Annotated in this window: 193 protein-coding genes, 11 tRNA genes, 1 other RNA gene, 2 pseudogenes and 1 other annotated feature (2 of these 208 running past the window's edge); of the genes and pseudogenes, 101 read left to right on the top strand and 106 right to left on the bottom strand. The window is 51.5% G+C overall.

Annotation, left to right across the window (positions count from 1 at the left end; all coding sequences use genetic code 11):
- The 3 genes from clpB to rluD form a co-directional block, all read right to left on the bottom strand.
- Positions 1-663: the 5' portion of an ATP-dependent chaperone ClpB gene (clpB, locus tag FDW97_RS23375; protein ID WP_038642736.1), read on the bottom strand. Its footprint begins 1,911 nt before the window's first position; 663 of the gene's 2,574 nt are visible here — the first part of the coding sequence; it begins with the start codon at positions 661-663; its stop codon lies off the left edge, out of view.
- A gap of 129 nt (positions 664-792) precedes the next feature.
- Positions 793-1,524 (bottom strand): purine nucleoside phosphorylase YfiH, encoded by a 732-nt coding sequence (gene yfiH / locus FDW97_RS23370; protein WP_137351686.1) that lies wholly within the window; start codon positions 1,522-1,524, stop codon positions 793-795.
- Positions 1,521-2,501, bottom strand: a complete 981-nt coding sequence (gene rluD, locus FDW97_RS23365; RefSeq protein WP_038642740.1) for a 23S rRNA pseudouridine(1911/1915/1917) synthase RluD — start codon at positions 2,499-2,501, stop codon at positions 1,521-1,523. The genes yfiH and rluD overlap by 4 nt, the downstream gene beginning before the upstream one ends.
- A 131-nt stretch (positions 2,502-2,632) precedes the next feature.
- On the opposite strand from rluD, the gene bamD reads away from it, so the two are divergent.
- The 4 genes from bamD to pheA all read left to right on the top strand — a co-directional run bounded on the left by bamD (position 2,633) and on the right by pheA (position 5,368).
- The gene (gene bamD, locus FDW97_RS23360) at positions 2,633-3,370 is read left to right on the top strand and encodes an outer membrane protein assembly factor BamD (RefSeq protein ID WP_005130417.1); all 738 of its coding nucleotides are present in this window, start codon (positions 2,633-2,635) and stop codon (positions 3,368-3,370) included.
- Positions 3,371-3,618: 248 nt separating this feature from the next.
- Positions 3,619-3,957 carry a ribosome-associated translation inhibitor RaiA gene (gene raiA, locus FDW97_RS23355; RefSeq protein ID WP_003031244.1) on the top strand — a complete coding sequence of 113 codons (339 nt, stop codon included), beginning with the start codon at positions 3,619-3,621 and terminating at the stop codon, positions 3,955-3,957.
- A 102-nt stretch (positions 3,958-4,059) separates the two neighbouring features.
- Positions 4,060-4,185: a sequence feature (Phe leader region), on the top strand.
- On the top strand, positions 4,061-4,108 hold the full coding sequence (gene pheL / locus FDW97_RS23350; RefSeq protein WP_121530024.1) for a pheA operon leader peptide PheL: 48 nt from the start codon (positions 4,061-4,063) through the stop codon (positions 4,106-4,108). It overlaps the preceding feature by 48 nt.
- 22 nt (positions 4,186-4,207) lie before the next feature.
- A complete protein-coding gene (pheA, locus tag FDW97_RS23345; RefSeq protein ID WP_121529415.1) occupies positions 4,208-5,368 on the top strand; it encodes a bifunctional chorismate mutase/prephenate dehydratase in 1,161 nt (386 codons plus the stop codon).
- A 42-nt stretch (positions 5,369-5,410) separates the two neighbouring features.
- Here pheA and tyrA read toward each other — a convergent pair whose 3' ends face one another.
- Positions 5,411-6,532 carry a bifunctional chorismate mutase/prephenate dehydrogenase gene (gene tyrA, locus FDW97_RS23340; RefSeq protein ID WP_038642745.1) on the bottom strand — a complete coding sequence of 374 codons (1,122 nt, stop codon included), beginning with the start codon at positions 6,530-6,532 and terminating at the stop codon, positions 5,411-5,413.
- Between the two features lie 10 nt (positions 6,533-6,542).
- Entirely contained in the window at positions 6,543-7,613 is a 1,071-nt protein-coding gene (gene aroF / locus FDW97_RS23335) for a 3-deoxy-7-phosphoheptulonate synthase AroF (protein WP_042313300.1), read from the bottom strand.
- A gap of 215 nt (positions 7,614-7,828) precedes the next feature.
- Between aroF and FDW97_RS23330 the strand changes: the two genes are divergently transcribed.
- The 4 genes from FDW97_RS23330 to FDW97_RS23315 all read left to right on the top strand — a co-directional run bounded on the left by FDW97_RS23330 (position 7,829) and on the right by FDW97_RS23315 (position 10,591).
- Positions 7,829-8,203: a DUF2799 domain-containing protein gene (locus FDW97_RS23330; protein ID WP_137351685.1), complete on the top strand. Its 375-nt coding sequence runs from the start codon at positions 7,829-7,831 to the stop codon at positions 8,201-8,203.
- Between the two features lie 158 nt (positions 8,204-8,361).
- Entirely contained in the window at positions 8,362-8,880 is a 519-nt protein-coding gene (locus FDW97_RS23325; protein WP_038642751.1) for a YfiR family protein, read from the top strand.
- On the top strand, positions 8,873-10,096 hold the full coding sequence (gene dgcN, locus FDW97_RS23320) for a diguanylate cyclase DgcN (RefSeq protein WP_038642753.1): 1,224 nt from the start codon (positions 8,873-8,875) through the stop codon (positions 10,094-10,096). The genes FDW97_RS23325 and dgcN overlap by 8 nt, the downstream gene beginning before the upstream one ends.
- A 12-nt stretch (positions 10,097-10,108) precedes the next feature.
- A complete protein-coding gene (locus FDW97_RS23315) occupies positions 10,109-10,591 on the top strand; it encodes an OmpA family protein (protein WP_038642755.1) in 483 nt (160 codons plus the stop codon).
- Between the two features lie 138 nt (positions 10,592-10,729).
- Here the strand turns inward: FDW97_RS23315 and rplS are convergent, their stop codons facing one another.
- The 5 genes from rplS to ffh form a co-directional block, all read right to left on the bottom strand.
- Positions 10,730-11,077, bottom strand: coding sequence for a 50S ribosomal protein L19 (rplS, locus tag FDW97_RS23310; RefSeq protein ID WP_006687325.1), 348 nt, complete (start codon positions 11,075-11,077; stop codon positions 10,730-10,732).
- 39 nt (positions 11,078-11,116) lie between these two features.
- Positions 11,117-11,884: a tRNA (guanosine(37)-N1)-methyltransferase TrmD gene (gene trmD, locus FDW97_RS23305; RefSeq protein WP_003031232.1), complete on the bottom strand. Its 768-nt coding sequence runs from the start codon at positions 11,882-11,884 to the stop codon at positions 11,117-11,119.
- 44 nt (positions 11,885-11,928) lie between these two features.
- On the bottom strand, positions 11,929-12,477 hold the full coding sequence (gene rimM / locus FDW97_RS23300; protein ID WP_003031230.1) for a ribosome maturation factor RimM: 549 nt from the start codon (positions 12,475-12,477) through the stop codon (positions 11,929-11,931).
- A gap of 18 nt (positions 12,478-12,495) precedes the next feature.
- Entirely contained in the window at positions 12,496-12,744 is a 249-nt protein-coding gene (gene rpsP / locus FDW97_RS23295) for a 30S ribosomal protein S16 (RefSeq protein WP_003031228.1), read from the bottom strand.
- A gap of 251 nt (positions 12,745-12,995) precedes the next feature.
- Positions 12,996-14,357, bottom strand: a complete 1,362-nt coding sequence (gene ffh, locus FDW97_RS23290; protein ID WP_006687321.1) for a signal recognition particle protein — start codon at positions 14,355-14,357, stop codon at positions 12,996-12,998.
- Positions 14,358-14,523: 166 nt separating this feature from the next.
- Here ffh and FDW97_RS23285 point away from each other — a divergent pair, with 166 nt between their 5' ends.
- Together FDW97_RS23285 and FDW97_RS23280 are read left to right on the top strand one after the other, a co-directional pair.
- The gene (locus FDW97_RS23285) at positions 14,524-15,315 is read left to right on the top strand and encodes an inner membrane protein YpjD (RefSeq protein WP_042313291.1); all 792 of its coding nucleotides are present in this window, start codon (positions 14,524-14,526) and stop codon (positions 15,313-15,315) included.
- Between the two features lie 18 nt (positions 15,316-15,333).
- A complete protein-coding gene (locus FDW97_RS23280; protein WP_038642758.1) occupies positions 15,334-16,623 on the top strand; it encodes an HlyC/CorC family transporter in 1,290 nt (429 codons plus the stop codon).
- Positions 16,624-16,672: 49 nt separating this feature from the next.
- Here FDW97_RS23280 and grpE read toward each other — a convergent pair whose 3' ends face one another.
- Positions 16,673-17,266 carry a nucleotide exchange factor GrpE gene (grpE, locus tag FDW97_RS23275; protein WP_038642760.1) on the bottom strand — a complete coding sequence of 198 codons (594 nt, stop codon included), beginning with the start codon at positions 17,264-17,266 and terminating at the stop codon, positions 16,673-16,675.
- A gap of 122 nt (positions 17,267-17,388) precedes the next feature.
- Between grpE and nadK the strand changes: the two genes are divergently transcribed.
- The 3 genes from nadK to bamE all read left to right on the top strand — a co-directional run bounded on the left by nadK (position 17,389) and on the right by bamE (position 20,508).
- Positions 17,389-18,267 (top strand): NAD(+) kinase, encoded by an 879-nt coding sequence (nadK, locus tag FDW97_RS23270; RefSeq protein ID WP_137351684.1) that lies wholly within the window; start codon positions 17,389-17,391, stop codon positions 18,265-18,267.
- Positions 18,268-18,352: 85 nt separating this feature from the next.
- On the top strand, positions 18,353-20,014 hold the full coding sequence (gene recN, locus FDW97_RS23265) for a DNA repair protein RecN (RefSeq protein WP_137347947.1): 1,662 nt from the start codon (positions 18,353-18,355) through the stop codon (positions 20,012-20,014).
- Between the two features lie 149 nt (positions 20,015-20,163).
- Positions 20,164-20,508 carry an outer membrane protein assembly factor BamE gene (gene bamE / locus FDW97_RS23260; RefSeq protein WP_003826401.1) on the top strand — a complete coding sequence of 115 codons (345 nt, stop codon included), beginning with the start codon at positions 20,164-20,166 and terminating at the stop codon, positions 20,506-20,508.
- 50 nt (positions 20,509-20,558) lie between these two features.
- Here the strand turns inward: bamE and FDW97_RS23255 are convergent, their stop codons facing one another.
- Positions 20,559-20,855: an RnfH family protein gene (locus FDW97_RS23255; RefSeq protein WP_038642768.1), complete on the bottom strand. Its 297-nt coding sequence runs from the start codon at positions 20,853-20,855 to the stop codon at positions 20,559-20,561.
- Positions 20,839-21,282 carry a type II toxin-antitoxin system toxin RatA gene (gene ratA, locus FDW97_RS23250; RefSeq protein ID WP_038642770.1) on the bottom strand — a complete coding sequence of 148 codons (444 nt, stop codon included), beginning with the start codon at positions 21,280-21,282 and terminating at the stop codon, positions 20,839-20,841. The genes FDW97_RS23255 and ratA overlap by 17 nt, the downstream gene beginning before the upstream one ends.
- Positions 21,283-21,436: 154 nt before the next feature.
- Here ratA and smpB point away from each other — a divergent pair, with 154 nt between their 5' ends.
- From smpB to FDW97_RS23210, 8 genes are all read left to right on the top strand, one after another.
- The gene (gene smpB / locus FDW97_RS23245) at positions 21,437-21,919 is read left to right on the top strand and encodes an SsrA-binding protein SmpB (protein WP_043017973.1); all 483 of its coding nucleotides are present in this window, start codon (positions 21,437-21,439) and stop codon (positions 21,917-21,919) included.
- A gap of 567 nt (positions 21,920-22,486) precedes the next feature.
- Positions 22,487-33,712: a BapA/Bap/LapF family large adhesin gene (locus FDW97_RS23240; RefSeq protein WP_137351683.1), complete on the top strand. Its 11,226-nt coding sequence runs from the start codon at positions 22,487-22,489 to the stop codon at positions 33,710-33,712.
- 71 nt (positions 33,713-33,783) lie between these two features.
- Positions 33,784-35,193, top strand: a complete 1,410-nt coding sequence (locus FDW97_RS23235; RefSeq protein ID WP_137351682.1) for a TolC family outer membrane protein — start codon at positions 33,784-33,786, stop codon at positions 35,191-35,193.
- Positions 35,190-37,376 (top strand): type I secretion system permease/ATPase, encoded by a 2,187-nt coding sequence (locus tag FDW97_RS23230; RefSeq protein WP_137351681.1) that lies wholly within the window; start codon positions 35,190-35,192, stop codon positions 37,374-37,376. The genes FDW97_RS23235 and FDW97_RS23230 overlap by 4 nt, the downstream gene beginning before the upstream one ends.
- A gap of 7 nt (positions 37,377-37,383) precedes the next feature.
- A complete protein-coding gene (locus tag FDW97_RS23225) occupies positions 37,384-38,547 on the top strand; it encodes an HlyD family efflux transporter periplasmic adaptor subunit (protein WP_137351692.1) in 1,164 nt (387 codons plus the stop codon).
- Between the two features lie 72 nt (positions 38,548-38,619).
- Positions 38,620-38,983, top strand: a transfer-messenger RNA (tmRNA) gene (ssrA, locus tag FDW97_RS23220).
- Between the two features lie 183 nt (positions 38,984-39,166).
- Positions 39,167-40,363 (top strand): integrase domain-containing protein, encoded by a 1,197-nt coding sequence (locus tag FDW97_RS23215; RefSeq protein ID WP_137351680.1) that lies wholly within the window; start codon positions 39,167-39,169, stop codon positions 40,361-40,363.
- 16 nt (positions 40,364-40,379) lie between these two features.
- Positions 40,380-43,121, top strand: coding sequence for an NB-ARC domain-containing protein (locus FDW97_RS23210; protein ID WP_137351679.1), 2,742 nt, complete (start codon positions 40,380-40,382; stop codon positions 43,119-43,121).
- Positions 43,122-43,439: 318 nt separating this feature from the next.
- Here FDW97_RS23210 and FDW97_RS23695 read toward each other — a convergent pair.
- Positions 43,440-43,888: pseudogene (locus FDW97_RS23695) on the bottom strand (phage polarity suppression protein); the annotation flags it as partial.
- Between the two features lie 51 nt (positions 43,889-43,939).
- A complete protein-coding gene (locus FDW97_RS23690; protein ID WP_137351678.1) occupies positions 43,940-44,740 on the bottom strand; it encodes a nucleotidyltransferase domain-containing protein in 801 nt (266 codons plus the stop codon).
- A 407-nt stretch (positions 44,741-45,147) separates the two neighbouring features.
- Here FDW97_RS23690 and FDW97_RS23195 point away from each other — a divergent pair, with 407 nt between their 5' ends.
- Positions 45,148-45,696, top strand: a complete 549-nt coding sequence (locus FDW97_RS23195) for an AAA family ATPase (protein WP_137351677.1) — start codon at positions 45,148-45,150, stop codon at positions 45,694-45,696.
- A 153-nt stretch (positions 45,697-45,849) separates the two neighbouring features.
- A pseudogene (locus tag FDW97_RS23190) lies at positions 45,850-46,301 on the top strand (NUDIX hydrolase).
- 129 nt (positions 46,302-46,430) lie between these two features.
- Here the strand turns inward: FDW97_RS23190 and FDW97_RS23185 are convergent.
- From FDW97_RS23185 to FDW97_RS23175, 3 genes are all read right to left on the bottom strand, one after another.
- Positions 46,431-47,003 (bottom strand): TetR/AcrR family transcriptional regulator, encoded by a 573-nt coding sequence (locus FDW97_RS23185; RefSeq protein ID WP_137351676.1) that lies wholly within the window; start codon positions 47,001-47,003, stop codon positions 46,431-46,433.
- A gap of 88 nt (positions 47,004-47,091) precedes the next feature.
- Complete coding sequence (locus FDW97_RS23180; RefSeq protein ID WP_137351675.1) at positions 47,092-47,955, bottom strand: arginase family protein; 864 nt, start codon at positions 47,953-47,955, stop codon at positions 47,092-47,094.
- A 245-nt stretch (positions 47,956-48,200) separates the two neighbouring features.
- Positions 48,201-48,428 carry a DUF1272 domain-containing protein gene (locus FDW97_RS23175; RefSeq protein WP_087856195.1) on the bottom strand — a complete coding sequence of 76 codons (228 nt, stop codon included), beginning with the start codon at positions 48,426-48,428 and terminating at the stop codon, positions 48,201-48,203.
- 440 nt (positions 48,429-48,868) lie between these two features.
- Here FDW97_RS23175 and FDW97_RS23170 point away from each other — a divergent pair, with 440 nt between their 5' ends.
- The 4 genes from FDW97_RS23170 (at position 48,869) to FDW97_RS23155 (ending at position 54,721) form a co-directional block, all read left to right on the top strand.
- Complete coding sequence (locus tag FDW97_RS23170) at positions 48,869-49,225, top strand: hypothetical protein (protein WP_038632820.1); 357 nt, start codon at positions 48,869-48,871, stop codon at positions 49,223-49,225.
- Positions 49,226-49,573: 348 nt separating this feature from the next.
- Entirely contained in the window at positions 49,574-50,140 is a 567-nt protein-coding gene (locus FDW97_RS23165) for a Slp family lipoprotein (protein ID WP_069324613.1), read from the top strand.
- Positions 50,141-50,418: 278 nt separating this feature from the next.
- Positions 50,419-51,576, top strand: coding sequence for an efflux RND transporter periplasmic adaptor subunit (locus FDW97_RS23160; protein WP_137351674.1), 1,158 nt, complete (start codon positions 50,419-50,421; stop codon positions 51,574-51,576).
- A gap of 28 nt (positions 51,577-51,604) precedes the next feature.
- Positions 51,605-54,721, top strand: a complete 3,117-nt coding sequence (locus FDW97_RS23155; RefSeq protein WP_137351673.1) for an efflux RND transporter permease subunit — start codon at positions 51,605-51,607, stop codon at positions 54,719-54,721.
- Positions 54,722-54,934: 213 nt separating this feature from the next.
- On the opposite strand, the gene FDW97_RS23150 is transcribed toward FDW97_RS23155, so the two are convergent.
- Both FDW97_RS23150 and FDW97_RS23145 read right to left on the bottom strand, forming a co-directional pair.
- Complete coding sequence (locus FDW97_RS23150) at positions 54,935-55,282, bottom strand: HdeA/HdeB family chaperone (RefSeq protein ID WP_137351672.1); 348 nt, start codon at positions 55,280-55,282, stop codon at positions 54,935-54,937.
- Entirely contained in the window at positions 55,282-55,878 is a 597-nt protein-coding gene (locus FDW97_RS23145) for a DUF308 domain-containing protein (RefSeq protein ID WP_085048904.1), read from the bottom strand. The genes FDW97_RS23150 and FDW97_RS23145 overlap by 1 nt, the downstream gene beginning before the upstream one ends.
- A 281-nt stretch (positions 55,879-56,159) precedes the next feature.
- On the opposite strand from FDW97_RS23145, the gene FDW97_RS23140 reads away from it, so the two are divergent.
- A complete protein-coding gene (locus FDW97_RS23140; RefSeq protein WP_121529445.1) occupies positions 56,160-56,789 on the top strand; it encodes a YfdX family protein in 630 nt (209 codons plus the stop codon).
- A gap of 76 nt (positions 56,790-56,865) precedes the next feature.
- Here FDW97_RS23140 and FDW97_RS23135 read toward each other — a convergent pair whose 3' ends face one another.
- The 6 genes from FDW97_RS23135 to dpaL form a co-directional block, all read right to left on the bottom strand.
- A complete protein-coding gene (locus FDW97_RS23135; RefSeq protein ID WP_137351671.1) occupies positions 56,866-60,108 on the bottom strand; it encodes a response regulator in 3,243 nt (1,080 codons plus the stop codon).
- Between the two features lie 4 nt (positions 60,109-60,112).
- Positions 60,113-60,727, bottom strand: coding sequence for an acid-sensing system DNA-binding response regulator EvgA (evgA, locus tag FDW97_RS23130; RefSeq protein WP_038632843.1), 615 nt, complete (start codon positions 60,725-60,727; stop codon positions 60,113-60,115).
- A gap of 427 nt (positions 60,728-61,154) precedes the next feature.
- Positions 61,155-62,441, bottom strand: coding sequence for an MFS transporter (locus FDW97_RS23125; protein ID WP_042313230.1), 1,287 nt, complete (start codon positions 62,439-62,441; stop codon positions 61,155-61,157).
- 78 nt (positions 62,442-62,519) lie between these two features.
- On the bottom strand, positions 62,520-64,112 hold the full coding sequence (locus FDW97_RS23120; protein WP_137351670.1) for an amidohydrolase family protein: 1,593 nt from the start codon (positions 64,110-64,112) through the stop codon (positions 62,520-62,522).
- A 67-nt stretch (positions 64,113-64,179) separates the two neighbouring features.
- Positions 64,180-65,364, bottom strand: a complete 1,185-nt coding sequence (locus FDW97_RS23115) for a YgeY family selenium metabolism-linked hydrolase (protein WP_038632852.1) — start codon at positions 65,362-65,364, stop codon at positions 64,180-64,182.
- A 32-nt stretch (positions 65,365-65,396) separates the two neighbouring features.
- Entirely contained in the window at positions 65,397-66,611 is a 1,215-nt protein-coding gene (gene dpaL, locus FDW97_RS23110; protein ID WP_087856254.1) for a diaminopropionate ammonia-lyase, read from the bottom strand.
- A gap of 380 nt (positions 66,612-66,991) precedes the next feature.
- On the opposite strand from dpaL, the gene FDW97_RS23105 reads away from it, so the two are divergent.
- On the top strand, positions 66,992-68,740 hold the full coding sequence (locus FDW97_RS23105; RefSeq protein ID WP_069324607.1) for a sigma-54-dependent Fis family transcriptional regulator: 1,749 nt from the start codon (positions 66,992-66,994) through the stop codon (positions 68,738-68,740).
- Positions 68,741-68,820: 80 nt separating this feature from the next.
- Here FDW97_RS23105 and FDW97_RS23100 read toward each other — a convergent pair whose 3' ends face one another.
- Positions 68,821-69,321, bottom strand: coding sequence for an anti-virulence regulator CigR family protein (locus FDW97_RS23100; protein WP_038632857.1), 501 nt, complete (start codon positions 69,319-69,321; stop codon positions 68,821-68,823).
- Between the two features lie 328 nt (positions 69,322-69,649).
- Here FDW97_RS23100 and FDW97_RS23095 point away from each other — a divergent pair, with 328 nt between their 5' ends.
- From FDW97_RS23095 to galE, 3 genes are all read left to right on the top strand, one after another.
- Entirely contained in the window at positions 69,650-70,285 is a 636-nt protein-coding gene (locus FDW97_RS23095; protein WP_038632863.1) for a carbonic anhydrase, read from the top strand.
- 222 nt (positions 70,286-70,507) lie between these two features.
- Positions 70,508-71,446, top strand: coding sequence for a hypothetical protein (locus tag FDW97_RS23090; protein ID WP_137351669.1), 939 nt, complete (start codon positions 70,508-70,510; stop codon positions 71,444-71,446).
- 63 nt (positions 71,447-71,509) lie between these two features.
- A complete protein-coding gene (galE, locus tag FDW97_RS23085; RefSeq protein ID WP_137351668.1) occupies positions 71,510-72,526 on the top strand; it encodes a UDP-glucose 4-epimerase GalE in 1,017 nt (338 codons plus the stop codon).
- Between the two features lie 46 nt (positions 72,527-72,572).
- On the opposite strand, the gene FDW97_RS23080 is transcribed toward galE, so the two are convergent.
- The 13 genes from FDW97_RS23080 to tctD all read right to left on the bottom strand — a co-directional run bounded on the left by FDW97_RS23080 (position 72,573) and on the right by tctD (position 88,218).
- A complete protein-coding gene (locus FDW97_RS23080; protein ID WP_137351667.1) occupies positions 72,573-73,964 on the bottom strand; it encodes a DUF4832 domain-containing protein in 1,392 nt (463 codons plus the stop codon).
- 30 nt (positions 73,965-73,994) lie between these two features.
- Positions 73,995-74,402 (bottom strand): hypothetical protein, encoded by a 408-nt coding sequence (locus FDW97_RS23075; protein ID WP_038632874.1) that lies wholly within the window; start codon positions 74,400-74,402, stop codon positions 73,995-73,997.
- A 2-nt stretch (positions 74,403-74,404) separates the two neighbouring features.
- Positions 74,405-75,514, bottom strand: a complete 1,110-nt coding sequence (locus tag FDW97_RS23070; protein ID WP_137351666.1) for a glycosyltransferase family 4 protein — start codon at positions 75,512-75,514, stop codon at positions 74,405-74,407.
- Between the two features lies 1 nt (position 75,515).
- Entirely contained in the window at positions 75,516-76,727 is a 1,212-nt protein-coding gene (locus FDW97_RS23065; RefSeq protein WP_069324606.1) for a glycosyltransferase family 4 protein, read from the bottom strand.
- A gap of 14 nt (positions 76,728-76,741) precedes the next feature.
- The gene (locus tag FDW97_RS23060; RefSeq protein WP_087856204.1) at positions 76,742-77,731 is read right to left on the bottom strand and encodes a glycosyltransferase family 2 protein; all 990 of its coding nucleotides are present in this window, start codon (positions 77,729-77,731) and stop codon (positions 76,742-76,744) included.
- Positions 77,732-77,735: 4 nt separating this feature from the next.
- Positions 77,736-79,106, bottom strand: a complete 1,371-nt coding sequence (locus tag FDW97_RS23055) for a hypothetical protein (RefSeq protein WP_038632883.1) — start codon at positions 79,104-79,106, stop codon at positions 77,736-77,738.
- The gene (locus FDW97_RS23050) at positions 79,103-80,314 is read right to left on the bottom strand and encodes a lipopolysaccharide biosynthesis protein (protein WP_085048895.1); all 1,212 of its coding nucleotides are present in this window, start codon (positions 80,312-80,314) and stop codon (positions 79,103-79,105) included. The genes FDW97_RS23055 and FDW97_RS23050 overlap by 4 nt, the downstream gene beginning before the upstream one ends.
- Positions 80,311-82,440, bottom strand: a complete 2,130-nt coding sequence (locus tag FDW97_RS23045) for a tyrosine-protein kinase domain-containing protein (RefSeq protein WP_110497080.1) — start codon at positions 82,438-82,440, stop codon at positions 80,311-80,313. Before FDW97_RS23045 ends, FDW97_RS23050 begins: the two co-directional genes overlap by 4 nt.
- A gap of 2 nt (positions 82,441-82,442) precedes the next feature.
- Complete coding sequence (locus tag FDW97_RS23040; RefSeq protein ID WP_038632893.1) at positions 82,443-83,000, bottom strand: polysaccharide biosynthesis/export family protein; 558 nt, start codon at positions 82,998-83,000, stop codon at positions 82,443-82,445.
- 1 nt (position 83,001) lies between these two features.
- Positions 83,002-84,288 (bottom strand): outer membrane beta-barrel protein, encoded by a 1,287-nt coding sequence (locus FDW97_RS23035; protein WP_137351665.1) that lies wholly within the window; start codon positions 84,286-84,288, stop codon positions 83,002-83,004.
- Positions 84,278-85,693, bottom strand: a complete 1,416-nt coding sequence (locus tag FDW97_RS23030; protein WP_038632899.1) for an undecaprenyl-phosphate glucose phosphotransferase — start codon at positions 85,691-85,693, stop codon at positions 84,278-84,280. Before FDW97_RS23030 ends, FDW97_RS23035 begins: the two co-directional genes overlap by 11 nt.
- Positions 85,694-86,144: 451 nt before the next feature.
- Positions 86,145-87,557 (bottom strand): sensor histidine kinase, encoded by a 1,413-nt coding sequence (locus FDW97_RS23025; RefSeq protein ID WP_085048893.1) that lies wholly within the window; start codon positions 87,555-87,557, stop codon positions 86,145-86,147.
- Positions 87,544-88,218 (bottom strand): transcriptional regulator TctD, encoded by a 675-nt coding sequence (tctD, locus tag FDW97_RS23020; RefSeq protein ID WP_069324600.1) that lies wholly within the window; start codon positions 88,216-88,218, stop codon positions 87,544-87,546. The genes FDW97_RS23025 and tctD overlap by 14 nt, the downstream gene beginning before the upstream one ends.
- Positions 88,219-88,371: 153 nt before the next feature.
- On the opposite strand from tctD, the gene FDW97_RS23015 reads away from it, so the two are divergent.
- The 3 genes from FDW97_RS23015 to FDW97_RS23005 are packed head-to-tail and all read left to right on the top strand — an operon-like array spanning position 88,372 to position 91,323.
- Complete coding sequence (locus FDW97_RS23015) at positions 88,372-89,349, top strand: tripartite tricarboxylate transporter substrate binding protein (protein ID WP_137351664.1); 978 nt, start codon at positions 88,372-88,374, stop codon at positions 89,347-89,349.
- A gap of 14 nt (positions 89,350-89,363) precedes the next feature.
- Positions 89,364-89,798, top strand: a complete 435-nt coding sequence (locus FDW97_RS23010; RefSeq protein ID WP_087856208.1) for a tripartite tricarboxylate transporter TctB family protein — start codon at positions 89,364-89,366, stop codon at positions 89,796-89,798.
- A 10-nt stretch (positions 89,799-89,808) separates the two neighbouring features.
- On the top strand, positions 89,809-91,323 hold the full coding sequence (locus FDW97_RS23005) for a tripartite tricarboxylate transporter permease (protein ID WP_069324599.1): 1,515 nt from the start codon (positions 89,809-89,811) through the stop codon (positions 91,321-91,323).
- A gap of 34 nt (positions 91,324-91,357) precedes the next feature.
- Here the strand turns inward: FDW97_RS23005 and FDW97_RS23000 are convergent, their stop codons facing one another.
- On the bottom strand, positions 91,358-92,248 hold the full coding sequence (locus FDW97_RS23000; protein ID WP_085048892.1) for a LysR family transcriptional regulator: 891 nt from the start codon (positions 92,246-92,248) through the stop codon (positions 91,358-91,360).
- A gap of 98 nt (positions 92,249-92,346) precedes the next feature.
- Between FDW97_RS23000 and FDW97_RS22995 the strand changes: the two genes are divergently transcribed.
- Entirely contained in the window at positions 92,347-92,949 is a 603-nt protein-coding gene (locus tag FDW97_RS22995; protein ID WP_087856210.1) for a short chain dehydrogenase, read from the top strand.
- A gap of 56 nt (positions 92,950-93,005) precedes the next feature.
- Here the strand turns inward: FDW97_RS22995 and FDW97_RS22990 are convergent, their stop codons facing one another.
- Positions 93,006-95,180 carry an extracellular solute-binding protein gene (locus tag FDW97_RS22990; RefSeq protein WP_170973714.1) on the bottom strand — a complete coding sequence of 725 codons (2,175 nt, stop codon included), beginning with the start codon at positions 95,178-95,180 and terminating at the stop codon, positions 93,006-93,008.
- Between the two features lie 337 nt (positions 95,181-95,517).
- On the opposite strand from FDW97_RS22990, the gene FDW97_RS22985 reads away from it, so the two are divergent.
- The 9 genes from FDW97_RS22985 (at position 95,518) to csiR (ending at position 105,894) form a co-directional block, all read left to right on the top strand.
- Complete coding sequence (locus tag FDW97_RS22985) at positions 95,518-96,342, top strand: MBL fold metallo-hydrolase (protein WP_069324595.1); 825 nt, start codon at positions 95,518-95,520, stop codon at positions 96,340-96,342.
- Between the two features lie 11 nt (positions 96,343-96,353).
- Entirely contained in the window at positions 96,354-97,589 is a 1,236-nt protein-coding gene (locus FDW97_RS22980) for an MFS transporter (protein ID WP_137351662.1), read from the top strand.
- A 31-nt stretch (positions 97,590-97,620) separates the two neighbouring features.
- The gene (locus FDW97_RS22975) at positions 97,621-98,334 is read left to right on the top strand and encodes an MgtC/SapB family protein (RefSeq protein ID WP_038632928.1); all 714 of its coding nucleotides are present in this window, start codon (positions 97,621-97,623) and stop codon (positions 98,332-98,334) included.
- Between the two features lie 240 nt (positions 98,335-98,574).
- Positions 98,575-99,552: a glutarate dioxygenase GlaH gene (gene glaH, locus FDW97_RS22970; protein WP_038632931.1), complete on the top strand. Its 978-nt coding sequence runs from the start codon at positions 98,575-98,577 to the stop codon at positions 99,550-99,552.
- Between the two features lie 19 nt (positions 99,553-99,571).
- Positions 99,572-100,840, top strand: a complete 1,269-nt coding sequence (gene lhgO / locus FDW97_RS22965; RefSeq protein ID WP_087856212.1) for an L-2-hydroxyglutarate oxidase — start codon at positions 99,572-99,574, stop codon at positions 100,838-100,840.
- A 23-nt stretch (positions 100,841-100,863) separates the two neighbouring features.
- Positions 100,864-102,312 carry an NADP-dependent succinate-semialdehyde dehydrogenase gene (gabD, locus tag FDW97_RS22960; RefSeq protein WP_069324593.1) on the top strand — a complete coding sequence of 483 codons (1,449 nt, stop codon included), beginning with the start codon at positions 100,864-100,866 and terminating at the stop codon, positions 102,310-102,312.
- Positions 102,313-102,337: 25 nt separating this feature from the next.
- The gene (gabT, locus tag FDW97_RS22955) at positions 102,338-103,621 is read left to right on the top strand and encodes a 4-aminobutyrate--2-oxoglutarate transaminase (protein WP_038632940.1); all 1,284 of its coding nucleotides are present in this window, start codon (positions 102,338-102,340) and stop codon (positions 103,619-103,621) included.
- 140 nt (positions 103,622-103,761) lie between these two features.
- Positions 103,762-105,162 (top strand): GABA permease, encoded by a 1,401-nt coding sequence (gabP, locus tag FDW97_RS22950; protein ID WP_069324592.1) that lies wholly within the window; start codon positions 103,762-103,764, stop codon positions 105,160-105,162.
- Between the two features lie 45 nt (positions 105,163-105,207).
- Positions 105,208-105,894: a DNA-binding transcriptional regulator CsiR gene (gene csiR, locus FDW97_RS22945; RefSeq protein WP_038632944.1), complete on the top strand. Its 687-nt coding sequence runs from the start codon at positions 105,208-105,210 to the stop codon at positions 105,892-105,894.
- A 12-nt stretch (positions 105,895-105,906) separates the two neighbouring features.
- Here the strand turns inward: csiR and lysM are convergent, their stop codons facing one another.
- A complete protein-coding gene (gene lysM / locus FDW97_RS22940; RefSeq protein ID WP_038632949.1) occupies positions 105,907-106,356 on the bottom strand; it encodes a peptidoglycan-binding protein LysM in 450 nt (149 codons plus the stop codon).
- A gap of 98 nt (positions 106,357-106,454) precedes the next feature.
- Positions 106,455-106,613 carry a YqaE/Pmp3 family membrane protein gene (locus FDW97_RS22935; RefSeq protein ID WP_038632951.1) on the bottom strand — a complete coding sequence of 53 codons (159 nt, stop codon included), beginning with the start codon at positions 106,611-106,613 and terminating at the stop codon, positions 106,455-106,457.
- Positions 106,614-106,797: 184 nt separating this feature from the next.
- On the opposite strand from FDW97_RS22935, the gene FDW97_RS22930 reads away from it, so the two are divergent.
- The 3 genes from FDW97_RS22930 to FDW97_RS22920 all read left to right on the top strand — a co-directional run bounded on the left by FDW97_RS22930 (position 106,798) and on the right by FDW97_RS22920 (position 107,894).
- A complete protein-coding gene (locus FDW97_RS22930; RefSeq protein WP_006687216.1) occupies positions 106,798-107,097 on the top strand; it encodes a helix-turn-helix transcriptional regulator in 300 nt (99 codons plus the stop codon).
- Between the two features lie 9 nt (positions 107,098-107,106).
- Positions 107,107-107,634 (top strand): rhodanese family protein, encoded by a 528-nt coding sequence (locus FDW97_RS22925; protein WP_038632958.1) that lies wholly within the window; start codon positions 107,107-107,109, stop codon positions 107,632-107,634.
- A gap of 80 nt (positions 107,635-107,714) precedes the next feature.
- Complete coding sequence (locus tag FDW97_RS22920) at positions 107,715-107,894, top strand: hypothetical protein (RefSeq protein WP_038632960.1); 180 nt, start codon at positions 107,715-107,717, stop codon at positions 107,892-107,894.
- A gap of 36 nt (positions 107,895-107,930) precedes the next feature.
- On the opposite strand, the gene stpA is transcribed toward FDW97_RS22920, so the two are convergent.
- Positions 107,931-108,332 carry a DNA-binding protein StpA gene (stpA, locus tag FDW97_RS22915; RefSeq protein WP_038632963.1) on the bottom strand — a complete coding sequence of 134 codons (402 nt, stop codon included), beginning with the start codon at positions 108,330-108,332 and terminating at the stop codon, positions 107,931-107,933.
- 549 nt (positions 108,333-108,881) lie between these two features.
- On the opposite strand from stpA, the gene alaE reads away from it, so the two are divergent.
- Positions 108,882-109,331, top strand: a complete 450-nt coding sequence (gene alaE, locus FDW97_RS22910) for an L-alanine exporter AlaE (protein ID WP_003037259.1) — start codon at positions 108,882-108,884, stop codon at positions 109,329-109,331.
- 36 nt (positions 109,332-109,367) lie between these two features.
- Here the strand turns inward: alaE and FDW97_RS22905 are convergent, their stop codons facing one another.
- Together FDW97_RS22905 and FDW97_RS22900 are read right to left on the bottom strand one after the other, a co-directional pair.
- A complete protein-coding gene (locus FDW97_RS22905) occupies positions 109,368-109,718 on the bottom strand; it encodes a DUF2002 family protein (protein ID WP_038632969.1) in 351 nt (116 codons plus the stop codon).
- Between the two features lie 123 nt (positions 109,719-109,841).
- The gene (locus tag FDW97_RS22900; RefSeq protein WP_137351661.1) at positions 109,842-111,176 is read right to left on the bottom strand and encodes a PLP-dependent aminotransferase family protein; all 1,335 of its coding nucleotides are present in this window, start codon (positions 111,174-111,176) and stop codon (positions 109,842-109,844) included.
- Between the two features lie 90 nt (positions 111,177-111,266).
- On the opposite strand from FDW97_RS22900, the gene FDW97_RS22895 reads away from it, so the two are divergent.
- The 14 genes from FDW97_RS22895 (at position 111,267) to emrB (ending at position 125,433) form a co-directional block, all read left to right on the top strand.
- The gene (locus FDW97_RS22895; RefSeq protein ID WP_038632976.1) at positions 111,267-111,698 is read left to right on the top strand and encodes a carboxymuconolactone decarboxylase family protein; all 432 of its coding nucleotides are present in this window, start codon (positions 111,267-111,269) and stop codon (positions 111,696-111,698) included.
- 280 nt (positions 111,699-111,978) lie between these two features.
- Positions 111,979-112,224: a glutaredoxin-like protein NrdH gene (gene nrdH, locus FDW97_RS22890; protein ID WP_137347534.1), complete on the top strand. Its 246-nt coding sequence runs from the start codon at positions 111,979-111,981 to the stop codon at positions 112,222-112,224.
- Entirely contained in the window at positions 112,221-112,631 is a 411-nt protein-coding gene (gene nrdI, locus FDW97_RS22885; protein WP_038632982.1) for a class Ib ribonucleoside-diphosphate reductase assembly flavoprotein NrdI, read from the top strand. Before nrdH ends, nrdI begins: the two co-directional genes overlap by 4 nt.
- Positions 112,604-114,748, top strand: coding sequence for a class 1b ribonucleoside-diphosphate reductase subunit alpha (gene nrdE, locus FDW97_RS22880; RefSeq protein ID WP_137351660.1), 2,145 nt, complete (start codon positions 112,604-112,606; stop codon positions 114,746-114,748). The genes nrdI and nrdE overlap by 28 nt, the downstream gene beginning before the upstream one ends.
- Before the next feature lie 10 nt (positions 114,749-114,758).
- Positions 114,759-115,718 carry a class 1b ribonucleoside-diphosphate reductase subunit beta gene (gene nrdF / locus FDW97_RS22875; RefSeq protein WP_137351659.1) on the top strand — a complete coding sequence of 320 codons (960 nt, stop codon included), beginning with the start codon at positions 114,759-114,761 and terminating at the stop codon, positions 115,716-115,718.
- A 354-nt stretch (positions 115,719-116,072) separates the two neighbouring features.
- Positions 116,073-117,275 (top strand): glycine betaine/L-proline ABC transporter ATP-binding protein ProV, encoded by a 1,203-nt coding sequence (proV, locus tag FDW97_RS22870; protein ID WP_038632990.1) that lies wholly within the window; start codon positions 116,073-116,075, stop codon positions 117,273-117,275.
- On the top strand, positions 117,268-118,332 hold the full coding sequence (gene proW / locus FDW97_RS22865; protein WP_121529461.1) for a glycine betaine/L-proline ABC transporter permease ProW: 1,065 nt from the start codon (positions 117,268-117,270) through the stop codon (positions 118,330-118,332). The genes proV and proW overlap by 8 nt, the downstream gene beginning before the upstream one ends.
- A gap of 68 nt (positions 118,333-118,400) precedes the next feature.
- On the top strand, positions 118,401-119,396 hold the full coding sequence (gene proX, locus FDW97_RS22860; protein WP_003825976.1) for a glycine betaine/L-proline ABC transporter substrate-binding protein ProX: 996 nt from the start codon (positions 118,401-118,403) through the stop codon (positions 119,394-119,396).
- A gap of 191 nt (positions 119,397-119,587) precedes the next feature.
- A complete protein-coding gene (locus FDW97_RS22855; protein ID WP_038633000.1) occupies positions 119,588-120,772 on the top strand; it encodes an MFS transporter in 1,185 nt (394 codons plus the stop codon).
- A 122-nt stretch (positions 120,773-120,894) separates the two neighbouring features.
- Positions 120,895-121,632 carry an AzlC family ABC transporter permease gene (locus tag FDW97_RS22850; protein ID WP_069324583.1) on the top strand — a complete coding sequence of 246 codons (738 nt, stop codon included), beginning with the start codon at positions 120,895-120,897 and terminating at the stop codon, positions 121,630-121,632.
- Positions 121,622-121,957 (top strand): L-valine transporter subunit YgaH, encoded by a 336-nt coding sequence (gene ygaH / locus FDW97_RS22845; protein ID WP_137351658.1) that lies wholly within the window; start codon positions 121,622-121,624, stop codon positions 121,955-121,957. The genes FDW97_RS22850 and ygaH overlap by 11 nt, the downstream gene beginning before the upstream one ends.
- Positions 121,958-122,047: 90 nt before the next feature.
- Positions 122,048-122,578, top strand: coding sequence for a multidrug efflux transporter EmrAB transcriptional repressor EmrR (emrR, locus tag FDW97_RS22840; RefSeq protein WP_042313109.1), 531 nt, complete (start codon positions 122,048-122,050; stop codon positions 122,576-122,578).
- A 127-nt stretch (positions 122,579-122,705) separates the two neighbouring features.
- Complete coding sequence (gene emrA, locus FDW97_RS22835; RefSeq protein ID WP_085048879.1) at positions 122,706-123,878, top strand: multidrug efflux MFS transporter periplasmic adaptor subunit EmrA; 1,173 nt, start codon at positions 122,706-122,708, stop codon at positions 123,876-123,878.
- 16 nt (positions 123,879-123,894) lie between these two features.
- Positions 123,895-125,433 (top strand): multidrug efflux MFS transporter permease subunit EmrB, encoded by a 1,539-nt coding sequence (gene emrB, locus FDW97_RS22830; protein ID WP_069324580.1) that lies wholly within the window; start codon positions 123,895-123,897, stop codon positions 125,431-125,433.
- Positions 125,434-125,534: 101 nt separating this feature from the next.
- Here emrB and luxS read toward each other — a convergent pair whose 3' ends face one another.
- The 21 genes from luxS to mltB form a co-directional block, all read right to left on the bottom strand.
- Positions 125,535-126,050 carry an S-ribosylhomocysteine lyase gene (luxS, locus tag FDW97_RS22825; RefSeq protein WP_006687194.1) on the bottom strand — a complete coding sequence of 172 codons (516 nt, stop codon included), beginning with the start codon at positions 126,048-126,050 and terminating at the stop codon, positions 125,535-125,537.
- A gap of 149 nt (positions 126,051-126,199) precedes the next feature.
- Positions 126,200-127,756, bottom strand: coding sequence for a glutamate--cysteine ligase (gshA, locus tag FDW97_RS22820; protein WP_038633015.1), 1,557 nt, complete (start codon positions 127,754-127,756; stop codon positions 126,200-126,202).
- A 77-nt stretch (positions 127,757-127,833) separates the two neighbouring features.
- The gene (locus FDW97_RS22815) at positions 127,834-128,262 is read right to left on the bottom strand and encodes a YqaA family protein (RefSeq protein WP_038633018.1); all 429 of its coding nucleotides are present in this window, start codon (positions 128,260-128,262) and stop codon (positions 127,834-127,836) included.
- Positions 128,259-128,825: a fructose-1-phosphate/6-phosphogluconate phosphatase gene (yqaB, locus tag FDW97_RS22810; RefSeq protein ID WP_085048878.1), complete on the bottom strand. Its 567-nt coding sequence runs from the start codon at positions 128,823-128,825 to the stop codon at positions 128,259-128,261. Before yqaB ends, FDW97_RS22815 begins: the two co-directional genes overlap by 4 nt.
- Before the next feature lie 307 nt (positions 128,826-129,132).
- Positions 129,133-129,209, bottom strand: a tRNA-Arg gene (locus tag FDW97_RS22805).
- Positions 129,210-129,379: 170 nt separating this feature from the next.
- Positions 129,380-129,456: transfer RNA gene (locus tag FDW97_RS22800), tRNA-Arg, on the bottom strand.
- Positions 129,457-129,647: 191 nt separating this feature from the next.
- Positions 129,648-129,724: transfer RNA gene (locus FDW97_RS22795), tRNA-Arg, on the bottom strand.
- Between the two features lie 169 nt (positions 129,725-129,893).
- Positions 129,894-129,970, bottom strand: a tRNA-Arg gene (locus tag FDW97_RS22790).
- Positions 129,971-130,139: 169 nt separating this feature from the next.
- Positions 130,140-130,216 (bottom strand) — tRNA-Arg (locus tag FDW97_RS22785).
- A gap of 60 nt (positions 130,217-130,276) precedes the next feature.
- Positions 130,277-130,353 (bottom strand) — tRNA-Arg (locus tag FDW97_RS22780).
- Positions 130,354-130,413: 60 nt separating this feature from the next.
- Positions 130,414-130,490 (bottom strand) — tRNA-Arg (locus FDW97_RS22775).
- A gap of 60 nt (positions 130,491-130,550) precedes the next feature.
- A tRNA-Arg gene (locus FDW97_RS22770) sits at positions 130,551-130,627 on the bottom strand.
- 191 nt (positions 130,628-130,818) lie between these two features.
- Positions 130,819-130,895: transfer RNA gene (locus FDW97_RS22765), tRNA-Arg, on the bottom strand.
- A gap of 191 nt (positions 130,896-131,086) precedes the next feature.
- A tRNA-Arg gene (locus FDW97_RS22760) sits at positions 131,087-131,163 on the bottom strand.
- Between the two features lie 3 nt (positions 131,164-131,166).
- Positions 131,167-131,259, bottom strand: a tRNA-Ser gene (locus tag FDW97_RS22755).
- 336 nt (positions 131,260-131,595) lie between these two features.
- Positions 131,596-131,781, bottom strand: coding sequence for a carbon storage regulator CsrA (gene csrA / locus FDW97_RS22750; protein WP_000906486.1), 186 nt, complete (start codon positions 131,779-131,781; stop codon positions 131,596-131,598).
- A 238-nt stretch (positions 131,782-132,019) separates the two neighbouring features.
- Positions 132,020-134,647: an alanine--tRNA ligase gene (gene alaS, locus FDW97_RS22745; protein WP_061382320.1), complete on the bottom strand. Its 2,628-nt coding sequence runs from the start codon at positions 134,645-134,647 to the stop codon at positions 132,020-132,022.
- Between the two features lie 127 nt (positions 134,648-134,774).
- Complete coding sequence (gene recX, locus FDW97_RS22740; protein ID WP_137351657.1) at positions 134,775-135,275, bottom strand: recombination regulator RecX; 501 nt, start codon at positions 135,273-135,275, stop codon at positions 134,775-134,777.
- A 72-nt stretch (positions 135,276-135,347) separates the two neighbouring features.
- Complete coding sequence (gene recA, locus FDW97_RS22735; RefSeq protein WP_038633038.1) at positions 135,348-136,412, bottom strand: recombinase RecA; 1,065 nt, start codon at positions 136,410-136,412, stop codon at positions 135,348-135,350.
- Positions 136,413-136,504: 92 nt separating this feature from the next.
- On the bottom strand, positions 136,505-137,002 hold the full coding sequence (pncC, locus tag FDW97_RS22730; RefSeq protein ID WP_087856224.1) for a nicotinamide-nucleotide amidase: 498 nt from the start codon (positions 137,000-137,002) through the stop codon (positions 136,505-136,507).
- A 193-nt stretch (positions 137,003-137,195) separates the two neighbouring features.
- The gene (gene mltB, locus FDW97_RS22725; protein ID WP_038633043.1) at positions 137,196-138,275 is read right to left on the bottom strand and encodes a lytic murein transglycosylase B; all 1,080 of its coding nucleotides are present in this window, start codon (positions 138,273-138,275) and stop codon (positions 137,196-137,198) included.
- Positions 138,276-138,540: 265 nt separating this feature from the next.
- Here mltB and srlA point away from each other — a divergent pair, with 265 nt between their 5' ends.
- From srlA to gutQ, 7 genes are all read left to right on the top strand, one after another.
- A complete protein-coding gene (srlA, locus tag FDW97_RS22720; RefSeq protein WP_003825953.1) occupies positions 138,541-139,104 on the top strand; it encodes a PTS glucitol/sorbitol transporter subunit IIC in 564 nt (187 codons plus the stop codon).
- Positions 139,101-140,072 (top strand): PTS glucitol/sorbitol transporter subunit IIB, encoded by a 972-nt coding sequence (locus FDW97_RS22715; protein WP_121529464.1) that lies wholly within the window; start codon positions 139,101-139,103, stop codon positions 140,070-140,072. Before srlA ends, FDW97_RS22715 begins: the two co-directional genes overlap by 4 nt.
- Positions 140,073-140,085: 13 nt before the next feature.
- Positions 140,086-140,448 (top strand): PTS glucitol/sorbitol transporter subunit IIA, encoded by a 363-nt coding sequence (gene srlB, locus FDW97_RS22710; protein WP_038633050.1) that lies wholly within the window; start codon positions 140,086-140,088, stop codon positions 140,446-140,448.
- 17 nt (positions 140,449-140,465) lie between these two features.
- Entirely contained in the window at positions 140,466-141,245 is a 780-nt protein-coding gene (gene srlD, locus FDW97_RS22705; protein ID WP_006687183.1) for a sorbitol-6-phosphate dehydrogenase, read from the top strand.
- 101 nt (positions 141,246-141,346) lie between these two features.
- Entirely contained in the window at positions 141,347-141,706 is a 360-nt protein-coding gene (gene gutM, locus FDW97_RS22700; RefSeq protein WP_038633053.1) for a transcriptional regulator GutM, read from the top strand.
- A 71-nt stretch (positions 141,707-141,777) separates the two neighbouring features.
- Positions 141,778-142,551 (top strand): DNA-binding transcriptional repressor, encoded by a 774-nt coding sequence (locus tag FDW97_RS22695; protein WP_006687181.1) that lies wholly within the window; start codon positions 141,778-141,780, stop codon positions 142,549-142,551.
- Entirely contained in the window at positions 142,544-143,509 is a 966-nt protein-coding gene (gutQ, locus tag FDW97_RS22690; protein ID WP_038633059.1) for an arabinose-5-phosphate isomerase GutQ, read from the top strand. The genes FDW97_RS22695 and gutQ overlap by 8 nt, the downstream gene beginning before the upstream one ends.
- Here the strand turns inward: gutQ and norR are convergent.
- Positions 143,506-145,023, bottom strand: a complete 1,518-nt coding sequence (norR, locus tag FDW97_RS22685; protein WP_085048872.1) for a nitric oxide reductase transcriptional regulator NorR — start codon at positions 145,021-145,023, stop codon at positions 143,506-143,508. The genes gutQ and norR overlap by 4 nt on opposite strands.
- Positions 145,024-145,210: 187 nt before the next feature.
- Between norR and norV the strand changes: the two genes are divergently transcribed.
- Both norV and norW read left to right on the top strand, forming a co-directional pair.
- Complete coding sequence (gene norV, locus FDW97_RS22680) at positions 145,211-146,659, top strand: anaerobic nitric oxide reductase flavorubredoxin (RefSeq protein WP_085048871.1); 1,449 nt, start codon at positions 145,211-145,213, stop codon at positions 146,657-146,659.
- On the top strand, positions 146,656-147,789 hold the full coding sequence (gene norW / locus FDW97_RS22675; RefSeq protein WP_137351656.1) for an NADH:flavorubredoxin reductase NorW: 1,134 nt from the start codon (positions 146,656-146,658) through the stop codon (positions 147,787-147,789). The genes norV and norW overlap by 4 nt, the downstream gene beginning before the upstream one ends.
- A 140-nt stretch (positions 147,790-147,929) precedes the next feature.
- On the opposite strand, the gene hypF is transcribed toward norW, so the two are convergent.
- The 3 genes from hypF to FDW97_RS22660 all read right to left on the bottom strand — a co-directional run bounded on the left by hypF (position 147,930) and on the right by FDW97_RS22660 (position 152,018).
- Positions 147,930-150,170, bottom strand: a complete 2,241-nt coding sequence (hypF, locus tag FDW97_RS22670) for a carbamoyltransferase HypF (RefSeq protein ID WP_137351655.1) — start codon at positions 150,168-150,170, stop codon at positions 147,930-147,932.
- 143 nt (positions 150,171-150,313) lie between these two features.
- Complete coding sequence (hydN, locus tag FDW97_RS22665; protein ID WP_003037366.1) at positions 150,314-150,859, bottom strand: electron transport protein HydN; 546 nt, start codon at positions 150,857-150,859, stop codon at positions 150,314-150,316.
- A 145-nt stretch (positions 150,860-151,004) separates the two neighbouring features.
- Positions 151,005-152,018: a LacI family DNA-binding transcriptional regulator gene (locus tag FDW97_RS22660; protein ID WP_137347523.1), complete on the bottom strand. Its 1,014-nt coding sequence runs from the start codon at positions 152,016-152,018 to the stop codon at positions 151,005-151,007.
- A gap of 262 nt (positions 152,019-152,280) precedes the next feature.
- Here FDW97_RS22660 and ascF point away from each other — a divergent pair, with 262 nt between their 5' ends.
- From ascF to FDW97_RS22645, 3 genes are all read left to right on the top strand, one after another.
- Positions 152,281-153,735 carry a PTS cellobiose/arbutin/salicin transporter subunit IIBC gene (gene ascF, locus FDW97_RS22655; protein ID WP_087856227.1) on the top strand — a complete coding sequence of 485 codons (1,455 nt, stop codon included), beginning with the start codon at positions 152,281-152,283 and terminating at the stop codon, positions 153,733-153,735.
- A gap of 22 nt (positions 153,736-153,757) precedes the next feature.
- Positions 153,758-155,182, top strand: coding sequence for a 6-phospho-beta-glucosidase (locus FDW97_RS22650; protein WP_137351654.1), 1,425 nt, complete (start codon positions 153,758-153,760; stop codon positions 155,180-155,182).
- A gap of 171 nt (positions 155,183-155,353) precedes the next feature.
- Positions 155,354-155,605 (top strand): SymE family type I addiction module toxin, encoded by a 252-nt coding sequence (locus tag FDW97_RS22645; RefSeq protein ID WP_038633077.1) that lies wholly within the window; start codon positions 155,354-155,356, stop codon positions 155,603-155,605.
- A gap of 29 nt (positions 155,606-155,634) precedes the next feature.
- On the opposite strand, the gene hycI is transcribed toward FDW97_RS22645, so the two are convergent.
- The 9 genes from hycI to hycA all read right to left on the bottom strand — a co-directional run bounded on the left by hycI (position 155,635) and on the right by hycA (position 163,514).
- The gene (hycI, locus tag FDW97_RS22640) at positions 155,635-156,105 is read right to left on the bottom strand and encodes a hydrogenase maturation peptidase HycI (protein ID WP_038633079.1); all 471 of its coding nucleotides are present in this window, start codon (positions 156,103-156,105) and stop codon (positions 155,635-155,637) included.
- Positions 156,098-156,508: a formate hydrogenlyase maturation HycH family protein gene (locus FDW97_RS22635; RefSeq protein WP_003037385.1), complete on the bottom strand. Its 411-nt coding sequence runs from the start codon at positions 156,506-156,508 to the stop codon at positions 156,098-156,100. The genes hycI and FDW97_RS22635 overlap by 8 nt, the downstream gene beginning before the upstream one ends.
- Complete coding sequence (gene hycG, locus FDW97_RS22630) at positions 156,505-157,272, bottom strand: formate hydrogenlyase subunit HycG (RefSeq protein WP_003037388.1); 768 nt, start codon at positions 157,270-157,272, stop codon at positions 156,505-156,507. Before hycG ends, FDW97_RS22635 begins: the two co-directional genes overlap by 4 nt.
- The gene (gene hycF / locus FDW97_RS22625; RefSeq protein WP_038633082.1) at positions 157,272-157,814 is read right to left on the bottom strand and encodes a formate hydrogenlyase subunit HycF; all 543 of its coding nucleotides are present in this window, start codon (positions 157,812-157,814) and stop codon (positions 157,272-157,274) included. The genes hycG and hycF overlap by 1 nt, the downstream gene beginning before the upstream one ends.
- Before the next feature lie 9 nt (positions 157,815-157,823).
- Positions 157,824-159,533 (bottom strand): formate hydrogenlyase subunit HycE, encoded by a 1,710-nt coding sequence (hycE, locus tag FDW97_RS22620; protein ID WP_006687169.1) that lies wholly within the window; start codon positions 159,531-159,533, stop codon positions 157,824-157,826.
- 17 nt (positions 159,534-159,550) lie between these two features.
- On the bottom strand, positions 159,551-160,474 hold the full coding sequence (locus FDW97_RS22615; protein WP_042310580.1) for a respiratory chain complex I subunit 1 family protein: 924 nt from the start codon (positions 160,472-160,474) through the stop codon (positions 159,551-159,553).
- Between the two features lie 2 nt (positions 160,475-160,476).
- On the bottom strand, positions 160,477-162,303 hold the full coding sequence (hycC, locus tag FDW97_RS22610; protein WP_110497040.1) for a formate hydrogenlyase subunit 3: 1,827 nt from the start codon (positions 162,301-162,303) through the stop codon (positions 160,477-160,479).
- Positions 162,300-162,911, bottom strand: coding sequence for a formate hydrogenlyase subunit HycB (gene hycB / locus FDW97_RS22605; protein ID WP_038633091.1), 612 nt, complete (start codon positions 162,909-162,911; stop codon positions 162,300-162,302). Before hycB ends, hycC begins: the two co-directional genes overlap by 4 nt.
- A gap of 144 nt (positions 162,912-163,055) precedes the next feature.
- Positions 163,056-163,514: a formate hydrogenlyase regulator HycA gene (hycA, locus tag FDW97_RS22595; RefSeq protein ID WP_038633094.1), complete on the bottom strand. Its 459-nt coding sequence runs from the start codon at positions 163,512-163,514 to the stop codon at positions 163,056-163,058.
- Positions 163,515-163,712: 198 nt separating this feature from the next.
- Here hycA and hypA point away from each other — a divergent pair, with 198 nt between their 5' ends.
- From hypA to flhA, 6 genes are all read left to right on the top strand, one after another.
- Positions 163,713-164,069, top strand: a complete 357-nt coding sequence (gene hypA / locus FDW97_RS22590) for a hydrogenase maturation nickel metallochaperone HypA (RefSeq protein WP_042310587.1) — start codon at positions 163,713-163,715, stop codon at positions 164,067-164,069.
- An 87-nt stretch (positions 164,070-164,156) separates the two neighbouring features.
- Positions 164,157-165,029 (top strand): hydrogenase nickel incorporation protein HypB, encoded by an 873-nt coding sequence (gene hypB, locus FDW97_RS22585; protein WP_038633101.1) that lies wholly within the window; start codon positions 164,157-164,159, stop codon positions 165,027-165,029.
- A complete protein-coding gene (gene hypC, locus FDW97_RS22580; protein ID WP_038633103.1) occupies positions 165,020-165,292 on the top strand; it encodes a hydrogenase 3 maturation protein HypC in 273 nt (90 codons plus the stop codon). Before hypB ends, hypC begins: the two co-directional genes overlap by 10 nt.
- Positions 165,293-166,414, top strand: a complete 1,122-nt coding sequence (hypD, locus tag FDW97_RS22575) for a hydrogenase formation protein HypD (RefSeq protein ID WP_137351653.1) — start codon at positions 165,293-165,295, stop codon at positions 166,412-166,414.
- Positions 166,411-167,421, top strand: a complete 1,011-nt coding sequence (gene hypE, locus FDW97_RS22570; RefSeq protein ID WP_069324562.1) for a hydrogenase maturation carbamoyl dehydratase HypE — start codon at positions 166,411-166,413, stop codon at positions 167,419-167,421. The genes hypD and hypE overlap by 4 nt, the downstream gene beginning before the upstream one ends.
- Positions 167,422-167,638: 217 nt before the next feature.
- On the top strand, positions 167,639-169,717 hold the full coding sequence (gene flhA / locus FDW97_RS22565; protein WP_085048865.1) for a formate hydrogenlyase transcriptional activator FlhA: 2,079 nt from the start codon (positions 167,639-167,641) through the stop codon (positions 169,715-169,717).
- A gap of 102 nt (positions 169,718-169,819) precedes the next feature.
- Here the strand turns inward: flhA and FDW97_RS22560 are convergent, their stop codons facing one another.
- The 3 genes from FDW97_RS22560 to dcuC form a co-directional block, all read right to left on the bottom strand.
- Positions 169,820-170,164: a nitrous oxide-stimulated promoter family protein gene (locus tag FDW97_RS22560; RefSeq protein WP_137351652.1), complete on the bottom strand. Its 345-nt coding sequence runs from the start codon at positions 170,162-170,164 to the stop codon at positions 169,820-169,822.
- An 83-nt stretch (positions 170,165-170,247) separates the two neighbouring features.
- Positions 170,248-171,942 carry an NAD-dependent malic enzyme gene (locus FDW97_RS22555; protein ID WP_085048864.1) on the bottom strand — a complete coding sequence of 565 codons (1,695 nt, stop codon included), beginning with the start codon at positions 171,940-171,942 and terminating at the stop codon, positions 170,248-170,250.
- A 51-nt stretch (positions 171,943-171,993) separates the two neighbouring features.
- The gene (dcuC, locus tag FDW97_RS22550) at positions 171,994-173,361 is read right to left on the bottom strand and encodes a C4-dicarboxylate transporter DcuC (RefSeq protein WP_087856231.1); all 1,368 of its coding nucleotides are present in this window, start codon (positions 173,359-173,361) and stop codon (positions 171,994-171,996) included.
- Between the two features lie 353 nt (positions 173,362-173,714).
- Between dcuC and FDW97_RS22545 the strand changes: the two genes are divergently transcribed.
- Positions 173,715-174,608: a MurR/RpiR family transcriptional regulator gene (locus tag FDW97_RS22545; RefSeq protein ID WP_085048862.1), complete on the top strand. Its 894-nt coding sequence runs from the start codon at positions 173,715-173,717 to the stop codon at positions 174,606-174,608.
- A gap of 39 nt (positions 174,609-174,647) precedes the next feature.
- On the opposite strand, the gene FDW97_RS22540 is transcribed toward FDW97_RS22545, so the two are convergent.
- Positions 174,648-176,018: an adenylosuccinate lyase family protein gene (locus FDW97_RS22540; protein WP_085048861.1), complete on the bottom strand. Its 1,371-nt coding sequence runs from the start codon at positions 176,016-176,018 to the stop codon at positions 174,648-174,650.
- Between the two features lie 407 nt (positions 176,019-176,425).
- Between FDW97_RS22540 and FDW97_RS22535 the strand changes: the two genes are divergently transcribed.
- The 7 genes from FDW97_RS22535 to FDW97_RS22505 all read left to right on the top strand — a co-directional run bounded on the left by FDW97_RS22535 (position 176,426) and on the right by FDW97_RS22505 (position 183,675).
- Positions 176,426-177,466 carry a porin gene (locus tag FDW97_RS22535; protein WP_085048860.1) on the top strand — a complete coding sequence of 347 codons (1,041 nt, stop codon included), beginning with the start codon at positions 176,426-176,428 and terminating at the stop codon, positions 177,464-177,466.
- Between the two features lie 10 nt (positions 177,467-177,476).
- Positions 177,477-178,250 (top strand): DUF4886 domain-containing protein, encoded by a 774-nt coding sequence (locus tag FDW97_RS22530; RefSeq protein ID WP_085048859.1) that lies wholly within the window; start codon positions 177,477-177,479, stop codon positions 178,248-178,250.
- A 181-nt stretch (positions 178,251-178,431) separates the two neighbouring features.
- Positions 178,432-179,349: a metal ABC transporter substrate-binding protein gene (locus FDW97_RS22525; RefSeq protein ID WP_137351651.1), complete on the top strand. Its 918-nt coding sequence runs from the start codon at positions 178,432-178,434 to the stop codon at positions 179,347-179,349.
- Positions 179,346-180,161, top strand: a complete 816-nt coding sequence (gene sitB, locus FDW97_RS22520) for an iron/manganese ABC transporter ATP-binding protein SitB (RefSeq protein WP_069324560.1) — start codon at positions 179,346-179,348, stop codon at positions 180,159-180,161. The genes FDW97_RS22525 and sitB overlap by 4 nt, the downstream gene beginning before the upstream one ends.
- Positions 180,162-180,163: 2 nt before the next feature.
- Positions 180,164-181,021 carry an iron/manganese ABC transporter permease subunit SitC gene (gene sitC / locus FDW97_RS22515; RefSeq protein ID WP_085048857.1) on the top strand — a complete coding sequence of 286 codons (858 nt, stop codon included), beginning with the start codon at positions 180,164-180,166 and terminating at the stop codon, positions 181,019-181,021.
- Positions 181,018-181,869 (top strand): iron/manganese ABC transporter permease subunit SitD, encoded by an 852-nt coding sequence (gene sitD / locus FDW97_RS22510; RefSeq protein ID WP_137351650.1) that lies wholly within the window; start codon positions 181,018-181,020, stop codon positions 181,867-181,869. Before sitC ends, sitD begins: the two co-directional genes overlap by 4 nt.
- A 183-nt stretch (positions 181,870-182,052) precedes the next feature.
- Positions 182,053-183,675, top strand: a complete 1,623-nt coding sequence (locus FDW97_RS22505) for a serine hydrolase (protein ID WP_137351649.1) — start codon at positions 182,053-182,055, stop codon at positions 183,673-183,675.
- Positions 183,676-183,748: 73 nt separating this feature from the next.
- Here FDW97_RS22505 and FDW97_RS22500 read toward each other — a convergent pair whose 3' ends face one another.
- The 9 genes from FDW97_RS22500 to FDW97_RS22460 are packed head-to-tail and all read right to left on the bottom strand — an operon-like array spanning position 183,749 to position 195,600.
- Complete coding sequence (locus tag FDW97_RS22500) at positions 183,749-184,108, bottom strand: hypothetical protein (protein WP_087856238.1); 360 nt, start codon at positions 184,106-184,108, stop codon at positions 183,749-183,751.
- On the bottom strand, positions 184,092-184,616 hold the full coding sequence (locus tag FDW97_RS22495; RefSeq protein ID WP_085048853.1) for a chemotaxis protein CheW: 525 nt from the start codon (positions 184,614-184,616) through the stop codon (positions 184,092-184,094). The genes FDW97_RS22500 and FDW97_RS22495 overlap by 17 nt, the downstream gene beginning before the upstream one ends.
- An 11-nt stretch (positions 184,617-184,627) precedes the next feature.
- Positions 184,628-186,304 (bottom strand): diguanylate cyclase, encoded by a 1,677-nt coding sequence (locus FDW97_RS22490; RefSeq protein ID WP_085048932.1) that lies wholly within the window; start codon positions 186,302-186,304, stop codon positions 184,628-184,630.
- Between the two features lie 13 nt (positions 186,305-186,317).
- Positions 186,318-186,680, bottom strand: coding sequence for a response regulator (locus FDW97_RS22485; protein ID WP_137347511.1), 363 nt, complete (start codon positions 186,678-186,680; stop codon positions 186,318-186,320).
- 22 nt (positions 186,681-186,702) lie between these two features.
- Positions 186,703-188,835 (bottom strand): response regulator, encoded by a 2,133-nt coding sequence (locus FDW97_RS22480; protein WP_137351648.1) that lies wholly within the window; start codon positions 188,833-188,835, stop codon positions 186,703-186,705.
- 8 nt (positions 188,836-188,843) lie between these two features.
- The gene (locus FDW97_RS22475) at positions 188,844-190,259 is read right to left on the bottom strand and encodes a protein-glutamate O-methyltransferase CheR (RefSeq protein ID WP_137351647.1); all 1,416 of its coding nucleotides are present in this window, start codon (positions 190,257-190,259) and stop codon (positions 188,844-188,846) included.
- Entirely contained in the window at positions 190,256-191,323 is a 1,068-nt protein-coding gene (locus FDW97_RS22470) for a chemotaxis protein CheB (RefSeq protein ID WP_137347509.1), read from the bottom strand. The genes FDW97_RS22475 and FDW97_RS22470 overlap by 4 nt, the downstream gene beginning before the upstream one ends.
- On the bottom strand, positions 191,320-193,410 hold the full coding sequence (locus FDW97_RS22465; protein ID WP_137351646.1) for a Cache 3/Cache 2 fusion domain-containing protein: 2,091 nt from the start codon (positions 193,408-193,410) through the stop codon (positions 191,320-191,322). Before FDW97_RS22465 ends, FDW97_RS22470 begins: the two co-directional genes overlap by 4 nt.
- 60 nt (positions 193,411-193,470) lie before the next feature.
- On the bottom strand, positions 193,471-195,600 hold the full coding sequence (locus FDW97_RS22460) for an EAL domain-containing protein (protein ID WP_223851218.1): 2,130 nt from the start codon (positions 195,598-195,600) through the stop codon (positions 193,471-193,473).
- A 672-nt stretch (positions 195,601-196,272) separates the two neighbouring features.
- Here FDW97_RS22460 and FDW97_RS22455 point away from each other — a divergent pair.
- The 5 genes from FDW97_RS22455 to lapD are packed head-to-tail and all read left to right on the top strand — an operon-like array spanning position 196,273 to position 202,897.
- A complete protein-coding gene (locus FDW97_RS22455; RefSeq protein ID WP_137351645.1) occupies positions 196,273-198,465 on the top strand; it encodes a bifunctional diguanylate cyclase/phosphodiesterase in 2,193 nt (730 codons plus the stop codon).
- Positions 198,458-199,381: an amino acid ABC transporter substrate-binding protein gene (locus FDW97_RS22450; protein WP_137351644.1), complete on the top strand. Its 924-nt coding sequence runs from the start codon at positions 198,458-198,460 to the stop codon at positions 199,379-199,381. The genes FDW97_RS22455 and FDW97_RS22450 overlap by 8 nt, the downstream gene beginning before the upstream one ends.
- Positions 199,365-200,258: a transporter substrate-binding domain-containing protein gene (locus tag FDW97_RS22445; protein WP_087856247.1), complete on the top strand. Its 894-nt coding sequence runs from the start codon at positions 199,365-199,367 to the stop codon at positions 200,256-200,258. The genes FDW97_RS22450 and FDW97_RS22445 overlap by 17 nt, the downstream gene beginning before the upstream one ends.
- 5 nt (positions 200,259-200,263) lie before the next feature.
- Positions 200,264-200,953: a cysteine protease LapG gene (gene lapG / locus FDW97_RS22440; RefSeq protein WP_369711622.1), complete on the top strand. Its 690-nt coding sequence runs from the start codon at positions 200,264-200,266 to the stop codon at positions 200,951-200,953.
- 9 nt (positions 200,954-200,962) lie between these two features.
- Positions 200,963-202,897 carry a cyclic di-GMP receptor LapD gene (lapD, locus tag FDW97_RS22435; RefSeq protein ID WP_137351643.1) on the top strand — a complete coding sequence of 645 codons (1,935 nt, stop codon included), beginning with the start codon at positions 200,963-200,965 and terminating at the stop codon, positions 202,895-202,897.
- A gap of 73 nt (positions 202,898-202,970) precedes the next feature.
- Here lapD and FDW97_RS22430 read toward each other — a convergent pair whose 3' ends face one another.
- Positions 202,971-203,237, bottom strand: coding sequence for a hypothetical protein (locus FDW97_RS22430; RefSeq protein ID WP_042311152.1), 267 nt, complete (start codon positions 203,235-203,237; stop codon positions 202,971-202,973).
- Between the two features lie 66 nt (positions 203,238-203,303).
- Positions 203,304-212,393 (bottom strand): retention module-containing protein, encoded by a 9,090-nt coding sequence (locus FDW97_RS22425; protein ID WP_137351642.1) that lies wholly within the window; start codon positions 212,391-212,393, stop codon positions 203,304-203,306.
- Positions 212,394-212,725: 332 nt separating this feature from the next.
- Here FDW97_RS22425 and FDW97_RS22420 point away from each other — a divergent pair, with 332 nt between their 5' ends.
- The 3 genes from FDW97_RS22420 to FDW97_RS22410 all read left to right on the top strand — a co-directional run bounded on the left by FDW97_RS22420 (position 212,726) and on the right by FDW97_RS22410 (position 217,712).
- Complete coding sequence (locus tag FDW97_RS22420) at positions 212,726-214,069, top strand: TolC family outer membrane protein (RefSeq protein ID WP_121529486.1); 1,344 nt, start codon at positions 212,726-212,728, stop codon at positions 214,067-214,069.
- A 90-nt stretch (positions 214,070-214,159) separates the two neighbouring features.
- Complete coding sequence (locus tag FDW97_RS22415; protein WP_249359810.1) at positions 214,160-216,352, top strand: type I secretion system permease/ATPase; 2,193 nt, start codon at positions 214,160-214,162, stop codon at positions 216,350-216,352.
- Positions 216,339-217,712, top strand: a complete 1,374-nt coding sequence (locus FDW97_RS22410; protein WP_087856931.1) for an HlyD family type I secretion periplasmic adaptor subunit — start codon at positions 216,339-216,341, stop codon at positions 217,710-217,712. Before FDW97_RS22415 ends, FDW97_RS22410 begins: the two co-directional genes overlap by 14 nt.
- 41 nt (positions 217,713-217,753) lie before the next feature.
- Here FDW97_RS22410 and FDW97_RS22405 read toward each other — a convergent pair whose 3' ends face one another.
- Positions 217,754-218,311, bottom strand: coding sequence for a helix-turn-helix domain-containing protein (locus FDW97_RS22405; protein ID WP_249359809.1), 558 nt, complete (start codon positions 218,309-218,311; stop codon positions 217,754-217,756).
- A 450-nt stretch (positions 218,312-218,761) separates the two neighbouring features.
- Here FDW97_RS22405 and FDW97_RS22400 point away from each other — a divergent pair, with 450 nt between their 5' ends.
- The 3 genes from FDW97_RS22400 to mutS all read left to right on the top strand — a co-directional run bounded on the left by FDW97_RS22400 (position 218,762) and on the right by mutS (position 222,906).
- A complete protein-coding gene (locus FDW97_RS22400) occupies positions 218,762-219,592 on the top strand; it encodes a winged helix-turn-helix domain-containing protein (protein WP_249359808.1) in 831 nt (276 codons plus the stop codon).
- A complete protein-coding gene (locus FDW97_RS22395) occupies positions 219,592-220,110 on the top strand; it encodes a hypothetical protein (RefSeq protein ID WP_110497003.1) in 519 nt (172 codons plus the stop codon). The genes FDW97_RS22400 and FDW97_RS22395 overlap by 1 nt, the downstream gene beginning before the upstream one ends.
- 234 nt (positions 220,111-220,344) lie before the next feature.
- Positions 220,345-222,906 (top strand): DNA mismatch repair protein MutS, encoded by a 2,562-nt coding sequence (gene mutS, locus FDW97_RS22390; protein ID WP_137351639.1) that lies wholly within the window; start codon positions 220,345-220,347, stop codon positions 222,904-222,906.
- Positions 222,907-222,951: 45 nt separating this feature from the next.
- Here mutS and FDW97_RS22385 read toward each other — a convergent pair whose 3' ends face one another.
- Genes FDW97_RS22385 through FDW97_RS22375 form a run of 3 tightly spaced genes read right to left on the bottom strand, consistent with a single transcriptional unit; the run spans position 222,952 to position 225,219 of the window.
- Positions 222,952-223,188 carry a non-oxidative hydroxyarylic acid decarboxylases subunit D gene (locus FDW97_RS22385; RefSeq protein WP_038633131.1) on the bottom strand — a complete coding sequence of 79 codons (237 nt, stop codon included), beginning with the start codon at positions 223,186-223,188 and terminating at the stop codon, positions 222,952-222,954.
- Between the two features lie 10 nt (positions 223,189-223,198).
- Positions 223,199-224,626, bottom strand: coding sequence for a non-oxidative hydroxyarylic acid decarboxylases subunit C (locus FDW97_RS22380; RefSeq protein WP_038633134.1), 1,428 nt, complete (start codon positions 224,624-224,626; stop codon positions 223,199-223,201).
- On the bottom strand, positions 224,626-225,219 hold the full coding sequence (locus FDW97_RS22375) for a non-oxidative hydroxyarylic acid decarboxylases subunit B (RefSeq protein ID WP_038633137.1): 594 nt from the start codon (positions 225,217-225,219) through the stop codon (positions 224,626-224,628). Before FDW97_RS22375 ends, FDW97_RS22380 begins: the two co-directional genes overlap by 1 nt.
- A 158-nt stretch (positions 225,220-225,377) precedes the next feature.
- On the opposite strand from FDW97_RS22375, the gene FDW97_RS22370 reads away from it, so the two are divergent.
- Positions 225,378-225,782, top strand: a complete 405-nt coding sequence (locus FDW97_RS22370; RefSeq protein ID WP_038633140.1) for a MarR family winged helix-turn-helix transcriptional regulator — start codon at positions 225,378-225,380, stop codon at positions 225,780-225,782.
- A gap of 144 nt (positions 225,783-225,926) precedes the next feature.
- On the opposite strand, the gene rpoS is transcribed toward FDW97_RS22370, so the two are convergent.
- The 6 genes from rpoS to ispF all read right to left on the bottom strand — a co-directional run.
- The gene (gene rpoS, locus FDW97_RS22365; RefSeq protein ID WP_000081498.1) at positions 225,927-226,919 is read right to left on the bottom strand and encodes an RNA polymerase sigma factor RpoS; all 993 of its coding nucleotides are present in this window, start codon (positions 226,917-226,919) and stop codon (positions 225,927-225,929) included.
- A gap of 62 nt (positions 226,920-226,981) precedes the next feature.
- A complete protein-coding gene (gene nlpD, locus FDW97_RS22360) occupies positions 226,982-228,064 on the bottom strand; it encodes a murein hydrolase activator NlpD (RefSeq protein WP_233623724.1) in 1,083 nt (360 codons plus the stop codon).
- A 164-nt stretch (positions 228,065-228,228) separates the two neighbouring features.
- The gene (pcm, locus tag FDW97_RS22355) at positions 228,229-228,855 is read right to left on the bottom strand and encodes a protein-L-isoaspartate O-methyltransferase (RefSeq protein ID WP_038633150.1); all 627 of its coding nucleotides are present in this window, start codon (positions 228,853-228,855) and stop codon (positions 228,229-228,231) included.
- Positions 228,849-229,610 (bottom strand): 5'/3'-nucleotidase SurE, encoded by a 762-nt coding sequence (gene surE / locus FDW97_RS22350; protein WP_038633152.1) that lies wholly within the window; start codon positions 229,608-229,610, stop codon positions 228,849-228,851. The genes pcm and surE overlap by 7 nt, the downstream gene beginning before the upstream one ends.
- Entirely contained in the window at positions 229,591-230,640 is a 1,050-nt protein-coding gene (gene truD, locus FDW97_RS22345) for a tRNA pseudouridine(13) synthase TruD (protein ID WP_087856935.1), read from the bottom strand. Before truD ends, surE begins: the two co-directional genes overlap by 20 nt.
- Positions 230,637-230,686, bottom strand: the 3' end of a protein-coding gene (gene ispF / locus FDW97_RS22340) for a 2-C-methyl-D-erythritol 2,4-cyclodiphosphate synthase (RefSeq protein ID WP_003034167.1). It continues 430 nt past the right edge of the window; the window shows 50 of its 480 coding nt (coding positions 431-480); the start codon falls outside the window, past its right edge — the gene reads right to left on this strand; its stop codon occupies positions 230,637-230,639. Before ispF ends, truD begins: the two co-directional genes overlap by 4 nt.

The following is a 230,686-nucleotide window of genomic DNA, read 5'->3' as shown; positions in this document are numbered from 1 at the left end:
CTGCGCCAGCCCTTCAACGATGGCGGTTTTACCCACGCCTGGTTCACCAATCAACACCGGGTTATTTTTAGTACGACGTTGCAGCACCTGAATGGTGCGGCGAATTTCTTCATCACGACCGATAACCGGATCGAGCTTGCCCTGTTCGGCGCGTTCGGTCAGATCGACGGTATATTTTTTCAAGGCCTGACGTTGGTCTTCAGCTCCCTGATCATTCACGCTTTCACCTCCACGCATTTGTTCAATTGCCTGAGTGATATTGGCGGTCGTCGCCCCTGCTGATTTTAATAAATCGGTCAGCGTACCGCGTGACTCAAGCGCCGCCAGAACGAACAGTTCTGACGAAATAAAGTTGTCCCCACGTTTTTGCGCCAGCTTGTCGCAAAGATTCAGTACACGCACCAGATCCTGAGAAGGCTGCACATCACCGCCGGTGCCTTCTACCTGCGGCAAGCGGCTCAACGCCTGGTCAATGGCTGTACGTAACTGGCCGGCATTAATGCCAGCAGAGGTTAATAAAGGACGTACCGATCCCCCTTCCTGATTCAGCAAGGCGCTCATTAGATGAAGTGGTTCGATGAATTGATTGTCGTGCCCCAATGCGAGTGACTGGGCATCGGCAAGAGCAAGCTGGAATTTATTAGTAAGACGATCCAGACGCATAACTCCTCCCATAACAGGTCAAAATTGCTACTGGAGATTAAATGAGGTCATCCCTCAATTATTCAAGGTGAATGACCTGAATTATGTGAAAAGAAAATTACACGTACCGGATCGTCTTGATTCTTTAGGTTATATCAGCCAAATAAAACTTGCCATACGACCCGTGGTATTGTCGCGACGATAAGAGAAGAAAGTCTCACTTTCGCTGAAGGTGCACCGGTCACCGCCGTAGAGGTGCGTCACGCCGACATTTGCCAGACGCTGGCGCGCAAGCTGGTAGATATCCGCCAGATATTTGTCTGCGCGCGGTACAAATGCGAGGTCCGCCTGCGGATCATGCGCCATGAACGCTGCGCGGACTTCTGCCCCCACTTCAAACGCGTTCGGGCCAATCGCCGGGCCTAGCCAGGCAATAATGTTTTCAGGTTTGTCGGCAAAACACGCCACCGTCTCTTCCAGCACACCGGCGCATAATCCGCGCCAACCTGCATGGGCCGCCGCGACTTCCGTACCTGCACGATTACAAAATAGTACGGGCAGACAGTCCGCCGTCATCACCGCACACACGGTGCCTGGCGTATTGCTGTATGACGCATCCGCACGTTTGGAGGAGTACGGCTCGCCCGTCAGTTTCAGGACCTCCTTACCGTGGACCTGTTCCAGCCAGACTGGCTTTGAAGGCAGATTGCCCGCAGCAAACAGTCGTTTGCGGTTCTCTTCGACATGCTCCGGGTTATCGCCGCAATGGGCGCCCAGATTCAGCGAATCATAAGGCGGCATACTGATACCGCCAATACGGGTAGAACTACATGCCGCAACACCTTGCGGTAGCGGCCACTGCGGGACAATTAGCTTACTCATAACCAGGCAATATCATCCTTATGTTCTTCGAAATCAGCGCGCATCACTTCAATCAGTTCCACCATATCTTGCGGAATTGGCGCATGCCACTCCATTTCGATACCGGAAATCGGGTGATACAGACGCAGCATGGTCGCGTGCAGCGCCTGACGGTCGAACTTACGCAATACGGAAATAAATTCGTCAGAAGCGCCTTTTGGTGGACGCGGACGACCACCGTAGACCGGATCGCCCACCAGCGGATGGGTGATATGCGCCATGTGCACGCGGATCTGGTGCGTACGTCCGGTTTCCAGACGCAACCGCAGACGCGTGTGCACACGGAAGTGTTCCATAATACGATAGTGCGTCACCGCCGGTTTACCCATCGGGTGTACCGCCATGTGTGTACGCTTGGTCGGGTGACGGCTAATCGGCTCTTCAACGGTTCCGCCCGCTGTCATATGACCAATCGCCACGGCTTCGTACTCACGGGTAATTTCACGCAGCTGTAATGACTCCACCAGACGCGTCTGCGCCGGAACGGTTTTTGCCACCACCATTAATCCGGTCGTGTCTTTGTCCAGACGATGGACGATACCCGCGCGAGGAACATCCGCAATTGGCGGGTAGTAATGCAGCAACGCATTCAATACCGTGCCATCAGGATTGCCTGCGCCCGGATGCACCACGAGGTCACGCGGTTTGTTGATAACAAGAATATCGTCATCTTCATACACGATATCCAGCGGGATATCCTGAGGCTCAAAACGAACCTCTTCGTCAATTTCTGCATTGATGGAGACCTGCTCTCCACCCAACACTTTTTCTTTCGGTTTATCGCAAAGATTGCCATTTACCAGCACGCGCTGGTCGAGGATCCATTCTTTTATGCGCGATCGCGAATAATCAGGGAACAATTCGGCCAAAGCCTGATCTAAGCGTTGACCGAGCTGATTTTCGGAGACTGTTGCGGTGAGTTCTACTCGTTGTGCCATAAACTGCTTCTTTGTTTAACGTTGGGTTTTACGGCTTTGCCGTTTAATATAGTGTGCTATTGTAGCTGGTCTTAACCGGGAGCAGGAACAGAGAATCTCCCGTAAAACATTTTGAGGAAAGTCAAAACGTCATGACGCGCATGAAATATCTGGTGGCAGCAGCCACGTTGAGCCTGTTTTTGGCGGGTTGCTCTGGTTCAAAGGAAGAGGTGCCCGATAATCCGCCAAATGAAATCTACGCGACTGCTCAGCAAAAGCTGCAGGACGGTAACTGGAAACAGGCAATAACGCAATTGGAAGCGTTGGATAACCGTTATCCATTTGGACCGTATTCTCAGCAGGTGCAATTAGATCTCATCTACGCCTACTACAAAAACGCCGATCTGCCACTTGCTCAGGCTGCCATCGATCGTTTTATCCGTCTTAATCCGACACACCCTAACATTGATTATGTCATGTATATGCGTGGCCTGACCAATATGGCGTTGGATGATAGCGCACTGCAAGGATTCTTTGGGGTTGATCGCAGCGATCGCGATCCACAACATGCCCGAGCTGCGTTTAATGACTTTTCCAAACTGGTACGTGGCTATCCGAACAGCCAGTACACCACTGACGCCACTAAACGTCTGGTGTTCCTGAAAGATCGTCTGGCGAAGTATGAATACTCCGTTGCGGAATATTACACTGCCCGTGGCGCATGGGTGGCGGTGGTAAACCGTGTGGAAGGCATGCTGCGCGACTACCCGGATACCCAGGCAACGCGTGATGCTCTGCCGTTAATGGAAAACGCTTATCGCCAGATGCAAATGAATGCTCAGGCAGAAAAAGTAGCGAAAATCATTGCCGCCAACAGCAGTAACACCTGATTTACCTAAGGGCTGCCGTTTTTTTATCCGTTTACGCCATAACTGAAGCGGTTTAGCTCCAACGCATCTTATCAAATATGGCCTGCTTTCTGCTATTCCTCAAGTAAAAAATCGCTTGTTCCTGCGGTGCCTCACAAAAAGGTTTTCTTGACAAAAAGCGACAAAATAATGTGATTTAAATCACACATTTTGACTTTAGGAACGGTATGCTGGAATCACCAAGACGGGAAAGACAAGAGGTAAAATTTATGACAATGAACATTACCAGTAAACAAATGGAAATTACTCCGGCAATTCGCCAGCATGTCGCAGACCGTCTCGCCAAACTTGAAAAATGGCAAACTCATCTGATTAATCCACATATCATTCTGTCTAAGGAGCCACAGGGTTTCATTGCTGATGCCACCATCAATACACCGAACGGACATCTGGTCGCCAGCGCAAAACACGAGGATATGTACACCGCAATTAACGATTTGATCAACAAGCTGGAACGGCAGCTCAATAAAGTGCAGCACAAAGGCGAAGCCCGTCGTGCAACAACTTCAGTCAAAGACGCCAACTTCGTCGAAGCAGAAGAAGAGTAGTCCCTTACATTGAGTGTATCGCCAACGCGCCTTCGGGCGCGTTTTTTGTTGACAGGGTGAAAACAGTACGGGTACTTTACTGACGTAGCCAAAGGAAAATTACATGAAACTTGCCCCGTTCTTCTTCGCATTCTTTTTTACCTTCCCCTGAATGGGAGGCGTTTCGTCGTGTGATAAAGAATGCGAAGACGAACAATAAGGCCTCCCACAATGGGGGGCCTTTTTTATTGATAACAAGAAAGGCAACACTATGACATCGGAAAACCCATTGCTGGCGCTGCGCGATAAAATCAGTTCGCTGGATGAAAAATTACTGGCCCTGCTGGCTGAACGGCGTGGGCTGGCCGTAGAAGTCGGTAAAGCTAAACTGCTTTCACATCGTCCGGTACGTGATATCGACCGCGAACGCGATCTGTTAGACCGGCTGATTCAGCTTGGCAAAGCGCATCATCTCGACGCGCACTATATCACCCGCCTGTTCCAACTGATTATCGAAGACTCCGTCCTGACGCAGCAGGCACTGCTCCAGCAACATCTGAACAAAATTAACCCCCATTCCGCGCGCGTGGCCTTTCTTGGGCCAAAAGGATCATATTCTCACCTCGCCGCACGTCAGTATGCTGCACGCCATTTTGAACAATTTATTGAAAGCGGCTGCGCGAAATTTGCCGATATCTTTAATCAGGTCGAAACCGGGCAAGCAGACTACGCGGTCGTTCCGATTGAAAACACCAGCTCCGGCGGAATTAACGACGTTTACGATCTGCTGCAGCACACCAGCCTGTCAATTGTTGGCGAGATGACCATAACCATTGACCACTGCGTACTGGTGTCCGGCACAACCGATCTCGAAACTATTGATACGGTATACAGCCATCCGCAACCGTTCCAGCAGTGCAGCAAATTTCTGAGCCGTTATCCGCACTGGAAGATTGAGTACACCGAAAGCACCTCTGCGGCGATGGAAAAAGTTGCACAGGCTAACTCTCCGCGCGTAGCGGCGCTGGGCAGCGAGGCCGGAGGCGTACTGTATGGTCTGCAAGTTCTTGAGCACATTGAGGCCAATCAGTCGCAAAACATCACCCGCTTCGTGGTGCTGGCGCGCAAGGCAATCAACGTTTCCGACCAGGTTCCGGCGAAAACCACGCTGCTGATGGCGACAGGCCAGCAGGCAGGCGCCCTGGTTGAGGCATTGCTGGTACTGCGAAACCATAATCTGATTATGACCAAGCTGGAATCACGTCCGATTCACGGCAATCCATGGGAAGAGATGTTTTATCTTGATATCCAGGCGAATCTGGAATCCCCCCAAATGCAAAAGGCGTTAAAGGAATTGGGGGAGATTACGCGTTCGATGAAGGTGCTGGGATGTTACCCGAGTGAGAACGTGGTGCCGGTCGATCCGAGTTAACGTGACAATGCCGGATGGCGCTAAGCTTATCCGGCATCTTAGTTAAGGACGGCTGTCATTCGCCTGGCGCAACAAAGTACGGCTTTCGCTCTGGAAGCGTTTCGCATAATCGCCAAACCAGTGCTCCACCTTACGGAAGCTGTCGATAAACGCTTGCTTATCGCCCTGCTCCAGTAAACCAATCGCCTCACCAAAACGTTGATAGTAGCGTTTGATCAGCGCAAGGTTGCTCTCAGACGACATAATGATATCGGCATACAGCTGCGGATCCTGGGCAAACAGGCGTCCAACCATCGCCAGTTCAAGGCGATAAATCGGCGAAGAGAGCGCCAGCAATTGTTCCAGTTGCACGTTTTCTTCCGCCAGGTGCAGACCATAGGCGAAGGTCGCAAAGTGACGCAAGGCCTGAATAAACGCCATATTCTGGTCGTGTTCAACGGCGCTGATCCGATGCAGCCGCGCGCCCCAGACCTGAATCTGTTCCAGGAACCACTGATAGGCTTCCGGCTGACGTCCATCACACCAGACAACCACCTGTTTTGCCAGACTGCCGCTGTCCGGACCAAACATGGGATGTAACCCCACCACCGGACCATCGTGCGCTGCCAGCATCGCCTGTAAAGGACCATTTTTCACCGATGCCAAATCGACCAGGATACAGTCAGACGGCAGACGCGGTAATTTAGCGATCACCTGCTCGGTGACGTGGATCGGCACGCTGACGATCACCATGCCTGCATCAGAGACGATCTCCGACGCGCGATCCCAGTCCTGCTGTTCCAGGATCCGCACCTGATAACCTGACAGAGTGAGCATTTTTTCGAAAAGACGCCCCATCTGACCACCGCCGCCGACGATCACTACCGGTCGTAGGGAAGGACAAAGCGTTTTAAATCCTTTGTCATTTTCACTGGAGTAGGACTCGCGCATAACCCGGCGCAGCACATCTTCAATCAGATCCGGCGGTACGCCAAGGGCTTCCGCTTCCGCGCGGCGTGAAGCCAACATAGAGGCCTCCCGCTCCGGCACGTAAATCGGCAGCCCAAAGCGGCTTTTTACTTCACCGACTTCGGCAACCAGCTCCAGGCGGCGTGCCAGCAAATCCAGCAGCGCCTTGTCGACTTCATCAATTTGATCGCGTAATGCGGTCAATTCAGCAACCATAACCAACCTCTTATGCTACACGCGCCGACAGCTGGCCGTTTAAATCCTGGCTAATTTCACGCAGTAGCGCATCCGTCATTTCCCAGCTAATGCATGCATCAGTTACGGACACGCCGTATTTCATTGCGCTGCGCGGCTGTTCGGAAGACTGGTTGCCTTCATGAATATTACTTTCAATCATCAAACCAATGATCGAGCGATTGCCATCTTTGATTTGCGCAATCACGGATTCAGCCACGGCAGGCTGACGGCGGTAATCTTTATTGGAGTTACCATGACTGCAATCTACCATCAGGGAAGGTCTTAGTCCCGCCTGTTCCATCTCTTTTTCGCACTGGGCAACATCTGCCGGGCTGTAGTTCGGCGCTTTGCCGCCACGCAGGATCACATGACCGTCCGGATTGCCCTGAGTTTGCAGCAGCGCTACCTGCCCTGCCTGGTTAATACCGACAAAACGGTGTGACTGCGCCGCGGCACGCATGGCGTTGATCGCGGTTGCCAGGCTACCGTCAGTGCCGTTCTTAAAGCCAACCGGCATCGAAAGACCAGAAGCCATTTCACGGTGAGTCTGTGATTCCGTGGTACGCGCACCGATTGCCGACCAGCTAAACAGATCGCCCAGGTATTGTGGGCTATTAGGATCCAGGGCTTCAGTTGCCAGCGGGAGTCCCATATTTACCAGTTCAAGCAGCAGTTGACGCGCAATTTTCAGTCCAGCTTCAACATCAAAAGAGCCATCCATATGAGGATCGTTAATTAACCCTTTCCAACCAACGGTAGTACGGGGTTTTTCAAAATAGACGCGCATCACCAGGTAGAGGTTATCGCTGACCTCTGCGGCAAGGGCTTTAAATCGACGAGCGTACTCAATTGCCATTTCAGGATCGTGAATGGAGCACGGACCACATACCACCAGCAGACGCGGATCGCGACCGGAGATAATATCTGAAATGGTTTTACGCGACTGGGCGATTTGCGCCTCTTGTGCCTGGCTCAGCGGAAATTCAGCTTTCAGCTGTTCCGGAGTCATCAGAACCTGTTCGTCGGTAATATGTACGTTGTTCAGCGCGTCTTTTTGCATGATGGTGATCCTGTTTAGCTCGTTTGCGATAGTTGATCCTCAGCGAGGAGGAAATAACGATATCACAACAGGTAAAGATTTCAATCCATAATCCGTAAATTTTAATTTACAGCGCTCTATTAGTCACTAAATAAAGCCTATCTGAGTGTATATTTAAATTTACACCATCCTGATATCAGATCCACTATGCTTAAAAAAACGCGGGAGCACAGGCAATGAAGCAACTCATCAGCACCTTATTAATACTACTTCTTAGCGGATGTCAGATAGCCCCCTATACTCACGCCCCTACCTGGACTGGCACCGACTGGTACGATGCCGGGATACGCGATGCCATTTCAGGCTATGCGGTTAAAGATAATGAAATTCTTGCCGACAATTACAATGATCCAGAAGTCGATCGTACGGAATATCTTAAGGGTTACGCCGAGGGACAACGTAAAACCTGCCAGCAGGATTTTGTTTACGCCAGGGGTCTGGCCGGGAAAACCTTTCCCCCAAGTTGCGATACTGTCGAAAATGTTGACCAGTTACACAACGCCTGGCAAAAAGGGGCAAACGAAGGTAATGCCGCTATAAGATTAAATTAAACAATAACTTATATTTTATATGCACATAAGATTTAACTTAAATTATCCATAGCTTTATACCCGGAATAATGACGACTTAGGAAAATAATGTTATTTTGTCTCAAACAATCTTGAGTGTATTTCGACGCTTTACGGCAACCGCTGGTAGGTAACTATTCATGAGCTATTCTTACCGACTCATACTTCTACTGGCACTGCTCCTGACCGGATTACCGCTGTACGCCCAGAGCGTTACGGAAGAAGCAAAATCTGTACGCGCGATGGTTTCCGGCATCGTCAGTTATACACACTGGCCTGCACTTTCCGGGCCACCAAAACTGTGTATTTTCTCTTCATCGCGTTTTTCCAGTGTACTGGGAGATACCAGTACTGGTGCTTTACCCTATCTTCCCGTCATCATTCGTACGGAACAAGAAATATTAGTTTCGCAGTGTGATGGTTTTTATTTTGGAAAAGAATCCCCTGGTTATCAGGTGGAATTAAAGAATAAATATCCGACAAAGGCACTGTTATTAATCGCTGAACAGAATCCCGAATGCGTTATTGGCAGTGCCTTTTGCCTCATAATTAAAGATGAAGATGTGAGATTTTCCGTAAATATGGATTCCCTTTCACGCAGTGGCGTAAGGGTCAGTCCAGACGTATTGATGCTTGCACGGAATAAAAAGCATGGATAAGGGCCATTCTCCCATAACACGCCCGACGTTTAAGCGGACATTACGGCGTATCAGCATAATCAGCGTCCTGGTCACCATGACGTTGATCTGGCTACTGCTTAGCATTTCCTCCGTGCTGGCATTAAGACAGTATGCGCAAAAGAACCTGGACCTGACCGCAGCCACGATGACTCGTACACTTGAAGCTGCATTAGTCTTTTCTGACAGTGTTGCGGCAACAGAAACTCTGGCGGCGCTAGGGCAACAAGGGCAGTTTTCCGTAGCGGAAGTGCGTAATAAAAATCAGAACGTGATCGCCACCTGGCGCTATGACGCGCAGGACACCACTGAAAAGATCAGCGGTTTGATCAGCCACTGGTTGTTTCCACAACCGGTCACACAGCCCATTTTGCATAATGGCAATGTTATTGGTGAAGTGCGCCTGACTGCCCGCGATAGCGTGATCAGCCATTTCATTTATCTGTCGCTGGCCGTTCTTACCGGATGCATTCTGCTGGCATCAGGCATAGCATTAATGCTCACTCGCTATTTGCACAATGGCGTAGTAGAAGCCCTGCAAAATATCACCGAGGTGGTACATGATGTCCGTACCAACCGTAACTTTTCACGACGTGTTTCAGAAGAACGTATCGAAGAATTTCATCTTTTTGCCCAGGATTTTAATAGCCTGCTGGACGAGATGGAGGAATGGCAACTTCGGTTGCAGGCAAAGAACGCTCAGCTTTTGCGTACCGCGTTACATGATCCTCTGACAGGACTGGCAAATCGCGCCGCATTTCGCAGCAGCATTAACGCCCTGATGAACGACGATGCTGCCCGCAGCAGTTCTGCATTGCTATTCCTTGATGGTGATAATTTTAAATTTATTAACGATACCTGGGGCCACGCAGCGGGCGACCGTGTTCTGATTGAAGTTGCAAAAAGGCTGTCCGAGTTTGGAGGTGATCGACATCACCCCTACAGGCTTGGCGGCGATGAGTTTGCCATGGTGCTGTATAGCGTTCACTCAGAATACGAAGTTCAGCGTATCTGTGCCGCACTGTCACAAGCGTTTAACCGACCTTTTGACCTGCACAATGGTCATCTGGCAAGCATGACACTCAGCATTGGCTTTGCGCTGACGTGGGAACATGCCTCTGCCGAGAAATTACAAGAACTTGCCGATCAAAATATGTATCAGGCCAAACATTTGCGTTCTGAACGCATTATTAAATAAGGAATTACACACATGTTAAAACGTCTATTTTCACCGTTTTTTCTGCTTTTACTGATCGTGGCAGGCTGTCAGGCACCTCAGGGAAAATTTACCCCAGAGCAAATTGCAGCTATGAAATCGTACGGATTTAGCGAAGTTTCAGGAGACTGGTCTCTTGGCCTGTCTGACAATATCCTGTTTGATAAAAACGACTATAAGCTACGTCCGGAAAGTGAAAAGCAGATTCAGGAAATGGCATCCAAACTGGCTGCTACCGGGCTAAACCATGCTCGTCTGGATGGTCATACGGATAACTACGGCGAAGACAGCTACAACGAGGCTCTGTCGCTCAAACGCGCGAATGTCGTGGCCGATGCCTGGGCACAAGGCGCTAATATTCCCCGTACCAATCTGACCACCCAGGGACTCGGGAAGAAATACCCTATCGCCAGTAACCAGACCTCTAAAGGTCGTGCTGAAAACCGCCGTGTCGCGGTCGTCATCGCCACACCGTAATCATCCCCGGCTGACTGTATCCAGAGAGTATGTAAAGTCTCCCGGCAGTCAGTCTGTTCCCGTCAGTAAATATCGCGATAAAAAAAGGGCCAGCCTTTCGGCCAGCCCTTTTCTAACAGGATGTCGCTTGCGCGAATCTTAGTTAAGACGCTCTTTGATACGAGCAGACTTACCAGTGCGCTCACGCAGGTAGTACAGTTTAGCTTTACGAACAGCACCACGACGTTTAACAGCAATGCTGTCAACTACCGGAGAGTGAGTCTGGAAGACACGCTCAACGCCTTCGCCGTTGGAAATTTTACGAACAGTGAATGCAGAGTGCAGACCGCGGCTACGAATAGCGATAACCACGCCCTCAAATGCCTGCAGACGTTTTTTGGAACCTTCAACAACCCATACTTTCACTTCCACGGTATCACCCGGACGGAAGGAAGGTACGTCCTGCTTCATCTGTTCTTGTTCAAGTTGCTTAATAATGTTGCTCATAATTTAATCTCTTATCCTGGGTAAACTGATATTGGGGGCTTACGCCTGCCCATCATGTTTATGTTGCTGTTGTGCGTGTTCCTTTTTGAACTCCGCCAGCAACCTTGCTTGCTCTTCAGTCAGAGCCAGGTTTTCCAGAAGTTCAGGTCTTCTAAGCCAGGTCCGGCCCAGCGACTGTTTCAAACGCCAGCGACGTATCTCAGCGTGGTTCCCCGACAGTAATACTGCCGGTACTTCCATCTGCTCTAACACTTCAGGTCGGGTATAGTGTGGACAGTCCAGCAACCCGTCAGCAAACGAATCTTCGATTGCTGATGCTTCATGACCCAGAACCCCCGGAATAAACCGGGAAACGGAATCGATCAGCGTCATTGCCGGTAACTCACCACCGCTGAGGACGTAATCGCCGATTGACCATTCTTCATCAATTTCGGTTTGAATCACGCGCTCATCAATACCTTCATAGCGACCACACACCAGAATCAGCTTTTGATTCGTGGCCAGTTCGCTGACGCCCGCTTGATCAAGCTTGCGTCCCTGAGGTGACAGATAAATCACCTTTGCGCCTTCACCAGCCGCAGCTTTTGCTGCATGAATGGCGTCCCGTAAGGGTTGCACCATCATTAACATCCCCGGTCCGCCGCCGTAAGGACGATCGTCCACGGTACGGTGCCGGTCATGAGTAAAGTCTCGAGGACTCCAGCTCTGGATGTTCAGCAGGCCATTTTTTACTGCCCGGCCAGTTACCCCGTAATCGGTAATTGCGCGGAACATTTCAGGAAACAGGCTAACGATACCTATAAACACAAGCCAATCCCCATAACGCCGACTTTTACCGTTTATCCGGTGGTTTAAAAACCAGGATCCCAATCTACTTCGATAGTACGAGTAGCGAGATCGACTTTCTTGATAACCTGCCCATCGAGGAACGGTACAAGACGTTCCTTGATACCAAACGCATCTTTCAGGTTTGCCTTGATGACGATGACGTCATTCGAACCGGTTTCCATCATATCGACGACTTTACCGAGATCGTAGCCTTCAGTGGTCACTACCTGGCAGCCCATAAGGTCTTTCCAGTAGTAGGAACCATCTTCCAGCGCTGGCAACTGCGAGGAATCCACGACAATTTCGCAATTGGTCAGTAGATTCGCCGAATCACGATCGTCAACGCCTTTCAGCTTGATGATCAGATCCTGATTGTGGTGCTTCCAGCTTTCCAGCTGTACTTGCTGCCACTGACCCGCCTTCTGGATAAACCAGGGCTGATAGTCAAAAATGCTTTCGGCGTCTTCAGTGGAAGAAAACACTCTGAGCCAACCACGAATACCGTAAGAAGACCCCATTTTCCCCAAAACGATGGGTTCCACAGGAGCCTGCGCGGCGAGTTGCTTGCTCATCATGACCACCGTGACAGATTAAGCTGCTTTGTTTGCTGCTTTGATCAGCGTAGCTACGCGATCAGAAATAGTCGCGCCCTGGCCAACCCAGTGAGCGATGCGATCCAGATCCAGGCGAGTGCCTTCTTCTTTTTCGCTAGCGATTGGGTTAAAGAAGCCAACGCGCTCGATGAAGCGACCGTTGCGTGCATTACGGCTGTCGGTGACAACAACCTGGTAGAACGGACGCTTTTTAGCGCCGTGACGAGCTAAACGAATAGTAACCATAACATCCTCTTGTGTGAATAAAACACCGGGCCCCATCGAGGGAAGGGACCCGGTGTCATATTAAAAGCCCGAAAATTTTACTGATTTCTGGGAAAAAAGCAATCAACATGTGATGAAGCTTGATTCCAGGGCGTGACCGTTGCAGCCAGTTTGGCGTCGGCGTGCGCGCAGAAAGCGGAGCGTACACGCAGTACGTGAGCATTTCGAGCACACTCCGGCGTCAAAATGGCAAATAAGGTAGCCCGATATATTTATCTACCCGGGAAGCCTGGCGGCATCATCCCCTTCATACTCCGCATCATCTTCGCCATCCCGCCTTTCTTCATTTTCTTCATCATGCGCTGCATGTCGTCGAACTGTTTCAGAAGGCGGTTAACGTCCTGTACCTGCATACCGCAGCCGGTAGCAATACGGCGTTTACGGGAACCTTTGATGATTTCCGGCTTAGCGCGTTCTTTCATCGTCATCGAGTTGATGATGGCTTCCATACGCACCAGCACTTTATCGTCCATCTGCGATTTCACATTGTCAGGGATCTGACCCATACCCGGCAGTTTGCCCATCAGGCTTGCCATACCGCCCATGTTTTTCATCTGCTTGAGCTGCTCAAGGAAATCGTTGAGATCGAAGCCGTCGCCTTTTTTCAGCTTGCTGGCTAATTTCTCTGCCTGCGCGCGGTCAACTTTGCTTTCGATATCTTCGATCAGCGACAGCACGTCGCCCATGCCGAGAATACGTGAAGCAATACGATCCGGGTGGAACGGCTCCAGCGCTTCGGTTTTCTCGCCGACACCGAGGAATTTAATCGGCTTGCCGGTGATATGACGAATAGAAAGCGCCGCACCGCCACGAGCATCACCATCAACTTTGGTCAGCACCACGCCGGTTAATGGCAGCGCTTCGTTAAAGGCTTTTGCGGTATTGGCGGCATCCTGACCGGTCATCGCATCGACGACAAACAGCGTTTCTACCGGCTTGATAGAAGCGTGGACCTGTTTGATTTCGTCCATCATCGCTTCGTCAACGTGCAGACGACCGGCGGTATCCACCAGCAGCACGTCGTAGAATTTGAGTTTGGCTTCTTTCAGCGCGGCGTTGACGATATCGACCGGTTTTTGACCGACATCCGACGGGAAGAAGTCCACACCAACCTGCTCGGCCAGCGTTTCCAGCTGTTTAATCGCCGCCGGGCGATAAACGTCCGCGGAGACCACCAGCACTTTCTTCTTGTGCTTCTCACGCAGGAATTTCCCCAGCTTACCCACGCTGGTGGTTTTACCTGCCCCCTGCAAGCCCGCCATCAGCACGACGGCAGGCGGCTGAGCAGCCAGATTCAGGGTCTGGTTTTCTTCGCCCATTGCCGCAACCAGCTCGTTACGGACAATCTTGACGAATTCCTGACCCGGCGTCAGGCTTTTGTTAACTTCATGACCAACCGCTTTCTCTTTTACGCGATTGATAAACTCACGCACTACCGGCAGCGCTACGTCAGCCTCCAGCAGCGCCATGCGCACTTCGCGCAGCGTCTCTTTAACGTTGTCTTCAGTAAGGCGTCCACGGCCACTGATATTGCGCAGCGTGCGCGACAAACGATCGGTTAAATTATCAAACATTGTCTCTCGCCTGGGGTGGAAACGGTCGGTCGCGACAGCGACACATCAACAGAAATTTGTCGCAGTATAACATGAAGCCGCCTTTGTTGTTATGCAACGGTTGGAGCAGCGGTCACGTAACGCTATACTGCTTTTCTTTATCACTGGCCAACTGTCGACACCTAATATGCCCGTTTTTGCTCTGCTCGCCCTTGTCGCCTACTCAGTCAGCCTCGCGCTGATTATTCCCGCTCTGCTGCAAAAAAACAGCGGCTGGCGGCGTATGGCTATTCTTTCTGCGGTCGTCGCGCTGGTAAGCCATGCTATCGCCCTGGAAGCGCGTATCCTGCCCGGCGGTGAAAGCGGACAAAACCTGAGCCTGTTGAACGTTGGCTCGCTGGTTAGCCTGATGATCTGCACGGTAATGACTATCGTCGCTTCACGCAACCGTGGCTGGCTATTACTGCCCATTGTCTACGCCTTTGCTCTGATCAACCTCGCCTTCGCGACGTTTATGCCTAACGAGTTCATCACCCATCTCGAAGCGACACCGGGCATGATGATTCACATCGGGCTATCGCTGTTTGCTTACGCCACGCTGATTATCGCCGCGCTGTATGCACTACAGCTGGCCTGGATCGATTATCAATTGAAAAACAAAAAACTGGCGTTCAGTAATGAAATGCCGCCACTGATGAGCATTGAGCGGAAAATGTTTCATATCACCCAGATCGGCGTGGTTCTGCTGACGCTCACTCTGTGTACTGGCCTGTTTTACATGCATAACCTGTTCAGTACTGAAAATATTGATAAAGCCGTTCTTTCTATCGTGGCATGGTTTGTCTATATCGTTCTGTTGTGGGGGCATTACCATGAAGGCTGGCGCGGACGTCGCGTCGTATGGTTTAACGTCGCAGGCGCAGTCATTCTGACGCTGGCCTATTTTGGCAGCCGTATACTGCAGCAGTTCGTGAGTTAAATCTTTAAGGAACCCTACGTGGAACACATCTCCACCACCACGCTCATTGTCACGCTTCTCATCATGGTGGTCATTTCCGCCTATTTTTCCGGTTCTGAAACCGGAATGATGACTCTGAATCGCTATCGTCTGCGGCATCGGGCCAAGCAGGGTAATCGTCAGGCAAAACGCGTTGAAAAGTTACTTCGCAAGCCGGATCGCCTGATAAGCCTGGTACTGATCGGGAATAACCTGGTGAATATTCTGGCCTCCGCGCTTGGCACGATTGTCGGTATGCGCCTGTATGGCGATGCCGGCGTCGCCATCGCCACCGGGGTGCTAACGTTTGTGGTGCTGGTTTTTGCCGAAGTACTGCCAAAGACCATTGCCGCGCTGTATCCAGAAAAAGTCGCCTACCCGAGCAGTTTTTTGCTGGCCCCCCTGCAAATCATCATGATGCCGCTGGTCTGGTTGCTTAATACCATCACCCGTCTGCTGATGCGCATGATGGGTATCAAAACGGATATCGTGGTGAGCGGTTCGCTGAGTAAAGATGAACTGCGAACGCTGGTGAATGAATCACGCTCCCAAATCTCACGTCGTAATCAGGATATGCTGCTGTCCGTGCTGGATCTGGAAAAAGTCAGCGTCGATGACATCATGGTGCCGCGCAGTGAAATCATCGGCATTGATATTAACGACGACTGGAAATCAATCGTGCGCCAGCTTTCGCACTCCCCCCACGGTCGTATTGTGCTGTACCGCGACTCACTCGACGATGCCATCAGTATGCTGCGCGTACGCGAAGCCTGGCGATTAATGGCGGAGAAAAAAGAGTTCACCAAAGAGACCATGTTACGCGCGGCTGACGAAATTTATTACGTCCCGGAAGGTACGCCCCTCAGCACCCAGCTCATTAAATTTCAGCGCAATAAGAAGAAAGTGGGTCTGGTGGTCAATGAATATGGCGATATTCAGGGGCTGGTCACGGTCGAAGATATTCTGGAAGAGATTGTCGGCGATTTCACCACGTCAATGTCACCGACGCTTGCCGAAGAGGTGACGCCGCAGAATGATGGCTCAGTGATCATTGACGGCAGCGCCAACGTTCGTGAAATCAATAAGGCGTTTAACTGGCACCTGCCGGAGGATGACGCACGTACCGTGAACGGTATTATTCTTGAAGCGCTGGAAGAGATCCCGGTTGCCGGCACGCGAGTGCGTATTGGGCAGTACGATATCGATATTCTCGACGTGCAGGACAATATGATCAAACAGGTACAGGTGTTGCCGGTTACACCGCTGCGCGAGAGCGTATCGGACCAGTGAGAGGAGTCCGGACCGGGTAGCGCATCAGCATTACCCGGCCCGAGGCTGATTAGCCTTTGGCTTTCGCCACGGAGACCATCGCCGCACGGATGGTACGTCCGTTCAGGGTATAGCCTTTCTGCATGACCATCAGCACATTACCGGCAGCAACATCGTCAGACTCTACCATTGCAATGGCCTGATGCACGTTCGGGTCCATCGGCACATCGATATCCGCAACCACCTGCACACCAAACTTCGCCACCACATCCAGCATTGACTTACGCGTCAGCTCAATACCTTCAATCATCGGCGCCATCGCATCATTGTCTTTGTCCGCCACTTCCAGCGCACGATCCAGACTGTCCAGCACCGGCAGCAGCTCGTTGACGAATTTTTCCAGCGCAAATTTATGCGCTTTTTCTACGTCCAGTTCGGTACGACGACGCAGGTTTTCCATTTCCGCTTTGATACGCAACACACTGTCGCGCTCGCGAGTTTCGGCCTCAGCAAGCTGAGCTTCCAGATTCGCAATTTTTTCATCGCGCGGATCCACCTGCTCAGCAGAAGCGTCTGGTTCAACCGCCTCAACTTCTTCGTGCTGATCCATGATAATTTCTTCCGGGGCTTGCCCCTCAGGCGTTTTCTGTTCTTTACTACTCATGAATTTCTCCGCGTTTTTTTCGCATTCATCTCGCTAACCTGGATTATTATGGGGATAAGATTCAGGGTTTCAAGGGAAGTACTCACATTGTCACTAATCTTCGTTACAAGGACCTCGAGAAAATGAACAATCATTTCAAGTGTATTGGCATTGTGGGGCATCCACGTCACCCCACTGCACTGACAACACATGAAATGCTCTACCGTTGGCTGTGCACCAAAGGTTATGAGGTTATCGTGGAGCAACAAATCGCTCACGAGCTACAGCTGAAAAATGTGAAAACCGGTACGCTCGCGGAGATTGGCCACCAGGCAGACCTCGCCGTAGTCGTCGGTGGCGACGGCAATATGCTGGGCGCTGCGCGCACCCTGGCACGTTATGACATCAAGGTTATCGGCATTAACCGTGGTAACCTCGGTTTCCTCACCGACCTCGATCCAGACAATGCCCACCAACAATTAGCCGACGTGCTGGAAGGCCACTACATCAGCGAAAAACGCTTTTTACTCGAAGCCCAGGTATGCCAGCAGGATTGCCAGAAGCGCATCAGCACCGCAATCAACGAAGTGGTACTGCATCCAGGAAAAGTGGCGCACATGATTGAGTTCGAAGTGTATATCGATGAAATCTTTGCCTTCTCTCAGCGTTCCGACGGGCTAATTATCTCCACGCCTACCGGCTCTACCGCCTACTCGCTCTCTGCCGGAGGCCCAATTCTGACGCCTTCTCTGGATGCTATTACGCTGGTACCGATGTTCCCGCATACGCTTTCTGCGCGTCCGTTGGTAATCAATAGCAGCAGCACCATTCGTCTACGTTTCTCGCATCGCCGTAGCGATCTGGAGATCAGCTGCGACAGCCAAATCGCCCTGCCGATACAGGAAGGGGAAGACGTATTGATCCGCCGCTGTGATTATCATCTGAACCTGATACATCCAAAAGATTACAGCTATTTCAATACATTAAGTACAAAACTGGGCTGGTCAAAAAAATTATTCTAATTTAACGCCAACCTCTTTACTGTATAAAAAACCAGTTTATACTGTATGTAATTACAGTTATGGTTTTTCATACAGGAAAACAGCTATGTTGGCACAACTGACCATCAGCAATTTTGCTATCGTTCGTGAACTTGAGATCGATTTCCAGAACGGCATGACCGTCATCACCGGTGAGACAGGTGCGGGTAAGTCCATTGCCATTGATGCTCTCGGTTTGTGCCTGGGCGGGCGCGCAGACGCTGACATGGTGCGCGCAGGCGCTGCGCGAGCCGACCTCTGCGCCCGTTTCGCCTTAAAAGACACCCCAGCAGCTCTGCGCTGGCTGGAAGAGAACCAGCTTGAAGATGGCCGTGAGTGCTTGCTGCGTCGCGTGATCAGCAGCGACGGCCGCTCCCGTGGCTTTATTAACGGTACCGCCGTTCCGCTGTCACAGCTTCGTGAGCTGGGCCAGCTGCTGATTCAAATCCACGGCCAGCACGCGCACCAGCTTCTGACGAAATCCGAACACCAAAAATTCCTGCTTGATGGTTACGCCAATGAAGCATCCCTGACCCAGGAAATGACCGCGCGCTATCAGCTATGGCACCAAAGCTGCCGCGATCTGGCGCATCATCAGCAACAAAGTCAGGAACGCGCAGCACGGGCGGAACTGTTGCAATATCAGCTAAAAGAATTGAACGAATTCAACCCGCAGCCGGGCGAGTTTGAGCAAATTGATGAAGAGTACAAGCGTCTGGCTAACAGCGGGCAATTGCTCACCACCAGCCAGCAGGCGCTGGCTATCCTCGCGGATGGCGAAGACATCAATCTGCAGAGCCAATTGTACACTGCAAAGCACCTGGTCACTGAACTCGCAGGCATGGACGGCAAACTTTCCGGTATCCTGGATATGCTGGAAGAGGCAACCATTCAGCTCAGTGAAGCCAGCGATGAACTGCGCCACTATTGCGATCGTCTGGATTTAGACCCTAACCGTTTGTTCGAACTTGAGCAGCGTATTTCAAAGCAAATCTCGTTGGCACGTAAACATCACGTCTCCCCGGAAGCGTTGCCGCAGTTCTATCAGTCTTTGTTAGATGAGCAACAGCAACTTGACGATCAGGCCGACTCGCTCGAAACCTTAACCCTGGCGGTGAACAATCACCACCAGCAGGCGCTGGAAACAGCAAAAAGGTTGCACCAACAGCGCCAGCATTATGCTGAGGAACTGGGACAATTCATTACCGAGAGTATGCATACCCTTTCGATGCCGCATGGTCTCTTTTGCATTGATGTAAAATTTGATGAGCACCATCTGAGCGCGGACGGTGCCGATCGCGTGGAGTTTAAAGTTACCACTAACCCGGGTCAGCCGTTACAGCCGATCGCGAAAGTTGCTTCTGGCGGCGAGCTGTCGCGCATCGCTCTGGCTATTCAGGTTATTACCGCACGTAAAATGGAAACCCCAGCGCTGATTTTCGATGAGGTTGATGTCGGCATCAGCGGTCCGACGGCTGCGGTCGTGGGCAAAATGCTGCGTCAGTTGGGGGAATCAACCCAGGTTATGTGCGTAACTCACCTGCCGCAGGTTGCTGGTTGTGGTCATCAACATTTCTATGTCAGCAAGGAAACTGACGGCGCAATGACGGAAACACACATGCAGCCGCTTGATAAACGCGCGCGTCTGCAGGAGTTAGCCCGCTTACTTGGCGGAAGCGAAGTCACGCGCAACACCCTCGCAAACGCAAAAGAACTGCTGGCGGCATAAACTTTTTTCCCTTGTGAAGGTCTGAGTTCAACATAAAATCGCCGATCGACCCGACAGCAAAAGGTTTTAAAGTGGTGAAAGGTCTATTATCATCGGCATATTACATATGAGCCGCGTACTGCTCGGGCCCGAAAAGGAATCAAATCACTATGCGCTGTAAAACGCTGACTGCTGCTGCAGCAGTACTACTGATGTTGACTGCAGGCTGTTCCACTCTGGAGCGAGTGGTTTACCGCCCTGACATCAACCAGGGAAATTATCTGACACCGACCGATGTCGCCAAAGTGCGTACAGGCATGACGCAACAGCAGGTTGCTTATGCTCTGGGTACCCCGATGATGTCCGATCCTTTTGGCACAAACACCTGGTTCTATGTGTTCCGTCAGCAACCTGGACATGAAGGCGTAACTCAGCAAACGCTGACGCTGACCTTTAACAGCAGCGGCGTATTGACCAACATTGATAACAAACCTGCCCTGACCGACAACAAGTAGGTTTGAGAGATCAAAAAAAGGTGCTCAATGAGCACCTTTTTTATTATCTGTTATTTTTTAGCGGATTTCTCTGCTCGCTGCCTGCGCAGCTCTTTGGGATCGGCAATCAGCGGCCGATAAATTTCCACCCGATCGCCGTCATGCAGAACATCCGCAAGCTTTACCGGACGGCTGTAGATGCCCACTTTATTTTTGCTGAGATCGATATCATTACGCAATTCCAGCAGCCCGGAAGCGCGGATAGCCTCTTCCACCGTTGCGCCCTGCTGCAGCGTTACGCGCTGTAAATACTGTTTTTCGGGCAGCGCATATGCCACTTCAACGACAATTTTAGCCGACGCTGACACTGTAAACCTCTTTCGCGCGAACCGTGAAAGCCTGCACCATATTCGAAGCCAGCTCTTTAAAGATGCGGCCAAACGCCAGCTCGATGAGTTTATTCGTGAACTCGAAATCGAGATGAAACTCAATGCGACACGCGTCCTGGCTTAACGGCGTAAACTTCCAGCCGCCAATCAGTTTTTTAAACGGTCCATCGACCAGATGCATCAGGATGCTCTGGTTACTGGTCAGTTGGTTACGCGTGGTGAACGTTTTGCTAATCCCTGCTTTGGAGACATCCACTGCGGCCGTCATTTGTCCCGGAGTCGACTCCAGTACGCGGCTACCGGTGCACCCCGGTAAAAACTGGGGATAGGATTTAACATCATTCACTAACTGATACATCTGCTCCGCACTGTAAGGTACTAAAGCGGTCCGGCTAATCTGAGGCATAACAATTTCCATCAATATCAATCACACAAATAATACCATTTATCACTCGCTAAAAAAAACGCTATAGCCCAACTCGTGCTAAGATAGCGCCTTGCGCCCCGCTGGATGAAATGGGGTGTTTTTCGATTCCAGATTACCTATACTGAGCGGCATTATGACGAAGAAAAAAGCACACAAACCTGGCTCAGCCACAATCGCGCTTAACAAACGCGCACGACACGAATACTTTATCGAAGAAGAGTTCGAAGCAGGACTCGCTCTGCAGGGCTGGGAAGTCAAATCCTTGCGCGCAGGTAAAGCTAACATCGGCGATAGCTACGTTATACTCAAAGACGGCGAAGCGTTCCTGTTTGGCGCCAACTTCACACCGATGGCCGTTGCCTCAACACACGTGGTATGCGATCCCACCCGTACCCGTAAGCTACTGTTAAACCAGCGCGAACTCGACTCTTTGTATGGTCGTATGAATCGGGATGGTTATACCGTAGTAGCACTGTCGCTGTACTGGAAGAACGCCTGGTGTAAAGTAAAAATTGGCGTCGCCAAAGGTAAGAAACAACACGACAAGCGCTCCGACGTGAAAGAACGCGAATGGCAGGTGGATAAAGCACGTATTATGAAAAATGCCGGGCGATAACCTTCTTTTCTCTGTGGCCAGTCTATCACCATGATGACTGGCCTTTATTTTTTAGTTATTGAAAGTCGCACAATACATTCATAGTAATTATAGATTCCATTGCTGAATCGTTCAGTTAAAAATACGAACCCCAGCCTGCAGGCAAGCAGTAGTCCAATAAAATAAAACTTCAAGTACTCCCGCGCGCTATTTTTCATCTTTCAAAATAGCATTATTATTACTGTTGTTTATTATTAAAAATAAATAACAAAAACAACAATTACAGCAACTTATAAATAAAACCTATTTATCGAAACGTTTAACTCATTTCGATGCAAAATATCACCATATGTTTTTAATATCTGGACATTGCAGAAACTTTTCTTTCTGACTATATCATCTAATACGAAAGAACTATTTTGGTGCTCAGACTACGACTTAATTTTTTCAGAAACTGATACCAGTAAATCTTATCCATGAAATTACATGTGTAAGTTCATCATTATGATGAACGAGGCACCTGTCTGCTCATTTTCCCGGCACGCCGTTGCGGATTAATACTCCCGACCTGCCATCAGGAGTGAACATATGCGTCTACTCGCCGTTGTATCGAAGTTGACTGGTGTTTCTACCAATGTTGAAGCCTCTGAAATTACACTCAACTCACCTTCTATTGTGAAACTGTCCGTTTCACGTGAGGAGGTCAGCCAGTTGACTCGTGTTAATCAGGATCTGGTTGTCACACTCCGTTCAGGTGAAACCATCACCATTAAAAATTTTTACGTCGGAAAAGGTGATGCGCAAAACCAGCTCGTTCTGGAAGACAGCAATGGCGCGCTATGGTGGGTTCAGGATACGGATGGTGCTTTCCATTTTCAGCACCTGGACGATCTCACGCCGCTGATGACGGCCGAAGGCAGTCATGACGGAGGCGCAATCTGGCCCTGGGTCCTTGGCGGGGTTGCGGTCGCTGGCGGAATTGGCCTCGCTGCAGGAGGTGGCGGCGGCGGTGGCAGCGGCGGGAGCGATAATAATGCCGGAAACGGTAATGGTAGCGGCGGCAACGGTAATGCCGGAAACGGCAATGGTAACGGCGGCAGCGGTAGTGGCGATGGCGATAACGGCGCGCCGCCAACAACAACCCCCAATATGCCAGACATGCCCGTCATCACCAGCGTAATTGACGACCTGGAGCTTATTACCGGCCTTGTCAATCAACAGGAGTCCACCAACGATAATACGCCTGAACTTCAGGGTACCGGCCCGGCAAATGCCACATTACATATTTTTGATAACGGCGTCGAAATAGGCCAGGTTACTATCGATGCCAACGGCCACTGGTCGTTTACCCCCTCATCCCCTCTTGCAGACGGCACTCACCAGTTTACCGTCAGCGCGTCAAATAATGCGGGTAGTAGTGGGATGTCAGACAGTTGGGTGATTATTGTCGATACGCTTGCCCCTGATGCCCCCGTGGTTACACAGGAAATAGACAATGTCGGTTCCATTACCGGTCTTATCGCCAATGGCGGTGAAACCGACGATGCCACGCCAACTCTCACTGGTACTGGCGAAGCAGGGAGTACCATCAGCATCTATGACAATGGCATCCTGATTGGTATGGAGCCAGTAGATGACAATGGTAACTGGACCTTTACGCCTGATACGCCACTCAGCGACGGCGTTCACAATCTGACGCTGACGCAAACTGACGCCGCAGGTAATGTGGGCGCGGAAACGAGCCTGCCGACATTTACCGTTGATACGACCGCGCCTGCAGGCGCGGTGATTTCCACCGTAAACCTCGAAGGCACCACGGTAACGGGTAGAGCGGAAGCAGGAAGTCTGGTCACTATCATTGGTAGTAATAGCCAGGTTTTAGGTGCAATAACGGTCGATCAAACCGGCAATTTCGTCATCGCGATTTCCCCCTCACAGACGCACGGCGAAGCGTTGCTCGCGAAGATTCAGGATAAGGCGGGCAACATCGGGCCAGATACCCCATTTTATGCCACAAATTCCGGCTATCCGGGCGTACCCGTTATCGTCAGCGTTATGGATGATGCCGCACCGTCAATCGGGTTATTGAGCAACAATCAGGCCACCAACGATCAAACGCCAACGCTCTCTGGCACTGCGGACGCTAACAGCACCGTTAACATTTATAACAATGGTACGATTATCGAAAGCGTGGTTGCCGACGCCAATGGCAACTGGAGCTGGACATCCGCTACGCCGTTGCCGGAAGGGCCGCACGCTTTCAGCGCCACGGCAACAAACCAGCTAGGGACAGGCGGTATGTCGCCAACATTTAATATTAGTATCGACATACAGCCGCCGTCGCCACCAGACGATCTCAGCGTCTCCGCAGACGGCAGCGTTGTCACCGGGACGGCCGAGCCGGGCAATACTGTCGTTATCACCGACAGTAATAACACTCCGATCGGCAGCGGCGTCGCCGGAGAAGATGGATCATTTACCATCCCCATTACCCCGCCACAGACCAATGGCGAAACGATTACCGCCATCGCGACCGATCCGGCAGGCAACCCAAGCCAGCCAGAAACCACGCTCGCGCCAGATATCACGGCCCCGCAGCCGCCTGCTAACCTGATGATTAATCCTACGGGCGATCAGGTTACCGGCACCGCAGAACCCAACAGTACGGTACATATTCTGGATCCAGATGGCGCGATCATTGGAACAGCAACTGCTGGCCCGAGCGGAGATTTCACCGCCACGCTGGTTCCGCCGCAGACTAACGGTGAACACCTTAACGCGAATGCAACGGATGCAGCAGGCAATACCAGCGGTAACACTCCGATTACCGCACCAGATACCACAGCACCTGATGCGCCAACCGGCGTCATCGTCGCCGGGGACGGCGGTTCTGTAAGCGGACATGCCGAAGCGGGAAGCACCGTCACCGTCAAAGACAGCAACGGCAATCAGATTGGTGTTGGTCAGGCTGACAACGGTGGCAACTTCACCGTGTCGATTACACCGTCACAAATGAACGGCGAAACGGTAAAAGTCACCGCAACTGACAGCAATAATAACGAAAGCCTGCCAACCTCGGCGCTGGCACCGGATATCACCGCACCAAACCAGCCGATTATCATTGCCGTGACGGATGATGTCGCGGATGTCATCGGTTCCATCAGTAACAACGGCTTAACTAACGACGATAAACCTAAACTCGAAGGCACTGCCGAGGCCGGAGCTCAGGTTAAAATTTACGATAACGGCGAACTGTTAACGACCGTCACCGCTGATCTCAACGGTAACTGGAACTATACGCCTACAACAGCGTTGACCCAAGGCGCGCACATATTTACGGTGACGGCAACCGATGCCGCCAGCAATACCAGTAGCGCTGCAAGCTGGAAAATAATTGTCGATAGTCTCGCTCCGACCGTCCCCGTGATTACGCTGATTAACGATGATGTCGGCAGCATCACAGGTAGCGTCGCGAACAACGGTTGGGTCACCAACGATAATACGCCAACCATATCAGGCACCGGTGAACCCGGTTCTTTGGTGAGCCTGTACGATGGCAGTTTCCTGATGACAGTCATGCTTGTCGATAGCACGGGAACCTGGAGTTATACCGTTCCGGCAAATCAGGCGCTCAGCGACCGCATCCACCAGTTTACTGTCTCTGCTACAGATGCCGCTGGTAACGTCGTCACCTCCTCCACCGTGGTCAGCGTTACCGTAGATACCCAACCGCCAGGCAATCCTGTCATTTTGACTGCCACCGACGACGTCGGGAATGCGCCGATTGCTCTGTCCACCGGTAGCCGCTCAAACGATACTTTGCCGCTGCTGAAAGGGACCGGGACAGCCGGTTCTACCATCACCCTCTATGATGGCGCCACGTCGATTGGTAGCACAACGGTATTACTTGATGGCACCTGGAGTATTCAACTCAGCCAGCCGCTCAGTGAAGGTCCACATAGTTTGTCAGCAATTGCGACAGACGTTGCAGGCAACGCCAGTAACCCAGGTAATTTCACGCTGACCATTGATACCACCCCACCGCCAGCCCCGGTTATCAGCTCAGCAGAAGGTCTGATTGGCACAACCCTACAAACGTTGAGCAACGGTGGCAGTACCAAGAGCACGACCCCCGAACTGTCCGGAACCGGCGAGCCAGGCGCGACGATTACCCTTTACGATAACAACGTTTTTCTTGGTACCACCACCGTTCAGCCAAATGGAAGCTGGACATATACGCCGACAGGTCCACTGCCGGACGGTCCGCACAAATTTACGGCGACGGCGACCGATGTGGCTGGCAACACGGGGATCCCGTCAGCAGGCTTTACGCTGACGGTAGATAACCTGCCGCCAGTAAAACCAGAGCCGCCAACCATAATGGATGACGTCAACCCGATAACCGGCATCATCACTAACGGCATCACTAACGATACCACGCCAACCTTTAGCGGCACGGGCAACCCTGGCGATCTTATTTCTATCTACCTTGATGGCAACACTTCACCGCTGGGTACTGCGACCGTTGGTGCAGATGGCTCCTGGAGCTTTACGCCCACCAGCCCCATTAATCCGGACAATTATCAGGTCACCCTCACCGCAACCGATCCTGCTGGTAACGTCAGTCCACGTTCGGATGCTGTTGCCCTGGGGATTGATACGACACCTTCAGCGCCGCCGGTGATTATCGCCGCTAACGATAATGTCGGCGACGTCCAGGGCGATGTTGCGGCTAACGGCGTGACCGATGACACCACGCCAACCATTCGAGGTACAGGCACCGACGGGGATATCATTACTCTGTATAACGGCGGTACGGTGCTCGGCACAGCAACGGTGGCAGGCGGAACCTGGAGTATTACGCCCGGGACGGCACTGACCAACGGGAGCTACACGCTGATCGCCACCGCAACCGATCCGGCCGGTAACATCAGCGACAGCTCAAACAGCATTTCGTTTACGGTTAACAACACGAAGCTGACCCTACCGCTGGTCACGGATATTCAGGATAACGTCGGCGTCTTTACCGGTTCGCTAATCAGCGGCAGCGTGACGGACGATACAATGCCAACCATTAGCGGGACCGGCACGCCGGGCAGTACGGTGTTAATTTATGACGGCACAACGACACCGATTGCCACGACTATCGTTGCCGCGAACGGCAGTTGGAGTGTCGAAGTTCCCCTTACGCCCAACGCGACTCACACATTGACCTTCGGTGCCCAGGATGGGGCCGGTAACGTACTGGCGGCAGATAATCCGCTAACGTTGATTGTCGATACGCTGCCTCCTGACATTCCAACTGTTACCAGCGTAGATCCTGATGGGACGAAAGTAAGCGGCACGGCAGAAATTGGCAGCACGGTAATTATCCGTAGCGGCAACACCGTTCTTGGTCAGGGAGTGGCTGACAGTTTCGGGAACTTTACTGTCACGATTTCACCGGCACAAACAACAGGTCAGGCGCTCACCGCTATTGCCCAGGATCCTGCAGGCAATCAGAGCGATCCTGCGCCGTTTAACGCCGCCATCTCCAACGTGCCACATCCCCCGACTCTTGAGATTGTCGATGACATCGCGCCCATCATGGGGGTGATTGGCAACGGTAAAACCACTAACGACACCTTACCGCTGCTGCAAGGAACAGCCACCCCTGGGGCGACTGTTAATATTTATATAGATGGTGTGTCACCTGCCATTACAGTGACCGCCGATGCTGTTTCCGGTGCCTGGAGTTATCAGTTACCCACTGCGTTGACTAACGGCACAACCTATAACTTCACCGTGTCACAAACTGTAGGCGGCATCACCAGCGGTTTATCGCCCAACTACGCCATCACCATCGACACCACAGCTCCGCAGGTGCCAACTATCACCAGCATCATTGACGATGTTGCCCCAGGCACCGGATCGTTGGATAAAGGGCAAATTACCAACGACTCACGCCCGACATTCAACGGAACCGGCGAAGCAGGCGCAACCATCACCCTTTACGATAAGGGCGTTGCTTATGCCACAACCACGGTAAACAGCAACGGTTTCTGGAGCTTTACCCCGACCGACCCTCTGGGAGAAGGCGACCATATCTTCACCGCTCGCGCAACAGATGCCGCAGGCAACCAGGGAGATCCGTCCAGTGATTTCCGAATCATTGTCGATACCCTGGCGCCGGATGCCCCCTCCATTGTGACGGTCACAGACAACGTTGGTACAACTCAGACCCTGACCTCCGGACAGTTGACCAATGATAATACCCCAACGCTCGCGGGCACCACTGAAGCGGATTCGGTTGTGACCATCCGCGATAATGGCGCAGTGATTGGCACAACCACCAGCGATGAAAACGGCAACTGGAGCTTTACGCCTGCGCCTGCTCTCGGTGAAGGCAGCCACTCACTGACCGCATCCGTCACGGATGGCGCGGGCAACATCAGCCCGGCCACGCCACCGTTTGTGGTCGTCGTCGACACGCTTCCCCCTGCTGCACCAGTCATCACCTCGGTGATTGACGATCAACCCGGTAATACGGCGCTAACTAACGGACAGTTGACCAACGATGCGTTGCCAACGCTGAACGGTAAAGGTGAGATCGGCGCCATCATCACGATCCGTGATAATGGTAGCGACTTAGGGACAACTCAGGTGGATGCGTCGGGCAACTGGAGCTTTACGCCAGAAACGCCCCTGGGCCAGGGTCAGCATATTTTCACCGCCGTTGCCACCGATCGGGCAGGAAATACGGGCGGAGTATCATCATCGTTTACGATTGAACTGGACTCTATTGCCCCGTCAATACCGGTCATCAGCACGGTGCAGGACAACACCGCCCCGACAACGGGCCCAATAACCAACGGCCAGACCACGAACGAATCCCGTCCGGCCCTGAGTGGCACCGGTGAAGTTGGCGCGACGATTACTGTCCTGAGCGACGGTCAGCCCATCGGCACTACGACCGTTGGCGCGAACGGTACCTGGAGCCTAACCCCAACGGCTGCACTCAGTAACGGGCCACATACGCTGACCGTCACCGCTACAGACAGTGCGGGTAATACCAGCCCTCCATCCAATGGCTTCGCACTTATCGTCGACACGGTGTTGCCGGGGACGCCAGTCATTACTCAGGTTGCGGATGATGTCGGTCCGGCAACCGGTAATCTGAATAACGGCCAGGCCACAAACGATACACAACCCACACTCAACGGCACAGCTGAAGCCAATTCGACGGTCAAAATTTACGATAACGGAACGTTTATCGGTTCAACCACAGCGGATGGGACGGGCGCCTGGAGCTTCACGCCGCCAGCTCTGGGCAATGGCAACCACGCGCTGACAGCAACCGCGACGGACGCTGCCGGAAACGTCAGCCCAGCGTCCGCTGGATTTAACATCGTTGTTGATACCGTCGCTCCCCTGGCGCCAACCATTATTCAGGCTTTTGATGACGTGCTGCCGGGTACCGGAACGCTGTCGAACGGAGCCTTTACTAACGACACCCGTCCGTTACTCAACGGCTCGGCGGAAGCGGGCGCCCGAGTGGCCATCTACGATAATGGCACGCTGCTGGCGACGGTGACTGCGGCGATAGACGGCACCTGGGAATATCTGCCCGCCACGCTGGGCAACGGTCAGCATGTGTTTACCGCCATTGCCACCGACGCCGCCGGCAACGTCAGCCCGGCGTCGAGTGGATTTACTATTAATGTCGACACGCTTGCGCCAACTACCCCGATACTGGTCTCGGTGGTCGATGACGTCGCAGGCGGCGTGTTCAATGCGGTGCTCAGCAACGGGCAACTCACTAACGATGCGCGCCCAACGCTGAACGGCACCGCTGAAGCAGGCAGCACCGTCAGTATCTATGACGGGAGCACCCTGCTGGGAACGGCACTGGTGCAGAGCAATAACAGTTGGTCGTTTACCCCAACCACGCCGTTGGCGAGTGGATCGCACACCTTCACCGTCACCGCCACCGACGCGGCGGGCAATACCAGCGGCGCGACGGCCGGTTTTAGCGTCGTGGTGGATACTACCGCCCCGACGCTGCCTGCAATCAGCAGCATTATTGATGATGTCGGACCAAACACCGGCGCGATTGGCAATAATCAGCCAACCAATGACGCACGCCCAACGTTAACCGGCACCACCGAAGCCAATGCGCGGATCGATATTTATGATAACGGCATCTTCGCCGTCAGCGTGACGGCGGACGGCAGCGGCAACTGGAGTTACACCCCGCCCACCGAGCTGGCACAAGGTCCCCACTCCTTTACCATCACCGCAACGGACAGTGCAGGTAACACCAGCGGCACATCGGCTCCCGCAGCGATAGTGGTCGATACCGTCGCGCCAGGCATTCCTGGCGGACTTTCAGTAAACGCCAACGGCACGACGCTCACAGGCGTTGCCGAGCCCAACAGCACGGTCATCATTACCTCTAACGGCGGAACGGTGCTCGGTACGGCAACCGCGAACGCCTCCGGTAACTTCACCTTCACGCTGAACCCACCGCAAATCAGTGGGCAAACGCTGTTGGTTAGCGCACAGGATGCCGCGGGCAACATCGGTACAGCAGGCAACGTTCTGGCACCCTTTACCGGTGTACCGCCTGCGCCCGTTATTGCCAGCGTGTTCGATGACGTCGGCTCGGTCACTGGTCTGGTCACGGCGGGCAAAACCACCAATGACACCCTGCCAACGCTCAGCGGAACGGCGCAGGCTAGCGCCGTGGTCCGACTGTATAACAACGGGGTGTTCATGGGCGCCACGACCGCAGATGGCAATGGGCTCTGGAGCTTTACCCCAACCGGCGCGCTCAGCGAAGGTAACCACGCGTTTACCGCCACGGCAACAAATGCCAACGGCACCAGCGGATTGTCCGGTTCGTTCAGCGTGATTGTGGATACCACCCCGCCCTCCGCGCCAACAATACTGATCAGCGCCGATGGCGGAACCGTAAGCGGCGTCGCCGAAGCGGGAAGCACGGTCACTATCTCTCTACCCGGCGGCACCAGCGTGACGGCCATCGCCAACAGCAGCGGTGTCTATAGCGTCAACTTGCCGGTTCGCCAGATTGAAGGTCAATCGCTGTCCGCCACGGCGACCGATGCAGCAGGTAATACATCATCGCCTACAAGCGTTATCGCCCCGGTATTGCCGTTGCTGGCCGAAGACAACATTACCCGTCTGCCGCTACAGACTGATGTGACCGTCAGCACCGAGCATAAAAGCGATTATGGTTTCCTGTTGGTCAACGCGCTGGGTAATGTGGCGAACGTGCTGGGAGACGATACGGCAACCGTCAATTTTAATATCGTCTCTGGCGGCAGCGGATCCATTACGATCAATGCAGCCGCGACCGGCGTGGTCCTGTCACTGCTAAACACGCTGGAGATCGTGATCCAGCGCTTTGACAGTTCGCTGAATGCCTGGGTGACGGTAGTGGATACCGGCCTACCCAACTTTGCCAGCCTTCTCACCTTAGGCGCTTCTGGCGTAACGCTTAATTACAGCGGACTGACGGGGGGTGATTACCGTGTCGTAAGCTATAACACCAACCTGCTGGCAACGGGCTCTTACACCAGCCTTGATGTCGCGGTGGTGAAAAGCAGCGCCGGGACCATCATCGGCGGTACGACGGAATCTGGCAACATCATCACGGATATCGATCCCACCAACGGGCAGGATAACGCGCCGTCTGGCACGCTGGTCACCTCCGTAACCGACGGTAACGGCAACATCGTGAGCGTCCCGGCGGGCGGTATTGATGTGCAGGGGAAATACGGCATCCTGCATATTAATCAGAACGGTAGCTATACCTACACCCTGACCAATACGTCAATTTCAGTGTATGGACGCTCCGAAAGCTTCACCTATACGCTGACGCATGGCGCAGATAGCTCATCGGCAAAACTGGTGGTAACGCTGGGCCAGCCCCCAGCGACCAGTACAGTCACAGCAGCAGATGATATTGCCGCGCTGACTTACGGGACGCAGGTCATTGCGATCGATAATGGAACGTCAAAACAAACCGGCTTCACGCTCGTTAACGTTGGACTGGGTAATGTGCTGGACGTCAGTCTGGTTAACGGCCTGACCAACCCTATCAAATTCAACGTGGATGATGGCGCAACCCGCACGCTGACCGTGCAAGCGAATGTTCTCGGCGTGACGGTGGGCGGTTTTGATCTCTACATTTATCGCTTCAATGAGTCTATTCAACAATATGAACAGTTCCGTGTGAAGCCCAATTGGGTCACCGCGGTGTTAGCTGGCGGCTCTACGGAATACACCATCACGCTGCCTGGCGGAGACTATCTGTTCCTGCTTAACGCTTCCGGCGGTCTGGCTCTGGCAACCACTTATACACTGGACATTAAGACGGATCATACCTACGCCGTAGACAGCCTGAGCGCGTCGACCAACGGAAATCTGTTGGTCAATGACTCGGCTCCGGCCAATACCGTTATTACCGAGGTGAACGGCGTCGCCGTTAACGGGACGGGCATCACAACCATAAACGGGCAGTACGGCACGCTGACTATTGATGCGAAGGGGAACTACACCTACACGTTAAAAAGCGGGCTGGGCGCGGACGGCATCAACACTCCTGACAGCTTCGTGTATAAGGTCCGGGCGCCAAACGGCGACACCGGCAGCGCGTCGCTGAACATTACGGCAACCCCGCAGGCACTGGATGCCGTCAATGACATCAGCCCCCAGATGGCGGTCACCACGCAGGCGGATACATCCCGGTCGTTCACCGATAATAGCGTCGGTAACGCCAGTTGGAACGCCCAACTCTTGTCAGCAACGTCACAAAATGGCACAGGAACTATTGAGGTTGCAGCGGGAACGGCGGTGCAAAACGCCATCCTGCATTTTAACGTCGCTTCAGGTCTGACGCTGGGCGGACTAACCGTCGCCTGGACACTGTACGACAGTAACAACGTCAAGGTGACTAACGGCTCGTTCAACGGCGGATTGCTGGTTGGCGGCAATATTGATATTGCCCTGAGCGGGATTGTACTGCATAGCGGTAACTACCGCCTCGACTACACCGGCAGCGTCGGGGCTCTGGGGCTGGGGAATATCACCATCACCCCAAGCGTAAAAGGCACGATAATCGATCTGCAAAACTTCGAAACCTCCGCCGCAAACAGCGTCACGGGCAATATCTATGACGGAGACCATATTGCCAGCGTGCATACCCTGCTGACGGTGAACGGCACTGGCGGTAGCACTGCCACGTTGGATCCGCTTGGCAACACGACCAGCGCCATCATTAACGGTCTGTACGGCAAACTGACCATCGGCATAGACGGCCATTACACCTATGCCCTCAACAGCGATGTATCACTGGCCTCCATCACGACCAAAGAGACGTTCAACTACACCCTCAACGACCAGCAAGGCCATACCGATACCGCCACGCTGACCATCGACATGAATCCGCAGGTCGTGAGCACCGTGGATGCCGATCGGCTGACCGGCAGCGCATACGGCGATACGCTGATTTATCACCTGCTTAATGCCAACAACGCAACCGGAGGGAACAACAGCGACAGTTGGACCAACTTCTCGATGGCCCAGGGCGACAAGATCGATATCCACGAACTGCTGAGCGGATGGAACCATCAGGCTTCTACGCTTGGGAACTACGTACAGGTCACCACCAACGGATCCAACACCGTGATCGCCATCGACCGCGACGGCACGGGTGGAACTTATCAATCCACCAACCTCATCACCCTGGAGAACGTCAACACCACGCTGAATGAACTGCTACAGAACAACCATCTCATCACGGGTGGTTAATCCATAAAGCTCCGGGCGCCATGACGCCCGGAGCAACTGCCGTAACGGTTGTATTTTGAAAGGGATGAAATATGGGAAAAGTCATGCCCGTGGCATTACTGCTGGCATTAACACTGTGTTCCATGCGGGTGAATGCCGAAGATGAACCGCAAGTTATTACGCCGGAAGGGTTGGCAAACAGCCAGATGCTTCCAAGCCTTGACGGCTCCGTCGCCGATCTGCCGCTAAGCCCTGCCGCCCCCGGAACTCTGACGCTGAACGATGCCGTGAGTCGTGCCGTGAGCTGGCACCCTACCATTCGTGAATCTATCGGCAAACTACTCTCACAGAATGAGCAGATAGACGTGGCGAAATCGAAATATTACCCGCAGGTAACTGCCGGAATGAACAACGGCTACAGCAATACTTATACTGACCACGGCTTTAGCCCGGCCCTGGTTATTTCGGTGTCGCAAATGCTGTATGACTTCGGCAAAGTGGCCAGCCAGGTCCGCGCTGAAACCGCAGGATCCGCGCAACAACAGGCTAATGTGTTACTCAGTATTGATACCATCGCCCACGCGACCGCCAACGCGATAGTCCAGGTGCAGATGTGGCAGCAAATGGTGGACGCCGCCGAGGAGCAACTCTCCGCTCTGAACGGCATTGGCCGATTGACCCGGCAACGCAATGATGAAGGCGCAACCTCACTATCAGACGTGGTGCAAACCGATGCGCGTATAGAGTCCGCGCGTTCGCAACTGGCGCAGTACCAGGCCAATCTCGACAGCAGCAAGGCAACGCTGATGAGTTTTCTCGGCTGGAACTCGCTCAACGGCATCAGCAATGAATTTCCCGGCAAACTGGACAGCAGTTGTGATGTCGTTAAACCCGACGATAAGCTGGTTCCTGCCGTGCTCGCGGCGTGGGCGCAGGCGAATGTGGCGCAGGCCAATCTCGACTACGCCAACGCGCAAATGACGCCGACTATCTCTCTGGAGCCGTCGGTTCAGCACTATCTCAACGACAAATATCCCAGCCATGAGGTGCTCGACAAAACCCAGTACTCCGCATGGGTAAAAGTTGAAATGCCGCTGTATCAGGGAGGCGGACTTACCGCCAGACGCAACGCCGCCAGTCATGCAGTTGAGTCAGCCCAGTATTCCATTCAACGAACCCGGCTTGAGGTACGGCAGAAATTACTGGAATCCCGCAGCCAGGCGATGAGTCTCGCCACCGCTCTGCAAATTCTGCGACGCCAGCAGCGACTGAGTGAACAAACGCGCGAGCTGTATCAACAGCAGTATCTGGATCTTGGCTCTCGCCCGTTGCTCGATGTGCTTAACGCCGAGCAGGAGGTGTATCAGGCGCGTTTTGCTGAACTCCAGACCCAAAACCAGCTACGCCAGTTACAGCTGAACTGCCTCTACAACACCGGCTCGCTACGCCAGGCATTCGCCTTAAATAACCGCAGCATTCAATCGGTGGAGATACAGCTATGAGCGACGTCGATTCACATGCGGAAGAGGCCATTGGCGAACAGGCCCTGAGCCAGTGGGCGCAGGCGATGACGTATATTGCCAGCCACTATCGCGTTGCCTGCTCCCCCGGCGCAATCCAGGCCAACGCTCCATGGTTTGCAGGAAAAAACCGCACCCTCGCGCTGACGCAACTGGCGCGCCAGGCAGGCCTGTCATTTCACGCACTGGATACCACAAAGCAGGCGTTCAGCCAGTGGCGTTTACCGGTAGTGGCTGAACTGCGCGACGGCCAAATCATGGTGCTAGAACATTTCAACGGTGACGATGCGCTGGATGTTTTTATCATCGCCGAAGAGGGGCAGCGTAACCGGCTGACGGTTGCAGAGCTTGTGCCGGAGATCGTAAGCATTACCGCGCTGCGTCCGCTTTCGGCGCTAAAAGACAGTCGGGTAGACCGCTATATTTCTCGCTTTAAGCCCGACTGGATGCGCGAACTGGTTTTACAGGATATCCGCCCTTACCTGCCGGTGATGGTTGCCGCTTTTCTGATTAACGTTCTGTCGCTCGCCGGGATTATCTTTTCGATGCAGGTCTACGATCGGGTGATTCCGGCCCAGTCGTATCCGACGCTGTATGTTCTCTCAACCGGCGTTCTGGTGGCGGTCCTGTTTGGCTTTCTGCTGCGCGAAGCACGTACCCACATTATGGATCTGCTGGGTAAACGCGCCGATATGCGCATTTCCGATCGGGTGTTCAGCCATGCCCTGCGGCTGCGTAATAGCGCCGTACCTCGCTCTACGGGGAGCTTTATTTCTCAACTCCGCGAGCTGGAGCAGGTTCGCGAGATGATCACCTCCTCGACCATGTCGACTATTGTCGATCTGCCTTTTTTCTTTCTGTTTATCGTGGTATTGGCCTGCATTGCCCCGCCGCTGGCATGGATAGCGCCCGTCGCCGCCCTGCTGATGATCCTACCTGGTTTACTGTTACAGAAGAAGCTGGCGGTGCTCGCCAACCAGGCCGCACATGAATCCACCCTGCGCAACGCGGTACTGGTTGAAAGCGTTCAGGGGCTGGAGGACATCAAGCTGATGCAGGCGGAAAACCGCTTTTTACAGCAGTGGAACAGCTACATCCGTATTACCGGAGAGTCCGGACTGCGCACGCGCAAGCTGACTCAGGGGCTGATTGGTTGGGGCATGTCGGTACAAAGCCTGGTCTACGCCGCCATTATTATGTTCGGTGCGCCGATGGTCATTGAAGGCACGATGACCACCGGGGCCGTGGTGGCCGCCTCCATGCTCGGTTCCAGAATGATTGCCCCAATGGCTAACCTGTGCGGCGTGCTGGCCCGCTGGCAGCAGGTCAAAGCAGCGAAGATGGGGTTGGACAGCATCATGCAGCTCCCCACCGAAACGCAGTACGATGAAGATCGGGTACATCAGGAAATTCTTCACGGTCATTATCTCTTTGAAAACGCGCACTTTCGCTACCACAGCGACGATCAGCGCGTGCCGCTGCGTATCTCACGTCTGGAGATCATGCCCGGGGAACGAATAGCGCTCCTCGGTCGTAACGGCGCGGGGAAATCAACGCTGCTGCAGGCCATGGCGGGCGGCGTGGAGATTATTCAGGGTGAGGTCCGACTCGATAACCTAAGCCTGGCGCAAATCGATATGGCCGATTTACGCCGCAACATCGGTTTTCTCAGCCAGAATGCGCGGCTGTTTTTCGGCACCCTGCGTGAGAACCTGACCCTTGGCGCGCCGCATGCCAGCGACGCGCAGATATTCGACGCGCTGGAGGTCAGCGGCGCAGCGGCTTTCGTTAAACAACTCGCCAAAGGGCTGGCGCATCCGATTATGGAGGGCGGCAACGGTCTGTCCGGTGGACAGCGGCAGTCGATTTTGCTGGCAAGAATGCTGCTGCGCTCACCCAATATCGTGCTACTGGACGAACCCAGCGCTTCACTGGATGAACATACCGAGCGGGAGTTTATTCAGCGGCTAAACCTCTGGCTGGGCAACCGTACACTGATTGTCGCCACCCATCGCGTGCCGGTTCTGGAGCTGGTCGAGCGCGTGGTGGTATTGAAAGAAGGTCAACTGGTGATGGATGCCCCGAAAGCGCAGGCGTTGAATGCGAGTCGGGCACCTGTACCTACTCACGGTCGGGAGTGGAAAAATGAAAACCAATCCGCATGACGCCGCCATGGACGATCTGGATATCCGCCGCGAACACCATTTTTCCGGGGCCAGCCGCATTATTCTGCTCAGCACGCTGTTATTTGCCGTGCTGGGTATCTGGGCGTATTTCGGTAAACTTGATGAAGTCTCGACCGGCAGCGGGAAAGTGATCCCCAGCTCACGTGAGCAGGTATTGCAGTCGCTGGATGGCGGGATCCTCGCCGAGCTGACGGTACGCGAGGGCGATAAGGTGCAGGCCAATCAAATCGTAGCGCGCCTCGATCCTACCCGCTTAGAGTCCAACGTTGGGGAAAGCGCCGCCCGTTATCGCGCCTCGTTGGCTTCCAGCGCGCGGCTTAATGCTGAAGTTAACGATCTGCCGCTGACCTTTCCCGATTCACTACGCGCCTGGCCGGATCTCATCGCCTCCGAAACACGTCTGTATAAAAGCCGCCGCGCGCAGCTTGCTGATTCCATGGCGGAACTGCAGGACGCGCTGGTCTCAGTCAATAAAGAGCTGGCCATTACCCAACGTCTGGAGAAAAGCGGCGCCGCCAGCCATGTGGAAGTGCTGCGCCTGCAACGACAAAAAAGCGATCTGGGATTAAAAATCACTGACCTGCGTTCCCAATACTTTGTGCAGGCGCGTGAAGCGCTGTCTAAAGCCAACGCCGAAGTGGATATGCTGGCGGCCATTTTGAAAGGACGTGAGGATTCCGTCACCCGGTTGACCGTGCGCGCGCCCATGCGCGGCATCGTGAAAAATATCCAGGTCACCACCATTGGCGGGGTTATCCCACCCAATGGCGAAATGATGGAAATCGTGCCAATAGACGATCATCTACTCATTGAAACCCGTCTGTCGCCGCGTGATATCGCATTTATTCACCCTGGCCAGCGTGCGCTGGTCAAGATAACCGCTTATGACTACGCCATTTATGGCGGTCTGGAAGGCGTAGTTGAAACCATCTCTCCGGACACTATTCAGGATAAAGTGAAACCGGAAATCTTCTACTACCGCGTGTTTATCCGTACCCATCAGGACTACCTGGAGAACAAACTGGGTCGCCAGTTCTCCATCGTACCGGGCATGATTGCCACAGTGGATATAAAAACAGGTGAAAAAACCATCGCCGACTATTTAATCAAACCGTTTAATCGGGCTAAAGAAGCGCTACGCGAGCGGTAAATCCTTGAGGATTAGGGGTTGCGGGGGCTGGTCACGCGTGTCACAAGTCTGTTATACTTGCTCTAACACATTGGGGCTGATTCTGGATTCGACGGGATTCGCGAAACCCAAGGTGCATGCCGAGGGGCGGTTGGCCTCGTAAAAAGCCGCAAAAAAATAGTCGCAAACGACGAAAACTACGCTTTAGCAGCTTAATAACCTGCTCTGAGCCCTCTCTCCCTAGCTTCCGCTCTTAAGACGGGGATCAAAGAGAGGTCAAACCCAAAAGAGATCGCGTGGATGCCCTGCCTGGGGTTGAAGCGTTAAAACTAATCAGGCTAGTCTGGTAGTGGCGTGTCCGTCCGCAGGTGCCAGGCGAATGTAAAGACGAACTAAGCATGTAGTACCGAGGATGTAGGAATTTCGGACGCGGGTTCAACTCCCGCCAGCTCCACCACATTATGATCCGGATACGTCCGGTGAAGTACAGAAAGCCCGCATGGCACAAGCCCTGCGGGCTTTTTTGTGTCTGTCGTTGTCCGAGAACATCCAGCTAAATCCAGAGAAAATTGGTACACGTTTAGGTACACGCTATACTGTGGGCCATTAAACGTGTACCAATTTTGGAAGGGATCCAGACATGGCGCGCATTACACGCCCCCTCACTAACAACGAAATTCTCAAAGCGAAACCCCGTGAAAAAGACTTCACCCTGCATGATGGGGACGGCCTGTTCTTACTTGTCAAAGCATCTGGTAAAAAACTCTGGCGCTTCCGATACCAACGTCCTGTAAGTAATAGCCGCACTAATCTGAGTCTCGGTTCATACCCTGCCCTTACGCTCGCAGCCGCTCGCCAGATACGCGACCAACATTTAGCTGCGCTAGCTCAAGGGATGGATCCACAACAGCAGCAAGAGCAAGCATCAGAGCAACGTCAGATTGAGCTGGATAGCATTTTCTCAACTGTGACCGCCAACTGGTTCAAAATGAAGAGCCAAAGCGTCACTGAGGACTACGCGAAGGATATTTGGCGCTCTCTAGATAAAGACGTATTCCCAGCAATAGGCGCGATACCTGTTCAGGAGATTAAGGCCAGAACGATAGTTGAAGCATTGGAACCAATCAAAGCACGCGGCGCATTAGAGACTGTTCGTCGCTTGGTCCAGCGCATTAACGAAATAATGATTTACGCAGTCAACACCGGCCTGATTGATGCTAACCCAGCATCAGGTGTTGGAATGGCATTTGAGAAACCCAAAAAGCAGAACATGCCCACGCTACGACCAGAAGAATTACCTAAGCTGATGCGTTCTCTGGTCATGTCGAATCTGTCTGTTCCGACTCGCTGTCTTATTGAGTGGCAACTCCTGACCCTAGTGCGCCCTTCTGAGGCTTCTGGTACTCGGTGGGTCGAGATCGATCTCGATGCCAAACTCTGGACGATTCCCGCCGAACGAATGAAGGCTAAGCGTGAACACATTGTTCCTTTATCGCCTCAGGCGTTAGATATTCTGGAAGTGATGAAACCTATTAGCGCTCATCGTGAACATGTTTTTCCAAGCAGAAATGATCCAAGGCAGGCCGTGAATAGCCAAACAGCAAATGCAGCCTTAAAAAGGATCGGATTTTCAGGTAGATTAGTTGCACATGGACTCAGATCTATAGCCAGTACAGCTATGAATGAGGTTGGCTTTAATCCTGATGCTATCGAAGCAGCATTAGCCCATAGTGATAAGAATGAAGTTAGGAGAGCTTATAACCGCAGTACATATCTAGACCAGCGTGTTGAACTGATGGCCTGGTGGGGCAACCAGGTTTACGCATTTTATCGATAATACAACTGGAAATAATATGGATATCACACTTTACAGACGCAAAACAGCAATGGTTCTTCATGAAATTGAATCTTCTTTAGGCAATTTCATTTTGGATGAAGATATTGCAATAGAAGATTTCCCACAAGATATAGTGAAAACTGTTGTAGCCAGAGATTCTCAAAGGAAGCAATTTTCAGAAATTATTAAACCAAAAGATATCATCGAATCAACATATCTTGACGAACTGTTTAGCATTGCGATAGAGATAACTAAGAATAACTCGCTCAATGAATACATTCAGTATATTAGAGATCAGTTTATAATAAATGACATCTATAATATAAGAAATGTTATATCGCATCCTAATCGCCAATTTATAATATCATATTGGTATAAAGTTGCGGCTATAGCTTCAGACCCTATCATTAACATTTTAAAGTTAAATAAAGTGCATTCTGCTTTGGTCTCAGCCGAAGAAAATAATTTGAGTGATCCCCCTGAGGACTGGTATGAAAAAACCATGTGGGAGTTACCTAATAATCTTCCCGAAGTGTTTGAACATGGCATAACAGGTTTGGTTGGACGTCAAAAAGAACAAGATCTTCTTATTGAGTGTTTAAAAAACAGAAGAGTTAATAATATAGCCATTGTTGCCCCAGGAGGAATTGGTAAAACAGCATTGGCCTTAGATCTTCTGAGCCGTCAAGTAAAAAATCCTGAGACAAAAAACTATTTTGACTCTTGTATTTTCTCAACGCTTAAAACAGAAAAACTTACATCAGAGGGTGTTATAAAACTTGATTCAATCGAATCTCTTATTGAACTCAAAGAGTCTATAGTTTTAGCTGCGAATAAAATATACGACGAAACATATTTAACATTTGATGAATTGTGTAAAAATAAGTCAGAAGAGAAAATTTTACTATTCATTGATAATTTAGAGACTCTGTTGATTAACTCAACAAAAGATTTTGAAGAGTTTACTTATGATTTGCCAGTAGCTTGGCGCGTATTAATTACAAGCAGAATTTCAATTGGAAATGCACGAATTATCAGCCTTGAACCTCTTAAAGAAAAACATGCGCTTCATTTAGCTAGAACATATTTATCAAAAAGAAATAGAAAGAATCTTCCAGAGGAAGTTTTAAGGAATCTTGTTAGCAAATGTTATAACAACCCTTTAGCAATAAGGCTTAGTATTGATTTATATTTGACAGGAAAAGAAATCCCTGAATCTATAACCGTAGCAAATAAAGAAATTGCTTCCTTCTCTTATAGCAATTTGATTGATGCGTTATCCGATAACTCCGTCAATATTTTAGAAGCATTGTTTATATCTGACAATAATAATCGCATTACATTATGCGAAATGCTCTCACTTTCTTTAGAAGAAATAGTTGAAAGCATTGCTCAGTTAAGTAACACAAGTCTGATAAATAGAACCACTAGTGAAGGTGGGGAAATATATTCGCTCAGCGAGTCCATACGTGAACTTTTAGTGACTACCCCACGTAATATCCATTTACGTGAGAAACTGCTAGATGATCTGAAACGTAGAAAAGCTATTACCAAACAAATTGAACATGAGCAAAGACAAAATAGCATCCCTCCTTATCACTGGGACTATATACCTAACAACCTAAACGAAAACCTAATACCATTTATCAAAGATGTTAATAAATCCTTTAAGGGTATGAGTATCCCCAGTAAATCTAAAGCAATTAATTTAATGAATAAATGTAGAGACATGGATCATCTCTATAGCGAAGTGTCAATATTTAATCGGAGCTATGGTCGCGTCGCATCATCATTGAATGCCTCCCCAATTGCCATAACAAAATTTAAAAAAGCCTTACAACTTGATCCTAGCGATATAAATTCAAGTATATTCCTTGCTATGCACTATCATAACAATGGTGACTATAGCTTAGCTTATGATATTTATAAAATATTAATGAATGAAGGCTGGTGTAATGAAGATGAATACGTACCTGAGTTCACTCAAAGAATTTATAATGGATATTATCTGGCCTTATTATTTGACTTGCGGTACACAGAAATTATTGAGCAAAGTAAGAAATGGAAGGATTTAAAACATTCTCGAGGTATAGTTGGTGTTTTTAGAGCTACAGCATTAAAACGAATGGCAGAAGATTTTATTCAAAAAGATCCAAACAAATCTATGTCTTTACTATCCCGTGCAATGAGAACATTAAACGATGTAATTCGTGTTGACGGTTATATAAAACAAGCATGCGAACAAACAAAAAGTGTTTTCAACGAGCTTGCTGCAATACTGAAAATGCCTGTTTATAAAGAAAATAAAATTTTTTCTAACGAGGCCTTAGAGTTTATTGCAGAACATCTAAATAATATCACCCCCTATGTCAAAATAGGTTCCGATGATGAAATCACGAAATTAATTCGTAGGCTTTCTACTATAGATATGCCGAAAAACCCATTTACTTCGTTTTCAATCCCCAAACATGCTCAATCAGATCTATATAACCCAATAGATGAAGAATATGCCTTACAAAAAGGCCTTGAAATTGTTCAAATATCCAACATTCCTAAATCTAAAGACGGCAAGGATACACCACTATATATCTTTGCCAAAAAAGATAATATAGATTATTATTTAAGATATGAGTTTTTAAAAAATGGTGGATATGCTGAGTGGTTTAATTTGAAGCAAGGCGATAGTATTGCTATAAGACCACTTAAGGAGCAGCCAAAAGGGAAATCACATTTGGCCTCTGAGATATATTTACTTTAGTTTTTAATTTCTCAGGTGCATTTAATACTCATCTTAAATGTACCTGAGTTCTCTGCATTAACTAGCAAGCATAATTCATTGATACTTAGAGGTAGTAAATAATTTAATACTTCCTTTTCGCGCGCAATGCTCTCCCCGCCACGCCTGCCCGCTTAAGAGGTCGCTTTTAATGCAGGTGCATGAACCGACTCAGGGCGCGCCGGTACTGGCGCGGTGGGGAAAATAAAATACGGGGATTTGCATGCAAAACCATGCACCTTATGGATGCATGGCTTTTTTTCGGAAAAAATAGCGGAATTTTGCGGATTTTTTTGCGTGCTACCGTGCGGCCAGTTCCGCACGTCGGCGGGTGTAAATCAGGTTCTGTGCCGGGTGAATTTCTGGCGATTATCATCCCGCGAAGCCGCATCAGGCCTGAATCCGATGGCCGTTAAAATGTCGCTGTCCTGCACGGAATAATTAATTTTTTCACCTGCGGCCAGCCACACCGACAGGGCTTCACGCAGATAATCAACCGAATGCTGCATGGCGCTCTGTTTTACTGCGGGAAGCTGTTCGTTAGACCCCATCAGCTCAGGTGCGAGCGTGGCGGCCAGCTCCGCGTCGTGCTGCTGCATAAAGTCATGGAGACGGTTGCGGATGCTGATGTGCTGCACCTCCTCATGTGAGCGGATATAGCGACCGGCGGCCTGATTAATCTCCCATTTTTTAACGTCGATATTGTCGCGCAAATCCTGCATTCTGCGCGGGATTTGTGTATTAGCTGCATCTTCCGTGATGCTTTACACTCCGGCCATGTAAACGACCGGAGTATAAATTTAACCTCTGTCAGAGTACTCTTTCAGCATGGCAAGAACCGCCCAACGTGCCGCATCGTCTGCAATATTGTCAGGCAAAGCATCAGCTCGCAGATTGATATAAGCATCAGCGGCCATTTTGATGGCCATGCTGACGGAGTCACAATCGTGCGTGGACAGCGTAGAAGTCAGCAGGCCATCAGGATCAATGCTGAGGAATTCAATGCGGCGAACGCCACGTTGCGGTAAATTTGCACGACGGTACAGCATAGGTCCCAGCACCTGCTCGCGGAAGAATGCCAACATACCCATCGCTTCAAAGAGTTCGCCCCTTCCCAGTTTAACCACTGCATAATGAAGCCAGATCCAGGCGCGGGACTCAAACCACTCCGGCGTCATGTTTGGCCAGTGAGCGCTAAACTTTACCAGTTGTCGCTCCAGAGCAGTGTTATCACGGGTAAATAACACCGCTGGCTCCTCAACGCGTTGAGTGAGCATATCCAGGGTGACGAATTTCAGATCAACATGAAGGAGTTCAGGGCCATACAGGCATATAAGCAGACGAGGCTCTCCGACATGTTCCCCGGTGAAAGCATGCAGCAGATGGCCTAATGTTCCGGCGAGTGCCCTACGCTGCGCCATGATTTCGTTGTAGTAGAGGGGATCTACGACAACGACAAAATCGAGATCGGAGTATTTATCAAATCCGCCGTGAACAATCGAGCCACCAGCAAGAAGGGAATGGATTCGCGAATCCGACTGAAATTTAAGCTTGAGTTGCTCTGCAAAACTTCTGTGTAAATCGGGTAACGTACTAAGCATACTTTTTCCTGTTCACAAAAAATACAAAGCATTTCAGAATATCGAGTAGTTTATATTCAGGCCAGATATTTTTTGCAGGAACAGTCATGTCCTTTGAAGACGCTCACTTAGCCGCATGCCCACTATTGGTGGGGAAGACCAGAGAGCGAAGTGCAGCGTTTAGCTGGGGGAACGTTTGATCGTCTGCATTGGCAACGTCCTCAGATTCCATCGAATGGTGAAATCCAGCCCACCTTTCAGTCGTATTGCTAGCACAGTTTTAGAACGTCCTGTCAGAACGAGTAGCGGATATGCAAGCCATGATAAAAAGTAATTAGTCAAACCATCAACAAGTAATCTGCCGATACGGGAAAATACGCCATAAGAATTGCTACTTCATCGCGTCTATAAATGTTCAGGAGGGTTCAATGTCTTCATCTTTTCAACATCGTTTCATTCTTACAGGTGGCCCAGGGTCAGGCAAAAGCACGATAATTGATACCATTATAAAAAGAGGTTTTTGGTGTTCTAAAGAAGCTGGACGAGGTGTTATACAAGACCAGGTTAACATCGGCAGTGATGCATTGCCATGGGCCAATCAAACTGCGTTCGCAAAGCTCATGCTATCCTGGGAAATGCGTTCATGGCACGAAGCAGAAGGGCAAACAAGACCCTGCTTCTTCGACCGCGGTGTTCCTGATGTTGTAGGTTATTTACGTCTTTCAGAGCTTACCATACCGAAGTATTTGGAAAACGCCATCGAGAGATTTCGCTATAACCGAACCGTATTTATAGCCCCCCCCTGGCGTGACATATATGTACAGGATACCGAGCGCAAGCAATCTTTCGATGTCGCCGTCGCGACCTATCACGCAATGGTGCAAACATACCGTATGTATGACTATCAGTTGATTGAATTGCCATGCGTTTCTGTTGAGGAGCGTGTGGATTTTATCCTTTCCAGGATAGTATGCTGATAAAACAGCAACTACGCGTAATGGTGAATCCCCCTGCCTGAATCGGCCATCGTGGCATGAAAATACATTCTCTATGCGCGCGCTTGCAGACTGCAATTTATGTTTGTATGAAAATCCGCAATGAGGGTTTAAATTTTATTTAAGAGGGAATAAATGCGTACTCGTCCATCCTCTCGATTGATAGTCCTTTCACCTGAAAATCACGTTCTGCTCTTTAGGTTCTGCCATAAAGATGATGCTCTGGATGGAAAAACTTACTGGGCAACGCCAGGGGGAGGAGTTGAGCACAACGAGTCTTTTGAGCAGGCGGCGTTACGTGAATTATTTGAAGAAACGGGCCTGACAAGAAAAACGGCAGGACCACAAATACCTCCAGAACCTTTCCTATGATGTTGCCAGGTGGCGAGAACGTTCTTGCTGAAGAACGTTTCTTTATTATTACTGCAGATAAATCAGATATTGACCGCTCAGGTTGGAGTAACAACGAAAAAGAAGTCATTCGCGAGCACTACTGGTGGAGCTTAGAAGAGCTCAGACAAACTAATGAAATCATCTTCCCACTCGATTTGATAATTAACATACTCGAAGGTTCCCCCTGCACTTAACTCTCTGAAACGGCTTAGATGTCCACTTCTGACACGAAGTGGACAAGTTACCTGAGCTGAAGGTCCGCTATGAGCGAGGAGCGGATATTTGCGATTCCCTGGCTAGCGCGTTAACTAACGCTGTTAGTATTATTTCAATAATTTTGCCATCAACTCAAAAAACATAGGCAGGTCGCGGCTGAAAGAGAAGGATGCGTTTATAGCCTTACGCGCGATTAAACCGTCAATAAAGGCAAAAAGAATAATCGTGACTTCCTCAAGGCTAATGTCCCGACGAAACTCTCCCGCTGCAATTCCGTCTACGATAATTCCCGCAATACTTTGCCGCATGATGGTATCACTGGATATATACGTTTTCTGCAATTCAGGGTTCCGCGCAGACTCCGCCATGATTTCAACCCACAGTTGATGCGTAACTGGGTAACCTACATCGCTTATGCACGATGTAACCTGCGCGCAAAGGCGCTCGAAATAAGTACCGTTAGACGGAGCATTGTGAGCGGTCAACGCTGAATTCTGCTCTTCAAGAACGATTGCCTTGATGAGGTCATCCTTGCTTTTGAAATACGTGTACATCGCTCCCTGGCTGATCCCTGCCCGGTTAGAAATTTCACGCACGCTTGTCGCACTAAAGCCTTTTTCTGCAAAACAGGTAGCGGCAGCGGTAATCAGCTTATGGTAGGTTTCGGTTTTCTTTAACATGTTGACTATTATGTTTAATCCAGGGCCCAGACTTTAGCGCGCTTTTTATCCTGGAGCCAGTATTGAACTCTGACCCCAGAATCAGACCTTACTTCATAAGCGGCAATGCATTGAGCATGTTCTTCAGATTCAGCATATCCCAGGGTAAATGTTCAGCAAGTGTAAGGCCGACAGGTTCCGCTTTTGAGGTTGCCTGATCTACCAGATTTAGAACATCTGCAATAGATAGTTTACCTTCGGCGACATCACCAAAGTCATGTTCTCCTCTGCCAGGCCTGGCGAAAAGAACCGAACGGAAAAGTGACGGATCGAGAACGTCCAGATCAATGTGTATTGCCAGATGTTCAATATTTTCTCTCTCTACCCATTCTGCGACATCTTTCGCGTCGTTTTTAACCTTTTCAGGACCTATTGTCTCAATGCGATGACTAGCCAGATACTGAGCTTCATAAGGCAGTGGATCGTGGATACCTGCAATCATTATTTTTGAAGGGTTGAGTCTGGTGGATACATGAGCAACTAAATCTTTATCACCTGTCCCAATTAGCGCTCCAAGAACATGGGCATGGGCGTTTGGATATTGTTTGGAAGTCTGCACATCAGGATGAGAGTCAATCCAGAGCACCCCCAGTTTATCACCGTATTTATTGAGCAGATGGGCAAAAGGAGCCAGTGATACCAGGCAATCGCCACCAAAAACGACAATTGAATCAGGATCATATTTCTTAATCAGAGCGCCTGCATCAGTAAGCTGACTGATAATTTGAGGTTTGGCTGTGATGCCGTCCACTTCGGCCTGTGGCTCCGTTGTGGGCTCATCAACCGGAACAGACTCAAAAGGGCCATCTGATTCGGGGGAAAGATACGAGAGAAGCAGCGAGCCAAGATGATAGGCTGGATTATTGCCACCTTGCCATTGAGGGAATAAAAGTCTGAGCGTTTTACTGGTCATAATTTGCCTGTGCCTATTTATAAACGAAATGATTTGCGTGAAGTAATTACCCGCAAAATGAATGAACGCTCATTCATTTTTGATCAGTCGTTGATCCCTCGCAAGCAGGGCAGCACGTTTAGTAAATTAAAAAAGGGAAAGAACCTTTGCAGTCTTATTTCAACCAAAGTCCGCTTCTGGCACTAAGCTGACGACCAACAGAATCATGGGCCGTGACAAGCAACGAGCGAACATAGTTTACATCTCTACTGTTTATAGTAACGCTGAGTGGATGCTGGGTGCCGCAGGAGGGATGCTTCGGGGCGTATTGGACGTCGCACCAGCTCCCCACCGCAGTTCGGGCACTGGCCATTAAGTCGTTGGGTCACGCAATCTACGCAAAATGTGCATTCGAATGAACAGATGTAGGCCCCTTTTGATTCAGGTGGCAGATCTTTATCACAGCATTCGCAATTAGGACGGAGTTCAAGCATGGTGCTCTCTTATTGTTAAAGGCACATCATTGGACATACCAAAAGCCCTCTATCGGTATCACTTTTGCGATAAACGACGTTATTGTTTATGCCCGTATTAAATAAGCATGGTCTACAGGCCGGAAAAATCAAGAGAGTGAATTATTTGATAGAAACGCTCACCTCCGGAAACGAACGACAAGCCTATAACGCCCCAATCAATCACATAAAAATCAAACAGATAACACTTTTTATATCAACATTATCACTACGCTTTTTGCACCTTTCCTATCGCGCAAAAAAACAAAACCCGCAACAAAAATAACCGTATTAATTGCTCACAGCTGCACTAAATGGATAAATAACGTTATCAGCACTTACAGTTTTTTCCTAAAGTCAGCGCTTCGTTTGTATGCCATGCTTCATTACGCTAATAACTTATAACGCTAAGCGAGGATATTATGAAAAAGACAATTATCGCATTATCTGCCATTCTGCTGGCTTCTCCTGTTATTGCCGCAACAACACACGCAACCGATAATGATGTAGCCGCCGCGCACGAAAACGCGAATACTGCAAAAGAAAAACTGCATCAGGCGCAGAATCAGGGCGAAGAGCAAAAATTAAAAGCAAAACATGCTGCTGAAGGTAAGCAAGATGACCTGAGCAGCAAGGTGAGTGAAGGTTCACAAAAAGCCTGGAATGATACCAAAGAAGGTACAGAAAAAGGCTGGAATGCAACAAAAGAAGGTGCAGAGAAAGGTTGGAATAAGACCAAAGAAGGTGCAGCCTCCGTTGAGAAAAAAATCAGCGAATAATCCTCCAGCCATTCAATAATAAAAAGCCGCGAAAGCGGCTTTTTACTATTAGCATGATCCGTCCTGCACAGCGTTGACACGTTCCTGACTTAAATCCGCAGAATGTGATGATGACAGCGTTCAAACGGACCCAACATGATGCCATGATCGTCACCGGGTGATAACCTTGTGGCGCCATCACCATCACGGTTGTAGACTGTCATGCACTCATCCAGCGCCCCGCTAAAATACTGTCTGTTATTACCATAAGCTACAATTATATTAATTTTAGATAATCAGCCTCGCGCCTGCTGACAATAATGAGTAAAGGTTTACTATAGACCTGTCTTTTTTTAGCAGGAAAGTAAAATGAAAAAAACAAAAGGGTTGCTGATTATTGCCCTTGCTTTCACTCTGGCATCATGTGCTTCAATTCCTGAAAATATCAAAGGTAATAATCAACCAGATATACAAAAAAACTTTATCTCCGTGCATAACCAACCGGGGTTATATACAGGCCAGCAGGCCCGATTTGGGGGTAAAGTCATCAATGTAATTAACAGCAAAACGGATACGTTACTGGAAATCGCCGTTCTGCCGCTGAACAACGACGCTAAACCACAAATAGACGCCAGCTATCAGGGACGTATTATTGCCCAACAGAAAGGTTTTCTCGACCCGGTAAACTACAGAAACCACTTCGTGACTATTTTAGGGACAATTCAAGGGGATGAACAAGGATTCATCAACAAAATCCCGTACAACTTTGTTAAAGTTGATTTACAAGGTATTCAGGTTTGGCATTTAACTGAGTCCGTCAACACCACCTATAATATGTGGGATTACGGTTATGGCGCGTTCTGGCCAGGACCGATGTGGGGAATGCCCTACTCCGCAAATACCGTAACCGAGGTTACTCCAGAGCTAGTGAAATAATCTCTGTAGTACGATGACGTGAATAGACTCCGGAGCCGAGTGTTTGCCAACACACTTTCTAATCACTCCGCGTTTTGCTTATTGCGTCATCGTGCTCCATGCGATCCTTCGCTAAACATTCATTGTTTCTGTTACATATAATTTTAACCGCTAACTTTTAGCGCGAAAATGGGCGTTACTCATCTCATGCCTGACCATCTTCTGTTATTTACCGATAACTCCCCCACCCTGCATGCCATAAAAAAACATTTGTGCTTACGAATTCTTCAGGGATTACTATGAACAGAAAATGCTTACTGTTGATACCACTATTTTTTAGCAGCGTCATTATTACCGCCTGCGATAATAAACCTGCAGTAAAAACCCCCTCCATGGAGCCCGAGGTCGGCGTTGTGACCTTAGCGCCTTCCTCGGTGAATATTAAAAGCGAACTTCCTGGCCGCGCGGTTTCATTTGAGATCGCCGAAATCCGCCCTCAGGTTGGTGGGATCATCATTAAACGTAATTTTATTGAAGGTGACAAAGTCAGCAAAGGAGAGTCACTGTATCAAATTGATCCCGCCCCGTTGCAGGCCAGGCTGGATGCAGCCAGAGGCGCACTGGCAAAGGCGCAGGCGACGGCCAATAATGTGCGACTGACATTAAATCGGCAGTCAGCATTAATAAAATCCAATTACGTCAGCCGCCAGGACTACGACACGACGCGCTCACAGCTTTATGAAGCAGAGGCCAATGTCGCCGTCGCCAAAGCGGATCTTGAGCAGGCCACCATCAACCTTCGTTACGCCAATGTCACCTCGCCGATTGAGGGTATCAGCGGTAAATCCTCCGTAACCGTGGGCGCGCTGGTCACCGCGAATCAGGGAAACGCGCTGGTTACCGTGCAAAGACTGGATCCGATTTATGTTGATTTAACGCAGTCAGTACAAGACTTCTTACGCCTGAAAGAAGAAAAAGCCAGTGGGAAGATTGCCCAGCAAAAGGGCAAAATTCCGGTTGAACTGATGCTGGAAAATGGCAAGCCCTATCGCTATACCGGCACGCTTGAGTTTTCCGATCCTGCCGTCGATGAGACTACCGGTTCCGTGACCTTACGCGCCGTATTCCCCAATCCGCAGGGTGAAATTTTACCCGGAATGTACGTCACTGCATTGCTGGATGAGGGCAACCAACAAAATGTTTTAATGGTCCCACAGCAAGGGATTACGCATAACGCGCAGGGAAAGGCCACTGCATTAATCCTCGATCAAGAAAACGTGGTGCAACTGCGCGAAATAAACGCGGTGAAGGCTGTAGGCAATCAATGGTTGGTGACGACAGGATTACATCCCGGCGATCGGGTCATTGTGTCCGGATTACAAAGAATCCGTCCGGGAATCAAAGCCAGAATCCTCGCTGCAAAACCAAACACACCTGACACGGTAACTGAACAGTAATATTTCAGGTATTAAGGACACTTTCTTCATGGCTAACTTTTTTATTGAGCGCCCGGTTTTCGCCTGGGTGCTCGCTATTATCATGATGTTTACCGGCGGTATCGCGATAATGAACTTGCCCATCGCGCAATATCCGCAAATTGCTCCCCCCACCATTACCATTAGCGCAGCCTACCCCGGTGCAGACGCCAAGACCGTTGAAGACTCGGTGACTCAGGTGATTGAACAGAATATGAACGGGCTTGATGGCCTGATGTATATGTCATCCACCAGCGATGCGGCCGGTAATGCGTCGATTATCCTGACCTTTAAAACGGGAACCTCACCTGATATAGCGCAGGTTCAGGTACAGAATAAGCTACAGCTGGCGATGCCTTCCTTGCCACAAGAAGTCCAGCAGCAAGGGATCAGCGTTGATAAATCCAGCAGCAATATCTTAATGGTTGCGGGTTTTATCTCTGATAATAACAGTCTGAGCCAATATGATATTGCTGACTATGTGGCGTCGAATATTAAAGACCCACTGAGCCGCACCCCCGGGGTCGGGAGCGTACAGTTATTCGGTTCGCAATACGCCATGCGTATCTGGCTGGATCCGCAAAAGCTCGACAAATATAACCTTACGCCGCAGGACGTTATTACCCAGCTCAAAGTACAGAATAACCAGATATCGGGCGGACAGCTGGGAGGAATGCCGCAATCAGCCGACCAGCAGTTAAATGCGTCGATCATTGTTCAGACACGCCTGCAAACTACCGATGAATTTGGCAAGATCTTCCTTAAGGTTCAGCAGGATGGCTCCCAGGTTCTGCTGCGGGATGTCGCTCGTATTGAGCTGGGTGCGGAAAATTATGCAACGGTGGCACGTTACAACGGAAAACCCGCCGCCGGGATTGCAATTAAACTTGCCGCTGGCGCCAATGCCCTTGAAACATCCCAGGCCGTTAAACAAGAGCTGAACAGGTTATCAGCCTGGTTTCCGGCCAGCATGAAAACCGTTTATCCCTATGACACTACCCCCTTTATCGAGATTTCAATTCAGGGTGTGTTTCATACATTGATCGAGGCAATCATCCTGGTATTCCTCGTCATGTACCTGTTTTTGCAAAGTTTTCGCGCGACGCTTATCCCCACTATCGCGGTTCCGGTTGTTATTCTCGGAACCTTTGCGATACTCGACGTCGCCGGTTTTTCGATCAATACGCTCACGATGTTTGGCATGGTGCTGGCAATAGGACTGCTAGTTGATGATGCCATCGTGGTGGTTGAGAACGTAGAACGTATTATTGCCGAAGAGCATTTGTCACCCAAAGCGGCGACGCATAAAGCGATGGGGCAGCTCCAGAGAGCGCTGGTTGGTATTGCCGTCGTTTTATCCGCCGTGTTTATGCCAATGGCATTTATGAGCGGGGCTACGGGCGAAATTTTCCGTCAGTTTTCCATCACCTTAATTTCCTCCATGCTGCTGTCGGTATTTGTGGCGATGAGCCTGACGCCCGCACTCTGCGCTATGCTGTTGAAATCCCACGAGGGAGAAAAAGAAAACACCCATTTTCTGTTTACCCGTTTCAATCACTTCATGGAGAAATGCACCCATCACTACACTGACAGCACCCGTAGGCTATTACGTTGCACCGGCCGCTATATGGTAGTCTATTTAGTGATTGGCGCTGGCATGATGGTGCTGTTTCTCCGTACTCCCACCTCCTTTTTGCCTGAAGAAGATCAGGGCGTTTTCATGACCACGGCACAATTACCTTCCGGTTCAACGATGGTAAATACCAGTAAAGTGCTTGGGGAAATAACGGATTACTATCTGACACAAGAACAGAAAAATGTTGCGTCTGTTTTTACCGTTGGCGGATTTGGCTTCAGCGGACAGGGGCAAAATAACGGTCTGGCATTTATCAGCCTGAAACCGTGGTCAGAACGCGTTGGCGAAGAAAACTCGGTTACCGCCATCATTCGACGGGCAATGATGGCCTTAAGCACCATTAATAATGCCGTCGTTTATCCGTTCAATTTACCCGCAGTCGCCGAATTGGGTACCGCTTCAGGTTTTGATATGGAGTTGCTGGATAACGGTAACCTTGGGCATGAAAAGATGATGCAGGCCCGCAACCAGCTCCTGGCTTTGGCCAGCCAGTCACCCGATGAAGTTAACGGGGTGCGCCCAAATGGGCTGGAAGATACGCCGATGTTTCGCATTCACGTCAACGCGACAAAAGCAGAGGCGATGGGTGTGGCATTGTCGGATATCAACCAGACCATCTCTACGGCGTTTGGTAGCCGCTACGTCAATGATTTCCTTAACCAGGGGCGCGTTAAAAAAGTGTATGTCCAGGCCGATACGCCGTTCCGTATGTTGCCGGACAATATCAACCACTGGTACGTACGTAACGCCTCCGGCGCGATGACGCCGCTTTCAGCCTACTCATCAACCGAATGGACCTACGGCTCTCCCCGTCTTGAACGCTACAACGGACAGCCTGCAATGGAAATTCTCGGCCAACCGGTCGCAGGGAAAAGCAGCGGCGATGCGATGAAATTTATGGCGTCATTGATTAATAAACTGCCCGCGGGCGTCGGTTATGCCTGGACGGGGCTGTCGTATCAGGAGGCGCTGTCCACCCACCAGGCGCCAATGCTGTACGGCATTTCTCTGATCGTCGTATTTCTGGCGCTGGCGGCACTGTATGAAAGCTGGTCAATACCATTTTCCGTAATGCTGGTTGTACCAATTGGGGTGGTCGGTGCTTTGCTGGCGACCGATCTGCGTGGCCTGAGCAATGATGTTTACTTTCAGGTTGGCCTGCTCACCACCATGGGACTTTCAGCTAAAAACGCTATTCTGATCGTCGAGTTTGCTGTCGAGATTATGCAAAAAGAAGGAAAAACGCCGCTTGAAGCCGCGGTGGAAGCTGCGCAAATGCGTTTACGTCCTATTTTGATGACGTCATTGGCCTTCATTCTGGGGGTTATCCCACTGGCAATAAGTGACGGCGCTGGCTCTGGCGCGCAAAACGCCGTCGGTACGGGCGTTATCGGTGGAATGCTGGCCGCGACCGTGCTGGCGATCTACTTTGTTCCGGTCTTCTTTGTTCTTGTCGAAAACATGCTGGCGCGATTTAAAACCCGACATTGATTCCCTGCCCTTGTAAGTGCTTATCCCTGGGATCGGGTAATAAGATCCCAGGAATGGCGCTTCGCTTATCAGACCTACAGTAGTTAGCAGACACTGCTATCCAGCGAGTTTCCTCGTGGATAGCTGAGCGAGTTATTTTATTGTGAGGGGAAATGTGGGTGTGGGGACAGAGGTTGTCAATTCTAACTAAAGCCAGGCTATCGAAACGGTTAATCAGTAATGCAGACCGACCCCCTTCAGATTTACGGTCAGTTCGCCTAATTTCGTATCCGGGTGTTGATGACACATGTTAATCATTTTCGGAACAGCGACAGTTTCTACCTCATGCAGCGGAACATAATCATCGCCTTTAAAGTCAGAATTTTTATTAACGATCACAAAGGCAATTGCCGTCATGTATTGCCGACTCATATCAGCAAACTCTTTACAGGTCATATCTTGTGGCGCAGCTTCGGTTGCCTGAGTAGCAAACGCACAGCTCATCGGTGCCAAAACAGAGGTCATAATAACAACAGCTGAAACCATCATTTTAATATTCACGATACACTCCAGAGGCAGTATTAATGGTTATTGGCAAGTTTGTCTGTTGCTACCAACTTCGTGTTCCTGCGCAGACTGATAAAAGCCAAAGAACTGAAGATCATCTCGACCCCAATAAAAATCGAGGTAAACACGTAAGACTTGTCGGGATCCATATTCAGCCATACGCCAGCAATAAGCAGATCTAAAATGCCGATAAAAATGTTCCAGCCATAGCCCGGACTGCGGAACATTTGAACTCCGGAAGCCACACGAAAAATACCGCCAAGAATAAACAAGCAGCAAAAAACCATAGCCAACGAATTCATGCCAATCACCGGGTTAACAAGGAAACAGTACCCCAGCAGTAACCATGCGATAGCAAAAAATGCATAGGTAAATTTGGCTTTCAACTGCTTCTTCCCGGCGCTAAACAGGCTATAAATAGAATAAAAACCGCACACCAGGAACATAAAACCTGTCGCATAGCTTAAATAAACGCCAGCAGCGATAGGATAGATTAAGCAGCAAATGCCACATACCAACAACAGCACCGCCATAATTGTTGCGTGTCTTTTATAATGAGAAAGTGTTTTTTCATTAAACGTTCTCAGGGCTTGCTGATTAAAAATGAACATACATCCTCCGTTACATGTAAACGTAATGTAACCTACTAATAAAAGAGTTAATACTCACACAATACATATCACTTACAATGAAATAATAAGACTTCAGATAAGGATGCGTATATAAGAAGAAAGGAATGTTGTTATCCGTTTAATCCTACACATGTCAGACGTCTGACACCTGTAAGATTAAGCGCTCATTATTCTATCCTGGCTCTGATTCCTCTCTTTAAACTTATTTAATATGATTATTGCGTTTGGTGAACAATACCAACTTTATTCAGGAGAACGTAATGAAAAAGATTATTCTTGCAGGTCTGCTTGCAACTATGATGGGCTCAGCTCCGGTAATGGCATCTGCCACTACTCCCACTGCGGCACAAACAGCCACAGCCAATGTACAAAAAGAAGCAGCCGATATTATGCAGGTCGCCGTAAAAGGTGCCAATGCGATGCGCGATATTCAACTGGCTCGTCTGGCTCTGTTTCACGGACAGCCTGACAGCGCAAAAAAATTAACCAATGACGCCGCTTCCCTGTTGGCAGGCGACAGCAGCGACTGGGCGAAATTTGTCAAAGCAGCGCCTAAGGCGAAGATGATTGACGATCAGTACGTAATTATTAACGCTACGATCGCATTATCAGAAGACTATATTGCTACGCCGGAAAAAGAATCTGCTATCAAAACCGCGAATGGCAAAATGGCCAAAGGTGACTGGAAAGGTGCAGTGGATACCTTGCAACTGGCTGGGATCAGCGTGCTTCAGACCCAATACCTGATGCCTTTGAATCAGACGCGTAAAGCCGTTGCCAGCGCCCAAAAACTGCTGTCCACGGGTAAATTTTATGAGGCTAACCTTGTGTTAAAAGGTGCTGAAGAAGGCATTGTTATTGATAGCGAAATGGTGGGTGCAGGCCAGTAATACTCTGTACTAACGAGTGATGAATCAAGACATTTCTCTCCGGATCGGGCAGCTACGGCTACCCGATCCGGGGGGATTAATGGCTCATCAGACTGTCGATCTCAATTTCAATTTCTCGCATGACAGCAACAATTTTCTGTAATGCCTGCTGCCGTACAGCCAGCGGAAGATCGTCATGTCGCATAGACTCAAAAGGTTCGCACAGCGTCTGAAGCGCGGTGATACCCAGAATTTGCGCCGAACCATGCAACCGATGAAGCGCCCGTAAAAACAGCTGCGGCTCATCTTGCGCAACGGCTTTCTCAGCCGCTTGTAAATCACTCAGCGTTGCTTCGCGGAATGTTTCGAGTATCTCGTTCATTAATGCGCGATCGCCACCGGTATTTTCAGTCAGTACATTGAATTTTAAATGCCGGATTGCACAAGGTGACGCATAGCCCGTGTCGATTTTACTCAGTTCATGCGTCAGCGTCTGGATTGACACCGGCTTAAACAGACACAAATTCATACCGTTTTGCAGACATCGATCGCGTGACTGCGGGAGCGCACTGGCTGTCAGCCCCCATATTTGCAAGTGAGGTTGTTGACGACGTAGTGAAGCCGCGAGATCAAACCCGTCTTTCTTCGGCATATTCACGTCGGTTATCAACAGGTCGTATGATTTTTTGGCCAGTTTGGCTTCGGCTTCCTCGCCATCACAGGCCTCATCCACGCTGTAGCCAATGGTATTCAACTGGCGTTTAAGTAGCAGGCGATTAGTTGGGTTATCGTCTGCGATCAGAATCGACAGACACGGTAGCGGTAGCACAGCGCCAGGGGTATCCCCATCAGCTACTATCGACTGTCGGGCAGTTTCAACCGGCAGCGTAATCGTGAACGTGGTTCCCTGAGCCGGAATACTCCTCAGCTCCAGCGTACCGCCCATCAGCGTTACCAGTTCTTTGCAGATAAATAACCCCAGACCAGACCCCGTTTGTTGACGTCCGCAACGCCCCTGAGCATAACGATGGAACAGTCCAGCCTGCTCTTCTTCGCTAATGCCACAACCGGTATCACTGATGGCGATTGTCAGGGTGCCGTGATTATCTGTGTCCGGAGTCAGTCGGGCCGTAACATGAATACTGCCCTGCGCCGTAAACTTCAGCGCATTTCCCACCAGATTGGTGAGAATTTGCCGCAAAGCCTGCTGATCGACAAATACCCGCTCATTTACTGGCAACTGGCTGACACAGGCAAGCGATATACCTTTCTGCCTGGCCAGGGCATCGAAAGAGTGGCACTGCAATTCAATAAGCTGCGAGAGATCGGTCCACTGGGGAACAACCTCATATTTTCCGGATTCAATCTTATCAACGTCCAGAATCTTACCAATCAGTCCCAGCAATGATTGGGCCGTCGCCCCGGTCAAAGCAATGGCCTCTTTGCGTTGTGCCGGACTGAGCTCAGAGCTTGAGAGTAATTCCACAAAACCAACAATCGAGCTTACCGGGGTACGTAACTCATGACTCATGCTCGCCAGAAAACGGCTTTTGGCTTTTGTAGCGGCAATCGCTTTATTCTTTTCGCTCTCCAGCTCTTGAGATAAGACCTCTTTGAGATGTAACTGTTCTTCCAGTAACCGCTGCGATTGCTTTCTTTTACGGACTTCACGGGAGAGTGATATCCCCCAGATCAGGCTAATAGCAATAAGTACCAGCGCAAATACCACCAGTTGATAGAACTGTTTGCTATATCGGCTCCAGATATCAACCTGGGTATTGGAAATCTTCGACCACTTCTCCGTCATCTGTAAAATTTCACGCGGAGGTATGGCTTGCAGGGCCTTATCAATGACAGACTTCAGCATCGGCTCATGAGAAGAAATAGCAAAACTCACCGATGCGCCTGGCATATCAGGAAGCCGGAAGAAGTGCATATTATTCTGGTAGTAATGATCGGTAATGAACTTTGCCGACAATTCGGTCGCGATTGCCGCATCAACGTCGCCCTCCTTGACCATAGCCATTGCAGCGCTACCGGTATCCGCATTCACCCAGGTCACCTGCGGATACTGTTGTTTGAGGCCACGTTCCAGAATATGTCCGGCAGGCAGAGCAATACGTATCGGTTTTCCCAGCAGCGAGTCGGCTGTTTCCTGGCGCGATGTGATAACCACGAATGCAACATTCATCAGCGGATCGCTCAATGCCGAATCGTCCTGGTTTTGGTTAGTCGGGGCGATCGTCGGATACATATCCCACTGCCCACCACTGATGAGTTTGGTCTGTTCACTTCTGGACGTGGCCAAAACAGGTTCAAAATTAAGACCCGTTTGCAGATGAATAATATTCAGCAAATCGCCAAGAATACCACGTAACTCGCCGCTGCTATCTACCAGCGTATAGGGTGGGTAATCCGGGTTGATCAAAATGCGGATAGTATGTTTATTCTTCAGCCATTCTTTTTCCTGATGACTGAAAGGAATGGGCGCATTCAGATAAGCAAGATTACCGCGATTTAACCAGTTCTGCATCACCTGCATATGGATTTCATTACTTATTGACGTAATAAAACCATCAAGAATATTTCTTAATAGCGGTTGATTTTCATTAACCACAAAATAATTATATTGTTCCTGCTTATCAAAATAATGCGTAATAACCAGGGATTGCGAGAAATACCGCGAGATACAATGACTAGTGGTAATATTGTTACCAATATAATATTGGTTATCATCGTTCACCACCGACGCCATTGCCTGATACTCGTCGTCATAAAATGAGACTTTAGCATCAGGAAAAGCGTCTTGGATAACGTTAAGAAAAGGGCAATCCCGCACACAGGCGACGCTGACCTTATGGTTCGTCATCAGCGGTAGCATCGTGTTTTTTAATGACGTCACAAGCGTCGGCCACGTTGTGAGTAATGCCGATGTGCGCAGTAAATGCCCGCCGACATCCTGCCGCCGGGAAAGCTGGGTTATCAACGTATCAACATCATTACTGGCGAGTGCGGCAAGCGCCTGCTGCTCGTTATCGTATTGCTTTATAACAATTTTTACATTGAGACTTTTTTGCATTAGCGCAAGGTAGTCCGCGTTAACGCCCCGATAATTTTCCCCGCTGTTTTGATAGACAATAGGTGAGACTTCCGGTAACCAGGTGCCAACCACTAATGTTTTTTTATGCGCCAACCAGTTTGTTTCTTCCCTGTTTAAGCTGATATTTTGCACCGCAGTATTATAGTTACTTTTTAGTTCAACCTGGCGCGCTGAACTCACATCCGTAGATAATCCGATGGTAAATATGACCATCAAAAAAATAAATAAGCGTTCCAGCATTACTCTACCCTATTTTATTTCTTTGCGCGTAATCATAAATTTCCATTAATGAAGAACAATCTAATTTTTCCATTAAACGACTTTTATAAGTACTGACCGTTTTATTACTGATATTCATTTTACTGGCAATCGTACTGTAATCCATACCATTAAGGATATAACGCAACACTCTCATTTCCTGTGTTGATAACGTATCAAGTTTATCCTGTTCGCTGGCCGATGAACCAGTAAAGTGTTCAAGGGAGAAAGGGAAATAACTATAACCATTTTTGGCGGCTTCGATGGCGGCAAGAATATTATTCATGCCTTCTTTTTTACTCACAAATCCGTTAGCACCGTATTCAGCACTACGTTTACCATAAAAATATTCATTTTTTGCTGAAATGATAATGATCACACCAGCATAGTGCCGCTTGCGTAATTGTTCCAGCACCTCGATGCCACTGATACCAGGAATATCCACATCAATAATTAGCAGTTCAGGTTTGTTTTTTTCAACCACCTGTACGACTTGCTCGCCACTGTCGAGTTCAGTGGTCACAGTGATACCATTAGTATCGAGTAAGTTGCGAATGGCAATGCGGGCCAAAGGGTGATCATCAACGATTATCGCGTTCATTGCGTTCATTGCGTATAAGAATCCCGATAAATAAAGAGAGGCGATGGCTATAGTGCAGGTGAGTCTTCAATATTACTGATTTATAAGTGCCAGACCCAGGACGCAAATTCTAACATAGTCACGTGTATATTTTATGATTTTTTCATAATCAAGATGAATAAATCATAAAAATAACATTTAGATTTACAAGAATTAAACCTTGAACCTTTCTGTAGATCAAATCATTAACACATTATAGAGGGAATATTCCTACACATGTAGGACTGGTCTTTCATTTATTATGCTTAATTCTTAATAAGGAGAGGAATAGAATTGCAGTGGTAACTGTACATCTGGCGGGAAATTCAGTTATTGCGAGTGATTAAACGTTGATGCCCGTCAATCCCTGTGGCTCTGAAACAGCAGAGCCACAGGAGACAGACATTAATCAAGCCTGACTGGGTAATGCTCCAACCGCGCGCGAGTTTTTCACGGTCAGCGTAACGACGGCAGAACATAACAGTGCGGCAATCATAAAGATAAAGGCGCTGTTATAGCTTCCTGCGCTGCTTTGGATCAGCCAGCCGATGATAGGTGCAGAAACAACGCCCGCCATCTGACCGCCAAAGTTAACGATCCCCGACGCCCGTCCCATAATGTTGCTGGGGATGGTATCCATCAAAATTCCCCAGAACGTCGCCATAGCGAAGAACATGAACAGGGCTGAAATACACTGATAAACCACCGCCATATCTGCGCTGCTCACGCTGAAGGTCAGGTACAGGAAGCCTGCGGCAATGACTGAGGTTACGACGTACAACGTTTTACGCATCGGTTTGAATTTATCTGAACAGTATCCGCCTAACAATGTGCCTCCTGCGCCAAACAGAAAGGGAATTGCCGCCATTACGCCGGTCTTGGCCAGAGAAAATTCACGTACGGTGATCAGATAACTGGGCAACCAGGTTGAAAATCCCCAGAAGGTGATATCAAACAAAAACCAGATACTTGCCATTTGCCAGAGCACCGGCATTTTGAGTACGTCTTTAAACGCGATAGCGCTGGTATTTTGCAGCCCACCCTGATCGTCAACGGCCAGTTCCGCCAGATCCTGCTGCGTAATGGCGGGGTGATCTTTCGGGTTGTCACGCGTAAATAAGTAGATCCCTGCGGCAATAAACAGTCCAGGAATACCCAGCACGATAAAAACCATATGCCAGCCAAAAGCCCCAATAATGCTGGCTGCGACCACAACCGCCAGCGCCGGGCCTAAGGTGTTCACCGTTGATTGAATCGCCGTCGCGCGCCCGCGCTCTTTCGACGGGAAATAGGTCGAAATCATCTTCCAGGAGGCCGACGGGAAGCACCCTTCGCCGATACCAAAGAAGAAGCGCACTGCCAGCATTAGCGGTAGCGTCAGCACAGCGCCGGTTAAGCTGGTGAAAACAGACCACCAGGCAATACCAATAGCCATGATTTTACGCGAGCCAAACTTATCCGCCAGTAAACCACCGGGAATTTGAAACGCGGCATAACCAATAAAAAAGGCGCTAATAATTAAACCTTGTTGGGTGGTATCCAGATTTAAATCTTTGCCGATATAAGGGAGCGAAACGCTCATGACCATTCTGTCGAGAAAAGAGAGGAGCCACGCCAGCCAGATCAATGTCAGGACGGTATATCTTGCTTTCCAGGTCTTTGGTTTACCTGAAGGTAAAGATGTTTGTAGGTTCATTGTGATGTCCTTAGGGTGTAGTGATCTACCGCGGCCATAAATAGTCGCGATAGATCAATGCGTGTTTAGCGTTATTTATTAATATTGTTTTCTTATAACCGTACCGCTACAGGCATAACTTTCCGTGCCTTTAATTAAGGCAATGCGCCCATTAACCATGACAATTTCAATCCCTTGCGGATACTGATTAGGTTCAACAAACGTGCCCCTATCAGCGATAGTGTTCGGATCGAACATCACAATATCCGCCGCGTAACCCACCTTCAGCAGCCCGCGATCCTGCAGGCCCAGCACCTCAGCAGGTTTACCCGTCATTTTGCGAATTGCCGCTTCCCAGCTCAGACATCCCTCTTCACGCACGTATTTACCGAGCACACGTGGGAATGCGCCGAACACGCGAGGGTGCGGTTTTCCGGCCCCCATTAAACCGTCGGTACAAACGTTTTGCTCTGGCCGACAGAGAAACTTAATCACATGCTCTTCAGTGCCGTAGAAGTCGACCATTCCGACAGCGTTTTCTTCTTCATAAAGCAGGTCGAAGGTGGCGTTGTAGGGGTCTTTCCCGCGCAATTCACCCAACTGGGCGAGGTTCAGACCAACGGCATCCTGATTTTTGGCCGTTTTCACGCTGGTAACAAAAATCTGGTCCAGACCGGCAAAATCGATAAAGTTATCCCAGCCAGGGATGCCCTGCTGAATATCCTCGATCATTTTGGCGCGCAGTTCAGGTGAGGCCAGGCGTTCCAGTAATTTGTCTGTTCCACCGGAGTGGACCCATGGCGGCAGGATCACGCCGAGCATCGTGCTGCCCGCCACATAGGGATACTGGTCGAAAGAGATGCGGATCCCCTCTTCCTGCGCCTGCTCCAGCATCCCCAGCATTTGGTCGATCAGTCCCCAGTTTTTCTTTCCGCAAACCTTCATATGTGAAATATGTAGCCAGACGCCTGTGGCTTTGGCGATATCAATCAGCTCCTGCGTTGAGTTGATAATATCGTCAGCTTCACTGCGCTGATGTACCACAAAGATCCCGTTATATTTCGCCGTGACCTTGCACAGTTCAATCATTTCGGCAGTATCGCCAAAGGCGCAAGGCATATAGATAAGCCCGGTGGAAAGACCAAACGCGCCCGCTTTTAATTCCCGCTCAAGAACTTCGCACATCTTCGCCACATCTTCACGGGTCGAAGGCCGCCCATCCAGCCCCATCGCCTCCATGCGCACGTTGCCATGCGGAACTAAATAGGCAAGGTTTGTCGCCGGATGTCGTGATGCCAACAGATTGAGATAACCGTCCGTATTTTTATATTTCCAGTCTATTTTGTCGGTATCGCCGTCCAGGCCGGCAATATTTTTACGCCACGCCGGAATATATTCTTCCGGCAACGGTGCTAACGCGACGCCATCCTGCCCCAGCAATTCAGTGGTAATTCCCTGGCGAATTTTTGCCGACAGCGCGGGGTTAATAATCGCCGACAGGTCAGAGTGCGTATGGGTATCAATAAAGCCAGGACAAATAATTTTTCCCGTGGCATCAATAACCTGTTCATTGACGCCAACGTCTATTTGACCGATTGCGACAATACGTCCGTCATCAACGACCACATCGGCAATTCTGCCTTCACTGCCCGTCCCATCGATCACATTTCCGTTTTTGAAAATGGTTTTCATCGTTATTCTCCATTGCGGCGGCGCTGCGCGGCACCGCCTGTAAGGTAAGAGGATTTTTATCGTTCTTTTATTGGCGATAGAGTGTCTGGATGATGCTGTAATAGCCGCTGGCCGAACCGGTTAACTGATCGATCTCGATATACTCATCAATGGTGTGCGCCAGATTTTCACGCGAAGGTCCGAAGCCGATAGTTTTAATTCCCGCTTCGCCCGCATAGTGACTACCGTTGGTGCAAAATGAGTATTGCGTGATGGTCGGATTAAACCCGGCCTCGCGGACGCCAGCCAGAGCGGCTTGCACGAATTCGTCCGACTCGTCATACACCCAGCCCGGGAAGAAGCGCTCCCCCTCAATGGTGGCACCGGTATAGCAAGATTCCTGGCCCACAGCGTAGGAGACACGGGCCTTAAACTGCGGATCCTGCGTGATGAATTCTGCCAGGACATTTTCCAGCGGGGCAATGACGCTTTCTTTGGTTTCGCCCACCAGCAAACGGCGATCGTAGGTTGCGCGGCAGTAATCCGGCACGACCGAGGCACCCGGGTACGGCGAAGATTTAATGTCGGTCAGTTCGAGAATGCCAGGCCCGAGTACTGGGTGCGTTGGCGGGGTAATGGTGCGAATTTTGTCGATCAATTGCGCCATTTTATACACCGCATTAATCCCTGCCTGCGGGTTGGCGGAGTGCGCAGGTTTACCAAACGTTTCAACCACAATTTCAGCACGGCCACGCTGGCCAATTTTCAGGTTTAGCTCGGAAGCTTCACCGATGATTACGTAGTCTGGCTTATAGCGCTCGCTGACCAGACGAGCGGCAATGCCTTCAAAGCACTCTTCATGCACGATACAGGCAACGTAGATTTTCCCGGCGAAATTACGCTGGTTGTCCTGGCCGAAAAAACCCACGGCGGAGATCATTGCCGCCACGGCGCCTTTCATGTCGGTCGTACCGCGACCATAAATCTTGCCATCTTCGATATCACCGCCGTACGGGTTGCGGGTCCACTTCTCTTCGTTCACCGGTACAGTATCAATATGTCCATCGAGGACCAGCGTTTTCCCTGGCTGATTACCCACGATACCGCCAACAATGTTGCCGTACTTATCAACATGGATGTCATCGAACTGGTAATGCTGCATCATTGTTTTTATGGCATTAACCACTTCCCCTTCCTGACCGGAATAACTTTTTTGTTGGATTAGCGCCTGACAGTTTTTAATCACTTCTTCAATACGGTTTGCAGATAACATGGGTTTCTCCGTTCTTATTCTCAATCAGGAAATTATTTGTTGATGCCCGGGTACTGACCGCCCCAGACAATATCCAGATACTGTTGTGGGTCAGTGTCACCCTCAGTACTTATCAACAACACGCGGGAATGCTCATCCAGTCCCAGTTGCGTACGCGTTTGCGCCAGTTCAGGCGAGGACATCAGCAGTGACAGCAGGCCGGTCGTCACCGCCCCGGACTCACCAGAAACGATCTGCGGATCGCCTGCCAGCGGATTACCCAACATGCGCATGCCAAGCGCCGCAACCTCATCCGGGCAGGAGGCAAATGCGGTGGCATAATCACGCAACAGCTTCCAGCCAATGCTATTTGCCTCACCGCAGGCGAGACCAGCCATCACGGTTTGCAAATCTCCGCCCACCGCTATGGCATCACCCTCTTTCGAGCGGGCGGAGCGGTAGAGACAATCGGCAATTAACGCCTCGGCGACGATCACTTTCGGGCGATTTTCTCCCCATGCCGCTGTCACCATTCCCTGAACCATGCCGGCAAACGAGCCAACGCCTGCCTGAACAAAAATATGCGTCGGCGCAACCTGATGCAGCTGGTCGATCGCCTCCAGCATCAGCGTGCCGTAACCCTGCATAATCCACTGCGGGATCTTTTCATACCCTTCCCAGGCGGTATCCTGCACCACTATCCAGCCATGCTTTTCCGCCTGTTCCGCGGTCATGCGAACCGCATCGTCATAGTTCATATCGACGATTTCGGCGGTAGCGCCTTCGTTACGGATCGACGTCAGACGTTGCTGTGAAGAACCTTTTGGCATGTAAACCACGGCATTTTGCTTCAACTGTCGCGCCATCCAGGCAACGCCGCGACCGTGATTGCCATCGGTGGTGGTAGCAAACGTAACGGTTTGCAGATCGCGGCGCACCTCTTCGCTGGTCATCACATCAAACGGTAATTCGCTGATATCTTTACCGAGTAATTCTGCGATATGGCACGCCATCGCATAGGAACCGCCCAGCGCTTTAAAGGCTTTCAGGCCAAAACGCTGCGACTCATCTTTGAGGTAGATATTTTTTACGCCCAGTTTTTGTGAAAGTGCCGGCAGCGTATACAACGGCGTTGGGGAATATCCCGGAATAGACCGATGAAAATTCAACGCCTTGACCAACTCCTGGTGGCTAAACGGAGCCAACGGCGCGTTCGGATGTTCGGTAAACGGTGTCTGGTTGATAAAAAATGATAAGTTTTCCTGCATCATAAAACCTCATTGTGCTGGTAATCCATTCCCTGCAATTGATGTCATACAGAGATATTTCCGCTATCGGTAATGCCAATAGAGCAAAATGCTTACCAGCTTTTTATTAATTGAGTAAAACCTTATGAATAATTTAATAAACACTTAAATTTCAATTAAATAGATAGAATGCAATATTTGCAGCCAAAAATATCATCGCGTTAGTTTATCGTTTCATTTTGATAAATTCTCACAATTGATAAATAGTGTGATCGCGGAAGATAAAATAAAAAAAACATACTAAAACAGAGCAGTAGATTGATTTTTCGCAAATCATTTTTGGATTAGTTCGCCTATTTATCATTTTCCATGAGAAATGCGACACGCGCCGGAGAAGTAGCATGATTTCAGTACTCAGCAATATTCAGGATGATATATGCAATTATGCCGATGCTATTTCTGGCATCACCGGAACGGATGTTGAGATCATTGATGAATCTTTAATGCGCATCGCTGGCACCGGTAAATACCGGCACATGCTCAATGAAAACGTGGCAAAAAACGGTTACATCTACCGCCACGTTTTGCAGGTGCGGGAAACGGTGCTGATCAAAAATCCTGGCGAACATCCACTGTGTCAGTTATGTGAAAAACACCACTATTGTTCTGAAATGCTGGATTTGAACGCACCAATTTTTCTCAACAATCGCGTCATTGGGGTGATCGGGATTATTTGCTCAACCCAGGCGCAGCGCGACACCCTCCTGAGCCAGATTGAGAAATTTGTTACTTTCATTGAGCAAATAGCCGTGATGATCTCCAGTAAGGTTTTTGAATGTCTGGAACGTTTACGCGCGCAAGAAAGGCTGGGCGCATTTCGCCGTCTGATCGATGCCATGGACCGCGGCGTCGTGGCAATCGATGGTGATGGTCTTGTCTGGCATGCCAACCATTCAGCCGATCGCATTCTCAATCGCGAGGTTCAGGGATTACCGTTGACCATTGAAACAACCGGGGACAGTTTGTATGGCGATGAGGAGGCCTGGCTGACGCTCGAAGGTCAGAAATACCATGTACTGTGCAAGCAAATTTCGCTCTCGTCTTTGGATAACGATCGCTTAACCATGATTATCTTTCGTGACGCGCACGACTACCTGAGCACCCTTCTTCCATCGCCTTATGAGGCCGACACCCAGGTGCGGTTGATTGGTCACTCCCCCTTGATGGAACAGCTCAGAAGCACCATCGGTAAAATCGCCAACAGCTATGCCAGTGTGCTTATTACCGGCGAAAGTGGCTCAGGAAAAGAGGTCGTGGCATTTGCCATTCACCAGAGCAGCCCCCGTAAAGCCGCCCCCTTCGTAACAATCAACTGTGCTGCCATTCCCGAACAGTTGTTGGAAAGCGAACTGTTTGGTTATGTGCGCGGCGCATTCAGTGGGGCCGACCCCAAAGGCCGCGTGGGAAAATTTGAACTGGCCAACGGCGGCAGTCTGTTTCTGGATGAGATCGGCGATATGCCGCTTCATCTGCAGGCTAAGCTGCTCAGGGTTCTGCAGGAAAAAGCGATCACCCGCGTCGGGTCTAACAACACCATCAATATTGATGTACGAATTATTGCCGCGACTAACAAAAACATTAACGCGATGGTGGAGAGTAATCAGTTTCGCGAAGATCTTTTCTATCGCCTGAACGTGGTCCCTTTGGTTCTTCCCTCTCTGCGCGAACGGCGGGCAGATATTGCGGTCCTCGCGCAATATTTTGCCGATGAGTTTTCGGTCAGTTATCAGCGACCATCACAAAAACTTCCCGATGATGTCATCAACCGCCTCTATGCCTGGCACTGGCCTGGCAACATTCGTGAATTACGTAACGTTATCGAATATATTTTCGTGATGCGCGGGGAAGCCGCAGGGATCAACGCCAGCCATCTGCCTCCTTACCTGCTCACCGCAGCTGACAGCAGAAAAACGTCGATGACAGCCCAGCCTCAGCAGCTTGCTAATAAGGGAAAACAAGCAGAAAGGGAGGCCATAGAAAATGTCATCCAGCGATTTGGCGCAAGCGTGGAGGGGAAAAAACAGGCAGCGACCGAACTGGGGATCAGCATTGCCACGCTTTATCGAAAAATAAAGCTGTACGGGTTATAAACCTGACCTTACTTAACGAAAAAGCCCGCGTAATGCGGGCGTCCAGCAGGCACAACAGAGCCAATTAATTCCGTGGCGAATCAATCAAACACGCCATTAATAACGGCAGTGACAATCGCCGTGCTCAGTGCAATCAACACCAGATTGTCGCCAACGACCTGCCATTCATAACCAGGATAATACGGCAGTTGATTCAACATAGAAGGTGGGACGCTTTTTTTAGCGATCCCCGGAGGAAGCGGTTTTCCTCGCGCCAGATTTTTGGCAATGCCTGGCGGCAGTGATTTATACCCCGTCAAACCATATCTGACAGCATACTGCCTGGCCACGTTATAGCTGATGTCGCTATCCACATGATCCGGCTTGCCATAATTTTTACGCTGTTCTGTATGTGCATTATTTTTTTGGCCGGCGTTTCCTTTCTGGCTGTTACCACTATTACCCTTGTTTCCGCTATTACCATGGTTGCCACTATTACCATTGCCGTTACCGTTACCGGGGTTTGCGAATACAGGGGTGGCGCACATCGTCATCGCGGCAACGGCGACTAAAGCCGTTGCTAAAGTACGGAGTCTGGACATGATGATTCCTTGAGGTGTGGATACATATAAAAATGTAAGGTATTCCATGATGACTGGCTATCGCTATAACTCCGATTTATTGGCAAAAAAAGCGATGTCATTTTGCCAGGCGTAGGCTTGCGAATGTCCCCATTTGCAGTCTACCCCCGCCATCTGTTAACTCAGAACGACAGAACGCGTATCACATTCCACCCTCGCTACGGTGGAGAAAAATCAGTCAAAAATGTTGCAAAACTGCTATAAACTCTTTCGCTTCTGTCGGCTGGTGTTAAACTGGAAAGTGTGATCTTCATCATAACCTGCTCAAACAGAGAAAAGAGACACTGCTATGCAACATATCATTGAGGGCTTCCTCAACTTCCAAAAAGAGATTTTCCCTCAACGTAAGGAACTCTTCCGCAGCCTGGCATCCAGCCAGAATCCAAAAGCGCTTTTCATCTCCTGTTCCGATAGCCGTCTGGTGCCAGAACTGGTGACTCAGCAAGAGCCCGGGCAGTTGTTCGTTATCCGCAACGCCGGCAATATCGTCCCCTCTTTCGGACCGGAACCCGGTGGTGTCTCCGCCACCATCGAATATGCGGTAGTCGCACTCGGTGTGACGGATATTGTCATCTGTGGCCATTCCAATTGTGGCGCGATGAAAGCCATTGCTGATAGCCAGCCCCTCGATCCAATGCCCGCAGTGGCGCACTGGCTGCACTATGCCGATGCAGCTAAGGCCGTGGTCGAGAAGAAAACCTGGGATAATCCCATCGATAAAGTTAACGCCATGGTGGAAGAGAACGTTATCGCTCAGTTGAACAATATTAAAACGCACCCTTCCGTTGCTGTTGGGCTGCGAAATAATGCGCTGCGTCTGCATGGCTGGGTGTATGACATCGAAAGCGGTGAAATTCGTACCCTGGATAAAAACAGCAAAACCTACGTTTCCCTTGCTGACAATCCGCAGGTGCATTTCGAGTAAACCCTCCACTGGAGCAAGGATGCTCTGGATAATTATTTCCTACTTTTGTGCTATAGACAAAAAACACACCCGGACCTAATTTTTAATAATAGCCTCTGATGTTTCTGCATTGGTCTTCGCGCATTCATTCAACATTACGACAGATATCATGTACGCAGCAGCAAATTAGCTGTTCGTATGAGATTTTTGTTAAGATGCAGGTAATTAAAGGAGTAGGCGCGAATGCAAACGAAAATAAAAAAAATAATTAAAACATTTTTCTATCATGAGTCGTGGGACATCATGATTCTAAAGGATCATGGCTCACACTTATTCCCCGATAACACTCTGGAAATACTGAGTAAAACTACTGCCCAGCAGTTAAAAAAGAAATATACGTTTCAGGCCGACCCTTTTATTGTTGAAAAGGCCGATAAACTGTATGTTTTTTATGAAGCCTTTAGCTTTCGAAATTCGAAAGGTACGCTAAGATGCCGCGTCCTGGATCGTGAACTGACTGAAATCGATGATGTTAAACTTGAGGGCTTTGACGACTTAAAGTGTCATTTGTCATTCCCTTTCCTGATTCATATCAACGATCAGCTTTTCATGATCCCTGAGTCTTCAGAAAGAAAAGAAGTCATACTGTTTCAGTCGGTAGAATTCCCGGCACGCTGGAAGAAAATCAAAGTCTTAATATCGGATACTGAATTAACAGATAATGTGTTTCTCACAATTAATGAAACCTGCTATCTTTTATCCACCACAATGGATAATGAAATCATTATTCACTCTGCTGAGAATATCTTTGGGGAGTGGCAGCGGATTGCCCCCTCACTGAAGATGAGCAACCATCACCACCGGGGAGCCGGCGCGCCTTACCTTGTCGATAACAAAATGTACTTCCTCACCCAGGAGTGCACACCTGAAACCTACGGAAAATCCATCTACATCAAAGAATTAGTTACATTGAACGATACTGTTTTCGATGAAAACCTGATCGAGAAAATCAATTCCTCGATCAACCACAGTGATGGTGTCCATACACTAAACTTCTCAAATAACTATATTGTTTATGACTCAAAAATAAACAAGTTCAGTTTTTTATCTATACTTAAAAAAATATCTTATAAATGTATGGTGAGATATCGTAACTACAACCTTACCAGACTTCACCAATAGCATGTTTTCTATGGTAGTGGCGTGAATCAATGCCCGTTTTGATAGCATAAATCTGGAGTCTGTATGGCAATTCTTGTCACTGGTGGCGCAGGTTATATTGGTTCACATACTGTTTTAACACTACTGGAAAGAGGCGATGATGTCGTTGTCATTGATAATCTGTCGAACTCTTGTCAAGTCTCGCTGGACAGAGTCGCGGAACTCGCCGGAAGCAAACCGACTGTCTATATCGCCGATATTTTGGATCGGCAGGCGTTAAAGAACATTTTCACCCGCCATAACATCACTGATGTCATTCATTTTGCGGGACTCAAATCGGTTTCGGAGTCGATAAAAGAACCCCTCGCCTACTATGAAAACAACGTCACGGGTACGCTGGTATTACTTGATGAGATGCGGGCCGCAGGCGTGAATCGTTTTATTTTTAGCTCATCGGCCACGGTATACGGTAATCCGGAAAGCGTGCCGCTAAGCGAGCAGTCGCGCACGGGCGGTACGACCAATCCGTACGGAACGTCTAAATTAATGGTCGAACAGATTCTGGCCGATTTTTCACGCGCACAGCCCGATTTTCGCATCACCTGCCTGCGCTATTTTAACCCGGCCGGTGCCCATCCATCGGGTCGAATTGGCGAAGATCCTAACGGTATTCCCAATAATCTGGTCCCGTATATCTCCCAGGTCGCGATTGGTAAACTTGAGACCGTGTCGGTATACGGTAATGACTACCCAACCTCCGACGGTACTGGCGTTCGTGATTATATACACGTCATGGATCTGGCGACCGGTCACTTAGCCGCGTTGGATTCCCAGAACAAAGGCGCCGCTTACAAGGTGATTAATCTTGGTACCGGAGTCGGGTATTCCGTACTTGACCTCATTGAGGCGTTTGAAAAAGCGGCGCAGACAAAAATTAATTATCAGTTTGTCGCCAGAAGACCCGGAGACATTGCCGAGTGTTGGTCAGACCCTTCCCTGGCGCGAAAAGAGTTAGGCTGGCAGGCTATCTATAGTCTTGATGAAATGATGCGCGACACGTGGAACTGGCAAAAAAATAACCCGAATGGTTATAACCTGTGATGTTCTCAGCCACGAGCCTGGTCGCCAGGCTCGTGGCTTTACCAGGCTAGCGTGACGTTATTGTTGATACACGATACCAGCCGTTGCTCTGCTTCCCTTCATTGGCCAGGTTGATTCTCGCGGCGCCGGATTTATCCAGCATCGCAACCTCAATCGCATATTGCCCTTTCGCCAACTGCTCCGGCATAGGCAGCGCATAACTAACCTGATGAATTCCAGGGAGCCAATGTCGTATATCATCCGCCGCATTACCCTGCGCCACCACCTTATTAGCACTGTCTACTACACGAAATGCCAGCGTATAGGACAGGTAGATCGGTGCCACTCCATCGTTATACCAGGTACTGTTCAACGTCAGAGTTTGTCCACTGTTCCACACTGACTCATGGCTCAGGGACGCTAAGCGAAATCGGTAGCCCAGTTTGGTCAGTGCATCGTCGACAATCGGTCGATAATCGCTGGGTATCGCTCTCGATTTCAGGTTGATGGTACTGGCATGCTGCTTGAGCGCCCAGTCAAAAATCCCCTGCACTTCGGCGCGCGTATAATGAAAAGAATTCTTCCAGTCCTGCATATACGAACAGATTTCCAGACTCACCGGCGCGCGTTTCCAGGCATCGTTAAAGCCTGCATAACTTTGCTGCGCTGCCAGTAATCGCTGAGGATAGTCATCTTGCATATGATTCCACGAGTCTGAAAACACGCGCAGGTCGCCCCAACAGTCCGCTCGCCACCCGGCCCCACGCGCCACCGCATTTGCCAGGCTTTGCCCACCGCTTATCAGCATAATTTTGGGCGTTTTGGGAAAGGCAGAAAAGTGCATCGCAACGTAGCGATCCAACTGTCCGGTGGTGTATCGCTGCATGAGTGGCTGCAGGTCGGGGAAGTTGCTGTTATGCCACTCTCCCCACGAACCCACCATGCCGATATCAACAAAAGCGAGATTCTCATTACCATCGTAGCGCTGACCCAATGCGTTGAGCAGTCGCTGGCTGTATTCGATAAACAAAGGGTCATCTAAATCCGGCACAAACGTCTTATTATCAGACGTCCAGGTCCCTTTTACGCCTTTTTTAATCAGCCAGTCAGGAATTTTAGTGCCATCCGCCGGATCGGCAAGCGCCATAAATCGTAGCCCGACATTCATCGCGGGACGCTGCGCCGCTGCGTATTTAAAGGCATCATCCACCAGCGCAAAATTGTACTGGCCCTCAACAGGTTCCAGATCTCGCCAGTAAAATCGCTCATACTCGAACCCGGTATTGGGATAATCCGCCAGACTCAGCGTTTCACCGTATCCCTGATGAAAACTGGCAACGCCAATCCCCGGATTAGTTAACGGCCCTGTCAATGCTTTGGGAGTTACGGTCGTTAATGCGGCCATGACCGACAGCGGGAGGAACATACCCAATAGCGCAGAAACCCATTTACTCTTCATCGCAGTAATGCCCCCACTGGTTTAATCACGCTAGTGGTTTTTCAGATTTAACCACCAGTCCCAAATACCGACGTGAAAATTTTGGAATACATCAATACCTAACGCTGATTTGATCATATACAACGTCAGCAATACGCAGCAGGTGACGAACAGCACGGCGATCAACAGCAAAAAAGTGAGCAAGATCCGCGATAAAGTCGATTCCTGGCGATGCTGGCGGCGTAAATCTCTGCCAAACAAAAAAACCAGATAAAAACGTTTACTGAAAAAAGGAAAACTCCGGCGAATATCAATCTGATGCCGTGACGCCAATGTCGAGGCCAGGATCGCGTTTTCTACCCCTGCTTTTTGTTCCGGGGTCAACCCCGCCGCTATTTGCTCATCAAGGTGAGCGTAGAATCGCTCGATGACGGGAGGACGATTTTGAGGACTGGTCAAAATTAACCTATATCTTTATCAATTGAGTGATAGACGTTGACTGTCTTTTTGGCGATTTCATACCAATTATAGTTTTGCAAATATACACGATAGTCCACGCGATTGGCTGTCACCCACTGGGTTAATTTCTCGGCCAGACTGTTCACATCCCCGACCTTAAAATAGGCTTCGGCAGGTAGCTGAACTTCCTGGTTCGCCGGAATATCACTGACCACGGCGGGAAGAGAAAAGGACATCGCTTCCAGCAACGCAATAGGCAGACCTTCGTGATATGAAGGCATCACAAACAGTTTCGCCTGTGAAAATACCGCCTGCAGCTCATCACCGCGTAAAAATCCGGTCATCACGACGCCTGGCGTGTCGGCGGCCTGCTTTTTGAGGCGAATGCTGTATTCAGTCGGATGATCCGCATCGCCAATTAACACCAGCGGCATGGTCAAACCGCTTTGTTGATAAGCGGCGATGGCGTCATGCATCCCTTTTTCTTCGACAAATCGTCCAACCACCACAAGATAATTTTTCGGCTGTAGCCTAAAGCGGGAGAGCGTATTTTCGATAGTCAGCTCAGATAATAACCGCGGATCGTTCACACCGTTGTGAATTAAATGCGCGTCATAGCGACCATGTTTTTTCTGGATCAGTTGATTAATCACCTCAGAAATCACAATCACCTCGTTGGCGTATCTCACCGCCCAGCGTTCACCCAGTAACAGTATTTTTTTGGCAATGAAACCCCATTTCTGACGATCGTAGTCAGGCCCATGGTGGGTAAAAACGACCTTTTTGCCTAAAACACGTAATAATGGGATCACAAGGCCTGGTCCGATAGCATGCACATGCACAATATCCGAATGGTCGAAAACTGTCCTCAATGCCGCCAAAACGGAATGAACAATCGCTTCCAGCGAACGTTTTTTGGGCGCCCACAGCGCATAGGTTTCGACTTTCTTATACGTTGACCGTTTGTAATTCACATACGGTGAGCGAGCGATAACACAAATATCAACATCGAGCTGCTGCTTAATAGCAGGATAAAGATTCTGGCAGTGTGTCTCCACGCCGCCCAACACATCCGGAATACCTCGTGTGCCAAAAACCGTTATTTTTTTCATACTATGGCCTGCTCAGCAGTTCTTTATACAGCGCCAGTAAGGTATCCATATGTTTACTTAGCGCATATTTTTCACTTAACCGCGCACGACCATGTAACCCCATAACCCGCGCTTTCTCTGGTGCGTCAGCCAGCGTATCCATCGCATTCGCCAACGCTTGCGCATTGCCCGGCTCGAATAAAATCCCTTCGATACCGTCACGAATTTGTTCCGGGATCCCGCCAATGCGCGATCCAATCACCGGCTTACCTAAAGCCATCGCTTCTAATATCGCCATGGAACAGTTTTCATAACATTCAGAAGGAAGGATCACCGCCCGCGCATGCTTAATAAGCTTATCGAGAGCCTCCCCTTGCTGCACATAACCTAAAAACTCGACATCCGGGTATTGGGCGACTAACTCGTCATGTAGCGGACCGTGGCCCACAATTTTTAACGGTGCCTTGTTCTGCATTTTCTTATGTGCCGCCAGCAGCGTTGCCACCCCTTTTTCACGGCTCAGGCGACCAAAGAACAACATATAGCCTTCATCGCTTGTCTCATCCAGAGGACGGCTGTCATCGACCCCATTAACGATCACATCAATGCGGGAATTCGGCAGCGTACGCAACAACACGCCGCGTAAAAAAACGCTCGGCGAAACAATCACATCCAGCGCCTGGTAATTTTGCGCAATGTATTGCCAGGTTGCCTCCAGAGAGAGCAATAAGCTTTTTGAAGCGGAACCTTCCTGGCAACGATACCTGAAGGCATTAAAAACCGTGCCGGTGATACAGGCATCACACACTTTGCCGTCGCGCAGCATGGAATATGCAGGACATACAATCTTATAGTCATGCGCAGTCAGTACCGTTTTGCAGCCAAAATTGCGCGCAACTTTAATTATCGCTGGCGTTAACTGGTGGTAGATATTATGAAAATGCACGATATCCGGGCGCTCTTTTTGCAATAACGCCAGCATTTTTTTGCAGGCCTGCGAATTATGAATAAAGTTAACCGCCGTTTTGAGCCCGCCCAACAAATTACTTTCTTTGTGGTAGTCCACATTGCTGACAAAATAATCCGCATAGTCCGAAGGGAAATTTTTCTCATGCTGCATCGAGAAATCAATCACCTGCACTCCGGCCTGTTTCAGCATATCGCGCTCTTGAAAATAAACTGTTTCCGCGCCGCCTTTGATGAAAAAAAACTTATTTACTAATAAAACTTTCATGGCGTCTGCCTTAGTTATTCATGAATGATTTTACTGTCAGGCGGAGTCAACGGATCGCGTAGCGGATGTGTCAGCCCTATAACAAGTCCCGCAGAAAGCACAGCTAAGTTCATCACGCTTTGCAGGCCGTTCAATAACGACCGATTCTGCACGGTTTTCAGTATGACAAAGGCAAGCAATGGCAGAAATGCGATATCGAAAAGCTCGAGATTAAAGGTCACCGCCGCAATGAACAAAGCGACCAGGTAAACAGCAAAAATCGCCTCATTTTTAACCATCTTTAACGCGTTGATGAAATAGGGTTTTCCCCAGGCGCAGCGTAAAAATTCGCCCGGCGCCTGATAGTATTTGCTTTTCCAGCGATGCTTCAGCATCTGAAAGGTCGGCATGGTATGCGAAGTATGAATGAAATACGGAATATTCAGACGACGTAGTTTATAACCCGCGTCAAGTAAACGCAGGCCGAGTTCGGCTTCTTCATAAGCGTGCAGATTACGGTTGGTAAGATAACCAATTTTCTCAATGGCGGAGCGGCGATATAGCCCCCCGCCGCCTAAATGGTCGCTATCCCCTACGGGATAGATTTTATTAATGCGTTGCTTACGAGATTTAAATTCATAGTTAACGGCATCGTCCATTTCGACGGTTCCCGCTACGCCTGCATATTCCGGTTCAGCCTGCAAAAACGCGACAGCCTGATCCACAAACCCTTCTTCCAGTTCCATGTCGCCATCCATCAGCAACAGATATTCCCCCTCACTATAAAGGTAACCCAACTGATGTCCGACGCCACAGCAACGATCGCCAGGATCGGTTAATGACACCACAGTCACCCCTTTATCAATCGCCAACTGCTGGGTGTTATCCGTTGACAGACTATCTGCCACAATAATTTTATGTGGATAATCAACAAGCTGTTTCCGGATACTATCAATTGTTTTCTCAATACATTCAGATTCATTGAGCGTTTTAATACTCACTGAAATAAACGGTTTATTGTCCATACAATTACCCTACGCAGCGAAGGACGGTTCGACGAATCACTAAACTTGATCCTAGTGATAAATAGAACAGGAATTGTAACATCGGTATAATCATCAGTATCTGGCTGTAAGGTAAGCTAATTAAGCAAGCAATCGCAAAAGCATTAAATGCCGGAGCAAAGCTCAACAATTGCAGATCCTGCTGGTCCAGTTGTTCAAGCATCAGTAAAGGCTTGGGCTGACATATTTTCAGGATATAAATGAATAAGCTAATGAAGAGTAACGTGCCAATCACCCCCACTTCCCACAGCAGCATACTCAGAGAAGTCGAGTCGAGGATTAAGTTATAAATAATATTCAGAAAGCCTGGCGAAACCGTACTACCACTGTTAGTGGCGTTGAGTCCATAGCCAAATAACGTTCCTGAAAGTCCCCACAGATCGTTATTTTTTAGCCAGAACAGGAAGGTCGTAAAGCGCCCTAACTCCCCGGTAGACATAATGTAGTTTGGGTCAAAAATATAGCTCAAAGAGTCGATGAAAATACTCAACGAGCTTTTCGACGGATCGCCGCCAAACGCAGTAGAATAATAATACGCAAGGATCACTATCGACAGGCTAATCAGCAGCAACATCCCCGCCACAATAACCAATAACGTCTTCAGATTAACCTTGCTAACGTCTTTAACGTAGCTCGGTGAGATCCACACCCACGCCAGGAACAGCGGCGATAGCAGGATAACGAACTTTACTTCGCCAATAATACATAGCCCGATCCCGAGAACAATGTGTAACGCCATGGATTTAAACGTGGTCAGTCCGTGCTTATACTCAGAGACCTTTAACAACATAATCAGCAGGCAAAACAGGCCCATCGCAGCAGTGTTACCGCCCCCCATCGGGTCGCCGCCAAACGTGCCCACCACGGAATCCCATTTTTCATCTTCACCACGCACCGCGACACGCTGGGGAACAACCAGTAAAACCTGATAAATCATTACCGGGATCTGCGCGTAGAACACCCAGTACAAATAGCGAGTCACGCGATAAATCTGCGACTCCCGGCAAAATCCCAGTAGTAAACAGATCATCACCAGCGACAGTGCGATTTCATTTTTAAAGGCCACAATCGCGACGGTGATCCCGCCCTGAATCAGAGTTGAAGCCCCGGCCAGTATCAGGAATGAGAAATACAGCGCCAGCACAATCGTCTCCTGCGCATCCAGACGCAGCGAGCCATCCCGCGTCTGCATCACCAGTAATCCCACCATCAACAGGGTCAGAAAAAAGGGGATCCATAGCACCGACTGTATGCCGGTAAAGTATTGCACCAGGCCACACAGGATCAGGGTAACGAAGGTATAACCTTGTAAATAATATCCGGTATTCAGCGTCATAGTATCACCGGCCTGTCTTTCAGCAGATTAGCCCGCTTGTTCATTTTCAAATAAATAAAGGCGTAGCGAATAAATGTCAGTGAAGAAAACAAAATCACCGACGTTGCATAGTCTTTATAAAAATAGGGCGTCACGACAAAAGCGAATAGCACAATCGCCAGTTGCTCCAACTGGATGCGCAGAAAATAGCGATGTGAGCCAAAAATAAGCTCTATGACCGTCAGGGGGCTTATCGCCAGCGCCGGGAACAGGTAGGGTAGCATGTAGCGTGACGTTTCAATGGAGTTAATCCAGTCTTCGCTAAAACCAAGGCGCATCACAATCGGGTAGAAAATAAACACGCCAAGAGTACAGATAACTCCCAGCACCAACAGCAGCATCCGTACCCGGGTATATTCCTGATAATTAAAGGTGTTATTTCTAAAATCAATAGACCACTTGGAAAAAATAGTATTGCGCACCGCGTTCCCGATGATCACCACCGGCGCCAGGCAGAAGCGGCTGACCACGGAAAAATAACCGGCTGTCAGCGCCGAAAACCAGAAGTTAATCAGCATAATCGGCAGATTGCTGCTGGCCATCGCCAACACCTCAGCGCTGCCAACTTTAGTGATGTGATGAATATTCTGTTTAAAAAAATGCCAATTGCTGGCAGGTCGCAAATGTTGGGCCGCCACCAAACGAATATCAAACGAATGCAAAATACAGCTGATGGTCAGTACCATCGTCGCGCAGGCCCATGACCAGTAGAACAGTTGCACATGGTGCGTAACCAGTATCGAAAGTAATACCACCACAGAAACAGAAATGCGCTGGAAGATCAGAAAACGAAAGTTAGCTGTGCGCAGCGACAGGTTTTCCGAGATCAGAACCCACGCCGTAGCAAGCGTCAGTAAATAGAGAAACAGTATGCTCTGGTGAAACAACCACGCGGTCAGTACAGCGTAGGGTAAGGCGATAATCGTGCTTTGTATCAGGCAAAACACAACATTCTGTACCAGTTCGTCGTCCTGCTGTTTAGGAATTAACAGCTGTGACGCAAAAGTACAGACCTGAGCGCCCACCACGGCAATACTGTAGTTGAGCGCATAAAGCCCCACTTCAGCCATATCGTACTTGTGTGAGATCAACCAGATAGACAGCGCACCAATCAACTGCGAGATGACTGATGAACCGGCTATCGTGGAGGCGCTCTTCAGTAGACTCATACGCGGCCTGGCGTTGTCATCAGTTGATCGGTGCTGAAGTTCAGTGAACGCAGGCCCTCTTGTGTTTCAAGGTCCTTTTCTTCAACCGCATTCAGCACAGCGCCAATCACAACGCCATCATTTTCCTCGATCTTGTCCAGCGCGTTGGCTATATGTCCCGCCGAACCCGAGCCGGCTTTCACGATGAAAATAACGCCATCAACGGCGCGTTTGATCAATTGCACGTCCTGACTCTGATTTACCGCAGCCACATCGATAATGATGCGTTGATAGTGGGATTTCAGTTCGTGCATTAACGGCTCAAGGTGCCCGGACGACAACATCAGCAGAGAAGAGATGGTGGTCTTCCCGTGCGGGATAAAATCGAGATTATCACTGAGCTTGATCCGCGCCTGTTCAAGCTGGGTCTCCCCACGCAGCAGTTCCGCTACGCCTGCGGACGTTGCCGATGCCAACTCGGATGAGAGTCCGTCAGTATTGAAGAAATCCGCATCAATAAGCAGCGTTTTCTGATCGAAACTAAAGGAATTTGCTAACAGACTCGCCAGCAAAGAGCGCCCTTCACGGTGCTCCGTCGACGCCACGGCGAGCGTCTGTAACGGTCGATTATCCAACATAATCCGGGTACGGATACCGTGCACAATATCGGCATTCAGCGGGTTCTTCAGGATCATGTCCCGCACCTGCGCGCGCCCTGAGGTTCCGCTAAAACGACGGATTTCGCCCAGCGGAGCAACGTTCAGGCGTTTTTTCATACGACTCAACGTACCGATTGAGTTGTCCATCGCCGCTTTGACAATGAAATACATGATACTGAACACCACCACCAGCAGGACCACCATCACCAACAAGAGGGATTTATTCGGCTTCGCTGGTTTTAGTGCGGGAACGGCAGGATCATATAACACCGCGTCGGCATTTACGCCGGACAGCGACAGTTCCTGAGTACGTTGATACAGCGATTTATACAGATCTTCCATTTTATCTAACGACAGCTTTTGGCTATTCCAGGCATCACGTTTTGAGGCCATTTTCTGGAAGATCTCTTTCTGTTGCTCCACCTGCTGCTGATAGTTCTTTTCATCCGCCAGCGCCGCCAGATATTGCTGACGTAACCCCACTTTCAGCTCACCCAGAACCCGTCCGGTTTGGCTTTGGATCGACTGGACATCAGCTTCTGCTTTTAAAATAGCGGGATTTTTCGGCCCGTATACTTTGCGCAGTTCAGACAACGTGCGCTGCGCCTGAATTAACGCGATACGTAAATCCTGAATCTGAGCGTGGTTAGAGACCGAAGGTAGAGAGATAACGCTCTCCACCGACCGCCCTCCGCTGTTCACCTCGTTATAGACAGATTCTGCGGCAACGCGACGCTGGGTCGCATCAGCCAGACGATTGGTGACAATACTTAACTGCTCGGTTTCAAAACCATCGATACCGCGAAAAGTCAGCAGCCCGGCGTTTTTCAGATAGCTGTCCATTTCCTCTTTTTGTTTCGCTATCGACTTCTGAATCTCTTCCATTTTTTCAAAATTCAGTTCGCGGGCTTTCTCTACTTTCAGGCGCTTTTGCTCAACCGTATAGTTGATGAACGCCTGCGCGACGCCGTTGGCAACGTCAGCAGCCATCAGCGGCGAGGGGGATTCATAGGTGATAGACGCCAGGTTCGTTGTACGAATACCGATGACATTCAGGTTTTTCGACAACGTTTTCAGCGCTTGCTCCATCCTCAACTGCCGGCTCTCATTGCTTTCCGCTCCCTGGTTACCGGCTTTTTCCCCGGTAAATTCCGGGTTTTCATCCAGTTTCATATCGCGGACGGCTTGCTCAAGCACAATACGCGAATGCATCAACGCATATTGCGTTTCATAGTAACCACTGCGCGTTGAATCGAAACCATCAACCTGTGGGAATGGAGAAACGTTATCGGCCTGGGCTTTAATCAGTACCGTCGCCGTTGAGACATACTTTGAGGACATCATGCTGATTAATGGGTATGCCACGACCCCGGCAACGATACCGGCCAGTGCGATTTTCCAGGCGTTCTTTTTCAGCTCTTTGGCAAAGCGGGAGAATTCAACCGTACTTTCTCGTTTTTTGCCGTTTTCCACTATAGATAGTTTCATCGTCAGAAGAACCCCATGCCAATAATCACGACATCCCCAGGATGAACAGAGTGCGTTAAATCGACATTCTCAAGCAGCTGATTGCTCCCCGACAGGCGAATGTTGATATCTTTTCGGTCAGCACGATCTGTAAATCCGCCCGCCTGCGCAATTGATTTCTCGACGGTAAGACCTGGCTCCCAGGCAAATCCGTTCGGGCTTTTCACCTCGCCCGAAACATAGTATTTACGGAACTCGGCAATACTCACTGTCACCATCGGCGTGGTAAAGTAATCTCCCGTCAGCCGTTGAGTTAATTCGTTAGTCACCTGTTCGACAGTTTTATCTTTTAATTTAAGAGCGCCCACAAACGGGAAATTAATCTCCCCGCTCTTATCCAAAATAAACCGCATCGTCATATCAGGTTGACCGTGAACAGCGATATTGACAGTATCCCCCGCCCCAAGCCGGTAATCCTGCTGAACAGTAGCAGGATCATCCATTAATCTCGGGCTGGACGTTGTGCATCCGACCACCAGGATACTGAATAGCAAAAACGCGCACAGTTCTATTATTTTCATTTTAGATCTGAACCTTAGCTTTAAGCATAATCATAGAATTATCATAACCCAACGTTCTAATAACTTCCTGGTTGTCGTTGGGACCGATATAAAACGAGTCAGTATCCTTATTCGAATTCAATGTATCTAATTGATATTTAATCTCAAAATTAACCGATGGCGTATAGTCGTAGCTCATGGTTACGCTAAATACCCCATCTTTATCATGCCGATCCTTGTTCTGTTTTTTATAGTCTTCCGCAGTGTATGAATAATCCAGCAAAGTCGAAAAACGATTCCCTAACCAGAAATGCTGGTAAGAAATGCCATACTGGGTCACTAAAATGTATCCCCCAACTTCCGACGGGTCTTTAATACTTTGTGCCGAGTGGGCTGTGAAAACCGACTGTTGCAGCGGCTTCCACTCTGCTTTTATGTCCCAGTTGAGGCCATTAAAATCATGCGAATTTGTGCTGTTTTCAAATGTTTTGTACAACCATGAAATATTCATGTCGACGTTAGTTTTTCCGGTCAACTGCGACTTCATGCCGTACAGCAAATAGTACTCATTAGTATCTTTTTCTGAGTTGTTGTCATAGCGACGCTGGTTAGTAATAAAGCTATAGCGAAAGCGTGTTCTGGATGTGTATTGGTCAAAAATTTCCGCTACCAGACTATTTTCGTGCCATTCCTGTTCCTGAATGTAATGGTAGAAATCCTCACTGGTATCCTGCACATCAGAAGTATTACCGAAAGTCAGTTTTTTGTATAACAACGCCAGTTCCGCTTTGCCACGCCCCTCTGGCGCGCCGTAGCTGTAGCGTAATTCACTGTTGATGAAATTTGTCGTCAACGGTGATTTAATCCCATACTGCTCGAACTGGCCCGGTAAAAAGCCCTCGGTAATGCCGCGGCCACGGGATTCATGTCCAAGCGAATCCTCCAGATTGAGGGTTAAGCCATGCTTGAGTCCATAACGCCAGGCCCCGTTAAAACGGAAAAAATGATCGGTGTAGTTATCAGCAGAATCGCTCGAGTAGTTACGGTAATCCCCAGAGTACATCAGTAAATACTTATCCTGACCGCGCTCGCCGATCATACTCAGCACTGGCGCTGCGCTCTGAAACGAGGAACCGACAGCATCGCTGTTATGTGGCTGATAGGTCACGTTATCATTATAACCATAATCCACAGCAACCTTGCCCTGGAAGTCGATCCCCGCAAAGCCTATGTGTGATTTCGGTGTTAAATCAGCCCATGCGGACTGCGTTATCACGATTCCGGTAATAACGATTAATTTAGTATGCATTCTTACCGACAAATCCTTTGAAAATGGTTTTAATGATAATTTTTATATCCAGCCATAATGACCAGTTTTGAATGTACTCAATATCGTACTGAACCCGTTTTTCCATCTTATAAAGCGCATCGATTTCCCCACGAAAACCGTTAATCTGCGCAAGTCCGGTGATGCCAGGCTTTACCTTATGGCGGATCATGTAATTTTCGACCTGTTTACGATACTGCTCATTATGCGTAACCGCATGGGGTCTGGGACCAACAATCGACATACTTCCCTGCAATACGTTAATAAATTGCGGAAGTTCATCCAGCGATGTACGGCGTAAGAAACTACCGAATTTCGTCACCCGCGGATCGTTTTTCGTGGCCTGAATTACCGTCCCGGAATTCTCCATAACGCGCATAGTGCGAAATTTCCAGACCTTAATTTTTTGCCCACTCAGGCCATACCTGTCTTGTTTAAAAAAAACCGGCCCACGCGAAGTGAGTTTGATACCAATAGCAATAACCAACATCAGCGACGAAATCATCAGCATAATGATACTGCCAAGCACCAAATCTTCCGCCCGCTTAATAAACGAACCCGCCCCTTCAAACGGTGAGCTAAAGATACCGATGGTTTGCAGGTTGTGGATAGAGCGTAGCTTGGACATATTGTTGCTGTAGGTATAAAAGTCAGGAACAATATAGGTATCTACGGTGGTGTCTGACATCATAGCCAGGAAATGGCGGATGCGGTGCAGCGCCACCATCGGTAAAGCGATATATATTTCGTCAATATTTCCCAGTCGGGCTTCCTCAACCAGATTAATCACCGGGCCACGAAAGGGGCTTTTGATCTTATCAACGATGTCGCCACAGCGCGATAACGCCCGCTCATCATAAAAAGCCAGATCCAATTTGATATTGGCGTACTCATACAGTAACGCGCTTTCCGCGGCCAGACCATTGTCGGTCAAACCAATAATCGCCACGCGCATACTCTTTTTCGTTGAATATTTAAAAATAAAAAAGCGAATGTAATAAAGAAAAGGTAATGGAATGAAGTACCAGTAAATAATGGCAGAATAAAAAGGCGAAGGTAAGCGGTCTAAGTAACCGAGGGACGCCGGTTCTGCCACTGTCATACTCACCAGCTCGTTAAAAAAAATAGCCAGCAGCGTACAAAAAAGTAACCGTTTTTGATTACGTAAACCAATCGTTTTAATTTTTTGCTGATAAATCTTGATATATTCAGCAAACAGCAAAAAAAAGACTGAAAACAGAATGCTCAGAATAGCAATGGTGTTAAATGGCATTAACCCCAGCAGATGGGCACTAAAAATTAGCGTCACATTAATAACGATAAAATCAACCAGTTTTAAAAAGACTGGATATCCTTGACTGCTAATCTTTAGCGATTTTTTTAGCATATCTCAGCCCATTATCTATTGATATTTAATTATTTTTTTCTCATTTCATGTTGCTAATTATATCACAAGTCTAAAAAACGCAATGACCCATTGTCAGTAAATGTAAAAAATAATGTTTATTAGTGTGATGCAAACCACTCATTCATTCTCATCATTATGATTTTAAAGAAAATTAATGCAACATAAGTTTTAACCACCAAATCAAAAAAGTTCATTTTTTACAACAAAATCATCATTGACAATTAACAAAACATGGTCTATGAAAAAACGTTTTATGTATGACAAATTTCACTACGGCTTTGCTTGATTTATTCTGAACCCACCTTTCATTGTGGCTAAACGCTGTAATTAAATAACAACAAATACCTTATAGTGATATTTAAAAACGCAACAATAACAAAGTTAATTACTTTTAATTATATTTGAGTGCCGGCGCCACAATAAAAACATATCAGGCAGCAACGCTTAAAAAGCGCACCCGCACGCTTAACCCACCTAATGTTTCGCTGCGTGCCAGCTGCGGATGCGTCCGGTGTAAGCGAGCAATGTCGTTAACCAGCGCCAGACCAATTCCTGCGCCAGGGACATTGCCAACGTTATCAAGTCGATGAAACGGTAGCATCGCCTGATGAACCATCTGGTCATCTATACCTGGCCCGCTATCCTCAATCATCAGCACCACGGCTTCGCCTTCACGCTGCAGTCGGGCAGTCACCACCCCATGCGCAGGGGTGTATTTCAGGGCGTTATCCAGTAGATTTCCACACAGCTCGCCGAGCAGGACTTCATCGCCCTCAATCCACACCGCGCCCTGTTCCCCCTCATAACCCAGATCGATAGCTTTACTGCGCGCCTGCGCCAGCCGGGTAAAACAGCTGCTTTGCACCACCTCATACAAATTAACCGGTGAGAAGTGCTTTTCTTCCTGCTCTTTGCGCTTCACAGCCGACAGCTGAAGCAGCCTTTCCGTCAGCTGAATAGTGTTATCCAGAGTCACGCTCATGGCCTGTAAACTCTCGAACCATTGCTGAGGCTGCGGGCTGGCGAGGGCTACCGCCGCCTGAGTTTTCAGTACCGCTAACGGCGTTTTAAGCTGATGGGATGCGTCCGCGCTGAAGCGTTCCTGACGAGAGATAAGGCCACGAAGTCGGTCCAGATAGCGGTTGAATGCCACAATCAGCAGACGGGTTTCCGACCACGGCAACAGCTCCGGCAACGGCGTCAGCAGCCCAGGCTCACGACGCACCATCAGCGATGACAACTGGCGCATCGGACGTAGCACCCGACGCAGCAGCCAGCCAACCAACACCAGCGTGAGCATTACCAGCAGTCCTTGCGAAACCCACGAGGAGAACAGCAACTGTCGCGCCAGATACCGCCGCGATTGCAGCGTTTCAGCGACATAAATTTCCGCCATACCGGTAATGCCGCCCTCGTTGACTGGCTGAAGAAGACGCGCCACGCGGATTGCCTCGCCGCGATATTCAGTGTGATAAAACCACGCCAGCGCCGGATAAAGCCGGGTGCGCGAGGTTGCAGGCGGCATCGCAGGTAAATCGTCATAACCTGATATCACCTTCCCCGCCGGGTCGACCACTTTGTAATACAGCCTGTCATTCATATTCAGTTCAAAACTGTCCAACACCACCCACGGCACATTGACTTCCAGTCGTTTATTACGTACCACTAACCGCTCAGAGACGGTTCTGGCGGACGAGAGCAGGGTCCGATCATACGCCTGCGTCGCCGCCTGTAACGCGCTGACATAGCTGTTAAATGCCGACAGTCCCCACAGCAACAGCAGCGGTAATCCCAGAAACATCAGCAGTTGCAGATACAACGACTGGGGCTTAACCCATTTCATCGCTACGCTCCAGCACATAGCCCAGACCCCGTAGCGTGGCGATGCGCACATCGCTTCCCTGAAGTTTTTTACGCAGACGATGGATGTACAGTTCGATACTTTCGGGGCTGACCTCATCGCTTAGACTGAAAACCTGTTCAAACAACTGCTGGCGCGAAACCGGACGCAGGCGACGGTACATCAGCACCGTCAGCAGAGCCTGTTCACGCGGCGTAAGCGCCAACGGCTGTCCCTGTAACATAAAATAGCCTTCATCGTGAAACGCCAGCTCCCCCAGTTGCTGTATGCCTTGCACCTGCCCCGCGCTGCGACGAAGCAAAGCCCGCAGCCGGGCATCAAGCTCTTCGATTTCAAACGGTTTTGCCAGATAGTCATCGGCCCCGACGTTTAACCCTTTCACCCTGTCGGCCACCGCGCTACGCGCCGTCAACAGCAGAACGGGGAGCGTCTGACCGCGCTTGCGCAGCCGTTGGACGACTTCAAGACCGTCCAGCCCCGGCATATTGATGTCCAGCACCGCCAGCGCATACGTTTCGCTATGTAAAAGATGGTCGGCCGCCAGGCCATCAAAAACGCAGTCGACGGCAAAACCGTTTTGCACCAGCGCTTTCTCCAGCCAGTGAGCTAACTCACGGTTATCTTCCGCTAATAAGAGACGCATATCACATCCTGTAAAGTTTCTGCCGCATTGAAAGGGAATTGAAAGGTTAATGTTTTAACAATCACGCAACCGAACTGCTACACATCGGCTCACATAATCACAAAAATCTTCTTCCGTACCCGAAAATCCGGTTTTCCGGTGTGAGGATAAACAATGAAAAAACAATCACTTCGTACCCTTACTGCAAGCATTTTACTGATGAGTACCTCTGTTCTGGCAGAACAAGCGCCATCGCGCACCGAATGTATCGCCCCAGCGAAACCCGGCGGTGGCTTCGATCTCACCTGCAAACTGATTCAGGTGAGCATGATGGAAACCGGCGCTATCGAAAAACCAATGCGCGTAACCTACATGCCCGGCGGCGTTGGCGCTGTGGCCTATAACGCAATCGTCGCTCAACGCCCGGCTGAAGCGGGTACCGTGGTGGCTTTCTCCGGCGGCTCCCTGTTGAACCTGTCACAAGGTAAATTTGGTCGCTATGGCGTGGATGACGTGCGTTGGTTGGCAAGCGTGGGCACGGATTACGGCATGATAGCCGTACGCCAGGACTCACCATGGAAGACGCTGAAAGATCTGCTGACGGCAATGGAAAAAGATCCTAACAGCGTAGTTATTGGCGCGGGTGCCTCAATCGGTAGTCAGGACTGGATGAAGTCGGCGCTGCTGGCGCAAAAAGCCAACGTCGATCCGCACAAGATGCGCTATGTGGCCTTTGAGGGCGGCGGCGAACCGGTTACCGCGCTGATGGGCAATCACGTGCAGGTAGTTTCCGGCGATCTCAGCGAGATGGTGCCTTATCTCAGCGGCGACAAAATCCGCGTGCTCGCGGTGTTCTCTGAAGAACGCCTGCCGGGTCAGTTAGCCAATGTGCCAACGGCCAAAGAGCAGGGTTACGACCTGGTGTGGCCGATCATTCGCGGCTTCTACGTTGGACCAAAAGTCAGCGATGCCGAATACCAGTGGTGGGTCGATGCCTTTAACAAACTCCAGCAGACTGAGGAATTTAAAAAGCAGCGCGATCTCCGCGGCCTGTTCGAGTTCAACATGAGCGGTAAGCAGCTCGACGAGTACGTGAAGAAGCAGGTCACGGATTATCGTGAGCAGGCGAAAGCCTTCGGTCTGGCGAAATAAGCGCAGAGGCAAAGATGATGAGCGATCGTATTTTTGCAGGTATCTGGCTGTTGCTCTGTATAGCCGGGCTGTTCGTGGCCTGGCAAATCACCAGCGAATACAGCTATGAGCCGGTTGGCCCGCGTCCCTTTCCGCTGGGCATTATCAGTCTGATGCTGTTATGCGCCGTGGCGCTGCTGTTGCGCCACCCGGACACCATCAGTTGGCCTCGCCGCCATGTGCTGCAAAAGCTGCTGACGATGGTGATTGTTCTGTTGATGTACGCCTGGGGTTTTGAATGGCTCGGTTTTCCCATCGCCACCGCCATTCTCACCGTGGTGATTGGCATGCTGTTCGGCGCAACCATTCCGGCTGCGGGTATTTCCGGCGCGGTACTCGGCATTCTGTTGTGGTATGCCTTCGACCGGCTGCTTGACGTCACCTTACCACTCGGCGCCTGGCTGGGTTAACGGAGAAACGATGGATACCTGGATTTATCTTTCTCAGGGTTTCGCGGTGGCGATGACGCCGGAAAACCTGGTTATCGCCTTGATTGGCTGCTTTGTCGGCACCATCGTCGGGCTGCTGCCCGGCCTCGGGCCGATTAACGGCGTGGCGATCCTGCTGCCGCTGGCTTTCGCTTTGCACCTGCCGGCTGAATCTGCGTTGATCCTGCTGGCGACGGTCTACATTGGTTGTGAATACGGCGGGCGTATCTCCTCGATCCTGCTGAACGTGCCCGGCGATGCGGCAGCGATTATGACCGCGCTGGATGGCTACCCGATGGCGCAGCAAGGGCGTGGCGGCGTTGCGCTCTCTATCTCGGCGGTCAGCTCATTCTTTGGTTCGCTTATCGCTATTGGCGGCATCATTTTGTTTGCCCCAGCGTTAGCCCAATGGTCGCTGTCCTTTGGCCCGGCCGAATACTTCGCCTTAATGGTTTTCGCCATTGCCTGCCTCGGCAGCATGATGGCGCAAAATCCGCTGAAATCATTTCTGGCAGCGCTTATCGGTCTCGGCCTCGCGACCGTCGGCGTGGACGCCAACACCGGGGTTTATCGCTTTACCTTTGACAGCGTTCATCTCTCCGACGGTGTGCAGTTTATCGTGGTGGTGATTGGGTTGTTCTCTGTCTCAGAAATACTGTTAATGCTGGAACATACCAGCAGCGGCCAGACGCTGGTGCGTAAAACGGGCCGCATGTTGTTCAACGCCAAAGAAGGCGCACAGTGCGTAGGCGCAACCCTGCGTTCATCGGTGATTGGCTTTTTCGTCGGCGTTCTGCCTGGCGCAGGCGCCACCATTGCCAGCGCTATCACATACATGACCGAGAAAAAGCTCAGCGGCAACAGCGACAGCTTCGGCAAGGGTGATATTCGCGGTGTGGCGGCACCTGAGGCCGCGAACAATGCCTCGGCCTGTGGCTCTTTTATTCCGATGCTGACGCTCGGCGTTCCAGGCTCCGGCACCACGGCAGTGATGATGGGCGCGCTGACCCTGTACAACATCACCCCTGGCCCGGCGATGTTCACCGAGCAGCCGGATATCGTTTGGGGACTGATTGCGGCGCTGCTGATTGCCAACGTGATGCTGCTGGTGATGAACATCCCGCTGATCGGTCTGTTTACTCGTATGCTGACTATCCCGCTGTGGTTTTTGGTACCGGCTATCGCGGCAGTCTCCGCGGTTGGCGTGTACGCCGTTCACAGCACAACCTTTGATCTGGTGTTGATGGTCGCCCTTGGCGTACTGGGCTACATTCTGCGTAAGATGCACTTCCCGATGTCGCCGCTGATTTTAGGCTTCGTTCTCGGGGAAATGCTGGAACAGAACCTGCGCCGGGCGTTGTCTATCAGTAACGGCAGCATGGATATTCTGTGGGCCAGCGGCGTAGCGAAAGTGCTGCTGGTGATGGCGGTACTGGTTATCGTTATCCCGCCGGTGCTGCGCCTGATCCGTAAGCGTAACAGCAAACCGCAGGTGGATATCGGTTAGTAATATGCCGGATGGCGCTGGCCATCCGGCATTTTCATCTTAATTCCTGAACTGCACTAAGAACGTGCTCGACAAACCGCGTCAGCTTCGGCAACGCACGCAAATCTTGCCGCCACAGCAGATGAATGGGTCGTGGCTGCGGCGTAAACGCCTCCAGCACCCGCACCAGCCTGCCAGTAGCTAACTCTTCCGCCAACAGCACCTCCGGTTGTAACAACAGCCCCGCCCCCGCCACTGCCGCCATACGCAGGCCATGACCATCGTTACAGCGCAGGATCGCATCGCGCTTCCATCTGACTTCGCCCCCCGCGCCCGGTAGCATCCATTCGTTGCGGGCCGTCCACACGGTGTGGGACAGGCACAAATGATCCACCAGATCCGCGGGCGTGAAGGGGGTGCCATGACGAGCGAGATAATCCGGTGACGCGCAAATCGCCATACGGTACGGACACAGGTATTTCGCCACTACATCAGTCTGATGGATATCGCCAATGCGGATCGCCAGGTCAACCCCTTCATTCACCAGATCGACCATCCGATTGGTCAGATCCAGTTCAATGCGCACTTCCGGCCAGGCCTGTAAAAACGAGGCGGCCAGCGGCGAGATAACGCAGGCGCCAAAAGAGGTCGGCGCGCTGATGCGCAGCGTCCCCGCAGGCGCCAGCCGCAGACGCTCCACTGAGCGTTCGGCTATCGACACCTGTTCCAGCACACGCCGGGCTTCTTCAAAATAGACACGACCGGCATCGGTCAGACTCTGGCGACGTGTGTTGCGCTCCAGCAGGCGCGTACCGAGTTGCGCTTCAAGGTGGGTGATATACTTCCCTACCATCACCGCAGACATTCCCAGTCGCGTGGCCGCGGTGGTAAAGCTCCCGCTCTCCACCACCGCGATAAACGTTTCCATGCCGCGCAGTTTATCCATATTGCAAACCTCTGGTTAGTAATCATCTAACTTTTGGCCAGTTTATCCGATTTCATTTTCATTAAAGAATAGCGGCTCACACTATTGCGGAGGTGGTTATGAAAATCGTTATTGTTGGTGCCAGCGGTACGGTGGGTCGCGCAGTTACGGAAGCATTAAGCCGTAAACATGAAGTGATCCGTGTGGGCCGCACGCAGGGAGATTACCAGGTTGATATCACCTCCCAGGAAAGTGTCGTGGCATTGTTTGAAAAAGTCGGACGGGTAGATGCGATCGTTTCCGCCACCGGCAATTTGTTCTTTGGGCCGCTGTCGACGATGACCGACGAGGACTTCAACCAGGGGTTACAGGATAAGCTGTTAGGCCAGATTCGTCTGGCATTAACCGGGCAGCATTTTCTCAATGATGGCGGCTCAATTACGCTCATTAGCGGCATCATCGCCCATGAACCCATCGCGCAGGGGGCGAATGCGGCAACGATCAATGCCGGTCTGGAAGGATTTGTTCGCGCGGCGGCCTGTGAGCTGGGGCGTGGGCTGCGTATCAACCTGATTAGCCCAACCGTGCTCAGTGAATCCGCCGCAGCCTACGACGATTTCTTTCCGGGTTTTGAAAGCGTCCCGGCCGCTACCGTTGCCAACGCCTATCGCCGCAGCGTGGAAGGCATCCAAACCGGGCGTACTTATAAAGTAGGTTACTGATAAAAGCATGACCTTGCCTCTTACGTCATCAGTAAGAGGCAAGCCACTGCCTATTTTCAGGCACCCGTTTCGTTTCTTATTCGCGCATTAATATATTCCACGGCCTGAGAGACATCCATAATGCCGTTAATTGCATTCGTCACACCTTGCCCGATAATAATCTCTGCCTGGCGCAGGTTGAAAGGTTCACCTTTACTTCCCTCAGACTCCCTTATTCCCGTCATGCCTTTTTCATTCAATAAATTAAACCACGGGTAGAGATTGAGAACGTTTTGATCGTGACATATTCCAGACCAGGCGCTATTTCCTCCCAGCAAAACCAGATGGCGCGCAATTTCATCGGAATAAAGCCAATGAAAGAACTGCTCAACCTGTTTTTTCTTTTTACTGTAGCGGGACATTCCAATGGAACCGCCCCCCAATTGTGGAAGTTGCCCCGGAACAGGAGCATAGCCAATAGTGGGCGCTATGGCCGTGTGCGCCACATCGTTGAACAAATTGAGATACATGATCAGCATGGCAAGATTTCCACGCTCAAACTGTTTTACCGCGTCACTCCACCACTCACCGGGCAGATTCACGGCGATAGAAAGCTGTTGTAGATATTGTTCGAGTGCAGTTGCGGCAAGTGAAGGCTCGAGTTGTACCGGCTCGCCTTCGCGCACCAAACGCCCACCGAGCGCGTAGTAACGCAGCAGATACTCGGTAGCAATAAGCCCCGAGCTTCCCAGCGTCACCGCTGTTCCCATCGGGCGCTGTCTGTTTTCTGGCTGATGTAATTGACTAAAGAAAGCCGCTATCTCATCAAATTGCGCAAAGCTCTCTGGCAGCGTTAACTCTTTTCCCGTTGCTTCATAAAACATCCGTTTAATCGTCGCGTCTTCAAACAGATCTCGTCGATAAAACAAAAGCTGCATACTGGCATCAAAGGGTATTGCCCATGCGGTCCCATTCACCATGCTGAAGTGCTGTTGAATTTGCTCAGAGAAATTTTCCAACAGCAATGGAAGCTCAGAAGAGACGGATTCCAGCGGCAAGAGAGCTTTCTCTGCAAACCACGGAAAACACGCCATATCGATTCGCAGTAAATCGTAATAAGGATGTAGATGAAGGTGGGAAAGGATTTCAAAAACTTCATCATAGGGATAAACCGCAAGATTTACCTTAATACCGGTCTGGCGATAAAAGTGGGGTAACAGTTTCTTCAACGCATCAGTCGAAGGACTCGGTAAAATTAACATATTCAGCGTCGCCTCTGTTTCAGGCGGCGGCACGTACTGTCCATTCCAGGAAAAACCGCAATTTGTCAGAATACGATGCTTTTCTTTACTTTTAGGCAGGCGAATACTGGAGGCAATAGTTGTCCCCAGGCGACCATAATCCATCTGGTAGCTGGTGATCCCGTCGAAGGATGCAGGGAGATTATCACTCAGTTGCAATATCGGCGGGCAGGACTGGGAGCTACCAAACCAGGCTGCTTGCGTCAGTGCTCGCGTTCTCTCAGAGTCCTGGACAATAAACAGATCGGGAATTGCCCCGCGAAAAAAGTCAAAAGCGACGGTGTTAGCTTCACTGGCATGTGCAGGTAAAATCGTAAGCTTCGTATGCGGACTTAATTCCCAGCAGGTTTCCTGTATCGCCTGAGTAAAGCTCGCGCTATGGGAAAACTCCAGACGTTCGCAAAAAACACCAATATGGCCCGGCTGCTGCGCCAGCGCCCTCCTCACTATTTCTTCGCCTGCAGTCACATAGTCAAGGCTAAAATAACAAACTGCGCCGACAGGCTGGCGATATGCAAACAAAATATTTTCCGGGGAAAGCCTGAGCAAGTCGTAATAGGGCTGACTGTCATTCAGGCAACTGACCGAGACAACAGCCTGATAAGACTTTGCCGCCAGCGTTTGCAGAATCTCGAGCTCAAGATTAGGCAGATCGTTGGTCAGGTAAAGGTCGATCGGTTCGCTTAATGAAGGCTGCCAAACCTGATGCAATCCCCGATAGAGTTGAAAGTACTGTTCGGCATTGATGTCGGGCAGAATCAATGCCACTCCCTGACTTTTGCTGGCTCTTAACGATTGCGCCTGCGCATTCAACTGATAGCCAACTTCTCGGGCTGCACGTTGAACCGCTTCAATCTTCTCGACGCTTACATTCCCTCTGCCATTGAGCACATTCGAGACAGTCCCATGCGACACACCGGCAATTCTTGCTATGTCTTTGATAGTTGGCATTTTTACATCCTTCCCCTGATGCTTTGATGCTAGCACGGCGCTCATCAGGAAACTATCTTCAGCACTAAAATTTGAACGTTACAATATTAAAAAGTGCATTTTATAAGCATGTCATAATAAAAGCCTGACGTTATCGATAGACACACCTCATGCACGAAAAAACATTAACACAATGAAATATATGTATAAATTTTATAATTTTTGAAGAGGATCACTTCTGAGGAAAAAGATCGTTGTTCATATAAAATACCGGAACCATAATTGACACGTTCCAATTACGTTTTATTACATAAACGTCTAAAAAAACAACAATCACATTTGTCATTAAGAGGGAAACATGAAGATTCATTTTCTGGGTACCGCTGCATCTGAAGGGATCCCCAATCCTTTTTGCCGTTGTGAGCACTGCCAGCAAGCCCGCATTCGTAAAAGTAAAGACTTACGCACACACTCTTCAGCGATTATCGACGATGAACTGCTCATTGACGTGGCGCCTGAATTCAGCCAACAACTGCTGCGAGATGGCCTGGACGCAACAGAGATCAGATCGCTATTGTTCACACATACTCATCCCGATCATTTCAACGTCGGCGATCTTTTTAGCCGTATGGAAGGGTATGGATTTGAAATTACTCATCCGTTGCACATTTTTGGTAATGACCGTGCAATTAACGGTGCTGCGGAAGTGTTACCAGGCTACAGCGCTGAAAGATTTGCTTTTCATTGCCTGGTGCCCTTCGTGACCGTTGAAACTCGCGGATACCGCATCACTCCGCTGCTGGCTAACCATGCCAAGTGGGAGCTTTGTTATACCTGGTTTATTGAAAAAGAAGGCCAGTCAATTTTCTACGGACATGATTCAGGCTGGTTTCCTGAGCTCACATGGCAGTGGCTGAAAGGGAAAAAAATCGATCTTGCTGTCCTGGAGTGCACCTACGGTTTTAATGGTGATAATCGTACAAATAACCACATGAGTCTGGAAACCGTCTTCGCCGCCAGGGACAGGCTTGCGGAACTCGGTTGCCTTGAGAAAAATAGCCAACTTATCGTCTCGCATATATCACACAGCGGAGGTCTGCTGCACGACGATCTCGTTGCGGCATGCGACAAAGAGAACATTCTTGTCGCCTGGGACGGGCTTAACCTGAGCATCAACCAGTAAGGATATGCAATATGGACCTTAATAAAACACCACGCCTGTTGATTATGATGTTCATACAATATTTCATGCAGGGTGCCTGGAATATGACCATGGGGCTGGTATTGAGCACCTATGGTATGGCAACAATTATTGGCTCATCCTATGCTTTGCTTGGCCTGGCGACTATTCTTTCCCCGCTATTTATTGGCATGGTCGCCGATCGCTTCTTTGCGTCACAAAAAGTCATGGCGATCCTGCATTTAATTAATGCTGGTGTACTGTTGTTTGTTCCGCAATTTATTGAGGCACAAAACACAGGTATGACGTTAACCATGATTTTCCTGGTTGGTCTGCTGTTTTATCCAACAACTGCGCTGGCGAACAGTATCAGTTTCAGCCACATTAACGGGGTAAAATACTTCCCATTTATTCGTGTATTCGGCACATTTGGCTTTATGGTCATCGGCTTTATCATTGGTGAAATGGGTTATTCTGGAAATACCATCACCTGGTATATTGCGTCGGCCTCCGGTGTTGTTCTCGGCCTGTACTGTTTTACGTTGCCAAATACCCCGCCGAAAGCAAAAGGAAGCGTGTTTACGCTTCGCGATCTGTTATGTCTGGATGCTCTGGCGCTCTTCAAAGACCGCAGCTTCTCGGTTTTGATGCTCAGTATTTTTGTCCTGATGATCCCCAAAACGGCTTATTCCGCCTATATCCCGGTCTTTTTAAAAGCGCTTGGATTCGATAACGCCGCCTCAATGATGCAGGTTGGCATCGCTTGTGAAGTTATTTTCATGTTCCTGCTGTCGTTCTTCTTACTGAAAGCTGGCTTCAAAATCACGCTGATGTTAGGCGCCGTCTGCTGGATCATCCGCACACTATTATTTGCTAATGCCTCGCTGGATGCCAACATGATGTTTGTGCTGATCGGCCTGATGTTACAAGGATTCTGCTGGGACTTTTTCTTTACCGTGGGCGACATTTATGTTGACCGTAAAGCAGCGCCAGAGATTAAAGCACAAGCCCAAAGCTTGCGATTTATCGTCTCCAACGGCGTTGGTCTGCTATTTGCCTCCACCGTATGCGGGCAAATCTTTAACAACACCGTGACGGAACAAGGTCCAGAGGCGTTGCCACAATGGGAAACATTCTGGCTAGTTTCAGCAGGCGTTGCCGCAGTGGTCAGCATATTCTTCCTGATTTTCTTCCGGGACGATATTTCGAAACGCAAAACGGACCTCACTTTGAAAAAAGCAAACTCCTGATCGTTAAAGACTCTCTCATTAAGGTAATTGCATGAATAATCTGGCCGCCATCATCAATGAGCAAGGATTGTTGCCTTTAACTACGATCATCAAAATCAGTATTGCATTTATTCTGGGTGGCATTATTGGCCTGGAAAGAGAATCGAAAGGGAAACCGGTCGGCTTCAAAACCTGCGTTATTTTATCCGTAGCCAGCTGTGTATTAACTGTCGTATCAATACAATCTGCTGAATACTATGCAGAAATTTCGATGAATATCCGTAGCGATCCTATGCGCCTGGCGGCGCAGATTATCAGCGGCGTTGGTTTTCTCGGTGCGGGAGTCATTCTGCACCGACATGACGATGCTATCTCTGGTCTCACGACTGCGGCAATTGTCTGGGCATCTGCAGGGGTGGGAATCACCTGCGGAGCCGGTTTTTATTTTCATGCTGTTTTTGCCACGGCTTTATTTTTATTAGCGATCAAACTAAGCCCATTCATTATCTTCTTACAGACCAGAAACCAGTTTCCCGGAAAAGTGAAAGTGCGGGTTATTCTTGATGAACGAAACGCTGTGGAAAGTCTGATAACCCGTATTCATCAACAGAAAAACATTATCGAAAACATCACTATCAGGGATATCAAGAAGGGCAAAATTGAAGTTAATCTCAAAATCGTAATTCGTCAAAAGATGACCTTGCCCGACTTATATCACGATCTGACTCATGTGGAACACGTCTGCGCCATCGCCCTGGAACATTAATACACCTTATCTTCCTCTTTAAAATCAGGGGCTTTCGCCCCTGAAATAGCCACTCAGTATCCATCCAGCCTCTAAATCCTCACCTTTTGCAATGTTAAATAATTGTTGCTTTTGATCACAAATAAGAAACAAACAAGCTCATTGTGTGCGCGTTTTTCAAAAATGTAGATATTTTTAATTTATGGCTACGAAACGAGCTGCGCCATATCTCCCTGACAATCTACTGAGAGGATCGATTTGATGAACGCACTGACTGCCGTACAACCGAACGCTGAAGATCCAGCCCAGCACTACAGAGGTTTCACACTGAAACCATCAGTCCAGTCTCCACGTCTGCTGGAGCTGACTTTTTCTGCCGAGACCACTGAGCAATTTCTACAGGCCGTCGCGCAGTGGCCGGTGCAGGCCCTGGAATACAAATCTTTCCTGCGCTTCAAAGTGGGCAAGATCCTCGATGATTTGTGCGGCAACCAGTTGCAGCCCCTGCTGCTGAAAACGCTGCTCGATCGTGCCGAAGGCGCGCTGCTGATCAACGCCGTCGGCGTGGATGATGTGGCCCAGGCTGAAGAAATGGTCAAACTGGCGACGGCGGTCGCGCATCTGATCGGACGCTCCAATTTTGATGCGATGAGCGGTCAATACTATGCCCGTTTTGTGGTGAAAAACGTCGATAACTCAGACAGCTATCTGCGCCAGCCGCACCGTGTTATGGAGCTACATAACGACGGAACCTACCTTGAAGAAATCACCGATTACGTGCTGATGATGAAGATCGACGAGCAGAACATGACCGGCGGTAACTCGCTGCTGCTGCACCTCGACGACTGGGAACATCTGGAGCAGTACTTTACCCATCCGCTGGCGCGTCGCGCGATGCGCTTTGCCGCGCCGCCAAGCAAAAACGTCAGCAAGGATGTGTTCCATCCGGTATTTGACGTTGACCAGCAGGGCCGCCCGGTAATGCGCTACATCGACCAGTTCGTCCAGCCGAAAGACTATGAAGAAGGCGTCTGGCTGAGCGACTTGTCCGATGCGCTGGAAACCAGCAAGAACATTATTTCCGTTCCGGTTCCCGTGGGTAAATTCCTGCTGATCAACAACCTGTTCTGGCTGCACGGCCGCGATCGCTTCACCTCGCATCCTGACCTGCGCCGCGAACTGATGCGCCAGCGTGGTTATTTCGCTTACGCGAGCAACCACTACCAGACCCATCAGTAAGGGCGAAGGAAAAAAGCGGATGTATGATTTTGTGATTATTGGCGGCGGCATTATCGGCATGTCGACCGCCATGCAACTGATTGATGTCTATCCGGACGCCAGAATCGCGCTGCTGGAAAAAGAGTCCAGCCCGGCCTGTCACCAGACGGGCCATAACAGCGGCGTGATTCATGCCGGGGTTTATTACACGCCCGGCAGCCTGAAGGCGCAGTTTTGCCTGGCCGGAAATCGCGCCACCAAAGCCTTTTGCGACCAAAACGGCATCCGCTACGACGTCTGCGGAAAAATGCTGGTTGCCACCTCCGCTCTGGAAATGGAGCGTATGCGCGCGCTATGGGATCGCACCGCCGCTAACGGCCTGGAACGCGAATGGCTGAATGCGCAAGAGCTACGCGAGCGTGAACCCAACATTACCGGGCTGGGCGGCATTTTTGTCCCGTCGAGCGGGATCGTCAGCTACCGAGAAGTAACCGCCGCGATGGCGAAGATTTTCCAGGCCAAGGGCGGTGAGATTATTTACAACGCCGAGGTCAGCGCGCTGAGAGAACACGCCGCGGGCGTGATCGTCCATACCCGTCAGGGGCACGAATATGAAGGCGCAACGCTGATAAGCTGTTCCGGCCTGATGGCCGATCGACTGGTGAAAATGCTCGGCGTTGAACCCGGTTTTATTATCTGTCCGTTCCGTGGCGAATACTTCCGTCTGGCGTCAGAACATAATCAGATAGTCAATCATCTGATCTACCCGATCCCCGATCCGGCGATGCCGTTTCTCGGTGTGCATCTCACCCGCATGATTGATGGCAGCGTCACGGTGGGACCCAACGCGGTACTGGCATTTAAACGCGAAGGTTACCGTAAACGCGATTTCTCACTCAGCGATACGCTGGAGATCTTCGGCTCTTCCGGCATCCGCCGCGTGCTGCAAAACAACCTGCGCTCCGGGCTTGGCGAAATGAAGAATTCGCTGTGCAAAAGCGGCTATCTACGGCTGGTACAAAAGTACTGTCCGAGTCTGACGCAGAAAGATCTGCAACCGTGGCCTGCGGGCGTGCGGGCGCAGGCGGTGTCGCCGGACGGCAAGCTGATCGACGATTTCTTGTTTGTCACAACGCCACGCTCCATTCATACCTGCAACGCCCCTTCTCCGGCAGCAACGTCAGCGCTCCCTATCGGCGCGCATATTGTCGGCAAAGTACATGCGCTGCTGGAGAGCCAGAGTAATCCCGGACGCACGCTGCGTGCGGCACGTAGCGTGGAGACATTACACGCCGCATTCACCCGTTAACATGATTAAGACAGGAAGTAATTATGCAACTAAACGATCCAACCTTATTTCGCCAACAGGCGTTGATTGACGGCAACTGGCGTGACGCCAACAACGGCGAGACCATCGCAGTAACGAATCCCGCCAATGGTCAGCAATTGGGTAGCGTACCGAAAATGGGGGCGGATGAAACCCGTGAAGCCATTAACGCCGCGAACCGCGCTCTACCCGCCTGGCGTGCGCTGACCGCCAAAGAACGGGCCAATATTCTGCGTCGCTGGTTCAACCTGATGATTGAACATCAGGACGATCTTGCTCGTCTGATGACCCTGGAACAGGGTAAGCCGCTGGCGGAAGCCAAAGGCGAAATCACCTATGCCGCCTCATTTATTGAGTGGTTTGCCGAAGAGGGCAAACGCATTTATGGCGACACGATCCCCGGCCATCAGGCTGATAAGCGTCTGATCGTCATCAAGCAGCCGATCGGCGTTACCGCCGCGATTACGCCGTGGAACTTCCCGGCGGCGATGATCACTCGCAAAGCCGGTCCGGCACTGGCGGCGGGTTGCACCATGGTGCTTAAACCGGCCAGCCAGACCCCCTATTCCGCGCTGGCGCTGGCAGAGCTGGCTAATCGCGCCGGCATCCCGGCTGGCGTATTCAGCGTGGTGACCGGTTCAGCAAGCGCGGTCGGCAACGAACTGACCGGCAACCCGCTGGTGCGCAAACTGTCATTTACCGGCTCCACCGAAATTGGCCGTCAGCTGATGGAACAGTGTGCCAAAGACATCAAGAAGGTGTCGCTGGAACTGGGCGGCAATGCGCCGTTTATCGTCTTTGACGATGCCGATCTCGACAAAGCCGTAGAAGGCGCGCTGGCGTCAAAGTTCCGTAACGCCGGGCAAACCTGCGTCTGCGCCAACCGTCTGTACGTGCAGGACGGCGTATATGACCAGTTTGCCGAAAAACTCGAGCAGGCGGTGAGCAAGCTGCGCCTCGGTGATGGTCTGCAACCAGATGTCACCACCGGGCCGCTGATCGACGAGAAAGCGGTCGCCAAAGTGCAGGAGCACATCGCCGATGCCCTGGATAAAGGCGCACGCATTATCGCTGGCGGTAAACCTCATGCGCTGGGTGGGAACTTCTTTCAGCCCACCATTCTGGTCGATGTACCTGCCAACGCGAAGGTTGCCAAAGAAGAGACATTCGGCCCGCTGGCGCCGCTGTTTCGCTTTAAAGACGAAGCTGACGTCATCGCCCAGGCCAATGACACCGAGTTTGGCCTGGCAGCCTATTTCTACGCCCGTGATTTAAGCCGCGTCTTCCGCGTTGGCGAAGCGCTGGAGTACGGCATCGTCGGGATTAACACCGGCATCATCTCCAACGAAGTCGCACCATTTGGTGGGATAAAAGCCTCCGGTCTTGGCCGTGAAGGATCGAAATACGGCATCGAAGACTACTTAGAAATCAAATATATGTGTATCGGCCTTTAATAAAACAAATACTGGAGAACACCTGATGAGCACCAACAAAGAACTCATGCAACGTCGCAGCAACGCCGTTCCCCGTGGCGTAGGACAGATCCACCCTATTTTTGCCGAGCGGGCAGAAAACTGCCGGGTCTGGGACGTTGAAGGCCGCGAATTCCTCGATTTTGCTGGCGGTATTGCGGTGCTGAATACCGGTCACCTGCACCCGCAGATTGTCTCTGCGGTAGAAGCGCAGTTGAAAAAACTGTCGCATACGTGCTTCCAGGTGCTGGCCTATGAGCCCTACCTGGAGCTGTGCGAAATCATGAACAAGAAAGTGCCGGGCGATTTCGCCAAGAAAACCCTGCTGGTGACCACCGGTTCTGAAGCCGTGGAAAACGCGGTGAAAATTGCCCGCGCCGCCACCAAACGTACAGGTACGATCGCCTTCAGCGGCGCTTATCATGGCCGTACCCACTACACCCTGTCGCTGACCGGGAAAGTCAACCCGTACTCCGCCGGAATGGGGCTGATGCCGGGCCATGTTTATCGCGCACTTTTTCCTTGCCCGCTGCATGGCATCAGTGAAGATGATGCTATCGCCAGTATTCACCGCATCTTCAAAAATGATGCCGCGCCGGAAGACGTTGCCGCCATCGTCATTGAACCCGTCCAGGGCGAAGGCGGTTTTTACGCGGTCACCCCAGCATTTATGCAGCGTCTGCGCGCCATTTGTGACGAACACGGGATCATGCTGATTGCCGATGAAGTGCAGAGCGGCGCGGGCCGCACCGGTACGCTGTTCGCCATGGAGCAGATGGGCGTTGCGCCCGATCTTACCACCTTCGCCAAATCTATCGCTGGCGGCTTCCCGCTGGCAGGGGTAACCGGTCGCGCCGACGTCATGGACGCTATCCCGCCGGGGGGCCTGGGCGGTACCTATGCCGGTAACCCGATTGCCTGTGCCGCCGCGCTGGCGGTGCTGAACATTTTCGAGCAGGAAAATCTGCTGCAAAAGGCCAACGAACTGGGGCAAACCCTGCGCGAAGGCCTGCTGGCTATCGCCGAAACGCATCGCGAAATTGGCGACGTGCGTGGGCTGGGGGCGATGATCGCCATCGAACTGTTCGAAGACGGCGACCATACGAAACCAGACGCCAAGCTAACCGCGGAAGTGGTGGCGCGCGCGCGTGATAAAGGGCTGATCCTGCTCTCCTGCGGGCCTTACTACAACGTGTTGCGCATCCTTGTCCCGCTGACCATTGAAGATGCGCAAATTCGCCAGGGGCTGGATATCATCGCCCAGTGTTTTGCTGAGGCGAAGCAGGGCTAACTATACAAAAAAGCAATCCGTAGGCCGGATAAGGCGGAGCCGCCATCCGGCACATAGGGTCAATAACAATAATACGCGTGCCCCGGCGCGGGAATGCCGGGGTGCTCTCCCAAGTGAAATACTTTCGAGAGGTTTACAAGATGGGGCAAGTGTCACAATCACATGATTTAGGGGGCGGGCTGAAATCACGCCACGTCACCATGCTGTCTATTGCCGGGGTTATCGGCGCGAGTTTATTCGTAGGTTCAAGCGTGGCGATTGCAGAAGCCGGTCCCGCGGTATTATTAGCTTATCTGTTTGCCGGACTGTTGGTGGTGATGATTATGCGCATGCTGGCCGAAATGGCCGTCGCCACCCCGGATACCGGCTCCTTCTCCACCTACGCCGATAAAGCCATTGGCCCATGGGCAGGTTATACCATCGGCTGGTTGTACTGGTGGTTCTGGGTGTTGGTTATCCCACTGGAGGCCAATATTGCCGCCATCATTCTGCATTCCTGGATCCCAGGCATACCTGTCTGGTTATTTTCTCTGGTTATCACGCTGGCATTAACCGGCAGTAATTTGCTGAGCGTCAAAAATTACGGTGAATTCGAATTCTGGCTGGCGCTGTGCAAAGTGATTGCCATTCTGGCGTTTATTGTCCTCGGCGCGGTGGCGATTAGCGGTTTCTATCCTTATGCTGAGGTTAGCGGCGTTTCACGCCTGTGGGATCAGGGCGGCTTTATGCCGAACGGTTTTGGCGCCGTACTCAGCGCGATGCTGATCACCATGTTCTCCTTTATGGGTGCAGAGATTGTTACCATCGCCGCCGCCGAGTCCGATACCCCGGATAAACACATCGTCCGCGCCACCAACTCGGTTATCTGGCGTATCTCCATCTTCTATCTGTGCTCCATTTTCGTGGTGGTGGCACTGATCCCATGGAACATGCCGGGGCTAAAAGAAGTGGGTTCTTACCGCTCGGTACTGGAGTTATTGCATATCCCACACGCGAAGTTGATCATGGACTTCGTCATTTTGTTGTCGGTGACCAGTTGCCTGAACTCCGCGCTGTATACCTCATCCCGTATGCTCTATTCCCTGAGCCGTCGTGGCGATGCCCCCGCCTTTATGGGGAAAACTAACCGCAGTAAAACGCCTTACGTGGCGGTGTTGCTGTCTACGGGGGCGGCATTCCTCACCGTGGTGGTCAACTATTACGCCCCGGCCAAAGTGTTTAAATTCCTGATCGACAGCTCCGGCGCCATCGCCCTGTTGGTTTATCTGGTGATCGCGATTTCCCAACTGCGGATGCGCAAAATTCTGCTGGCGCGAGGCGGTGAAATTAAACTGAAAATGTGGCTTTATCCGTGGCTGACCTGGCTGGTTATCGCCTTTATTATCTTTGTGCTGGTGGTTATGCTCTTTCGCCCGGCGCAACAGCTGGAGGTTATCTCTACCGGGTTGTTAGCCATAGGAATTATTTGCACGGTGCCCATTATGGCACGCTGGAAAAAACTGCTATCGTGGCAAAAAGCACCCTTGCAAAATACGCATTAAATCTGTTCCCGGCACACGCCGGGACATTTATTCAGGAGTAAGACCATGACCGCCATTCCCCAACCGACGGCCATTGATGGATACCGCTGGCTCAAGAACGACATCATCCGCGGTATTTATCAGCCTGATGAGAAACTGCGTATGAGCCTGCTGACCTCGCGCTATGAGCTTGGCGTAGGACCGCTGCGCGAAGCGCTTTCACAGCTGGTGGCGGAGCGACTGGTCACGGTGGTTAATCAGAAAGGGTATCGTGTCGCCCCGATGTCCGAGCAGGAATTGCTCGATATTTTCGATGCCCGCGCCAATATGGAGGCCATGCTGGTCGCACTGGCCATCGAACGCGGCGACGACGCCTGGGAAGCGGAGATTCTGGCACGGGCGCATATGCTCAGTAAGCTTGAAGCTGTGGACGCCAGTGAACAGATGCTTGATGAATGGGATCAGCGCCATCAGGCATTTCACTCGGCGATTGTCGCCGGCTGCGGTTCCCAATATCTGCTGCAAATGCGCGAACGATTGTTTGATTTAGCGGCACGTTACCGGTTTATCTGGCTACGTAAAACGGTGCTGTCAGTCGAGATGCTGGAAGATAAACACGATCAGCATCAAACGCTGACCGAAGCGATTCTGGCACGCGATGCCGTGCGCGCCAGCGAATTAATGCGCCAGCACCTGCTGACGCCGATTCCAATTATTCAACAGGCGATGTCCGGCAAGCTGCTGACGGAATAAACCCGCACATCATTATTCTTCCGGAATACGTAACACCTGCCCGGGATAAATTTTATCCGGGCTTTTCAGCATCGGTTTATTCGCTTCGAATATTTTATTGTACAGGTTAGCGTTACCGTAAACCTGTTTGGCAATAGCGCTCAGGGTATCGCCCGCTTTCACGGTATAAAACTGGCTTTCACTCGCGGGTGCAGAGGTTTTAACCTGATCGTCCACGCTGGCGATACCGGAGATATTACCAATCGCAATCAGGATTTTCTCTTTCGCTTCCTGGCTTAATCCATCGCCAGAAACGGTGGCCTTGCCTTCGTTAATTTGCACGTTCACCTTATCTGCATCAGGGATGCCGGTTTTATTCAGGTGTTCCTGCACCTTCTTCGCCAGATCGGCCGTGTCATGATTTCCGGTGACCGCATCCCAAAGTTTTTCACCTGCATCTTTCACAAAATTGAAGAGTCCCATATCCACCTCGGTTATTAACAAGCAACACCAGGAAGTGTAGCAGAGGAGAGAGGACGGCAAAGAAAACGGCGCAAATGCGCCGTTTATGAAAGGAAGTATTAATTACGCGTCTGTACCCAGAAGGCGTGGATCAAACCAGGAATGTAGCCCAGCAGCGTCAGAACGATATTAAGGATAAACGCCCAGCCGAATCCTTTTCCCAGCAGTACGCCAAGCGGGGGCAGAATAATAGTAAAAACGATTCTCCAGAAACCCATACACACTCCCTACAAGCAAAAAGTTAATCATTGTTTAAAAAGAGATTTTATCTCTAAGAGTAGCCATTCTACTCAAATCCGCCAGCCTTCCCCTGCTGTTTTACCCTCCTTTACGCTCTTTACGCTGGCGTACGCTGGCTTTTTATTTTAGAATTTGCTTAATTTAGATTATGCTTAAATACATATGACTGAACTTGAACAACTCCAGGCCAGCGCTGAACAGGCTGCCGCTTTGCTTAAAGCGATGAGTAACCCGAAGCGGTTGCTGATTTTGTGCATGCTCTGCGGTTCGCCCGGTACCAGCGCGGGCGAGTTAGCACGCGCTACCGGACTGAGTCCTTCCGCCACGTCCCAGCATCTGGCGCGTATGCGTGAAGAAGGTCTGATAGACAGCCAGCGCGATGCCCAGCGCATCCTTTATTCCATTAAAAATGCGGCTGTGAATTCGCTGATCGCCACATTAAAAACACTGTATTGCCCATAAGGAGCCATCATGACCATTGGGAAGATTTCCCCGCGCGAGGCGCAGACGCTGGTCGCGCAAGGCGCGAAACTGATTGATATCCGCGATGCCGACGAGTATCTGCACGAGCATATTCCTGAGGCGCATCTGGCACCGTTACCCACGCTTGAGCAGGGATCGTTGCCTGCGAATTTACGCGCCGAGCAGGTGATTTTTCACTGCCAGTCAGGCAAACGCACACAAAATGCAGCGAACAAACTCAGCGCCATTGCCGCGCCTGCGCAGGTCTGGTTGCTGGAAGGTGGAATCGATGGCTGGAAAGCCGCAGGTTTACCCGTGGCAAAAGACAGTTCACAACCACTGCCGCTGATGCGTCAGGTGCAGATAGCCGCAGGTAGCCTTGCCTTACTCGGCGTCATTCTCGGATACGCCGTCAACAGCGCCTTCTTCCTGCTGAGCGGTTTTGTGGGTGCCGGGCTGATACTCGCTGGCCTAACCGGCTTTTGCGGCATGGCGCGGTTGCTGGACAAAATGCCCTGGAACCGGCGTACTCATTAAGCGGTAATACCTGAAACAGCGCTGTACCCGTCGATTGACGTGATCTATGGTGAGTTGTGCGATAAATAAAGGAGCGCAATATGTTTAAACCTGGCGATCTGGTTCAACCACGCATGGGCGGACCTAAACTGAAAGTTGTCGAAGTCAACGAAGATCAAATTGTGGCGGTACAAGCCAGTAATGAAAGCGGTGAAAAATTCACACTGAAAGCAGCTGACGTGACGCGATATACCGAAGACGGTGATTTCGGCGTTTGCTGAAAACAGGCGGTGAGGTCACCCTCACCGCATTTATAATTAGATTAAAAAGTCATCAAGAGATTTACCGGCAGCCAGCGCCTGGGCAATTGGCTTTGGTGTCCGACCTTGTCCGGTCCATGTTTTTGTTTCACCGTCGAAATCGGTAAAACGATATTTCGCCGGGCGTGGTTGACGTTTTTTGACTGCCCGCGACGTCGCTGGGGTCATACTCAGCAGCTCTTCCGGATTGATCCCATCGGCCTGCATCAGGGCCAGCAAATTATTAATTTTTTCCTGCTGTTCTGCACGTTGGCGCTGTAGCTGTTCTTCTTCATCGCGGCGTTCTTTAGTCACTACTCTGAATTTTTCGAGCATATCTTCCAGCACATCAACGGAAAATTCACGTGCCATTACACGCAGCGAGCGGATATTATTTAAGTTTTTTAACATTGAACTCATATTAACAAAACCTCTTTAACGTAAAAATGGTATCACGCTAAATATTGTATGCAACTGATTATTATTTTTCCAGTCTAATTTTTTCGCAGATTATAAAACAAATAGCCAATCCCGTTATTTAAATGGCTATCCTGAAACCTGACATCAAATATTTTATATTCCCAGGATAGTCACTGTAAATATACTCGCATGACCTCTCAGCGCATCGTCTGATAAACACATCACTTTATTGCCCAGGGCCGGCACGCGCACATTCTGAACATCAGTCAACTTTCAGAAAAGGAGCGCAAAAAATTCAGAAAAACAAGTCTTCATAACCTATTGATATAAAATACTTTTAATCAGCAGAACAACGAAAACACCAAAACGAACAAAAATCAAACCAATGCAGAGCATTTTATCGACAAAAAGGCAATAAATAAAAATTTTAAGCTAGTTGCTAGTTATTATCCAGGCAGATATCCTATTGAAACGCGAAAGCAGCAAGACAAATCACTAGCAGTGAAGGTATTCAAAACCTTTTTTCCCCTTTTTACAAGGAGCATTAACATGTTCTCTCCGCAGTCACGCTTGCGTCATGCTGTAGCAGACACGTTCGCGATGGTTGTTTATTGTTCTGTCGTGAACATGTTGATCGAGATATTCCTTTCTGGAATGAGCTTTGAACAGTCACTGTACTCCAGACTGGTGGCCATCCCTGTCAATATTCTGATCGCCTGGCCATACGGCATGTACCGTGATTTGTTTATGCGCGCGGCACGTAAAGCCACGCAGGCAGGATGGGCAAAAAACCTGGCGGACGTGCTGGCTTATGTCACCTTCCAGTCGCCGGTTTACGTGATTATTCTGTTGACGGTTGGCGCGGACTGGCACCAGATTACGGCTGCGGTAAGTTCGAACATCGTGGTATCGATGCTGATGGGCGCAGTATACGGCTACTTCCTTGATTATTGCCGCCGCCTGTTTAAGGTCAGCAGCTATCACCAGGCTAAAGCCTGACACGCCTCTTCGCGACTGGCCCTGCCAGTCGCGTTATTAGTTAGCGTTAACGTCGCCAAATAACCCACTCAGATAACGCTCAAGTGCAATACGCGAACTGAAGCCGTGCGGAATACCATAATGCTCATGGGTCTCTCCGGCTAAATACAACGGGAATTGCTGGTAGTGATCGCAGGTTTTAATGTCTGTCGCAGGTTCCGCCAGTGAAGAGCTGCGCTCTTTAAGCGTGGGATGGATGACTAATGCGGTACGTCCCATACGTGCTTCCCGGTTAACGTACACATAATTTTCACCACGTCGATAGCCGTACGTTTTCGGCGTCACTACATCAACGGTAAAGCCCACTTTTTCAAGTACGCGCGCCACCTCATCAGGTCGTAAATACATATTATTTTCCTCGTTATCTTTTACTGCGGGCTTACCTTACCTGATTCAGCATTAGCAACGCTTTCAGAAAAGTCCATAAACGAGTGAAGACGGTGGGACGAATATCTTAAGAACCGTGCAGATTTATGTCAGCGCCTGCCGCAATTGATAGGCCGCCTGCTGCGCCATTTCCGCTGAGCTAATATTGGTAAATGACAATAATATTCCCCCTTGTCCGTTCGGCGTTATACGCCACTGGCTCAAGGCCTGTACGGCCAGACCTGCCCGATTCGCTTTACGTACTAACGCAACATCGTCTGCGTCTACACTCATCACCAGTTGGATCCCCCCCTCTTGCGGGAGCACGTTAAAACCGTGTTCGGTCAGGGCATTTACCATCCACTGGCGTCGCTGGGCATAATGTTGACGCATGCGTTTTAAGTGCCGCCAGAAGTGCCCCTCGCGCATAAAATCCGCCAGCGTTTGTTGCCATAAAACCGGAACGCTACAGGCCGCTAGCGCCACCTGCTGGCGAAAATGCTCGACCTGAGTCATGGGCACCACCAGCCATGCCGTGCGTAGCGCAGGAAACATTGATTTACTGAACGTTCCGGCATAAATCACCCGCAGCGGCGCATCCAGGCTTTTCAACGGCGGCAACGGTTTACCGTGGTAGCGAAATTCACTGTCATAGTCATCTTCAATAATCCATGCCTGGGTGCGGGCCGCCCACTCCAGCAACTGATGGCGACGCTCCAATGAAAGGGCCACACCCAGCGGGCTTTGATGCGCGGGTGTAAGCAAAACAAAGCGCGCCTGCGGGTAATCGCGGATCCCAGCGCAGACATCCAGACCATTGGCATCAACAGGAACCGGCATCAGCGCAATTCGCTCCTGAGCCACCACCGGTCGGATCAACGGAAACCCGGGATCTTCGACCCACATCCCTTCACCGGGTTGAGACAGCGCGCGCAGAATTAACGTCATCGATGCCGCATAGCCAGAGGTGATAAAAACCTGCTCCGGCTGGCACTCAATGCTGCGTGAAACGCGCAGGTAATCAACAATCGCCTGACGCAGCACCCTTTCGCCGCAAACCTCCCCCACCGCCAGATCAAAACGCGTTTGGGTGCGTAAACGTCGGCCCATCACCCGCGCCCATACTTCACGCGGGAAGAGATCGAGTGCGGGTAGCCCCATCTGAAAAGGTTGGGGTCTGGGATTTTCTCCTGCGAAGATAGCGGGAGCCGCAGGCGCGGTCTCTGGTCGCAACTGCTCACTGACAAAAGTTCCCGCCTGCCCACGTCGAGCCAGCCAGCCCTGCGCCACCAGCTCGGCATAGGCATGTTCCACCGTCGAACGCGAAACGCCGAGTTCCTGGGACCACGTCCGGCTGGAGGGCAATCTTGCGCCTGGTTTGAGTTCACCTGTCTCAATGGCATTTTTTAACTGGCGGGCGATTTGTTGATAGCGCGGCATTTATGGTCTGCTTTTTTTGCAAAAATATGGCTCTCTGTAGCAGTCCATTATAGTGCTACATTGCGGGTTATCCAAACGAGGAGAAATACCATGACAATGTTACGCCAGCCCTATTATGAACTCAGTCCTGAAATCTATAACGCTCTGGTTCAGGCCAGCAAAGCGCTGGAAAATTGCGCACTGGAACCTACGCTGACGGAACTGGTTTACCTGCGGGTCTCGCAAATCAACGGCTGCGCATTTTGCCTGGAAATGCACAGTAAGGCGTTGCGCAAAGCAGGCGTTGCGCAGGCCAAACTCGACGCGCTGGCAGGTTGGCGAGTGAGCCACCACTTCAGTGAACAGGAACGTGCGGCGCTGGCATGGGCCGAATCGGTCACTCATATCGCCAGCACCCACGCGGAAGATGATGTTTATCTGCCGCTGCTCGACCATTTTAGCGCGAAAGAAATCAGCGATCTGACGTTTGCCATCAGCCTGATGAACTGCTTCAACCGCCTGGCGGTTGGGATGCGCATGTAATTCTGCCCTGCCGGATGGCGGCATAAATGCTTTCTCCGGCCTGGGATGTGTTCTCCTGTAGGCCGGATAAGACGCGACGCGTCGCCCTCCGCCCCCCCGTCATGCTACACATCCCAGCCCCCGTCACGCTCATCATTCTGCCCTTCATCAATCTAAAATTACCATATCTTGTATGGTTGAATATTTTTAAAACTACATCTAGTATCACTCCTATCAAGACACCTACAATCCGACGCTATCAATCGCGTCGATCTTTTATCTACAAATGGAAATACGAATCATGCGTATTATTATTTACACTCGTAATAACTGTGTTCAGTGCCACGCCACTAAGCGGGCAATGGAAAGCCGCGGGTTTGACTTTGAGATGGTAAATATTGATTTGCAGCCCGCTCTGGCTGACAGCCTGCGCGATCAAGGCTTTCGTCAGTTACCGGTCGTTGTCGCCGGGGAAACCAGTTGGTCCGGGTTTCGCCCGGACATGATCAACCGTCTGCGCCCACAACCCCATATGGCCAGCGCATGAGTCAGCTCGTCTACTTCTCCAGCAGCTCCGAAAATACGCACCGCTTTATCCAGCGTCTGGGGCTGCCTGCCATCCGCATTCCGCTTAATGAACGCGAGCGGATCCGGGTCGACGAACCTTACATCTTAATCGTGCCGTCCTACGGCGGCGGCGGAACGGCAGGCGCGGTTCCGAGACAGGTGATCCGCTTTTTAAACGATCCGCACAACCGGGCGTTAATCCGTGGGGTGATTGCTTCCGGCAATCGCAATTTCGGTGAAGCCTATGGCCGCGCGGGTGAAGTCATCTCACAAAAATGCGGCGTGCCGTGGCTCTGGCGCTTTGAGCTGATGGGCACCCAAAGCGATATCGACAACGTTCGACAAGGAGTGAGTGAATTTTGGCAACGACAACCGCAGAACGCATAACCCAGCCAACGCTGGATTATCACGCCCTGAACGCCATGCTGAATCTGTACGATAAAGCTGGACGCATTCAGTTCGACAAAGACCATGAGGCGGTGGAGGCTTTCTTTGCCGCCCACGTCCGCCCCAACTCGCTGACGTTTGCCAGCCAGCAGGAGCGCCTGGAAACGCTGGTTGCTGAAGGCTACTACGACGAAAGCGTATTAAGCCGTTACGATCGCGCATTTGTAATAAAGCTCTTTGCTCACGCCCACGCCAGCGGATTCCGGTTCCAGACGTTCCTCGGCGCATGGAAGTTCTACACCAGCTATACGCTGAAAACGTTCGACAGTAAGCGCTATCTCGAAGATTTTGAGGATCGGGTCACGATGGTGGCGCTCACGCTGGCGCAAGGCGATGAAATGCTCGCCATGCAGCTTAGCGATGAAATGCTCTCCGGGCGCTTTCAGCCCGCCACGCCAACCTTCTTAAACTGCGGCAAACAGCAGCGCGGCGAGCTGGTTTCCTGCTTCCTGTTACGCATTGAAGACAACATGGAGTCCATTGGCCGGGCGGTTAACTCTGCGCTGCAACTTTCCAAACGCGGCGGCGGCGTAGCGTTTTTGCTCTCTAACCTGCGCGAAGCAGGTGCGCCGATTAAACGCATTGAAAACCAGTCATCCGGCGTGATCCCGGTAATGAAAATGCTGGAAGATGCGTTTTCTTATGCCAATCAACTCGGCGCGCGTCAGGGCGCGGGCGCGGTGTATTTGCACGCGCATCATCCGGACATTTTGCGTTTTCTGGATACCAAACGTGAAAACGCCGACGAGAAAATCCGTATCAAAACCCTGTCGCTTGGCGTAGTGATCCCGGACATTACCTTTAAACTGGCCAAAGAGAATGCCGACATGGCGCTGTTCTCGCCCTATGACGTGGAACGCATTTACGGCAAAGCGTTCGGCGATATCGCCGTCAGTGAACGCTATGACGAACTGCTTGCCGATGGACGCGTGCGCAAAAAATACATTAACGCCCGCGATTTCTTCCAGCGGCTGGCTGAGATCCAGTTTGAGTCCGGCTACCCTTACATCATGTTTGAAGATACGGTGAATCGCGCGAATCCGATTGCAGGTCGTATTAACATGAGCAATCTGTGCTCCGAAATTTTGCAGGTTAACAGCGCCTCCACCTACGATGAAAATCTCAACTACGCGCAGACCGGACACGATATCTCCTGCAACCTCGGCTCGCTGAATATCGCCCATACCATGGATTCCCCGGATTTTGGTCGTACCGTGGAAACGGCGGTTCGCGGCTTAACCGCCGTTTCGGACATGAGTCATATTCGCAGCGTGCCCTCGATTGCAGCCGGAAACAGCGCATCGCACGCGATTGGTCTTGGTCAGATGAACCTGCATGGCTATCTGGCGCGGGAAGGCATCGCCTATGGCTCGCCGGAAGGGCTGGATTTCACCAATATCTACTTTTACACCATCACCTGGCATGCGCTGAATACGTCAATGAAGCTCGCCCGCGAGCGTGGTAAAGCCTTTGCTGGATTCAGGCAGTCTCGCTACGCCAGCGGCGAGTATTTTAGCCAGTATCTGCAGGGTGACTGGCAGCCAAAAACCGACAAAGTTCGCGCACTGTTTGCCGCCAGCGGCATTACGCTGCCGACGCGTGAGATGTGGGCGCAGTTGCGTGAAGATGTCATGCGCTACGGCATTTATAACCAGAATTTACAGGCAGTTCCGCCAACCGGCTCTATTTCCTACATCAACCATGCGACGTCAAGTATTCACCCGATCGTGTCAAAAGTGGAAATTCGCAAAGAGGGCAAAACCGGGCGCGTGTACTACCCAGCTCCTTTTATGACCAATGAGAATCTGGCCTTGTATCAGGATGCCTACGAGATTGGCCCACAAAAAATTATCGATACCTATGCTGAAGCGACGCGCCATGTCGATCAGGGACTGTCGCTGACGCTCTTTTTCCCCGATACCGCCACTACCCGCGATATTAACAAAGCGCAGATCTACGCCTGGCGTAAGGGCATTAAATCGCTGTACTACATCCGACTGCGTCAGCTGGCGCTGGAAGGGACCGAAATCGAAGGTTGCGTGTCATGCGCGCTGTAAGGAGGAGATCATGACATTATCCCGCGTGAGCGCCATCAACTGGAACAAGATTGATGATGATAAAGACCTGGAGGTATGGAATCGCCTGACCAGTAACTTCTGGCTACCGGAAAAAGTTCCGCTTTCCAACGACGTCCCGTCCTGGCAAACGCTGAGCGCTGCCGAGCAGCAGTTAACTATCCGCGTTTTTACCGGGCTAACGCTACTCGACACCATTCAGAATGTTGCCGGTGCGCCAGCGCTAATGGCGGATTCATTAACCCCACACGAAGAAGCGGTGCTGTCGAATATCAGCTTTATGGAAGCCGTTCACGCCCGCTCATACAGCTCTATTTTCTCCACGCTTTGCCAGACCAAAGATGTGGATGCCGCCTACGCCTGGAGTGAGGAAAATATCCCGCTCCAACGTAAGGCGCAGATTATTCTGGCCCATTACGCCAGCGATAATCCGTTGCACAAGAAGATTGCCAGCGTGTTTCTGGAATCATTCCTGTTCTATTCCGGCTTCTGGTTGCCGATGTATTTCTCCAGCCGCGGCAAACTGACTAATACCGCCGATCTCATTCGTCTGATCATTCGTGATGAAGCGGTCCATGGGTATTACATTGGTTATAAATTTCAAAAAAGCCTGGAGCATATTTCCGAATCCGCACGCGAGGAGTTAAAGAATTTTGCCCTCGACCTACTCATGGAGTTGTATGATAACGAAGCGCGTTATACAGAAGAATTGTATGCAGAAACCGGTTGGGTGGATGACGTCAAAGCCTTCCTTTGTTACAACGCCAATAAGGCATTAATGAATTTGGGTTATGAGGCGTTATTCCCGTCAGAAATGGCGGAGGTTAACCCGGCAATCCTTGCCGCGCTGTCGCCCAACGCAGACGAAAACCACGATTTCTTCTCAGGTTCTGGCTCATCTTATGTGATGGGTAAAGCTATCGAAACCGAAGACGACGACTGGAATTTTTAACTCTCATTTTCACAGGAAATACCGTACATTTTTCGCGGTAATATTTTAACAGGATCACACTTTTATCGTGCAATTATAATTGTGTGATCTACACTCAATATCAGCCGCATTATTCGCCTGCATTACACCAATTCAGGCGCTTTTTCATTGGCGTTTACAAAAAATATCAGTTAACGCACATTCACGCTCAGCCCTTATATCACGGGAAATCCCGCCGACTGACCTTCGGCAATATTCATGCCACAACTAAATTCAGGGTTGTCTCAGATTCTCAGTATGTTAGGGTAGAAAAAGGTCACTATTTCCATCAGGTAACATATCGATATAAACAAATAACAGGAATCATTCTATTGCATGGCAATTAAATTAGAAGTGAAGAACCTCTATAAGATATTTGGCGAGCATCCTCAGAGAGCGTTCAAATATATTGAAAAAGGACTTACAAAAGAGCAAATTCTGGAGAAAACAGGGCTATCGCTTGGCGTTAAAGACGCCAGTCTGGCCATTGAAGAAGGCGAGATATTTGTCATCATGGGATTATCCGGCTCGGGTAAATCCACAATGGTACGCCTTCTCAATCGCCTGATTGAACCCACCCGCGGACAGGTACTGATCGACGGCGTAGATATCGCCCGGATCTCCGATGCCGAACTCCGCGAGGTGCGCAGAAAAAAGATTGCGATGGTCTTTCAGTCCTTTGCCCTGATGCCGCATATGACGGTGCTGGACAATACGGCATTCGGCATGGAATTAGCCGGCGTCGCCGCGGATGAACGTCGCGAAAAGGCGCTGGATGCGCTACGTCAGGTCGGTCTGGAGAATTACGCTCACAGCTACCCGGATGAACTTTCCGGGGGGATGCGCCAGCGTGTAGGCCTTGCCCGCGCATTAGCCATTAATCCTGACATCTTATTAATGGATGAGGCCTTCTCAGCCCTCGATCCATTAATTCGTACCGAGATGCAGGATGAACTGGTAAAACTCCAGGCGAAGCATCAACGCACCGTGGTCTTTATTTCCCATGATCTCGACGAAGCTATGCGTATTGGCGACAGAATTGCCATTATGCAAAACGGTGAAGTAGTACAGGTCGGTACACCGGATGAAATCCTGAATAATCCGGCTAATGATTATGTACGCACCTTCTTCCGCGGCGTTGATATTAGCCAGGTGTTCAGCGCGAAAGATATTTCCCGCCGTAGCCCCGAAGGTTTAATTCGTAAAACACCCGGTGTAGGCCCTCGTTCGGCGCTGCAATTATTGCAGGACAAAGATCGCGAATATGGTTACGTGATCGAACGTGGCAATAAATTCGTCGGCGTCGTCTCTATCGACTCACTAAAAACCGCGCTTAGTCAGGCGCAAGGTATTGAAGCGGCGTTGATCAATGAACCGCTGGCTGTCGATGCACAAACTCCTCTCAGCGAGTTGCTTTCTCATGTCGGCCAGGCACCGTGCGCGGTACCGGTAGTTGACGAGGAACAGCAGTATGTGGGCGTTATTTCAAAACGCATGCTGTTACAGGCTTTAGATCGTGAGGGGGCAAACAATGGCTGATCAAACTAATCCGTGGGATACCACACCAGCGGCCGATAGCGCCGCACAAACCGCCGATGCGTGGAGCACACCATCCTCCGCGCCTACTGACGGCGGTAGCGCAGACTGGCTGACCAGCGCGCCCACGCCGGCACCAGAGCATTTCAATATTATGGATCCGTTCCATAAGACGCTGATCCCATTGGACAGTTGGGTCACCGAGGGGATCGACTGGGTGGTGACCCATTTTCGTCCGGTCTTCCAGGGCATCCGTGTACCAGTGGATTACATTCTCAACGGCTTCCAACAAATGCTGTTAGGTATGCCAGCCCCCGTGGCGATTATCCTGTTCGCCCTGATCGCCTGGCAGATTTCCGGCGTTGGAATGGGTGTCGCGACGCTGATTTCGTTGATTGCTATCGGCGCCATTGGCGCGTGGTCGCAAGCGATGATCACGCTGGCGCTGGTGCTGACCGCATTACTGTTCTGTGTGGTGATCGGTCTGCCGATGGGCATCTGGTTGGCGCGCAGCCCTCGGGCGGCAAAGATTGTTCGTCCGCTGCTGGATGCGATGCAAACCACCCCCGCTTTCGTGTATTTGGTGCCGATTGTCATGTTGTTCGGTATTGGTAACGTCCCGGGCGTAGTGGTGACGATTATCTTCGCCCTGCCGCCAATCGTCCGTCTGACCATTCTGGGGATTAACCAGGTGCCGGCCGACCTGATTGAAGCCTCGCGCTCGTTTGGCGCCAGCCCGCGTCAGATGCTGTTTAAAGTGCAGCTCCCGCTGGCGATGCCCACGATTATGGCCGGGGTTAACCAAACGCTGATGCTGGCGCTCTCGATGGTGGTCATCGCCTCGATGATTGCCGTTGGCGGATTGGGTCAGATGGTTCTGCGCGGAATTGGTCGTCTGGATATGGGATTAGCCACGGTTGGTGGCGTTGGGATTGTGATCCTCGCCATCATCCTGGATCGCCTGACGCAGGCCGTTGGTCGCGATTCGCGTAGCCGGGGTAACCGTCGCTGGTACACCACCGGTCCCGTTGGGCTTATCACTCGCCCTTTCACCAAGTAATACACCCGTTGCCCGGTGGCGCTGCGCTTACCGGGCCTACACGTCCCTCCAATAATTAAGGAACAACGATGCGACAGAAAGTTATTATTGCCACAGCGTTTGCCACCCTTGTCTCCACCAGCACTTTCGCTGCCGACCTGCCGGGCAAAGGCATTACCGTCCAGCCAATCCAGAGCACTATCTCTGAAGAATCCTTCCAGACGCAGCTGGTTGCCCGCGCGCTGGAGAAACTGGGTTACACCGTTAACAAAACCAGCGAAGTTGACTATAACGTCGGCTATACCTCCATTGCCTCTGGCGATGCAACTTTTACCGCCGTGAACTGGCAGCCGCTGCATGATGATATGTACGCCGCGGCGGGCGGAGACAAAAAGTTTTATCGCGAGGGGGTATTCGTTACGGGTGCCGCACAGGGTTATCTGATCGACAAAAAAACCGCTGAGCAGTACAAAATCACCAACATCGCCCAGTTAAAAGATCCCAAGATCGCCAAAATTTTTGACACCAACGGCGACGGCAAAGCCGATATGATGGGCTGTTCGCCAGGCTGGGGCTGTGAAGCGGTGATCAACCACCAGAACAAAGCCTTCGATCTGGAAAAAACGGTCGAGGTCAGCCACGGTAACTATGCGGCGATGATGGCAGACACCATCACCCGCTTTAAAGAAGGCAAACCCATTCTTTACTACACCTGGACGCCGTACTGGGTCAGCGACGTGATGAAGCCGGGCAAAGATGTGGTCTGGTTGCAGGTACCGTTCTCTTCCCTGCCGGGTGAGCAGAAAGATATCGATACCAAATTGCCAAACGGCGCTAACTACGGCTTCCCGGTGAACACCATGCACATCGTCGCCAACAAAGCCTGGGCGGAGAAAAATCCGGCGGCAGCGAAACTGTTCGCTATCATGAAATTACCGTTGGCGGATATCAACGCACAGAACGCGATGATGCATGATGGTAAAGCGTCTGAAGCCGATGTTCAGGGTCACGTAGACGGCTGGATCAAAGCCCACCAGCAGCAGTTTGACGGCTGGGTGAACGAAGCGCTGGCTGCGCAGAAATAACCCACTCGCAGGTCTGATAAGCATAGCGCCATCAGGCACAGTAACCGCACCATTGCCGGATACGCTAACGCTTATCCGGCCTGTTTCCCTCTATCCCACCTAAACCGCACAATCCATCACCCAACAAATCAGCAACAGTTAATCACTTCCGTTATGATTGTTTTCTGCAACCCATTATTCAGTTGAAAACCATGACGAAAACCACTCAGGGACTTAGCCCTTCGCTGATCCTGTTAATGTCTATCGCCACCGGCCTTGCCGTCGCCAGTAACTATTACGCGCAACCGCTGCTCGACACCATCGCCCGCAACTTCTCACTGTCTGCCAGTACAGCGGGATTTATCGTCACCGCGGCCCAGCTCGGCTATGCCGCAGGTTTGCTATTCCTGGTACCGCTTGGCGATATGTTTGAGCGACGGATGTTGATTGTCTCCATGACGCTGCTGGCTGCTGGCGGCATGCTGATTACCGCCAGCAGCCAGTCGTTGGGCATGCTGATCCTCGGCACCGCCCTGACCGGACTGTTCTCGGTAGTGGCGCAGATCCTGGTTCCACTGGCGGCAACGCTTGCCACCCCGGACAAGCGCGGGAAAGTCGTCGGGACGATTATGAGCGGCCTGTTGCTGGGTATTCTGCTGGCGCGTACCGTAGCCGGGTTACTGGCGAACCTTGGCGGTTGGCGCACCGTATTTTGGGTGGCATCGATACTGATGGCATTGATGGCGATTGCGCTGTGGCGCGGTCTGCCGAAGATGAAATCAGATACCCATCTTAACTATCCGCAGCTGTTAGGTTCCGTATTCAGCCTGTTTACCCATGATAAATTGCTGCGTACCCGCGCAATGCTGGGTTGCCTGACTTTCGCCAACTTCAGCATTCTGTGGACCTCAATGGCATTTTTGCTCGCCGCGCCGCCGTTTAACTATTCTGAAGGGATGATCGGTCTGTTCGGTCTGGCGGGAGCCGCGGGGGCGTTAGGCGCACGCCCGGCGGGTGGTTTTGCCGATAAAGGGAAATCACATCTCACCACTACCGTTGGCCTGTTGTTACTGTTGCTCTCGTGGCTGGCTATCTGGCTCGGACATACTTCGGTGCCAATGCTGATTATCGGTATTCTGGTTCTGGATCTCACCGTTCAGGGGGTGCATATCACTAACCAGACGGTTATCTATCGCATTCATCCGGATGCACGTAACCGTCTGACCGCCGGCTACATGACCAGCTATTTTATTGGCGGGGCCGCTGGTTCGTTGATTTCGGCCTCCGCCTGGCAACATGCCGGTTGGGCTGGCGTTTGTCTGGCGGGTACGACCGTTGCCGTACTCAACCTGTTGGTCTGGTGGCGAGGTTTTCACCGTCAGGAAGCCGTAAATTAAGCGTATAGCGCTTGTTTACCGCTGATTGGGCTCCTCAGGGTGTTAAGGAGCCCATCAGTCTGCTAAGGTTATAACTCATTGAACCAAGTTATATTAATTTCGGTAATGAAACCTATAACCCTATGGAAAGCCCTATACCCCAGTCCGGATCCCGTTCGGCGACGTTAACGGAAGGATTCAAAGACAGTCTGCCGATAGTTATCAGCTATATTCCGGTCGCTTTTGCATTTGGTCTAAATGCTACTCGCCTTGGCTTTACGCCGGTCGAAAGCGTCTTTTTCTCCTGCATTATCTATGCGGGAGCCAGCCAGTTTGTCATTACCACCATGCTTGCCGCAGGCAGTTCTCTGTGGGTCGCCGCACTGACCGTTATGGCTATGGATATCCGCCATGTTTTATACGGTCCCTCCCTGCGCAGCCGTATCACACAGCGCCTGAACAAACCCAAAAGCGCGCTGTGGGCCTTTGGCCTCACCGATGAAGTCTTTGCCGCCGCAACGGCTAAACTGGTCCGGGATAATCGGCGCTGGAGTGAAAACTGGATGATTGGCATTGCGCTATGTTCCTGGGCTTCCTGGGTATTCGGCACAGTGATCGGCGCGTTTTCCGGTAGTGGTTTACTCAAAGATTATCCCGCGGTTGAAGCGGCACTGGGCTTCATGCTTCCGGCGCTATTTATGAGTTTCCTGCTCGCCTCTTTCCAGCGTCAACAGGCGCTCTGCGTGACTGCCGCACTGGCTGGCGCACTGGCCGGGGTAATACTCTTTTCTATCCCTGCTGCCATCCTTTTGGGCATCATCTGTGGATGCCTGACCGCGCTGCTCCAGTCATTTTGGCAGGGAGGACCTGATGAGCTATGAAGTTTTACTGCTCGGCCTGCTGGTCGGCGGCGTGAATTATTGCTTTCGCTATTTACCGCTCCGTCTTGGGGTAGGGAATGTTCGCCCGACAAGACGCGGTGCGACGGGCATATTACTTGACACCATTGGCATTGCATCAATTTGCGCCCTGTTGGTGGTGTCTACCGCGCCAGAAGTGATGCACGATGCTCGTCGGTTCGTGCCTACGCTGGTAGGGTTTGTCATACTGGGCGCAAGCTTCTATAAGACCCGCAGCATCATCATTCCGACCTTACTGAGTGCTCTGGGCTACGGATTAGCCTGGAAAATGCTGGTTGGCTTATAGACAAAAACAATCATTTTAAATAAATAATACATTTACTTTATTTGTCACTGTCGTTACTATATCGGCTGAAATTAATGAGGTTATACCCAAATGGATAGTTCGTTTACGCCCATTGAACAAATGCTAAAATTTCGCGCCAGCCGCTACGAAGAGTTCCCTTATCAGGAAGTGCTTCTGACTCGTCTTTGCATGCACATGCAGGGCAAGCTGCTGGAAAATCGCAATAAGATGCTGAAAGCTCAAGGGATTAACGAGACATTGTTTATGGCGTTGATTACGCTGGAGTCTCAGGAAAACCACAGTATTCAGCCTTCTGAACTGAGTTGCGCGCTCGGCTCGTCACGGACTAACGCTACCCGCATTGCGGATGAGTTAGAAAAACGTGGCTGGATTGAACGTCGCGAAAGCGATAACGATCGCCGCTGTCTGCATCTGCAATTGACCGAAAAAGGCCATGCTTTTTTGCAAGAGGTGTTACCACCTCAGCACAACTGCCTGCATCAACTCTGGTCATCTCTTAGCACCACCGAAAAAGATCAGCTTGAGCAAATCACCCGTAAACTTCTGACCCGTCTTGACCAGATGGAGCAGGATGGCACGGTATTAGAAGCGCTGCGCTAACGCGCCGACTCGCTCAGAAATCCAGATTTATAAATGAAAACCGACAGGCCAGCACGCATACTGCTGGCCTTTCTGATGAACAGGTCGGCTCAGCCGATGTGAAAAAAATAAGATCGTGGAGAACAACATGAGCGCAAATGCGGAGACTCAAACCCCGCAGCAACCGGTTAAGAAGAATGGCAAACGTAAAAGTATGCTGCTCCTTCTGACCTTGCTCTTTATTATCATTGCCGTGGCATATGGGATTTATTGGTTTTTAGTACTACGTCATTACGAAGATACTGACGATGCGTACGTGGCAGGGAACCAGGTTCAGATCATGGCGCAGGTATCAGGCAGCGTGACGAAAGTCTGGGCTGATAACACTGACTTTGTTAAACAAGGCGATGTGCTGGTTACTCTCGATCAGACGGATGCTAAGCAGGCATTCGAAAAAGCCAAAACGGCATTGGCTTCCAGCGTGCGCCAGACGCACCAACTGATGATCAACAGTAAGCAGTTACAGGCTAGCATTGAAGTGCAGAGAACCGCGCTGGCGCAGGCACAAAGCGACTTTAATCGCCGCGTCCCGCTGGGCAACGCCAACCTGATTGGCCGCGAAGAGCTGCAACATGCGCGAGATGCCGTTGCCAGCGCTCAGGCGCAGCTTGATGTCGCTATCCAGCAATATAATGCTAACCAGGCAATGATTCTCGGCAGCAAGCTGGAAGATCAGCCCGCCGTACAGCAGGCCGCCACCGAAGTGCGCAACGCCTGGCTGGCGCTGGAACGTACCAGAATCGTCAGTCCAATGACCGGCTATGTTTCCCGTCGTGCCGTACAGCCTGGCGCGCAAATCAGCCCAACCACGCCGCTGATGGCAGTTGTTCCGGCCACCAACCTGTGGGTCGATGCTAACTTCAAAGAAACGCAGCTTGCGCACATGCGTATCGGCCAGCCTGCGACGGTTATCAGTGATATTTACGGCGATGACGTGAAATACACCGGTAAAATTGTTGGCCTTGATATGGGTACGGGCAGCGCCTTCTCCCTGCTGCCTGCGCAAAACGCAACCGGTAACTGGATCAAAGTCGTCCAGCGTCTGCCGGTACGTATCGAACTGGATGCGCAGCAGCTGGCGCAACATCCGCTGCGGATCGGTTTGTCTACGCTGGTTACGGTAGATACCTCCAATCGTGACGGACAGATTCTGGCAAGCCAGGTCCGCACCACGCCGGTATCAGAAAGTAATGCACGTGAAATCAACCTTGCTCCGGTCAATAAAATGATCGAAGAGATCGTGCGGGCCAACGCGGGCTAATTCAAAGGTGCGTGTGATGCAACAGCAAAAACCGCTGGAAGGCGCGCAGCTCGTCATTATGACGATCGCGCTGTCTCTGGCGACATTCATGCAGGTGCTGGACTCCACCATTGCTAACGTGGCGATCCCTACTATCGCCGGGAACCTGGGCTCTTCGCTGAGCCAGGGAACCTGGGTGATCACCTCATTCGGGGTGGCGAACGCTATCTCAATTCCAATCACCGGTTGGTTGGCAAAGCGCTTTGGCGAAGTAAGGCTATTCATGTGGTCAACGACTGCCTTCGTCATTGCGTCATGGGCATGCGGGATGTCCACCAGCCTGAACATGCTGATTTTCTTCCGCGTGGTACAAGGGATTGTCGCCGGTCCACTCATTCCTCTTTCGCAAAGCCTGCTGCTGAATAATTATCCTCCCGCCAAGCGTTCCATTGCCCTCGCGCTGTGGTCGATGACGGTGATTGTCGCCCCAATATGCGGCCCTATTCTTGGGGGCTATATCAGCGACAACTATCACTGGGGTTGGATATTCTTCATCAACGTGCCAATCGGCGCGGCGGTGGTATTGATGACTCTGCAAACTCTACGCGGGCGAGAAACCAAAACCGAGCAGCGACGCATTGACGCCATTGGTTTGGCATTGCTGGTCATTGGTATCGGTAGCTTGCAGATTATGCTCGACCGCGGCAAAGAGCTGGACTGGTTTGCCTCACAGGAGATTATCATCCTGACGGTGGTCGCCGTTGTCGCTATCAGCTTCCTGATCGTCTGGGAGCTTACCGACGAGCACCCGATTGTCGATCTCTCGCTGTTTAAGTCGCGAAACTTTACCATCGGCTGCTTGTGTATCAGTCTGGCCTATATGCTCTACTTCGGCGCAATCGTCCTGCTGCCGCAGCTATTGCAGGAGGTTTACGGATATACGGCAACCTGGGCCGGTCTGGCCTCCGCCCCGGTTGGGGTGATCCCGGTGATCCTGTCGCCGATAATCGGCCGCTTCGCGCATAAGCTGGATATGCGTCGTCTGGTCACGTTCAGTTTTATTATGTACGCCGTCTGTTTCTACTGGCGCGCATGGACGTTCGAACCGGGTATGGATTTTGGCGCATCGGCCTGGCCGCAGTTTATTCAGGGATTCGCGGTAGCCTGCTTCTTTATGCCGCTGACGACCATTACGCTGTCCGGTTTACCGCCTGAACGTCTGGCGGCGGCGTCCAGCTTGTCTAACTTTACGCGAACGCTGGCAGGTTCTATCGGAACCTCCATCACCACGACAATGTGGACTAACCGTGAGTCGCTACACCATGCGCAGTTAACGGAGTCCGTTAATCCCTACAACCCAAATGCACAGGCTATGTATAACCAACTGCAGGGATTAGGGATGAGCAAGGAGCAAGCCTCTGGCTGGCTGGCCCAACAGATAACCAATCAAGGGCTGATCATTTCCGCCAACGAAATCTTCTGGATGTCAGCGGGGATCTTCCTGGTGCTGCTTGGTCTTGTCTGGTTCGCTAAACCGCCGTTTGGCGCGGGCGGCGGCGCGGGCGGCGCACATTGATCAAAAAAGCCAGTTCAGATGAACTGGCTTTTTTATACCGGCTGGCGCCTATTATTTGTCGACCAGATGAGAAGCGTGAGCTTCACCATCCAGCATGACAACTAAATATGCAGTTCCTGCAGCTTCTCTTTCGGCAGTGCCAGCTCTTCATTGCTGTTCACACGAACATCGTGCTCAAGGATATGACGGGCAATGTCCTGCGCTTCACTGAGAGAGTGCATCTGATACGTGCCGCACTGGTAAATGTTCAGTTCTGGGATCTGGTTTTGATCCTGCACTTTCAGTACGTCAGCCATCGCCGCTTTCCACGCGTCGGCAACACGCTGCTCGTCCGGCGTGCCAATCAGGCTCATGTAGAAGCCGGTGCGGCATCCCATCGGAGAGATATCAATAATCTCAACGCCGTTACCGTTGAGATGGTTACGCATAAAACCTGCAAACAGGTGTTCCAGCGTATGGATACCTTTCTCAGGCATCACTTCTTTGTTCGGAATGCAGAAACGCAGATCAAACACGGTGATTGCGTCGCCATGCGGGGTGTTCATCGTTTTTGCAACCCGGACCGCGGGAGCTTCCATCCGGGTGTGATCGACAGTAAAACTATCTAACAACGGCATTTAGCCACCTCCGATAAATTTTTTAAAAATAATCTGAACTCTTTGTTCCGGGGCGAGTCTGAGTATATGAAAGACGCGCATTTGTTATCATCATCCCTGTTTTCAGAGATGAAATTTTGGCCACTCCCGAGTGGCCTTTTTCTTTTGTATCAAGCGTGCTTTTCCAGCCACACGCTAAACGGCTCGGTATCAGCCGCTTCGATCTCCTGCTGACGACGCTTTGACGCTTCGGTTTCAGCAATAAACTCTTCTTCCTGCAATATTTCCAACGGCTCTTCGCGCAGAAGGTTTCGGTATGCCTCACCCAACGCTTTGCCCGTACCGCCAATGCCTTCATCAATCATAGACCGTAGGATCCGGGCAGAGAATGTCAGTTCAGGATTATCAAAGCAGGCGACCAACTCGTCGCATACCTTTTGATACTCCTCTCCCCCGTGGATGCTGTCCAGCGTTTGTGCTACGCGTTTCAGGTCGCGGAACAAATCTTTACCCACTTCAGGCAGTGGGAACTGCGCTGTCTCACAGCCGATGCCTAAGGTCAGGCCAGGCTTACGCCCTTCCAGAATAACGCGATTCCAGTTAGTACGCGTACATAACAGCTCATCGCTACTCATTTCCGGCGCATCGGCCAATGCGCACCAGACCATAAACAGATCGAGGAAGCGTACCTGTTGCTCGTCTACGCCGATTGGTGAGAACGGGTTAATATCCAGTGAACGTACTTCGATGTACTCAATACCGCCACGCAGAAGCGCGTCAGAAGGCGTTTCACCACGACGAGTGACGCGTTTCGGACGGATAGGCGCATACAGTTCATTTTCAATCTGCAAAACGTTGCTGTTAATTTGCAGACGCTTACCGTCCTTCTCCAGACCGATCGCCGCGTACTCCTCGGAAGGGGTTTTAATCGCACGCTTTAATCCTGCCACATACTCATGCAAATCGTTAAACGTAATTCCGAGATTGCTTTGCGACTTATTGGTATAGCCCAAATCGCTCAAACGCAGCGATGTCGCGTACGGCAGGTAATACATTCCACAGTCGGTTTTTTCAAACGGCAGGGTGGTCGGTTTTCCTTGCAGGAAGGAGGAACAAATGGCCGGAGAAGCGCCAAACAGATACGGGATGACCCAGCCAAAACGGTAATAGTTACGGATAAGACGGAAGTAACCCGCAGAGATCTTCTCTTTAGCATCTTCACCGTCCGTTACGCCGCATTTCGCCTGCCAGAAAGCCATCGGCAGCGAGAAGTTGTAATGTACGCCGGAGATGGTCTGCATCAACGCGCCATAACGGTTTTTGAGGCCTTCGCGATAAAGCGTTTTCAAACGACCGGTATTCGACGTACCGTACTGCGCCAGCTCAATATCCTGACCGTCGGCAATATAGCAAGGCATGCTCAACGGCCACATACGCTCGTCGCCCAGGTTTCTGGCGGTATAACGATGCAGGTCGCGCATGAACGTCAGCATTTTATGAATATCGTCGCCAGGTGGAGTAATAAACTCCAGCAGCGCTTCGGCAAAGTCCGTGGTTATCCACTTATGTGTTAGCGCTGAGCCTAACACCTCAGGATGGCCTGTCGTCGCCAATGACCCATCAGCATTGACGCGCAGCGTTTCACGCTCCAGCCCACGTTGAATCCCCTTTAACGCCTGAGGATGGTTTTCCAGCCAGGCCAGCGCCTGTGATACGTTCGGGATCAAATTGACCTCCCGCCTGTCAAAATCGTTTTAATTAGCATAATGGTATTGGTTACCCTGAAGGCTATCTCACAACACAATTAGTGCCACCACATAATGCCTTGCGTCGTAACCGCTGCGACAACAACATAGCGCAACGCCTTGCCAAGGCATAAGAAAAAGAGAACTGGGCCCCACGAGATGCGCATCCATCCAGCTAACAGGCACAGTAAATCACCCACAACCGGCATCCAGCTTAATAATAGTGTGACAGCGCCATAGCGCCGCAGCCAGCCAGTGGCTTTCTCTTGCCAGCGCGATGTTTTACGCAATGGAAAGAAACGCCCAAGGATAACGTTAGTTAACCCTCCAAGGCTATTACCCATTGTTGCTGTTAAGACTAAGACCCAGGGATGACTTACCCCAGAAATCAGCAAAGCAACCAGAACAACTTCAGAATTGCCGGGTAATAGCGTGGCGCTGAGAAAACTGCTGGCAAACAGTGACAGGAGCGATAGTCCATCACTCACAATAACCGAACATCCACGGCGTCCATCCCCGCTGCGCTCGCCGCCTGCAGTCCAAAATCGGCATCTTCAAACACGACGCAGCGCGCCGGAACAACCCCCATTCGCTCAGCACAAAGCAAGAACGTATCAGGAGCAGGCTTATGGCGTTGTACGTGATCGGCGGCCACCACAGCATCAAAATAACGACGCAGACCAAGGTGAGCGAGTAGAGCCTCTGCAATTGCGCTTTCACTCCCCGTCCCTACCGACATAGGGCGGCGGCCATGCCAGGCTTTCACCACTTCAACCAACGGTAAAGGCTGGACGCTATCCAGCAGCATGCTTTTTACCTTGTCCGTTTTTTCTCGTGCCAAAACATGGGGGTCAAGATCGGCATGATTCAATTCAATCACCGCCTGGGCAATACGCCACGTTGGAGAGCCGTTGAGGGCAACCATGGCTTGTTCATCAAACCGTAGCCCATAATGGCCCAATACCTCATGCCACGCCTTACGGTGCGTAGGTTCGGTATCCAGGATGGTGCCATCCATATCAAAAATCAAACCCGCATAACGTTCGTACATCGTCTTCTCACAAGCCGAATGACCAGACGTTATTTTATCGTAATTGATTGATTTTGTCGCTGACAGCGAATTGAGGGATGTTCAGGGAGTATGTGGAAATGATTCATGAGGGGGAAAGTGCTAGCGATCATCTCGCAGACCATGAAGAAACAGTTTCGCTGTTATTCAGGAGAAGATGGTGCATCCGGGAGGATTACTCACTAGCGTTCGCCCTACGGGCCGTTGCTGAAGCAACGTTATCCTCCCTGGCACTGGCGATTATCTCGCAGACCGTGAAATAACAGTTTCGCTATTATTTAGGAGAAGATGGTGCATCCGGGAGGATTCGAACCTCCGACCGCTCGGTTCGTAGCCGAGTACTCTATCCAGCTGAGCTACGGATGCATCGGGAATTGCTGATTACTACTGATACGGCAAGAAGATGGTGCATCCGGGAGGATTACTCGGCTGCACCTCGCCCTGCGGGCCGTTGCTGAAGCAACGTTATCCTCCCTGGTGCTGGCGATTATCTCGCAGACCATACAACAACAGTTTCGCTGTTATTCAGGAGAATATGGTGCATCCGGGAGGATTCGAACCTCCGACCGCTCGGTTCGTAGCCGAGTACTCTATCCAGCTGAGCTACGGATGCATCGGGAAACTTACTTTACTGCAGATTTGATGTCGCTACTAAAGCGCTATCAAGTAATATGGTGCATCCGGGAGGATTACTCGGCTGCACCTCGCCCTGCGGGCCGTTGCTGAAGCAACGTTATCCTCCCTGGTGCTGGCGATTATCTCGCAGACCATACAACAACAGTTTCGCTGTTATTCAGGAGAATATGGTGCATCCGGGAGGATTCGAACCTCCGACCGCTCGGTTCGTAGCCGAGTACTCTATCCAGCTGAGCTACGGATGCATCGGGAATTGCTGATTACTACTGATACGGCAAGAAGATGGTGCATCCGGGAGGATTACTCACTAGCGTTCGCCCTACGGGCCGTTGCTGAAGCAACGTTATCCTCCCTGGTGCTGGCGATTATCTCGCAGACCATACAACAACAGTTTCGCTGTTATTCAGGAGAATATGGTGCATCCGGGAGGATTCGAACCTCCGACCGCTCGGTTCGTAGCCGAGTACTCTATCCAGCTGAGCTACGGATGCATCGGGAATTGCTGATTACTACTGATACGGCAAGAAGATGGTGCATCCGGGAGGATTACTCACTAGCGTTCGCCCTACGGGCCGTTGCTGAAGCAACGTTATCCTCCCTGGTGCTGGCGATTATCTCGCAGACCATACAACAACAGTTTCGCTGTTATTCAGGAGAATATGGTGCATCCGGGAGGATTCGAACCTCCGACCGCTCGGTTCGTAGCCGAGTACTCTATCCAGCTGAGCTACGGATGCATCGGAAAACTTGCTTTACTGCCGATATTGATATCGTAATAAACGATATCAAGTAAGAGATGGTGCATCCGGGAGGATTCGAACCTCCGACCGCTCGGTTCGTAGCCGAGTACTCTATCCAGCTGAGCTACGGATGCATCGGAAAACTTGCTTTACTGCCGATATTGATATCGTAATAAACGATATCAAGTAAGAGATGGTGCATCCGGGAGGATTCGAACCTCCGACCGCTCGGTTCGTAGCCGAGTACTCTATCCAGCTGAGCTACGGATGCATCGGAAAACTTGCTTTACTGCCGATATTGATATCGTAATAAACGATATCAAGTAAGAGATGGTGCATCCGGGAGGATTCGAACCTCCGACCGCTCGGTTCGTAGCCGAGTACTCTATCCAGCTGAGCTACGGATGCATCGGGAAACTTACTTTACTGCAGATTTGATGTCGCTACTAAAGCGCTATCAAGTAATATGGTGCATCCGGGAGGATTACTCGGCTGCGCCTCGCCCTGCGGGCCGTTGCTGAAGCAACGTTATCCTCCCTGGTGCTGGCGATTATCTCGCAGACCATACAACAACAGTTTCGCTGTTATTCAGGAGAATATGGTGCATCCGGGAGGATTCGAACCTCCGACCGCTCGGTTCGTAGCCGAGTACTCTATCCAGCTGAGCTACGGATGCATCGGGAAACTTACTTTACTGCAGATTTGATGTCGCTACTAAAGCGCTATCAAGTAATATGGTGCATCCGGGAGGATTACTCGGCTGCACCTCGCCCTGCGGGCCGTTGCTGAAGCAACGTTATCCTCCCTGGTGCTGGCGATTATCTCGCACACCATGAAACAACAGTTTAGCTGTTATCTCGTAGAAGATGGTGCATCCGGGAGGATTCGAACCTCCGACCGCTCGGTTCGTAGCCGAGTACTCTATCCAGCTGAGCTACGGATGCAAATGGCGGTGAGGCGGGGATTCGAACCCCGGATGCAGCTTTTGACCGCATACTCCCTTAGCAGGGGAGCGCCTTCAGCCTCTCGGCCACCTCACCAACACGCCTCTTACGAGTGCTTCGAAGAACTTGTTTCTGCTCATCGTCGCTGCGTGGCGCACATATTACTTTCTGGGACTTATAAGTCAAACAATTTTTCCAGAGCTTTTATCGTTTGCACATTTCACGCGCAATTAGTCTGCAAAAACGGCAAAAAGAGTGTTTTATCAACAGATAAATTGGCAGTTTCCGCAGACAATGAACAAACAGAAAATTCGCCGGGAACGACAATGTGCGTATGGGAAAAGAGAAAATGGGGGGAGTGAAGCAGAAAAGCGAAGAAAAAGGACAACTCAATCAGGTTGCGCCTCACCAGAATGGTGAGACGCGAAAACCTTAATAACTGGACTGCTGGGATTTTTCAGCCTGGATACGCTGGTAGATCTCTTCACGATGGACAGAAACTTCTTTCGGGGCGTTTACGCCAATGCGTACCTGGTTGCCCTTCACCCCTAAAACTGTCACGGTGACCTCATCGCCTATCATGAGGGTCTCACCAACTCGACGAGTCAGAATCAGCATTCTTTGCTCCTTGAAAGATTAAAAGAGTCGGGTCTCTCTGTATCCCGGCATTATCCATCATATAACGCCAAAAAGTAAGCGATGACAAACACCTAAGTGTAAGCAGTCACGGCATCACATTCTGTTAAACCTAAGTTTAGCCGATATACACAACTTCAACCTGACTTTATCGTTGTCGATAGCGTTGATGCAAACGCTGCGGATTGAAGCCCGCAGCGTCGACTTACGCTTATAATTATTACAGTTTTGCGCTGACCCAGCCTTTCACACTGGCTAACGCTGCAGGCAGAGCCGCTGCATCCGTACCACCGGCTTGCGCCATGTCCGGACGACCACCACCCTTACCGCCTACCTGCTGAGCGACCATACCAACCAGTTCCCCTGCTTTCACTCGGTCTGTCACATCCTTAGACACACCAGCAATCAGAGAAACCTTACCTTCAACTACCGTTGCCAGAACGATAACGGTAGACCCCAGTTGATTTTTCAGATCATCAACCATGGTACGCAACATTTTCGGCTCAACGTCCGCAAGTTCACTGACCAGCAGCTTCACGCCGTTGATATCAACCGCTTTGCTGGAGAGATTTGCACTCTCCTGCGCCGCAGCCTGTTCCTTCAATTGCTGCAATTCTTTTTCGAGTTGACGCGTACGTTCCAGTACAGAACGCACTTTATCACCGATATTCTGGCTATCGCCTTTCAGCAGCTGCGCGATATCGCTTAAGCGGTCGCTCTCAGCATGCACGGTTTGGATAGCGCCTTCACCGGTTACGGCTTCGATACGACGAACGCCCGCCGCCGTGCCTGACTCAGACACAATGCGGAACAGACCGATATCCCCCGTACGGCTGGCGTGAGTACCGCCACACAGTTCGGTGGAGAAATCGCCCATACTCAGAACGCGCACGTGGTCATCATATTTCTCGCCAAACAGCGCCATTGCGCCTTTGGCTTTCGCCGCTTCCAGATCCATGATGTTCGTTTCAATCGGCAGGTTGCGACGAATTTGCGCATTCACCAGATCTTCAACGGCACGGATTTCAGCAGGCTTCATGGCTTCGGTATGAGAGAAGTCGAAACGCAGCACTTTATCGTTAACCAGCGAGCCTTTCTGTGCCACATGCGTGCCCAATACCTGGCGCAGCGCCGCGTGCATCAGGTGCGTTGCGGAGTGATTCAAGCGGATACGCGCACGACGCGCTTCATCCACATCAGCCTGTACTGCATCGCCTATTTTCAGAGAACCCGCAGACAGTTTGCCGATATGACCAATCGCCTGGCCATATTTTTGCGTGTCACTCACGGCAAACGCAAAGCCCGCACCTTTCAGTTCGCCCTTGTCGCCAACCTGACCACCAGATTCCGCATAGAACGGCGTCTGATCCAGTACAACAACAGCGTCCTGACCGGCGTTAATGGCGTCTACCGCTTTACCATCGACAAACAGCGCAGTCACTTTGCCGTTCAGCTCAAGATGCTCATACCCTTTAAATTCTGAAGCGCCATCAACGCGAATCATCGCATTGTAGTCTGCGCCAAAACCGCTGGCTTCACGCGCACGACGGCGCTGTTCTTCCATTGCGGCTTCAAAGCCCGCCTCGTCAACCTTGATGTTGCGCTCGCGGCAAACGTCTGCCGTCAGGTCAACCGGGAAGCCGTATGTGTCATACAGACGGAAGGCGGTTTCGCCATCCAGCGTATCACCCGTCAGTTTTGCCAGCTCTTCGTCCAGCAGTGCCAGACCACGTTCCAGCGTACGAGCGAACTGTTCTTCTTCGGTTTTCAGAACCTGTTCAACCATTGCCTGTTGACGCTTCAGCTCTTCACCTGCAGACCCCATGACTTCCACCAACGGACCAACCAGCTTGTAGAAGAAGGTATCCTTCGCGCCCAGCATGTTGCCATGACGTACCGCGCGGCGAATGATACGGCGCAGCACATAGCCACGGTTTTCATTCGACGGGACAACGCCATCGGCAATCAGGAATGCACAAGAACGGATATGGTCAGCGATAACGCGCAGCGACTTGTTGCTCAGATCGGTCGCACCAGTAACTTTCGCGACGGATTCAATCAGTGAGCGGAACAGGTCAATTTCATAGTTGGAGTTAACGTGTTGCAGCACGGCCGCAATACGCTCCAGACCCATACCGGTATCCACGGACGGCTTCGGCAGCGGTTCCATGGTGCCGTCAGCCTGACGGTTGAACTGCATGAAGACGATGTTCCAGATCTCAATGTAGCGATCGCCATCTTCTTCTGCGCTTCCCGGAGGGCCGCCCCAAATGTGGTCGCCGTGGTCGTAGAAAATTTCGGTGCACGGACCGCAAGGACCGGTATCACCCATCTGCCAGAAGTTGTCGGATGCATAGGCCGCGCCTTTGTTATCACCAATGCGGATGATACGCTCGCGCGGAATACCAACTTCTTTTTCCCAAATTTCATAGGCTTCATCGTCAGTTTCATAGACGGTGACCCACAGACGTTCTTTTGGCAGGGCAAACCAGTTTTCACCGGTCAGCAGTTCCCATGCGAATTGAATGGCGTCGTGTTTGAAATAATCGCCGAAGCTGAAGTTGCCCAGCATTTCGAAGAAGGTATGGTGACGTGCAGTGTAACCGACGTTTTCCAGGTCGTTGTGCTTACCGCCCGCACGTACACAACGCTGCGAGGTGGTTGCGCGGGAATAATTACGCTTGTCGAGGCCAAGGAAAACATCCTTGAACTGGTTCATCCCGGCGTTGGTAAACAACAAAGTAGGGTCATTGTTTGGTACCAGGGAGCTGCTGGCAACTACCTGATGTCCTTTACTATGGAAAAAATCGAGAAACGCCTGACGGATCTCAGCGGTGCTCTTGCTCATAATTATCCTGAAGAAATCAAGCTAACGAAATGTCATTACCAGCATCGGCAGCAAACTGCGCCTCTGGCAATCGAAAAGTGGGAATAAGATAAGTTTTCTTTACTGGGAAGTAAAATCCCGTATGCGCTCAATCGTCAAAATTTCGCCATATTGCCTGAATATCTTCCATCAGATAGCCACGATAGAGCAAAAAACGCTGGGCCTTTACCTTATCTGAAAAATCGACTGGTAAAGGTTCACCGTATTTCCTGATTGCCTGCTCGCGCGCAAGTACTGCCCAGTCAATTTCACACTCGCGCATGGCGCGCTCAATAGCCTCACGCGAGATTCCTTTCTGGCTGAGTTCCTGCCGCACTCGCGCAGGCCCATAACCTTTGCGGCTACGGCTGGCAATAAACTGCTGAACGAAGCGGTCATCATCCAGATAATGACTTTCAATGCACCAGGCAATGACCTTGTCGTAATCTTCCGGGGAAGCATCAATGTCTTCCGGCCCTTGTTTGCCCATCACCGGCGCGGCCAGTTTACGCCGTAGTTCCTGCTCGCTGTGATCGCGCATTGCCAGAATACGCACGGCGCGGTCGAGCAGTCGGGAATAAGCGGATCGGCGGGAAGTTGCATCTGTCATAGTGAACCTTCAGAAATGCAAAAGGGCTGCATGATATGCAGCCCTTTACTGTATGCGATGTAAAACAGATTATCAGAAATCTTCGTTCGTTTCTGCTACGTCTTCGCCACCGTCATCAACAGAGAAATCTGGCGTTGAATCCTGGTTATTGAGCAGTAACTCGCGCAATTTCTTCTCAATTTCTTTTGCGGTTGCCGGGTTTTCTTTCAGCCAGTTGGTCGCATTCGCTTTACCCTGACCGATTTTCTCACCGTTATAGCTGTACCATGCACCGGCTTTTTCAATCAGCTTCTCTTTCACGCCCAGGTCAACCAGTTCGCCATAGAAGTTGATACCTTCACCATACAGAATCTGGAATTCAGCCTGTTTAAACGGCGCGGCGATTTTGTTTTTCACGACCTTAACGCGGGTTTCGCTACCAACCACGTTGTCGCCCTCTTTCACTGCGCCGATACGGCGAATGTCCAGGCGCACGGAGGCATAGAATTTCAGCGCGTTACCACCGGTAGTGGTTTCCGGGTTACCGAACATAACGCCAATTTTCATACGGATCTGGTTGATGAAAATCAGCAGCGTGTTGGACTGCTTCAGGTTACCGGCCAGCTTACGCATCGCCTGGCTCATCATACGCGCCGCAAGACCCATGTGAGAGTCGCCAATCTCGCCTTCGATTTCCGCTTTCGGCGTCAGCGCCGCCACGGAGTCGACAACGATAACGTCAACCGCACCGGAACGCGCCAGCGCATCACAGATTTCCAGCGCTTGTTCACCGGTATCCGGCTGGGAACACAGCAGGTTGTCGATATCAACGCCAAGCTTACGGGCATAGACGGGATCCAGCGCGTGTTCCGCATCAATGAACGCACAGGTTTTACCTTCGCGCTGAGCGGCGGCAATAACCTGCAGCGTCAGCGTCGTTTTACCGGAAGATTCAGGCCCGTAGATTTCGACGATACGGCCCATTGGCAAACCGCCCGCGCCTAATGCGATGTCCAGAGAAAGCGAACCGGTGGAGATGGTTTCCACATCCATGGAACGGTCTTCACCCAGGCGCATGATGGAGCCTTTACCGAATTGCTTTTCGATCTGACCCAGCGCTGCCGCCAACGCTTTCTGTTTGTTTTCGTCGATAGCCATTAATTACTCCTGTCATGCCGCTTTCGGGGTAAACCGCGAAACGTGAAAGATAATGTTCTGTTGAGGCAATTATACTGTATGCTCATACAGTATCAAGTATTTTGTAGAAATTGTTGCCACAGGGTTTGTAACGCATAGGCAGTCGCCTGCCGACGTACCGCATCGCGGTCACCGCTGAAACATTCCCGGCGGGTAATCCCCTCGCCGCTTGCGCTGGCAAAGGCAAACCATACCGTACCCACAGGCTTTTCCTCACTGCCGCCATCCGGCCCCGCAATACCGCTGATCGAGACCGCTAAATGCGCGCGGGCCGCTTTTAGCGCGCCAATCGCCATTTCCACGACGACAGGCTCACTCACCGCGCCATGCTGGGCCAGCGTCTCTTCGCGCACGCCAATCATCTGCGCTTTGGCTTCGTTGCTGTAGGTCACGAACCCGCGTTCAAACCAGGCGGAACTGCCGGCAATATCCGTAATGGCTTTGGCTACCCAACCGCCGGTGCAGGATTCCGCCGTCGTAACGGTCGCCCCGCGCGCTTTCAGCGCCAGGCCAACCTGCTCGCTTAACTGCATCAGTTCACTGTCGGTCATTTCAGCCTCTGTCAGTTAAAAAAATATGCCGCACAAGATAGCACTTTCACAACCAATGTGGGGATGGGGAGAACGTTTTACGAGGGGGATTCCAAAAATTGATCCGTTGCAAAATAAGACCCGCCGGATGGCGATGTCAGAGCATCTTATCCGGCCTACAAGCAATATCTTATCTGTAGGCCGGTTGGAGCGATTACTGTACGCGCGCCAGCGCTACCGCCTGACCCAATTGCCACACCGCCATCGCGTAGTGGGTACTGTGGTTGTAGCGGGTGATGGTGTAGAAGTTTGGCAGCCCGTACCAGTACTGATAACCGGTGCCAATATCCAGGCGCAGCAGGCTGGCCTGCTGATGATTCCCCAACGACTGCTGCGGCGTCAGACCCGCGGCGGCAAGCTGTGAAATGCTGTACTGGGTTTTAAAGCCGTTCGCCAGCCCAGGCGCCTGACCATTCGCCGGCACCGCGACCGTATCGCCTTTCACCCAGCCGTGGCCTTTGAAATAGTTCGCCACGCTACCGATGGCGTCAACCGGATCCCACAGATTAATGTGCCCATCGCCATTGAAATCGACCGCATATTCTTTATAGGAAGACGGCATAAACTGGCCGTAGCCCATCGCACCGGCGAAGGAACCTTTCAAATCGAGCGGATCATCACTTTCATCTCGCGCCATCAACAGGAAAGTTTCCAGTTCGCCAGAGAAGTATTCCGCACGACGAGGATAATTAAAGGACAGCGTCGCCAGCGCATCCAGAATTCGCGTTTTGCCCATCACGCGGCCCCAGCGCGTCTCTACGCCAATAATACCGACGATGATTTCCGGTGGCACGCCGTAGACCTGCCACGCACGGTTCAGGGCATCTTCATATTGATTCCAGAAGGCCACGCCGTTTTGCACGTTGTCCGGCGTGATGAACTGCTTGCGATAACGCAGCCACGCGCCGTTAGGTCCGGCTGGAGGTTGAGTCGTCGGCGCCTGACGGTCCATCAAACGCAATACGGAGTCCAGCCGCTTGGCCTGCGACAGGATCTCCTGCAACTGCTGACGGTCAAAGCCATGCTTGTTCACCATCTTCTCGATGAACTGTTGCGCGTTCGGGTTATTGGCAAAATCGCCGCCCGTTAGCATGACATTGTGCTGTGGCTCAAGCAGGAAACCGCCGGATGGCGTACCCGTAGTCGTTTGAGTCTCTGAAGGTTTAGGTTTGCTGCTACAGGCAGCAAGCAATACGAAAAGGGGAAGTAACGCTACATAACGACGCTTGAACATGAGACATCCATTAAACAAATTCAGCCTGGGAGAAGTATGGTAAAGCATCCTCAGCCATACAAGGAAGCAGTAGTCGCTCTGCTTCACAGAATTTCCCCCCTCTTGCACTTCCGACCGTCATATTTGCGAGCGCTTACGCAATAACTTTCAAAATAAAATATTTACCTTTCATTTTGAGATCAAAATAACACTTTTAAATCTTTCGATCTGATTAAAATTAGTTTCCGTTTGGCAAGATAACTAAAAAACCCTACAGGAGAGAATAATGATCGACACCATCACACTCGGTGCTGAGTGGTTTATCGGGCTGTTCCAGAAAGGCGGAGAGGTGTTTACCGGCATGGTGACCGGTATTCTTCCCCTGCTGATTAGCCTGCTGGTCATCATGAATGCGCTGATTAACTTTATCGGCCAGCAGCGTATTGAACGTTTTGCTCAGCGCTGCGCCGGAAACCCACTGTCCCGCTATCTGCTGCTGCCGTGCATCGGCACATTTGTGTTTTGTAATCCGATGACGCTAAGCCTGGGCCGCTTTATGCCAGAAAAGTACAAGCCCAGCTACTACGCTGCGGCCTCTTATAGCTGCCATTCCATGAATGGCTTATTCCCGCACATCAACCCCGGCGAGCTGTTTGTCTATCTCGGTATCGCCAGCGGCCTGACGACGCTGGGCCTTCCGCTTGGCCCGCTGGCGGTGAGCTATTTGCTGGTCGGTCTGGTCACCAACTTCTTCCGCGGCTGGGTAACCGATTTCACCACCGCCATTTTCGAGAAAAAAATGGGCATTCAACTTGAGCAGAAAGTTCATCTGGCGGGAGCAACATCATGACGCGTATTCGTATTGAAAAAGGCACCGGCGGCTGGGGCGGCCCGCTTGAACTAGATGCCGTACCGGGCAAGAAAATTGTCTATATCACTGCCGGGACTCGCCCTGCGATTGTCGACACGCTGGCGAATCTGACCGGTTGGCAGGCCATTGATGGTTTCAAAGAGGGCGAACCGCCGGAGAGTGAAATTGGCGTGGCGATCATCGACTGCGGCGGCACGCTGCGCTGTGGGATCTATCCCAAACGTCGCATACCCACGGTAAATATTCACGCCACGGGGAAATCCGGTCCACTGGCCCAGTACATTGTCGAAGATATCTATGTCTCTGGCGTAAAAGAAGAAAACATTACCGTTGTCGGTGAAGCATCCATTGCGCCGCAACCTGCAAGCAGCACGATTGGTCGCGATTACGACACCAGTAAAAAGATTACTGAACAAAGCGATGGTCTGTTGGCAAAAGTCGGTATGGGCATGGGGTCAGCCGTTGCTGTCCTGTTCCAGGCCGGTCGCGACACTATTGATACCGTTCTGAAAACCATTCTGCCATTTATGGCGTTCGTCTCGGCGCTGATCGGCATCATCATGGCTTCTGGTCTGGGAGACTGGATAGCCCATGGACTCGCACCGCTCGCCAGCCACCCGCTGGGACTGGTGACGCTGGCGCTGATTTGCTCTTTCCCGCTGCTGTCGCCTTTCCTCGGCCCTGGTGCGGTCATCGCCCAGGTTATCGGGGTGCTGATCGGCGTACAGATTGGCCTGGGGAACATCCCTCCCCATCTGGCGCTACCGGCCTTGTTTGCCATTAATGCGCAAGCCGCATGCGACTTTATTCCAGTGGGGTTATCGCTGGCCGAAGCGCGTCAGGACACGGTCCGCGTCGGCGTGCCATCCGTCCTGGTAAGCCGCTTCCTGACCGGCGCGCCTACCGTTCTCATCGCCTGGTTTGTATCCGGCTTTATTTACCAATAAGAGGCACTCAAAAATGACCGTGATTTATCAAACCACCATCACCCGCATCGGCCAAAGCGCCCCGGACGCACTTTGCGACCAGATGTTAATTACCTTTCGTGAAGGCGCGCCAGCGGATATTGAAGAGTTTTGCTTCATCCATTGCCACGGCGATCTGAACGGTTCTTTGCACGCCGGGATCCAGTTTGAACTGGGCCAGCATCACTACCCGGTCACCGCCGTTGGCAGCGTGGCGGAACAAAACTTACGTGAACTGGGGCATATCACCCTACGTTTTGACGGACTCAGCGAAGCGGAATTCCCTGGCACCGTACATGTGGCGGGCCCTGTACCGGACGATATCGCGCCGGGCTGTATTTTGAAGTTTGTTGCTTAAGATTGAAGGAGAAAAAGATGAATCAGGTTGCCGTTGTCATTGGTGGAGGCCAGACCCTGGGAGCGTTCCTTTGCCGTGGGCTTGCGACAGAAGGATACCGCGTCGCGGTGGTGGATATTCAAAGCGATAAAGCCGCCAACGTCGCGCAGGAGATTAACGCCGAGTTTGGCGCAGGCACAGCGTACGGTTTTGGCGCTGATGCCACCAGCGAACAGAGCGTGCTGGCACTATCACGCGGAGTGGATGAAATATTTGGTCGCGTCGACCTGCTGGTTTACAGCGCGGGTATCGCTAAAGCCGCGTTCATCAGCGACTTTCAGCTTGGGGATTTCGACCGCTCGCTGCAGGTGAACCTGGTCGGTTACTTCCTCTGCGCCCGTGAATTCTCGCGCCTGATGATCCGCGATGGCGTTCAGGGACGCATTATCCAGATCAACTCCAAATCAGGGAAAGTAGGCAGTAAACACAATTCGGGCTACAGCGCGGCAAAATTTGGCGGCGTGGGTTTAACCCAATCGCTGGCGCTGGATCTGGCGGAATACGGGATTACCGTCCATTCGCTGATGCTCGGCAACCTGTTGAAATCACCGATGTTCCAGTCATTATTACCGCAGTACGCTACCAAACTGGGCCTTAAGCCGGATGAAGTAGAGCAGTATTACATTGATAAGGTTCCGCTCAAACGCGGCTGCGATTATCAGGACGTGCTGAACATGCTGCTGTTTTATGCCAGTTCGAAAGCCTCTTACTGCACTGGACAATCGATTAACGTCACCGGCGGTCAGGTGATGTTCTAAGAGGTATGACTGCCCGGTAGCGCTGTGCTTACCGGGCCTACGAATATTATGTAGGCCGGATTAGGCGCAGCCGTCGTCCGGCAAAATCAAAGGAGCGCATTATGGTTTCCGCACTGATTACCGTCGCCGCCATCGCCTGGTGCCTGCAACTGGCGCTTGGTGGCTGGCAAATATCCCGCTTTAACCGCGCGTTCGATAAACTTTGTCAGCGGGGTCGGGTGGGCGTGGGTCGTTCCGGCGGACGGTTTAAACCGCGCGTGGTCGTCGCCATCGCGCTTGATGAGCAACAGCGGGTTACCGATACGTTATTTATGAAAGGTCTTACCGTATTCGCCAGACCCGGCAAAATTGCCACCATAATGGGCAAACATCTTGATGATTTACAGCCTGATGTGATCTTTCCCCATGATCCGTTAGCGCAGAATGCACTATCATTGGCGCTTAAACTGAAACATGGGTAATTTCGTTGTGAATGCTAATAGCTTGCGAAATTATCATTTTGCAACCTAAATAAGTCAGGGTAATCACGCCTATGAAACCTCGTCAGCGTCAGGCTGCCATACTGGAGCACCTGCAAAAGCAGGGAAAATGCTCGGTTGAAGAACTGGCCCACTACTTTGACACGACCGGTACAACCATTCGCAAAGACCTGGTCATTCTGGAAAATGCTGGAACCGTCATTCGTACCTATGGCGGCGTAGTGTTGAACAAAGATGAATCTGACCCGCCCATCGATCACAAAACCCTAATTAACACGCATAAAAAAGAGCAGATCGCTGAAGCCGCCGTCCGTTATATCCATGATGGCGACTCCATCATTCTGGATGCGGGCAGCACCGTATTGCAGATGGTGCCGATGCTTACCCGCTTTAGTAACATCACCGTCATGACCAACAGTCTGCACATTGTTAATGCCCTTTCGGAGCTGGACAACGAGCAAACCATCCTGATGCCTGGCGGGACCTTTCGCAAAAAATCTGCGTCATTTCACGGTCAACTGGCAGAAAACGCCTTTGAGCAATTCAGCTTTGATAAACTCTTCATGGGGACCGACGGTATTGACCTCAATGCCGGCGTGACCACCTTTAATGAGGTCTTTAGCGTCAGTAAAGCGATGTGCAATGCCGCTCGCGAAGTGATTCTGATGGCTGACTCCTCAAAATTTGGGCGTAAAAGCCCTAATGTTGTGTGCAGTCTGGAAAGCGTTGACAAGCTGATTACCGATGCAGGTATAGACCCTGCATTTCGTCAGGCGCTGGAAGCAAAAGGGATTGAAGTAATCATAACCGGAGAAACCAATGAGTGATGCACTACTGAACGCGGGCCGTCAGACGTTAATGCTGGAACTGCAGGAAGCCAGTCGACTGCCGGAGCGACTGGGCGATGATTTTGTCCGCGCCGCCAATACTATCATCCACTGTGAAGGCAAAGTCATTGTCTCCGGGATTGGCAAATCAGGCCATATTGGCAAAAAAATTGCTGCGACCCTCGCCAGTACCGGCACCCCTGCCTTTTTTGTGCATCCGGCGGAAGCGCTGCATGGCGACTTAGGCATGATTGAAAGCCGCGACGTGATGCTGTTTATCTCTTACTCCGGCGGCGCGAAAGAGCTGGATCTCATCATTCCGCGCCTGGAAGACAAATCCGTCGCCCTGCTGGCCATGACCGGAAAACCAACCTCGCCGCTGGGCCTGGCGGCCAAAGCCGTGCTGGATATTTCTGTTGAACGTGAAGCCTGCCCGATGCGCCTGGCGCCGACCTCCAGCACCGTGAACACGCTGATGATGGGCGACGCGCTGGCAATCGCCGTGATGCAGGCGCGCGGCTTTAACGAAGAAGATTTTGCCCGCTCGCATCCGGCTGGCGCGCTGGGCGCTCGTCTGTTAAATAAAGTGCATCACCTGATGCGCCGTGACGATGCCATTCCGCAGGTAACGCTGACCACCAGCGTCATGGACGCGATGCTGGAACTCAGCCGCACGGGTCTTGGTCTGGTGGCTGTCTGTGATGACGCGTCACTGGTGAAAGGCGTCTTCACTGACGGCGACCTGCGCCGCTGGCTGGTTGGCGGCGGCGCGCTCACCACGCAGGTTAGCGAAGCAATGACCCATAATGGCATTACGCTGCAGGCGCAGAGCCGCGCGATTGACGCCAAAGAGATCCTGATGAAACGCAAAATCACTGCCGCACCGGTGGTAGATGAAAACGGTAAACTCACCGGCGCTATCAACCTGCAGGATTTCTATCAGGCCGGTATTATCTAATCCTTCAGCCCCAGGCGTTTCGCCAGCCGGTGCAGGTTGGCGACGTCTGTTTCCAGCGCCCGCGCGCTTGCCGCCCAATTGTGGTTATTTTGCGCCAAGGCCCGGCGGATCATCTCGCGCTGAAATGACTCCGTTGCCTCACGCAAATTGTGATGCTGCGGGATCTCTGCCACGACGTCCGGCTGCGGTACAGGGCTTTCATCCTGCAAGGCAAAATGCTGTGCCTCCAGCACCACCTCATCCCCTGCCCGGGTAGCCCTTGCCAGCACAACCGCCCGATGAATGGCATGTTCCAGCTCGCGCACGTTTCCGGGCCAGCCGTAACTCAGCAGATGATTACGCGCGCCGGGGCTTAACACAACGCGGGAAAGTCCCAGCCGCAGCCGACATTGCTCGCAAAAATAGCCTGCCAGCAGCACTACATCTTCGCCGCGCTCACGCAGTGGCGGCACGGAAAGGGGAAAAACGCTCAGACGATGAAACAGATCCGCGCGAAAATTCCCCGCCAGCACCTCTTCTCGTAAATCACGATTGGTCGCCGCCAGTACGCGCACGTCAACGCGCAGGCTGCGATCGTCCCCTACGCGCTGAATATCGCCATACTGCAATACGCGCAGCAGCTTGGCCTGCAACGCCAGCGAGAGTTCGCCAATCTCGTCGAGAAACAGCGTGCCGTTATCCGCCATTTCAAATTTACCGCTACGATTACTGATAGCCCCGGTAAAAGCCCCTTTTACGTGACCAAAAAGTTCACTTTCCGCCACGCTTTCGGGCAACGCCGCGCAGTTGAGATACACCAGCGGATTCACCGCACGCGGCGAACCTTCATGAATCGCTTTGGCTACCAACTCCTTCCCGGTCCCGGTTTCGCCGCTGATCAGTACGTTGAGATCGGACCCTGCCACAATCTCAATCTCTTTTTTCAACTGCATCATATTGGGCGACAGGCCAATCATCTGGGTTTCCGTCACCTGCTCGAAAGCCGTCGACGAACCCGGCAGCATATTCTGGCTTTCCAGTTGTTCAATCAGCAACGCATTACTCAGCGCCCCCGCAGCCAGAGCGGCAATTAGCCTAAGCTCTTCATCGCTGAAGACATCGAACTGATCGGGCTCCATGCCATCCAGCGTTAACGCACCAATCAGATTTTGTCCGGCAAACAGCGGCAACCCGATGCAGGCATGCACTTTCAGGCTCTCCTGACCCGGGATTAACCCGTCATAAGGATCGGGCAGATCGCTGTCGGCAGGAAAACGTACCACGTCCCCGGCGCGGGCAATCGCCTCCAGCCGCGGATGTCCCTCCAGCGTGAAGCGGCGGCCGAGGACATCCTGCGCCAGGCCATCGATAGCCAGCGGGATAAACTGTCGCGACTCGTAGCGCAGCAGTGCCGATGCGTCGCACTCCAGCACCTGGCGCAAGGTCGTGATCAGGCGCTGAAAACGGTCCTGATGACCGATACCGCTTTGTAATTCAATGGCGATACCCGCCAGCACATCTACTGAAAAGCTCATGGCAACCTCATTGTCATTTTGACAATTCATATTGTCATATTGACAATAAAATAAACAGTCATTTTGACTACCACTTTATAGGCACTAAATAATAAATCATTAAAAATCAAACAATTAAAAAGTTGGCACACAACCTGCAATTAACAAAATATCTTTTTAGAAAAACGCTGAATTAATTGAGGTTGCTATGTCTATTCTGGTTAAAAATAACATTCATTGGGTTGGCCAACGTGACTGGGAAGTGCGAGATTTCCACGGCACTGAATACAAAACGCTGCGCGGTAGCAGCTACAACAGCTATCTCATCCGTGAAGAAAAAAACGTGCTGATCGATACAGTAGACCATAAGTTTAGCCGTGAATTCGTGCAGAACCTGCGCAGTGAAATTGACCTCGCGGATATCGACTACATCATCATTAACCACGCGGAAGAAGATCACGCCGGTGCGCTGACCGAACTGATGTCCTGCATCCCGGACACGCCAATTTACTGCACCGCTAACGCGATTGATTCCATCACCGGCCACCACCATCATCCGGAGTGGAACTTCAACGTGGTGAAAACCGGTGATTCTCTGGACATCGGCAACGGCAAACAACTGATCTTTGTTGAAACGCCGATGCTGCACTGGCCTGACAGCATGATGACCTACATGACCGGCGATGCGGTACTGTTCAGTAACGATGCTTTCGGCCAGCATTACTGCGACGAACGTCTGTTCAATGATGAAGTTGACCAGACCGAACTGTTCGAACAATGCCAACGCTACTACGCCAACATCCTGACCCCGTTCAGCCGTCTGGTGACGCCGAAAATCACTGAGATCCTCGGCTTCAACCTGCCGGTCGATATGATTGCCACCTCCCACGGTGTGGTATGGCGCGACAACCCAACGCAGATCGTTGAGCTGTACCTGAAATGGGCGGCCGATTATCAGGAAGACCGCATCACCATCTTCTACGACACCATGTCCAACAACACCCGCATGATGGCGGACGCCATTGCCCAGGGCATCAACGAAGTTGACCCGAACGTGGCGGTGAAAATCTTTAACGTCGCCCGTAGCGACAAAAACGACGTCCTAACCAACGTCTTCCGTTCTAAAGGCGTACTGGTCGGTACTTCCACCATGAACAACGTGATGATGCCGAAAATCGCCGGACTGGTGGAAGAGATGACCGGCCTGCGTTTTCGTAACAAACGCGCCAGCGCCTTTGGTTCTCACGGCTGGAGCGGCGGCGCAGTTGACCGCCTGTCCACCCGTTTACAAGATGCCGGTTTTGAGATGTCGCTTAGCCTGAAGGCGAAATGGCGTCCGGATCTGGATGCGCTGGAACTGTGTCGTCAGCACGGTCGTGAAATTGCACGTCAGTGGGCGCTTGCTCCGCTACCGGAAACGACCGTCAAAGCGACAACCAAAGAAGAAGAGTGCGCTTGTGCCGCTGCGGCTGCGGCTGACCTCGGCCCAAGCATGCAGTGCAGCGTGTGCCAGTGGATTTACGATCCAGCAAAAGGCGAACCGTTGCAGGATGTCGCGCCAGGTACCCCATGGAGCGATGTGCCGGATAACTTCCTGTGCCCGGAATGTTCATTAGGTAAAGACGTCTTCGACGTACTGGCAACGGAGGCAAAATGAGCCACGGAATTGTCATTATTGGTTCGGGCTTCGCCGCCCGCCAGTTAGTCAAAAATATCCGTAAACAGGATGCAACTGTTCCGTTGACCCTGATTGCCGCTGACAGCATGGATGAGTACAACAAGCCCGATCTCAGCCACGTTATCAGTCAGGCACAGCGTGCAGACGACCTCACCCGCCAGTCGGCGGGGGAGTTTGCCGAACAGTTTAATTTGCGCCTGTTCCCCTACACCTGGGTGACCGACATCGACACCGATGCCCACATCGTGAAAAGTCGGGACCAACAGTGGCAGTACGACAAGTTGGTGCTGGCGACGGGGGCTTCAGCCTTTGTGCCTCCAGTCACCGGACGTGAGTTAATGCTCACATTGAACAGTCAGCAAGAATACCGCGCCTGTGAAACGCAACTGCGTGATGCCCAGCGGGTACTCATTGTCGGCGGCGGTCTGATTGGCAGTGAGCTGGCGATGGATTTTTGTCGTGCCGGTAAAGCGGTAACACTTATCGACAACGCCGCCAGCATTCTGGCCTCGCTGATGCCACCGGAAGTCAGCAGTCGCTTACAGCATCGTCTGACCGATATGGGTGTGCATCTGCTGCTGAAATCACAGCTTCAGGGTCTGGAAAAAACTGAATCGGGTATTCGCGCCACGCTCGATCGTAGTCGCCGCGTAGAAGTCGATGCGGTGATCGCCGCCACCGGTCTGCGCCCGGAAACGGCGCTGGCGCGTCGTGCCGGATTGAGCATTAATCGTGGCGTCTGCGTCGACAGCTATCTGCAAACCAGCCACCCGGACATTTATGCCCTCGGCGACTGCGCGGAAATTAACGGTCAGGTGCTGCCGTTCCTGCAGCCGATTCAACTGAGCGCCATGTATCTGGCGAAAAACCTGCTCGGCGGCAATGCTCCGCTGAAGCTACCTGCCATGCTGGTAAAAGTTAAAACGCCGGAACTGCCATTGCATCTGGCGGGGGAAACCCAGCGGCGCGATCTGAACTGGCATATTGCCGCGGAAGCGCAAGGTATGGTGGCCAGAGGAATGAACGACGAAGGCCAGCTATGTGCGTTTGTGGTCAGTGAAGACCGGATGAAAGAGGCCTTTGCGCTGCTGAAAACATTGCCCTTGTAAGTCTGTGGTGCCGGATGGCGCCGCGCCTTATCCGGCAATGCTGCTACTGATTTATTAACCTCACGCACATGGACGTGCGTTGCCACTTGTCGGTATGCCCCGACATGTTTTTCTTGCCCCGCCAGTCCCGGGGCTTTTTTTTATTTTTGCGCCAACCAGCGCGCCGCGGCAATCACGCCCTGCCCCAGCGATAATCCCCCATCACCCGCCGGTAAACGCTGCGGGAACAGTAAGGTAAAATCAGCCAGATAAAATGCCAGCCGCGATGACAACAAACGGTTATGCATCACGCCACCGCTGAATACTAACGTCTTAACGCCACGCGCTTCAGCCTGCTCACGCATCAGCGTGGCAAACCCACACGCCAGCGCATCATGAAACGCCCACGCTCTTGCCGCAGGCGCCCCCTGCCAGTTCAGCCATTGCTGCCAAAAAACAGCCAGGTCAAGCTCATTACCTTGCAAGGGGATTGTTACCGGATGCTCAACGCCTTCACATTGCGATGCCAGTGCCTCCAGCGCGCAGGCGGCCTCGCCTTCATAGCTCAGCGAAGTCGGTGCGCACTGGAGCGCGGCGGCAACGGCATCAAACAGCCGTCCGCACGATGACGCCAGCGGCGCATTGATCCCCCGCTCAATGGCGCGTGCCAGCACGTTCCAGTTTTGCTGTTGCAGCGCCGATGTTTCCGGGAATCGCTGCCAGTCAGGGACAAAACGCAGACACTGCGCGAGCAGGTTACGCCACGGCTGCTTTGCCGCCAGATCGCCGCCCGCCAGCGCGACCGCGGGTAAGCCGCCCAGGTGTTCGCATTCACGATAGTTGACCCGCAAACACTCTCCGCCCCACAGTGCGCCGTTTGCTCCCATGCCGATACCGTCTACCGTCAGAGCGATAACGTCTCCACCGTCCAACGGCCAACCGTGCTCAGCCATACACGCAGCAGCATGCGCATGGTGATGCAGCACCGTTTCGGTCGGCAGATTCATCTCACTGGCCCACTGGCTGGAAACATAGCCGGGGTGAGCATCATGCACGATACACTGTGGCGTAAAGTCATAAATATTCTGGATCAGGCGCAGCGCATCACGCCACTGCTGCTGGATGCCGTCATCGCTGAGATCGCCCAAATGCTGACTGATAACCGCCTGTTCGCCACGCACCAGACAGAAGGTATTTTTTAGATCCGCGCCTAAACACAGCATCGGCGGCACGTCACGAAAACCCGGCGGCAACGCGACCGCATCCGGCACGTAACCCCGCGAGCGGCGCAGCATTTCCCCACTTTCACGCACCACGGAGTCATCCATACGCTGCACAATTTCGCGGTTATGCAGCAGGAAACCGTCGGCAATCTCGCGTAAATCTTCCAGCGCCTGCGCGTTGGTAATGGCTGGCGGCCTGCCGCTGAGGTTGCCGGAGGTCATTACCAGCGGGCACTGCATCTCTTGTAACAGGAGATGCTGCAACGGATTCGCTGGCAGCATAACGCCAACTTCCGTTAACCCTGGCGCTATTCCCTCGCTCAATGCCGCTACATAGCGTTTTTGCACCAACACGATCGGTGCGGCAGGGGTGGTTAACAGACGAAGCGCAGCTTCAGGCAGTCCGTCGTCAGCAGGCAACATCACCGCCAACGGTTTAGCCGGGCGATGTTTACGCAACCGGAGCAGCGCCACAGCATTATCATTTCGCGCATCGCAGACCAGATGAAAACCGCCAATGCCTTTCACAGCGACAATGCCGCCCGCTTTTAGCAACGCTACCGCCGCCTGCAGCGCCTCTTCTTTTTCCGCTCGCTCACCCGCGCTTAGCCACTCAAGATGTGGACCACATTGCGGGCAGGCAACGGGTTGGGCGTGAAAGCGACGGTCATAGGGATCGCGATACTCTGTATCGCATTGCGCACAGAGAGGGAAGGACGCCATCACGGTAAACGGACGGTCGTACGGCATGGCGCGGATAATCGTAAAACGCGGGCCACAATGGGTGCAGTTGATGAAGGGGTAGCGATAGCGACGTTCGCCGGGGGTGTTCATTTCAACAAGGCATTCGGGACAAGTCGCGGCGTCCGGGACAATTTGCGTATTCATCGTACCGCCTGCACTTTGGCGAATCGAGAAATCGGCAGGCTGCTGCGTCCAGGCGAATGGTTCGCTCTCAATGCTATCAATGCGCGCCAGCGGCGGACAATGTTGATGTAATTGCGCAATAAACTCCGCCGGATCTTCCTGTAAGCGCACCACCACACCGTCACCGTCGTTGCACACGTCGCCATGCAGTTGCAGGCGCTGCGCCAGTTGCCAGACGAAGGGGCGAAACCCGACGCCCTGTACCTTGCCGCGAATACGCAGTTGTACGCCGGAGTGGTTGTTGATTGTCATTATGTCCTTCCCGCAGTCATCTATCCCGGTTTGCCGGATGGCGCTACGCTTATCAGGCCTACGTGAATGCGAAAAGTAGGCCGGATAAGGCGAAGCCGCCATCCGGCATAAGTACTACCGTATTTTACGCGGATTTTTAGCGATCAGAACAGCAAAGATGCGGTGGAGTCCAGCGCCGCGCGGCGGCGTTTTTCAGCGCTCAGTTGCTCAAGCTTATTGCGATCCACATAAATCAGCGCGTGAGTCGGGCAGACTTCCATACAGGCAGGACCCGCTTCGCGGTGGTGGCACAGGTCGCACTTGTTGGCTTCGGCTTTTTCTGCACGAACGTTCAGGCCCGCGCCGCTGTTACGCACAACCGGACGCACGACAACTTCCATTGCCCCATAAGGACACGCCACCACGCAGGTTTTACAGCCAATGCAGCGTTCCTGCATCACATGGACAAAGCCTTTATCACGGCTGATTGCACCGTTTGGACAGACGTTAGCGCACGGCGCGTCTTCACACTGGCGGCACAGCGTCGCCGTGGAGACGTTAACGCCTTTGATGACGTGAATGCGGGGTAAAAAGGTTTCAGGGGTCAGCGATGCGCAGTCCTGGTTATCCTGATGGGATACTACGCAGGCCACTTCACAGGTACGGCAACCAATGCATTTATTGGCGTCTGCAATGATGAAACGGTTCATCAATTTCTCCAGCAATGACAGATTATCTGCCGAAGCATTCACGAATCGTGCCAAATTTTAATGCACTGTTATTAAAGGGTTTTTATTTTGATGGATGTAAGAATGGTGTGTCATCGTCACTAGTGACGATGACAAATGACAGCCGTCAGCGCGAAACGTATGGCGCAACAGAATCGCGCTGAATGAGTTCCCCGGTGAAGATTTTTGGCGGCGTAAATGCCCCGTCACCCAGCATAAATATCAGGCGACCAATCGTTTCCTGGATCATTTCCGTCACCGGAATTTTGACGCTGGAAAGCGCCGGAATAGTGTATGGCGCGATGGCGATATCATCGAAACCAATCACCGACACCTGGGCAGGCACACGGATACCCTGATCATGCAACTGCTTCATCGCGCCTATCGCCATATCATCATTGCTGGCCACCAGCGCGGTAAAATTGATCTTGCGTGAAAGTAAGGTATCAACGCCCGCCGCACCGCAGGCTGGCGTCCACTTTCCTTTGACAATCAAATCATTATTTAGCGAAATGCCATGCGCAGCCAGCGCGTCTTTATAGCCTGAGAGTCGTTCCACGCCGGTAGGCGAATCCATCGAGCCGGTAATAAAACCAATCTCCTGGTGCCCGGCGGCAATCAACTGCGCAACGGCGTTAAAGCTGGTTTGTTTTTGATCGCACCAGACGCTGTGGCTACTGTTTTTACGCAGCCGTCGATTAAGCACCATAATCGGCTGGGCGTGCGCGTCAATGATCTCGTCTATTTCATCCACGCTGAGAAAACGCGGATAGATCATAATCGCGTCACAGCGCAGGTCGAGTAAGTACTGGATCGCCTGACGCTCTTCCTCTGCGCTATGTTTACCATCAGCCAGCAACAACTGGCGCCCCTTATCCTCCGCCATCCGCGCGGTGTGAAACAGCAGCTCGCTGAAATAGACGCCATGATAAAGAGTATTGGTCACCACCAGACCCAGCGTCTGCGTGGTCTTCGCCGCCAGGCTGCGCGCCAGTAAATTAGGGCGGTAACCACTCTCTTCAATGGCCTGAAACACACGGTCTTTGGTTTCCTGGCTGACGTAACCGTTCCCGGAAAGCACCCGGGAAACCGTCGCTTTCGACACCCCGGCCCGCTTCGCCACCTCCAGCATCGTGGTCATAGTACTCATCCCTTTGCTCTTAATGTGACGCAGTGTACTGCACCGTTTCGCCGCTGTCCTCGCTGCTAAAACGCGGCGCCTGACATCTGGTGATCATCATCACAATTATAAAAACAATAAAAATTAATTCTTGTTTAATGAATATAAATTAAACATTATTTTGTGGAACCGGTTTCCTATCTGAGTTTCATCACTCAGAAACGTGACCTGCGCAAACGGATAAAACATAACGTACCCTACTGATAAAACAGGATTAAATCCGATGTCCAAGAATTATGCAGCGCTGGCGCGCTCCGTTGTGACGGCTCTGGGAGGCGTCGACAACATCACAGCAGTGACCCACTGTATGACCCGTTTGCGTTTCGTTATCAAAGATGATGCGCAGGTCGATAGCGCGACGCTGAAAACGCTCCCTGGCGTGCTGGGCGTAGTACGTAACGATAATCAGTGTCAGGTGATCATCGGCAACACCGTTTCGCAGGCGTATCGCGAAGTTGTCAGCCTGCTACCTGCCAACATGCAACCTGCTGAGCCGCAAACCAAACCCCGGCTGACGCTGAAACGGATTGGCGCGGGGATCCTCGATGCGCTGATCGGCACGATGTCACCGCTGATCCCGGCAATTATCGGTGGATCAATGCTCAAACTGCTGGCAATGGTTCTGGAAATGACCGGCGTGCTGGTAAAAGGATCGTCCACCCTCACCATTCTGACCGTTATCGGCGACGGCGCATTTTTCTTCCTGCCGCTGATGGTCGCCGCTTCGGCAGCCATCAAATTCAAAACCAACATGTCGCTGGCAATTGCTATTGCGGGTGTGCTGGTCCATCCCAGTTTTATCGATCTGATGGCAAAAGCCGCGCAGGGTGAGCACGTTGAGTTCGCCCTGATCCCGGTGACGGCGGTCAAATACACCTACACCGTGATCCCGGCACTGGTCATGACCTGGTGTCTGTCATATATCGAACGTTGGGTGGATCGTATCACGCCGGCAGTGACCAAAAACTTCCTCAAACCGATGCTGATCGTGCTGATCGCCGCCCCGCTCGCGATCGTTTTAATCGGCCCGATTGGTATCTGGATCGGTAGCGCAATTTCAGCGCTGGTCTATACCATTCACGGCTATCTCGGCTGGCTGTCGGTCGCCATTATGGGCGCATTGTGGCCGCTGTTGGTGATGACGGGTATGCACCGCGTGTTTACGCCCACCATTATCCAGACCATTGCCGAAACCGGTAAAGAAGGCATGGTGATGCCCTCTGAAATCGGCGCCAATCTGTCGCTGGGCGGTTCATCGCTGGCGGTGGCATGGAAAACCAAAAACCCGGAACTGCGTCAGACAGCGTTAGCGGCCGCCGCTTCAGCCATCATGGCAGGCATTTCCGAACCCGCGCTGTACGGCGTGGCGATCCGTCTGAAACGCCCACTGATTGCGAGCCTAATCAGCGGTTTTATCTGCGGTGCCGTTGCCGGTATGGCTGGACTGGCGAGTCATTCCATGGCGGCCCCTGGCCTGTTCACCAGCGTCCAGTTTTTCGATCCGGCTAATCCGATGACCATTGTCTGGGTGTTTGGCGTGATGGCGCTGGCGGTCGTGCTTTCCTTTGTATTAACACTGATTCTCGGCTTTGAAGATATTCCTGTCGAAGATGCTGCCGCGCAGGCCAGAAAAAATCAGGCCGCACAAGCGGGCAATATCAATGGAGCCAGCATTTGACTGGCATGAACTGAGGTTAACTATGTCTGTTTTTCCGCAAGGATTTTTATGGGGCGGCGCGCTGGCCGCCAACCAGTCTGAAGGGGCATACCGGGAAGGCGGCAAAGGGCTGACCACCGTCGATATGATCCCCCATGGCGAACACCGGATGCCGGTTAAACTGGGTCAGGAGAAGCGCTTTACGCTTCAGGACGACGAATTTTATCCCAGCCATCAGGCGATCGACTTTTATCATCGCTACAAGGAAGATATTGCGCTGATGGCGGAAATGGGGTTTACGGTTTTTCGCACCTCAATAGCCTGGAGTCGTCTCTACCCTAACGGCGACGAACTGGCGCCTAATGAAGAAGGTATCGCGTTTTACCGGGACGTTTTTGCCGAGTGTAAAAAATACGGTATTGAGCCGTTAGTCACGCTATGTCACTTCGATGTGCCCATGCATCTGGTTACCGAGTACGGCTCCTGGCGGAACCGCAAAATGGTGGAGTTCTTTACCCGTTACGCCCGCACCTGCTTCGAAGCCTTTGACGGTCTGGTGAAATACTGGCTGACGTTCAACGAAATCAACATCATGCTGCACAGCCCTTTTTCAGGGGCCGGGTTGGTGTTTGAAGAGGGGGAAAATCAGGATCAGGTGAAATATCAGTCCGCCCACCACGAACTGATTGCCAGTGCCCTGGCGACGAAAATCGCCCATGAAGTAAATCCGCAAAATCGGGTCGGCTGCATGCTGGCGGGCGGTAATTTTTATCCTTATTCCTGTAAACCAGAAGATGTGTGGACCGCGCTGGAAAAAGACCGCGAAAACCTGTTCTTTATTGATGTGCAGGCGCGCGGGGCTTATCCCGCCTACTCCGCCCGGGTGTTTCGCGAAAAGGGCGTGACGATAGAAAAAGCCGCGGAAGATGACGACATCCTGAAGAACACCGTCGATTTCGTCTCGTTTAGCTATTACGCATCACGCTGCGCCTCCGCTGACATGAACACGGGCAACACCAGCGCTGCCAACGTAGTGAAATCACTGCGTAATCCGTACATTGCCGCCAGCGAATGGGGCTGGGGTATCGATCCGCTTGGCCTGCGCATCACGATGAATATGATGTATGACCGTTATCAGAAGCCGCTGTTTCTGGTGGAAAACGGGCTGGGGGCGAAAGATGAAATGGATGCCAACGGCGAGATCAATGACGACTATCGCATTCGCTATTTACGCGAACACATCCGCGTCATGGCTGACGCCATTGAAGATGGTGTGCCGCTAATGGGTTACACCACCTGGGGCTGCATCGATCTGGTTTCCGCCTCAACCGGCGAGATGAGCAAGCGTTACGGTTTTGTGTATGTAGACCGGGACGATGCGGGCCAAGGCACGCTGGCGCGTACCCGCAAAAAATCATTCTGGTGGTACAAAAAAGTGATCGCCAGTAACGGGGCCGATCTGGCGTAATTCCTCAGCCGGAGGGTTTTGTAATCCTCCGGCAGAATCACCTATTTTCATTTCATGAATTGCATTCCAAATGTGGAATCTTCCTTCCAGTTTCCGGTTTGCCCTTGCGCATTTTTACTGGCATTTTATTCAGTAGTTTTTCTCTTATCCGTTCACCACAAGGAAGCGTTCATGTCTGATGAAAATGGCACAACAGCAGTGGTTATCACCAAACCCGTACGTCGTTTGAAAGTGGGCTATGTCAGAAAACGCCATGAAGATCGTAACACGGGTTTCACGCTCCGTATCAGTCGGCATGCCTCGCTAACGCTGAACGGCGACTGGCTGGAACAAGCGGGATTCCCTACCGGGACGGCAGTGAATGTTTCGGTGATGCAGGGGAAATTAATTATCGAGCAGGCAAGTGAAGAACAGAGTGTGTGAGATGCCACTGGCATCCGGCGTTGGTAAGGTTACTCTTCTGGCGCTTCTAACCCGGAAAATCCACCGTGGCCTTCCCATCCGGCTAATCGTTGATAGACGGTCTCGACCGCATCTTTGATCGGCTGCGTCATCGGGTAATAAAAACCGACAATATCCGGCTGAATGCCGAGGAAGATCACCTCGCCAACATCCTCTTTTAGCTGATCGACCAGATAGTTCAGCGGCATGTTGTGGGTGGTCATCATGAACATTTCAGCAATATCATCCGGGTCGATAATGCGGATTTCACCCGGGTTTAACCCCATGTCGGTGGCATCCACAATCAGCAGACGCTGTGGGCGCAGTTCACGGATAGCGACGATATCGTTTTCCGGCGCGCTGCCGCCGTCGATGACAACCCAGTTGCCCTGAGGATTGGCAGCGCACATTTCCGCCAGTAGCGGACCCGCGCCGTCATCGCCCATCATGCTGTTGCCGACACAAAGTAAAACGTCAGTCACGGTGTCTCCTCACCATCAGATAGATGGCGCTTTCCTGGTGAATATCATGCAGCATGCTGAGCATCAGCTTGCTCCACTCCTGCTGCTGCGGAGTCTGCACGGCGCGCGCATCATCAAACGCGCGCGCCAGCATTTGCACATGGTTGAAATCGATGACGATCTCGCCATACTTCGGCACGCCTTCCATTTTCCGCCGGGCTTCGCTGCCCTCGGCAAGGGTGGCTATCCACGCCAGATATTCATCCCACGGACAGGTTAACGCCGCTTCCAGGCAATCGATGATCCCAAGGTGGTGACCAATCGCCAGGCTGTAATAGACAACCTGCTGCGCCTCTGCGGGCGTCGCATCGTTCTCATCAATAAACTTACGGCTCAGTTGACTGAACACCACCGTTTCACTCATCGGATACGCGCCTCTTCGACTACATGGTTAAGATGCGTGACGATTTCGGTCAGACGCGGATCGTTTTCCGCTTCCAGCCAGCGCGCCACCTGATGTTCACCCTGCCCTAACTGCGTCATATAGTCATCAGCAATCTGGCGACCGTAGCGGTAACCCGCCAGACGGCGAGCTTCGCGGTCCACCTTCACACGCAGCGGTTGAACCATATCCGGATGCAGAATTTCAGCGGGCTGTTCGTCCAGTTCACCTGGCGCACGCGCATGAATTTTCTGTTCCAGCAGACCCAGCGCCATCGCAAAACCGTACAGCGTTGCCGCAGGCGTCGGCGGACAGCCAGGAATATACACGTCCACCGGAACGATTTTATCCGTGCCGCCCCATACGCAGTATAAGTCGTGGAAGATACCGCCGCTGTTACCGCAGGCGCCGTAAGAGATACAAATTTTCGGATCCGGCGCAGACTGCCAGGCGCGCAGCGCCGGAGAACGCATCGCGCGGGTTACCGCGCCGGTAAACAGCAGGATATCCGCATGACGCGGCGACGGTACCACTTTGATACCAAAGCGTTCGGCATCAAACAGCGGAGAGAGCGTGGCGAAAATTTCGATTTCGCAGCCGTTGCAGCCGCCGCAGTCCACACGATAAACATACGCTGAACGCTTGATGCTTTTCAGCAGCGATGCTTTCATGCTGGCAATGGATTCATCCACCGTCATCGGTACCGGAATACCGTTGGCGTCACGTGGGCCTAATAAATTGCTCATCAGCTGGCCTCTTTCATATGGCGAGTCAGTTCAATACGGTCAGACGGCACCAGACATTTCTGGCGCTTACAATCCGGGCAGGTCTCAAAGCTTTCACGGTGGTTTTCCGCGCGGCTGTCACCGTTGTGTTTGAGCAGCGCAATGGCGTAATCAATCTCTTTTTGTACCGCGAACGGGCGGTTACAGACGCGGCAGTTACACAGCGAAAAGCGAGACTGCTGCAGGAAATCTTCTTTCTTCCATACCGCCAGCTCATATTCCTGCGACAGCTTGATCGCCGCCGTCGGGCAAACTTCTTCGCAGCGGGCGCAGAAGATGCAGCGACCGAGGTTGAACTGCCACGCCAGCTCATTGGTAACCAGATCGGTTTCAACCGTCAGCGCATTGGATGGACACGCATTGACACAGGCCGCGCAGCCAATGCACTGCTGCGGATTGTGCTCGGGTTTACCGCGGAAATTTTTATCGACCGCAATCGGCTCCAGCGGATACGACGACGTCGGCGCCCCGGTTTTGATGACTTTTTTGATAAAGGTAAACATGGCGATTCCTTATTTCAGCGGCGAGTTTTTACGCTCGATGCTGTAGCGCTCAAGTTCTTTGTACGGTACGACTTTGCTCTTCTTCTTACGCACATCGACCACGGTCATACGGTCAGTACAGGAGTAGCAAGGATCGAGGCTACCGATAATCAGCGGGGCATCGGAAACAGTGTTGCCACGCAGCATGTAACGCAGCGTTGGCCAGTTGGCGTAGGTCGCCGCACGGCAGCGCCAGCGATACAGTTTCTGGTTATCGCCGGTCATGCTCCAGTGGATGTCATCGCCGCGCGGCGCTTCGGCAAAGCCCAGCGCGAATCGGTGAGGAATATAGGTAAAGCCTTCCACCGCCAGCGGGCCGCCCGGCAGGTTGTCCAGACCAAAGTCGATCATGTTCAGTGCGGTATAGACTTCATTGATACGGACTTTAAGACGAGAAATGACGTCGCAACCCTGCTCGCTGTGCACTTCCATCGGCAGCAAACCATAACCCACAAATGGGTGATCGGCGCGGGTGTCACGCGCGTGACCGCTGGCGCGAACCATCGGACCGACGTTACTAAAGTCGCGGGCGATCTCCGGATCCAGACGACCAATACCCACGGTACGCTGTTCCATGTTCGGCGTGCTGAGCAGCATATCGACCAGTTCCTGCACCTCACGACGCATCTGCTGCGCCAGTTGACGGGTCTGGATCATATCGTCTTTCAGCAGGTCACGACGGATACCGCCGATCAGGTTCATACCGTAAGTTTTACGCGCCCCGGTGAGGATCTCCGCCATCTTCATCGACGTTTCCCGCACGCGGAAGAACTGCATAAAGCCGGAATCAAAACCGGTGAAGTGACAGGCCAGGCCGAGGTTCAACAGATGCGAGTGCAAACGCTCCACTTCCAGCAGAATGGCGCGGATCATCTGCGCGCGCTCCGGCACCACGATACCCATCGCATTCTCTACGGAGGTGGTATAGGCGGTGCTGTGGGCAAAACCGCAGATGCCGCACACGCGGTCCGACAGGAACGTCACTTCGTTGTAACCCATACGGGTTTCCGCCAGTTTCTCCATGCCGCGGTGGACATAGAACAGACGATAGTCGGCGTCGATGATGTTCTCGCCGTCAACAAACAGACGGAAGTGACCGGGCTCATCGGAGGTCACGTGCAGCGGGCCAATCGGCACCACGTTATTTTTCTTGTCACCCAGTTCGTTGATGAACTCGTAGGTTTCAGCATCGGTGGTCGGCGCCGGGCGCTGACGATAATCCATACTGTCTTTACGCAACGGATACAGCTCGTCCGGCCAATCATCCGGCAGCACCAGACGACGTTCATCCGGCAAACCGACCGGGATCAAACCGTACATGTCGCGCACTTCACGCTCGCCCCAGACGGCTGCCGGAACGCGTGGCGTCACGGATGGGAATTCCAGCTTATTGGCATCCACTTCAACGCGGACGGTAATCCAGCACTTGGTGCCCTGCTCCATCGACATCACGTAATAAACGGCGTAATGGCCGCACAGCTGACGTTCGTCGTTACCAAACAGCACGGACAACCAGCCGCCCTGTTTGTAGTACAGGAACTCAACCACTTCCGGCAGGTAGTTCACCTTGACGGTGATCGTCAGCTGATCTTTGGTCTGCCAGGCTTCATCCAGCACCACGCCCGGAAAGGCCTGGTGCAGAGCGGCGAGATAGTGTTGACCTAATTTTTCTTCAGACATGCTCAAACTCTCTTAAATCACGCCACCAGCAAGGAGACGAACGCTAAAAACGCAAACCCAAAACCGGCCCAGGTCACGCGTGAAGTGGCGCAAAAACGCAGACGCGCCATGCTGTTTTCGAACAAGGCAATGACCAGCACGCCGAGGACCAGCTTGACGACGGCAATCACCAGCGCCAGCAGCAGCCCACCCGCGGTGAAGGTCTCCATCTGTCCCCACGGCAGGAACACGCCGACGAACATTTGCAGTACGACCAATTGTTTGAGGCTAATACCCCACTTCAGCACCGCAAAACCGCTGCCGCTGTATTCGGTCAATGGACCTTCCTGCAGTTCCTGCTCTGCTTCCGCCAGATCGAACGGCAGTTTGCCCATTTCGATAAAGGTGGCGAAAGCACAGGCGCACAGGGCCAGAATCAGCGGGATGCTGCGCGCAGCAGGCCAGTGGTAAACGGTATCGGCGATATTGCTGATATGGGTTGAACCCGCAACCTGCGCCGCCACCCACAGTCCCAGCAGCAGGATAGGTTCAACCAGCACGCCGAGCATCGCTTCGCGGCTGGCGCCAATCGCAGTAAACGGGCTACCAGTATCCAGGCCCGCGATAGAGAAAAAGAAACGGGCGATGGCGAACAGGTAAATTAAGGTGATCAGATCACCCAATTGCGGCAGCGGTGAACCAACGGTCACTACCGGCAACGCGGTGGCGATAGTCAGCATCACACCTACCATCACAAATGGCGTCAGGCGGAAAACCCAGCTGGAATCCGCAGGCGCAATGCTCTGACGACCCAGCAGTTTGATAATGTCGCGGTATTCCTGCAAAACGCCTGGACCGCGACGATTATGCAAACGCGCACGCGCCACGCGGGTCACACCGGACAGCAGCGGCGCAACGGCAAACAGCACCAGCGCCTGAATTAACGGATATAAAACACTCATTTTCAGGCTCCTCGTGAAACCACAATCACCACCAGCACCGCCAGCTCAATCAACGCCAGGCGACGAAACAGTACCGGGGCGGCCGCATTCTGCCAGCCCGGAACCAGTGATACCGGGTTCAGCCATTTACGCAATTTGAGTACCGGGGCAAAGGCTTCTTTCACCGGCATGGCAAAACCGTGGGCGGTAATGACCATTGACTGCTCGTGATCGTAACCACACACCCATGCCGCACCGCGTGAACGCGACGGCAGACGGTTGCCTTTGAAAATGGCCATGATGATGAACGGCAGCAGCGGACACGCGATCAGCAGCAGCGTGATCATTGGCTGAGAAACGGTGGTGTTCGCGGTTTCCAGCGGCAGTGGAACGGCAGAGGAAATCATCGGCAGCAGCCACGGCGCAGCAACGCCGCCAATCACGCAGCAGATAGCCAGCGCAACCACGCTCACGCCCATCAGGATTGGCGCGCAGCAGGCATTTTCAGCTTCCTTCGTGCGCGGCGCGCCAAGGAACGTAACGCCATACACTTTCGCCATACACATCACCGCCAGCGCGCCAGTAATCGCCAGTCCTACCGCCAGCAACGGCCCTAACAGACGACCGACAAACGCGCCGCTGTTGCCAAGCTTAAAGAAGGACTGATAGATGACCCACTCACCGGCAAAACCGTTCAGCGGCGGCAGTGCGGCCATCGCCATCAGGCCAACCAGCATCGCCAGAGAGATAATCGGCATACGTTTACCGATACCGCCCAACTTCTCGATATCACGATGACCGGTACGGAACCAGATGCTGCCAGCACCGAGGAACAGAACGCTTTTGAACAGGCTGTGGTTGACCAGATGATACAGACCACCGGTCAAACCCAACGCAATCAGCGCCGGTTGATTCAGTGAAATCCCGGTTACGCCAGCGCCCAGCCCCAGCAGAATAATGCCGATGTTTTCCAGCGTGTGGTACGCCAGCAAACGCTGGATGTTATGTTCCATTAGCGCATACAGACCGCCGACAAATGCGGTGATCATACCCAGCACCAACAGCGTAATGCCCCACCACAGCGGCGCGTTACCGCCCAGCAGCGACAGGGAGAGAATACCCAGCAGACCGACCTTCATGACCACGGTAGAAAACAGTGCCGCAGCCGGCGCGCTGGCGTTGGCGTGTGCCTGCGGCACCCAACCGTGCAGTGGGATAATCCCGGCCAGCAGGCCAAAACCCGCCACGCCCAGCAGCCAGATGTCAGACCCAAGCGGCAGCTCCTGGGTGCGCAGATCGAGCAGACGCAGTTCCAGCGTACCGTAGCGCTGCCACACCAGGTAGCAGGCAATCGCCAACAGCAGCGTGCCGATGCGCCCCAGCGCAAACCACAGCTTGCCTTCTTTACTGCAACCGGTCAGGAACACCGCGCACAGCGCCATGATTTCCGCCATCACCACCAGCGTACCGAGGTTGCTGGCAACCACCGCACATACCGCTGCGGCCATCAGCAGATTCACCAGCAGGCCGTTGGCTTTCACCTGTGGATGGCGATGCCAGTCAATGTTGTACAGGCTGACAAACAGACCGCACAGGCCCAGAGTAATCAGCCAGATAGCGTTCAACGGGGTAATTTGCAGGCTGTGACCAATAAACGGCATCACACCGCTTACCGCCAGCGCGTTGGTCAGCACCATAAAACCCGCGCCAGCCGTACACAAACTGCCAACCGCGCCGCCAACCCCTGCAATCCAGCCGCTCAGCGGTTTATGAAATGAAAACAGAAATGCCAGAACCGCAGCCGCTGTAAACCAGGCCACGCCGCTGTTAATCAGTGAAATTGCGCTCATTTTGCATCTCCACTTTGAGCCTGCTGAAACAAGGTGAGATCGCCGAAGTCGGTATTGAAAGTCAGCTCACGTTTACGTTTGCTGGCGCGGGCGATATCCATGTTGCTCACCAGATGCAGGGCTTTGGTCGGACACATGCGTACGCAGGCCGGACCTTGCTCGTCAAAACTACACAGATCGCATTTCACCGCGATGGCACGAATGCCCGGAACCCAGTCCAGCAGCGTGCTTACGCGAGCTGGAGCTGGCGGAGCCGGCGGCGCTTTTGATGTATTGGCGTTTGCCGGGATATGCAGCGGACGGCTACCGGAAAACTCAATAGCACCGAACGGACAGGCGATCCCGCACAGTTTGCAGCTTACGCACAGGCTTTCATTCAGCTGTACGGCGCCGTCAACGCGATTAATCGCATTAACCGGACAAACGGTAGCGCAAGGCGCATCTTCACACTGGTGGCAAAGCTGCGGCGCGGATTCTTTTTCATTTAACATCACTTTCAGGCGCGGCATTGACTGCAGGCCATGCTGGCGATGTGTCTCTGAGCAGGCGGCTTCACAGGTGTGGCAGCCAATACAAAGAGTGGAGTCAGCAATTACAAAACGATTCACCAGGCATTCCTCAGGTGATAGTCATTTTTGACGAAAACATGTCAGGCAAATGTCATTTCGACATTTTTCGACATGCCCATTCCCTAAACTGTCGTGACGCAGTATTAAAGCCGCGCCATGACAAACGTGAGCAGCCCCCGAGGCTTACGCCGGGCTATGTCCCGCAACCAGCTGGCTTAAATTCACCGGCATATTGTTCTCAACCGCGGTGTACAGGCTGTCGTAGACACTGGCGATTTTTTCGAGATAGTGCTCCAGCACCTGCTCGCGATCGCGGTTGCTGATACGCTCATCAACTTTACCGTCGATGGTCAACTGTGCCTGTGCAATCAGTTGCTTATCATCACCCTCTTTCGTTTCGACGTAATACTCGATGGTGTGACTGTTGAAGCCATCCGCCAGCGTGACGTAGATAACGAAGTGTTCAAAAAGGACAAAGCACAGATCTTTGTCCGGCGCGCAGCTCATCGCATGATGCAAACGCGCTTTCGACAGGGTGATCCCCTGAACCAGCGAGTTGCAGTAAATACGCCACTGGTCCTGTAGGCGACGATGCCGTTCAGCGATGTAATCGGCTTTTTCGCTTATTTCCCAAATAGTCATGTCAGGTTACCCGTTTAGCAGAGATGAACAGCCTTAAGCACATTTCATGCCAAAATTAATTTCCTTTATTTTCAAATACATAAAAAATCAAAGATGGGTGACGACGTGTCATTTCGTCATTGTCGTCATTGTCACGGATGAAAAAATTCAACCTGGCATGTTTATTGCTTTTAATACGGCAACTTCATAGGAGGCGGTATGCACGAAATAACCCTCTGCCAAAGAGCACTGGAATTGATTGAACAACAGGCCACGCAACACGGTGCCAAGCGAGTAACTGGGGTCTGGCTCAAAATTGGCGCATTTTCTTGCGTAGAAACCAGCGCTCTCGCCTTTTGTTTTGATCTGGTATGCCGTGGGACCCTTGCAGAAGGTTGTAAACTCCACCTCGAAGAACAAGAAGCAGAATGTTGGTGCGAATCTTGTCAGCAATACGTCACGTTACTGACGCAACGCGTGCGTCGGTGTCCGCAATGCAACAGCGATACGCTGAGAATTGTGGCCGATGATGGTTTACAGATTCGACGAATTGAAATAGGCGACGCCGAAGACTAATTCCGGTGGCACCTGCCAGGCCGGAGAAGACGCTTGCGTCGCCATCCGGCAAAAAGCCTGTAACAAGAAAGAGATCAGGAGTGAGCGATGTGTACGACATGTGGTTGCGCTGAAGGCAACCTTTATATAGAGGGTGATGAGCATAATCCCCACTCGGCGTTTCGCAGCGCGCCATTTGCCCCGGCGGCTCGCCCGGCGCTGAATATTACCGGTGTGAAAACCTCTAATTTCGCACCGAGCCAGACCGCAGAAGGCGACCTGCACTACGGTCATGGCGAGGCGGGTACCCATGCGCCAGGCATGAGCCAGCGCCGTATGCTGGAAGTCGAAATTGACGTGCTGGACAAAAATAACCGTCTGGCCGAACGTAACCGCGCCCGTTTTGCCGCTCGTCAGCATCTGGTATTAAACCTCGTCTCAAGCCCGGGCTCAGGTAAAACGACGCTACTGACCGAAACGCTGATCAAGCTGAAAGACAGCGTTCCGTGCGCCGTGATTGAAGGCGACCAACAGACGGTCAACGATGCCGCCCGTATTCGCGCCACCGGCACCCCCGCCATCCAGGTCAACACGGGTAAAGGTTGCCACCTTGACGCGCAAATGATTGCTGACGCCGCGCCGCGTTTGCCGCTTGATGACAACGGCATTCTGTTTATTGAAAACGTCGGTAACCTGGTCTGCCCGGCCAGCTTCGACCTCGGCGAACGTCATAAAGTGGCGGTGCTGTCCGTCACCGAAGGCGAAGATAAGCCGCTGAAATATCCGCATATGTTTGCCGCCGCATCGCTGATGCTGCTCAATAAAGTGGATCTGCTGCCGTACCTCAATTTTGATGTTGAAAAGTGCATCGCCAGCGCCCGGGAAGTGAACCCGGACATTGAGATCATCCTGATTTCCGCCACCAGCGGCGAAGGGATGGACCAATGGCTCTCCTGGCTGGAGACGCAGCGATGTGCATAGGTGTTCCGGGTCAAATCCGCACCATTGATGGCAACCAGGCCAAAGTCGACGTTTGCGGTATTCAGCGCGACGTCGACCTGACGCTGGTCGGTAGCTGTGATGAAAATGGTCAGCCGCGTCTGGGTCAGTGGGTACTGGTCCACGTCGGCTTTGCGATGAGCATCATTAATGAAGCAGAAGCGCGCGACACGCTCGACGCGCTGCAAAATATGTTTGACGTTGAGCCGGATGTCGGCGCGTTGCTGTACGGCGAGGAAAAATAAATGCGTTTTGTTGACGAATACCGCGCACCAGAACAGGTGATGCAGTTGATAGAGCACCTGCGTGAACGTGCCGCTCTCCTCCCCTATACCGCTGAACGACCGCTGCGCATCATGGAAGTTTGTGGTGGCCATACCCACGCTATTTTCAAATTCGGACTCGACCAACTGCTGCCCGAAAACGTGGAGTTCATTCACGGTCCTGGCTGCCCGGTTTGCGTTCTGCCGATGGGCAGGATCGACAGCTGTGTTGAAATCGCCAGCCATCCGGAAGTGATTTTCTGCACCTTTGGCGACGCCATGCGCGTGCCGGGAAAACAAGGCTCACTACTACAGGCCAAAGCGCGCGGCGCGGATATCCGCATCGTCTATTCGCCGATGGATGCGCTGAAGCTGGCGCAGGAAAACCCAACGCGTAAGGTTGTGTTCTTTGGTCTGGGTTTTGAAACCACCATGCCAACCACCGCCATTACCCTGCAGCAGGCCAAACAACGCGATGTGCAGAACTTTTACTTTTTCTGTCAGCACATTACGCTAATCCCCACGCTGCGCAGCCTGCTGGAACAGCCGGACAACGGCATCGATGCCTTTTTAGCACCGGGGCACGTCAGCATGGTGATTGGCACCGACGCCTATAATTTCATTGCCTCAGATTTCCATCGCCCGTTAGTGGTCGCCGGCTTTGAGCCGCTCGACCTGCTGCAAGGCGTAGTGATGCTGATTGAACAGAAAATCGCCGACCAAAGCCAGGTCGAAAACCAGTACCGCCGCGTGGTACCGGATGCCGGTAACGCCTTGGCGCAACAGGCCATCGCTGAGGTATTTTGCGTCAACGGCGACAGCGAATGGCGCGGTCTGGGCGTGATCGAATCGTCTGGCGTTCACCTGACGCCGGACTATCAACGTTTTGATGCCGAAGCGCATTTTCAGCCAGCGCCACAGCAGGTATATGACGATCCGCGCGCGCGTTGCGGAGAGGTGTTGACCGGCAGATGTAAACCGCATCAGTGCCCGTTATTTGGTAAAACCTGTAACCCGGAGACCGCCTTTGGCGCACTGATGGTCTCCTCAGAAGGCGCATGTGCCGCCTGGTATCAGTATCGTCAGCAGGAGTGTGAAGCATGAACAGCGTACAACTCGCCCACGGTAGCGGCGGTCAGGCTATGCAGCAGTTGATCAACAGTCTGTTTATGGAGGCTTTTGCTAATCCGTGGCTGGCGGAACAGGAAGATCAGGCGCGTCTGGAACTGGCGCAGTTGGTTGCAGAGGGCGATCGTCTGGCGTTCTCTACCGACAGCTATGTTATCGATCCGTTGTTCTTCCCCGGCGGTAATATCGGCAAGCTGGCTATCTGCGGTACGGCTAACGATGTCGCCGTCAGCGGCGCGATTCCGCGTTATCTCTCCTGCGGGTTTATCCTTGAAGAAGGTCTGCCGATGGAGACGCTGAAAACCGTCGTCACCAGCATGGCGGCAACCGCACGCGAAGCGGGCATCGCCATCGTGACCGGTGATACCAAAGTCGTGCAGCGTGGCGCCGCAGATAAGTTGTTCATCAACACCGCCGGTATGGGGGCGATCCCCGCCAACATTCACTGGGGCGCGCAAACTCTCGGCCCTGGCGATGTATTGCTGGTTAGCGGTACGCTCGGCGACCATGGTGCAACCATTCTTAATTTGCGCGAGCAATTGGGTCTTGATGGCGAACTGGTTAGCGACTGTGCGGTGCTCACGCCGCTTATCCAGACGATACGTGATATACCCGGCGTGAAGGCGCTGCGTGACGCCACCCGTGGCGGCGTGAATGCGGTGACGCATGAGTTTGCCGCATCATGTGGATTTGGTATTGAGCTGTCTGAAGCGGCCCTGCCCATGAAGCCTGCGGTGCGTGGCGTTTGCGAGCTGCTGGGCCTCGATGCGCTCAACTTTGCCAACGAAGGCAAACTGGTGATTGCCGTTGAGCGTCAAGCTGCTGAAAGCGTGCTTGCCGCGCTGCGCGCGCATCCGTTAGGACGCGACGCGGCAATGATTGGCGAAGTAGTTGAACGTAAAGGTGTACGTCTTGCCGGACTGTATGGCGTGAAACGAACCCTCGATTTACCACACGCTGAACCTTTACCTCGTATATGCTAGCAGCCAGTTGGCAGCATGCTGTAAGCCGGATAAGACGCATTGGCGTCGACATCCGGCATTAACGCTGCATTATCGCCTGATGGCTTTGCTTATCAGGCCTACGGATTGCGTGACCGGTGAGTTTGCGGTCAGCCATCCGGCAATAATTTACGACTTATACCTATAATTCATTTACCGTTTTCGCACCGTTTTGCGGTGCTTTCCCTGGAAAAGCAATATGTCGTATACACCGATGAGTGACCTCGGACAGCAAGGCCTGTTCGATATTACTCGTACATTATTACAGCAGCCCGATCTTCAGTCTCTCAGCGAGGCGCTTTCACAGCTGGCCAGGCATTCCGGACTGGCCGACTGCGCGGCTATTGTCTTATGGCAGGCACAAACGCAACGTGCGCGTTATTTTGCGACGCGCGAAAATAGTAAACCTATCGATTATGAAGACGAAACGGTGCTGGCGCATGGGCCGATACGCCGTATCCTGTCGCGCCCCGACGCGCTGCACTGCAACTATCATGAGTTCACGGAAACCTGGCCGCAGCTGGCATCCGGCGGATTGTATTCTGAATTTGGTCACTACTGTCTGCTGCCGCTGGCGGCGGATGGGCGCATCTTTGGCGGTTGCGAATTCATCCGCAACGAAGACCGGTCATGGAGCGAAAAAGAGTACAATCGGCTCCAGACCTTCACCCAGATTGTCGGTGTCGTGGCTGAACAAATTCAGAGCAGAGTCAGCAATAACGTCGATTACGATCTGCTGTGCCGTGAGCGTGACAACTTTCGCATCCTGGTCGCCATCACCAATGCGGTGCTTTCCCGACTGGACATAGATGAACTGGTCAGCGAAGTCGCCAAAGAGATCCACCATTATTTCGACATCGATGCTATCAGTATCGTGTTACGCAGCAGTCGCAAAAATAAGCTGAGCATCTACTCCACCCACTATCTGGATGAGCATCATCCGGCGCACGAACAGAGCGAAGTGGACGAAGCAGGCACACTCTCTGAGCGGGTCTTCAAAAGCAAAGAGATGCTGCTGATTAACCTGAGCGAACGCGACGCCCTTGCTCCTTATGAACGGATGCTGTTCGAGACCTGGGGCAACCAATTACAGACGCTGTGCCTGCTGCCGTTGATGTCCGGCAATAACATGCTTGGCGTACTGAAGCTGGCGCAGTGCGAAGAGAAAGTCTTCACCACCGCCAATCTCAAACTGCTACGCCAGATTGCCGAGCGTGTGGCGATTGCCGTGGATAACGCCCTCGCCTACCAGGAAATTCACCGTCTGAAAGAACGTCTGGTCGATGAAAACCTGGCGCTGACAGAACAGCTCAACAACGTTGACAGCGAGTTCGGCGAAATCATTGGCCGCAGCGAAGCGATGTACAGTGTGCTCAAACAGGTCGAGATGGTGGCGCAAAGTGACAGCACCGTATTGATTCTCGGCGAGACCGGGACAGGCAAAGAGCTGATCGCCAGAGCGATTCATAACCTGAGCGGCCGTAACGCCCGCAGGATGGTAAAAATGAACTGTGCGGCAATGCCTGCCGGATTGCTGGAAAGCGATCTGTTTGGTCATGAGCGCGGTGCGTTTACCGGAGCCAGCACGCAACGTATTGGGCGTTTCGAACTGGCGGACAAAAGCTCACTGTTCCTTGATGAAGTGGGCGACATGCCGCTTGAGCTTCAGCCGAAGCTATTGCGCGTTTTGCAAGAACAGGAGTTTGAGCGTCTGGGCAGCAATAAGCTGATCCAGACCGATGTCCGTTTGATCGCCGCCACCAACCGCGATCTGAAAAAGATGGTCGCCGATCGCGAGTTTCGCAACGATCTCTACTATCGGCTGAACGTCTTCCCGATCCATCTGCCGCCGCTGCGCGAACGCCCGGAAGATATTCCGCTATTGGTAAAAGCTTTCACCTTTAAAATTGCCCGCCGAATGGGGCGCAATATCGACAGTATTCCCGCCGAAGCGCTGCGTACGCTGAGCAGTATGGAATGGCCGGGTAACGTGCGTGAACTGGAAAATGTGGTAGAACGCGCGGTGCTGCTCACAAGGGGCAATGTACTGCAACTGTCTCTGCCGGATGTTGTCGCTTTGACGCCTTCCACGCCGCCAGTGGCGACCGAAGTCGCACAAGATGGCGAAGATGAATACCAGCTGATCATGCGCGTGCTGAAAGAGACTAACGGCGTGGTTGCCGGCCCCAAAGGCGCGGCGCAACGACTGGGACTGAAGCGCACGACGTTGCTGTCACGCATGAAGCGTCTGGGTATTGATAAGGATGCGCTGGTTTAACGGTTCGCCCGATGGCGCTTTGCTTATCGGGTCTACCCACTGGTGCGTTTATATTTGTAGGCCGGATAAGGCGCAGCCGCCATCCGGCATAGAATTGCTACATTACTTCTTCCGCTGGTACTTCTCGGGCAATTCCGGAACGGGACGTTTGTCATCAATCAGATGACGTACGGTCAGTATCGGATGACGCCAGAACATTCTTGGCCCAGCCCAGCGCATAATCTGCTTCATCTCTTCACGTTTGGCGGGTTGATAACAGTGTACCGGGCACTGTTTGCAGGCCGGTTTTTCCTCACCAAATACGCACTTATCCAGACGCTTTTGCGCATAGGCAAACAACGCATCGTAATGCCCCGGCTCGTCTGAGGCCTGCGGACACTGGCGCTCGTACAGCGAGATCATTCTCTGGATCGTCATTTTTTCACGTGCAATACGTTTGCCGGACATGGTGCCTCCCAATTAAGTTGCATAAATAATACACCTTAAAAGTGAAGGCAACCATCATATGAGTTCGCTTACCCGGAAAATGACTAAATTGCCCGTCGTTTATAAGGGCGGTAGTGCGGTAGCCAAAAGTTATCTTTAATGCTCCGCAACAAGGCATCGTCGCTCATTTTTTCCGCCACACCTGATTGCCACGCCGCCTTGCCGACCTCAAACGCAATGTTGCGAGTCACCTCGCATATTGTGCCAATCTCTGGTAACAGCGCGCCTTCACCGTCACGCACCAGCGGAGAAGCTTCCGCCAGCGCACGGCTTGCCGCCATCAACATTGCCTCTGTTATCCGCGTCGCGCCGCTGGCGATAGCCCCCAGACCGATCGCCGGGAAAACATACACGTTATTACACTGTGAAACAGGAATGACACGTCCATACATCTCTACCGGCTCGCATGGGCTACCGGTTGCGATAATGGCCTGTCCCTCGGTCCAGTGAAGAATATCTTCTGGCCGTGCTTCCATTTTCGAGGTGGGGTTCGACAACGGCATCACAACAGGACGATCGCAGTATTGGTACATCGTGCTAATCACTTCCTGCGAGAACAATCCTGCCTGGCCCGAAACGCCCAGCATTACCGCAGGTTTGGCATTGCGGATCACCTCCAGTAACGACGGAGTCTGCATCTCGTATTGCCAGCCAAATAACGCATCGGGCGACTGCGCCAGCGGTTGCTGGAAAACAGCTAATGCCTCATTGGTCGTCATCACCAGACCGTCGCGATCCACCATAAAAATGGTCCGTCGGGCTTCAGCCTGGCTCATTCCCTCAGACATACGACAAGCAATAATATGCCGGGCGATCCCACATCCCGCAGCCCCCGCCCCTACAATCACGATCGATTGCTGACGGAAGTCCCGGCCGCTGCCACGGCAGGCAGCGAGTATGGTGGCCAGAGCCACCGACGCCGTGCCCTGGATATCATCATTAAAGCAGCACAATTCATCGCGATAACGTTCCAGCAAAGGCACGGCTGTATGTTGGGCGAAATCTTCAAACTGCAGCAGTACGTTGGGCCAGCGCCGTTTTACGGCAGCAATAAACATTCCAATAAACGCGAAGTAATCTTCACCGGTTACGCGCGGATGACGCCAGCCGATATAGCGCGGATCGTCCAGTAGTCGCGTATTGTTCGTGCCGACATCCAGTAATATCGGCAGCGTATTCGCCGGATTAACTCCGCCGCAGACGGTATAGAGAGACAACTTCCCGATAGGAATGCCCATACCACCAACCCCCTGGTCGCCCAATCCCAGAATACGCTCGCCGTCGGTGACGACGATCACCTTGATATCGTGCCGTGGAATATCATGCAATATATCGTCAATACGTTCGCGATCGGGCCAGGAAATAAAGACGCCGCGCGCTCGTCGGTATATCCAGGAAAATTTTTCGCAGGCAGCACCTACCACCGGGGTATAAACGATTGGCAGCATCTCAGGCAGATATTTTTTCAGCAGGTAATAAAATAACGTTTCGTTGGTATCCTGAATATTTCTCAGATAAATATGTCGGGCATTATGTGATTCTGCTTCGAGGTACTGTTGATAAGCTCGCTCGGCTTGTTCATCAATATTCTCAATAGCGCATGGCAGTAATCCACCAAGGTTAAAGTCATGCCTTTCTTGCTGAGTGAAACTGCTTCCTTTGTTTAATAACGGAGACTCAAGCAGTAACTTTCCCGTAAACGGAACGTATAAAACATCGTTTGTCACGTTGACATCCATAAATTACAACCAGATAAAAAATAAGAGCCTGCATTAACAGGCTCCCGGGATTCAAATCAGGACATAGTTGGCAATCAGCATCGCCGCGATACCGGCCAGCGCGGGAAGCAGCGTTCTTCTAACGATCATAAACGGTGAACATTCCCCCGCTTTACTTACCGCAATAATGATGCCAGCCACTGGAGACATCGAGCGCCCCATACCCGCCATCAGCTGCATAGGGAGGATCATATTGACGGCGCTTTCACCAAATTTTGCCGCAATCGAGGGCGCCAGGCCGGAGAAGGAGAAAAAGGCCGCAACGCCAGAGCCTGTCAGCACAGCGGTTACGCCCACCAGCGCAGTCATCACCAGCGTCATGCTGGTAAAGCCCAGACCGGCGTTTTGTACGGACTGCAGTAAGTAATCCACCGCGCCAATTTTCTGCAGCCCCTGAGCATAGATGTCCGCACATACCAGTAAAGAAACGATGCTGGTAAACATGCTGCCCATCCCTTTGAAAAAGACCTGTATTCCTTTGCAGCAACTTTTAAAATCCCGCGTGGTCGCCAGTTCGAAGAAAAAAGCGACCACTGCGCCAAGAATCATCGCCGTGACCACGTCAATTTTGATGGATTTGATCACTAGCGGACTAAAGACCAGCACCAGTACCACGGGTAATACCGGCAACAACGCGTAAACAGCAGGGACTTTACGCCCCTCTTCTTCGGCCTCAACCACGCTTTGTGCGCCAGGTACGAAGCCATCTTTCTTGTCGAAATATTTTGCGGTGAAATAAATCACCACCGCCACAGCCAGCATGACTACCACAGCCACCGGCATCTGATAATGGGCAAAGTAGATAGCACTTTCCATACCGGCATGCTTCGCCGCCAGATTCGCCGTACCAACCGCAGGCCCTAAATCCATAAACGCGCACAGGCCAATCATCGCGGCCGCAGAAGCTTTACTGACACCCAGGCGAACCAGAACCGGGAAGAATGTCACCAGTAGCAACATCGCCAGACCCGCCGCACTTGAAATTGCCACATGCAGAAGCTGCGCACAGATATACCCTAACGCAAGGATTAAATAAGGCGCTTTAATCACCTGCAGCGGTCGAATGCACATATTAACCATCGCATTCGACGCTTTGATGTGATCCATATAGCTGGCGAATCCTCCCGCAGCCATAATGATAAGACCAATGCCCGCAATTTGTGTGGTAAGCGATTCTTTTGCAAAGCTAAAGATGTCCAGCCAAGTTGCCCCGGTGGATTTCGCTTTATCATAGAGAATGCTGTTTTCTGGATAAAACAGTACGGTAATGGTCAATAATGCCAGTCCAGCGAGTAATAAAACAGTTTGCGGCTGATAATTTTTCACAATTAACCATGCAGCAATAACTGTTATCACTATTGCTATAATAAACGCCGTCATAATAACAATTCCTATGCCATACAAATCGGGTAGGGTTACCTGTCATATCATCATAGCTTATGTAGGATAGTAAAAAATCACACCTATATATAAGCAGCTATAATATGTACGTTAATTTATCGTATTACATACTCAAATATTGAGCCTTAATTGTAATGGTTTGTGTGAGCGTAAAATACGGGAAAGGTGTTTTCCCACCCCTTTTTGTGAGTAAGATCGCAACTCATCTGAATGTGTCCGCGCTCTGCAGAAATAGATGGATACGGGTTTCCAACATATTCACTCTATGATTGACGTCGAAAGCGTATTACCCTATAACAACGTTGATATACAACAGCCATCGGGTATTATCCATGTACAAAAAAAACACATTAAGTCTGGATGAATATAATTCTCTTACTCTTAATATGGGTGATTTAACTGAATCTGAGTGCCGACTCAATGAGTACATAAATAAACACTTCAATGAACTCCCCTATCATGGCATTGTCGACCTCTCACAAAATGCGATGGTAAGCAAAGCGACCATTGGCCGATTTTTGAATAAAATAGGGTTTACGGGCTATGCTGCTTTCCGCAAAGCATTAGACATTACGCTGTCAAAAAATAAAATCTCTGCACCTTTTGAGAAAAACACCATACAGCGTAACAATCCTGACATTACCACTGAAAGTATCGTTACCGATTTCACCCACAAAGTAGCAGAATTATTTAATCAATTTAAGAATAATATCGATATTACAAGCCTGAATGCTTTTATCGATCTGGTACTGAACAATCAACGTCATATTTATGTTGTTGGTCCTTCGTCTTCTCATGCCATGGCGACACATTTTTGTACCTTGTTAAAGTACTTTCGCAGTGACATCACTCTGTTACCGACGGATATCAGCGAACTCCCTAAATGTCTCATCAATATTAAGGAGGACGACGTACTGATTGTGTTCTCCTACTATCGATTTAATCGGGTAGCCCTCAATATTGCAAAGTGGTTCAGAAAAAAGAATGCTGCCGTGGTGCTGGTGACCAACTCAGAGGCAAACCCATACGGTAAATTTTGCGATCTGCAGTTTGTTCTCCCCAGCGACGTACAATCCATTTTTCAAAGCCGTATTCTCGGCTTCTTCTTCATCGAACTGATTTTGCATCTGGCTTATGAGAAAGGAGATAACGAGGGGAATTTTGCCCAACTGGAAGAATTGTTCGTCTTCTTTGAAACATTTTCGGCCTCAGCACACAACACGTAATGCCGCCAGGAGGATTCTCTCTCCAGGCAGCATTACGATTCAGGCCATCTCTGTCGTTTTCACACGATCGAATTCAGCAACCGTTTCTGCAATTAGCGCATCGTTAGCCCCAATATATGACAGCGGTTCGCAGGCGGCGGCAATTTCCGCCACAGACAATGACGCGCGGATTACCGAACTGGACTGCACGATCTCCATGAAGCTTTGCTCGCCTGTTGCATGCTTCAGCAGGTTTTTCACTAAGTTATAGGCAGATTCCCTGCCAATTTTAGCGGCAAGCTTCATCGTCAGCGATTCCGACATAATAAAGTGCTTCGAGCAGTCAAAATTAGCGCGCATCTTCTCTTCATTAATAATGAGATGAGAAAGCAAATTTTTTGCACGTGTAAGACTGGTCGATAAGGCATTAGAGGCCTCCGGAAGGATCGTCCAGTTCAGGACCCTCATAGAGGCGGCTCGCACATCCTGTTGATCCAGCATGGACGGTGCGCCGGAAGCATACATCCAGCCCATTCTGGCCAGCGTTTGCATCATGTTACTGGCGCGCGGATTGACTTTGTGCGGCATCGTGCTGGATCCGCCGCCACCTTCGCCCTCAAACACTTCAGCAATCGGCGTGCGCCCCATGGTTTCGACATCGTTAGCCAGTCGACACAGCGTGCCGTGAACAAGCGCAAAAAACTGCACAACTTCAACGACCGCATCCTGACTGGCGTTATTAATACCACAGGGCACGTTCAGACCTAACGCCTGCATCAGTCGTTCACGCGTTTCCATTCCCTTCTCGCCCACGGAAGCCAGATTCCCCACCGCACCGCCAAAGAGTCCGGTCACCGCACGCGGATACAACTGCTGGAGTCTTGCCAGATGGCGGTTAACCTCTGCCAGATAACTGCAAACATGAAGCCCCCATGTTGTGGCGGAGGCATCCACCGAATTGGTGCGCGCAACCATAACCGTACGGGTGTGACGTATTGCCATCGCTTTCATCGCTTCACCCACATCACACAATTGCTCACGCAGCAACTGCAGCGTTTGCTGCAATCTCATCGCCATTCCTGAATCCAGTAGGTCCTGAGTGGTACATCCCCAGTGCAAAAACTGGCTTACCAAAGGTGTGCCAGAAGCAGAGATCTGATCAATTAGCGGTTTTATCGCCATCCCCACCGTTTGTGTATCCTTGGCCAGAGCAGGCCAGTCTATCTGTATTTCCTGGCAGGCTTGCGCAATTTCTGCTGCCGCCTGCTCAGGGATAATCCCTAACTCACTTTGAATGCGTGCGACAGTGGCCTCAAAACGCAGCCAGCAACGCATCAGATTGTCGTCAGACCATATTTCCCGCATCCGACCGTGGGTGAACAATGAAGAATAAAGATCAGAATCAAATACCGTTGTTTGCTTACCGAACATACAGCGCCTCTCCGGCCAATGAATGCGTCATAATCGAAAATGTGATTAATCAATTTTGCGGGATCTGTCCTGCAAATTACAGGGGAAAATAGTATTCCCACCCCAAAACCGACTATGAGAATGCACTATTCCCATTTTCAGTTTTTACATCCGTTAGAAATGGGATGCACTTCACAGTAATTTTCGCATTACATTTTAAACAGTCGTAATATTTCAATAAAATCGCTCATTAAATATAAGAACCATTAATACAATAGCGCAATCGGAGATATTTATGCGTGAATAATCACATTTCATTACGAGAAAAAATGTTTCCCATATCGCTGCCATTCCTTTTCCACAAACAATTATCCCGCTGTGAACTTTCTTTTTATGGTCAGGAAATTAATGCTGTTTTGAGGGATGACATGAAGCTAAAAAATTATTCACTAATATTACTAATGGGTATGAGTTCCTCGGCGTTCGCCTTAAACGTCTATAATAAGGATGGAAATACTCTGGATATCTATGGTCGCGTTGAGGGCAAAATTGCCAGTGGCCAGAATTCATTTGCCGGTAGTGAAAGCCGAAGCGATCTGGGTGGCCGTGTAGGTATTTATCTCACCCGAGATCTGGATCTTCTGCCAGATACCAAAATCGTGGGTCGCCTGGAATGGCAGGTGCGTACCGAAAAAAATGATAACAATACCGGTGAAAGCGATATGGAGGCCCGCTATTCCTATGTCGGCCTGTCGAATAAAACATGGGGTGAACTGATCACCGGGAGAACCAAAAACCCGCTGTATCAGGTAATGAAAATGACCGATAAGTACAAAAACTTTACCCCCAATATCTACAGCTATGGCATTACAACCATTGATGATTCGTACCAGTTCAACCGCCAGGACGGCACCGTACAGTGGAACGCCAAATTTGCGGGCAATGAGATTCAGTTGGCATGGGTCTCTGGTAATGGCAACAGCGATAACGAAGCCCTGGACTACGGCGCGATGGCCAGCTATCGCAAGTCTTTCAAATTTGGCGATTTTAGAATTACACCTGCGATTGCTGCCAGTCGTTATAAACGACAGGATGGGGTAGAGACTACCGATGGACGTAATCAAAACGATCAAATTATGGGAGGGTTACAACTCAACTATAAAGCCTATGAAGTCGCGGTAACCGCGTTACGGACTTCTATTTCCCGCGATAACAAAAGTGATAATAATTATAAAGGAATGGATTCACTTATTTCCTACAACTTTGGCACCGTCAAGGTTCTCACTGGATATAGTTTTTTAAATGAAGATGGTAAAGATATCGCTGAAAAAGAAGACTGGCGTGCTGAAGCGCAATTAACATTGGCTGAAGATACGTGGTTATCATTTACTTATGATAAAGAATTCGCCAGTAAGAACAAAAAAACCAATGATGATGCGCTCATCGTTGGACTCCGTTATGATTTCTAAGAGATAACCGATGAAAAAAATAACCTTGTTTACCGCTGCAATGACCCTTGCACTGAGCAGCATTTGCTCTCACGCGGATACATTATTAGCGCCTTCCGCCCATGCCAAAATGGATGGTGAGAATAAAATTGTCGCGCTTTATGGTAACTCGTTCACTTTCTATAACAATAATATCAATACCCGATTGCGGGATTTGACGCAGTCTTTACTGCCGGACCATGCCAAAGGCTATAAATATCGGGGGATCACGATTTCCAGCGGTCATTTAGGCTGGCAAATTGAGAATATGCGCTACCAGAACACGCTACAGAAATGGGATGTGGTGGTATTGCAGGGGAACTCCACAGAAACGATCTCAAAGAAAGAAAGCACCCGGCAAAACTTCGTTGACTCCGCAACCCAAATGGCCGAAATGGCGCATAAAGCAGGTGCAAAAGTCGTCTATTTCATGACCTGGGCGAAGAAAGCTCAACCCGAAGATAGCCAAAAACTGGCGGATGCTTATATCTCCATTGCGCAAAAAACGGGGGGATATGTCGCTCCGGTAGGTCTGGCTTTCGAGAAAGCGCGCAAAACCCATCCGGAAATAAACCTGTATTATCATGATGGCGTACACCCTTCGATTTCTGGAACGTATCTCGCAGCCTGCGTATTTTTCGCTACCCTGTATAACCAGTCTCCGGTCGGCGGCGCGCTTCCTGTTGATACGGATATGACCCCAGCTGCCGCCAAAGCGTTACAACAGGTAGCATGGGAAACCGTCACTGAGTTCCAGAAGTCATAATCATCAGGTTATTCATCCGTTGCGCGGCGACAATCGTGTCGGCGCGCAACGCGTTATCCCCGTCAATTCCTTAGCACCCTACGCAAATAAGAATTATTTTCATTTGTTTATACCTTGTGCTATATAACATAGCAAAGGCTATATTCGTTGATAAATTAACCACTTTGTTGTGAGGGATACTATGCCGCAGTTGCCCCATCTGAAGTCATTTCTCCTTGCTGGCGCGTTAACGGCGCTGACGTTGTCGCCTGCCTGGGCGCAAGAAAAGTTCAAAGTGATAACCACTTTTACGGTGATTGCGGATATGGCAAGTAACGTGGCAGGTGACGCCGCGGACGTCAGTTCCATCACCAAACCTGGGGCAGAAATTCATGAATATCAACCCACGCCGGGCGATATCAAGCGGGCGCAAGGCGCACAGCTTATCCTTTCGAACGGGCTCAACCTTGAGCTGTGGTTTGCCCGTTTCTACCAGCATTTATCCGGCGTGCCGGAGGTAATGGTATCCAACGGTGTGCAGCCAATGGGTATCAGCGAAGGGCCGTACAACGGCAAACCGAATCCGCACGCCTGGATGTCGGCAGAGAACGCGCTTATCTACGTGGATAATATTCGCGACGCGCTGATGAAATACGATCCGCAGAATGCCGCAACCTACCAGAAAAATGCGCAGAGCTATAAAGCCAAAATCCAGCAAACCCTGGCGCCACTACATGCAGAACTGGCGAAGCTCCCTGCCGATAAACGCTGGCTGGTCACCAGTGAAGGCGCGTTTTCTTATCTGGCACGCGATAACGGCCTGAAAGAGTTGTATCTGTGGCCGATCAACGCCGATCAGCAGGGCACCCCCAAACAGGTACGCAAAGTGATCGATGCGATCAGAGCGCATCATATCCCAACGGTATTTAGCGAAAGCACTGTCTCCGACAAGCCTGCGCGTCAGGTCGCCCGTGAATCCGGTGCGCATTACGGCGGCGTGCTGTATGTCGATTCGCTCAGCGCTGCTGATGGCCCGGTACCGACCTATCTGGATTTACTGCGCGTCACAACACAAACCATTGTTAACGGCATCAACGAAGGTCTGGAGAGCCAACCATGAGTCACTCTGCGATTACCGTAAATCAGGTTACGGTGACGTATCGCAACGGTCACACCGCATTGCGGGACGCCACTTTTCAGGTTCCGGGCGGTTCGATTGCCGCCCTGGTCGGCGTAAACGGTTCGGGAAAATCAACGCTTTTTAAAGCGCTGATGGGTTTTGTTCGCCTGGCGCAGGGGGAAATATCTATTCTGCAACAGCCGGTTAATCAGGCGCTGAAACAGAATCTGATTGCCTATGTTCCTCAGTCGGAAGAGGTGGACTGGTCGTTTCCGGTACTGGTGGAAGATGTGGTAATGATGGGTCGCTTTGGCCACATGGGCTGGCTGCGTCGGCCAAAACAGATCGACCGCGCCTGTGTTGATGCGGCGCTGGCACGGGTCGATATGCTGGACTATCGCCATCGCCAGATAGGTGAACTGTCCGGCGGGCAGAAAAAACGCGTTTTTCTGGCGAGGGCTATTGCCCAGGATGGACAGGTGATTTTGCTGGATGAACCCTTCACCGGCGTGGATGTGAAAACCGAGGCGCGCATCATCGACCTGCTACGCGAACTGCGCGATGAGGGGCGGACCATGCTGGTCTCAACCCATAATCTGGGGTCCGTTACCGAGTTTTGTGATTACACGGTAATGATTAAAGGTACGGTGCTGGCAAGTGGCCCGACCGAAACCACCTTTACGACTGAGAATCTCGAGCAGGCATTCAGCGGCGTTCTGCGCCATGTGGCGCTGAGCGGCGGTGAGCAACATGTGATTACCGATGATGAACGCCCGTTTATTTCGCGACGCGCGGCCAACGAGGGGGAATAATCATGAACTGGCTGACAGAACCGTTTGGTTACCAGTACATGCTCAACGCGATGTGGGTCTCGGCGATGGTCGGCGGCCTGTGTGCGTTTCTCTCCTGCTATCTGATGCTCAAAGGCTGGTCGCTGATTGGCGACGCGCTGTCGCACTCTATCGTTCCGGGCGTTGCTGGCGCTTATATGTTAGGGCTTCCCTTCGCGCTTGGCGCTTTTCTTTCCGGTGGACTGGCAGCGGGCAGCATGCTGTTTCTCAATCAGCGCTCGCGCCTGAAGGAAGATGCGATTATCGGACTGATTTTTTCCTCTTTTTTCGGTATCGGGCTGTTTATGGTGTCGCTCAATCCGATGTCGGTCAACATCCAGACCATTATTCTGGGAAACGTGCTGGCGATTGCACCGGAAGATATTGTGCAACTGGCCATCATCGGCGTCATCTCGCTGACTATTCTGTTGTTGAAGTGGAAAGATCTGATGGTGGTTTTTTTTGATGAAAACCACGCGCGCTCCATCGGTCTGAATCCTGGCTGGCTAAAGCTGTTATTTTTTACGCTGCTCTCCGTTTCCACGGTTGCCGCTCTGCAAACCGTCGGCGCATTTCTGGTGATTTGTCTGGTGGTCACACCCGGCGCCACCGCCTGGCTGCTGACGGATCGTTTTCCACGTCTACTCACTATCGCCGTAGCTATCGGCAGCCTGACCAGCTTTTTTGGCGCCTGGCTGAGCTACTGGCTGGACGGCGCAACCGGCGGAATTATTGTGGTTCTACAAACGCTGCTGTTCCTGCTGGCGTTTGTCTTTGCGCCAAAACACGGTCTGCTGGCGAATCGCCGTCGTGCCCGTCAGGTAAACAAGGAGTCCGTATGAGCTTAACGACGCTGCTGGAACCCTTTCAGTTTAGCTTTATGGTCAATGCGCTGGTCATCTCCACCATTGTCGCCATCCCCTGTGCGCTGTTGTCGGTGTTTTTGGTGCTTAAAGGCTGGGCGCTGATGGGCGATGCCATGAGCCACGCGGTTTTCCCCGGCATTGTGCTGGCGTGGATTGCAGGTATTCCACTGGCGATTGGCGCGTTTATCGCCGGACTGTTTTGCGCGGTGGCGACGGGCTATCTCGACGACAATAGCCGAATTAAGCGTGACACCCTGATGGGGATCGTCTTTTCCGGTATGTTTGGCGCGGGCCTGGTGCTGTACGTTTCGATCCAGTCGGAGGTCCATCTCGATCATATTCTGTTTGGCGATATGCTGGGCGTATCGTTTAGCGATATTGTGCAAACCTCCGTTATCACGCTGGGGATTGCGCTTATCATCGGGCTAAAGTGGAAAGATCTGCTACTGTACGCATTCGATCCGCATCAGGCAAAGGCCAGCGGTCTTAACACGACGCTGCTGCATTATGGTCTGTTGTGTATGATTGCCCTGACGATCGTCGCCACGCTGAAATCGGTAGGCATTATTTTGTCGATTTCCTTACTAATTGCCCCGGGCGCCATCGCGATATTAATGACACGGAAATTTTTCCATGCCTTGTGGCTGGCAGTGGTTATCTCAGTCGTTACCTCGTTTATGGGCGTGTATCTGTCATTTTTCATCGACAGCGCACCGGCCCCCACCATCGTCGTACTATTTTCTCTGCTGTTTGTGATTACTTTTATTTATTCCGGCCTGCGCGATCGCCGTTTCGAACGGCGACGCCAACAATACGACCGCTAACGGCGTGGGCAGTGATATGTCCACTATCGTTATTAGAATACGTAATGACAATATTCCCAGCGCCCTGAACAAATGTCCCGCTCTGAAAGCATGCCATATTGAATAACGCTATTTATTAATCAAATAGCCGCAATCGCATTAGATAAAAATACAGCTAAATTTCAGCCAGCGGGGAGCTTTGCTATGAATGTTAAGTTAAAGGTTATTTCGGCATGTGTGTTACTTTCCATGTCAGTCTCAGCCACCCAGGCGCTAGCCGCATCTGATACCAACGGGACAACTTACTTAGTTAATCGTGGTAACCCACAGTTAAAAGCCAACGGCAAATATATCGACCAAATGATTGCCGAGGTAATGGCAAAAAATAATCTGCCGGGTTTATCCATGGCTATCGTTCAGGCCCCCTATATTCCGCGTTCTGCAGGATACGGCCTGGCTACGGCAACCAATGATGAACTCGCGTCCACCAAGACTATGTGGGGGATTGGGCCAATCACTCAGGCTTTTACCGCCGTTGCGGTGATGCAACTGGTAGAACAAGGTAAATTAAGCCTTAATACCCCGGTGAGCAATTATTTACCGGACCTGCCGCAAAGCTGGCATGACATTACGATTCTGGAGTTAATGCAACATTCATCTGGGATCCCGGACTTCAGATTATTCGGCTATAAGCAGACGCAAAAATATACGCCTGCGCAGCTGGTTGATCTCGTCAAAAATAAACCGCTCGAATTTAAAAGCGGTACGGATATCAACTCCAGCGCGACCGATTTTATTCTGTTAGGGATGGTTATTGAGAAGGTCAGTGGAATGAGTTACGCAGACTTTATCGACAAATACCAAATCGAGCCGTTAGGCCTGCAAAGCACCATGTTTGCGAAAGACATGCCAACGAAAGTGTTTCTCGATCGCCCCACGCCTGATAAGCAACACAATCAGCACGCAAAATTTAAATCTGAAATCCCCTGGATAAACCCCGTTGAGCCCGCGACAGGTTATGTCTCATCGGGTGACAAACTGGAGCCGGTAAGCGCAACCGCCACTGATAACCTGTACGCCTACGGCGGCCTGTGGTCATCTGCAGAAGATATCAGTAAGTGGGATATCGGTCTGGCAGGCAGTACGCTGGTTAAAGACAAAACGCTGCGTGACATCATCTATAGCCCGGCAAAACTGAAAAACGGTAAAGTTGTGCCTGCCATGGCTGGCTGGGAATTTACCCATCATCCTGGTTTCCTTGAAATTAAAGGCACCACGGGCGGATTTAGCGCCTATCTGAGCCGCTTTACCGCCGGTGATGAGCTGGTTTGCGTGACCCTATTGACCAACAAAGAAGGTGTGGACCTGACTCAGGTGGCGCGTGATATCGCTGAGGCCTATAAAACCGGTCTGGGCTCTGGATTAAATTCAGAGAAGATCAAAAATCAGGAGAGTAAATTTTCTGTCGATGAGACGATCTTCCGTCTAAAAGCCCTTCTGAAGAGTGAAGGAGTTCCGGTCTTCACTGAAATTGATCATGAGAAAAATGCTAAGGATGTAGGCATGAACCTCAGGCCCACCAAAGTCCTGGTATTTGGTAATCCGAAAGTCGGCACAAAACTCATGCAAGATAAACAGGGGATCGCGCTGGCTCTGCCACTACGAGTTTCGGTATGGCAGGATAAGATTGGACGGGTTTGGGTGGGCTATGAAAATCTGGATGATGTGGCAAAAACCTACGATCTTCATGATCAGCAGACCGTTGATAAAATTGACAACTTTATGACTACACTGGTCAGCCGGGCTGTAGATGTTTATACCCAGTAACCGGAGAAGACTTCTCGGTCATCACCTGTAGCGGGAGCGTGACGGCTCCCGCAACGCATGGGCGTTCACTATTTCAGCGCCAGCTTAACAACGGACTGAACGCTTCGCTGCCCACCAGCGCACGCAGCGCTGGTAGATGGCAATTACGCGCCAGAAGCGGCGGTACGGCAAAAATCGTATCGCCAGGTAAGATGACATTCTCCAGTTGCCCCCACAGGTACCAGCCGGTCTCAACCCCGCTATCCGGGACAAACAAATGCAAATGCCTGCCCTGTTGCGGCTCATCGGCAATGCCCAGCCACTGGCTAAAACGCGGGATATCCGGTGCCCCCCCTGTCACCAGCGAACAGCGCCCAACCTGGTTTGCCGGAATATAAAAATTGAGCGTCCCGAGGGTAATACGCACCGCAGCCAGATTAATGAGAGTCGGCATAACCACTGGTCTCCTGATAACGCGCAAAAACCAGATTCAGATCGAGCAGCGTGAACCAGGTTTCCGCCACGTTAACCACACCCACGGCGATAGTCTGCAGCGCCGGAGGCAGCGAGTCTCCCGGCAAGTGGATCTGGCTTTCGGCGACTTCCAGCACATCAATCAGCTTATCTATCAGGATCCCGCTTTGCATTTTTTCGGCGCAACCAATCAGGATGGTACGTTTACCTGCCGGGTTAACGTCAGGTTTGTCGATCAGGCTGTCCAGCCTCATCACCGACTCCACGCGACCACGGTAGTTGATGACGCCTTCCAGCATCGGCGCACAGCAGGGAACCCAGGATATAGGACGCTCCGCGAGGATCTCTTTTATCTGCGCCCCATAGAACGCAAAATTCTTACCCGCCAGCTGAAATAGCACCAGCGTGCGCTGCGGTTCATCTACGTTTTCACACTCCGGCTTTTCACCGTGATTTAGGGCGAGAATTTGCTCCAGCTGTTGGCTCATGTTTTATCCTTTTACTCAGCAATGCAGAAGGTGTTACGGCCATTTTGCTTCGCGGCATACAGCGCCTGATCGGCGCGTTCGCGCAGCGTTTCAACACGATCGCCAAACTGCCACTGCGCAATACCCGCGCTGAAGGTACTGTGAAAACTGGCGTCATTGACGGCGAAGGTGACCTGTTCATAGTCCCTGCGCAATCGTTCGACCACCCGAGCCGCCTTTTCGCTACTGGTATTGGGCATAATGATGACAAACTCTTCGCCCCCGTAACGCCCAACAATATCGGTGCTGCGTAAGCGATGGGAAAACAGCTGCGAAATCCCAACAATCACCTGGTCGCCAACCGCATGGCCGTAGGTGTCGTTAATGCTTTTGAAATGATCCAGATCCACCATCACCATGCAGAACGGATTACTACTGTAATTCGACTCGGCAATCGCGCTTTTCAGAAAATGGGTCGTCGTCGAGTGGTTATATAACCCACTCAGACTGTCCTGCGACATACGCGCGCGCAGAGCGCGCATTCTTTCGGCACGGATAGACACGGCACGGATGAGCTCCTCAGGATCGGCTTGTTTGAGAATAAAATCCTCCGCGCCGATGCTCATTGCCCCAAGCTGCGCATGCTTGTTGGTCTCGCTGGAGAGATAGGCGATCGGCAGACCAATATGCTGTGGTATTTGACGAATAAGTTTCGTTAACTCCTCACCGCTAAATTCCGGCATATGGTAGTCCATCAGTACCAGATCAATCGGTTGCGCGTTCAGCACATGCAGTAAATAGTGAGGTTTCTCCAGCACATGTACCTCCATGCCCGCCATGCGCAGCCTTTCAGCGTTGTATTCTGCCACCGCGGGCTCGTCATCGATCAACAGCACCTGATACGGTTTTTTCAGCGAAGGCTGCGTCAGGCGGTGTAGTTCCTGTACCAAATCAGTGATAGAAGCCGGTTTCACGTAGTAGCCATCACAGCCGGATTTAATGGCGTTGATGCGGGCGTTAAAATCGCTGTGGCAGGAGAGAAATAGTACCGGGAAAGGTTTGCCCACTTTCTGCTTCAGATCCGCCATCGCCAACGGTCCACCGTAGGCGTTGTCCGGAAAGCTGACATCCATAATCACCACGGCTGGCGGTTGTGCCAGTACGGCTTGCGTAAAATCCTCAGTATTGGCAAATACATGACAGGTAAAGCCGAAACAGCGCAACTGGGTAGCGAGCAACTCAACCTGGTCGACGTCATCATCACACAGATAGATAGGCTTACTGGCCCGCCGGACATATCCCTCTTCCGGACGCTGCGAGGAGACAGGAAAGGTGAACTCCGTGTCGCTAATACGATGCTCAAGATTGAGCTGCTCCTGGGTGAGGGTATACAGCCAGCGAATAATTCTCCGCAGCTCATCATAATGAAGTATGCTTTGCTCTGTTTCCGGTTCTGTTAGTAAACGCTCACCTTCTGCTGAGGCATTCGCCAGCGGGCTAAAACCAAAAGACCCCGCTGAACCGTGAATACTGTGCAGCAGAATGTGCAGTTGTTTACGACAGGTTTCGCTGGGTTCAGCGACTAATTGAACGAGCAGCCTTTCTGCCTGTGCCAGCATATCGGGGATGCGACGTAAAAATCCCTGACGCAGACGCGCTATTTTTTCCTGCGCTGCCGCCATCGCTATGTGCTTATTTTCTGGTTTCATCAAACGCCCAGGCTTATTCAGTAACGGCGGACGGTAGCAGGAGCGCATTTACTGCCGCCCCCAGATTTTCCGCCAGGTTTTCATCTTTTTTTACCCACCGGTCGTACCGGAGATCGCTGGCCGTCACTTCGTTTGCACTGAGTAATATAAAGGGCTTAGACCAGGCCTGAGCGCGTAACAGCGCCAACAAATCCAGACCACTGATCTCAGGCATATGCAGATCGCTAATCACCAGGTCGATGTTTTTATCCGAGTCCAGGCACGCCAGGGCAGAAATAGCGCTTTCCACAATCACCACGTCGTAGCCATCCATCTGCAAAAAAATAGAGGCCAGTTCAGCCGCAAAAAGATCATCATCAACTAATAAAATTCGCATCTTCTCTCTCGATTTTGCGCCATCAGCACAAAAGCATTTTTAATGTTTTTATTAAACTGTCCTGCTCGAAATCACCTTTAGCGATGTAGGCGTCCGCCCCTACCTGAATGCCCCGTCGTCGGTCTTCTTCCTTCGCGCGGGACGTCACGATGATGATTGGCGTGTGCTGGTAATTTTTCTCTGCGCGCAACGATTTGGTGAAGGTAAAACCATCCATAAACGGCATTTCGACATCCGTCAGTACGGCATCGAATTGGGTCAGTTTCGCTTTTTGCAGCCCTGACAACCCATCTTCAGCCAACGTGACCTGATAGCCATGCGCCTCCAGCACATTTTTTTCTATCTCGCGGGTATTGAGGGAATCATCAACCACCAGCACGTGCCAGGCATCTTGCGCCACGCTCGTCGCGGGCGCCGGGGCGCTGGTTTGCCGTGACTGTTGCGCCATCGCCATCAGCGCAGGCACTTGCAGGATGCTGACCAGTTGGTTATCCGGCGTCTGTACCATCCCGGAGACCAGCGACTGCTGCTGCATATGCTTTGGTAAGGGTTTGATCATCATCTTGCGTTCATCGAGCAGCTTATCTACCCGCAGCGCCATTTTGCTGTACTGGTTCTGCACGACGATTAAACGTTGTCCCGCCGATGAGAGATTGCCCTGGCGATCGTGAATGCCCAGCAGAGCGCCTGCGCATACCACGGGAATAAACTCGTTATGCAAAATAATGGCTGGTCGCCCGGCGATATCACTAATCCCCTCCGGGGTACATTCCACCACCTCGACCACATACTGTGCCGCCAGTCCGAACAGGTGTCCCTGCTCCTCAAATTGCATAATTCGCATCATCGTGAGCGAGACAGGCAGGCGCAGGCTAAAGCTGGTTCCGACGCCCGGGCGACTGTATACCTGCAAATCACCTTGCAGGTCGGTCACCACCGTTTTGCGCACCACATCGAGACCCACACCGCGCCCTGAAAGCTCAGAGACTATCTTGCTGGTGGAAAAGCCGGGATGAAAAATCAGCTCATTACACTCCTGCTCGGAGAGTTGTCCGGCCATTGATGCGGGAACCAGGCCTTTACTGACCGCCTTCGCGCTGATGGCCTCATAATTCAGACCGCGACCGTCATCTTCGATGCGCAGTAATATTCCGCTGCCGTCCTGCTGAGTGGTGATGGTAATGGTGCCGCGGGTCGATTTACCCAGCGCCAGGCGTTCGTCGATCTCGCCAATACCGTGATCGACCGCATTACGCAGCAAATGCGTCAGGGATTCCGATAGCCGGTCAATGAGCTGGCGGTCAATTTCCACTTCACCGCCGACGAAGCGGCACACCACCTGTTTGTTCAGCGTGGACGCCAGTTCACTGACCTGGAGTGAGATCGGCTCAAACAGCGTCGATAGCGGAAGCATGCGGATCCGCGCCGCCACATCGTACAGTTCAAACATCTGCAAATGCTGGATCTGAACGCTTTCTTTTAGTTGAGCGCTAAAATCATGGATCTGCTGGCGAAGCTGCTCGGCGCTCAGGCCCGGCAATCGGGGGACCAACTGACTCAGGTTTTGGATCTGCTGTTCAAGGCGATCATGTCCGGCGAGCACTTCCCCGAGGATGTCGATCAGGCCATCCAGCTTGTTCAGCTTTACTCGTACGAAATCGGCCTGCTTGATACCGGAGTCCAGGGAGGGGGCTGCGGCAGAAGCCGAAACACCAGGTTTGTCCGTAGCCGCTGGCGACTCCAGCGCCACAGTAACGGTTTCTCCCCGGCTGGCGGAGGCCAGGCGTTCGCACAGCCCGGCATCCGCCGGTGGCAACTGATTATCGCCCTCGCTGACAAAAAGCTGGGTCAACTGGCCCGAAAGATACTCCACGGACTCATGAATCAGATTACCCAGCGCTCTGTCCGGCGTCAGTTTGTTATCACGCAGCTCACTTAATACATCTTCAAGATGATGAGTGACATCAGCGATACTTTGCAATTTCAGCATCCGCGCGCCCCCTTTCAGGGTATGCGCGGCGCGAAACATCTCACCTATCCAGGCTTCAGTATGTTCATCAGCGGAAAGGAGGAACGCCCCTTCGCTGATCGTCTGCAAATGACCTCTCCCTTCATCAATAAAGCGCAGAACGAATTTTTTCAGATCGATAGCCATAATCGCTCTTATTTGCCACTTCGGTGGGCAAATTGCGCCAGTTGATGCTCACAAAGAAAACGAAACGTATTGCCAGGAAACACCATCGGCAAACGCAGACGACAAACCGCAGAAGGGTTGTTCATTTCGTCGTTTAGTAATTGCATCACCACGCGATACGTACGCTGCGCAGGCTGGCGTAACTCGCTTTGACGGTACATTTCGGCCAGATAATAGTGCGCCGGCCAGTAACCCGGCTCCTGATAAACCACCTGTTTAAACCAGGCGATAGCCTGCTGCGTCTGGTGCTGCCACATCATCGCCAGGCCGAGCAGCATTTTGGCCTCTGCCGACCACTCATCCTGGGCGAGGATCTTCTGCGCGTTTCCGGCAGTCTGAGAAAACTGACGCTGTTCGAGGGCAATGACGCCCTGAATCAGCAGCGCATCCGGATTACGGGGATCGTCGCGCAATACGCAGGCGATACACTTTTCGGCCTCAGAAAAACATTTATCATCGAGACAGGCACGCGCCTTTTTTAGCCAGTCATCATTTTTCTGAACCATGGGCATGGAAGATTCATCCTCCACTACCGTTCTCGGCCGTGGAGCGCGTACCGCTACCCTGGGTACTGGTGCGATTGTTGGCGTTTCACGATGATGGCAAAAATAAAAAATGCCCTGTTCCTGCTCCAGCTTCAGAATGTCGAAATTGTTGGCTAACGTTTCCGCGTTGCCAAAAAATAAGGCCCCCTGAGGCTGGAGCATTTTCGACAAATTACCGTGCAGTTCACGGCGCGTTGGCGTGTCGAAATAGATAGAGACGTTGCGCAGCAAAATGATGTCCACTTCCGGCAACAGCTGCTCTTTTATAATGTTGGTGCGGTGAAACGAGACTTTCTCGCGGATCGCATCATGCAGTCGGTAGAGATTTCCTGAGCGGGTAAAGTAGCGCTGCTGAATGTCTGGGTCGACGCCGCGAAACGAGTAGCTTGAATAGCTGGCGTTTCTGGCTTTTGCCAGGATTACCGGGTCAATATCACAACCGTAAATTTCAATCCGCTGGGCCATTTCGCCCTGGTATTTCTCATGCAGTTTAATCGCCAGCGAGTAGGCTTCTTCTCCGGAAGAACATCCGGCGCTGAGAATACGTACCGGGCCGCTGCGCTGTTGCAGCAGACGCGGGACCCACTTATCGCAGATCAGATCCAGCGTCTCGTTTTCGCGGAAAAAATAGGTTTCGTTAATGGTTATCAGCGTAATGAAGCGATCAAACTCGTCCTGCGAAATACGCAGTTGTTCATAATATTCATAGTAATTACTGATGTTTCGTTCGCTCATACGCCGTTTCAGCGCCGATTTCAGCAACGCTTCCATTGCGTTATCAAAGTGCAAACCCACCCGGTCTTTGATCAGGCGGGCGTAATCAGGAAGATTGGGGATCATGGCAATTTACTCTCAAAATGCCCGTGAAAGGCCATCGATAGCAGTACCTTCGCGAGACCGTCCAGCGGGATCGTGCGGTGTATCAGTTGCCTGTCGATCGCGTTCTTATTCATACCGAACACCACCGAGCTCTCTTCATCCTGCGCCAACGTTCGCCCTCCCCGGCGGAAAATAAGCTCAATGCCGCGACAGCCATCGCTACCCATACCCGTCATAATCAGCCCGACGGCCTTTTCGCGAAATACCTCAGCCACCGACTCCAGCAACAGATTGCAACTGGGATGATAGACATCGCTTTCCTGTCTGGGGATTGCCGCCAGGCGTTGATTGCTCTTGACGATCAGATGCTGCTCCGGCGGTAAAATATAGACGTATCCCGCTTCAACCCGATCGTCTTCCTGCGCCAGGCGCACCTTCAGTTCGGTCACGCTGTCCAACCAGTGCACCATATTTTTTGCGAAGCCATCGGCAATATGTTGGGCAATGAGCACCGGGCATGGAAACGTACCGGGGAGATCCTGTAATAGCTTGCTCAGTGCCTGCGGCCCCCCCGTCGAACAGGCAATCGCCAGCACAAAAGGCCAGTCCTGCGGTGTCTTTACTGTGTCCGTCGTCGGGCGCGCGGCGGGCATTACTGGTTCGGTTGGATGGCGTAATCCCTTGATATGACGGATCACTTTCACACCGACTAACAATTCAACTTTGCGATGCAGCGCATCGGTCGAGAGCGGGAAATCGCTGCTATGGTGCAGCACCGCCAGAGCACCACGAGAAATATAATCATCATCCCATTGTTTTTCTGGGCAAAACCGCATCACAAGGATGGGAATAGCGCTGGTCGCCATGATCGTTTCCACAACCTCAACGTTATCGGGGCTTGAGGTATCCAGCGTCAGAATCAGCAGATCGGGCATCAGTTGTTGTAATAATCTCATCGCTTGTCTGCGATGGGCGGCTTGCCCCACCACTTTAATGTGCGGATGATCTTCCAGTTGCCTGACCAGTTCATTACGCGATGCGCTGTCCAGGTCAAGGATCAGCACCCGTATATTGCCGCTGTTCATACATCCGTTTCCGTCAAGGTGAATGACGTCGACGCCTCTTTCAGCGCTTTCGACAGTTGCGTCATATCCTGACTGACAACCAAAATGTCTTTGATCGATTGCGAGGTATAGTTACTGGCCACGACGATCTCACGCAGCGCCATGACCACCTGATTGCTCGCCGTTTTCTGCTGCTGGGTCGATAGTGAAATTTGTAGCGCCGCCGTAGAGGTTTGCTCGGCGGTAACGACGATGTCGTTCAGATGTTCAGCACTGACTTTACAGGCCCTGGCTCCCGCTTTAATGCTCTCGCCGCCTTTCTCCGCGTTCAGCACCAGACGATTGATCGCGTTTTGGATCTCGCTGATCTTATTCTCGATCTCAACCGTCGATTCCGTTACTGAATCGGCCAGACGACGAATTTCAGCCGCCACCACCGAGAAACGCTTACCGGCTTCTCCAGCGCTGGCAGCCTCCAGCGCGGCGTTAAAGGCGATAAGTTTCGTTTGATCGGCAACGCTATTGATGATCACCATCACCCGACTGATTTCCGTCGACTTATTGCCGAGCATCATAATTTCACGCATGTTTTGCTGATTATCGGTATCAATATCCGTCATCCGCATCAGCAATTGTGACATCGACTCTGAACCTTTATTGCAATCCTCAAGCGTCTGGTTGGCAATATCCACCACCGCCCGCGAGTGCTCAGCAATTTGCGTAGAAGAGGCCGACAGCTCTTCCATCGTGGAAGTAATTTCGGCCACCGAAGATGACGTTTCCACGCTGGTTGACGCCTGACCATCTACCGCCTCGGTGATATGCAGTGACGCCTGATGTACCGAATCCGCGTGAGAAACCATATCGCCGACCAGCGAGTGCAGACGCTGACGCATCATCTCTACCGCACTCAGCAGTTCGCCAATTTCATCGTGATGATCGATCTCCACGTCAACCGTTAAATCTCCTTTTGCGATGGTCTGCGCAATCCCGAGTACGCGGTTTAAACGGCGTGAAATCAGAAAACGACTGGCAACGGCAATCAGCAGTAAAATGACCGGTAACAGGAAAGCCGTGAACAACAACAGGCCATTGCGTACCAGGTTACTGCTTCTGGATACATCATCAACGTAGCTGGTGGTGGCAATGATCCAGTCGATCCCTTCGATATATTCATAGACGGCAACCTTGGTCCTCGGTGGCGTACCGTAGCGACTTACCCAGTTGTAGTAAGTGATGCCATTTTTATGTTCGAGGATATCGGCAAACAGCTTATAGCCATTGGCATCGGTGATATTAATCGCCTGTTGATTGCTCAACGATGGATGGACCAACATACGACCCGGTTCGAATCCGGCATCCAGCACGTAGGCGTAACCCTCTTTACCAATATGCACATTCAACAAACGCTGAATAATCGGTTGCAGACTTTGTTTAACATCGAATCCCACCGCAACCGCGCCAACGACCTGACCATATTTATCGGCTATCGGCTCATAGTGGCTAATAAACTGCTTTCCGAACAGCGTGACCACACCCGAAAATGGTTTGTTTTTCAGCAGTAGCGGCAATGCCGGGTTATCGTGCCCCAATGCCGTTGCGGTGGCCGTATTGCCAGAGCTTGCCAATAACGTGCTGCTAACACGCACAAACTGCTCGCCTTGCAAAATAAATGTGCTGGCAAATACGCTGGTTAATTCGGTGAAATGCGCGTTAGTATTGGGATTGCTCAGTATCGCTTTTAACTCAGTTGCATCCATATAACGCAGCGGTTTATCGGCAACGTTTTGGTAATTATTAATATAAACATTACTGTAATGCTCTGCATCGCGGGTGACACGCTGGAATTCATTAGAAATACTATTGTGGAAAATACGCGTGTTGGTTTTAATCATCTCCAGGGCATTAGCCTGCAATTCACGGGAAAGGTAAGAAGATAATATAAAAGAGGCACCGATCAGCAGCGTTGCAATACAAAAAACCAGAATCATACCGAGCTTCATCGCCACACCGGGATGGATATTGTGTAGCCATGAGAGCAACCGGGCGCGCAGTCCCATACCGGCAGCGCCCGCCGTTCGATTCTTCACTTTACTAATGTCACTCATGATTTTTATTCTCTACCTGAGAAGAAGTTACTTTTTTGGCCATCAGGCGTTAGCGCCCTGCTATTCCAACGTGAGCAATGGCGTAGGTTTGCCAATGTGATATCCCTGTAACCACCCAACATTCATTTTTTCCAGACATGCCTGAATATTGGCGTTTTCGACAAATTCGGCGACGACCTGCATATTTTTCATTTCAGCGACACGGCAGAATGACTCGACGATGTAGTAGCTGATCTCGCTTTCGGTGATCCGTCGAATAAAAGAACCGTCTATTTTCAGAATGTCTGCTTCGATATTCATCAAGCGCGCATGACTGGCAAATCCGGTACCAAAGTCATCAATCGCCACGCGACATCCCAACTGACGTATTAAGCTCAGGGTTTCCACGGTTTGTTCTTTATCTGATAATGTATCCGCTTCGGTTATCTCAAAAATAATCCGCTGCGGCTCCACAGCGTAATCGTGCAGAAGCTGAGTGATTCTGGACACGATATTTGAACGACACACCGTGACTGGTGCCAGGTTAATGGCAAAACAGCGCTGCGGATGGGTGCGCATGAACTTTAGGGTGTTTTCGATAACCCAGAGATCGATATCCGGCGCCAGCCCCGCATCATGGGCAACCGGCAGAAAGCTGTTTGGTGGAATAAATTCCCCCCGTTCGTTGAGCATACGGATCAATATTTCATGATACGGCGCTTCGCCATGGGTACTGACTATCGGCTGGGCCATCAGAACGAAGGCATTATTATCCAGCGCATTTTGCAATGCGGTACGGATTTCAGTTTTATCAACGATGTGGTTGCCAAGGACCCGGCTATGCTGCGCTTCGAGGTTTTCCGGCCTGCCGTTGGTCAGGGATAAGCCGGCGACCATGCCGAGCTTACCCACCAGCTGGTAGATATCATCGCTATGATCGTTAATCAGGCAGTAGCCCAAACCACTGCGAAAACCCAGCCGGTGATTGTTGTAGAAGAGACGAAAACTATTGGCAGCCTGGTACAGGTCGCATAACCGCTCGCAGGTCCCATTTTCCAGGCGGATAAGCAGATCATAACCCGCGTGATAATAGACCTTCTCGCTTTTGATCAAATGACTCCTGAGATGCTCAGCAAGGATCTTCTGGTAGCGGGCGCGAAAATGAAAACCATAGCGGCGTGAAAAGAGCTCCAGTTCGGGGATCTGTATCAGGCATACCGTCGCCCCCTCAGTGGTAAACAACTCCGTCTTCAGAGCACGCAGGTTCGCCATGCCCGTCATCGGGTCAGTCAGACCCAACAGCAGGACCTGGTTAAACCGCTGACGGGTAAATTTTGCCAGCGCTCCCATGATCACAATGGTGAGTGAAAAGACAAAAATAAGGGTGGAAACCAGCGCCTGATGCAGCATGAAATTGATGTCGCTGGCGATATAGCTGTCGTTATGTTTGCCTAAAATAATCAGTACGACTGTCCACACCAGCATGGTGAACGAGTGACCAATCTTAATCGCCCCCCACAGCATCAATGGAAATAACAGGATCAGGCTATAGAAAGAAAAAAAGATGTTCGGACTGTGCGGTGACGTCAAACAGAACATCAGTGAAATCAGCAAAATACACCAGATGCTGACGCCAAAGGCGGTGATATTCCCTTTACACTGAAAGACAATCGCTCTGATAAAGGTCAACAGGTAAGACGGTCGACGAATGATGCGATAAATTTTGTAGAAAAAGGGGATGCCCGTCAGGCAACCGTTGATGATCCCCTGAATACGTACCAGCATCTCCAGGCTCATAACCGGAATATTGTCCACATCCGGGCGATGACCATGGGTGACGAACGCGGCAAAAATCCTGCTGAATAACAGATAGAGCAGGATGTTAAAGCCGCATAGCCAAATCAGGCGGCTCAGGCTGATTTTTATACGGCCAAAACTTGCGCAGCTGCGTCTGCCCGTCACGTTGCGATAAGCGGCATAGCTCAAGGTTGAGGCCATAACCAGACACAGCGCATCCACCCGCTCGCTTTGTGGCCCCACTACGAACATCAAGGCGAGAAACAGAATAAATCCCGGCAATACCCGAAAACCAAACAGAACCAATGCGGCGGAAAATACGGCGAGTTTGAGATCGTAAACTGTTAAAATATTATTATTGAGAAGACAATAGCCGTTAAGATATTGTGCCAGTGGATATAACAGGCCAGGCAAAGCAAGTGGCAGGCACCATTTTTGAATGCTTTTTGCTGTGTGAGTATTTATTATCGCGTCCAAATCAATTTATCCGCTATGCACTATACCAATAGGACTTTAATCCAGACTCGAATGTCACAAACAAATCCTTTTGGGTCAGTCGCTGAACCATAGCAAAATTGTCAACATTGACCGCGCACTGAGAAAATAAAGTTAGGCTCTATATTGAAGCGAGCATCTTATTCATATCAGATCAGGAAATAAATACTCATTAATAGACAAAAATGGACATCCCGGCGGGATGAAACTACAGCACACTCACTTAATAGCATAGCTAATTCATTGATGCCAAATATAAAAACCACACCTTACTGACCACTTCACCACACCTCCAACCAGTACAAACAAAAAACACGCCTTGTCGTTTTAATGCCAACATTAATATCCTGGATGAGGCATAATGAAAAATGTATTTTTATGAACACTTTTGCCTGTTGACGATAAGCACAGCGTTATCTATATTCGCATACCGTTATTGTTGTCATTACTCATCCTGGTTCAATGTTAGTTATTTGTTACGTCATTACGTTTCACATCTTTCATCTACTTATTTGCAACAATAATATCCCATTAAGAAATAACAGAAATAAATTTAGCATCGCATAATCAATTCAGGAATTAACATAATCCGTGGCAAAGTCTCTGTTTTCCCTTAAAGCAATAAAAGGGTGGCAACATTCCATCACTGGCAAAATAACGCAATTCTTGCTGGTGGGTATCGTTATTGCTTTTAGCGCTGGCGCCTTTACCAACTGGAGCCTGATAGACAGCTTTTCTTATCAACAGTGGGTGCAGCGCGCTGAGGCGAATGCGCAGATTATGACCTACATTATCCGCAGCGTGTACACCACCGTTTCGGTTGAAACCAGCGATGCCGGGCAGATCTCCCGCATCGTCTCCGACAGACAACTTGGCGATACCGACTCCATTCTGCAAACGGGTTATAACCCGGTAGACGTCCTGGCGTTGGCATCAGTGCAGACGCACAGCCCCACCTGGCTGTTTCTCTATACGCCGGAAAAAGGGTATGTTGGGATTAACAACAAGTCTGAAAATGGCGAAGGAATTATCTCCTTCTCTGGTCGTTTGCCGCGCGATGTGCTGGTCAATTACTATGTTGGCTTCGCCCAGATCAATGGCGAAGAGTGTTTCATCAGCGCCGTCCCGATATTGACGCCTTCCGGCGAGATCCTCGGGAGCCTGATAAGCAGCATCGGTAAAAAAAGTGAGTTGTACGCTACCTACGATGCGATGCTGAAAAAGAGCTGTATCATTTTCGTCCTGATTTTGCTGGTGACGCTGGCGCTGGTTACGCTGTTTATGCGCCGCTTATTCCGACCGGTTCCGCTGCTGATCAACTCCCTCACCCGTATTGCCCATGAAGAGACCGACTGCATTACCCCTTATCTTGATCAGGACGATGAAATTGGGCATCTCGCAGGAGCGATTGAGAAATTGCGCGTCGCCATGAAAGAGCGCGGTTATCTGCAACGCATGCATGAAATGTCGCAAAAGATGGAGCATATGGCCCATCATGATTCACTAACCGGCTTACCCAACCGCGTTTCGTTTGGCCAGGCGTTAGATAAGCGCGTCAGTGAAATTCATCTGGATGAAAAACCGTTCAACCTGCTATTGATTGACCTCGACAATTTCAAACCGGTCAACGATACCTTCGGCCATAAAGCCGGGGATGAACTGTTAATTAGCGTGGCCCAGCGCCTGCAATTGCTGCTCGGCCCTGACGATATCGCGGCGCGTCTGGGCGGTGATGAGTTCGCCATCCTGCAACATGTCAGCGACAACGCCATCAGAGAGGCGAATCGTCTGGCAAAACGCATTATTCGTGCGCTGAGTACCCCATTCACCTGGAGCACACATACTTTTTCCATCAGCTGTAGCATCGGTATCACCACCGCGCCATATCAGGGAAACAATACCTCGACACTGATGATCAATGCCGATCTTGCTATGTATGCCTCTAAGCATCATGGCCGCGGCTGCTTCCATTTCTTTGAAGACGGCATGGTGATGAAGCAGACCCACAGCCTGTTTATTAATCAGGAAATTATTGATGGTATTGATAACAAGGAGTTCGAACTTCACTACCAGCCAATCATAAACCTGGCAGATGAAAGCGTGTATGGGTATGAATCGCTGATCCGCTGGAATCATCCCAGCAAGGGACTGATTTACCCAGATTATTTTATCAGCATAGCCGAAAGTTCCGGCCTGATTGTGCGTTTAGGTGAATGGATTATTCGTCAGTCCTGTGAAGCGGCGGCTAAATGGCCGGAGCGCACCAGAATTGCCGTCAATATATCGGCCTACCAGTTGCACAGTCCGGGGCTGGTTGATGTGATCAAAGACGCCTTACGCATCAGCCAACTCGCGGCAGATCGCCTTGAAATAGAAATCACCGAATCCGAGAAACTGGATAGATCAATCGCCTTACCCGTACTGCAAGAGATCCGCGCTATGGGCATCGAAATCGCCATGGACGATCTGGGTACCGGGTATGCGGCGCTGGATTACCTGCTGATTTATCCTTTCACCCGCATCAAGATCGCCCGCACGTTGGTCGATAAACTCCAGCAGGATAATGCCAGCCAGTATTTGATTGTGATGCTGATTCAGTTTGCCCATAAGTACAATATGTCGGTCACTGCTGAAGGGGTGGAGACCGCGCAGCAGCGCGACATCCTGCGCGACATAGAGTGCCAGAATGTTCAGGGCTATTTCTTTAGCTATCCGCTTCGCGAACGTGAGGTGCTTTCCGCGTTTGCCGAAGAGGTTATTGAAGAAGGTCTGAGCAATGCCTGACATCTTTCGCCTGGCAAAACGCCTGCTGATGATGGTGGTGCTGCTGGCAGTGGCTACGCCATGCATGGCAGATAAGCAACTGCATACGCTGGAACAGATCGCCAGCAAGAAAACCATTACCCTTGGCTATCAGGATGATGCGTTTCCCTTCTCCTGGCAAAATGGAAATACCCCTGTGGGCTACTCCATTGATATCTGCAACAGTATCGTCAGCGCGCTCAAGACCAAACTCCAGCTAAAAAACCTGAAAATAGAGTGGGTAAAAGCCAATTCAGCATCGCAGTTTGTGCTGATTAAAAACCACATGGCAGACATCATGTGCATACCTGCCTTTTATTCACAAAGCCGCCACAGCATGAGCGAGTTCTCCCTGCCGTTTTATTTTTCGAGCACCCGCTTTGTGATGCGTAAAACCGAAAGCAGCGACAACCTGGCTAAGCTTTCTGGACATAGCGTACTGGTAAAAAGCGGTACGATTTACGTTGAGCAACTGCAAAAAGTGAATGCCGCGAATGATCTGGATATTAATATTCAACTCGACACCAATAATATTACGGCCTTCAACGAACTGAAGAACGGGGAGTATTCAGCACTGATCTCCAGCACGGTATTACTCAAAGGGATGATTGCTCAAACACCAAACCCTGAGGAGTATGCGCTGTCAGATATTGCACTCAGCGCCCCGCTACCAGCGGGCCTGTTGCTCCCGTTACATGATAAAGAATTTAAAGAGTTTGTTGATGGCACGTTGTCTTCTCTGATGACCAGCAACGACTTTACTGCGCTGTACAATAAATGGTTTCAGTCACCGATTCCGCCGAAATCCATCAATTTAAACATTCCCATGTCAGATAACCTGAAAGCACTAACGGCTGCTAAAAAGAAGATCAGTTTTGATTATGAAAAATATAATTAATCGTGAAATGGCAAGGGTGAAACGTACGGTGCAATGGCTGATCCTACTGGCAGGTATCGTCATCTCTCCTGCGCTGATGGCTCAGCAAAACGCCGCGACGCTCGACCATATTCAGAACAGCAGCGTGCTAAACGTGGGCTATCGCCAGTTACCGCCATTTTCATTTACCGACAACAATGGCAAGGTCACGGGTTATACCATTGCGGTATGTAACATGATTGCCGATAAGTTGCGCCAGTATCTTAAGCTCAATAGCTTAACTATTCATTATATTCCCGTGAGCTTCGGGGAACGCTTTACCGCATTAAACACGCGCAAAATTGATATGGACTGTAGCGTAAATACCAATGCGCCGGAGCGGATATCCAGCGTCTCATTTTCTCTCAACTATTACATCGCAAAAATGCGCATCATTGCGTTACGTAAAAATAATATCCACTCGATTGTCGATCTTAAAGGCCGCACGGTGAGCCTGCCTGGAAGCTCAAAAGATTTGCTGGAGTTTAATAAAGCCAACAGAGAGCAGCATCTTAATATTTCGACAATTACTACCACCACGATAAACGGTGCGTTTGACAAGATGGCGCATAATGAGGCCGCCGCCTTATTCCTTGATGATGTTCTGGCCTGGCCGTTGATTAAGGATAGCGAGCAACCGGAACTGTTCAGCGTGTCGGCACAGAGCATCGGCAATGATATGCACTATGCCATTATGATGAGGAAAAACGATCCGCAGTTCGTGACGTTTGTTAACAGCACGCTGAAAGATTTCTTCGCCTCACCGATCAACGCGCAGTTACGCAAAAAGTGGCTGTCTCCCTGGTCCTGCGAAAAGATGAAAATCCCATCGCCAGGTAGCTGTCAGCATAGTAATTGAACACTATCAGCCGCTCTTTACACCACCGCCTGCTGCGCCTGTGGAAAATCCCCGGGGTGCTGCTGTTGCTATTGACCGTCCATTCGCTGCGCGCCGCCTGGGATTTTGCCAGCATCCAGCAGAAATCCGATGCGCTTTACGGCCCCGCAAGCCCGCAAGCGCAACGGCGGATCAACGCCTGGCAGCAGTTGTTGCTCCAGTTGCGTAATGCAGACGAACAAACACAATTACACGCCGTAAACCAATTTTTTAACGATAAGCTCCGTTATACCGAAGATATTGACGCCTGGCATGACGTCGATTACTGGGCAACCCCCATTGAATCACTGCGCAAAGGTGAGGCGGATTGTGAAGACTACGCGATCGCTAAATATTTCACTCTTCGCCAGTTGGGCATCTCCGAAGACAAACTGCGTATTACCTATGTTAAGGCCATGCGCTATAACCGGGCGCATATGGTGCTGACCTGGTACCTCACGCCTGAAGCGATTCCTCTGGTACTCGACAGCCTGACCAATACCATTTCACCGGCCACCCAGCGTATGGATTTATTACCCGTTTACTCCTTTAACAACACTGGCCTTTGGCTTCCGGGCAATCAGAACAATAAGCGCGTTGGCGACAGCAAGAGACTTTCTCGCTGGCAGCAAGTTTTCATCAAAATGCGGGAAGAGGGCTTCCCGATGGATAAATAGGAATCACCTGTGTCTCTTTTTAAACAGTTACTCCTGACAATCTCTCTCTTTATGATGGTTGTGTTTAGCGGCAATTTTATCGTGACGTTAGAAAGCTCTCGCGATCAGTCCAATAACCAACTCCTTTCACATGCCCAGGATGCAGCAACCGCGCTGGGCGTTTCGCTGACCCCCAACGTCAACGATCCGGCGATGATCGAGCTAATGGTTAGCTCCATTTTCGATAGCGGTTACTACAAAAAAATCCGTATCGTCGATCTGCAAAACGGCAAAACGATGCTTGAGCGCCGCGCGGCGGCGTCGATTCCCAATGTTCCCGGCTGGTTTGTTGATCTGGTGGATGTGACTCCGCAAACCGGCGAGGCGACAATTATGCGCGGCTGGCAGCAGGCCGCTCGTGTGGAAGTGACCAGCGATCCGATCTTTGCCGTACAGCGTCTGTGGGACAACACCCTGGGCAATCTGCTGTGGATGCTGTCCTGTAGTCTCGTCTGTTTAATCGCAGGCATTCTGCTGCTGCGCAAACTGCTGCGCCCGCTCAATTATCTGGCAAAACAGTCAGAAGCCATTGCCCGCCGCGAATTTCTGACGCTACAGGAACTGCCAAAAACACCGGAATTACGCCGCGTCGTTAACGCCATGAATTTGATGGCAGCGAAGCTCAAGTCGTTATTTGAAGAGCAAGCTGTCTATAGCGAACGTCTGCACAATGAAGCTTATCTCGACAGCCAGACCGGAATTGCCAACCGCCGCGCGTTCGATATGCAGTTTCAGGCGCGGCTAAGTGATGCCGATACGGCGCCAGGGTATCTGATGCTGGTTCGCGTTCAGGACTTAGGCGGTCTGAATCAGCGTTTTGGCGGCCCGCATACCGATAAGCTGTTGCTCAATATCGCCAACCTGCTGAACGCGCATAAAGAAAAATATGCCTCTCTCGACAGTACCCTCGCCCGCATTCGCGGCGGCGAGTTCGCCCTGCTCTGTCCGGGGGTTACGCACGGTGAAATGCTGGACATGGGCAATTCGCTGTGTCAGAAGCTGACGGCCTTTTATGCCACCGGTATGTCAGACCAACAGCCGGTCGCCTATACCAGCATGGTGCCATTCAGCGCCGGAGATAACGCCCAGTCATTGCTGATCCAGGCCGATCGCCTGCTGGTGGAAGCAGAAACACATACCGACCATCAGGTGGTTCCCACCACCGAGGTGCCAGCGGCTACCGAAGATCAGCATTTGTGGTTTGTTCGCCTTGAGCATGCGCTGGAAAATCAGCAATTCCAGTTGGTTTATCAACCCGTAGTGGATTGCCGCTCGCCCGACAAAATCCTGCATTACAAAGTGCTGTCGCGCATTATCGACGAACAGGGCAACACCATTACCGCCGGTCGTTTCCTGCCGTGGATCCACCGCTTTGGCTGGAGCCATCGCCTCGATAAAGTGATGCTGAAACTGACGTTGAACCAACTAAAAACTGCACCGGGGAAATTAGCGCTGAGTATTTCAGGCAGTTCTGTCGCCAGTGCGAACGCCATTGCTGACCTGCTCAATCCGCTGCGCTATTCACCGAAATTAGCCCATCAGTTGATTCTGGAGCTGGATGAAAATCAGCTCCCGGGACCACATCAGATGGCGGCATTTGTCAAAGCTGTAGGCCAGCATCGCTGCGCGCTCGGTCTGCAACACTTCGGCAGTCGCTTCAACATGATCGGTCATCTGTCGCAGTGGGGGCTTGCTTATCTGAAAATCGACAGCAGCTATATCCGCAATATTGATGAAGAAAATGATAAACGTTTGTTTATTGAAGTGTTGTGCAGCGCCACGCGCAGTATTGATTTGCCGCTGATTGCCGAACGTGTTGAAACACAAGGCGAGCTTAAGGTACTGCAGGAGTTAGGGATTGATGGCGCAATGGGTCAATTATTAGGTGAACCCGCGCCGTTGTGATAACAGCAGGCAGCCTGTATATCGCCGGATGGCGCTTCGCTTATCCGGCCTACAAGCCGGCTGCCTGCATCAACTAAAAAATACGGTCATCACTCCCAAGCAGTTGTTCTAACCCGCCAAGCTCCTGACGCGCGTTCGCGCGATTCATTAATTTAACCTGCGCCATCGGCGGAAGATCGGTAATGGCAATCACGCCTTTACGGATCAGCAGGTAAATCAGATCGTCGAGCACGCGGACCATCTCCAGGTCGCTTTTTTGCAGCATCTCTAACGTCTGTTGGGTGTCATTTTCAGCGTTTTTGCCAGCGCCTGCTGCCTGCGCGTGTGGTCCAGAATTCATATCAGTGTCTTTCATTTCGTATACCCTGATGCCGCTGCCCTGTTCGCACAGGGCAGCAAGCAACGGTTAGTGAGTCGGGTTGTGATCGGGTTTGGCTATCAGGTGATCCAACGAGTAGGTCGCAGAATGCAGATCGCCGCTTGCATGAGTAGACAGCGCAGTATCAATGCCATGCGCGACCTTCGCCGGACTGGCTATTTGATGGTGATCGCCGCCGCTTTGAATGTACTTCGCAATATCCACGCCTTCGTGCAGTTCACGCGCCAGATCGCTGAGATCGACTTTATCGAGCACAGCCTTCGCCCTATCGTCAGCGCTCAACACGGCAGTTGCCTGCCCGTGTCCGGTCGCGGCTGGCGCATAAGACAGAGATAATGCGTTGTCATCGAACAGGTTGTGCAGCGCGTGCTGCATCGCGGCATGATTTCCTTTATCCGCCGTATGCCCTTTGTGTGGTGCCGGATCATCCATCGTCACATTCAGCGTTTGCGTATACGGCGTAATATTGCCGTGGTCATCATGCGCCTCAACCAATACGCATACGCGGTTATGGCCTGCCCGGAACGCTGAGGTCTCGGCCTCAATGTCATAGGTCAGCCCATGACTGCCCTGATGAAGAATCGCATCGTACTGATGCCCATTTACCAGCGCTTTAATATGCTCCCCATAATGCACATCACCGCTCACGCTGCCGGTGATATGGGTGATAGTCCCCTGTGCTTCCGCACGTGAAATATGGTTGTCCCCGGTGAGTTTATCCACGATAAGCGTGGCGTCTGCCTGTTGATCCACAGCATAGGTGTGGGACGTTGTCTTTGAATACGGGTTGCCTGGCGCATCATGACCGTTGACCTCAACCGAGAACGCGGTGTTCGCTTTCATGACATCGCTGTCTACATCGACATGATAAACCCGCTCACCATTCCCCAACGTATCTACCGAACCAGTATATTCATGACCACCAATCTTTAATTTGATCGAATCCCATACATCCACATCGCCGCCAAGATGCCCGGTTACCCTCACCGTCGTTCCCTGAAGTTCCTGCTGGTTCAGGACGTTATCCTGGGTGACGCTATCAATATCCATCGTTCCTGCAGCGGTCCTGTCGATCGTGATGGTCTTATCGGTATGGATCTCATCACGGTTACCTGCATCATCATGGGCGGTGACGTGAGCGGTTATTTTTTGATCGTGAGTCAGGTCAACCGTACTGGCATCTACGCTAAATACCTTCTGCCCGCCGCTGTTTTTCACATCAGCCACCAGATCTTTACCGTTAACCGTAATGGTCACCCGATCGCCAACATCCACGTCTCCGGTCACATAACCGCTGATAGTGGTTTTCGCATGCTGAGTTTCCTCGTTATTCAGCACATCATCGACTGACACTTTATCCAGCACGATGCTGGCATCAACCTGCGTATCGATAGTGACCGTTTTGTCGTTCACGGCATGCATTGGGTTCAACGCCGAATCCTGCCCTTCTACGCTGACGTGAATATTCGGGTCATTTTGCAGCCCGACCGTACTCACCATCGCTTTGTAGCCCAGTTGCCCGTTCATATGCGGCAGCTCAATGACACGCGTATGTACTGTGACGCCATTGACGAGAATGGCGACTTTATCACCGAGATGCACGTCGCCATCCACCGTACCACTCACCTCAACGCTACCCGCTTTCACTTCATCAGCATTGATAATATCGTCGCCGCCGACGGTGTTGATGGTCACGCTGCCGCTTGCCGATTTATCAATCGCATAGCTCTGCGTGAAGCTGGCGGACTGCACGTTGCCGTGATCGTCATATCCTGAGACTGTCGCGACAATCGCGCGATCGGCCAACAGGTCTTTGGTGTAAATATCGACGCAGTAGCGATGGTTATTATCGACAGTCGCCGCATAAGGGTTTCCGTTAACCGTCAGCGTTACCTTATCGCCCGGGTGCACATCTCCGGATACCGACCCCGTTACTGTCATCTTAGGTTGCAGCGATTCCCGCGCGTTCAGCACATTGTCACCGGCAATGTTATCTATCGTCACGCCAGCATTAGCGCTCAGATCGACCACGACATGGCTGCTGGCAGAGGCGCTACCCAGGTTGCCGTTATCATCCGTTGCCATGACCGTCGCGATAATATCCGGGTTATTGTGCAGATCGTTAATACTGACCTTCGTCGACCAGGCCAGGTGACCATGTTTATCATCATGCACGACCGCAGTCAGCGTATTGCCATTGACCTGCAGACTCACCACGCTGCCATCGTGGATCCCTTCGCCGCTGACCGTGCCGCTGACGGTCGTTTTTCCGCTTTGCGCCTCAGCAGCATTGATAACATCATCACCGGCGATCTTATCCATCGTTATCTGCAGCGGGTTATCCGTATCGACGGTGATGGTTTTCTGCACCGTATCTGTGGCTGTCCCAGCCGTGATGGAGACATCAAACATCGGATGCGCCTGCAGTTCGCTGGTCGGCACATCAACCTCATATGCCAACTGTCCCGGCATCGTCGGGAGGCTCATAACATGTCCGGTGTACTGCACATGATTGATGGTGACAATCACTTCGTCCCCGGACTGCACGTCGCCGCTGACCAGGCCACGGATTGCCGTTGTCGCCTTTTGCGCTTCATCGTGGTTGAGAACGTCATCGCCCGCCACCTTATCAACGGTAAGATGCACGGTCGGTTGGTGAGGTTGCGTGGTTCCTGTTCCCGTTGTCGTCGGGGTGTGCATACTAAAAGGCGTATTGGCAGGCGTATAAGTCTGGGTTACCCACGGGAGATCGATAAATTTATGCTCTACCGCTGTCGCCGTGTTGCCGTGATCGTCATGGGTGGTGATGGACACGGTGATATTCCCGTTGTTATTCCAATCCTGAGAAAGAATATCCAGCGTGTAACCCAGTTGCCCATCAGGGAGGGTAATAACATGCGTTTCAAGATGCGTGTTGTTACCCACATCAACGGTAACCAAATCATTAAGCTTCGCGTCCGGGGTAACATGCCCGGTTACCGTCACAAATTCCGGGCGGTTTCCAGCGGGTAGCGCCCAGCCTCGCCAGCTCAACGCAGAATCAATCGTAATCCCGGCATCGGCAACGGTATCAACCACCACAGGCATGTCATCGTGCCCGTGTGCAATATTGCCGGCGTCATCTTTGGCCGTCACTTCGGCATGAATATGCGGATCCATTAGTAGATCCAGAGTCGACACCTTAGTGCTGAAAGCCCGCTGGCCGTTGTGATCTTCCACCTGCGCATAATAGATCTGATGATTGATGGTGAGTTCAACCGTATCACCGATTTTGACATCGCCTCCCACCGTACCCGTAACCGTCGTTTGCGGATTCAGGGCTTCGTCGTGGTTAATCACCGCATCACCACTATCGGTGACGATCGGATCGATATGAACAATCGCGTCAATCTGGTCATCGATAATCACGGTGCTGTGCGCATCTGCCGTAGCGTTATTTCCTGCCGCATCAGTGGTGGTGATGGTTGCGGTGATATGCGGATCGTTTTGTAGCCATTGCGTATCCACGCCAATGGAATACCCCAGGGTTCCCAGATTGGGCAGGTTTGTCACCGTCGCATCAACCATATGGCCGCCGATATTCAGGTGCACCACATCATTAACCCTGGCATCGCCGCCCACCGTACCGCTGACGATCGTCGTCGTTTGTCCCAATTCGATCTTATTCAATACATCGTCGCCCGTTACCGGATCGATGGTGATTGAGGCCAGCGCTTGCGCGTCCAGCGTAACCGTATGATGCGCTGTAATTTGCGCATGGTTCAGGGCATCGTCCGTGATATCCATGGTGACGCTGATATGCGGATCGGCGACCAGATCGGCCGTCGCAACGGGAACGTGGAATCCCATTTGTTGATTACCGCGATCCTCTACCACACCGGAATAGGTATGGCCGTTGATGGTCATAACCAACGGATCGCCGGGGTGAACTTCCCCGCTCACCGTCCCGCTCACCATCGTATAGCCATGCATCTGCTCAGCAAGGTTCAGGGTATTATCCGGCGTCACGGCATCAATGGTTATCTGCGCATCCACACGGGTATCGATAATCACTGTGGTTTCTGCATTGGCCGTCGCCGGGTTGCCCGCGCCATCGGTGGTGCTGACCGTCGCGGTCAGATGCGGATCGGAGATCAGATCGGCGGTACTGACTTTAATGCTATAGCCGAGAACGCCGCCTCCGGTATCGCTCACTTTTCCCGTCAGGACGTGGCCATTCACGGTGAGATAAACGACGTCATTTACATGAACATCCCCAGCCACTTTCCCGGTTACATACGTGAATGATTGTTTTGATTCATCACCATTAATCATATTGTCGCCAGTGACGGGATCCATCGTCAGCATGGCTTTGGCATGTAAATCAACCAGCAGGTCGTGCGTTATCTCCGCTTGCTGGAAATTATGCACATTATCTTCACCGACTACACGAGCAACGATATGCGGGTCTTTGACCAGATCGCGGCTCAGAACGTCCAGCTTATATCCCAGCGCATTGTTATTTTCCGGGAGTGCCTGCGCGGTTGTTTCGTAGGTATGACCGTTGACGATGACCTGAACTTTAGCGCCCGCGTGTACATCGCCGGACACCGTGCCCATCACCTCAGTGAGATGTTTTGCTGCTTCTGCGCCGTTGAGCTTGTCATCGCCCGCTACCGTATCAACGGTGATTCCCGCCCCGGCATGATTATCAATATGCACCACACGGGTTGCGGTGGTTATAACCTCATTTTCCACCGCATCGTGAGAGGTAACCGTGACCTTAACGGACACATTTTTATCCTGGAGCCCCTTATTATCACTGAACGCCGTTGAATCAACGGGGACTTGATAGCCCAGATGCCCGCCACCAAGGTCGATGACCTTGCCGTTAAACGTCTGGTGATTGATCTCAACGATCACCGCATCGCCAGGCTGCGCGTCCCCTCCCACCTTACCGCTGATGAGTTGCATCGGCGTATCCAGCTCCTGGTGGTTAAGGTTGTTGTCGTCAGTAACGTTATCAATAGCCACGGTGCTGTGCGCCTGGGTATCCAGCGTGACGGTTCGATGCTCCACCGCAACCGCCTGATTGCCCGCAGCGTCGTGGCTGACCAGCGTGACCATTACGTCGTTGCTGCCTTCCTGCAGCACACCCGTTGGTACAAACACTTCGTAGCGCAGAACGCCGTGATCGTTAACCACTGTGCCGCTAAAGTCCTGATTTTGCCCCTGCACGTGAACAGTCACCACGTCACCCGCTTTGGCATCCAGACCTTTCGCGATACCGCTAATCAGCGTCGGCATGCGGGTTTCAATGGCGTTTATCACGTCATCGGACGCCACCACTGCGGTCGTCACCACGTTTTTAGCAAAATTATCGATATGCACTTTATGGCTGTCAGTCGCGATGGCAAGGTTACCCGCCGCATCATGCGAGGTGACCGTGACGTGTACGTCGACATCCGTCAGCACATGAACGCTGTTGTTCGCAAACGCTGATGAGTCCACATCAATACGGTAACCCAGCTTCCCCTGACCAAGGTCAATGACCTGACTCTCGTACTGATGACCATTAACCACCAGTTGGTTCGGGTCGCCGACCTTCGCATCTTCCCCCTCGACACTGCCCGTAATGCGCTGTGTCGCCGCGGACAGTTCCTGGTAATTGATGACATTGTCCGTGGCAATGTTATCCAACGAGATAGCGTTATGCGCATGCGTATCGAGGGTGATAATACGGTGCGATTCACTGGTCACCGCGTTGCCCAGCGCGTCATGGCTGAGCAGTGTTGCGACCACCGCATTCTTACCTTCATGCAGAGTTCCATGCGGCAAAACCACTGCGTAGCGTAACTGACCATTATCGTTGATCACCGTGCCGCTAAAGTCCTGTCCTCGTACGCTGATGGTCACCGCATCGCCAACTCTGGCATCGCCCCCCGCCACGATACTCACAATGGTGGGCATGCGATTTTCGTTGGCATTCACCACATTGTCCGTCGCTACCGCATCAATTTTGAGCGTGTTTTCCGCATAGTTATCGATATGAACTTTATGCGTATCGGTGGCGATGGCCAGGTTTCCCGCCGCATCATGAGAGGTGACCATCGCGGTAATATTCACATTCGTCAGAACATGGCCGTTGTTATCGGCAAATGCAGAAGAGTCCACATCGATGCGATAACCCAGCTTACCGCGGCCAAAATCAACCACCTTACCGCTGTACTGATGCCCATTTATCGCCAGTAAGACCGGATCGTTGACCTTCGCATCCTCACCGCCAACAAAACCGGTAATCGTCTGTTTAGCCGCAAGCAGTTCCTGGTAATTCAGCGCATTGTCTGCAGTGAGGTCATGTATGCGGATAGTATTATGCGCCTGCGTGTCTAACGTGATGGTGCGGTGTGCCAGCGCGGTAACTTCATTTCCCACCGAGTCATGACTGACCAACGTCACCACTACGTCGTTTGTACCTTCCTGTAAGGCCGTCTTCGGCAACGCGACTTCGTAGCGCAACTGCCCGTTATCATCAACGATTGTTCCGGCATAGTTTTGCCCATGGACGCTGACGGTGACCGCATCGCCCGCTTTAGCATCACCACCAGCGTCCCCGCTAATTAGCGTTACCATACGGTTTTCAATGGCGTTGACCACATCGTCCGTCGCCACAGCATCGATACTGACCTGATTGGTGGCGAAGTTATCAATGTGCACGCTGTGGGTGTCGGTGGCGATCGCCAGGTTACCCGCCGCATCATGAGAGGTGACCGTGACCTTCACGTCCACGTTACCGTCGACCGGCACGCTGTTGTCAGCAAAGTCTGCAGTGTTTACCGTGATACGGTAGCCCAGCGCATTGTGGCCTAAATCGATAACCTCCCCGCGGTACTGGTGACCGTTGATCTCCAGTTGTACCGGATCGCCAGGTTTAGCATCTTCATTGCTGCCAATGGCGCCGGAGATGACCTGGTTACGTGTGTACAACTCACTACGATTCAGGGTGTTATCACTATCTACATCATTGATTGTCAGCGAGTTATGCGCCTGAGTGTCGAGCGTGACGGTACGGTGCGCGAGCGCGGTGACTTCGTTACCCGCCGCATCGTGGCTGACCAGCGTTACCACCACATCGTTTTTACCTTCCAGCAACGTTCCTTTCGGTAATGCCACTTCATAGCGCAACTGACCGTTATCATTGACTACCGTTCCGGCATAGTTTTGCCCCTGTACGCTGACGGTGACCGCATCGCCCACTTTGGCATCACCGCCTGCCACACCGCTAATCAGCGTGGTCATGCGGTTTTCAATGGCGTTGACCACATCATCCGTCGCCACCGCGTCAATGTTGACCTGATTGGTCGCAAGATTATCAATGCGCACGCTGTGGGTGTCGGTGACGATCGCCAGATTGCCCGCCGCATCGTGAGAGGTAACAGTGACCTTCACTTCCACGTTACCATCAACCGGCGTGCTGTTATTGGCAAAGTCGGAAGCGTTAACCGCAATGCGATATCCCAGGCTGCCGTTGCCAAGATCAATCACCTGCCCGCTGTACTGATGATGATTAACCACCAGCTGTACCGGGTCGCCCACTCTGGCGTCTTCGCCGCTGACGGTTCCGGAAATCACCTGATTACGCATATACAGTTCGCTGCGGTTCAGGACGTTATCATCTGTCACGTTATCGATAGTCAGCGCGTTATGTGCCTGGGTATCCAGTACCACGGTACGGTGCGTCACGGCGATGGCCTCATTGCCTGGCGCGTCGTGGCTGACCAGCGTCACCTGCACCTCATTCGCGCCCTCTTTCAGGGTGGCTGAAGGCACCACGATCTCATAGCGTAGCTGCCCATGGTCGTCGAAAATCGTGCCATGAAACTCTTTGCCCTGAAGGGTCAGGATGACCGGGTCGCCCGCTTGCGCATCGCCGCTGGCGACGCCAGAAATGACGGTCGGCATACGAAACTCATTGGCATTGACGACATCATCATTCGCCACCGCGTCAATAGTCACGGCGTTTTGCGCGGATAAGTCAGTATCAACATGATGTTCGGTGGAAACCGTTGTGCGATTGCCGGCATCGTCGAAAGAGGTCAGCGTGGCGTGAATATTCGGGTCGTTCAGCAATCCCTGAGTCTGTACCGGAATGGTATAAATCAGAGCGCCATTACCCGGGTCAGTAACGACGCCGGTATATTCTTTACCATCAACCAATAAGGTAACGATATCACCTGGTTTGGCATCTCCGCCTGCACTCCCATGGATCATCGTCTGCGGCTGGCGTGACTCTGCGTAGTTGATGAGATTATCAGGGGTAACGCTATCGACCGTAATATCAATACGTGGTCCGGTGATATCAATCAGCGCATGATCGACACTTTCTGCCGTTCGTCCTGTGACATCGGTCGCTATTGCCACTACGGTTACATTTCCTGGCACTAATCCGTTAAGGTCGGTATTAATATTCCAGTGACCGTTATTCACCGGAACCTCAACGGTGAATGTGTTTTTTTGGCTATCTGTGAAGGTAAGTGTGACGTGATTTTGATTACTGGTGCCGCTTAAATGGGTCTGGTGAAATTCACTGTTGTTAATAAATCCGTCATTACCGGCAAACTCGGTAATTTGCACTTCAGGCGGGAAAACGTTCGCCGAGCCTGCTCCCCCCCCTCCAACCGGCAAATTGATCTCCCAGTTCGGGCTACCCAGACCTTTAGTATTAAAACCCGCTGTAGGATCAACCACCTGTCCGGTTAATTCAAGCTGAACCAGGGTGTGACCACCGCCACCGCCCTCAAGCTGTACCGGCGCGTCATTACCCGCCGCGGTGGCTTCCAGCACCTGCGTCGGGTCAGCGCCGTCGGCAATGGCTTTTTGTACGGCGGCAATATCCTGGGCATCATGCTCCGGATTATGGTTGACCTGTAGCCCGTGCTCGCCCCAATGGCTGTTACGGCCAATATCCAGCGTCTTCCCGTCTGGTAAAGAGAGACTCACCGCGCCGCTGGCGCCGGTCACAATTTCCTCACCGCTATATACTCTGTCGCCCTCATGAACAAGTCGTTGTGTGCCATTAGCATCAACAACGTATACCTGCCCAATGATTGCTTTGATCACACCGAGTAATTTGCTCACCGTAACCTCACTTAATTACCATCATTATTTTTATAAAATCGTTAATATATTAACGAACAAATATCACATTCATTTAATGTAAACATTAATATCTCAATGTAGAAAAAAACACATTTTAAAGAATGCAATTACATGAGACTTGACTGGCAAATGAATATAATAAAAAATAACCAAAAATAAAACACGATGTGACAAAACATGTCTGAGAATAGCTGACCATAGGCTTCAATTAAGACAATTTACCTTTGTTAATTAATATAACGTGTTTGTAAAAATGGATGATAGCGACGACAGCAGGATGTCATAACCGTGTCATATAAGGCATTCATGTCATGAAGAAGTTTTTAGTTTTTCTGCTTTCATGCTTTTCAATATCCTCAGTAAATGCAGAAGACTTACAAAATACCGTTAAAAACGCTTTAGCTAATCATCCTGAAGTTAATGCCGCAATAAATAGCCGTTATTCTTCAGAGCAAGAACTGCGGGCCGCTCAAGGTGGCTATTTACCCTCACTCAATTTAAATGCAGAGGCCGGACGCAAAAATGTTGATGATGCAACGACTCGCGCGGCAGGACGCAATAACGGTCTGACCCAGTCACCTAACGAAGCGACGCTGAGTCTTGAGCAAAATGTGTTTAATGGTTTTGCCACCTCCAGCGAAGTTGCACGGCAAAAAGCGACCGTTGACTCGCGCGCATGGAGCGTGATGAACACCAGCGAAAGTACCGCTTATGCGGTCATTCAGGCCTATTTCGACGTGCTACAACGCGAAGAGTTTGTTCGCCTTGCTGAGGACGATCTGGCGAACCACGAACGCATTTACGACCAGATAAAACTGCGTACCGATCAGGGGGTTGGGCGCTCCGGGGACTTTATGCAAGCCGAAGCGCGTCTGGCGCAGGCGCGTAATAACTTGCTGACCGAGCAGACGAATCTTGAAGACGCGAAAACCACTTTTGTCAGCGTGACGGGCATGGATCCGCAAGGTTTAAGCCTGCCCGAGAGTATTGACTCTCAGTTGCCCACCTCGCTGGAAGACGCCAAAAGTCGGATGGAAAAAAACAGTCCATTATTGAAATCCGCCAATGCGGATATCGACGCCGCGCATCAGCAGTATGAGGCCTCGAAATCAACCTTCTATCCGCGCGTGGACGTTGAGCTTTCCCGCGGGATTAGTAATAACACCGACACCACCCGCGCCCATACTGAAGAGTGGGAAGCAATGGTAAAACTGCATTACAACCTGTACCAGGGCGGTAGCGACAAAGCCAATATGAACTCCCGCGCGTATCTGCATAAACAGGCGCAGGACGTACGCAATAACACGCTACGCCAGCTGAATCAGGAGCTGCGCCTGGCCTGGACGGCGTTACAAAACGCACGCGCTCAGCTTCCTTCAGCGGAAGAATATGCCGACCGTAGCGTCAAAGTGCGCACCGCTTATCAGGATCAATTCAGTCTTGGCGAACGTACGCTGCTGGATTTGCTCGACAGTGAAAATGAAGTTTTTTCTTCTAAACGTCGCCTTGTTGAACTGCGTTATCTGGCGATGACCAGCGGCTACCGTATTAGCGAACGCACGGGTGAATTAATGAATATTCTAAAAATCACACCGCCGCCATCAGGACAACCGGTCGATTCACAACAAGAAAGTAGCTTACCGGATCTGCATTAATAATTATTAATCCAAAATAAATCTCTGACCTGCACGCTGATAATTAGCTTGCTATTATTTCAACGTGCACGGTCAGAAATGGTTGCGAAAATGAGTGCACAAGCTGAATTATTAAATGAAGTATCCGGGAATTATGCTTCTCCTAATTCTCAACATCACGATCCCCGCAGTTATAATGACGATCCGCTATTAGATAGCTTACTCATTCTGTGTGCGTTGCACGGTAAACCGGCGAGCCGTTCAACATTAAGCAGTGGGTTGCCATTAGAAAACGATCGGCTCACGCTGAATATATTTCCACGCGCGGCGGCAAGGGCCGGTTTAAAGGCGCGGATTGTCACGCGCGCACTCGATAAAATTCCGGCCATGTCTCTGCCTGCAGTCCTGTTACTGCGTTGTGGCGGAACCGGAGTATTACTGGCATGGAACGACGACGGCAGCGCCCGCTTTATGCCCAGCGAAAGCGAAGGTGGGGAGATTTGCGTCGATGTCGCCACGCTTGAACAAAGCTATGCCGGTAAAGTGATTTTTGCTCATCCGCGCCACGAATTCGATTTGCAGGCGGAAGCTTTTCTGCCACGTACCAAATCCTGGTTTAAAGACACCCTGAAGCTGTCACGTTTCCTGTATATGGATGCGGTGCTGGCCAGCCTGCTGATCAACCTGATTGCGCTCGGCACGCCGCTCTTCACCATGAACGTCTATGACCGGGTCGTACCTAACCAGGCAACGGTCACGCTGTGGGTGTTGGCGGTCGGTATCTGCCTGGCTTTTGTTTTTGATCTGATATTGAAAATGCTGCGCGGTATCTGCCTTGATATTGCGGGCAAAAAAAGCGATCTCATCATCTCCTCAACGCTGTTTGAGCGCATTATCGGCATGGAGATGAAAGAACGTCCGGCGCGGGTGGGCAGCTTTGCGCAGAATATTCACGAGTTTCAGTCGCTGCGTGATTTCCTCTCATCACTTACGCTGACGACGATTATCGATCTGCCCTTCACCCTGCTGCTGCTGATCGTTATCGGGATTATCGGCGGTGCGCTGGCCTGGATCCCGCTCCTGACGCTGCCGATTGCTTTGTTGTGCAGTTGGGCGTTACAAAAACCGGTCAACGCGGCAGTCACTAAAACCATGAGTCTCGCCAGCGAACGCCAGGCATTGCTGATTGAAACCCTGAGCAGCCTGGATGCCATCAAAGTGAACAATGCCCAGAGCGAACGCCAGTTTCAGTGGGAACAAACGCTGGGTAGCCTGAGTCGCCTCGAGCTACGGGTGAAAACGTTGTCCAGCCTGGCGAGCAACCTGACCGGCTGGTTCCAGCAAATCTCCGGGGTGGTGATGATTATCGTCGGGGTGTACATGATTATCGGCGGCAAACTGAGTATGGGGGGACTTATCGCTTGCTACATGCTCAACGGCCGGGCATTAATGCCGCTGGGTCAGTTAACCGGCCTTATCGCCCGTTATCAGCAGGCGAAGCTCACCATCAAAAATACCGAGAAAATGATGTCGCTGGCGCAGGAGCGTCGCGCGGATGAAAATCCGCTCAAACGTGAGCAGCTACAGGGCAGCATAGAATTTCGCGATGTCGATTTCAGCTACCCGGAACAACAGAACCTGTCGCTGCAAAAAATTAATCTGACCATTCAGCCCGGGGAACGAATCGGCATCATCGGACGCAGTGGTTCCGGTAAAAGTTCGCTCAGCAAACTGCTGGTCAATCTGTACCAGCCCAGCGCCGGAAATATTCTGATCGACGGTATCGATTCTCGTCAGTTGGATGTGAACGATCTGCGCCACAGCATCGGCTACGTGCCGCAGGATATCCAGTTGTTCAATGGCACGCTACGCGACAATTTGCTGTGCGGCGCGCGTTATATCGATGACGAAACCATGCTGCGGGCAGCAGAACTGGCCGGCGTCAACGATTTTGCGCGCTTGCATCCTGACGGCTATAACCTGCAGGTTGGCGAGCGCGGCTCCCGACTTTCCGGTGGACAGCGGCAGGCGGTAGCGCTGGCACGCGCGCTTTTGCTGGATCCGCCTCTTCTGTTACTGGATGAACCCACCAGCTCGATGGACAACACCAGCGAGGAGAAGATCAAACACGCGCTGGTCCCCTGCATCGCGGGCAAAACGTTATTACTGGTTACGCACCGCGCTTCCATGCTGTCGCTGGTTGACCGCCTGATTATTGTCGATAAAGGACGCATCATCGCGGATGGCCCGAAAGCTGTGGTGATGGATGCGTTGAAAAAGGGGCAGATTAATGCATCTCGCTGATTTCCTGGCTCGTGCCCGCCGCGCTATGCAGCACTATTTTCATGGCCGTGATGAAAATCAAACTGACAGTATCAATGAAGTCAGCCAGGCCATTATTGATGACTCCCCGAGAGTGATTCGACTGACGCTGTGGACGATCCTCGCGCTGGTGGTGTTGTCTTTCGTGTGGGCTGGCTTTGCGAAAATCGATGAAGTCACCCGCGGGGAAGGTAAAGCGATCCCGTCATCCAAACTGCAAAAGATCCAGAACCTGGAAGGTGGGATCGTCACCGAACTGTATGTGCACGAAGGGCAAATTGTTAACCCCGGAACGCCGTTGCTGCATCTGGATGATACGCGCTTTGCCTCTAACGTCGGCGAAACAGAAGCGGATAAACTCGGCCTGCGGGCAAAAGTTGAGCGCCTGACGGCGGAAGTTGAAAACCGGGACTTTGCTATTTCCCCAGAGATTGCCAGCAAAGCGCCGGATGTCGCGCGGGGAGAAACTGAACTGTACAACAGCCGCCGGGAGCAGTTTCACAACGAAATATCCGGACTTGAAGAACAGTTGGTGCAGAAAAAACAGGAGTTGCGCGACTTTGAATCGAAAGAAGAGCAGTTTAAGCACAGCCTCGGGTTAATACGCCAGGAAATCAAAATGTCCGAGCCGCTGCTCGCCTCGGGCGCCATTTCGAAAGTGGAATTACTGCGCCTGCGTCGTACCGAAGTGGAAACCGCCGGGCAGCTCAACTCTATTAGTTTGTCGCTGCCCAAAGCCGCGTCAGAAATTAAAGAGATTGAGAATAAAATCGGCGAGAGTCGAGGCCGCTTCCAGAGCGATGCGCTGGCTCAACTCAACGAGGCCCGTACCAACCTGAGCAAAACCCAGGCCAGCGTAAAAGCGCTGGAAGACCGGGTGAATCGTACCATGGTCACTTCACCGGTGCGCGGTATCGTCCAGCAGGTGATGGTGAATACCATCGGCGGCGTCATCCAGCCTGGCAGCGATCTGGTAGAAATCGTTCCGTTGGATGACAAGCTGTTAATCGAAGCCAAAATACAGCCGCGCGATATTGCCTTTCTCCATCCGGGTCAGCATGCAATGGTGAAATTTACGGCCTACGATTACACCATCTATGGCGGTCTGCAGGGCGAGGTGGTGCAGATAAGTCCGGACACCGTCACCGATAAACAGGGGCGAAGCTTTTACATTGTTCGCCTGCAAACGGACAAAAACTACCTGGGAACGAAAGAGCATCCGATGCTGATAATCCCAGGCATGGTAGCAAGTGTCGATATTCTCACTGGCAGGAAAACGATTCTCAGCTATCTGTTAAAACCGATTATTCGCGCTCGCGCGGAGGCACTCAGAGAACGTTAAGCGTCTGCGCTCCCTTTTATCATGTCAGGGAGCGCATAAATTTATAACGGAGTACAGAAGGAAAGTTTTCCCCGGTTTAACGTGATTTTCCCGTCATTAACCAGTTCCTGTAAAACCTTGTGGATGGCGCTGCGGGAGATATGATTACGGGTCAAAATAAAGGTATACACGGACGTTTTCTCACGCACCTCAGGTTCCATCGACCAAATAAATTTTACGTGTTCAATAATCTGCTCACGAATGGTGCGATGCGACTGCAACGCTTCACGCTGAAAATAGCGTTGCAGGTGATGCGTTAAGATATCAAACGCCTGCTTCCATAAGTTTTTAGCGGTAAACAAATGATCGGCGTTCTGCACGCTCATTGCCCACATTTCACAATCGGTATCGCAACGTAAATAGTGTCCGGCGACTTCAGTGCGCATTTGCGGCAAACCGAGTATGGCCGGAGCAGAAATACTCACGGTTACCAGATCATTTTCCACACGATAAACAGAGACGGTCCCTTTCTCCAGAAACAAGATATTTCCATCAACCTTCAGATCAATACGCTGGCGTTTTTTGCGTAACGACAGCCAGGCATTATCTGACTTCTTCATTTCATCACCCACAAGTACTACAGCATTTTCAATTTCTTTCTGGAACATGGGACTCTCTACCGCAAATTATGGCTTTATCAAAATTCACTTAGCATCAAAAATAAATGTCAGCCCTCAAGAAAGCTGACATTTATCCCTCTTCTACATCTGCCACCGGCATTCCCTGGTGCCGTGGGCGCGTTCAGACACATGCTGTTTTCGCGTGGTGGCGTCAGGCAGTATATTGCGCTGTCCATAAAGAATTAATGGCAATCATCTTTGCCGCCATTATTTCATCTTTCTCTTCTTTGCAAGGTAGCCAAAAAGACACAATCCATTGATTTATATATGGTTTATTTTTATTAAAAAAGTTATCATTGTTGTTATATTATGATACTAATTTGAAACACTTCGCGATTTTCGTTGTAGGATCGGGGCCATGCTGGTAGCTATTATGGGCTAAGTGGTATCATGGCTTACCAGCCACCTGGCGCATTATCAAGAGTAGAGACTACTATGTCTGAGACTGGCAATGTCAGTTATCTGATTGAAAATAAAATAATATTTACGCCAGCCACACAATGTCTGGCGCGAGTAGCTCAACCCAATCAGCAGATAAAACTCAAACACTCAGCGTCATTATGTCTTTTATTACTTATTCAGCATCGCGGCCAGGTGGTTTCACAAAACGAACTGCTGGAGTTTGGCTGGGGTAAAAACCATCGTCAGGTTAGTTTCAATGCCTTTTATCAAAGCATTCTCTCCCTGCGCAAAAGTTTGCTACAGCTGGATCTGGAGCAACCGCTAATCACAACCATCCCTCGCAAGGGGTTGATTATCCAGGAATCGTTTGACATTCAGACGATTGAGACGCCAGAGGGGATCTCTTCTTCAGGTGAAGAGTCCGTGGCCCCGGATACCGTTATAGAAGATCTGTTGCCCGGGACACCGCGTCAATCTTTGTTCACCACCGCAGAAATAATCATAGTGACGCTGACTCTTATAATTTGCGCGCTTATATTATACCCATGGCAGGCCAGCGATGATTATTTTTCCAACTATATCACGGTCAGCAAAACGCCCACTGACTGTCAGTATTACTTTAACAATGATGCCAGTAATTTCTCCCGGCATACGGCGTTTATCAACAACAATCCGGGATTGTGTCAGAGCAATAAATTCATTTATATTACGACCTATCCTGAGTCAAAGAAATTGTCCGTGCTTGTATGTCGCTCACCGATGAAAGCCAGGCAAGACAACGCCTGTCAGTCGGTTTATTACCCCCGGTATGATAGCTAATGAATTTATATCCCCGAACGTCCCGCATCCGGACAGGTGTAATCCTGCTGATCTGTTTTGCTGCGCTCATGGTTACTGCCGTCTATCGGTTCAGTAAAAACACAGGTGAACGTCATAATCTGACCTGTCGTTCAGCCATCGAAATAGTACGTAATACAAGCTCATTTCGTGGGATTATTGATATTAAAATCGGCGGGAGTAAAGGCATTGTGAATGTTGATGGTATCATCAAAGATGCCAGAAATAATGAGCAAACCGTGCAACGCATGGTCCTGTTTACACAATCCAGCTACGGCTCAAGTCCGGTCTGGATTTCACAGAAAATACAAATATCCAATCGCGAAACGGCCCCCGCCAGCCTTATTCAGGAACTGCTCCCCGACTTTTTCCTGACCAATACCAGCGTATCCAACGTCGATTATTTTGCGCTAAATAGCAAGACGTATCTGATTACCAAAGAAGGGATCCCCTACCTGTACTGCCAGAATTATGCGTTGCCGCAAAATGAAAAATTATAAGCTTTCTGGAGGCTCAACCTACGAGGGAATGCCAGAGGATAAATTTATGATTCTCCCCTCTCCAGAATACATTGTCATCGTCTGAGTCGCCCCGGAGCGGAATCTGGATCGAGAAGTCATCCTTCCCCGCTTTCCCTGAAAAGCATATCTCCGTTATCATGTGCATCTTATGTGATAACAACGAAAACAAGAATATCGCAAACCATTGAAAATCAGGGAACTGGACACAACTCCATGAGTACAATCGATAATCTCGACGCCCACACCCCAATGATGCAGCAGTATCTCAAGCTGAAAGCTCAGCACCCGGAAATACTGCTGTTTTACCGCATGGGCGACTTTTATGAACTGTTTTATGACGATGCGAAACGCGCGTCTCAGCTGCTTGATATCTCCCTGACTAAGCGCGGCGCATCCGCAGGCGAGCCCATCCCAATGGCGGGTATTCCCCACCATGCGGTAGAAAACTACCTTGCCAAGCTGGTCAATCAAGGGGAATCCGTCGCTATTTGCGAACAGATTGGCGATCCGGCCACCAGCAAAGGACCGGTGGAGCGTAAAGTTGTGCGCATCGTTACGCCCGGCACCATCAGTGATGAAGCGCTGTTACAGGAGCGCCAGGACAACCTGCTGGCCGCCGTCTGGCAGGACAGCAAAGGCTACGGCTATGCCACGCTGGACATCAGCTCCGGGCGTTTTCGCGTTAGCGAGCCTGCCGACCGCGAGACCATGGCCGCCGAACTGCAGCGTACTAACCCGGCTGAACTGCTGTATGCCGAAGATTTTGCAGAAACCTCACTGATTGAAGGGCGTCGCGGCCTGCGCCGCCGTCCGCTGTGGGAATTTGAAATTGATACTGCCCGTCAGCAGTTAAATCTGCAGTTTGGCACACGAGACCTGATTGGCTTTGGCGTTGAGAACGCCCCGCGCGGATTATGCGCTGCTGGCTGCCTGCTGCAATATGTGAAAGATACCCAGCGTACCTCACTGCCGCATATTCGTTCCATCACCATGGAGCGTCAGCAGGACAGCATCATTATGGATGCCGCCCCCCGCCGCAATCTGGAGATCACCCAGAACCTGGCTGGCGGCGTTGAAAACACATTGGCTTCGGTACTCGACTGCACCGTAACACCGATGGGCAGCCGTATGCTCAAGCGCTGGCTGCATATGCCGGTCCGCGACACCAAAATCCTCACTGAACGCCAACAAACCATCGGCGCGTTACAGGATATCACCAGCGAATTGCAACCCGTACTGCGTCAGGTCGGCGATCTGGAACGCATTCTTGCGCGTCTCGCTCTGCGTACCGCGCGCCCGCGCGATCTGGCCCGCATGCGCCACGCTTTCCAGCAACTCCCTGAACTACGCGCGCAACTGGAAAACGTAGACAGCGCCCCGGTGCAGATACTGCGTGAGAAAATGGGGGAGTTTGCGGAGCTGCGTGAACTGCTGGAACGCGCCGTCGTGGAAGCTCCACCGGTGCTGGTACGCGACGGCGGCGTCATCGCGTCTGGCTATAACGAAGAGCTGGACGAGTGGCGAGCGCTGGCCGATGGCGCAACCGACTACCTCGACAGACTGGAGATCCGCGAGCGCGAACGCACGGGTCTTGATACGCTGAAAGTCGGATTCAACGCCGTTCACGGATACTACATTCAGATCAGTCGTGGACAGAGCCATCTGGCGCCAATTAATTACGTGCGTCGCCAGACGTTGAAAAACGCTGAACGCTACATTATTCCAGAACTGAAAGAGTATGAAGACAAAGTTCTGACGTCCAAAGGTAAGGCGCTGGCACTGGAAAAACAGCTATACGACGAGCTGTTCGATCTGCTGCTGCCGCATCTGGCTGATTTACAACAGAGCGCCAGCGCGCTGGCTGAACTGGACGTCCTGGTCAACCTCGCAGAACGTGCTTATACGTTGAATTACACCTGTCCGATCTTCACCGATAAACCCGGCATTCGCATTACCGAGGGCCGTCACCCGGTGGTGGAGCAGGTACTGACAGAGCCGTTTATCGCCAACCCGCTCAACCTTTCCCCACAGCGCCGGATGCTGATCATCACCGGGCCGAACATGGGGGGGAAAAGTACCTATATGCGCCAGACCGCATTGATTGCGCTGCTGGCGTATATCGGCAGCTATGTCCCGGCACAAAAAGTCGAGATAGGGCCTATCGACCGTATATTTACCCGCGTTGGCGCGGCGGATGATCTGGCATCCGGTCGTTCCACCTTCATGGTTGAGATGACCGAAACCGCCAACATTCTGCATAATGCTACCGAAAACAGCCTGGTGCTGATGGATGAGATTGGACGCGGCACTTCAACCTACGACGGTCTGTCGCTGGCTTGGGCGTGCGCAGAAAATCTGGCGAATAAAATCAAAGCATTAACATTGTTCGCCACCCACTACTTCGAACTGACTCAGTTACCGGAGAAGATGGAAGGCGTCGCGAATGTACATCTGGACGCGTTAGAGCATGGCGATACCATCGCCTTTATGCACAGCGTACAGGATGGCGCGGCGAGCAAGAGCTATGGCCTGGCGGTAGCAGCCCTGGCAGGTGTGCCGAAAGAGGTCATAAAACGTGCGCGGCAAAAACTGCGCGAACTGGAAAGCATCGCGCCGAATGTTGCCGCAACCCAGGTCGATGGTACACAGATGTCGCTGCTTTCGGTTGCGGAAGAAACATCTCCCGCCGTTGAAGCGCTGGAAAATCTCGACCCGGATTCACTCACGCCTCGCCAGGCACTGGAATGGATCTATCGGTTAAAAAGTCTGGTGTAACGCCGTTGTGCCGGGTACGGTTTCGCCGCACCCGGCATTTTTTGATTAACGCTTATCTTCCGCCAGCAGCGGCGGGATACTTGGCACCATTGGCGCATCGTCGATATCTTTCTGCGTCATGCGAAACGCTTGCGGATAATGCTCGCGGCTGGTACGGCGTAGCGGCTCGGTATTACGCCAGGTGTACAGACAATGCTGGCACTGATATACGGTCCAGACACCTTTTACCGGCGAGTTCGCCATCACTTCAATATGTTCATCGGCACAACGTGGACAAATCATCTGCTACTCCTTATTTACGGTTGGCCAGCATGGCGGTCAGCTTTTCAGCCCAGGCTTTTGTTTCCGGTAAATCACATACCGGTTGGCTGTAATGACCTCGGTTATCCGGTGCAACCGGTGTCGTGGCATCGATGATGAGCTTGTCGGTAATCCCCGCCGGACTGGAACCGGGATCAAGTTCCAGCACCGACATATTCGGCAGTTGCACCAGATCGCCCGCCGGATTGACCTTCGAGGAGAGCGCCCACATCACCTGCGGCAGGTTGAACGGGTCAACGTCTTCATCAACCATAATCACCATCTTCACGTAACCCAGGCCGTGCGGCGTGGTCATAGCACGCAGCCCCACCGCGCGGGCAAAGCCGCCGTAGCGTTTTTTGGTGGAAATAATCGCCAGCAGTCCGTGGGTGTACATGGCGTTCACCGCCTGCACTTCCGGGAATTCGGCTTTCAATTGTTGATAAAGCGGTACGCAGGTCGCCGGGCCCATCAGGTAGTCGATTTCGGTCCACGGCATACCGAGATAGAGTGATTCAAAAATAGGTTTGCTGCGATAAGAGACTTTATCGATACGCACCACGGTCATATTGCGTCCACCGGAATAGTGGCCGGTAAACTCGCCAAACGGACCTTCGATTTCGCGTTTACGGCTTTCAATGACCCCTTCGAGGATCACTTCAGAGCCCCACGGTACGTCAAAACCGGTGAGCGGCGCGGTAGCGATCGGGTACGGGCTTTCACGCAGCGCTCCCGCCATCTCGTATTCAGACTGATCGTATTTCAGCGGCGTGGCGCCCATCAAAGTGATGATAGGATCATTACCCAGCGTGATGGCAATCGGCAAATCTTCACCGCGCTCTTCCGCTTTATGCAGGTGCAGCGCGATATCATGCATTGGCACCGGTTGCAGACCGAGCTTACGTTTGCCCTTCACTTCCATGCGGTAGATGCCGACGTTCTGTTTGCCGAAGTTGTCCCGATCCAGCGGATCGCGCGACACCACGCAGGCTTTATCCAGGTAGAAACCGCCGTCGCCATCGTTCAGGCGAAACAGCGGCAGAATGTCGAAAAGATTAATGTCTTCGCCGTCGACGGTATTTTCAGCCCATGCCGGGTTCGCACGACGTTCCGGGGCAACCGGAAATTTATCCCAGCGACGGATAAACTCATCAATCTGTTTTTTCACCGGGGTATTTGGTGGCAGACCTAAAGAGATGGCGTGATTCTGCCATGAACCGATGGTGTTCATCGCCACGCGGGCATCGGTAAAACCGCGAATATTGTCAAACCACAGCGCAGGCGCGCCATCACCAATACGCCCGGTCGCATTGGCCGCCGCCGCCAGATCCGGCTCGGCGTTAACTTCCTCACTGATTTTCAGCAATTGTCCCTGGTCGTCCAGCGCCTGCAAAAAGCTGCGCAAATCATCAAATGCCATTATTCGTTCTCCTGTGCAAAATTCTGCGCCTGTCGTAATCCCTGCCAACGACGGGCGTTAGGGTGTTCAAGCCCAAACTGGTCGAGCACACGCGCGACAATGTGCTGGGTGATGTCATCGACCGTTTGCGGATGGTTGTAAAACGCGGGCATTGGCGGGACCATCGCCACGCCCATGCGGGAAAGCGCGAGCATGTTTTCCAGATGGATGGTGCTGAGCGGCATTTCACGCGGTACCAGCACCAGTTTGCGCCCTTCTTTCAGCACCACGTCTGCGGCGCGCCCCACCAGCCCTTCCGCGTAACCTGCGCGAATACCGGCCAGCGTTTTCATGCTGCAGGGGATAATGATCATGCCGTCAGTACGAAACGATCCGGACGAGATGGTCGCGGCCTGGTCCGCGGGGTTGTGGCAATAGTCTGCCAGTGCGGATACATCGCGGACGCTGTACGGCGTTTCCAGCTCAATGGTCGTTTTTGCCCATTTCGACAGCACCAGATGGGTTTCCACCCCCGGCATTTCCCGCAGCGCCTGTAGTAGCGACACGCCGAGCGGTGCGCCGGTAGCCCCCGTCATTCCTACGATCAGTCTCATTCAATTCCTCAATTTGTTCGTGTACGAACATTTTGATTAAAATACTCCCACAATTCATTGTGGGCAAGGCCACCGCGCACGGATAGCTAAAACAGCGATGGTTAAAAAAGGAGGCGTAACCCGCTATGATAGAGACTGACCGATATCCCGGAGCTCTCATGCCGTTACGCAATAAAGCATTTCATCTTTTACGTCAGCTTTTTCAGCAGCATACGGCTCGCTGGCAACATGAGTTACCAGAGCTAACCAAACCGCAGTACGCGGTGATGCGTGCCATTGCCGAACAGCCCGGCATTGAACAGGTCGCCCTGATGGAGGCAGCGGTCTGCACCAAAGCCACACTTGCGGAAATGCTGAGCCGGATGGAAAAGCGTGGGCTGGTCAGGCGGGATCACGACCCTGCGGATAAGCGTCGGCGGTTTGTTTATTTGACTGCGCAAGGAGAAGCATTATTGGCCAGCGCAACCCCGGTAGGAGATCGCGTGGATGATGAGTTTCTGGGCAGACTGAGCGAGGAAGAGCGCAAACAGTTTACTCAACTGGTGCGTAAGATGATGGGATAATCGTTCGGATGGCGGTTTTGGGTGATGTCTTTGTAGGCCCGATAAGCAAAGCGCCATCGGACAATATGTGCCGACCAATAAGCGGTAGCGCTAAAGAAAAAGGCCAGTCTCGATGAGACTGGCCTTTCTTGATGGAACTTGTGCTTACTCGCGGAACAGCGCTTCGATATTCAGCCCCTGAGTCTGCAGAATTTCGCGCAGACGACGCAGGCCTTCAACCTGAATCTGACGAACACGTTCACGCGTAAGACCGATTTCGCGGCCCACATCTTCCAGTGTCGCAGCTTCATACCCCAGCAGACCGAAACGACGTGCCAGCACCTCACGCTGTTTGGCGTTCAGTTCGAACAGCCATTTGACGATGCTCTGTTTCATATCATCGTCTTGCGTGGTGTCTTCCGGGCCGTTTTCTTTTTCATCGGCCAGGATGTCCAGCAACGCTTTTTCGGAATCGCCACCCAGCGGGGTGTCTACCGAGGTAATGCGCTCGTTGAGTCGGAGCATACGGCTGACGTCATCAACCGGTTTATCCAGTTGTTCAGCAATCTCTTCTGCGCTCGGTTCGTGGTCCAGTTTATGCGACAACTCACGCGCGGTACGCAGATAGACGTTCAGCTCTTTTACAATGTGAATCGGCAGTCGGATCGTACGGGTTTGGTTCATAATAGCCCGTTCGATCGTCTGACGGATCCACCACGTTGCGTATGTTGAGAAGCGGAACCCGCGTTCCGGGTCAAACTTCTCGACGGCACGGATAAGCCCCAGATTGCCCTCTTCAATCAGGTCCAGCAATGCCAGACCGCGATTGCCATAACGGCGAGCAATTTTCACCACCAGACGCAGGTTACTTTCAATCATGCGGCGGCGAGAGGCGACATCTCCACGCAGTGCGCGACGCGCAAAATAAACTTCTTCTTCGGCTGTTAACAGTGGTGAATAACCAATCTCACCAAGGTAAAGCTGAGTCGCGTCCAACACACGCTGTGTGGCCCCCTGCGATAACAGCTCTTCTTCAGCCAGGTCGTTATCACTGGGTTCCTCTTCACTCAAGGCTTTCTCATCAAAAGCCTCTACTCCGTTCTCATCAAATTCCGCATCTTCATTTAAATCATGAACTTTCAGCGTATTCTGACTCATAAAGGTGGCTCCTACCCGTGATCCCTAACGGAACTAGCAAGTGAAAGCCTGGTTCCGCCGAATTATCGCTGCGGCAAGTAACGCAGCGGGTTTACGGATTTCCCCTTGTAACGAATTTCAAAATGCAAGCGTGTTGAACTGGTTCCGGTACTACCCATGGTAGCTATTTTCTGCCCCGCCTTGATTTCTTGTTGTTCCCGGACCAGCATTGTATCGTTATGGGCGTAGGCGCTCAGGTAATCATCGTTATGTTTGATGATAATAAGATTACCGTAACCACGCAGCGCGTTACCGGCATAAACGACGCGTCCATCTGCGGTCGCGACAATAGCCTGTCCTTTGCTGCCTGCAATGTCGATCCCTTTATTGCCACCTTCGGTAGCCGCAAAGTTTTCGATCACTTTGCCGTCAGTTGGCCAGCGCCAGGTAGAGATTGGCGCGCTGGTCGACGTTGAGCTTGCAGTTGTTTCGGTTGTGCTAACTGCTGGAGCCGTTACTGGCGCTGTGACAACTGTCCCAGCAGGCTTGTTGTTCGGCAACATTTTGTTAGCACTTTGTTCACCTGAATCCTCAGAATACGTAATTGTTGGTTTCGAAGCAACAGCAACGGTGGAATTTTGTGCAGGGTTGGTCACAACTCCTTGCTGTGCTGCATCCGCCTGGGTGATGGCATTCCCACCGGTAATCGGTGTACCCGAGGCGTTGCCCACTTGCAGAGTTTGGCCGACATTCAGGCTATACGGGGCCGGAACGTTATTGCGCTGTGCGAGGTCACGGAAATCGTTCCCGGTAATCCAGGCAATATAGAAAAGTGTGTCGCCTTTCTTGACAGTATAGGTGCTGCCGCCCGTGTAGCTACCTTTCGGAATATTCCCATACTTACGGTTGTACACGATACGACCGTTTTCCATCTGTACAGGCTGTTCTGCAACAGGTTGAATTTGCGTTGGTTGCGTAGTCGGAGTCTGCACCGGTTGGATCTGTGGCGTCTGTTGTACTGTCGACGTCGAGCCCATTTTTGGCGGAGGCGTAATCAGCATGCCGGAACTGGTGTTCGAGGATGCACCGCCGTCAACCGAGCTGACCGGCGCTGGTGGATTCGAGGTGTTTGAACAACCTGCCAGCCATAATGAAACCAGTGACAATGCCGCAATACGGCGAATGGTAAATTTGTGGCTTCCCGCGCTCATTTATCCCCCAGGAAAATTTGGTTAAAACCCGTAACGTAATCACCGTGCAAAAGCATCGACACGATACGCTGACTAATTCCAGAATATCCAGGAAAACTCCAGGTATTCAGAGCCAGTGTCTACGCAAGCTCCCCTTTTACTAAGGGAACAAAACGTACGGCCTCCACGGTATCAATAATAAATTCGCCTCCCCGACGACGCACCCGCTTCAGGAACTGGTGCTCATCGCCCACGGGTAAGACGAGAATACCGCCTTCATCCAGCTGCATCATCAGCGCAGTTGGGATCTCCGGCGGAGCTGCCGTTACAATGATAGCGTCAAACGGGGCTCGCGCTTGCCAGCCCTGCCATCCATCACCGTGACGGGTAGAAACATTGTGTAAATCCAGCTGTTTCAGGCGACGACGCGCCTGCCATTGCAGGCCTTTAATACGCTCAACGGAGCATACATGCTGCACCAGATGCGCCAGAATCGCCGTCTGGTAGCCGGAGCCAGTGCCAATTTCCAGCACCCGCGATTGCGGCGTTAGCTCAAGCAGCTCAGTCATGCGTGCAACCATATAAGGCTGCGAAATCGTCTGCCCCTGACCAATCGGCAAGGCAATATTGTCCCAGGCCTTATGTTCAAACGCCTCATCAATGAATTTCTCACGCGGCACGGCGGCGAGTGCATCCAGGACATGCTCATCTCGGATGCCCTGCGCACGTAATTGTTCAAGAAGAGTATGTACGCGTCTGCTTACCATTGCGTGTCGACTCCCACGCTGTCCAACCAGCTCGAAACCACCTCATGCGCGCCGTAGGCGGTTAAATCGACATGCAGCGGCGTGATGGAAACATAGCCTTCATCGACGGCGGCAAAATCGGTATCCGGCCCGGCGTCGCATTTTTCCCCCGGTGGCCCAATCCAGTACAACGTATTTCCGCGCGGATCCTGCTGTGGAATAACCTGATCCGCCGGATGGCGGCTGCCGCAGCGGGTGACGCGGATGCCTTTAATCTGATCCAGCGGTAGATCCGGAACGTTGATATTTAAAATACGCCCGGTGCGCAGCGGTTCACGACTCAGCGCCCGTAAGATACGACAGGTTACTGCCGCAGCAGTATCGTAATGCTTATGGCCATCAAGCGAGACAGCCAGCGCAGGGAACCCAAGGTGACGACCTTCCATTGCCGCCGCAACGGTACCGGAATAGATGACATCATCCCCGAGATTAGGACCTGCGTTAATACCAGAAACGACAATGTCCGGACGCGGACGCATTAACGCGTTCACGCCCAGATAGACGCAGTCGGTGGGCGTACCCATTTGTACGGCGATATCGCCGTTATCATAGGTAAACGTGCGAAGTGAAGATTCCAGCGTCAGCGAGTTAGACGCGCCACTGCGGTTACGATCCGGGGCAACCACCTGTACGTCAGCAAACTCACGCAGGGCTTTCGCCAGCGTTTGTATACCGGGTGCATGGACCCCATCATCGTTACTCAGCAATATACGCATAATCACCCATTGTGTTAATAAGTTCCCTTACTACACTGGTGGCGAAGCTACCTGCCGGTAGCCAGAAGCGTAACTCAACGGTTACGTCATCCCACCAGTTCCAGCTTAATTGTTGTGGATACAGCAACATAGCGCGTCGCGATGCCTCGACTTTCTCGCGCAATAGCAGAGACTGCAGCACGGTTTCATCCGCAATAGCGCTTTCTTCAAACACCAGCGCGTCGCGCTGAGTTCCCCACTCACCGCTACCCGGTAATGCCGCTGTAATCATCAATTCTTTGTCATCGACGCGACGCTGTAATTCAGTCTGTTCTTCCTGCGTGGCGACAAACCAGCTTCCGCGTCCCGACAATTGTAGCGCATCGCCGTCAACAACTTGATTAAAGTCTGTTTTTTTCAAGCGTTCACTGACGATCTGATTAAACAACGCGCTACGGGCCGCCGACAACCAAAAACTGCGTTTATTGCGATCGCGCACCGGCGCATCGCTTTGCGCCCAGCGCAGCGCCCCTTGCAGGTTGCTGCCGCCGATCCCAAAACGCTGAGCGCCAAAATAGTTCGGTACGCCGCGCTCGCTAATCGCCTGTAATCGCGCTTCAACATCATTTCGCTCGCTCACTTCACGCAGCACCAGCGTAAATTCGTTGCCTTTCAGCGCCCCTAAACGCAGCTTACGCTTGTGGCGCGCGTACTCCAGCACTTTACAGCCTTCGAGCTCAAATTTGCTTAAATCAGGCATTACATTGCCCGGCACGCGCGCGCACAGCCACTGTTCCGTGACCGCATGCTTATCTTTTTGCCCGGCAAAGCTCACTTCACGGGCGTGAATTTTCAGGAACTTCGCCAGCGCGTCAGCGACAAAACGGGTATTGCAGCCGTTTTTCAGGATGCGCACCAAAATGTGCTCGCCTTCGCCATCCGGTTCGAAGCCTAGATCTTCGACGACGACAAAGTCTTCCGGATTGGCTTTCAGGACGCCATGGCCCAGTGGTTTACCATGAAGATATGTCAGATTCTCAAACGCAGTCATTTCGTTGCCTTAATGAGTAACGCCACCGCTTCACAGGCAATCCCTT

This window comes from Citrobacter sp. wls708 (assembly GCF_005281255.1).
GTDB lineage: Bacteria > Pseudomonadota > Gammaproteobacteria > Enterobacterales > Enterobacteriaceae > Citrobacter > Citrobacter werkmanii.
Note: the sequence above shows the minus strand (reverse complement) of the source record. Positions and strands in the feature narration are given on the sequence as shown.

Coding starts and splice junctions, on each gene's coding strand:
- FDW97_RS23040 (WP_038632893.1), bottom strand. CDS start 83,000: ATGAAAATAATAGAACTGTGCGCGTTTTTGCTATTCAGTATCCTGGTG.
- norW (WP_137351656.1), top strand. CDS start 146,656: ATGAGCCACGGAATTGTCATTATTGGTTCGGGCTTCGCCGCCCGCCAG.
- sitC (WP_085048857.1), top strand. CDS start 180,164: ATGAACTGGCTGACAGAACCGTTTGGTTACCAGTACATGCTCAACGCG.
- evgA (WP_038632843.1), bottom strand. CDS start 60,727: ATGAACGCGATAATCGTTGATGATCACCCTTTGGCCCGCATTGCCATT.
- raiA (WP_003031244.1), top strand. CDS start 3,619: ATGACAATGAACATTACCAGTAAACAAATGGAAATTACTCCGGCAATT.
- FDW97_RS22995 (WP_087856210.1), top strand. CDS start 92,347: ATGAAAATCGTTATTGTTGGTGCCAGCGGTACGGTGGGTCGCGCAGTT.
- gabP (WP_069324592.1), top strand. CDS start 103,762: ATGGGGCAAGTGTCACAATCACATGATTTAGGGGGCGGGCTGAAATCA.
- ygaH (WP_137351658.1), top strand. CDS start 121,622: ATGAGCTATGAAGTTTTACTGCTCGGCCTGCTGGTCGGCGGCGTGAAT.
- FDW97_RS23215 (WP_137351680.1), top strand. CDS start 39,167: ATGGCGCGCATTACACGCCCCCTCACTAACAACGAAATTCTCAAAGCG.
- tyrA (WP_038642745.1), bottom strand. CDS start 6,532: ATGGTTGCTGAATTGACCGCATTACGCGATCAAATTGATGAAGTCGAC.
- FDW97_RS22505 (WP_137351649.1), top strand. CDS start 182,053: ATGAATGTTAAGTTAAAGGTTATTTCGGCATGTGTGTTACTTTCCATG.
- FDW97_RS22660 (WP_137347523.1), bottom strand. CDS start 152,018: ATGACCACGATGCTGGAGGTGGCGAAGCGGGCCGGGGTGTCGAAAGCG.
- FDW97_RS23030 (WP_038632899.1), bottom strand. CDS start 85,693: ATGCTAAAAAAATCGCTAAAGATTAGCAGTCAAGGATATCCAGTCTTT.
- stpA (WP_038632963.1), bottom strand. CDS start 108,332: ATGAGTTCAATGTTAAAAAACTTAAATAATATCCGCTCGCTGCGTGTA.
- nrdH (WP_137347534.1), top strand. CDS start 111,979: ATGCGTATTATTATTTACACTCGTAATAACTGTGTTCAGTGCCACGCC.
- FDW97_RS22545 (WP_085048862.1), top strand. CDS start 173,715: ATGTACAAAAAAAACACATTAAGTCTGGATGAATATAATTCTCTTACT.
- hypF (WP_137351655.1), bottom strand. CDS start 150,170: ATGACAATCAACAACCACTCCGGCGTACAACTGCGTATTCGCGGCAAG.
- FDW97_RS23175 (WP_087856195.1), bottom strand. CDS start 48,428: ATGCTTGAACTCCGTCCTAATTGCGAATGCTGTGATAAAGATCTGCCA.
- FDW97_RS22540 (WP_085048861.1), bottom strand. CDS start 176,018: ATGTTCGGTAAGCAAACAACGGTATTTGATTCTGATCTTTATTCTTCA.
- FDW97_RS23185 (WP_137351676.1), bottom strand. CDS start 47,003: ATGTTAAAGAAAACCGAAACCTACCATAAGCTGATTACCGCTGCCGCT.
- FDW97_RS22445 (WP_087856247.1), top strand. CDS start 199,365: ATGAAAAATATAATTAATCGTGAAATGGCAAGGGTGAAACGTACGGTG.
- FDW97_RS22490 (WP_085048932.1), bottom strand. CDS start 186,304: ATGAAACCAGAAAATAAGCACATAGCGATGGCGGCAGCGCAGGAAAAA.
- FDW97_RS23210 (WP_137351679.1), top strand. CDS start 40,380: ATGGATATCACACTTTACAGACGCAAAACAGCAATGGTTCTTCATGAA.
- FDW97_RS22375 (WP_038633137.1), bottom strand. CDS start 225,219: ATGAGACTGATCGTAGGAATGACGGGGGCTACCGGCGCACCGCTCGGC.
- gabD (WP_069324593.1), top strand. CDS start 100,864: ATGCAACTAAACGATCCAACCTTATTTCGCCAACAGGCGTTGATTGAC.
- hypA (WP_042310587.1), top strand. CDS start 163,713: ATGCACGAAATAACCCTCTGCCAAAGAGCACTGGAATTGATTGAACAA.
- rplS (WP_006687325.1), bottom strand. CDS start 11,077: ATGAGCAACATTATTAAGCAACTTGAACAAGAACAGATGAAGCAGGAC.
- pheA (WP_121529415.1), top strand. CDS start 4,208: ATGACATCGGAAAACCCATTGCTGGCGCTGCGCGATAAAATCAGTTCG.
- alaE (WP_003037259.1), top strand. CDS start 108,882: ATGTTCTCTCCGCAGTCACGCTTGCGTCATGCTGTAGCAGACACGTTC.
- proX (WP_003825976.1), top strand. CDS start 118,401: ATGCGACAGAAAGTTATTATTGCCACAGCGTTTGCCACCCTTGTCTCC.
- nrdF (WP_137351659.1), top strand. CDS start 114,759: ATGACATTATCCCGCGTGAGCGCCATCAACTGGAACAAGATTGATGAT.
- hycC (WP_110497040.1), bottom strand. CDS start 162,303: ATGAGCGCAATTTCACTGATTAACAGCGGCGTGGCCTGGTTTACAGCG.
- FDW97_RS22430 (WP_042311152.1), bottom strand. CDS start 203,237: ATGAATTCTGGACCACACGCGCAGGCAGCAGGCGCTGGCAAAAACGCT.
- FDW97_RS22420 (WP_121529486.1), top strand. CDS start 212,726: ATGAAGAAGTTTTTAGTTTTTCTGCTTTCATGCTTTTCAATATCCTCA.
- FDW97_RS22935 (WP_038632951.1), bottom strand. CDS start 106,613: ATGGGTTTCTGGAGAATCGTTTTTACTATTATTCTGCCCCCGCTTGGC.
- FDW97_RS22400 (WP_249359808.1), top strand. CDS start 218,762: ATGGCTTACCAGCCACCTGGCGCATTATCAAGAGTAGAGACTACTATG.
- FDW97_RS22415 (WP_249359810.1), top strand. CDS start 214,160: ATGAGTGCACAAGCTGAATTATTAAATGAAGTATCCGGGAATTATGCT.
- ratA (WP_038642770.1), bottom strand. CDS start 21,282: ATGCCTCAGATTAGCCGGACCGCTTTAGTACCTTACAGTGCGGAGCAG.
- csiR (WP_038632944.1), top strand. CDS start 105,208: ATGACCGCCATTCCCCAACCGACGGCCATTGATGGATACCGCTGGCTC.
- FDW97_RS22925 (WP_038632958.1), top strand. CDS start 107,107: ATGACCATTGGGAAGATTTCCCCGCGCGAGGCGCAGACGCTGGTCGCG.
- FDW97_RS23080 (WP_137351667.1), bottom strand. CDS start 73,964: ATGAAGAGTAAATGGGTTTCTGCGCTATTGGGTATGTTCCTCCCGCTG.
- FDW97_RS22530 (WP_085048859.1), top strand. CDS start 177,477: ATGAAAAAAATAACCTTGTTTACCGCTGCAATGACCCTTGCACTGAGC.
- FDW97_RS23235 (WP_137351682.1), top strand. CDS start 33,784: ATGGGAAAAGTCATGCCCGTGGCATTACTGCTGGCATTAACACTGTGT.
- FDW97_RS22385 (WP_038633131.1), bottom strand. CDS start 223,188: ATGATTTGTCCACGTTGTGCCGATGAACATATTGAAGTGATGGCGAAC.
- truD (WP_087856935.1), bottom strand. CDS start 230,640: ATGACTGCGTTTGAGAATCTGACATATCTTCATGGTAAACCACTGGGC.
- FDW97_RS22850 (WP_069324583.1), top strand. CDS start 120,895: ATGGAAAGCCCTATACCCCAGTCCGGATCCCGTTCGGCGACGTTAACG.
- nadK (WP_137351684.1), top strand. CDS start 17,389: ATGAACAATCATTTCAAGTGTATTGGCATTGTGGGGCATCCACGTCAC.
- recA (WP_038633038.1), bottom strand. CDS start 136,412: ATGGCTATCGACGAAAACAAACAGAAAGCGTTGGCGGCAGCGCTGGGT.
- FDW97_RS22980 (WP_137351662.1), top strand. CDS start 96,354: ATGGACCTTAATAAAACACCACGCCTGTTGATTATGATGTTCATACAA.
- FDW97_RS22535 (WP_085048860.1), top strand. CDS start 176,426: ATGAAGCTAAAAAATTATTCACTAATATTACTAATGGGTATGAGTTCC.
- FDW97_RS22930 (WP_006687216.1), top strand. CDS start 106,798: ATGACTGAACTTGAACAACTCCAGGCCAGCGCTGAACAGGCTGCCGCT.
- srlD (WP_006687183.1), top strand. CDS start 140,466: ATGAATCAGGTTGCCGTTGTCATTGGTGGAGGCCAGACCCTGGGAGCG.
- FDW97_RS23090 (WP_137351669.1), top strand. CDS start 70,508: ATGCAAACGAAAATAAAAAAAATAATTAAAACATTTTTCTATCATGAG.
- mltB (WP_038633043.1), bottom strand. CDS start 138,275: ATGTTCAAGCGTCGTTATGTAGCGTTACTTCCCCTTTTCGTATTGCTT.
- hycF (WP_038633082.1), bottom strand. CDS start 157,814: ATGTTTACCTTTATCAAAAAAGTCATCAAAACCGGGGCGCCGACGTCG.
- hypC (WP_038633103.1), top strand. CDS start 165,020: ATGTGCATAGGTGTTCCGGGTCAAATCCGCACCATTGATGGCAACCAG.
- FDW97_RS23180 (WP_137351675.1), bottom strand. CDS start 47,955: ATGACCAGTAAAACGCTCAGACTTTTATTCCCTCAATGGCAAGGTGGC.
- FDW97_RS22990 (WP_170973714.1), bottom strand. CDS start 95,180: ATGCCAACTATCAAAGACATAGCAAGAATTGCCGGTGTGTCGCATGGG.
- ascF (WP_087856227.1), top strand. CDS start 152,281: ATGTCCAAGAATTATGCAGCGCTGGCGCGCTCCGTTGTGACGGCTCTG.
- FDW97_RS22615 (WP_042310580.1), bottom strand. CDS start 160,474: ATGAGTGTTTTATATCCGTTAATTCAGGCGCTGGTGCTGTTTGCCGTT.
- FDW97_RS23095 (WP_038632863.1), top strand. CDS start 69,650: ATGCAACATATCATTGAGGGCTTCCTCAACTTCCAAAAAGAGATTTTC.
- luxS (WP_006687194.1), bottom strand. CDS start 126,050: ATGCCGTTGTTAGATAGTTTTACTGTCGATCACACCCGGATGGAAGCT.
- FDW97_RS23000 (WP_085048892.1), bottom strand. CDS start 92,248: ATGGATAAACTGCGCGGCATGGAAACGTTTATCGCGGTGGTGGAGAGC.
- FDW97_RS23105 (WP_069324607.1), top strand. CDS start 66,992: ATGATTTCAGTACTCAGCAATATTCAGGATGATATATGCAATTATGCC.
- galE (WP_137351668.1), top strand. CDS start 71,510: ATGGCAATTCTTGTCACTGGTGGCGCAGGTTATATTGGTTCACATACT.
- emrA (WP_085048879.1), top strand. CDS start 122,706: ATGAGCGCAAATGCGGAGACTCAAACCCCGCAGCAACCGGTTAAGAAG.
- glaH (WP_038632931.1), top strand. CDS start 98,575: ATGAACGCACTGACTGCCGTACAACCGAACGCTGAAGATCCAGCCCAG.
- FDW97_RS22635 (WP_003037385.1), bottom strand. CDS start 156,508: ATGAGTGAAACGGTGGTGTTCAGTCAACTGAGCCGTAAGTTTATTGAT.
- FDW97_RS23035 (WP_137351665.1), bottom strand. CDS start 84,288: ATGCATACTAAATTAATCGTTATTACCGGAATCGTGATAACGCAGTCC.
- emrR (WP_042313109.1), top strand. CDS start 122,048: ATGGATAGTTCGTTTACGCCCATTGAACAAATGCTAAAATTTCGCGCC.
- FDW97_RS22500 (WP_087856238.1), bottom strand. CDS start 184,108: ATGCCGACTCTCATTAATCTGGCTGCGGTGCGTATTACCCTCGGGACG.
- hypE (WP_069324562.1), top strand. CDS start 166,411: ATGAACAGCGTACAACTCGCCCACGGTAGCGGCGGTCAGGCTATGCAG.
- hydN (WP_003037366.1), bottom strand. CDS start 150,859: ATGAACCGTTTCATCATTGCAGACGCCAATAAATGCATTGGTTGCCGT.
- FDW97_RS22695 (WP_006687181.1), top strand. CDS start 141,778: ATGAAACCTCGTCAGCGTCAGGCTGCCATACTGGAGCACCTGCAAAAG.
- FDW97_RS22485 (WP_137347511.1), bottom strand. CDS start 186,680: ATGCGAATTTTATTAGTTGATGATGATCTTTTTGCGGCTGAACTGGCC.
- alaS (WP_061382320.1), bottom strand. CDS start 134,647: ATGAGCAAGAGCACCGCTGAGATCCGTCAGGCGTTTCTCGATTTTTTC.
- FDW97_RS23005 (WP_069324599.1), top strand. CDS start 89,809: ATGGATACCTGGATTTATCTTTCTCAGGGTTTCGCGGTGGCGATGACG.
- rpoS (WP_000081498.1), bottom strand. CDS start 226,919: ATGAGTCAGAATACGCTGAAAGTTCATGATTTAAATGAAGATGCGGAA.
- FDW97_RS23140 (WP_121529445.1), top strand. CDS start 56,160: ATGAAAAAGATTATTCTTGCAGGTCTGCTTGCAACTATGATGGGCTCA.
- FDW97_RS22920 (WP_038632960.1), top strand. CDS start 107,715: ATGTTTAAACCTGGCGATCTGGTTCAACCACGCATGGGCGGACCTAAA.
- FDW97_RS23330 (WP_137351685.1), top strand. CDS start 7,829: ATGAAGCAACTCATCAGCACCTTATTAATACTACTTCTTAGCGGATGT.
- FDW97_RS22985 (WP_069324595.1), top strand. CDS start 95,518: ATGAAGATTCATTTTCTGGGTACCGCTGCATCTGAAGGGATCCCCAAT.
- emrB (WP_069324580.1), top strand. CDS start 123,895: ATGCAACAGCAAAAACCGCTGGAAGGCGCGCAGCTCGTCATTATGACG.
- norR (WP_085048872.1), bottom strand. CDS start 145,023: ATGAGCTTTTCAGTAGATGTGCTGGCGGGTATCGCCATTGAATTACAA.
- FDW97_RS22495 (WP_085048853.1), bottom strand. CDS start 184,616: ATGAGCCAACAGCTGGAGCAAATTCTCGCCCTAAATCACGGTGAAAAG.
- hycA (WP_038633094.1), bottom strand. CDS start 163,514: ATGACTATTTGGGAAATAAGCGAAAAAGCCGATTACATCGCTGAACGG.
- ffh (WP_006687321.1), bottom strand. CDS start 14,357: ATGTTTGATAATTTAACCGATCGTTTGTCGCGCACGCTGCGCAATATC.
- dpaL (WP_087856254.1), bottom strand. CDS start 66,611: ATGCAGGAAAACTTATCATTTTTTATCAACCAGACACCGTTTACCGAA.
- FDW97_RS23045 (WP_110497080.1), bottom strand. CDS start 82,440: ATGAAACTATCTATAGTGGAAAACGGCAAAAAACGAGAAAGTACGGTT.
- nrdI (WP_038632982.1), top strand. CDS start 112,221: ATGAGTCAGCTCGTCTACTTCTCCAGCAGCTCCGAAAATACGCACCGC.
- rimM (WP_003031230.1), bottom strand. CDS start 12,477: ATGAGCAAGCAACTCGCCGCGCAGGCTCCTGTGGAACCCATCGTTTTG.
- FDW97_RS22410 (WP_087856931.1), top strand. CDS start 216,339: ATGCATCTCGCTGATTTCCTGGCTCGTGCCCGCCGCGCTATGCAGCAC.
- flhA (WP_085048865.1), top strand. CDS start 167,639: ATGTCGTATACACCGATGAGTGACCTCGGACAGCAAGGCCTGTTCGAT.
- recX (WP_137351657.1), bottom strand. CDS start 135,275: ATGACAGATGCAACTTCCCGCCGATCCGCTTATTCCCGACTGCTCGAC.
- csrA (WP_000906486.1), bottom strand. CDS start 131,781: ATGCTGATTCTGACTCGTCGAGTTGGTGAGACCCTCATGATAGGCGAT.
- FDW97_RS23100 (WP_038632857.1), bottom strand. CDS start 69,321: ATGTCCAGACTCCGTACTTTAGCAACGGCTTTAGTCGCCGTTGCCGCG.
- pncC (WP_087856224.1), bottom strand. CDS start 137,002: ATGACCGACAGTGAACTGATGCAGTTAAGCGAGCAGGTTGGCCTGGCG.
- hypD (WP_137351653.1), top strand. CDS start 165,293: ATGCGTTTTGTTGACGAATACCGCGCACCAGAACAGGTGATGCAGTTG.
- FDW97_RS22475 (WP_137351647.1), bottom strand. CDS start 190,259: ATGATCCCCAATCTTCCTGATTACGCCCGCCTGATCAAAGACCGGGTG.
- FDW97_RS22405 (WP_249359809.1), bottom strand. CDS start 218,311: ATGAAGAAGTCAGATAATGCCTGGCTGTCGTTACGCAAAAAACGCCAG.
- FDW97_RS23070 (WP_137351666.1), bottom strand. CDS start 75,514: ATGAAAAAAATAACGGTTTTTGGCACACGAGGTATTCCGGATGTGTTG.
- FDW97_RS23170 (WP_038632820.1), top strand. CDS start 48,869: ATGAAAAAGACAATTATCGCATTATCTGCCATTCTGCTGGCTTCTCCT.
- bamE (WP_003826401.1), top strand. CDS start 20,164: ATGCGCTGTAAAACGCTGACTGCTGCTGCAGCAGTACTACTGATGTTG.
- srlB (WP_038633050.1), top strand. CDS start 140,086: ATGACCGTGATTTATCAAACCACCATCACCCGCATCGGCCAAAGCGCC.
- sitD (WP_137351650.1), top strand. CDS start 181,018: ATGAGCTTAACGACGCTGCTGGAACCCTTTCAGTTTAGCTTTATGGTC.
- FDW97_RS22855 (WP_038633000.1), top strand. CDS start 119,588: ATGACGAAAACCACTCAGGGACTTAGCCCTTCGCTGATCCTGTTAATG.
- FDW97_RS22645 (WP_038633077.1), top strand. CDS start 155,354: ATGTCTGATGAAAATGGCACAACAGCAGTGGTTATCACCAAACCCGTA.
- sitB (WP_069324560.1), top strand. CDS start 179,346: ATGAGTCACTCTGCGATTACCGTAAATCAGGTTACGGTGACGTATCGC.
- lhgO (WP_087856212.1), top strand. CDS start 99,572: ATGTATGATTTTGTGATTATTGGCGGCGGCATTATCGGCATGTCGACC.
- gutQ (WP_038633059.1), top strand. CDS start 142,544: ATGAGTGATGCACTACTGAACGCGGGCCGTCAGACGTTAATGCTGGAA.
- FDW97_RS22905 (WP_038632969.1), bottom strand. CDS start 109,718: ATGTATTTACGACCTGATGAGGTGGCGCGCGTACTTGAAAAAGTGGGC.
- srlA (WP_003825953.1), top strand. CDS start 138,541: ATGATCGACACCATCACACTCGGTGCTGAGTGGTTTATCGGGCTGTTC.
- FDW97_RS23010 (WP_087856208.1), top strand. CDS start 89,364: ATGATGAGCGATCGTATTTTTGCAGGTATCTGGCTGTTGCTCTGTATA.
- FDW97_RS22395 (WP_110497003.1), top strand. CDS start 219,592: ATGAATTTATATCCCCGAACGTCCCGCATCCGGACAGGTGTAATCCTG.
- FDW97_RS23050 (WP_085048895.1), bottom strand. CDS start 80,314: ATGAGTCTACTGAAGAGCGCCTCCACGATAGCCGGTTCATCAGTCATC.
- rpsP (WP_003031228.1), bottom strand. CDS start 12,744: ATGGTTACTATTCGTTTAGCTCGTCACGGCGCTAAAAAGCGTCCGTTC.
- yqaB (WP_085048878.1), bottom strand. CDS start 128,825: ATGTACGAACGTTATGCGGGTTTGATTTTTGATATGGATGGCACCATC.
- proW (WP_121529461.1), top strand. CDS start 117,268: ATGGCTGATCAAACTAATCCGTGGGATACCACACCAGCGGCCGATAGC.
- FDW97_RS23135 (WP_137351671.1), bottom strand. CDS start 60,108: ATGCTGGAACGCTTATTTATTTTTTTGATGGTCATATTTACCATCGGA.
- FDW97_RS23195 (WP_137351677.1), top strand. CDS start 45,148: ATGTCTTCATCTTTTCAACATCGTTTCATTCTTACAGGTGGCCCAGGG.
- FDW97_RS22480 (WP_137351648.1), bottom strand. CDS start 188,835: ATGGCTATCGATCTGAAAAAATTCGTTCTGCGCTTTATTGATGAAGGG.
- hycG (WP_003037388.1), bottom strand. CDS start 157,272: ATGAGCAATTTATTAGGCCCACGTGACGCCAACGGTATTCCGGTACCG.
- pcm (WP_038633150.1), bottom strand. CDS start 228,855: ATGGTAAGCAGACGCGTACATACTCTTCTTGAACAATTACGTGCGCAG.
- FDW97_RS23125 (WP_042313230.1), bottom strand. CDS start 62,441: ATGAACCTACAAACATCTTTACCTTCAGGTAAACCAAAGACCTGGAAA.
- gabT (WP_038632940.1), top strand. CDS start 102,338: ATGAGCACCAACAAAGAACTCATGCAACGTCGCAGCAACGCCGTTCCC.
- hypB (WP_038633101.1), top strand. CDS start 164,157: ATGTGTACGACATGTGGTTGCGCTGAAGGCAACCTTTATATAGAGGGT.
- gutM (WP_038633053.1), top strand. CDS start 141,347: ATGGTTTCCGCACTGATTACCGTCGCCGCCATCGCCTGGTGCCTGCAA.
- FDW97_RS22895 (WP_038632976.1), top strand. CDS start 111,267: ATGACAATGTTACGCCAGCCCTATTATGAACTCAGTCCTGAAATCTAT.
- FDW97_RS23285 (WP_042313291.1), top strand. CDS start 14,524: ATGCCCGTTTTTGCTCTGCTCGCCCTTGTCGCCTACTCAGTCAGCCTC.
- FDW97_RS22525 (WP_137351651.1), top strand. CDS start 178,432: ATGCCGCAGTTGCCCCATCTGAAGTCATTTCTCCTTGCTGGCGCGTTA.
- dcuC (WP_087856231.1), bottom strand. CDS start 173,361: ATGACGGCGTTTATTATAGCAATAGTGATAACAGTTATTGCTGCATGG.
- FDW97_RS23230 (WP_137351681.1), top strand. CDS start 35,190: ATGAGCGACGTCGATTCACATGCGGAAGAGGCCATTGGCGAACAGGCC.
- FDW97_RS22555 (WP_085048864.1), bottom strand. CDS start 171,942: ATGGATGTCAACGTGACAAACGATGTTTTATACGTTCCGTTTACGGGA.
- FDW97_RS23115 (WP_038632852.1), bottom strand. CDS start 65,364: ATGTTATCTGCAAACCGTATTGAAGAAGTGATTAAAAACTGTCAGGCG.
- FDW97_RS23145 (WP_085048904.1), bottom strand. CDS start 55,878: ATGTTCATTTTTAATCAGCAAGCCCTGAGAACGTTTAATGAAAAAACA.
- FDW97_RS23120 (WP_137351670.1), bottom strand. CDS start 64,112: ATGAAAACCATTTTCAAAAACGGAAATGTGATCGATGGGACGGGCAGT.
- FDW97_RS22370 (WP_038633140.1), top strand. CDS start 225,378: ATGCCGTTACGCAATAAAGCATTTCATCTTTTACGTCAGCTTTTTCAG.
- FDW97_RS23225 (WP_137351692.1), top strand. CDS start 37,384: ATGGACGATCTGGATATCCGCCGCGAACACCATTTTTCCGGGGCCAGC.
- FDW97_RS23155 (WP_137351673.1), top strand. CDS start 51,605: ATGGCTAACTTTTTTATTGAGCGCCCGGTTTTCGCCTGGGTGCTCGCT.
- FDW97_RS23325 (WP_038642751.1), top strand. CDS start 8,362: ATGAGCTATTCTTACCGACTCATACTTCTACTGGCACTGCTCCTGACC.
- dgcN (WP_038642753.1), top strand. CDS start 8,873: ATGGATAAGGGCCATTCTCCCATAACACGCCCGACGTTTAAGCGGACA.
- smpB (WP_043017973.1), top strand. CDS start 21,437: ATGACGAAGAAAAAAGCACACAAACCTGGCTCAGCCACAATCGCGCTT.
- hycE (WP_006687169.1), bottom strand. CDS start 159,533: ATGTCTGAAGAAAAATTAGGTCAACACTATCTCGCCGCTCTGCACCAG.
- FDW97_RS23015 (WP_137351664.1), top strand. CDS start 88,372: ATGAAAAAACAATCACTTCGTACCCTTACTGCAAGCATTTTACTGATG.
- FDW97_RS23160 (WP_137351674.1), top strand. CDS start 50,419: ATGAACAGAAAATGCTTACTGTTGATACCACTATTTTTTAGCAGCGTC.
- FDW97_RS23025 (WP_085048893.1), bottom strand. CDS start 87,557: ATGAAATGGGTTAAGCCCCAGTCGTTGTATCTGCAACTGCTGATGTTT.
- bamD (WP_005130417.1), top strand. CDS start 2,633: ATGACGCGCATGAAATATCTGGTGGCAGCAGCCACGTTGAGCCTGTTT.
- FDW97_RS23165 (WP_069324613.1), top strand. CDS start 49,574: ATGAAAAAAACAAAAGGGTTGCTGATTATTGCCCTTGCTTTCACTCTG.
- rluD (WP_038642740.1), bottom strand. CDS start 2,501: ATGGCACAACGAGTAGAACTCACCGCAACAGTCTCCGAAAATCAGCTC.
- FDW97_RS22380 (WP_038633134.1), bottom strand. CDS start 224,626: ATGGCATTTGATGATTTGCGCAGCTTTTTGCAGGCGCTGGACGACCAG.
- FDW97_RS23240 (WP_137351683.1), top strand. CDS start 22,487: ATGCGTCTACTCGCCGTTGTATCGAAGTTGACTGGTGTTTCTACCAAT.
- FDW97_RS22650 (WP_137351654.1), top strand. CDS start 153,758: ATGTCTGTTTTTCCGCAAGGATTTTTATGGGGCGGCGCGCTGGCCGCC.
- FDW97_RS23060 (WP_087856204.1), bottom strand. CDS start 77,731: ATGGACAATAAACCGTTTATTTCAGTGAGTATTAAAACGCTCAATGAA.
- lysM (WP_038632949.1), bottom strand. CDS start 106,356: ATGGGACTCTTCAATTTTGTGAAAGATGCAGGTGAAAAACTTTGGGAT.
- FDW97_RS22465 (WP_137351646.1), bottom strand. CDS start 193,410: ATGAGTGACATTAGTAAAGTGAAGAATCGAACGGCGGGCGCTGCCGGT.
- tctD (WP_069324600.1), bottom strand. CDS start 88,218: ATGCGTCTCTTATTAGCGGAAGATAACCGTGAGTTAGCTCACTGGCTG.
- FDW97_RS22975 (WP_038632928.1), top strand. CDS start 97,621: ATGAATAATCTGGCCGCCATCATCAATGAGCAAGGATTGTTGCCTTTA.
- FDW97_RS22470 (WP_137347509.1), bottom strand. CDS start 191,323: ATGAACAGCGGCAATATACGGGTGCTGATCCTTGACCTGGACAGCGCA.
- FDW97_RS22900 (WP_137351661.1), bottom strand. CDS start 111,176: ATGCCGCGCTATCAACAAATCGCCCGCCAGTTAAAAAATGCCATTGAG.
- surE (WP_038633152.1), bottom strand. CDS start 229,610: ATGCGTATATTGCTGAGTAACGATGATGGGGTCCATGCACCCGGTATA.
- FDW97_RS23690 (WP_137351678.1), bottom strand. CDS start 44,740: ATGCTTAGTACGTTACCCGATTTACACAGAAGTTTTGCAGAGCAACTC.
- aroF (WP_042313300.1), bottom strand. CDS start 7,613: ATGCAAAAAGACGCGCTGAACAACGTACATATTACCGACGAACAGGTT.
- FDW97_RS22560 (WP_137351652.1), bottom strand. CDS start 170,164: ATGTCCGGCAAACGTATTGCACGTGAAAAAATGACGATCCAGAGAATG.
- FDW97_RS23315 (WP_038642755.1), top strand. CDS start 10,109: ATGTTAAAACGTCTATTTTCACCGTTTTTTCTGCTTTTACTGATCGTG.
- mutS (WP_137351639.1), top strand. CDS start 220,345: ATGAGTACAATCGATAATCTCGACGCCCACACCCCAATGATGCAGCAG.
- norV (WP_085048871.1), top strand. CDS start 145,211: ATGTCTATTCTGGTTAAAAATAACATTCATTGGGTTGGCCAACGTGAC.
- proV (WP_038632990.1), top strand. CDS start 116,073: ATGGCAATTAAATTAGAAGTGAAGAACCTCTATAAGATATTTGGCGAG.
- FDW97_RS22715 (WP_121529464.1), top strand. CDS start 139,101: ATGACGCGTATTCGTATTGAAAAAGGCACCGGCGGCTGGGGCGGCCCG.
- grpE (WP_038642760.1), bottom strand. CDS start 17,266: ATGAGTAGTAAAGAACAGAAAACGCCTGAGGGGCAAGCCCCGGAAGAA.
- yfiH (WP_137351686.1), bottom strand. CDS start 1,524: ATGAGTAAGCTAATTGTCCCGCAGTGGCCGCTACCGCAAGGTGTTGCG.
- FDW97_RS22450 (WP_137351644.1), top strand. CDS start 198,458: ATGCCTGACATCTTTCGCCTGGCAAAACGCCTGCTGATGATGGTGGTG.
- FDW97_RS23065 (WP_069324606.1), bottom strand. CDS start 76,727: ATGAAAGTTTTATTAGTAAATAAGTTTTTTTTCATCAAAGGCGGCGCG.
- recN (WP_137347947.1), top strand. CDS start 18,353: ATGTTGGCACAACTGACCATCAGCAATTTTGCTATCGTTCGTGAACTT.
- FDW97_RS23055 (WP_038632883.1), bottom strand. CDS start 79,106: ATGACGCTGAATACCGGATATTATTTACAAGGTTATACCTTCGTTACC.